Source organism: Conexibacter sp. W3-3-2 (assembly GCF_009707605.1).
GTDB lineage: Bacteria > Actinomycetota > Thermoleophilia > Solirubrobacterales > Solirubrobacteraceae > Paraconexibacter > Paraconexibacter algicola.
Map to the genome: position 1 here is coordinate 2,238,801 of NZ_WLYW01000001.1, position 230,686 is coordinate 2,469,486.

Consider the following 230,686-nt stretch of genomic DNA (forward strand, 5'->3'; position numbering starts at 1 on the left):
GCCGTCCCGATCACCGCACCCGGAAGACCGCCGAGGTCGAGCGTCTCCGTGTCCCCCACGCCGAGCACCTCGGTGAAGAGGAAGTAGCCGACCAGGGATCCGACGATGCCCAGCGCCGTCGTCGGCAGGCACCCGGACACCTGGCTTCCCGGGGTGAACGCGCGGCCGAGGTAGCCGGCGACGAAGCCGAGGACGATCGCTCCGAGCATCGTCCGAGCGTATCTTCTCCCGTGATCGGGTCCGCGCACGCGTCCTCGACCACCACCCCACCAGCTCCCGAGGGACCATGCCCGCTCGACGCCACCACCTCGCCGCCCTCCTGCTGCTCGCGGTGCTGGGCTCCACCGCCCCGGCGGGCGCCGCGACCGTGTCGTACGACGCGGGGACCGGCATGCGGATCACCGCGGGCGCCGGCGAGACCAACCGCATCAGCTTCGAGAGCGAGGCGCGCGCCGCCGGGCTCGAGATCCGGGTCACCGACGCGGGGACGACGCCCACTCCCGGCGGGGGCTGCCAGACCGGCGCTTCGGCGTCGGTCGTCGTCTGCGTCCTGCCGATCGGCACCGGAGCGAACTACGTCCTGACGGCCGACCTCGGCGACGGAGACGACGTGTTCGAGGGTGGCGGCTACGTCGTGGAGACGGGCGACACGTTCATCACCGCCGGGCCGGGAGACGACGACGTCCGGACCGGCAGCAGCTTCGACGCCGTCGACCTCGGGCCCGGCAACGACACCGTCGAGACGCGCGGCGGGAACGACTCGGTGATCGCCGGCCCGGGGAACGACTACGTGTTCGGCGGTGGCGGCAACGACCGCTACGAGGGCGGCGACGGCACCGACACGATCGACTACAGCCGTGGCGTGCACAGCGCGATCGTCTTTCTCGACGGCACCCGCCCGACGCTGAAGCGCAACGCCCCCAGGCAGGTCAACGCGCAGGACACGATCTCGAGCTTCGCGGTGGCGATCGGTTCGGCCAACGGCGACACGCTCGTCGGCACCAGCGGCATCGACCGCCTCGAGGGCCGTGACGGGCCGGACAAGATCTTCGGCGACCCCGAGGCCCACCGGCTGTTCGACCCCGATGCCGCCAACCCGCGGATGGCCTCGCGGGCCGCGTGCTGCTTCACCACGGTGCCGCCCTCCAAGGCGCCGACCTCCCCGGGGCCCGCTGCGCAGCCTCCGCGCGTCGTGACGTTCCCGGCCGTGCAGCTGAACGTGCGGATCCGACTGGCAGACGTCCTGCTGGGCGGCCCGGGCAACGACGAGCTGTACGGCTCGGCGCTGGGGGACGACATCAACGGGGAGGCGGGCGAGGACCTCGTCGACGGCCGCGGCGGCGACGACCTGATCTTCGGCCGCGACGGGACCCGGGACCGCATCGACTGCGGCACGGGGACCGACGCGGCGACCGCCGATCTGCGCGACGAGTACGACGAGGGACGCAACACCTGCGAGTCCTTCGACCGCGGGGCCCTGCGCGAGTACGGGCACGTGCGGTTCGGCCCGCGATCCCCCAAGCTCTCACGCGGAACCCTGACCCTGCGGCTGTCGTGCCCGAAGGGCACGCCCAGGGCTGCGCGGGCCGCCTCAGTGCGAGGGCGGGCGGCCGGACCGGAGCGACGACGCGCTACGCGATCCGGGCCGGCGCGACGCGGACCGTCCGCGCGAAGGTGCCGGGCAGCGGTCGGACGATCGTGCTGCGGTCGGTGGAGCGGGGCAGCTTCGGCGACCGGACCACGATCCGGACGCTGCGCCGCTCCTGAGCCCTAGGCCTCACTGATCCCCACACGACGGTGGAGCGCCGCCAGGGGTCGGGGCGCCCACCAGTTGCGTTCTCCGAACAGCCGCATGAGCGCGGGCACGAGGAGCGCGCGGACGATGGTCGTGTCGATGATCACCCCGACCGCCATGCCGACCGCGATCTGCTTCATGAAGAACACCGGGCTCACGGCGAAGGCGAGGAAGACCACGGCGATCATCACCGCAGCCGCGCTGATGATCCGTCCCGTCCGCCCGATGCCGATCGCGACGGCCTCCTCGTTCGTCAGTCCGAGCTCGTGCTGCTCCTTGATCCGCGCGAGCACGAGGACGGCGTAGTCGGTCGCGAGTGCGAACGTGACGGCGAACAGGAAGACGAGGCTGGTGACCTCGACGGCGTCCGGCCCGGGGTAGTCGAGCGCCCACGACAGCCATCCGTGCTGGAACGCGAGGACCAGGATCCCGAGCGTCGCCGACAGCGTGAGCGCGTTCATCAGCAGGGTCTTCAACGGCAGGATCACGGAGCCCGTCAGGAGGAACAGCAGCATCGTCGTCCCGACCACGATGATCGCGACGACGTAGGGCGCGTTCTCGACGAGGCTCGCCTTCTGGTCGATGAACCGCGCTGTGTTGCCCGCGACGAGCACGTCCGCCGCCCCCGGTGGCGCAAGGTCGCGGATCGCGCGCACGGCGTCCTGGGCACCTCCATCGAGCGCGGCATCCCGCGCTGACAGCGTCGCGAATGCGACGTCCGGCGAGGCGCGGGTGAACGGCGTCGCGCGCGCGATGCCCTCGACCGACCGCAGTCGCCCGGCGAACCCGGCGAGGTCCGCGTCGGTCGCCTCCCCCGGACCGTGACCGTGATCGCCTCGGTGACCTCGCGCGGGTAGTTGGCGGTGAGGTACTCGCCCGGCTCGTAGGACGGCTGACCGGGCGGGACCGCCTTGGCGCTCGGCCCGGTGAAGTCCACCCCGGCCATGGGCGCCGCCGCGGCGAGCAGCAGGCCGCCGCTCACGAGCGCGACCAGGACCGGCCGGCGCATCACGCCGCGCGCCAGCCGATACCAGCCACCCGACGTCGCCGACACCGGCGGCGCTCCGCGACGCAGTGTGAGCGCATCCAGCCGCGCACCCAGGAGCGCGAGCAGCGACGGCACCACGAGGATCGCGATGACGGCGCTGAGCACGCCGACGGCGACGCCCGCGGCGCCCACCGAGTAGAGGAACCGCTGGGGCATCACGAGCAGCGCAGCCATCGCGGCGGCGACCGTGAAGCCCGAGAAGATCACGCCGCGCCCGGCGTGCACGACGGTCGCGCGGTGGGCCACCTCGCCGTGGCCGTGTCGCTCGACCTCCTCGCGGTAGCGGGAGACGAGCAGCAGCGCGTAGTCGACCGCGAGGCCGAGGCTGAGCGCGGTCCCGATGTTCAGCGCGAACAACGACGTGTCCACGAGCGACGACATGATCCGCAGGAACAGGAACGTGCCGACAATCGAGAGGACGCCGATCAGCAGCGGGATCAGCGCGGCGACCACGCCACGGAAGACGAGCAGCAGCAGGACGGTGAGGGCCGGGAACGCGATCAACTCCGCGTTCGTGAGGTCCTTGCGGGTCTGGTCGTTGACCTCGTCGAACCCGGGGGCGAAGCCTGCGAACGAGACGTCCAGCGTGTCCGAGCGCACCGTCCGCCTGGCGTCCGTCGCCGCGATGCCGCCGACGTCCTCGACGTCCTGCGTGGAGAGGAAGGCGGTGACCACGAGGGAGCGGCCGTCTCGCGCGATGCCCAGACCGCCGGCCGCCCGCGGCTCGGCCAGGGGGTTCACGACACGGCCGACGTGCTCGACCCGCCGCAGCCGCTGCGCGATCCGCGCCACCTCGGCGCGCACCGAAGGCGCGGTCGTGTCGAGCGCGCCGCCGCCCGGTGCGCGCACGAGCGCGACGATCCCGGGGGTGGCGTCGTAGCCGAGCGCGTCGCGCAGCGTCGACGTCGCCCGCTCGGACTCCGAGCTCGAGTCGGTGAAGCCGGCGGCCTTCAGGTGATGCTCGACGTCATACCCGAAGGCCCCGGCGCCGACGGCGAACAGGGCCACGACGGCGAGGACGAGCCGGGGGCGTCGCCAGGTGATGTCCGCGATCTTCCGAAGCATGGTGCGGCACCGTAGCATGTAAGTTTCTTGAAGGAACTGAGTCGCTACACTTGACTGATGCAGCGAACGTCGTTCGAGGAGTTCATGTGCCCGATCGCCCAGACGCTCGAGGTGATCGGCGAGTGGTGGACGCCGCTGATCCTGCGCGACATCGCGTTCGGGCTCACCCGGTTCGATGAGATCCAGCGCAACCTCGGCATCTCACGCAAGGTCCTCACCGAGCGGCTCAACGGCCTCGTCGAGGCCGGGGTGCTGAAGCGGCAGGCGTACTCCGAGAAGCCGCCGCGCCACGACTACTTCCTCACCGAGAAGGGCGCCGACCTCGGCGCGATCCTCCTCGCGATGAAGGCCTGGGGCGACCGCTGGTCCCTCCCCGGCAAGCCGACCGTCGAGGTCCGGCACGAGACCTGCGGCGGCATCACCGGCGTGGAGCTGCGGTGCACCTGCTGCGGCGAGCCGCTCAACGCGCTCGACCTCACACCCCTCGAGGGCCCGGGGATGATGGTCGGCCCCGGGACCAGCGAGCTGCCCGCCGGGCTCGAGCGCCTGCGGGCCGCGCGGGCCGGCGAGCCGATCCCCGGCCGCTGACGCGCCTCGGCCGGCCGGGGACCCAGCCCCCGACCGGCCGTGACGAACGGGCGCGCGTGCCCGGGCCTACAGCTGCGCCTGCAGCGGCTTGACCTTCAGGGACTTGAGCTGTCCCATGACCCGACTCGTCCAGTAGTTGCGGTCGTGGTCGTCGCTGAGGCGGGCGTTCTTGGCGATGAACGTCGCCTGCTTCTTCGTCGTCGCCCACCGGACCTTGCTGCGCAGGGCCTTGGAGAGCTTCGCCCGCTTGACGGCGGTGCGGAGCTTGCCGAGCTCCGACCGGCGGACCGTGATCCGCACGTCCTTCTGCGTGGTCGTGGACGCCACCACCGGCCGCGACGCGACCTTCGGCAGCTCCGCCTTCGCGAGCGACTCGGCCGCCGGCGGTGCGGACTCCGCCGTCGCGCTCGTCTGGCCCTTGGCCGGGTCCGGCGTCCGGACGGCTGCCGGGGCGATCGGGTCACCCGAGGGTGCGAGCACCGCGTTGAGCACGAGCCGCTCGTCCTGGTCCTTCCAGGCCCGGAAGAACGGGTTGAACCCCAGCAGCGTCGCGCGGCCGCTGCCGAGCCGCTGCTCGACGACCGCCGGGCGCCCGTCGAGCTTCCCGGCCCCCAGCGAGTTCACCTGGTACCCGAAGGCCCGGGTGCCGTAGGCGGCGACGACCGTGCCAGTCCCGACCGTGGCCGGGTCGAACACCGGGTTGCTGCTCGCGTCGCGGTAGATGAAGCCCCCGCGATCGAAGCCCCAGCCGACCGGGCTGGCGGTCGTGTACTCGGCGCTGTACTCGGTGCCCGGCGTCGTGATCGTCGGCGACAGGTTGACCGTGTTCAGCTGGGTGATGCCCGCGTTGCGCGCGGAGGTGACCCCGCCCGCGTTGGAGCCCACGTAGCGCCCGCCGCCGTTGACGAACGCCTGCAGGGCCGACGCTCCCGCCCCGGCGGCGATCGTGCTGCCCGGGTTGATGAACGCGGTGTACTGGCCGGTCACCAGCTCACCGGCCGCGAGCTGCGTCGTCGTGATGGGGACGATCGCCGACGCGGGCAGCTTGTCCTTCTGCGTGAGCGTGAAGAGCGCCTCGCAGAACGACGTCGAGGTGCACTGGCCGGTGCCGGTGCCGGGCTGCAGCGGGTTGCTCGGCACCGTGGTGCCGCCCGTGAACAGGCCGATCTTCGGCTTGGCGATCAGGTACCGGGCCACCGGGTAGGAGGCCAGCCCGGCGATCGGGGTCTCGCGGGCCGCCGACAGCGCGGCCAGGTCGATCCCCGCCGTGCGGACGGTCGCGCCGTCCACGAGCGCCGCGCCGGTCGCGAACGAGCGACCCGCCGCGGTGAACGCGGAGCCCGACCGGTACACGGTGGCGCCGCGGTCGAGCAGGTCGACGACGAGGCCGAGGCCCGCCATCGAGTCCGTGTCGAACGCGTAGACCGCCGCGTCGGGCGCCGGGGTGGTGCCGAGCGCCGGGGCGGTGATCTCCGTCGTCGTGACCCCCACCGGCAGGTTCTCGACGAGGAAGCCGCTGCCGGCGAGCCCGCGCTGCAGCGGGTACGACCAGGTCACCACGTCGTAGAAGTACGGGAACGCGATGAACGGGTCCTCGCCCAGGACGGCCTGGATCCAGTGCTTCTGCGACTGCGCCATCGGGATCCAGAAGGTCCCGGCGGGCAGCGTCTTCGTCGTGGCGGGCTTGCCGAACTCGCGCACGCCGGTCGCGTTGACCGCCGAGTCGAGCTTGTACACGTGCACGCCGACCTCCAGGAGCTCCTTGATGAGCTTCGCGACGTCACCGGAGTGCTCGTCGGCCCGGAAGAAGTAGCCGCAGACCGGGTGGCTGGGCTGCTGGGTGATGACGTCGTGCAGGGGGCTGACCAGCTTGTTGGGCTGCAGGTTGCAGGCCGCTCCCTGGTCGATCGCCTCCTGCCACTGCTCCACCCACTTGGTGAGCAGCCGGACCTTCTGGTCGGAGACGACGTTGATCGTCTCGTCGATGGCGAGGTAGTGGTCGTAGGCCTGCTTGCCGTAGGCCTCGCTCACGCCCTTCTCGTAGGTCATGCCGGCCGCGCCCATGATCAGGGAGGGCACGGAGTCGCCGTACTCCGGCGTGAACATGTCGTAGGAGTTGTAGTTCTGGTACTGCCCGGACTGGTCGTTGAACTTCTGCTGCAGCGCCGGTCCGATCGTGTTCTGGATCGTGTCGAGCGTGAAGTCCGACAGCTCGTGGTGGACCGGGTCCTCGTTGGGCGGGAAGAAGTAGCCCGAGGACTGCTGGTGCGCGTCGATGAAGAACAGGCCCGGGTACTTGTTCATCTGCGGGATGAACGACCGGTTCTCGCTCTGCTGCCGCGTCCCGAAGTCGCGGTTGTGGTCGAACGCCCAGGCGCTCGTGCGCTGGTCGTTGTCCCGGCCGTCCGGGTTGCGGACCGGCATGAGGAACAGGTCGAGGTTCTTCAGCCGGCGCTGGTTGGCGCAGTCCTTGCGCGTCACCAGCTCGTAGAGCTGCCGCACGATCGCCTCGGCGGCCGCCGGCTCGTTGCCGTGCGGGGTCGCCGTGACCCACGCGAGCGCGGGCCGGTTGCGGACCGCGGCGAGACCCTCGGCCTCGCTGATCGTGCCCGCGCGGACGCCGGCCCAGAACGGCCCGTCCTGGCGCCCCTCGTCGAGGTTGGCGACGTTGTCGGGGGTCGAGAGGACGTAGAACGCCAGCTCGCGGTTGAGAACCGAGCGGCCGAGCGGGTACTTCTTCATCCGCACGGTGGGGCTCGGCTGGCCGCTGGCGGTGCCGGCGCCCGTGTTCACCGCGGCCATGACCGCGTCGAAGTACTCGAGCACGACGGCCGACTGGTTCTTGCCCTCGACGCGGCCGGTGCCGCCCGTGCCGAACGGCAGCTTCGCCGCCGGGTTGTGCCCGTCACCGTAGTACTGGTCCCAGGACGGGATGTTCGAGTCGTACTGCAGGTCAGGGGTGCACTGGGCCGGGTCGGCCTGGGCGTTGGCGGCGGCGGGCATGCCCGCCCCGATGATCGCGGCCGCGGAGAGCGCGGCGGCGAGGAGCCTGCGGCGGAGCATCAGGAGAACCTCCGGGTCGCGGTGATCTCGGACAGGACGGTGGATCCGCCGAAGCGGGCGGACACCGTGAACGCGCGGCCGGAGCGACGCGTGACGACGGACCGGCGGACCGTGCAGGTCGCGCGGTCGAGCTTCACCTTGCGGTTGGAGAGCGTCCTGCCTCCCCGGCGCACGACGAGCGTGACGGTCCCCGACGAGCAGGCCTGCGCGGCGGTGGTGCCGAGCGGACGCCGCAGCGTCAGGGTGACGGTCTTGCGGACCCGGCCACCGCTGAGGCGGCGGGTGCCGACGGCGACCGACAGCTTGCGCGGCTCGAACTTCCGCACGCGCAGCGGACGGGAGACCTCGGCGGTCGCGCCGGAGGCGTCGGTGACGACGGCACGCAGCGTCTGCATGCCGACCTCGCCGATCTTCGGCGTCACCTTGCAGGTCCAGGGCTCCGCGGAGACCACGCAGATCTGCCGGGTGCCCAGGAACACGGTGACGGTGCGGACACCGGCCGCCGCGACGGGCCGGAAGCGCAGCGTGCGTCCCTGGTCACCGAGCTGCGTCGGCAGATCGATCGGCAGCTCGATCGTCGGCGACGCGGCCTGGACCGGCGCCGGGGCCGGCGGGGCCGGGGCCGTCGGGGTCGGCGTCGGCTCGGGGGCCGGCGTCGTCGGGGTCGGGGTCGGCTCGGGGGTCGGCGTCGGGCAGGCGATCGCGACCGTGGTGCTCGCGGCGGTGGTCTGCCCGAGCGAGTCCTCGACGACGACGCCGTAGCTGCGCGTCGCGCCCGAACCGCACGCCGCTCCCGCGGGCACGTTGGCCGTCTGCGTGTACGGCGGCACCGAGGCGCTGCCCAGGACCGTGGCCCCGGCGTAGAAGGTGACCTTCTTGACGCCGATGTCGTCGTCGGCGACCGCGGTCAGCGGCACGGCCTGCCCGGGCTGCACGGACGCCGGGCCGGTCAGCGACGCGGTCGGTGCGGCGTCGGAGATCGGCAGCGGGGCGCTGGCGATCGGGTACTCGCCCGCGGTCGGCGAGATCTGCGCGCCGTTGCGGAACGGCGAGAAGGTCACGGTCGTGGACCCGTTCGCCGAGGCGACGCCGTTGACCGGGTTCTCCGGGATGTCCGGGTTGGTGGTCGGCGACACGGCCGGACCCGGGTTGGTGGTCGCGGTGTAGCGCAGACCCCACCAGAGGTTCGTCGCCACGAGCGGCACGGTCGCCGCCGACATGCCGTCGGCGAGCACGTTGTAGGCGCCGTAGGCGTTGTCGACGATGTTCGACGTGGTGATCGTCGAGGCGACCGCGTTCTGCAGGCGGATGCCCGATCCGAGGCTGAGGTTGGCGTTGTTCGTCGCGCTGTTGCGAACGGGGGCGCCGGTGCCGTTGACGCGGTTCTGGGACAGCAGCGAGCTGCTGATCGTGGTGGTCGCCCCGGCGTTGACGCGGACGCCGTCCTGGCCGAACAGCGGCCCGTCGGTGAGCTCGCCGACCGGCTGGGTGCTCCCCGAGCCGCAGAAGCCGTCGGCCTCGTAGTTGACGCACTCGTTGCGCCCGACGATCTCCGACGCGACGATCTCCGCGCGCGGACGGACGCCGGAGGAGACCAGCGGGACGGTGTCGCTTTCGGCGCCGTCGACGAGGACGCCGATGCGGTTGTAGCGGTCCACGCGCGTGCTCTCGATCCGCACGGTACGGGGGTTCGTGGAGCTGAACCCGTTGGCCGCGGTGTCGTTCGTGACGATCGCGATGCCGTAGCCGGGCGTGCCGGAGCGGTAACCGCCGGGCTGCTCGAAGGCGAAGCGGCGCTCGCCCGTCGTCACGTTGGTGACCGCGGAGCGGGTGATCGAGCCGGTCGCGTCGATGTAGACGATGCCCGCCTCGCTGGCGACACCGCCGCCGGACACGGTGATGCCGCTGATCGCGACGTTGATCGGGTTGCGGAACGAGCCGCCGACGACGGCGACGAGGTCGCCGATGCCATTGCGGATGTTGAGCGTGCTGTCGGCGATCGACGAGCCCGGGGCGAGCTTCTTCGGCGTGATCGTCACGAGGTCGGCGCCGGCCCCCTTGAGGGTCATGCTCTTCGTGATCGTGAGGCCGTTGCTGCCGGGGGTGCCGGCGCCCTCGGCGTAGGCGCCGGGGCAGACGATGACGGTGTCACCGACGCCGGCGGCGTCGATGGCGTCCTGCACCGAGGTGTAACCGGCCGCGGGGCAGTCGGCCTTGTCGTCGTCGACGGTGAACGTGACCGCTGACGCGGGGCCGGCGACGGCGAGGGTCGCGGTCGTCGAGATGACGACCACTGCCGCTCGCGACGCGAGTGGGATGCGCAAGGTCCCTCCAGGGGTGGGTTGTGTGGTGTGCGCCGGGACGCCGCAGGGGCGGCCGACAGGAACGACGAGCGACGGCGCGGTGGGCGACGGCGCGGTGATCGCGGACCGGCTGCGGTCCGCCTCCTCGGACGAGGGGCGGCGTCAGGAGAACGCGAGGAGCTGGGCGGGCGACCACCAGGCTCGTGAGTGCACGCGGACGTCGATCACGGAGCGCACGACGGTAGTTCCCCCTCCCATGTCACGGAACCTACATCCGGCACAACTGCGACTGCAAGTCGCTCGACCGGATGTCGGGTCGACCCGGTCAGCCGGTCCGATCCGGCCGGGCCAGCAGCCACGCGACGGGCACGTACGTCGCGGCGAGCACCGCGAACAGCACGGCGTCGTCGGCGACGAGCGACCCGAGCGCGTAGGCCCCGAAGACCGCGAGCACGACGACCTCGGTCGCGAGGCTCGCGACCGACGTGACCGTCGAGCGGGCCTCCCCCTCGATCGCCTCCTGCAGCCGCGCGTCGACCGCGACAGTGACCGCCTGGAAGACCGCGAACGCCAGCGCCACGAGCACGAACCCGGCGGGGACGCGCGCGAGCGCCCCCGCCGCGAGCGCCGCGGCGGCGACCAGCACGAGCAGCGCGCGGGCGCGCCCCGAGCACGCCGCCGCCCGCGTTGCGCCGACGCCTCCGAGCGCCATGGCCGCGTAGACGAGCAGCCCGAGCAGCGGGACCGTCCCCTCTCCCACCCCGGTGCCGACCGCCAGCAGCGGCAGGTACTCGTCCAGCGACCCCCAGACGGCGGCGACCGCCGGGATCGCGGGCAGCGCCGCGCGGACCGCGGGGGAGCTGCGCAGCTCGGCGAGCCCGTCCCGCAGGACCGTCCCGTAGGCGGCGAGCCCGGCCTCCGGGTCGCGCTGCGCCGGGGCCGTGCGGTGCTCCGGGAACGTCGCGCCGACGGCGGCCGCCAGCCCGCAGGCCAGCACGCTTCCGGCGCCGACGAGCCCGAACCCGCCGAGCGCGAACGCGGGCGCCGCGAGACCGATCGCGGTCGCGCTGGCGACGGTGCCGCACGCGGTCGCGCGACCGAGCAGCTCGGCGTAGCGGTCGGCGTGCCCCTGCCGCTCGAGCTCGTCGTGCACGAGCGCCTCGAGCGCCCCGGACTGCAGCGCCCCTTGCGCCCCCCAGAGCACGAAGCCCAGCGCGAACACCGGGTAGGAGGGCGCCGCGACCCAGAGCCCGAACGCCGCGCCGCTCAGCAGCGGCGCGAGCGTCAGCAGCCGCCGCCGGGACACGACGTCCGCCCAGACGCCCGACGGCACCTCGAGCACGAACCCGGTGACCGACCAGATCGCCAGCAGCGAGGAGATCTCCGCCGTCGACAGCCCGTGGTCCTCGAACAGCAGGGCGTACAGCGGGTACAGCAGCACGAAGTCGCCCAGGAACGCGTACGCGTACAGGCGACGGGCCAGCGGCGTCACGCCGCGGTCAGGTCAGCGCTTGCGGTGGCGAAGGTGGTCGCGCATGGGCGCGAGTATCGCACGGACCTGCTTCCATCCACCACCTCATGGGCCAGGTAGACCAGCTTCAGGAAGCCGAGCAGGACGTCGCGCAGCTGCAGGAGGAACGCGACCGCCGCGAGCGCGAGTCACGGACCGAGGACCTCCGCAAGGCGCCGCTCACCGATCTCGCGGACCGCCCGCACACGCTCGTGACCGCGGCGCTGCGCCAGGTCCGCACGATGGTGAACATGCGCGTCGGGACGCTGCCCGACATCCACGACCTCGCCGTGTCGATCAAGGAGAGCGGCCTGCTGCACCCGCCGCTCGTCCGCGCCACCGGGGACGACGACAAGCCCTACGAGCTGCTCGCGGGCCGCCGCCGCTTCGCCGCGATGCAGCTGCTCGACCAGGCCGAGGGCGTGCGCGAGGACTGGCGCTTCACGGTCGTGACCGACATCTCGCGGCGCGAGGCGCTGACGATGCAGTTCGCCGAGAACTTCCACCAGCGCAAGCCCGAGCCCGTGCAGTTCGCGCGGGCGGCGCGGGCGATCATGGCGGAGGACGAGTCGCTGACCGCGGCGGACGTGTCCCGGATGGTCGGCGCGCCGCTGGCGTGGACGCGTCAGGCGCTGCGGATGCTCGACCTGCCGGAGTCGATCGTCGAGCGGGTCGAGCAGGGGGGACCTGTCGTTCACCGCCGCGGAAATCGTGCGGCGCGGGATCTCGCGCGGGGACGTCTCCCCCGACGAGGCGGCCGACCTCGTCGAGCAGCACGCCGAGGGGAAGATCAGCGGCGGCTCGCTGAAGCTCGGCGTCGGGTACGTGCCGCCGAAGCCCAAGGACTACGACGAGCAGTCGCGCCAGCTCGACGAGGCGCGCTGGGCCGCCAAGCGCGCGAAGGACGACGGCGAGGACCAGCGCGACTGGGACGCGGCGTCGCCGGACCGGGCGGCCCGCACGCCCGCGCGCGACGCGGCGCTGCGCGCCGGCGGCGCGCCCGGCGCGGCACGCGCGGAGCTGCGCGAGCCCGAGCCCGAGGACCTCGACGGCTACCTCCTGGGACGGCTGCTCGACGAGCTCGCCTCGCCCGAGCGGCGCGCCTCGCTGGGCATCGCCGGCCCCGGGGACGCGTACGAGTACGCGTTCGCGCAGCAGCCGCACCAGCGCATCCGGATCCTGCGGATGCTCGCCTCGGAGCTGCTGGCCGACGACCAGGACCCGCCGCGCGCGCTGCGCCGCCGCTGACCGCGGACGCCGGCCCGCTCAGGTCGGCGGCAGCGCGCCCGAGAGCTCGGCCCGACGGCGGATGCCGAGCTTGCGGAACGTCCGGGAGAGGTGGTGCTCGACGGTCTTGGGGCTGAGGAAGAGCCCGGCGCCGATCTCTCGGTTGGTCTGGCCCTGCGCGGCGAGCAGCGCGACCTGCAGCTCCTGCGGGGTCAGCTCCTCCACCCCGGGCGCCCCGGCGGCGGCCGGTCCGCCCGCGCTCGCCGCCGGACCGCCCGCGGCCCGGAGCTCGACCCGGGCCCGCTCCGCCCACGGCGCGGCCCCGAGCCGCTCGAACGCCGCGACGGCCGTGCGCAGCGGCCGGCGGGCGTCGGCCGGTCGGCGCGCGCGCCGCAGCCGCTCCCCGAGGAGCAAGCGGGTCCGCGCCGCCTCGAACGGCCGCTCGGCCGGGTCGTGCTGCTCGAGGGCGCGGGCGAACCAGTCGTCGACCTCCTCGTCGGGGCCGAGCACGCCGCGCAGACGGAGCGCGGCGCCGGCCGCCCAGGTGTGGCCGGGACGCTGCGCGTGGCGCTCGAGCACCGCGAGACGCCGGGCGGCCCCGGGCTCGTCGCCGCTGCGCCAGAGCGCCTCGACGAGGTTCGGCAGGTAGCGGACGATCGCGGACTCGTCCACGTCGGTGCGCGCCTCGACGCGCTCCGCCGCCAGTCCGTGGTCGGCGGCCTCGCCGGGGTGGCCGCGGCCGAGCTCGAGCAGGCACAGGGCCGCGTGGCCGTAGACGGCGATCGACGCGGCGCTCATGCTCTCGGCCAGGGCCGCGCAGCGCGTCGCGTGTGCCCGGCAGCGGTCGTCCTCGCCGAGCAGGGCCTCGACCTCCGCGAGCACGCCGAGCGGGTATCCGAGCGCGGTCTCGAAGCCGGTCGCGTCCCCGAGCTCCACGGCCTCGGTGGCGTCGGCCCGCGCCCGCTGGAGCCGCCCCAGGCGCAGCTGCACGAGCGCGCGGACCCCGAGGGGGTAGACGAGCTCGGCCACCAGTCCGGCCTCGCGCAGGACGGCGACGAGCCGCGTCGCGAGCGCCTCGGCGCGGTCGAACCGCTCGACCCAGGTCGCGGACTGGGCGGCCATCGCGACGATCTCCGGCGGGCCGGTGCCCGGCTGGTAGGCGAGCAGCTGCTCGTGCGCGGCGTCGAGGACCGCGTCGGCCTCCGCGCTCTCGCCGAGCGCCATGCGCGCCTCCGCGATCAGGACCTCGGCGAGCGCCGCGACCGGTGGGGCCACCGGCGCCGCGAGGTCACGGGCGCGCGTGGCGCGCTGGACCATCCGGCGCATCCGCCCGTTGGCCATGTCGATCGCCGCGGCCTCGAGCAGGAACGCCCCGGCACGCAGCGGATCGTCGGGGAGGGCCTGCGCCTCGGCGACGAGCCCGTCCGCCCCCGCCTCGGGCTGCCCGGAGCGGGAGTCGACCCGGGCCCGCAGCGCGCGCAGGTCGACGCCGACGAGCGGGTCTCGGGCGACCTGCTCGCAGCGGACGAGGAGCTCGCGGCCGAGCGCGGGCCGCCCGCCGACGAGCGCGGCCGCGGCGGCCTCCAGCAGCAGGCGGGCCCGGTCGTCTGGCGCGGCGGTGAGATCGGCGGCGCGCGCGAACGCGGCGGCGGCGTCGACGAACGCACCGGCCGTCTGGGCGCGCACCCCGACGTCGCGCAGCGCGGCCGCGACGTCCGCGTCGGGGCCGATCGCCGCGGCCGCGCGGTGCCAGGCGCGCCCGTCGGGGGAGGCGCCCGGCTGGTCGGCGAGCTGCCCGTGCACGGCGCGCAGCGCCGCGGGCTCCGCGGCGGCGAGCACCGCGGAGCGCACGAGCGGATGGCGGAACGTCGCCCCCGACGCGTCGAGCACGAGCAGGCCGGCGCGCTCGGCCGCCGTGAGCGCACCGTCGCCGACGAGATGCCGCGCGAGCCCGGCGGCGTCGTCGCCGGGCTGGGCGGCGGCGAGCAGCAGCAGCGCCTCCCGGGCCGGCGGGTCGAGCGCGCCGACGCGGCGACCGTAGGCGCGCTCGAGTCCGCGGCCGATCGGCAGCTGAGCGGGCAGCGGCTCCTCGCCACCGCGCTGGGCGGCGCTGAGCAGGGCCGGGATCTCCACGAGCGCGAGCGGGTTGCCGCCGGTGTCGGCCACCAGGCGGCGGGCGACCGCGTCGGCGAGTCCCGGGTGGGCGGCGGTGAGCAGCGCGACCCCGGCGTCCGCGTCGAGGCCGCCGAGGGCGAGGGCGGGGACGTCGAGCGCCGCGACGTCGAGGCCCTCCTCGTCCCGGACCCCGAGCAGCACGGCGACCGGGTCCGCGTCCAGCCGGCGGGCGGCGAACAGGACGGCGGAGCGGCTCGCCTCGTCGACCCACTGGAGGTCGTCGACGACCACGACGACCGGTCCGCGGTCCTCCGCGGCGGCGGCGAGCAGCCCGAGCACCGCGGAGGCGACCGCGAACGGCGCCGCGGGCGCGGCCTCCTCGAGCGCGAGCGCGGACCCCAGCGCCCGGGCCTGCGCCGCGGGCAGCCCGTCGCGCAGGTCGAGCACCGGCCCGAGCATCTCGGCGAGCGCGGCGAACGCGAGGTGCGCCTCGGACTCGACGCCGCGCGCGTGCAGCACCGTGCCGCCCGCCTGGGCCGCCGCCTGCTGCAGCAGCATCGTCTTGCCGACCCCCGCGGGCCCGTGCAGGCACAGCACGCCGGAGCGTCCCGCCGCCGCGTCCTGGACCAGACCGCCGAGCGTCGCCAGCTCGTCCTCGCGACCAACCAGCACGCGCGCAGTCTAGTCGCCGTCGAGGAGCATCTGCACCGCGGCACGCAGATGACCGCCGGGGCGGATCTCGACGAGCAGCAGCACCCCGCGCCCGGCCTCCACCGTCCAGCGCGCGAGCGCGTCACCGGCGAGGGCGACCTGGTCGCCCGCCCGCAGCGGGTCGCCGTCGACGAGCAGGTGCCCGTGCAGGATCTCGAGCTCGAGACGCAGCGGCGCCGGCCTCCCGCCCACCGAGCGGCACGTTCCGCCGGGGAGCGCCACCTCGAGCAGCCCGTAGGCGCCGCCGGTGTCGTGCGCGTCGGCGAGCACGACGACCTGCACGCCGGTCCGGCCGTCCACGAGCTGCTCCCCGGTCCGCATGATCGCCCAGCGTGCCCGTCCGGGCGCGCCGCGGCATCGGGGAGATGCCCCTGTCGAGCCCCCCGTTCGGCACCAGGGGGATCCCCCGATGTGCCCGGACGGCGGCCCGCCGAGAGTGCTGCCCATGATCGTCACGACCCCCTCCCCCTCCCCGCTGCGCCGCCGGATCGCGGCCGCCGCGATCGCCGCCGGGCTGCTCGCCACGGCCGCCGCCCCGGCGCAGGCCGACTCGATCGCCTACCTCAAGGACGGCGACATCCACCTCTCCACCACCGACGGGTCACGGCAATACCAGGTGACCTCGGGCGGTGGCTACTCGTCGGTGTCGCAGGCGGACGACGGGCGCATCGTCGCGCTGCGCGGCGACCGGATCCGCCAGCTCGATCGCCAGGGCACGGTGCTCTCGGAGATCGTCACGCCCGTCTCGACGACCGCCGACCCGAGCATGGCCTTCCGCGGCCCGTTCGACCCGGTGGTCTCGCCGGACGGCCGCAAGGTCGCCTACTCGTACTACTGGCAGTACACGGGCTACGACCCGTACTGCAACCCGTCGACGAACTGCACCGTCAAGCGGCTGTACCACGGCACCGGATTCACCGCGACGGACCGCGTGACCGCGTGGGACGAGCCGGGGTTCCTGCGCCGGTCGGGTTGGAAGGACGCGCACTGGCTGGACGACCACCAGGTCCTGCTGTCCGACCCCTACATCCTCCCCAACGAGGACGTGGTGCTGTGGTCCCCGGAAGATCCCGACAGCCTGAAGCGCTGGTTCGTCGACCACGCCTACTACGGCGACGTGACCGACTCGGCCATGAGCCGTGACCGCTCCGCGCTGGCGACCGTGACGAAGGGCGGCCGGCGGATGAGCATCTCGCGCGCGGTCGGGCTGTTCCACCCGCAGTACCCCGTGCGGTGCTTCGAAGCCTCCGTCGAGGACGAGGGCGAGGCCGCGCGGATCTCCAGCCCGACGTTCAACGCCACCGGCTCGCGCGTCTTCTGGGCGACCCCGAAGGGCATCAGCGCCGCGACGCTGCCGACGTTCACGACCGACAGCTGCGGGACGCTCACCGACGGCGGCGGGGTGCTCGTGCCCGGCGCCACGGCGCCCGCCTGGGGGCCCGCCGACGTCCCCGCCCCGCGGCAGACCCCGCCGCCCGGTGGCGGCGGAACGCCCGTCCCCGGCCCCGCGCCGGGCCCGGTGCCCGCACCGCCGACGCCGGCTCCCGCGCCGGCGCCCGGTCCGGGAGCGGGCCAGGGCGGCACGGGCGGAGCGGTCGCCCCGACCCCGTCGGCGCCGGTCGGCGCGCGCACGGCGCTGTCGGTCCCGCGGACCCCGCTGGCGACGGCGCTGCGCGCCGGGCTCCGCGTGCGGCTGACCGGCATGGCGGCCGGCCCGGCGACCGTGCGCGCCACCGCCGGCGGGCGCACGATCGGCCGCGGGCGGGCCACCGTCGGCGCGAGCGGTCGCGCCACCGTGCTGGTGCGGTTCACCGCCGCCGCCCGCCGGACGCTCGGTCGCCGCGCGAGCGCGACCGTGACCCTGCGGGCCGGCGCCGCGCGCACGACCGTGACCCTGCGTCGCGGCTGAGCCGCGACGCGGTCCGGGGCGGCTCAGCGCACGACGCGCTCGCAGTCGCCCCGGACCTCGTCGACGGGGTCGGCGAACACGATGTCGGTGCCGCTGCCGCAGCGCACGCGGTCGCGGGCGGTGTCGAGGACGTTGATGCGGTCGTTGCCGGGACCGCCGACGACGCTGTCGTGGCCGAAGCCGCCCCAGATCTGGTCGTTGCCCGGGCCGCCGCGCAGCACGTCGTCCCCGCGGTCGCCGGTCAGGCGGTCGCCGCCGGAGCCGCCGCGCAGCACGTCGTTCCCCATCCGGCCGGCGAGCCGGTCGCGGCCGGGGCCGCCGCTGAGCCGGTCGTTGCCGGGCTGTCCCTCGAGGACGTCGTCGCCCGCCTCGCCGAAGAGCCGGTCGTTGCCGTTGCCGCCGAGGACCTTGTCGTCGCCGCCGCGGCCGTAGATCCAGTCGTGACCGGCGAGGCCCATGAGCTTCTCGCGCCGGTCGCTGCCGACGAGCGTGTTGGGGAGCTTCGTGCCGGTGAGGAGCGCCATCCCGTCGAATCCCGGGTCGGCGCGCCGGGTGGTGGTGACGAGCACCTGCTCGCACCCGACGATGCGCGCGTCGCGCCGGTCGGCGGCGTCGACGTGGGCGACGTCCGCGTCCCCGGGGCCGCAGTCGATCACGCGGTCGGCGGGCTCGGTCTCCCCGTCGGCGCTGTCGAGCTCGTCGTCGCCGCTGCCGCCGCGCAGCTCGTCGACCCCGCCGCCGCCCTGCAGGTGGTCGCGGCCGGCGCCGCCGCGCAGGGCGTCCTCGCCACGGCCGCCGTAGAGGACGTCATCGCCGGTGTCGCCACGCAGCGAGTCGCTGCCGCTGGAGCCGACCAGCCGGTCGTTCCCGGCCCCACCGCGCACGACGTCGGAGCCGCTCCCGGCGCGGATGTCGTCGTCGCCGTCGTCGCCGCGGATGCGGTCGGCCGCCTCGCCGCCGGTGATGCGGTCGTTCCCGGATCCGCCACGGCCGCGGTCGTGACCGAAACCGAGGCGCAGGACGTCGTCGCCGGGCCCGCCGCGCAGCCGGTCGTTGCCCGCACCGCCGTCGAGGTCGTCGTCCCCGGCGCGGCCGAGCAGCCAGTCGTTGCCATTGCCGCCGAGCAGCCGGTCCGCCCCGGCGCCGCCGTCGAGCCGGTCGTTGGCGGACTGGCCGGTGAGCAGGTCGGCGCCGAGGCCGCCGAACAGGCGGTCCTCGGCCGGGCCGCCGCTGAGCCGGTCGCGTCCGGCGCCCCCGACGAGGCGGTCGTGCCCGCGGCCGCCGCGCAGGACGTCGGGTCCGTGACCGCCGCGCAGGACGTCCGCCCCGTCGCTGCCGGTGAGCCGGCGGCCGTCCGCAGCGACGGGCAGCGTCAGGCCCGCGCCGACGGCGAGCAGCGTGAGCAGGGCGGCGGGGGACGGCGGGCGCACCCTCCCGTCATCGGCAGGACCCCGGCCGGTCTTCAGCCGGCGCCGTCGTCGGCGAGCAGCGCGCGGACGAGCCGCAGCGGCGCCCACGAGTCGCGGCCGCGGCGGGTGACCGCGTGTGCGCGCAGCAGCACCCCGGGACGGCGCAGCGCGAGGACCGCGACCCCGGGTCGCGGCGGCTGGTCCAGCGGCAGCAGCCCGACGCCGAGCCCGGCGACGACGAGGTCCTGGACGAGCTCGAGGCTGTCGGCGCGGTGGCCGACGACGGGCTCGACCCCGGCGACGGCGGCGATCGTGCGGACGACGTCCTCGTCGGCGACGTGCCGCGAGTTGACGATCCACTCGTGGTCGGCGAACCGGCGCAGCAGCTCGGGGGCGGTCGCGCCGCGCACGCCGCGGGCGGCGCGCGCCGGGACGCCGAGGCCCCACGGAGCCTGCCAGAGGGGCACGCGGTCGACGGTCGGGTCGAGCGCCGCGGGCGCGAGGTCGTAGTCGTAGACGAGCGCCAGGTCGACGGCGTCGGCGGCGAGCGCGGCGAGCGCCTCGGGCGGCTCGTGCTCGAGGACGCGCAGGCGCACGGCGGGGTGCTCGCGCGCGAGGCGGGCGAGCGTCGGGACGAGCGAGCGGCGGATCGCCGTCGCGAAGCCGCCGACGCGGACCGTGCCGGCGGGCTCGGCGTGCGGGTCGAGGTCGGCGCGCGCAGCGTCCAGGGCGGCGAGCACCGTGACGGCGTGCTCGGCGAGCCGCCGTCCCGCCGGGGTCAGGCGCACGCGGCGCCCGTCCGGCTCGTACAGGGCCGTGCCCGCCTCCCGGGTCAGCTGGGCCAGCTGCTGGGAGACGGTCGAGGTCGTGTGCCCGAGCTCCTCGGCGACCGCGCGCATCGATCCCTGGCGGGACAGCTCGAGGAGGAACCGCAGACGCCGGGGATCCACGCCGGGCATTGTCCACGATTCGCGAACGGTGTGTTCACCGATTCGACGTGGACACGAACGATCCGAGCCGCTTCAGTGGAGGCGATGCAGCGCTCCTCCGCCCGGATCGGCACCACGATGACGCTCGGCTCGATGCTGTTCGTGCAGCTCGGCCTCGCCGCGTCGGTCGGCCTGTTCGACCGCGTCGGGCCCGCGGGCGCCGCCTGCCTGCGCCTGACCTGGGGCGGCCTGCTGCTGCTGGCGATCGTCCGGCCGCGGCTGCGGACCCTGCCGGGCGACGCCGTGCGCGGGGCCGTCCTGCTGGGCGTCGTGACCGCCGGGGTGACGATCAGCTTCATGCTCGCCCTCGGGCGCCTGCCGCTGGGGACCGCGGTCGCGATCGAGTTCCTCGGCCCGCTCGGCGTCGCGGCCTGGCAGGGCGCGCGCGGGGCCCGCGCGTGGCCGCTGCTGGCGGGCGTCGGCGTGCTGCTGCTGACCGAGCCGTGGCACGGGGGCGCCGACCCGCTCGGCGTGGCGTGGGCGCTCGCCGCCGGGGCGTGCTGGGCCGCCTACATCCTCCTCACCCAGCAGGTCGGGGACCGCCTGCCGGGCATCACCGGTCTCGCGATCTCGATGCCGGTCGCGGCGCTCGTGTCGCTCGCGGTCGCAGGCCCGCGCGTCGCCGCCGAGCTCGACCCCGGGCTGCTCGCGCTCGGCCTGGGGCTCGCGGTGCTGCTGCCGGTCGTGCCGTTCGCGCTCGAGATGCTCGCGCTGCGGCACCTGACCGCGACGGCGTTCGGCACGCTGATGAGCCTCGAGCCGGCGCTCGCCGTGCTCATCGGCCTCGTCGCGCTCGGGCAGGCGCCCGCGCCGATCGCGCTCCTGGGCGTCCTGCTGGTCGTCCTCGCCGGGGCGGGCGCGCAGCGCACGGGCGGTCGCCCGCAGCCGGTCGCCGCGACCCCGGAGGTGGTTCAGCGGCCGAGCTCCTCCAGGTACGTCAGCGAGCCGTCCTGACCGGCGGAGATGTCGAGGCAGAAGTAGCCGAGCCGCTTGTACTCGGCGCCCTTGGCCTTGCCGAGCGAGCAGACCTGGCCGCGGCGCAGCTTCGTGGTCTTGCGGCCCTTCTTGCACGCGGTCTGCTGCTTCTTCGTCTTGAGCGCGGCGCAGCCGGTCTTCTTCTTCGTCGCGGCCCCGGCGAGCGGGGCGGTCGCGACGGCGGGCACGAGCGCGACGGTCGCCGTGACGGCCGCGGTCAGGAACGTGGTGCGCAGGGGCATGAGGCAAGCGTAGGGCGCTCAGCGGCCGCGCCGCAAGCGCGACAGGTCGAGCGTCCGCGGCCCGCGGTCCGCCGGCCGCAGGATCAGCCGCAGGGCGCCTCCCAGGACGACGAGCACGCCCCCGAAGGTCACCAGCAGGTCGGTGGCGTCCAGCGCGTCGCACTCCACGTCGGTGCGCCCGCGGTCGTTCGTGCAGGCCCGCCCGAGCCAGTCGGCCACCTCGCGCGGTCCGGGCTCGACCAGCAGCGCGAAGCAGGCGAGCCCGGCGAGCACCAGCAGCAGCGCGCCGGACCGCGCGGCCGCCCTCATCGCAGCACGCGACGGCGCACGACGGAGCGCAGCCCCGCCGGGTCGGTCGCGACGGCCTCGATCCGCAGCGCCTCGCGCCCGCGGGGCGGGAGCGTCAGGGCGAAGCGTCCCTGCGCGTCGGCCCGGGTGCGCGGCCGCGCGACGACCCGCCCACCGCGCCGCACCACGACCCGCACGAGCGGTCGCGTCGCGGCCCCGCAGGCCCGGTCGGTCGCGCGGCCGGAGAGCCGCCGGCCGCGGACGGACAGGACCGCGAGCCGGGGCCGGTCGAGGTCGAAGCAGCGCGTCGCGGGCGCCGGGCGGACCGGGCCGCGGTAGATGTCGATGCCGCCGGCGACGCCCTGCCAGACCGCGCCGTCCGGTCCGACGGCGGTCGCCGCGTAGAGCGAGTTGGAGTCCGGCCCGGGCGAGGCGGGCACGCGCAGGACCTGGCGGCCGGTCTCGATGTCCAGGCCCTCGAGGCCCCAGGTCCCGAGCCGCTGGCCCTGGCCGTAGACGAGCCCCGAGGCGGTGCTGAGCGTCGGGATCCCGTTGGGGATCGACACGTCGGGGTTCGCCCACACCGACCGGCACGTCCGGGTCGCCGGGTCCCAGTCGATGCGCTCCATGCCGTACGGGGCGTTCAGCGGGTCCTGCCCGGCCAGCGCGGCCGCGACGCGGCGCTGCGCGGGCGGGAGCGCGGCGAACAGCGCCTCGTTGGCGAGCGTGTTGTTCACGACGAAGCTCGAGTAGCCGCTGGTGAGCACGGACTGCTCGGAGCTCGACGTCGTGCGGGTCGGGTCACCGAAGCGCACGGGGATCTCGCAGGCGATCCGCGGGTCCTTGCCCGGGGCGATCGGCTGCCAGCCGGCGGGGATCTCGTCGCGCCACAGGAGCACGAGGTGCATCAGCGGCTGACCGTCGGTGATGACGACGAAGCGGTCGCGGTCGCGGCCGGTCCCGACGACGTCGGGCGTCGAGCCGGAGCCCTCGCCCAGGCGCACGCCGCCCGCGTTGGTGCCGGTCTCGTAGCGGGCGCGCCAGCCGCTGCGCAGCCGCCGGCCGTCCCACTGGATGCGGTGCATCGCCTTGGAGGTGACGACGTAGATGCCGCCGTCCTCATCGGCGCTGATCGAGTTCGACACGATCTCGAGGTCCGCCGCCGGGGCGCCGTCGGTGCACCGCTCCCCGTTGAGCTGGACGCTGCGGACGTTCTCCGCGGTGAGCTCGGGCAGCGTGCGGGGCACGACGCCGACCGCGCCGCGCTCGGTCGCGAACGCGATGTGCCCGTCGTAGGTCATGGTGATGCCGACGAGCTGGTCGTCCGCGCCGCACAGCGCGCTCTGCGGGACCGCGAACGACGCGAGCTGCGCGATCGGGGACCCCCGCTCGCCGGGCCGCGCGTCCCCGTAGACCTCCAGCGAGCGGGCGCGACCGACGAAGAGGTGGTCGTCGCGGTCCAGCAGGTTGTACGCCCCGGAGATCGACGCGCCGGTCCCGGCCGCGGGCTTGGTGGCGGAGTCGATCACCCGGCCGGTGGCGACGTCGACCTTGTGCACCGCCGAGAGATCGGGCGTGGAGACGGTGGACATCCAGGCGACCCGGCCGCCGTCCGGGTAGGCGGAGGAGAAGTCGATGACGACCGGCACCTGGGTGATCGACCGGGGCAGCTGGACGTGCTGCCAGCGGACCTGGTCGGCGGGCCGCGGGCCGGGGTACGGCGAGGCGCCGGAGGCGTAGGAGCCGCGGTGCGACGCGCCCCAGCCCGAGTCGGCCAGGTGCGGGTTGCACGGTGGCTCGTGCGCCGCTACGGGCGTGCCGCAGGGCGGCGCGGTGGGCGCCGCCGTCGCGGTCGTGGCGGGCAGCGCGCAGGCCGCGATCAGGACGGGGAGGGCCCCGCGCCACCGGACGGCGCGGACCCACGGGAACCGGTGCATCGGGCGAGCCTAGCCGGGCCGCCCGGGCCCCGGCCTACTTCTTCACCGGGCGCGGCCGGATCGTGTACGAGAGCTTGCCGGCGACCTGGCAGTCCCCGTCGGCGTTGAGCCGCGCGGGCGACGGCGAGCCGCCCGCGCCGGTGACGACGTCGACCTCGGCGCGCGTGCACGGCCCCGTGACGATCGCGGTGCGCCGGATCGTCTGGCCGCGGCGGATGCCGAAGAGCTTCAGCGTCGTGATGCCGGCGGGGAGCGCGGTCGTGTTGCCGGGGGCGATCGCCGTGGTCGCGATGCTCGTGGGGAGCGCGTCGCCGGTGAGGCTCTCGGGGCCGCCGCCGACGCAGTCAGGGTCGTCGAGGCCGCTGCCGGTCATGAAGACCGCGACCTGCAGGCGGTTGCCCGAGCTGAGCGGCGTGAGCTCGTCGTCGTCCGTGGAGGACGACGGGGTCGTCTCCAGCAGCGAGATCCGCGTCCTGCCGCGGCGGACCGGGGCGCAGGTCGGCTCGGGCTTGACCTCGGCCTTCGTGCCGGTGCAGTAGTTCGTGGTGCGGTAGCCGAGGATCTTCCCCTCGACCTTCGCGGTGCCGGCGGGGGCGGACGGCGTGGAGGTGACGACCGGGTCGAAGCCCTCGCCGGTGACGCGCTTGAGGTTGATGTTGCGGAAGCCGCCGGTGGCGTAGTCGTAGCGGTTGACCTGCGTCCAGGACTCGCCGGGGAAGCAGTCGCTGGTGGTGTCGTGCAGGCGGCGGATCTCGAGGTAGCCGCGGACGTCGATCTGGACCTTCGCGTTGCGGGTCTTGATCTTCGGGGCGGTCGGGGTCCTCGTGGCGGCGGTGCCGGTGGTCGCGGGGACGACCAGGAGGGCGGCGGCGAGCGCGGCCAGGAGCAGGGCGGGGCGGTGACGGGGCATCGCCGCGGATCTTCGCGCGGGACCGGGGCCGGTCCGTCTCACCCCGGTCTCACGTGGCCGGACCGCCGAGGCTCGCGCGCGGGCGCGGGGACGGCTAGCGTCCCGGAGGGTGGGCGAGCGATCCGACACCGAACGCCGGACCGGCGACCCGGGCGACGCGGGTCGCGCGTCGGTCGGCGCGTACCTCTACTGCGTCGTCACCGGGCTCGGCGTCGGCGCGTTCGTCGCGGAGCCGCTGGCGGGGACGCTCGTGGGCGCGGCGGTGGGCCTGCCGGTGGCGCTGTGGCTCGTGCCGGCGGCAGTCCGCGAGCGACGCGGGCAGCGCCCGTAGGCGGCAGGTCCCCGCGGCGTCAGCCCAGGGCCGACGGCGCGGTCGCGACGAGCTCCGCGCGCGTCAGCGCGGTCGTGCGCAGGTGCGTGATCGCCTGGTACCCGGGGTCCCCGACCATCTGCAGGAAGGCGGCGATCGACGGGTACTCGACCGTGAGGATCGCGTCCCACCACGGCCGCTCGTCGTCGCCGATGACCAGCAGCTCGACCTCGCTCATCGCGACGACGCGCGCGCCGACCCGCTCCAGGTGGGGCTGCACCGCCTCGGCGTAGCGCCCGTACCCGGCGCGCCCGCCGTCGGGCGCGAACTGCAGCAGGTTGATCATCTGCACGGGTCCGGCGTGCGTGGACTTCGCGAGGGCGGAGATCTGGGCTCCGGTGGGATCGACGGCCATGGTGCGACCGTATCCGCCCGGGCGCCGGCGGCGCCAGTCAGCCGCCGGCACCCGCCGGCCGGGCGAGCCGCTCCGTGACGACGACCGCGGCGAGCACCGCGACCACCCCGGCGGTCGCGACCACCGGCGCGAACGCGGACGCGGCGAGGCCGCCGGCGCCGAGCACGACCGCGCCGGCCGCCCGGACGCGCACCGACCGCTCCGCGCCCGCGATCCGGGAGGAGGCGGCGATCGCCGCCAGCGCCGCGAGGGCCAGGGCCGGGCCGAGGAACAGCGGCTCCAGCGGCAGCTCCCCCGCCCCGGGGCCGGCCGGTCCGGGTACGGCGGCGGCGACGAGCGCGCCGGTCGCCCCGGCCTGCTCGATCGCCAGGTGCACGCCGACCCCGAACGCCGCGACGCCCGACCAGATCGCCAGGTGCCCGTAGCCCCAGAGGAAGCCGGCCTGCCGGCTGCGTCCCAGGCCCCCGGCCCCGGCGTGGTCGAAGTACAGCCACCACAGCGCGGCGGCCCCGGCGAAGCCGAGCACGGCGGCCGCGGCCGCCTCGACCCCGAGGTCGACCGCGTCGAGGCCGACGACGACCGCGAGGATCGACTCGCCGAGCACGATGATCGTGAAGAGGCCGTAGCGCTCGACGATGTGCCCCGGGTGGTAGAAGGCCCGGTCGGCGACGGCGGCCGCGAGGTACGGGGCCGCGATCTCCCCCGCGAGCGCCAGCGCCCAGAGCAGGTGCTGGAGCGTGCCGTCCGCGAGCGCCGAGCCCGCCCAGAGGACGGCGCCCCAGGCGCTGCCCGCCGCGTAGCGCCCGGTGAAGGCGCGCAGCCCGGGGGACGTCGCGCGGCGGCGCAGGGCCAGCCACAGCGCCACGAGCGGCACGCGCAGGGCGCCGGCCGCGAGCGCGTAGAGCGTCGCGTCCCCCGCCGCCGCGTCGGGCACGCCGACCGCGACGGCGAGCACGGCGAGCATCGCCGTGAGGATCCCGACGCGGTAGGCGGCGTCGTCGCGGTCCCCCGCCGCGGCGTGCCACGTGACCGCCATCCACGCCCACCAGATGCCGACGAACAGCCCGGCCGCGGTCGCGGCTCCCTCGACGGTCGGGTCGCCGTGCAGCACGGCGGCGACCTGCGCGACCGCGACGACGAAGCACAGGTCGAAGAACAGCTCGAGCGCCGTCGCGGGCCGGTGACCGTCGACGCGGCCGTCCAGGAGCGTGCCGGTGCCGCTCACGCCGACCCCGGCTCCGGCAGGACCGCCGGGGCGTCGAAGCGGTACGCGAACGGGCCCCGCCCGACCGCGTAGGCGGTGCGGATGACGAGCCGCGCGAACCCCTCGAGGTCGGGGGCGGCGGCGAGCGGGCCGCAGTCGACGGGCCGGAAGCCCGCGTCGCGCACGAGCCGCTCGGTGGTCGCGCGGGCCTGCGGGTCGTCCCCGCACCAGGCCATGTCGGCCCGACTGGGGTGCGCGGCGATCTCGTCGTAGAGCCGGGCGAAGACGGTGTTGAACGCCTTCGTGACGTACGCGTGGGGTGCGGCGGCGGCGATCGCGCCGGCCAGGTCGGGGATCGCGCCCGACACGTCGTTGGTCGCGTCGACCACCGTCCGGCCGGCGAGCTGCGCCGCGCGGTCGGCGACCGCGGCGACCGCCGCCGCGGCGGGCACCGCGACGAGGACCGCGTCGGCGTCCCCGCGGACCGCGTCGGCGCGGCCCAGGAGGCGCACGTCGTGCCCGGCGGCCTCCCAGCGCGCGGCGAGCCCGGCGCCGACCGTGCCGCGCCCGAGGACGTCGATCCGCAGCGTCGCCTCAGACACCGAGCGCCTCGATCACGAGCTGGGCGGCGGCCGCACCCGAGTACTGCTGCTGGCCGGTGATGAGGTTGCCGTCACGGATCGCGTGGCTCTTGAAGCGCGAGGCGACGATCATGTTCGTGCCGGGCAGCGCGCGGCCCTCGTCCTCGATGCGGAACGGCTGGATCCGCTGCCCGACGTACTCGTCGGCGAAGTCCTCCTCGCTGTTGGCGAAGCCGGTCCAGGTACGACCGGCGACGAGCAGCTCCCCGGTGGCCGAACGGGCCTTCAGCAGCACGCAGGTGGCGTGGCAGATCGCGGCGGCGGCCCGGCCGCTGTCGTGGAACGCGGAGAGCGCCGTGTGGACACGCTCGTCGTCGACGAACGTGACCATCGGCGCCTGGCCGCCCACGAGCATGATCGCGTCGTGGGCGTCGAGGTCGACGTCCGCGAGCGCGGGCGTGTCCTGCACGAGCGCGGCGTGCTCGGGGCTGCTGATGAACCCGAGCGACAGGAGGTCGTGGGCGGAGTAGCCGGACTCGTCGCGCGGGTCGCTCCAGCTGTCGGCGGTCAGCGCGCCGCCGTCGGGCGAGGCGATCGTGACCTCGTAGCCGCGCTCGGTGAACGCCCACCAGGGGTGGACGAGCTCCGCCCACCAGAAGCCGACGGGCCACCCGGTGACCGGGGACACGGCGGGGTTGGAGGCGACGAGCAGGACGCGCTTGGGACGGTCGGGGTTCAGGACGTCGATGGAGGCGGACACGGAGGCTCCCGGGTGGTGGCTGGTGGACGCGTTCGACGGTAGGCGCGCGGTGCGCGATCCGGAAACACCGATCGCTTGCCCGGCCACAAGGCCCGGTTGTGGCAGGCTTGCGCCGTGACCCCGGTTCCCGAGCTGCGCCTGCTGCGCTCCTTCGTCGCCGTGGCGACCGCCGGGAGCATGTCCCGGGCCGCCGCCGAGCAGCACATCAGCCAGCAGGCGCTCAGCCAGCAGCTGCGCCAGCTCGAGGACCTGCTCGGGGTCGCACTGCTTGAGCGCAGCAACCGCGGCGCGGTGCCGACCGCAGCCGGGCGCACGCTGCTCGTCGAGGCGCGCCGGGTCCTCGTGGCGGCCGAGCGCGCGGTGGAGCGCACGGTGCAGGCCGCCGCCGGCGAGGGCGCGGTGCTGCGGCTCGGGCACACGCTGACGACCGCGGCGGACCTCGTGCCCGCGATCACCGCGCACCTCGCCACCGTCGCCCCGGGCACGCGCCTGCTGGCGCTCGAGCTGCTCGCGCGGGACCTGCCGGGCGCGCTGCTGCGCGGCGAGGTCGACCTCGCGCTGCTCCCCCACCAGGAGCTGGGACCGGAGCTCACCGGCACGCCGGTCGCCGCGGTGGCGCTGTGCGTCGCCGTCGCGGCGGACGACCCGCTGGCCGAGCACGGGCGCGTGGCGGTGACGGCGCTCGCGCCGCGACCGGTGCACGTGTGGCCGCGCGAGACCGCACCCGGGTACCACGACGCGGTCCGCGCCGCGTTCGCCGCGGCGGGCGTCGAGCCGCGGCTGGACACCTCGGCGGCGGGCAGCGCGGTGTGGGCGCGGATCGCGCAGGGACCGGGGATCGGGGTGATCGCGGCGAGCCAGGCGGCGAGCCTGCCCGCGTCGATCGCGACCCGGCCACTGGACCCGGAGCCGCCGCCGATGCGCATCGACCTCGCGTGGCGGACCGACGATCCCCCGGCCGCGCTGGACACGGTGCGCGCCGCCCTCGCGGGCGGCATCTGACCGCGGTCAGCCGGGGCGCGGCTGCCGGCACGCGGCCGGTCGGGCGTCACCGTCCGCAGGGCTGCGCGCGCCACGTCGCAGCTGCTCCCGCAGACCGTCCTGCGCGCCGGCGACCGGCTGGCCGTGACGGTGGGGTGGCGCACGGCGGGCGCCGCACGCCACGGCTCTACGAGGAGACGATCGAGCGGACCGTGCTCTCGGCCGAGGCGTAGCGCTGCTGGGCCTGCTTCAGGTCGACGGAGATCTGCTCGAAGAACTGCCGTGCCTCCTCGACCTCCTTGACGTGCTGGTTGAAGCGGCTCTTGAACCCGTCCGAGGCGGTGCCGTCCCACATGCCGTCGAGGTTGCCGACGGCCCGCACGGCGTCCTGCTTGGCCTCGTCGACGAACTGGGCGGCGTTGCGGAAGAAGGTCGAGCCGTTCCCGAGGATCTCGGGGGTCACCTTGATGTGTGCCATGTGCGTGCTCCTGTGTGGTTCTGGTGGTGGTCTGACGGACGTGCGCGCCTAGCGGCGCACCCCGCGGATCGCGGGAAGCTCGATGTAGGGATCGACGCTCGGTGGGGGGGACCGCGCGCACCACGCCGGCCGCCGGGATCTCCGGGTCCCCGGGCGCGGTGAGGATGCCGACGGTGCCGCCGAGCAGCAGCAACCCGAGGACGATCGCGGCGATCGTCGCGATGCGGCGATGCTTGGAGACGGGCAGTCGCAGGGAGGGACGCCTCATCGACCCACCCGGAACCCGAGGCGCCGCAGGCGGCGGACGCTCTCTCGCAGATCGGCGTCGGCCCGGAGCGCCTCGCGACGGAGGCGACGCGTCGGCGCTCGCTGCCGCAGGGCGACCGAGTACCGGTCCCAGCGGGTCGCGGCGCTGCTCAGCCGTCGCTGTACCCCGTCGGTGGCCACCGCGGCGATCGGGCCGAGCTCCGCCAGCGCGTTGCGGGCGGCGCGGTAGGTCTCCGCCAGGTCGCGGCCGCCCTGGATGCGCTCCTCGAGCCGCCGCGCCTGGAGGCCGCCGACGGGCTCCGAGCGCTGCTCGCCGAGATCCTCGAACACCGTCTGGATCCCGCGCACCAGCGCGGTCGGCAGCCGTGGTGGCACGGCGCCGTCGAGCGCGGCGGTCGTGATCGTGCGGGCGCAGATCGCCTGGCTGGCCGAGGCGCACCGCGCGACGAGGGTCCGGGCGCGCGCGGGTCGCGCAAGGACGACGCCGTCGGCCGCCGTGTATCGGAGGATCTCGGTGCCGCCCGCGGCGACCACGGTGGCGGTGTCGGTCGGGTCGATGCCGAGACCCTCGAGGGTCTCGCGGTTCAGCGGGTCGGGCGGCGGACCGGACGGGAAGACGGCGAGACCGGTCGACGTCCCGGGCACCGCGCCCTCGGGCCGCCCGGTGATCGCTGCCCGTGCCCCGGCGAAGGTCGCGGGTGCCGCGTCGAGCAGCGCGGGCACCGCGATGCCGTCGATCTCGGCGACGGGGCGCGGCTCGGGGGCGAGCAGCCGTCCGCCGGCGAGCCCGATCGCGACGACCGCCGTCCCGCAGGCGGTGATGAGTCCGGCTCGTGCGATGCGGCGCCACGTGGTCGTCGGGGTGGCGTCCTGGGCTTCCGGCGAGGCGACGAGGACCCGGTCGATTCGCGTGACGCTGCCGATCTCGGGCAGGTGCGCCACGGTCCGGCCGAGCGGCACGCGCGTGCTGCTGCCGTCGGTGGTCGCGGCGAGGAACGCCTCGACGAACGCGGTCGGGCTGGGCCAGCGCTCCTGAGGGTCGAGGGCGAGCGCGCGGGCCAGGACGCGTTCGGCGCCGGGCCACCAGGGGGCGTCGAGCTCGGGGATGACGACGGGGGCCGACCGACGGACCACGACGGCGCCGTGGTCGGCGCCCTCGTACGGCGCCTGGTCGGCGAGGGCCAGAAGGGCGAGACCGCCGAGGCCGAAGACGTCGCTGCGCGGCTCGGCGCGCCCGGCGATCGCCTCGGGTGCGAGATGGCGCATGCGCTCGAGCAGGGTGTCGTCCGCGACCCGGGTGGCGCCGCTGAGGCGCGAGTCGCCGAGGTCGGCGAGGAGGCCGTCTCCGCGCCGGTGGACGAGGATGCTCGCCGGGCGGACCTCGCCGTGCACGATGCCGACGGCGTGTGCGGCCTCGAGTCCCCGGGCGACGTCGAGCAGGACCCGTCCGAGACCGCCGACCGTCAGCGTGCCCGCGCTGTCGGCGAGCGGCACGGCGTCGACGGCTGCGGTGACCACGTAGAACCGGCCCCCGGGCAGGTAGCCGGCGTCGAGCACCGGCGTGAGCCCCGGGTGCTCGATCCCGGCGATCCCGCGGACGACCCGGAGCAGGTCGTCGTCCTGCGCGCCTTCGGCGAGGAGGTGGAGCCGGATCGTGACCCGGCGGCCGAGCGCGGTGTGACGCGCCCGCAGGACGGTCGAGCCGGCGCCGCGCGAGACGACGCGCTCGACGACGTAGCCGTCGATCTCGGGAAGGGTGTCCTGCAGGGTCATGGCGCGTGCAGAGGCCTGCCGGTGCGGGGCCCGACCGGGGGGACGGCCGGGCCCCGCACCGGGAGGAGGTCAGGTGGCGACGGTCCCGCGGACCTCGTCCTCGGCCTGGTCGTACTCGTTGCGGGCGCTCCGGAGGTCCAGGGCGAGCCGCTCGAAGAACTCCTTGGCCTCCCGCGCCTCGCGCAGGTGAGTGTGGAAGCGGGACTTGAACGCCTCGGATGCCGTTCCGTCCCATCCACCGTCGAGGCTGGCCACGGCGTTCTTGGCCTTGGCGATGGCGGTCTCCATCTTGTTGGCCGCGTTGTCGAACGACACGGCACCCGCCTCGAGCGCTTCCGTCGTGATCTTGATGTTTGCCATGCGTGTCTCCTTGGGTTGCTGACCGCGCCCCGCGCGGACGACTTAATCTATGCAGAATCTTGGCGCAACGCAATGTCGGGTCGCGCCACCTGCACGGGAACGACCTGCCCGCCGTCGACGAGCACACCCCTACCGGGAAGCCGTGGCGCCCGCTGCAGCGACCGCGGATAGGTCACCCCGAAGACGTCCCCGTCGTCGACCGATGGCTCGAGGTGCACCGCGCAGCCCTGCCGACGCAGGGTCTTCAGCCATGGCGAGTAGTGCCGCAGCTGCGCGGACTCGATGGCGGCGATCACGCGGACGGCCCCGTCCCGCCCGGCGGCGAGGAGCGCCTCGAGATCGTCGTCGGCTCGCAGGACGTCCTCCAGCTCCACCGCATCGTCGACCACGACGAGCAGGACGGGACCGTCGGGGTCGCGGAACTCCGGCACCCGCGTCAGCAGCGCCTTGAGCGCCGCGGCGCAGTCGGCCACACCACGCACCTGCGACGTCCACCCGGGCATCCCGGCGAGCGACGACCGGCGCGGGAGCAGCAGATGGGCCTCCGCGACGTCGTCGATCAGGCCCTGGGCGATCGTCGCGACCGTCGTCGAGCGCCCGGTCCGCATCGGACCCGCGACCAGCAGGTGGCCGCTCTCGAGGCTGACGCCGATCGCCGAGAGACGCTCGCCCTCCACGCCCAGGGTCGCCGTCAGGCGACCCTCGGCCGGCCCGAGCGGTGCGAGGTCCACCACGGTCGGCATCCGCCCGATCGCCGGCGCACGCTCGGTCTCGCGGTCGGCCACGGTCGCGGCCCAGGCGCGGAACGCGGCGTCCTCCTCCGTCGCCAGGGTCGTCGCCGCGGTCCGCGCGATCTGGACCTCGAGGTCCCGGTCGAGGAATCCGCGCCCCGCGGGCAGGTCCGGGCCGCCGACGCCTGCGGCGAGCCCCAGCAGCGCGTAGTCGTCCTCCGCGGCCATCCGCAGGACGAGCCGCCGCGGGACGGCGGCCGCGATCGGCGTCGGGATCGATGCCCGGCGGTCGCCGGAGATGACGAGGTGGATGCCTGCTCCGCGGCCGTCGGCGACGAGCCGGACGACGAGATCCAGGAGCCGCCCGCGCTCGACGTCCTGGAACGCCTCGGCGAACGCGGTCCAGCCGTCGATCAGCAGGACGTGACGGGGCAGGGTCGCGTCGGGCCGCCGCTCGCGGAGCGTGTCGAGGTCGTTGGCGTGCTTCTGGACGAACGCCCGCTGGCGCTCCTCCAGCGTCTCGACGAGCAGCTGCAGCACGCGCTCGACGCGCTCGACGTCCTCCGGCACGACGACGGCGGAGGTGTGCGGCAGGTCCGCGAGCTGCCGCAGCCCTCCCCCTCCCGCGTCGATGGCGTGCAGGTGCAGTCGTCGGACCGGGGTGTCCGCGGCGAGGCTCGCGGCGATCTGGCGCAGCGTGGACGACCGCCCCGAACCGGACGCCCCGTAGACCAGGAACGAGCCGACCGCACGGAGGTCCACGCTCGCGACGGTCTGTCGTTGGCGGCGGGGCTCGTCGGCCAGTCCGAGGGTCGCCACGCCGTCCGGTTCGGGACCCAGGTCCCCGAGGTCGGCCCGTGCGATCGCGGGCGGGAGGGGCGCCAGCCACGGCCTCGGGGGCGCGACCTCCCCGGCCAGGGCCGTCGCCTCCTCGATCGTCGCGACGAGCCGCTGCAGGTCGGTCGGCCCCTGGTCCACGTCCGGCCGGGCGCTCGCGCCGATGTCGTCGGAGCGCAACCGGATGCGCACCGACCCGTCATCCTCGCCGGGGCGCGGGGTCCAGCCTCCGCCGTAGGCGGTCTGGACCTCGGTCAGCTCGCCGGGGCCGATCCGCACCAGGACGCGTCCCGGAATGGAACGCGGAAGCCGGGCCGCGTCGGGGACGTCGACGACGTCGTCGCTGTCCTCGGTGGACGCGACGCGCAGCGCCATCCGCAGGGTCGTGTTCGCGCGGATGTTCGCCGTGATCGCACCGCTCGGGCGCTGGGTGGCGAGGACGAGGTGCACCCCGAGGGAGCGACCTCGCTGGGCGACGTCCACGACGCCCGCCACGAACGCCGGGACCTCCTTGGCGAGCGTGGCGAACTCGTCGATGACGATGACGAGTGGCGCCGGCGCGTCGGCGGAGCGGCGCTCGAGCTCGAGCAGGTCCTTGGCACCGGCCGCGGCCAGCAGGTGCTCACGGCGCTTGAGCTCCGCCTCGAGCGAGACGAGCGCCCGCCGGACCTCGTGCTCGTCGAGATCGGTGACGAGGCCGACGCAGTGCGGGAGCTGTCCGACGTCCTTGAACGCCGCGCCGCCCTTGTAGTCGATCAGGAGGAACGACAACCGCGACGGCGGGTGCGCTGCCGCAAGCGACGCGATCATCGTCTGCAGCAGCTCGCTCTTGCCGGCGCCGGTGGTGCCGGCGACGAGCCCGTGCGGACCCTGGTCGCGCAGATCGATCTCCCAGGGACCGTCCGGCCCGGCACCGAGCGGCGCGGCGAGCCCTGCCCCGGTGAGGTCGTCCCAGCGGTCCATGATGGGCTCCGGCTGCAGGTCGGTGAGATCGAGCAGCTCGAGCAGCGAGACGCGCCGGGGCAGCTCTCCGCCGCCGGCGGCGGTCACGTCACGCAGCGGGGCGAGGCTGCGCCCGATGCGGTCCGCGGTCTCGAGCTCCAGCTGGTCGACGGTCATGTCCGCGATGTGGACGCCGGTGGCCGCCCAGGTCGCGCTGCCGCGCCCCGGCTGGTCCGGGTGGAGCTCGACGATGGCGCCGCACCCACCGGGGAGGTCGGCGCGCTGCCCGGCGAGCCAGAGCACGTGCACCTCGTGCTCGGCGCAGCCCTCGAGCAGGGACGCCACGACGCTGCGGTCGGGTGCGACGACATCGTCCAGCACCAGCAGCACGCCGGTACGGCCCGTCTGGCGGGGACGGTCGTCCGCGCGTCGTTCCGCGAGCACTGCGATGACCGTGCGGACGAGCTCGTCGGTCGCCTGCCGTCCGATCGCGATGCGGTCACCGTCGATCAGGGTCGAGGGCGCGGTGACGTGCGGCAGCCACGAGAGCCAGGTCTCCTGCTCGGCGAGCGCCTCGGAGATCCCGGCCGCGATGACGAGGTCGAGCGGGCTGCGCAGCGTCGCGGCCTGCACGAGCATCGCGCGGGCGGCGGCGTGGCGCGCGGCCTCCGGGCCGACGACGCCGACGGCGCCCACCGTGCGCAGATCGACCATCACCGGAACGGCAGGGACCGTCATCAGCGGCTCGAGGCTGTCGCGGGCCTCCTGCCGCAGCTCGATGTCGCCGGTTCGCGGGAGCTCGATGGTCGCCTCGGTCGGCTGGTCCGCGGTCCCGAGACGCAGCGCCATCGCATCGGGGTCGGTCGCCCTGCGCTCCCAGAGCTCGGCTTGGAGGCCCGTCGCGCGCGCCTCCAGCTCGGCGAGGTCCGGTGCGAGCCGCCGCCGGGCGGCCCGCTCGTGGGCGTGATCGATCACCAGCCGCTCCCGTTGCTCGACGAGGTCGTGCTCCCACGCGCGGACGTCCTGCGCGTGCTCGGAGTCGTCGTAGCGCCGGTCGGCGATCGCGTTGGCGAGCAGCAGCACGGGCGTGAGGCAGGCCATCACGATCGCGATCGGGGAGCGCGTGATGAGGTAGATCGCGATCCCGATGACCATCGGCATGGCGATCAGGAACCAGGGGATCTGCTGACGCCGCTGGCGCATGGGCGGGCTATCCAGACGCACCGATCCGGGGGCGTAGGTCGTGCGGATCCGGGGCGGCCGGTTGAAGGGCACTGCGCCGGCCGTCCCGGCGACGGGGACGCGGGAGGCGGCGACACGAACGGTCAGCGGCGCGTCGACCACGGCGAAGACCGTGCGGCCCGCCTCGACGACCGCGCCACGCTCCAGGACCTCCGGGGTCTCGGGGCGCAACGGCCGACCGTCGACCGCCGTGCCGTTGCTCGTGCCGAGGTCGCTGACGACCACCGTTCCGCCGGGGTCCACCACGAGCGCGACGTGCTCGCGAGACAGCGCCGGATCCTGCACGGTCACGTCGGCGGCGTCCGCCCGGCCGATGGTCGTCCGCCCGGGTGGCAAGGCGATCCGCGCGCCGGCCCGACATCCGCCGACGATGCGCAGCTCGACCGCGGTCGCCGCGACGTCGACCTCCCGACCGAGGCGGCCCAGGGCGACGATGTCTCCGTCCCGCAGGCCACTGGCCGCGACGGTGGTCACGCCGGAGATCGCCCCGAGCCGCCGGACGTCGAGGCCCCCCCGGCGCGTCGACGCCGAGCCGGTCGGCCAGCGCCGCCGCGACCGCACCGACGGTCGCGGTCGCGGGCGCGTCGATCTCGACGTCGACCGGATCACGTCGCGGCCCCGGAATGACCGAGAGCCGCAGCGTGGAACGGGCCACGCGGACCGGGTCCTCGCGGCGCTCGCGCATCTCGGTCACCCCCGGCCCCCGGACGACGTCAGACGACGCTCGTGCGACGGAACCCGGGCGGCGGGCCGCAGTCGCAGTCCGGCAGTTGGCTGCCGCCACCGCCGGTGGGCGGCGGCACCGACGTACCCGGGTCGGCCGGCGTCGCCGGCGCCGGCTTCTTGTCGCAGTCCTGGGGGAAGGCGCGCTTGAAGTACTCGAACGAGCCGTCGAGCAGTTCGGAGTACCAATCGACTCCCTTGCCGAGCACCGATCCCCGCGCACTGATGCCGAGGGCGGCGCTGCCGCCAGCCCGTACGACAGCGCAGCCCGTGTTCCGCGGGTCCTGCGAGTCATACGCCGCGGAGACCGTCACGTCGATGGGAGTGATGGTCCCGGTCGGGCCGACGACCAGCCCCGCCGGGCCTGCACCGGCACCCGGGCCGAGGGTGATGGACCCCTGAAGACGTGCGTTGATCTGGCCGGACAGATCGACACCAGAGGCCTCCAGCACCTTGCCATTGAAGATCGGCTTCACCTGCGGTGTGCCCGGCAAGGAGCCCGACGCGGCGACGCCCGCCTCGGCGGACACCCCACCGCCGACGTACCGAGCTGCGGCCGACGCCGACATCGAGACCCTGGGCGTGAACGAGACTGCCGTCGGGACGGGAGGCGGCGTGAGCGACTGCGTCACGGTGGCCAGTTCGACGTTGCAGTCGAGCTTGCCGGTGACCTCAGCGAAGATCCGCAACTGCGCGCGAACCGAGAGTCCCAGGTCGTAGTTGACGCCCTTGGGAACGTCCAGGCCCAGGAACTTTCCTGTCGAGATCTCGATCCGCCCCCCGCCGCCGAGTCCCACATCGGGCTTCACGCCGAGGCCTGCAGTGCCCTCGCCGCCGCAACTCCGGCGACTGGCGCGGAGCCCGGCGCGGGTTCGCGGTCCGACTGGCCGCAGCGCCCGCTCGAAGTCAGGGATGACGAGGTCGACGTAGTCGAATGCGTCCGGGAGACTGACCGGCACGACCGTGAGCGTTCCGTCTACGGCGATCGAGGCCACGCGACCGACGAACGCAAGGTCGACTTCGCCGGTCGCCGGGACGACCAGGTGGTCACCGACGGCGGGAAGCGACTGCCCGCCCGCCAGACGCACCGCAGCGCCCTGCGTCAGCGGACGAGCGGAGGCGACGTCCGCCTTGGTGAGGATCGCGGTCCCCGGGGCGGCGACGAACGTCGGGGCCGCGCCCCCCGGCGCCGGGGCGGTTCCCACGGTCAGCGTCGCCGGCCCGAGCGTGCGTCCCCCTGTCACGGTGAAGACGCTGTACGAGTACTGCGATCCGGGCGTCAGGCCGGTGTCGCTGGCCGCGCTGCCGACCACGGCGACCGCCGCGCCGGCTGATGGCGTCGCGGGTGCGTCGAAGCCCGGGGCACGGCGCACGACGTAGGACGCACCGGCCGGACCGCTCCACGAGAACGACAGCGTGGTCGGCGAGATCTCCGAGGGCGTGAGCGCGCTGGCGGTCGGGAGCAGCACGTAGCGCAGCGTCAGCTTCGCCGAACGGCGGGCCCGGACCCGGACGCGCGCGGGCGATGCCGCCGGACCGTAGAGGCGACCGTCGTGCTGGAGGACCGCGGCGTCGACCGTGTAGGTCGCGGCGCGGAGCTTCAGGGTCCGGCGGAGGACGGTGCCCCGGTCGACCTTCGCGGCGACGACGCGGCGAGCGCCGGCGCGGAGCGTGGCGGTGGCGGGCACGCCGGAGGGGGTGCGGATCTCCAGCTTCAGCGAGCCCGTCCGCGGCGCGGCGTCGGCGGCTGGAGTGGCGAGGAGCGGGAGGATGCCGGCCGCGATCGCGACGGCGACGCGGCGTGCACGGAGCTGGTTGCTGATCACGGCATCAATCTACACTTTGGATTGATGCAACGCCAGCCGGGAGCTGCCCGGCGGCTACCTCCGCTTGGGACAGCGGACCCGGCGGTTGCCGTTGTCGGGGTCCGAGCAGCGGATCACCCGTCGGGGCACGTCGAGCACGAGGCTCCTGCGCCCCCGCTTGAGCCGATAGCTCTGGCTCTTGGTGATGCTGCCGGGGCGGCTGACGACGAAGTAGATCCGTTGACCGGCTCGAATCGGCATCGGCGGTCGAGCGAGCTCCCGCCGAGAGTTGCGGTTGCCGCGCCGCTCCACGTAGCGGAAGCCGTTCCCGCAGACCGGTCGGCAGAACACGTCGAGCTGGGTTCCCGCGTCGACGGCGTCCAGCTCACGGAGGACGAGCGCCCGGATCACGTCGCGATCCTTTGCGGGCCGCGGCTTGCGGTACTCCAGCTCGATGGCCGGGAAGTCGAGGACCACGGGCGCGTCGCTTCCTGCCGTCGTGAACGTGACCGTCTGGAGGACGGGATACGTCGCCTGGTCGGGAGGACGGACGAAGATCCGGGCCGCGTACTTCGCGCGCGGGACCAAGCCGCGCAGCGTCGTGGTCGTCCGGTGCCCCGACGACGGGACGACCCGCTCGGCGGTCCGCGTCCCGCGAACCGCAGGGGCGCTGTACTCCACGAGCCACTTCCACCCTGCGGGGACGTCGAAGGTGATGTCCAGCGCGGCGGTGGTTCGCGTCACGGTCCCCACGGTGACCGTGACTCCGGGCGCCGGCGTCTGCGCTTGGACGACGCCGAAGCCGACGAGCAGGATCGTCCCGACCAGCGCGACCAGTGCCCCACACGTGCGGGCCGGACGCATCAGTCGACCCCGGTGGGACCGTCGCTCGGGGGTGCGGGCCGCGGCGCCGGAGGCGGCACCACCACGGGCGGGCGCGGCACGACGGGCGGGCTCGGCTGCACGGGCGTCACCGGCGCGCTGCGGGACGGGGTGCCCCTCGCCGGCTGGACGGGTGACGCGACGCTCCGCTTCGGCCGCCGGGGTCGTGCGAGCGCGCGGACGTCGATCCGCCCGGCGGGCAGTCCGGCCGGGGGCACCGTCACCGGACCCGGGGCCGCAACCACCTCGGTGGCCCCGAGGTCGCGCCACGGATCGTCGTCGGGTGCGGTCGCCTGCGCCACCCCGAGCCCGCCCACGGCGCCCAGCAGCGCGAGCGCTCCGCCGAGGACCGCCGAACGGCTCACCGTCCCGCCTCCTTCACCGGATATCCCAGGCGCCCGGCTCGCGCCACGCGGTCGCGCAGCGCTCGGAGCGCCGAGGACAGCGCGCGCCCGGCCTTCCTGTGCCTGCCGCGGTCCGCGGTCGCGGCGGCGCGGGCGAGCGCGCGGGCTCGCGCTGCCGCCCGGTCGGTGCTCGCCACGACGCTCCGCAGCGCCGTGGACCGGCCCTCGCGGCGCTCCTGTGCCGCCAGGGGACGCAGTCGCGCGGAGACCGACCGCAGCGTGCCGGCGAGCTCGCGCGCGGCGCGGGCCTGTGTCGCGCCGCGCCGCGACGCCTCCAGCACCCCCTTGGCGGTCCCGACCGCAGCGCGCAGGCGGTCGACCTGGACGCGAACCGCCTCGAGCCGCGCGCGCGGGATCCCCAGCGGCACGGACGTCGCGCCGCGGACCCGCAGCGTCGCGACGAGACGGAGACAGGCAGCGGTGCCGTCGCAGCGCAGCTCGACGTCACCGGTCGTGGTCGGGACGACGAAGCGGTCGCCGTCCTGCATCGCGACGAAGGCACCGAGGCGGACCGGGCGCGGGGCACGCAGTGGTACGCCGTCGACCGGGGCGGCACCGGCCAGCGGCCCGCGGCTGGGCAGCACGGTCGCCCTCAGCGTGGTCCCGGCGACCCGCACGGTGCCCCCGGAGTCGGTCCGCCGGACCTGCGCGGCCGCGTCGACGGGTCCGAAGCTCAGCCCGCCCCCGAGGCGGACCGGCACCGTGTCGGCAGGGCCGGCCGGCCGGGCGAGCGCGAACCCGGCGACGAAGAGCAGCACGGCGGCGAGACCTCCCACGATCCGCGCGTCGACGGCCGGGAGCGTGGGCCGTTGACGGGCGGCACGCGGCTCGGGATCCCGCCTGGGCTTCGGTGGCGTCTCGCGCTCCGCCGCGGCGGAGCGGGGCGGTGCGGGCACGGCGACGACCGACGGCGGGGGCTCGACGTCGCGCTCGGGCGCCGCGACGGGCTCGGGCACGATCGCGGGTGCAGGATCGGGATCCGGGGCGACCGGCGTCGCGCTCTCCAGGAGCGGGGCCGACGGGAACATCGGCGCCCGCCCGAGCCGCTCGGAGCCCAGGCCGACGAGTGCGTCGCGGATGTCCGCGACGAACCGCTCGACGTCCGTCTCGCGGTCGACCGGATCCTTTGCCAGAGCCCGATCGAGGACCTCCTGGATCCGTCGCCCCTCGGGGCCGTCGAGCCCCGGAAGGCGCGGCGGCGGATCGGCGAGATGCGCCATGAGCACGGCCGCCTCGGTCGGACGCGGGAACGGCACCTGGCCGGTGAGCAGCTGACACGCGAGGCAGGCGAGGGAGTAGACGTCCGAGGCCACCGTGAGGTCCTCGGCCTTGATCTGCTCCGGGCTCGCGTAGGCGGCCGTCCCGACGAACGCTCCTGTCGCGGTGAGCCCCGCGTCCGCGACGCCCTTGACGACCCCGAAGTCCGCGAGGTACGCCCACCCGGCGCGCGTGAGGAGCACGTTCTGGGGCTTGATGTCGCGATGGACGAGTCCGGCGTCGTGTGCCGCGGCGAGCGCGCTGCCGACGGCGCGGAGCAGCTCGAGCGCTTCCCGGCCGCTGAGCGGCCCCTGGCGCAGGCGGTCCCCGACGGTCCCACCGTCGACCAGCTGCATCGCGATGTAGAGGTGCCCGTCCGCCGATCCGAAGTCGTAGACGGGGACGACGTGCGGATGCTCGAGTCCTGCGGCGGTCCGCGCCTCGCGCTCGAACCGCTGGACGAACTGGGTGTCCGAGGCCAGGCTGCGGTCCATGACCTTGAGCGCGACGGGGCGATCGAGCGAGACCTGACGGGCGGCGTAGACGGTCGACATGCCGCCGAGTCCGACAAGGCGCTCGATCCGGTACGCGCCGACGACCTCCCCCGCCTGCAGATGTCTCCCGATCCCGACGCTCACGCGACGGAAACCTACACGAGATTCTGGTGAAACTACAGGCTCATCTGGGGCGACGGTAGGTCGCGGGCCTCCCGGGCCCGCGCGGCCGGAACCCGGCCAGCTCCACCGCGGCGTTCCACGAGCCGAACAGACGCTGCACCGAGCTCGCGGGCGGCCAGCCCTCTCGCTGGACGGCGTCGGCGTCCGCCTCCCGGCCGGCCCGGCGCAGGGCGGCCGGGGACCAGTCGGTCGACGTCGGCGGCTCACCGTGCCGTGCGGCCCACGCCTGCATCGCCTGGATCGTCCGCGCGCGTGCGTTTCCGCGGCGCAGCGCATGGGCGCAGTCCCAGCAGACCGCCGAGACGGCGGCACCCTCTGCGACCTTCGGTCCGCCGCAGCCCGGGCACGGCTCCTTGCGCCGCTCGCGCGCAGCACGCGCCTCGACGCGCTCGGGATCCTGCACGTCGCGGTACGCGGTGGCCCGGCTGACCCCGAGCATGCGGCCGATCTCCGCGTACGAGACACCTTGCTCGTGCAGCGTCGCCGCACGCGCCCGGCGCGCGGCGACCTCCGGGTCGACGGCCGGGCCCGTCGGGCGGGCGACCGGAGCGGACTTCACGCGGCGGGGCGGCTGCAGCCCGGCGGCGAGGAGGACGAGTGACCACGCCCCGTAGCACGCGATGAGCGTCGCCGAGCTCAGCGCGGCTGCGTCGCGCGCCTCGTCCCACGCAGCCCGTGTCGGAGTCCGACCGAGCTCAGCCGCCAGCGACGCCAGCTGGTCGAGGAAGAAGAGCTGCAACTCGGGAGCGACCACGCATGCACAGTCTGACGCATGCGGCCCGCCGCCGGTTCACCGTCCGGAATTCTTACTGCTTGTCGCGGTTCCGGCGCTGCGTCGCGAGGTGGAGCTGGACCAGGACGTCCGGGTCGGACAGATCGACGTGCAGCTCTCGCTCGATGGTGCTCAGACGGCGGGCGAACGTGTTGCGGTGGATCGCCAGATCCTCGGCTGCCGCACCGCGGCGCGGCCAGCGGCGCGCGAACGCCTCGAGCGTGGCGCGCAACGACGGATCGAGCGGCGCGAGCAGTCGCTCGGCCGCCGCCTCGAGGAGGCTCGGATGCTCGGCGAGGCCGTCGTCGAAACCGACACCGCCCCACGACTGCGTCACGCCGGTGCGCCTCGCGGCGGCGAAGGCCAGCGTCGCCTGGACCGCCGCGCGAGGCAGATCGCGCGAGGCCACCCGCGCGCTGACACCACCCAGCAGCTCCGCGTGTCCCTCGAAGGGCTCGTCGACGGTCGCCAGCCAGGCGACGTCGCCGCGGTAGCTCGTGCGTGCCGCCGTCACCTCGGGCCTCAGCCGGGCCGGTCGCTCCGTCGCCTCCAGGAGGCCGATGTACCACGGGGCCTGCGGGAGCCCGGCGAGGGAGATACGCGTCGCCGCGCCGGCGCTCGTCACGCGACCGGCGAGCAGATCCTCGAGCAGCGCACGAAGGGGATCCTTCCCACCGGCGGCCTTGCGCACCGCGTCCCCCCTGCTCCCACCCTTCGAACAGACACCGCAGCGCGCGTGCGAGCCGCACGGTCTCGACGACGTAGTCGGCGGAGCTCCGCCGGACGGGGATCCCGCGTGCGGTGAGCTCGCTGCGCAGCACGCCGGGCAACGCGGCGCCACCCGCCGCGACGAGGGCGAGAGGCACATCGGCGCGCCCGAGCGCGTCGCCGATCTCGCGGAGCGACATCTCGTCGTCGGGACTGGGCGCGTCGACCTCCATCGTCCGGAGGATGGCGCGCTGACGCTGCGACAGGATCAGCCGGGCCGTGTCCGCCGGCAGATGGACCGGGACCATTCCGAGCCGCTCCAGCACGCCGACGTAGCGCTCCACGAAGGCGCCTGGACGCTCACGCACCACGGCCAGGTCATCGGTCACGTCGCGGCTCACGACATCGAGGTCGCCGAGGCGACGAGGAGCGTTCGCAGGGCACAGAAGCCCCCCAGGCTCTCGAGGTCGAGGTCGAGAAGCTGCCCGACACGCGTCACGCGTCGCCGCACCGTCGTCTCACTCGCGTTGAGCGCTTCCGCGGCCTCACTGGCGACGCCGCCGCTGGCGGCCCACGCCTCGGCGGCCTCCCGCAGCTCGGGCGTGAGGTCGTCCAACCGTCCCCGACGCTCCCGCAGGAACCATCCCGTCGCACTTCCCGGCCGCAGCAGGACGGCCGGGGCGACGTCGACGCTGTCCCTGATCCCGGCCGCGACGCCGGGCGGGAGCGCCTCGAGGACGAGCGAGGCCTCCGCGAACGCTCGTGGCAGATCCGTCGGCCCCGACGCGGCGGCGGTGGCACAGATGAGCCCGCCGTGACCGGCGGGCCGGGCCCCCGAGACCACCAGCAGCCGCCCCGCGAGGGACCGTCTGCGCGCGCGGCCCGGTCGGCACGAGTCGTGGTGCGCGCGCATCGGAGGCGCCGAGCTGGACCCCCTCGGGCGGACGACCGACGGTGACCCACAGGCGCCCGGCCTCGAGCCCGAGCGCCGCGGCCGCGCGCTCGGCCGCACGCGGCTCGCGCCGCTCCCCGACCAGCCGCCGCAGCAGCCGATCGGCCGGTCGCCCGGCCATCGCGAGGCGTTGCTCGCGGAACGCCTCGAGCGCCTGCGCCGAGGATCTGGCCGCGACGAGCGCGAGCGTTCGCGTCCCTCTGATCGCGGGGAGTAGACCCACGCCGTGCTGCTCGGCGCACTCCGCGTAGATGTCGCTCAACCGTGCCCAGAACTGCTGGAGGACCTCCTCCAGGACCATCTCCCCCGACTCGGCGAGCGCGATCGTGCGGCCCATCGCCCGCGACGCGCGCAGGACGCGGTACGGCTGGGTGTCCTCCTGCCCGACGGCCGCCGCGAGGTTCGTGGCGGTGACGGCCCAGCCGCTCACCAGGACCATGTCGTCGGGCAGCAGATAGGCACCGTCGATCGCCTCGACGAGCCGACGGCGAGCGGCCGGCCCCTCCTGGACCCAGGCGGCGGCCAGCGCGTCGACGAACGTCGCCGGCAGGGCCTCTATCGGTTCGGTCGAGATCTCCATGGTCAGCACACGGGAGTCGCAGATCGAACCTGCGAGCTGACAGGATCGCGTGAACGTCGAAGGCTCCCGCGCAACATTTGACGCAGCGCGCGCACGCCAAGTGGTGCGAAGCGTGCAGCGCCCCCGCGCCAGCGGATTTCAGGAACGGCGACGCGCCTACAACGCCGTTCAGCTTCGTGATCGCGCCTGCGATGGGGCGGGATCCCAGGGCTGCCCTGGGTCCTGCTCGTACTCCGGCAGCAGGCCGAGGTCGAACGCGGCGAGGAACGCGCGGACCGCAGCGGGCAACCGCCGCCCCTGGTGGTCGAGCTCGGGCCCGATCGGTCCGGCGCCGACGCCCAGCGACACGGGACAGCCACCGGGATCGCAGGGGCGCCCGCGGGGCAGGGCGTCGATCGGGTCCCGTCCAGCGGCCATGCGCTGGCGATTGACCCACCCGAGCACCTCGATGTGCTCGTCACCCTGTAGCCCTCCAGCACGCGACGCGTCTCGCACCTGACCTATCCCCACCCTCACTCCTGGACCACGCTCCCCGCGTGCGAGCGCCCATTGAACCGCAATGAGAAGTACTGCCCATAGTGCGACCCTCGCTGTTGTTCGATGAGTTGTGGTGCAGTCCGCGCAATTGTCAACTCGTCCGGTGGACAATGCCACGAAAGCGCCAACGGGGCACGGTCCGAGGACCGCGCCCCGCTGGACTCGGGAGAGCAGAATCGGAGTCGCGCTTCGCGACCGGGGGTTCCGCTCGATCGGTCCGGCGATCTCCGCCGACCCCTCCCCGCGAAGCGCCGTCTGGGTACGACGACGCTTTGCGCGGAGGGCGCCGGCGGCATCTCCGGGCCCCCACGGGGGCGCTCCGAGGAGCGCCCCCGTACCCCTGCCGTTCGTGGCTAGGCGGAGATGCGGGTGACCGTCACCGTGCCACGCTTGGCGACCTTGAAGGACGCGACGCCCTTCGCGTTCGTCTTCTTGCGCAGCGTCGTCTTGCCGACCCGCAGTGAGACGGTCACGTTCTTCGCGACGCGGCCGCGGCGGACGACCCGCACCGAGATGGTGCGCCCCGCCCGGGTGCTCCGCACCGTGATCGACGAGGTGAACCCGGGGTCACCCTTCTCGCCCTTGTCGCCCTTCGCGCCGGTGGCCCCCGCCGGACCCGCCGGACCCGGCGTGCCGTTGGTGCCGTTGGTGCCGGCCGGCCCCTGCGGGCCCGCGGCCCCGTTGGTGCCGTTCGTGCCGTTCGCCCCGGCAGGCCCGGTGGCGCCGGGGGCGCCAGGGGCTCCGGTCGCGCCGGTCGCGCCGGTCGCACCCGTCGGACCGGCCGGACCCGTCGGCCCGACGGGCCCGGTGCCGTCGTTGCGCGTCACGACCTCGCAGTTGCCGGGCGTCTCGTCCAGCGGCAGCAGGTCCGCGATGACCGAGTCGCTCCCGGTCCCGCAGTCGAGCGTGTCGTCGGTCAGGTCGCGAACGCGCAGGTCGTCCGGACCGGCACCACCCTTGACGGTGTCCTCACCCTCGCCGCCGTCGAGCACGTCCGCTCCGGCCTCGCCGTCGACGGTGTCCATGCCTTCGGCGCCGTCGATGTCGTCGGCACCGCCGCCACCGAGCAGCGTGTTGTCTCCCAAGCTGCCGACGATGGAGTCCGGACCGGCACCGCCCGTCACGTTCGCCGTGATGACGTTGTCGTTCTCCGGGAAGTCCCCGAAGATCGTGCCGTCGTTGGCGAGGCCGTCCAGGGTGATCTGCATGCCGTCACCGCGACCGGCGTAGGACACGGTGTCGTTGCCGTCACCGCCGGTGTACGTGTCGTTCGAGCCGCCGAAGCCGGTGGCGTCGTTGCCGAAGAACGTGTCGTTCCCGGCCCCGCCGTTGACGGTGTCCGCGCCGTCACCGGCCGTGACCTCCTCGTCGCTCGCGTCGCCGACGATCGTGTCGTCACCGCTACCGGTCTTGATGATCTCGAAGGAGCCCTCGACCTGGTCGCCCTCGCCGAGCTCACCGTCGCCGTTGAGCGGGTTGGAGAAGTGGACCGTCACATTGCCGGTGCGACCGGTGTAGTCGATCGTGTCCTTATTCCCCGCGCCACCCTTGAGGTCGTCCGCGCCGTTGGGGGCGTTCTCCTCCTTGATGACGTCCTTCCCGTCCTGGCCGTCGACCTCGTCGTCGCCGGCGTTGCCCTCGAGCGTGTCGTCTTCCGTCCCGCCGAGGATCGTGTCGGCGCCGGTCCCGCCGAGGATCGTGTCGTTGTCGGCGCCGCCGTCGAGCAGCGGGTCGCTGCCGTCCTCGCCGCTGATCGTGTCGATCCCGGCCTCGCCGCTCACGCTATCGGCGCCCGATCCCGCGTTGACGGTGTCGTCGCCGGCACCGGCGGCGATGCTGTCGTCACCGCCGAACGTGGTGATGAGGTTGTTCTCGCCCGCCGCATCGACGGTGTCGCTTCCGCCGCTGGTGGACGTCGTCAGGATCTCGACGTCGGCAGCGACGTTGTCGTCCTCGTTGACGGCGCCATCGTTGCTCGAGCCGTCCTGGTCGATGGTGATCGAGCCGGCGAGGCGCGTGGAGTAGCTCACGGTGTCGCGGTCTGGGCCCCCGACCGGGCCTCCGCCGACCAGTAGGTCGGCGCCGTTGTCGGCGGTGGAGCCGTCGACGTCGAGGAGGTCATCGCCGAGCCCCCCGTCGATCGAGTCGTCGCCAAGCCCTCCCCGGAGATCGTTCGCGAGCGCCGAGCCGACGATCTTGTCGTTGGCGGAGCCGCCGGTCACGTTCTCGACGCTGGGCTTCACGTTCAGGTTCTCGTTGATCGGACTCGCGACGACGCCGGCCGGACCTTGTGGCGCGGTCGAGCCACCGTCGTTGGGGGAGTCGTCGAGGCTGACGTCCACGCTGGTCGTACGTCCGGAGAAGTCGACCCTGTCGATGCCGGCCCCACCGTCGATGGTGCCCCCGGAGTGGAGGTTGCCCGCGGCGAAGACGTTCGGGACGAGCGTGTCGTCCCCGTCGCCGCCGACCAGCGACTCGATATCGCGCGTGACGGTGTCGAGCTCAGGGCCGCTCGAGGCCGCGTTGTCCGCCCTGATCGTGAGGTTCGGCGCGGAGCCCGGCGCGAAGGCGGCGTCGGTGTAGGCGGCGTAGGTGATCAGATCAACGCCCTGACCGCCGACGTACACGTCCTTGCCGTCGCCGATCAGCTCGATGAACGTGTCGTCCCCGTTGGTGGAAGCCGGGGTCGGGGCGACGACCGTGTCGTTGCCGTTGCCGCCGGTGATCTTGTCGTCACCGAGGCCGCCGTCGAGTGCGTCGACGCCGTCCTCGCCGAACAGCTCGTCGTCGCCGTCACCGCCGATGACCTGGTCGACGCCTGCGCCGCCGTAGAGCTGGTCCTTGCCCTGGTCACCGAAGACCGTGTCGTCGCCGCCCTCCCCGTCGAGATCGTCGGGGGTGACGGTACCGGGGTTGAAGCCGCCACGGATCGTGTCATCACCGTCGTTGCCGGTCGCCTTGATCGGCAGTGTGATCTCCGAGCCCGCGACACTGGCGGGATCGACATCGTCGTTCCCGGTGCCGAGCTTGAGATCGATGCCCACCGTGACGTTCGAGCAGACGAGACGCTGGCCGGCGGTGCCGGGCAGCGGGTCGCCAACGCCACTCGCAGTCGGGAGGCAGTCGAGGGTGCCCGGGAGAACGCCGCCGTTGAGGTTGCGGATGATGACCTGACCTGCGCCCCCCTGGGCGAGATCGAGATCGGCACCGACGGCATCGCCGGTGAACACGAGCGTCCCGCTCTGCACCGCGGCGGAGCCGCCGGCAAACGCAGCGCCCGGAAGCGCGAGGAGCCCGAGGGCCGCGAGTGCGGCCACACGGGTCTTGAAGAAGCCCTCAGCACTGATGTGCCGGGGACTACGCGGCAGTGCCGCCATGGTGGAACCCCTTTTCGTCGTGCGGCGTGTCCTGCCGCTTGTCCTTGAACCCCGGGAACCCCGGGACGGCGGGTTTTCTACCACATCATTTGGCGGAACACGCAGCCCAAGTTGGAGAAACACACCCGATTGCCGATGAACACTGGGCGATTTTTCGTTCGGCTGACCTCGACACGACGTCGCAGAACCGCCGCCGACGAGCCCCGCCGCCGCGGCGCGAGGCCGCGCCGCCGGCCGCATGGCGTCGCCACGCGAGCTGCCGCAGGGACGACCGCGCGATGGCCGCAGGGCCGCGCCGGAGCGCCCCGCGCTACGGCCGCCGGCCGACCGCGGGGACGCGCGCCCGCACGTCGTTCGTCGTGGCGAACCAGCGCAGGGTGCCGTCCTCGCCGGTCGTGCCGGTGCCGCGCAGCGCCCCGGTCGAGGGGTCGAACGCCAGGACGTCGAGCCCGTCGGCCGCCCAGGCCCGGTCGAGGCGAATCACGGCGACGCGCGTCCCGTCGGGCAGACGGCGCAGGCCCAGGCCACGGGTCCTCGGCGTGCGGCGCAGGACCTCGACGAGCGCGGCCCGCAGCCGCGGCCCGGCCGCCGGGTAGCCCAGCAGCGTGATCGCGAAGCCGCTCGCGGTCCGGCGGACCTCGTCGCGGACGGCCGGCGGGCAGTCGGACAGGGCGGCGGCCGACGGGCAGCCGCCGTCGCCGGCGTCGCGGCCCGACCAGGCCGTCTCGCGCAGCTGCCCGGCCAGGACCGTCGGGTCCTCGGAGAGCCCGCGGAGCGGATCGTCTCCCGCGAGCTCGTCGTTCAGGCCGTTGGCGCCGAGCAGCGCGGTCCCGGCCGCTCCCGCGGGGAAGGCGGAGCTGGCCGGGTCCGGCGGCGGGACCTGCGGGACCAGCCGCTCGAGATCGGGGGAGCCCGCCGCGCGCCAGGCCGCCCGGTCGCGGGCCGAGTCGAGCCGCACGCGGCTGACGCCCGTGGCGGCGAACCGCCCGCTGCCGTCGGCGGCGACCCAGCGCTCCTCGACGACCCAGCGGGACACGGAGAACGGCGTGCGCGCGGTCGCCAACGGGATCTGGTTGCCGCGGTCCTCGCGCGGGGGGCCGCCGACGAGGAACGACGCGAGCGTCGTGCTGCCCCGCTCGTAGAGCACGTCGCCGCTGCCCGGCAGCGTCTGCAGCCCGGCGCGCAGTCCGACGGCGCGCAGGCACCGCCCGGCGGGCCCGGGCTCGGCGCACGCGGCGGCGGCCGACACGGGCCCGCGGAGCGGCGTGCCGGGGACTCCCGGGCCCCGCCCGTCCCGGGTGGGCAGCAGCGCGAGGACCGCGACGAGCGCCACGCCCGCCGCGATGCCCGCGGCGAGCGCGGTGCGCAGGTGGCGGCGCGCACGGTGCAGGCGCGAGCGCACGGTCCCGACGGGCACGTCGAGCGCGGCGGCGATCTCCTCGTAGGAGAGGTCCGCCCACGCGCTCAGCAGCAGGACCTCGAGCTCCTCCCGGCGCAGGTCGCGCAGCGCCCCGGCGAGGAGCGGGTCGGCCGGGCCGGCCGGCTCGGGCGGCGGAGTGTGCCCGTCGGCCGGGAGCCGGTCCAGGAGCGCCTGCCGCCGGGTCCCGGCGCGCAGCTCGTCGCGGAGCAGGTTCGTGGCGATGGTGAACAGCCACGGCCGCTCGCCGTGGCCCTGGTCGACGAACCGGTCGTGGGAGGCGAACGCGCGCGCGAACGTCTCGGCGGTCAGGTCGTCGGCCAGGGCGTCGTCGCGGACGCGCGCCCGGAGGTAGCCGCGGATCGCGTCGTGGTGGCGCTCGTAGATCGCGGAGAACGCGCCCGCGTCGATGGTGCTCATGCCTGCTGCAACGCCGGTCGCGCCTGCGGAGTTCCCGGCGAGCGCCGATCCGCCGGTCAGCCGCAGACCACGACGCGCCGCACGACGCTGACGCGCCGGCCACGCGCGTCGGTGCCGCGGGCGCGGACGACGACGGTCGTGCCGGCGCGGCGGCGCAGGTCGAGCCGCACGCGGACCCGGCCGGTGCGCGTGCGCGTGACGGCGGTCCGCCGGCCGTTCACCGTCACGCGCACGCGGGCCAGCCGGGCGAGCGTCACGGTCGTGCGGCGGGCGGGCGTGCAGGCCGCGGCGGGAGCGGACCGCGGGCAGGAGGCGGTGGTGTAGCAGGCGAGCGCGGGCTCGGCGGGGTCCGTACGCGCCCGGTAGCTCTGGAACGAGATCGCGGCGGCGGCACCGTCGGCGGGCGCGGTCACGGGGTCGATGCCCGGGTGCAGGACCTGCAGGCAGACGCCGCGGTCAATCCGCGACGGGTCGGCCGGGCCGTCGTGGGTGAGGGCGTCGATCGCCAGCGCGTAGGCGACCGGGTCGACGAGGCCGATGAGCAGGTGCTCGTAGGCGGCGGCCGGGCAGATGTCCTGGGTGGCGACGTTCGTGCGCGCCCCGTCCCCGGTGCGCAGGGACGACGAGCCGGTCTCCGCGTCCTGGTTGGGCTGCACGGTCTCGTCGACGCGCGTGTAGATGCTCGTGTACGAGATCCCCGCGAAGGTCTCCTGCCGGGAGTTCAGCGCGCGCATGAAGTCGGCCTCGTCGCGCTGCTGCCAGCCGGCCGGGCTGCACGGGTCCTCGGCGCTGCAGACCGCGCGGGTGGTGCCGTGGTTGGACGGCGCGAAGCCGACGAGGTCGTCGACGAGCGCGCGGGTGTCGGGCCACCAGCGCAGCGCCCAGCGCCCGACCATGCCGCCCTGGGAATGCCCGACGATCGACACGCGTCGGCCGGCGCGTGCCGCCATCGTGCGCAGGGCGTGGACGACGTACTCGCCCGCCTGCTGGATGTCGGCGGTGGCGTGCTCGGGCAGGTCCAGCGCGCACCAGGGGACGCCGAGCGCGTCGAACGCGGGCTGGTAGGTCCACGACCAGTTGTCCTTCGCGGTCGCGCCGGTCCCTTGGAGCAGCAGGACCGGCGTGCGGGTCGCGCCCGTCACGCCGGGCGAGCAGGCGAGCGCGCGCTCGACGGCGGCGGGGTCGACGGTGAGCGGCGCGCCCGGGGTGTCGACCGGCGCGAACGCGGCGTCCGTGACGGGGCCGGCCGCGGTCGCGGGACCGGCGCTCGCCCCCGTGCCGAGCAGCGCGGCGGTGAGCAGTGCGACGACCCGACCCCTCGTGAGCATCGCGGCAGTGTACGGGCGCGGCGACCGCTCGCGGCCCGGTCGGCGAGTCCCGGCACGCCCGATCGCCGCGCCGCGGCGCGTCCGCGCCCGTACCCCGGTCGTGGACGCCCTTGCCGGGATCGTGCTCGCGTGCCTGCTCGTGGTGGTCGTCGCCCGGGCGCTCGGCGGGCTGCTCGAGCGGTTCGGGCAGCCCCGCGTGATGGGCGAGGTGCTCGCCGGGCTCGTGCTCGGCGCCTCGCTGCTGGGTCTGGCCCCGGGCGATCCGTCGGCGGCGATCTTCACCGACGACGCGCGCGACGTGATGAAGGCCGCGGGCCTCGTCGGCGTCGTCGCGTACCTCGGGGCGGTCGGCGCGTCGCTGGATCTCACGGCGCTGCGGCGCGACCGTCGGGCCGCCACGAGCGTCGCGCTCGCGTCGTTCGCGCTCCCGTTCGCCGCCGGGGCGGCGCTCGCGCTCGCGCTCCACGGCGAGGTGTCGGGTGATCCGCCGCTGGCGGCGTTCGCGCTGTTCGTCGGGACCGCGATCGCGGTGACGGCCTTCCCGGTCCTCGCCCGGATCGTCGACGCGCGCGGGCTCGGGGACCGGCTGCCGGGCCGGGTCGCGCTCGCCGCTGCCGCGGCGCAGGAGGCGCTCGTGTGGCCGGCGCTGGCGATCGCCGTGACGGTGAGCGGGCGCGACGGCGGGGTCGGCGGCGGCCCGGCGGGCACGCTCGCCGCGGCGGTCGCCGGGGTGCTCGTCGTGGTGGCGCTGGCCCGGGTGCTCGCCCCGGTCGTGCTGCGCGCCGCGTCGGCGCCGGCGGGGCGGTTCGGCGTGCTCGTTGCGGGCCTCGGGCTCGCGGCCGCGGTGACCGAGGTGACGGGGCTGCATCCGGTCGCGGGTGCGTTCCTGTACGGCCTCGTGCTGCCGGCCGGTCCGCGCGCGGAGCTGGCCGCGGACCTGCGCTCGCGCCGGGCGGTCGTCGCGCTCGCCGTGCTGCTGCCGCTGTACTTCGCGGTTCCGGCGCTGCGCCTGGACGTCACCACCCTGGGCTCCGACGGTCTCGGGATGCTCGCGCTCGTCCTCGTGGTGGCGGTCGCCGCCAAGCTCCTGACCGCCACGGCGGCCGCGGCGTGGGCGGGGCTCTCCCGCTCCGACGCCCTGACGGTCGGTGTCCTGATGAACGCGCGGGGCCTGGTCGAGATCCTCGTCCTCACGGTCGGGCTCGACGCCGGGCTGATCGACGAGCGGCTGTTCGCGGTGTTCGTGCTGGTCGCGCTGATCACGACGTTCGCGACCGGCCCGCTGCTCGGCCGCGTCCCGCAGGACCCGCCGTCCCCGCCCGCCGCCGAGCCGCCGGTCGCCCGGCCCCGGCGGGCGCTCGCCGGCCGCCGCTGAGGCGCGCGCCGGACTCGACCGGCCGCGCCCCGGCGGCGGGCCGCTCAGGCGGACCGCACCGCGCCCGCCATCGCGTGGAACCCGGCGTCGACGTGCAGGACCTCCCCGGTGATGGCGCGGGACGCGTCGTCGAGCAGGAACAGGGTGGCGTCGGCGACCGGCCCCGGGTCGGTGGCGTCCCAGCGCAGCGGGGCCTGCCGCTCCCAGGCGTCCAGGAGCGCGTCGAAGCCGGGGATGCCGCCCGCGGCGCGCGTGTGCAGGGGTCCGGCGGCGACGAGGTTGGCCCGCGCGCCGACCGTCCCGAGGTCGCGGGCGAGGTAGCGGTTGGTCGCCTCGAGCGCCGACTTGCACACGCCCATCCAGTTGTACGTCGCCCACGCGCCGTCGCTGTGGAACGTCATGCCGACGAGCGAGCCGCCCCCGGCCGGGAACAGCGGGGCGACGGCGCGGGCGAGACCGGCCAGGGACCAGGCGGACGTGCGGAACGCCAGCTCGACCCCGGCCTGCCCGGCCTCGACGAACGGTCCGTCGAGCGCTTCCGCGGGCGCGTAGGCCACGGCGTGCACGGCCCCGTGCAGCGGCCCTCCGTCGGCGCGCAGGCGGCGCTGCAGCGCGTCGAGGTCCTCGGTCGAGGTCAGGTCCGCGCAGACGACCGCGACGTCCCCGGGCAGCGTGTGGGCGAGGTCGCGGCAGCGGTCGAGGTCGCGCGGCGGCGCGGTGAGGGTGACGTGCGCCCCGTCGTCGAGGGCGCGCTCGGCGACGGCGTAGGCGATGGACTCGGGTGAGGCGACGCCGGTGACGAGCAGCCGGCGGTCGGTGAGGGACATCGGCAGGGTCCTCCTGGAGGGTCGGTGGTCGGTGGCGCGGACCGGTCAGGCCGGCGCGGTGAAGTGCTCGGAGCGGCAGACCGCGGTGGGCGAGACGAACAGCACGCCCGGGCGGTCCTCGAACAGCTCGCGCAGTCCGGCGATCGCCGCGTGCGCGCGGTCGTCGGGCATGACCGCGATGAGCAGCGAGAGCGCGTCGGTGTCGTTGAAGAGCAGGCGGCCCCCGTGGTAGCCGTCGTGCCCGAAGCCGGAGACGCCGTTGATGCTCGTGTAGCCGGTGGCGCCGGCGGCGCGCAGCAGCTCGACGGCGCTCGGGACGTCGGCGCCGCGCAGGACGACCTCGACCTTCGTCATCGGCGTCAGGGCGGTGGGGGTGCTCATGCGATCTCCTCGAGGACGGGGGTGGCAGGGGTCCAGCGCACCCAGGGCCCGCCCGTGGTGCGCTGGTGGAACGGGTCGTCGGCGGACTCGCGGGCGGCGAGCGCGATCCAGCCGCCGTCGACGTAGTGCTGCAGCAGGTCGTTGCGCGCCATCAGCTCGTCGATGCGCGCGCGGGGGGCCTGCACGACGAACAGTGCGCGCAGCGGCTCGTGGTAGAGCTCGTCGCCGACGGCGACCGACTGCCACGGCAGCCCGATCCGCAGGTCCCCTCCGGGTCCCTCGAGGACGCCGACGTCCCCGACGACGTTGTGGAGCGCCTTGTCCCCCGCCCCCAGGACGTCCGGGTCGACGGCGGAGAAGTAGTACTGGGCGTTGATCCACTGCACGACGAGCCCGGGCGCGGTGAGGATCGTCTCCAGGGCGGTGCCGTCCGGGTCGGCGCGCCAGTCGTAGGAGTGCAGGAACGTCCGGGTCTGGAGGTCCAGGCCGGCGACCATGTCCCCCGGTCCGATGACGAACGCGCCGTGGCGGGCGAGCCCCCACTCGGGCCGGATCTGCGCCCAGTCGCGGGCCCGCCGGCGCGGATGGTCGGGGCCGGGCAGCCGCCGTGCGCGCTCGGCGGCGAGCGCCTCCCCGGCCCGGTCGAGGTCGGCCTGCAGCCGGTCGACCGCGTCGCGGTGCCTGGCGGGGATCGCGTGACGGTCGAGGATCTCGACGCGGTCGGTGGCGGTGTCGTGGTGTCCGGCGATCACGACCGTGTCGTCGGGGATGCGGATCCCGCGCTCGGCGAGGCCGACGCGGACGCTGAGGCGGTTGAGCAGCGCGGCGGCGATGCGGGCGTTGGGGCCGCCGTGCTGCCCGCCGCACGCGCCGCAGTCCAGGGCGGCCTCGTAGGCGTTGTTCTCGGTCCGGCTGCCGTGCCCGGTCAGCAGGACGACGGGGGCGAAGCGGTCCACGAGCCCGAACGAGCGCAGGGCGAACTCGGCCCAGAGGACCTGCTCGTCGCGGTCGAAGCCCAGCCGGGCGGCGTCGGCGAGCCGCTGCGCGTGGGCGTGCGGGGTCAGTCCGGCGCGGGCGGCGAGGTCGGGGGCCTCGCCGCGCAGGGCCTGCAGGCGCAGGTCCTCGCAGCGCTCCTCCGGGAGGCCGGGACGGCCGAGCGCGGCGCGGATCGCCTGCCGCTCGGTCTCGGCGACGAGCGCGGCCGCCTCCTGCTCGTCGGGGGTGGCGACGGTGGGGTCGGCGGCGATGACGCGGGTCCGGCGGGCGAGCCGGTCGCGCAGCCGCCCGACCCGTTCCGGGGCGGCGGTGCGCGCGGCCGCGAGCGGGCCCGCGAGCCAGCCGGACGCCTCGGCGAGCGCGAACGGGGAGGCGAGCCCGTGCCGGGCCCGGTGGAAGGCGTGGTCGAGCGCGTCGAGGTGCCCGGCGGTGGCCATCGCCCGGGCGGCGTCGCGTTCGGTGCCGGTGACGGGCCGCTCGGTGATCGCCTTGGTCGGCGTGACCGGGGCCGGGCACAGCCGCGCCTCGTGGTCGCTGCCGAGCTGCCGCCAGCGGATCACGAGCTGGTAGAAGCCGGCGAAGCCGAACGTCTCGTAGGCGCCGCGGTCGCCGAGGTGACGGCGCAGGCCCTCCGAGCGCGCGTCGATGCAGAAGACGGCCTGCGCGTCGGGCCGCCCCGACGGTGCCGGGTCCGGGTCGGGGGCGCGTGCCAGCTGCGCGAGCAGGCCGTCGCGGTAGTGCCACTCGAACGCGTCCTGCCAGACCCACGGCCGGTCCGCGGCGGGCAGCCGCTCGAGGACCGCGCTGCACGCCTCGAGCTCCTGCTCGGTGGCCGCGTGGGCGCCGAGCACGCGGGCGACGCGGGCGGCGCGGACGTGCCGTCCGATCGGGTCGACGGGTGCCGGGGCGGCGTGCCGGGCGAGGTCCTGCTCGACCAGTGCGCGCAGGCCGGCGGTCCCCTCGGGGAGGAGTCCGGCGGTGGCGGCGCTGACGAGCGGCGCCTCGTAGGAGAGCCGGATGGCGAGCAGCTCGACGAGGTCGGCCGGGTGCGGTGCCTGGTCGGGGTGCTCGGCGCACCACTTCACGTGCCCGGTGAAGCCGGGCAGGCGGGCGAGCTGTCCGCGCAGCTCGGCGCGGCGTTCGGCGTCGGGCACGTGCAGCGCGGTCAGGGCGGCGAGCACGGCGTCCTCGGCGCGCACCGCGGGCGCGGCGAGCACGTCGCGCAGCCCGAGCCGGTCGAGCGCCGCGTCGTGCGGCACGAGCGCGCGCCAGGCGGCGTACAGGCCCCGGTCGCGGCCGGGCATCGCCCAGGCGGCGTGCCCGGAGTCGCAGAAGGCGGTGAGCCACTTGGCGACCTCCGCGTCGACGGCGGCGGCGATGTCGGTGCCCAGCAGCCGGTCGCACCACTCCCCGGCGCCGCGCGGGAGCGCGGGCGGGGCGGGCACGTCGCGGCCGTGCAGGAGGTCGGCGCGCAGGGCGTGCACGGCCGGCACCGTGTTCCCGTCGAGCTCGAGGTCGGGGAGGCCGCCGAGCTCGGGCAGGCGCCGGTGGAGCGCGGCGTCGAGGTCGGCGCTGGTGATGCGGCCGCGGTCGTGGTGGGCGCGGTAGTCGGCGAGCGGCAGGTGGCCGTCGATCCCGAGCAGGCGCCGGGAGCGCGCGACCGCCTGCTCGAACGGCTCGTGCTGGAGGCCGCCGAGCGGGTTGACGGCGATGAAGGTGCGCAGCGGCCAGACGGCGTGCAGCGCGGTGGCGGCGGAGGAGACCTGGGCGCGCAGGCGCACCCGGTCGGTGTCGGTATAGCTCATGCGGGCACGCTCCTGGGGGCGTCGTGGTGGGTGGTGCTGCGGTCGTCGAGGGCGCCGTCACGGACCCGCGGGGGCCGGGTGACGACGGGCGCATGGGCGCGGCGGGCGAGCGCCGGGTCGCGCCGCGGCCGGGGCGCGGTGCGCCCGGCCTCGAGCGCGCGGACGTACAGCCGGGCGCTCAGCTGCGCGCCGCGGCGGGAGCGCAGGACCGGCAGGCCGGCCGCCAGGACGGCGGCGGGCACCAGCGCGAACCAGGCGCTGACGGTCGCGCCGGGGTCCGGGAGCGCGGGCGCGAGCAGGGCGTCGGCGCCCGTGATCAGGCCGGTGTAGGCGAGGCACGCCGCCGCGACGGCGGCGAGGCCCAGCAGCGGTCGTCCGGGGGTACTCGTGAGCCAGGCGTGGGCGGCGTGCGCGGCGGTGGCCCAGGCGAACGCGACGAGGACGAGCGTGCCGGGATGGTCGAGCAGGTCGGCGGCGTAGGTCAGGAACGCGGCGGCGATCGCCACCGCCGGGACGAGGGCGGCGGCGGCGAGCCGGACGGGCGGCGCCCAGCGCACGCCGCGTGGGCCGGGCCGGGCGGCGACGGCCCGCCGCTTGTCGGCGTGCACGACGGAGCCCGACCCGAGGAACAGGGTGGCCTTGTACATGCCGTGCGCGACGAGGTGCAGGAGCGCGGCGGCGTAGGCGCCGAGCGCGCACGCGAGGACCATGAAGCCCATCTGGCCGACGGTCGAGTGCGCGAGGGCGCCCTTCACGTCGGGACGGGTGAGCATCAGGGCGGTGCCGTGGACCGCGGTGGCCGCACCGGCCGCGAAGGCGAGGCCGAGGGCGAGTGCGGAGGCGTCGACGAGCGGGGCGAGCCGCACCAGCAGGATGCCGCCCGCGTTGACGAGCCCGGCGTGCAGCAGGGCCGAGACGGGGGTCGGTGCGGCGAGCGTGGCGGGCAGCCAGCGGTGCAGCGGCAGCAGCGCGGAGCGCGCGATCGCGGCGAGCACGAGCAGGCAGGCGACGAGCGTCGCGGCGTCGACGCCGGCGACGGTCGCGGTGTCGAGCGCGGCGGCGGCCGCCCCGGGGTCGCGCAGCGACGGGTCACCGGCGGTGGCGAGGACGATGGCGACGGCGGCGAGCAGCGCGAGGTCGCCGATGGCGAAGGTCCGCGCGGTCCGCTGCAGGCCGACGCGGGCGGCCGGGAGGTCGGCGCGCTGCGCGAGCAGCGCGAGCAGGCCCAGGCCGGCGGCGCACCACGCGGCCGCCAGGACGGTGAGGGTGGCGGCGCCGACCATCGCGGCGGCGGCCGTGGTGGTGCCGGCGGCGGTGACGACGAGGCGCCGCTGGCGCGGGTCGCCGCAGAGGTAGCGGGCGGTGTAGGCCTGCACGACGGCGCTGACGCCGAGGACGAGCAGGAGCAGGAGGACCGAGACGCGGTCGGCGAGGAGGCCCGGCCCGTCCGGGCTGCCGCCGGGGGTCCAGGTGACCGGCCCGCCGCCGAGCACGTCGACGGCGAGCGCGACGGTGAGCGCGAGGCCCAGGAGCGAGCCGGCGGCCGCGGCGTGGGCGCCGCCGGACCGCAGCCGCCGGGCGGGCGCCAGCAGGACCGCGATCCCGGCGAGCGCCGGGGCGCCGACCGCGAGGGGTAGGAGGGCGCTCACGGTGCGATGCCCTCCGCGCCGGGGGTCGCGAGCGCGCGGCCGTCGAAGCCGCCCAGGCGGGCCAGGATCTCCGGGTCGTGGACGACGCAGTAGAGCGAGCGGCCGCGTTCGAGCTCGGTCGCGATGTGGGCGCCGACCTGCTGGGCTGCGCGGGCGCGGGCGCCGGCCGGGCTGATCGTCATGGCGATGTCCGGCGGCGGCGCGACGTACTTGCGCGCCCACGGTCCGGGCGTGCTGCGCGGGGGCGCCGCGTCGGCCACGGCGGGCCGGGGAGCGGGCGGGGTCACGACGTCGGAACGGTGCACGGCAACTCCTTCGCAGAAGACGACATGGATGACGCGAAGGACAATACATGTATTTGCTGTCGTGTGTTCTGAGTCGTGTGTTGTATGTCACGTTTCGTAAATCGCGTCACCGGAAGGACGGCTTGCCGACCCCTGTTGCCCGTAGGCTTGACGGACATGGCGGGCGACTGGACCTTCCTCACCAACCACGCGCACGTCCTCCTCTGCGTCGCCCGTGACCCCGGCATGCGGATGCGCGACATCGCCGACACGGTCGGGATCACCGAGCGGGCCGCCCAGCGGATCGTCAGCGACCTGATCGAGGGCGGGTACGTCGAGCGCGAGCGCGACGGGCGGCGCAACCACTACCGCGTCAACCGCCAGGCGCCACTGCGTCACCCGATGGACCGCGACCACGCCGTCGGCGAGATCCTCGAGCTCCTCGGCCGCTGACCCGCGGGGCCGGTGCCCCGCGCCGTCCCCCCCTGATTCACCCCGAATGAGTCCTGATTGACCCCGCAGGGGCGATGTGCGGCGCACCGGCCGCGCCGTAGCGTCGGTCCGGTCACCAGCAGCCCCGGGAGCAACCATGACCACCGAGCACATCGAGACCGACTACCTCATCCTCGGCGCAGGCGCCATGAGCATGGGCTACGCGGACGTGATCCTCGCCGAGGACCCCACCGCGCAGATCGTCATGGTCGACCGGCACGCCAATCCCGGCGGCCACTGGAACGACGCCTACCCGTACGTGCGCCTGCACCAGCCCGCCGTCTACTACGGCCTGCAGTCCACGAGCCTCGGTCGCGGCGGCGAGGACCTCAGCGCGGGCGCGGACATCCTCGCCTACTTCCGCACCGCGATGGACCGCTTCGTGCGCACCGGCCGCGTGCGGTTCCTGCCGATGAGCGACCACGTCGGCGACGGCCGGATCGTCTCGACCGTCGACCGCGATCGCGTCACCACCGTCACCGCGCGCCGCCGCGTCGTCGACGGCACGTACAGCGGCGTGCAGGTGCCGTCGATGTGCCCGCCGCGCTACGAGGTCGACCCCGACGTCACGCTCGTCCCGCCGAACGAGCTCGCGCGGCTGCAGCGGCCGTGGGAGCAGTACGTCGTGATCGGCGCCGGGAAGACCGGCATCGACGCGATCCTCTTCCTCCTGGACAACGGCGTCGCGCCGCACCGCATCCGCTGGGTGATGCCCAACGACGCGTGGCTGCTGGACCGCGGCGCGATGCGGCCGGACATCGTCCTCGACACGGTCGTGTCGATGCTGCGCAGCATCGCCGACGGCCGGGTCGTGCAGGACGCCTTCCACCAGCTCGAGCGCGAGGGGATCATCTTCCGCTTCGACGAGTCGCGCACGCCGACGAAGTGGCGCTGCGCGACGGTCGACCGCAGCGAGCTCGCGCAGCTGCGGCTCGTCGAGGACGTCGTGCGGCTCGGTCGGGTCCAGCGCGTCACGAGCGCGGGGATCGAGCTCGTCGAGGGCGAGGTCGCGTGCCCCGCCGACACGCTCTACGTCGACTGCTCCGCCAACGGCCTGGCGAAGAACGAGCCGGTGCCCGTGTACGCCCCCGGGCGGGTCACGCTGCAGCCGATCTTCATGTGCCAGCAGACGTTCAGCTCGGCGCTGATCGCGCACCTGGACCTGATGGACCTCGACGACGACCGCCGCAACCGCGTCTGCCGTCCGGTCCCGCACCCCGAGCAGGCGATCGACCTGGCCCGCGCCCTCGTGGTCACCTCGCAGAACATGCTCGACTGCAACCGGCACATGCCGCTGTGGCTGCGCCGCAGCCGCCTGTTCCTGGGCAACCACGCCGCACCGCACCGCTACCTCGCGGCCTGCGCGCGGCTGGCGCTGACCCAGCGGCGCGCCAACGCGTCCTGGCAGGCGATGGAGCGCGCGGCGGCCGCGGCGCCCGCGCCGCGCGTCCCCGTCGGGGTCTGAGCGGGCAGGGCGCGCCCGCGCCCGTCGCTCAGCCGGTCGCGCAGACCCGGAACGTCCGCACGGTCCGGACCACGCGGCCGGTCCGGGTGCGCACCGTGCCGCTGAGGCGGACGGTGCCGGGTGCGGCGCGCCGGAGGTCGACGACCACCCCGAGCCGCCCGCCCCGGCGCACGACGGTGGCGCGGCGGCCGAGCAGCCGCGCGCTCGCGGTGCGGACCTTCGCGCCCCTGGGGACCTTCAGGCGGACGAAGCGCCGGGTGCGTGGGGTGCACGCCGGCCGGTTTGCGGGCCACACGCGGTCGGCGACGCGCACGACGGACAGGCCGCTGGCCCCGTCGGTGTACCAGACCTCGCGCCGGTCCTTGACGACGACGGGCTTGCTCATCGCGAAGCTCGACTCGAGGCCGACGGTCTCGACCGCGGCCTTCGTGGGGGCGACGACGTAGGCGATCTCGCGGGGCTTCTCGAGGTCGGTGATGTCGAACACGCGCAGGCCGGAGGCGATGAACGAGCAGGCGACGACGGTCGGGTCCACGCGGGAGTCGAGGTCGCAGTAGTGCGCCGCGTAGCCCTGCACGGGGCTGGCCGCGCCCGGGTCGTTCTGGGCGGCGCGGTGCGCGTCGGGCTGGTTGACGGCGAGGCGCAGGTTGGCGACCTGGCGGGGCCGGGTCTCGTCGGCGATGTCGATGATGCGTCCGGCGCCGACGGCGTCGCGGTTCCCGCCGCCGGTGGTGCCCTGGGTGTACTCGTCGAACTCGAGCAGGTAGGGGCGCCCGCCGACGGTGAAGTGGATGGCGTTCTGCGGGATCGACGCGTTCGTCCAGGTCATGCGGCTGATCTCGCGGACCTGCGGGTCGGGCTTGCGCTGCTCGATCTCGTGGACGTCGAGGACGGCGGCCTCGCCGCGGCCCGTGTCGGTGACGTAGGCGCGGGTGCCGTCCGGGTCGAGGGTGAGGCCGTGGGAGGAGACCTGGCCCTGCCAGAGGACCTTCGGCCGGGCGGGATCGACGACGTCGATGGCGGTGAGCGAGTCGGTGGCGGTGCCGGCGGCGTAGAAGGTGCGGCCGTCCTCGCTGAAGCCGCTCTCGTGCCCGAACCGGGCGATGAGCCGCGTGGACTTCAGGACGGGCTTGCGGCAGTCGGCGCTGGCGTCGTAGATCGAGACGAGCCCCGGGTAGGTCGCCGGGTTGCCGAGCACGGCGGCGAGGAGGCCGCGCCGCTGGTTGAGGACGAGCGACTCGTGCGGGGACATCATCGGCAGCTCGGTGAGGACCGCGGTGCGCCTGGGGTTCGTCGGGTCGGTCATGTCGAGGACCTGCACGCCGAGCGAGTCGCCCGCGCCGACGCGCAGCGCGTTGAGCGGGAACAGCAGCGCGGTGTCGTAGTAGGCGCATTCGCGGCCCGTGCGGTCGACGTAGCGGTGGACCTTGAAGCCGCCGGCGCTGCCGTGGCGGCCGACGATCCGCGCGTTGCAGAACAGCCCGTTGCGGGCGCTGCCGGCGGGGACGCGTCCCTGGATGCCGGGCTCGGGCCGGTCGTCGGGCGCGCAGCCGACCTGCGGCGTGGGCTCGAACGGGAGGTCGTCGATGTCCTGGGTGGCCGCGCGCGGGACGACCTGCCCCTCCCCCTTGCCGAGCGCGAGGAGGTCGTTGAGCGGCCCGTCGAGCGCGGCGCCGGCCGGGACGACGAGCAGCAGCGCCACAAGGGGTGCGGCGAGCAGCCCGCGCCGTCCGCGGCGGGTCCGCCCCGCGTCCTCGAGGTCCTCGTCGTGGTGGTGCTCGGTCCGGTCCATCGTGCGCTCCTCCCCAGGTGCCGTGTGCGGCCGCCGAGTGTACGGCAGCGTTCACCCGGGAGCGCAGGCCCCGTGCAGGGACGCCCGTCAGGCGGCGCGAGCCCCGGCCAGCCGCATGTACCGCGACACCGCCTCGGCCCGGTTCGCGGCCTTGAGCCGCCGCAGGATGAGCTTGACGTGGCTCTTCACGGTGCCTTCGCTGACGGTCAGCGCGTCCGCGATCTCGGCGTTGGTGCGACCGGCCGCCATCAGCTCGAGCACCTCGAGCTGTCGTGCCGTGAGCAGCAGCTGCGCGCCGTTCTCGGCCCGGGGGACCGCGGTGAGCGGCACCCGCGCGACGGACGCGCGGTCGGGCGGGCCGAGACGCAGCACCGCGTCCTGCGACGGCGCGAGACCGGCGGCGATCGTGGTGGCGAACGCGCGGGCCCGGTCGGCGGACGCGGCGAGCCGGGCCTCCAGCGTCGCGCGCTCGAAGAGATGCCCGAAGCCGGCCGCGAAGGCGTGGAGCAGGTCGCGGTCCTGCGCGGAGCCCGTCCCCGCGGGGACGGCGTGCAGCAGGCCGATGACGGAGGTCTCGGCGAGGATCGGCGCGACGACGGAGCACCCGGGGACGAGCGCGGGGCCGCGTCGTCGCACGACCTCGAGCTCGAGGTCGGTGAGGGCGCGCTCGCCCTGCGGCACCGGCGCGCGACCGGTGGACGAGGCGGCCGAGAGCGTCGTGCACGTGGTGTGCTCGACGCGCAGCAGCGTCGCCTTCTCGAACGCCGACCAGCGGACGAGGACCGCGGGGGCGCGCTCGATCAGGTGCTCTGGACGCCGGGCGCCGCCGAGCGCGAGGAGGGCGCGGGCGAGCGCCGCCTCGGGTCCGGGCGGGTGGGCCGCGCCGGCCTTCGGGAAGACGGCGTCCAGCACCCGCGCGGGAGCGTCGACGGTGCTCATTCGGACATTGTGACCGAACAGTCTGTCCACGGTCAACCCGGAGCCGGCGACGAGCGACCCGTGCCGGAGGTGACGGTCGTCACGCGCCTACTGTGCGCGCCGTCGCACCCGATTCATGCACGACCTGCGAGGGTCATCCCCATGAACCGTGCCAGGGGGAGAGGGCGCGTGGTGCTCGGCACTGCGCTCGCCATCACGACGACGTGGACGACCGCCGCGGGGGCGGCGACGATCCCGGTCACCGCGACGACCGACGACGGGACCGCGGCGGGGGTGTGCGAGCTGCGCGAGGCGGTGGCCTCGGCCAACGGCGACAGCGCCGTCGGCGGCTGCCCCGCCGGGTTGGGGGCGGACGTGATCACGCTCGGGTCGGGGACCTACCGCCTCGATCTCGGGGCGCTGGTCGTCACGAGCCCGCTGACGATCGACGGGGTCGGCGCGAGCAGCACGACCGTCCGCGCGTTCGGGGGGACGCGGGCGCTGACGGTGGGCAGCGGCGTCGCGGCGGTCTCCGCGACGGTGACCGACCTGCGGATACAGGGCGCGCTCGACGGCACCGGCGAGCGGGACGGCGGCGCGATCCTCGTCCGGAGCCTCGCAGCGCTGGAGGGCGACCGGATCCACGTCGTCGGCACCGCGGCCGAGGGGACTCGCGGGAGCGCCGGGACCGCGACGGCCGCAGGCGGCACCGGCGGGCAGGGCGGGTTCGGCGGGGCGATCGCGAGCCTCGGCACGCTCGATCTCGCCGACAGCTTCGTGACCGGCACGGCCGGGAGGGGCGGCGTCGGCGGGCGCGGCCTCAACGAGGTGTTCACGCCGCCGTCGACCCTCATCTCCGCGGCGACGAGCGGCGGGACGGGCGGCGCCGGCGGGCTGGGCGGCGCGCTGCTCAGCGCGGGGACGACGACGCTCACGAACGTGACGGTGTCGGGCACCGCGGGGGCTGGAGGCATGGGCGGCCAGGGAGGCAACCAGGACATCGGTCCGATGGCGGCCAACGGCAACGGCGGCGACGGCGGCAACGCCGGAGCGATCGCCGTCACCTCCGGCAGCCTCACCGCGACGCACGTGACCGTGACGGAGAGCGCTCCCGGCCCGGCGGGCACCCCGCCCGCGAGCCCCAACCCGGACGCGACCCCGGGCGCCCCCGGGCAGGCCGGGACCATCGCCGGCGTGCTGCGTACCGCGGGCACGGCGACCTTCACCGGCTCGATCCTCGGGGCGGGGACCGGCGCGGGCGGCTGCGCCGGACCGCTGAGCGACGGTGGCGGCAACCTCACGGGCGCGTCGAGCTGCCCGGGCCTCGTCGGCACGCTCGCCCTCGGTGCCCTCGGCGCGAACGGGGGCCCGACCCCGTCGGCGGTGCCGGGCCCGACGAGCGCCGCCCTCGACGGCCGCACGAGCGGCTGCCCGGCGACCGATCAGCGCGGCCTGCCCCGCGCCGCGGCCGGAGCGTGCGACATCGGCGCGGTCGAGGTGCTGGCGCCGGTCGTGACGGTCTCCCCCGCCCAGGGCGTCGGGGAGACGACCGCGACCGTGGTCGGCACGGTCGACGCCCGCTTGACGCCGACGACCGTCGCGTTCCGCGTCACCCCGAGCGGCGGGACGCCGTTCACGACGACGGCGCGGTCGGTCTCCAGCGACCCGCCCGGCGCGCGGCTCGTCGGCGAGCCCCTGTCCGGCCTGACCCCGGGGACCGATCACGCGGTCGTGGTCGTGGCGACCACCGCGTACGGGGTCGTGGAGAGCGCGGCGGGCTCGTTCCGGACGACCGGGACCGCGCCGGGGGGCAGCACGCCGGGGGGCGGCACGCCGGGCGGCGAGGCCCCGAGCGGCGGGACGTCCTCGGGCGGTGGGTCGGGCACGACGACGCCGCCCGCGACGCCCGCGAGTCCGAGCCCCGCGCCCGCGCCGTCGACCGACCCGGCCCCGGCCGTCGCCGCGGCCCCGCGCCTGAGCGGCCTCTCGGTCCGCGCCGCGACGCTGACCCGTCGCACGCGATCGACCGTCCGCTACCGGCTGGACGTGGCCGCGCGCACGACGCTGACGATCGAGCAGGTCCTCCCCGGCCGGCGTAGCGGCGGCCGCTGCGTCGCCGCGCGCCCCGGCCGCCGGATCGCCGCCGGCCAGCGCTGCTCACGGCTCCTGCGCCGCGCCACGATCACGCGCAGCGACGCGGCCGGCGACCGCACCGTCGTCCTGCGCACGACGATCGGCCGCGTCACGCTCGCCCCGGGCAGCTACCGGCTGACCGCGGTCGCCACCGCGGCGGGGAAGGCGAGCGCGCCGGTCAGCGCGACCTTCCGGGTGGTCGCGCCGCGGCGGTGAGCCTGCAGCGCCGCAGGTCGGCCTGCTGGAGCGCAGCGCCAGGCGTCGGCACGCGGCAGTTCGCCGACGCGGCGACGCCGGCCGCTGACCCGCGACCCGCATCGCATCAGCACGATGCGGGTCGCGGTCCTGCCGCGTTCAGCGCTTGATCGTCAGGCGCCGCGCGGGCAGGACGACGGCCTTGCCGCCGACCGGCGTGGCCGTCACGCGGAGGGTCACGACGAGCGAGCGCAGGCGCTTGAGCTTCGCCTTCGCCTTCTTGGTGAGCGTCAGCCGGACGGTGTTGTCGCCGGCCCGGCCGGACTGCGACCGCGTCGCGATCGCACCCTTGAGCTTCAGCCGCTTGAGCGTCGTCGCGTCGAGGGTGAGCGTCGCGTTGAGCTTGCACGCGACCGAGCACGAGATCGTCGACGTGAGTCCGCTCTTGAGCAGCACCGACAGCTTCGGCGCCGTCGCGGACTTGATCCGCAGGATCGCGGCGGTCGGCGCCGGCGGGCCGCTGGGCGTCGTCCCGGTGCCGGGCGGGGTCGTGCCCGGGGTCGTCGGCGTCGTGGCCGGAGGCGTCGTCGTGCTCCCGCCACCGGTCGGGCCGCCGCCACCGGTCGAGCCGCCGTCGCCACCGCCGCCGCCCGCCGGGCAGCCGTTCGCGGTGGCCGCGGCCACCGTCGGGCAGGCGTCGGTCGAGTCCGGCACGCCGTCGCCGTCCGTGTCGGCCGGCGGCGTCGTGGCGCGCGGCACCCCGAAGCTCCAGATGCTCGCGTGCGAGCTCAGGACCCGGATGCGCCCGTCGCCTCCGGCGATGGTCGTCCGCGAGGCGACGCACGGATCCGGCACCGCCTGGCCCGCCGGGCCGGTGCAGTTCAGCGCCTCCACCCCGTCGCGGAAGACCCGGACGGCGCTGACGCCGTCCGCGGGCAGGATCGACGCGTCGAGGTCGAACACGATCACGAGCGGGTCGGTGACGGTCGCGTCGGGCGCCGTGAGGTCCAGCTGGATCGGCAGGAACGTCGCGTTGGACGGCGGGGTGTTCGTGATCAGCGTCTGCTCCTGGATCGTCACGATGCCCGCGTTGGGCGAGGTGATCGCCGTCTGGATCACGTCGTCCGCCGTCGGATCCGTTCCCGGCGAGTCGTCCGCCGTGTCACCGGCGTTGACGTTCGACGTGGACGTCGTCGGGTTGAGGATCTCGCAGCCGACGGGCGCGTCGGACGCCGTGGCGTCGTTCTGCCCCGCGACGTCCACGTACGCCTGGTCGCGGTCGGCGCCGCAGTCCACGACGTCGTCGCGCGCCAGGTCCTGTGCGAAGACGACGTCGTCGCCCGTGCCACCACGGAGCGTGTCCGCGCCGTTGGGGCCCTGGCCGTTGTACCCGCCGAAGATCCGGTCGTTGCCTCCGGCGCCGTCGATCGTGTCGGCGCCGTTGCCGGGGCCGCCGTGCAGGCGGTTGGCCGAGGCGTTGCCCGTGAGCGTGTCCGCTCCCCGGCCGCCCGTGACCTGCTCGACGTCCGAGGCGATCTGGTCGTTCTCGCCCGCGCCGCCGTCGGTGGCCGCGTCGGACGACAGGTCGACCGTGATCGGCAGGGAGCGGGCCTGGTAGTCGATGCGGTCGACGCCCGTGCCGCCGGTGAACGTGTCGGCGCCGTCGCCCTCGTTGGCGAACGGCCCGGAGGTGAACGCCACCGCCGCGGTGAACGTGTCGTCGCCGGCCCCGCCGTCGACCACGTCGTTGGAGCCGGTCCCGGAGATGTTGCTCACCGACTCGGGCCGGAACTCGTCGTCACCGCCGTTGCCGGTCAGGGTGTCGGGCCCGGCACCGCCCTCGAGGCGGTTGTCGTCGTCGTCGCCGACGAGCGTGTCGCCGGCGGGCGACGTGCCGCCGGGCGACGTGCCCCACAGGTTCTCGACGTCGCCGGAGATGTCGTCGCGGCGGCCCCCGGCCGTCGCTTCGTCGCTGGTGTTGCCGTCGTCGGCGGTGCCGGCGCCGATGGACGCGACGACGGCCGCCTGACGGCCGAAGTAGGAGACGGTGTCCGACCCGTCGGGGTCGAAGGTCGGGTCGTCGCTGGCACCACCGAACAGGTCGTCGGGACCGCTGCCGCCATCGAGCAGGTCGTCGCCTTCGCCGCCTTCGAGCGTGTCGGCGTTCGTCGCGTTGGGATTGTTGGCCTGGCTGCCGTCGGCCAGGCTGGCGGGGAAGACGTCGTCAACGAGGGTGTCGTCACCAGACCCGCCGGAGATCGTGTCGCTGCCGGGCCCGCCGGAGAGCCGGTTGGCACGCTCGTCGCCGACCAGGAGATCGTTGAAGCTCGAGCCGACGACGTTCTCGATGTCGAAGCCGAGCAGGAAGTCCCGGCCGAACGTGGGGTTGCCACCGCGGCCGCTGAAGAGGTCGACGTCGACGCGGAGGTCATGGTCGAGGTAGGAGATGGTGTCGGTTCCGTCGCCGCCCGACATGGCGTCGCGGCCGCGACCGCCGACGAGCGTGTCGCTGCCCGCCCCGCCTGTCAGGGTGTCCCAGTCGTCGCCGCCGAACATCGTCCCGGAGACGCGCGGGTTCGTGTCCGTCGACAGCTCGTCGATGATCCGGACGCTGTCCTGCCCGTCGACGGTGCGGATGTCGTACGTGCTGGAGAACGCGTTGGCCGTCTGGGGGCAGACGACCTCCTGGGCGCTGTCGCCCTGCGCGCAGCCGTTCCCGGGCTGGAGGCTCGCGACCCCGGTGTCGGTGACGGTCACGCCGGCGGTGGTGAAGCGCGCCGTGACGTTGTTGGCGTCGCCGGCCCTTGCCGTGTACACCACGTCGACGCTCCCGGAGGACGGCTTCAGGGCGACCTGCCCCGGCGTCGGCGTCCCGGTCGGCGGCAGCGTCGCCGTCTCGCATCCCGAGGCCGTGCTGAACGCGGTGGTGTTCGCGGCGCTGTCGTTGTCGGCGGCGTCGATCAGCGCCGTGTCGGTCCCGCCGCCGCAGCTGATGGTGTCCTTGACGTTGTCCCGTGTGCGGACGACGTCGTCGCCGCCGAGCGTCGCGATCGTGTCGGCGCCGGCGCCGCCGGCGATGTCGTCGGCCTCCGGCGTGCCGGTGAGCGTGTCGGCCGCAGTCCCGCCGACGACCGCCTCGGTGTTGGTGATCGTGTCACCCTCGCCCTGGTTGCCGACGGTGTTGGGGTCGACGTCGACGACGCCGTCGTTGGCCGCCGCGTCGCCGAGCGTCACGTTCAAGGCCTGGGTGCGCTCCCCGTAGTCGGCGCGGTCGACGCCGTCGCCGCCGTCGAAGGTGTCCGGGCCATCCTGTGTCCGCGGGGCGGGGAAGCCGAAGCCTCGGACGCCGGGGGTCGAGAAGACGTCACGACCGGGACCGCCGTTGACGGTGTCGGCCACGGTGTCGTCGCCCGGGACGAGGACGTCGTCGCCGCCGGCGCCGTTCAGCGTGTCGGCGCCGGAGCCGCCGCGCAGCGTGTTGTTCGCGTCGTTGCCCGTCAGGACGTCGGCGCTGCTCGTGCCGTTGACGACCTCGATGTTGGCCCGGACGTCGTCGCCCTCGGAGGCGCCGGTCGTGCCGTCGTCGGAGAACCCGTCACCGATCGTGACCGTCACGCCCGCGGTGTGGTCGCTGTAGTCGGCCGTGTCGATGCCGTCGTCGTCGCCGCCGTCGTAGATGTCCTCGCCGCCGGCGCCGAAGAGCGTGTCCGAGCCGTCCTGACCGTACAGCGCATCGTCTCCGTCCGCGGGGGTGCCGGCCTGCGGGGGGGAGCGTGTCCTGGACATAGCCGTAGAGGGTGTCGTTGCCCGCGCGTGCTTCGAGGATGTCGGCCCCTGCCCCGCCGACCAGCGTGTTGGCGCGGGAGTTTCCGTACAGCTCGTCGCCGGCATCAGTGCCGATGAGCACCTCGATGTCGTTCCCGATGATGTCGCCGGTGGCGCCGTCGGTCGCATTGCCGTTGCCGCCCTCCGTGTTTCCGATGCCGGCCGACACAGCCGCGGCGTGGTCGGCGTAGGAGACGACGTCCGGGAAGCCGTTGGTCGCGCGGCCACCAATGAACGAGTCCGCTCCCGGACCGCCGAGGAACTGGTCGGAGCCGAGGCCACCGGTGAGCTGGTCGTCACCCGCACCGCCGTCGAGCGTGCCGGTCACGGGCCGGTTGCCGTCCACCCGCGCGACGTCGTCACCGGCGTTGAGATCGATGTCGTAGGCGGCGATCCCGGGCCCGCCGGTGTCGCCCGGCGCGCACCGCACGACCTTGGGGTCGCTCGTCTGCTCGCATCCCGTCCCGGCCGTCAGGTTCGCGCTCGTGTCCCGGACGGTGGCGACGTCGCCGTTGACGGTGATCGTGACGTCGTTGTCCTGGATCGCCGCGTTGGCGCTGTCGCGGGCCTCGTACTGGAGGATCCCGTCGACGAGGTCGACGGTCCCCGGGTTGGTGCCGGGACCGGTCTGGAAGACCTGGGCCTGGGCAGGAGCCGCGCAGACGAGGACGGCGAACGCCGCCGCGAGGGCGGGCACGGAGGGGCGAAGCAACGGACTGGACCTTTCCGGGAAGAGACGCGCGGGGGTGCGCTCCGCCGCCGAGCGCGCAGTCATACCAAGGATCGACGTCGCGAAACGCCGGATTCAGGCATTTTGGCGCACTGGGCATCTACGACCGGCGTCGCCAAAACGACGAAAGCCTCGCGAGTAGCGAGGCTTTCGTGGAGCGCGCCCGAGAGGATTCGAACCTCTGACCTTCGGTTCCGTAGCCGGAAATCGGCACGCCGAAGCCAGTGTTTATCGATGGCTGACTTTCGCAGAATGTGGCTCTAGATAGGCGTTTACGGCTCATTTGGTACTCCCGGTGGTACTCCCGAGCGTCACGGAAAAGTTGGTACTCCCGTGGTACTCCCGGCCGATCGGAGCACTAGAATGGCCTCATGCCCACTCCCCGACCGCCGCTCTCCAGCGCTCCTCCGGCCGGCGTCCTCGTGGTCGAGAAAGGCAAAGGTCCGAACGCCGGGCAGGCGTTCTACGCGGCAAAGTGGCGCGCCTCCAAGGACCAGCGGCAGGTCAAGCGCCGGCTCGGACCGGCGTGGCTCGTCGCCGATCCCGCGGGCAGGTGGAAGCCTCGCCGCGGCAGGGTCCAGGACGGGTTCCTCGACGAGCGCCGCGCGCACGCCGAGATGGCGCGCGTCATCGAGGAGCTCGAGCTCGCCGACGCTCATGCAGAGGACCGCGCCGCCGACGCCGAACGGGCGAAGCAGACCTTCCGCGCGCTCGCCCAGGCGTGGCTGCACCACCAGGAACACATCAAGCGCGTCAAGCCCTCCACCCTGCGTGACCTGCGCAGCGTCCTCGCCGAGCCGGGACTCTCGAAGCGTCGCGGCCAGACCGTCACGCGCGGCCGCGTCCTTGCGCGATTCGGCGACATGCCCGCGGGCGCGATCACGGTCGAGGACGTCGACGCGTTCCTCGACGACATCGCCACCGAGGGCATCTCCGTCCGCACCGTGAACCGCTACCGCGAGGTCCTGCGCGCGATCTTCAACTTTGGCATCAGCCGGCGCTCCGCATTCGGACTCACCGCGAACCCGGCAGCCGAGGCGACGCTCCGACGGGCCGACGGACCGGGACGGCTCGAGGTCTTCGACGTCGACCAGGTTGAGGCCCTCGCCCGCGCCGCTGCCTCCGGCGAATGGCGAACCCGAACCGAGAAGGGCGAGATCGACAACCGCAAGAGCTCCGCCCTCTGGCAGCGCGACGAGGCGACCGTCGCCCTGCATCGCGCAGAGGACCAGCAGCTCGCCGAGATGCTCCGCGTCGCCTGCTACACCGGCCTTCGCCGCGGCGAACTCGTCGTCCTGCGCTGGCGCGACGTCCGCTGGGCCGAGCGCGTCCTCGTCGTCGAGCGGGCACTCTCCGACGGCGTCGAAGTCTCCCCGAAGTCACGCCGTGCCCGGTACGTCCCGCTGGCGGACCAGCCGATGGCGGCGCTCGAGCGGCTCTCCCAGCGAGCCAACTTCACCTCACCCGACGACTTCGTGTTCTGCAACGTCGTCGGCGACCGACTCGACCCGTCCGCGCTCCGCCGCCGATACGTCTGCGCGCGCGAAGCCGCAGGCCTCCCGCCCCTCCGCTTCCACGACCTCCGTCACACCGCCGGGTCGCTCCTCGTGCGCGTCATCGACCCGGCCAGCGTGAAGGACATCCTCGGGCACGCGGACCTGAAGACGACCGAGCGGTATCTGCATGCGCAGCGCGCGAGCGCGTTGGCCGATGCGGCGACGAAGGCGTTCGCGTCCTCCGGGCCGGCCCCCGAGAAGCCGCGGCTCGCCGAGATCAAGGCGCTACTGCAGGAGCTCGCTCCTCAGGAACGCGAGGCGCTGCTCGCCGCGCAAGGCATCCGGACCTGAGCTTTGCGGCAAAGAAAACCCCGGCCGCTGCCAAGCAGCTGAGCCGGGGACTATGGGCTCAAAGGTAGCGCACGACGCCTCGAGACCCGACGGGCCGAACCGACCTAGGATGAAGACTTGGCTTGCCGTGGGGCAGCTCCCGGGCGCGGGGCAGCCACCGGCCCTGCATCGCTCGCGCGACGCAACCAGATCGAGCCAGACTTGACCTGCTGACTGGCGTGCTTGATCGCCTTCTCTCGTTCTTCCCGGCTGGCCATCTCGTCCTCTCCGTTGTCGCCCGGTGTTCTACAGGTCCTGCCGGTCGTCGTCTCGCTGGCCGAGCAGCTCCTCGAAGTGGCCGAGTGCAAGCAGCTCGTGCTGGCGGTAGGCAGGGAGCAGCGGCCGGAGCTCTTCGGGCACGACAAGATCCGTGAACAGCGGTACCGCGCTGCTTTTCTCGAAGGCTCGCACGCTGCCGTCGTCGTGTTTCCGGCTCTGGCCAGCAAAGCGTTCTCGAGCGACGGCGTCGAACGCGTCGAGATAGCGCCTCGGCGCAACCCCGACGAACGGGACGAATGCGACCCGCTGATCGCCATCCGTCCGTTCCGACAACACGATCGAGTCGTCGTGAAGCTCAGGCGCCTTGCTCTTCTCGTAAGGCTCGACAAAAACCACCCTGTCGATTCCGGCTGCGATCAGATGGCGGGCACAGTTGTGACAGGGGGAACGTGGTCGTGTGGGCGCTGCATCCCTGAACCGCAACGCCTCGCCTCGCAGCATCCAAGAGAGCATCCATCTCAGCGTGGACGGCGCGGCCGAACTCGGTGATGTCCTTCAATCCCGCTGCGAGAAGCTTCTGGGGGAGATCTCCCGCGAGCGCTGCCGCCGCATGCGCCGCAGCCTCTGACTCGTGCCCCAGGACTCCTAGCGTTTCCGCGAACCCGGCCTCAAGCTTTCCCGCGATCGTCTCTGCGAGTTCCTGCTGCGCGCGCTTGTTTGTCTCGATCTCGTGAGCGGCGAACTCGCGGTTGTCCGTCCGCCCGTCTCCTTCCCAGTACGACCCGCCACCGGCGATTGGGACCTCGTTGGCACCCAGCGCCACGACAGCACCGCGCCCATCGACGATGGCCGCGCCCACCTGACGCCCGAGCTCTGCAGATCGCCGCGCTTCGCCAGCGGCGAGGAACTGGGCGTGCTCGTCCTTGGTCGGCGTGGCAAACGGGTCGCCGAAGATGATGCGCAACGTCCGTTCGATGTCCTTGCGAGCGACGTCCGCGTCGCCGCCTCTGATGAAGAAGTCTGCGCGGTGGAACGTGTCCGACACGTCCTGGCCCTCGGACTTCTCCTCGTCCATGTCCCGCCGGATCAACTCCTCAGGTTGATGCTTCCAACGCGACGGATCGTTGTCGCTGCGCGACCTGCGGATCTCGTCAGCCAAGTGGGCGAGGCGGGACTTCTCTGGACTGAACGCCGCAATAACGAACAGGCGCGGGCCGTAGACCGCACGCAGCGTTCGGAGCTCGTCGGGGGTCTTGAGCGACCGGATGACGAACGCATGGCGTTCAAGACCGAGGGGCTGCGCATCCTCGCCATCCCCAACCATTCCGCTCGTGAGCTGACCGCGCGTGGCGACGATATCGCTGACTGCGGCAAGCGCCAAGGCATCGCCGCGCTCCCACTCTCGGCGGAGCGCGTTGCCTGAGTCCATCGCCTGGAAGAGCCGTTCGTCGAACGGCAGGCTGCTAAAGGTCTCTCTCCGAAGTTCCTCGAGGAATCCGCTGAGCCGGATGCATCTCGTCGTGTAGCCGTACTCGTTCAGCTCCGTGCTCAGTTCGTCGGTGAGCATCGCGAGGTCGGTCCCCACCGCGGCGACAAGCGCGATCACCAGCTCGGTCTCGCGCCCGCTCATCCGGCGGCCCCGGAGTCGTTCAGCCGCCCGTAGACCCGCTGCGCGAGGTACTCGCGGACCACGGCGCCAAAGGCGGGGTCGTCGATCATGCGGCCGAAGAACTCCTGGTTGGCGTCGAGCCGATCGATCACGAGTCCCTCCAAGACGCGATCGAGGGCGAGCTTGAAGTTCTCGGGCGTGTTGACCCGTGCCTGGGTCGCGAGCGCCTCGTTCTCGACGCACGTTTGCTCGATCTGGTCGACGAAGACCTTGTCAGCCTCCGTGAACTCGGTCCCGAACCGCTCGTTGAGCCGATCGATGATCTCCGAGAGCTTGGCGAGCTGAGGATCCTGCCCGCCAGTGCCTTCGCCCGTAAACCCGGGGATCACCCCGCCGCCCTCTGTCAGCGAGAGGTCGTGCTCGCCGATCAGCTCGGTCCGGAGATGGGTGAGCACTACGTCGTCGGCGAGGTCGAGGCCAGCGGGCTGCTCGCGCGGCAGCCGGAGCGCGAGGAAGCGGCTGTAGGTGTAGAGCTGCTCGAGTTCCGGGTCGGCGAACGGGACGATCTGCGCGAGGAACGCGTACACGCGTACGAAAGCTGTGAGCGCCGCACGGAAGCCTTCGCGTAGGTCGTCGTCAGCAAGTGCGGCATAACGCTCGATCGCGGGATCCAGCTGCGCGTACAGCGAGGCGTTCGCGGACTCGCCGGAGCCCAGGAACGCCGCCGTAAACGTCGCTGTTTCGTCGCGGTCGATGACAGCGAACTCGTCGAGCCGCGCGGCGGCGTTGTAGAGCAGGTTCGGATCCGTCGGCTCGGCGATCGTCGCCTCGAAGAACGGCGCGAACGCGTCCTGGATCTGCTCGGTGTCGTTCGCGAAGTCGAGCACGAACGTGTCGGTCTTGCCGGGGTAGATCCGGTTCAGCCGGCTGAGCGTCTGGACCGCCTTGACGCCCTCGAGCTTCTTGTCGACGTACATCGTGTGTAGCAGCGGCTGGTCGAAGCCCGTCTGGTACTTCTCGGCCACGATCAGCAACTGGTAGCCGTCGCCGGCGAACTCGACCGGCAATGCACTCTCGGCCAAGCCGCCGTTCATCTGCGACTCGGTGTACGGGCCGCCGTCATCCTCGACCGTCCCGCTGAACGCGACCAGGGTCCGGAGGTCGTCATAGCCCTGCTCGCGAATGTACTGGTCGATCGCGAGCTTGTAGCGAACCGCGTGCAAGCGGCTGCGCGTCACGACCATCGCCTTGGCCTGGCCACCGATCTTTCGCCGCGTGTGCGCACGGAAGTGCTCGATGATCACCTCCGCCTTCTGCGCGAGGTTCGTCGGATGCAACGAAACGAACCGCGCGAGCTGCGCGGCGGCCTTGGCCTTGTCGACATCCGGATCCTGCGCCGCGGCCGACGCGATCTTCCAGTACGAGCCGTACGTCGCGTACCCCTTGAGCACGTCGAGGATGAACCCCTCCTCGATCGCCTGCTTCATCGAGTACACGTGGAACGGCCCGTAGTTCACCTTGCCGTCCGTCGCGCCGAACGCGTCGCTGGGCGTGCCGAACAGCTCTAGCGTGCGCGCCTTCGGCGTCGCCGTGAACGCGAAGAACGAGAGGTTTTCCTGACGACCGCGCGCGGCGACCGCGGCAGCGAGATCGTCCTGGGCATCCGTCGCCGATTCCGCGGCTGCGTCCTGCGCGGCGGCGGCTTCGAGCTGCTGCTCGGCGCTCGCGCCCAGCACCCGCTTGAGGTCCTTCGCCGCCTCGCCGGTCTGGCTGGAGTGCGCCTCGTCCACGATGACTGCGTAGCGACCGGACTTCAGCTCCGCACCCTGCCGCAGGACGACCGGGAACTTCTGCAACGTCGTGATGACCACCTGCGCGCTGCCGCCGGTCAGCGCCGCGGCGAGCTGCGCCGAGTTCTTGTCGATCTTCTTGACCACGCCCGGCTTGTGATCGAACTGGAAGATCGTGTCTTGCAGCTGCCGGTCGAGCACCACCCGGTCGGTGATGACCACGACCTTGTCGAACACCTTGCGGTCCTGTACGTCATGCACGTTGGACAGCTGATGCGCCGTCCACGCGATCGTGTTCGACTTGCCCGACCCCGCCGAGTGCTGCACCAGATACGACCGGCCCGCGCCGCCCGAGCGCGCGTCGGCGACGAGGCGCCGGACCGCGTCCCACTGGTGGTAACGCGGGAAGATGACCGCACCGGTCGGGCCCTTGCCCGTCCCCGGCTCCACATGGACGAAGCGGTGCAGCAGGTCCAGCCAGTTGTCGCGCTGCCACACCTCCTCCCACAGGTACGCGGTCCGGTGACCGGACGGGTTCGGCGGGTTCCCTGCCCCACCGTCAGCCGTGCCCTTGTTGAACGGCAGGAACCGCGTCTCCTTGGACTGCAGCCGCGTCGTCATGAACACCAGCGCCGGGTCGACCGCGAAGTGCGCCACCGCACGACGCCCCGACAGCATCAGGTCCTTCGGGGAGCGGTCGGTGCGGTACTGCTTCTTGGCGTGCTCGACCGTCTGGCCAGTCAGATGGTTCTTCAGTTCCGCCGTCGCAACCGGCAGGCCGTTGACGAACAGCGCGAGGTCAAGCTCGCCGTCATGGCCAGGCGCGTAGCGCAGCTGCCGCGTCACCGCGCAGCGGTTCGCCTGATATCGCTCCTCCAGGGCTGGCGTGAGGCCGTGCGCCGGCCGGAAGTACGCGAGGTCGATCGTCACGCCCAGGTCGGTCACGCCGTGCCGGAGAAGGTCAATCACGCCACGTCGGTTGAGCTCCTCCGTCAGGCGCGCCTTGAACTTCTTCTGCGCGGTCTCCTGATCGCCCCCGTGACGCCCGACGAGCTTCTCCCACGACTCGATCTGGGTCGCACCAATGAAGGTGAACAACTCGACCGTGTCCAACGCGAGATCGCGGTCGTAGGAGGTGTTCGCGCCCTGGTACCAGCCGTGCGCGAGCAAATACGCCTCGATCGCGGCCTCGAACGCCTCTTCGACATGTGCGCCGGGCGTAGTCATGCAACCGCGTTCGCCAACGGTGCCCCGGGAACCTGCAACCTGCCCGTCACCGCCGCCGTGATGAGCGCCTGGCGGCGCTCGTGCAGGAGCGCGATCTGCTTGTCAATGGCGGCAATCGTCGCACCGCTGGTCGCGTCGATCCTCCGAACTACCGCAACGATCTCCGCTTGCCGCCTAGGATCGGGGAGTGGAATCTGGAGCTCACGGAGGTCCGACGAACGGATCTTGCTATTGGCCGTGCCTCGAGCGACCTCGCGAATTTGGGCTCGGACATCGCTCGATCGCATGGCTGCTGCAGCGAAGGCTGCCGAGAGTCGCTCCCCAGGCGTGAGCCGGTACAGGATGTCGGGGAACAGGAGCGTCGGCCCCTCGCCGGCAAGCTCGACCAACGCGGACTCCCCAACACGTTCTCGTGAGCCGGATGCGCGCGCGAGTAGAAGATCGCCATCGCTCACCACGAAACGTCGCCAATCGTCGCGCAGTGCAGCAACGTCGATGCGCTTGTTGCGAGATGGGAAGAACGCGCCAGCACTTACCGCATCCAGGCGCAGCACACCGACCTCACCAGGCTCAGTGGCCGAGGAGGCTTCAGCAACCGCGCTCCAGCCCTGATCGATTCGGCTGAAGACGCGGCGCGCAGTGATGCGAGGCGCGCGCGCCATCAAGCTGTCGACGGCCACTGCGGCGCGCTCCGCAATGAGTTGACGTTGGCGCATTCGAGCGCTTACGAGCGCGTCGATCCGCGCGGTTTCGGTGTCGAGAAGATCAGCGACCACCGCCTGTGCGTGCCGCTCCATTTCCGGGATGCGAAGTCCCGCGACCTGATCGGCGTTCAGGTGCGGCTGCGCAGCGCGGCTGCGACACTCAGTGAAGTAGTCAAGCGCAGGCGTTGACAGCATGACGTACGCGAGGAAACGCGGATCGACGCGCCTCGGTGTAACGCGCAGGTCGTACCCGGGCGCGGCGCCCTCCCACTCGGCGGTGACGATCGCGGAGTCGCCGGTGTAGGCCCCACTCCTCACGACGAGAATTTCCCCGTCGACGAGGGGCGGGCACCGATCCCACGGTACGTCCGACGGATCGGCGCGCATAAGGCTCTCGCGGACGATCTTGCCGCGGTGGATGTTCGTCGCCCGCAGCACCGGGACACCACCGTCTAGCTGCCTCGGCGGTTCGCCTAGCCCATACGTGACATCGGCGAGGTACTTGAGCACAGTTGTTGTCACCCCCGCACCTCCTCCAGGAGCCGAAGGATCTCCTGCTCGACCTCGTCGATCTCAGCGTCGATCTCCTCGAGAGACCGCGGCTCCAGGCACCTGTAGAAGTGACGCGTGAGCGGGATCTCGTAGCCGACCACGCTCTTGCTCTCGTCGACCCAGGCGTCGGGGGCGTGCGGGAGGACCTCGCGCGCGATGTAGTCCTCGACGTTCTCCACAAGGGGGATGCTCTCGTGGTCGCGAAGCTCGAGATCAGGCTCGGGTCGACCCTTGCCGTCGGTTGCGACGTCGCCGTCGGGGTCGCGTGGAAGGAAGGCCGCGACGACGAGCTTCTTCTTGGCCGCAGGGAGCTTGGGCAGTGCCTTTGCGATCGCGGTGGCCGCGTCGGCGACTGACGAACCAGCCGGGACTTTGAGAGAGGCCGTCGCGGCCTTGACCGCGGCCACGACGTCCTCGCCCAGCTTGTCGGCGAGACCGTCCATGCGCTCGCCTGCCCCTTCAAGGTCCACCCGTACTCGCTTCGGCCGCTCGACCGTCACGCGACGGAAGCCGAACGCTTCGTTATCGAACACCTTGCTGGTGTCTGTCTCTGCGAAGTCCTCGTACCAGCGTGCGATCTCGGCGATGCCCGCGTCGGCGATTCGCTTGCGCTTCTCCCCGAGTGACTTCGGCATCTTCTCCCACCGCTCGCGGGCGTCGATCAGCTGCACCTTGCCGAGGCGGCGCTCGGCCTTCGCGTTGGTGACGACCCAGACGTAGGTGCTGATTCCGGTGTTATAGAACAGCTGATCCGGGAGCGCGACGACCGCTTCGAGCCAGTCGTTCTCGATGATCCAGCGGCGGATCTCCGACTCGCCAGAACCGGCGGCGCCCGTGAACAGCGGCGAGCCGTTAAACACGATCGCGATCCGCGACCCGCCCTCTTCGGCGGGCTTCATCTTGCTGATCATGTGCTGCAGGAACAGGAAGCTGCCGTCGTTGATCCGTGGCAGGCCCGCCCCGAAGCGGCCGGAGTGCCCGAGCGTGTCGCGCTCATGCTTGACCTGCACCTCGATCTTCTTCCACTCCACCCCAAACGGCGGATTGGAGAGCATGTAGTCGAAGCGACGCGGGTGCTGGTCGTTGGAGAGGGTGTTGCCGAACGCGATGTTCCCGGCGTCCTGCCCCTTGAGCATCATGTCCGAGCGGCAGATCGCGTACGACTCCGCGTTGAGCTCCTGCCCGAAGACCTCGAGCCGGCCGTCGGGATTCAGTTCGCGCAGGTACTCCTCCGCGGCACTCAGCATGCCGCCTGTCCCGCACGCGGGGTCGTAGAGCGTCTTGACGATCCCCTTCGTGCGCAGCTCCGTGCTGTCACCGGCGAACAGCAGATCCACCATGAGACGGATGACTTCGCGCGGCGTGAAGTGCTCTCCCGCCGTCTCATTGGACTGCTCCGAGAAGCGCCGGATCAGCTCCTCGAAGACGTAGCCCATCTGCAGGTTGCTGACGACGTCCGGGTGCAGGTCGATGTCCGCGAACCTCCCGACTACGAGGTACAGCAGGTCCGCCTCGTCCAGGCGAACGATCTGCTCGTCGAAGTTGAAGCGTTGGAACGTTTCGAACGCGCCCGGAGAGAACCCAGCGATGTACGCCTGCAGCTGGCCCTTGAGCTGCTGCGGGTCGTCGAGCAGGCGCCGGAAGTCGAGCGGTGAGGTGTTGTAGAAGTCGACCCCTGCCGCCCGACGCAGTATCGGATCCGGGTTCGGACGGTGCCCGTGAATCTCGGCTGCCTTGAGGACCGCGGGCTTGGTCGCCTCCAGGACGCAGTCCAGACGGCGCAGCACCGTGAGCGGCAGGATGACCTTGCCGTACTCCGACTGCTTGTAATCCCCGCGAAGCAGGTCGGCTACCGACCAGATGAACGCGACGTGCTGGCTGTGGCCTTCCATCACGCGCCCGAGGTCGACGTGTACCCGCGTGATCTGACGGTCATGGCGTCAACGTAACGTGCCGCAGGCTCGCTCGCCCCGTCGAGCACGGGAGCGACCCGATGGAAGGCAATTGAAGAGGATCGCCCGCTGGCTACGCCGCGACCCCGCGCGTGACCCACCGCTCGATCTCGCTGCGCAGGAACCGGCGGTGCCGGCCGAGCTTGCGTGACGGGATCAGCCCACGTCGCGCCCAGTCACGCACGGTGGACACTGGCACCGCGAGGAGCGCCGCGACCTCGTCCGGGGTCATGAGGTCCGCACGCGTCAGCCCGACCGCGGGTGAAGTGGGATCGCGTTCGATGGACATGCCCACTACTTGGCACGAGCCCCGCGCGATGTTGCCGCCCGCTCGCTGAGCGACGCGTCGACGAAGTTGCGCAGCAGCGGCAACACCCGCGCCGCCGCACTCCAAGACGGTGGTGTGCGATGCCACACGGACAGCAGGAAGACCGCGTCGAGCCGCCCGGGCAACCGGGCTGCTGGGCGCGATCGCGCCCCGCTCCTCGTGGACCCCTGCGGGTCCCGGCCGACGTCCTCCGCGGCCGCAAGCCCGCACGTTCATTCCACGAACGCCCACCACCGGTGGGCAGAAAGGAGCGGTGACGTGAGCGTCAACCGCATCATCCTCTCCGGCCGCCTCACCAGCGATCCGCAGCTGCGGGTCGCCGGCGACTCCAAGGCGGTCATCTGCACCATGCGTCTCGCGATCCAGCGCAAGCGCACCAACGGCCAGGACAAGGGCGCCGTCTTCATCGACGTCACCTCGTTCGACCGGCAGGCGCAGAACTGCGCGAAGTACCTGCGCAAGGGGGCGCGCGTGGCCATCGACGGACGCCTCGAGTTCTCGCAGTGGAAGGCCGACGACGGCCAGATCCGCAGCAAGCACGAGGTGATCGCCCAGGAGGTCGAGTTCCTCGACCCCGCCAAGGCGCCGGCCAACCCGCCGACGCCCCAGCCCGAGGACCAGCACGCGGACTCCCCGGACGCCGCGAGCACCGACGACAACGTCGTGGACATCGACTCCTGCGTGGGCGTCATCGCCCACGAGGACGAGAACCCCGCCTACGTCGTCGCCTCCTGACCCAAAGCGGGCCCGCGACCACCACCGGTCGCGGGCCCGCTCCTCATCCACCACCACAAGGAGCCACACCCGCGTGTCCATCACCAAGCCCGCCGCCAAGCTGCTCGCGCAGCTCGCCGTCAGCGACAACCTCCACGCCAGCATCGAGCGCGACACCGAGGGCAACCCCGTCGTCGTGATCATCGCCCCACTCACCCTCGACCCCGACACCGAGGAGTGACCCGGATGCTCAACACCGTCGCGCTCGTCGGCCGCCTCACCCGCGACCCCGAGCTGCGCGAGACCGGCAGCGGCCGGCCCGTCTGCGACCTGCGGCTCGCCGTCGACGCCCGCGGCGAGGAGCCCGCCTGCTTCGTCGACGTCGTCTGCTTCGACGCCGGCGCCCAGGCCTGCCAGCAGTACCTCACCAAGGGCCGCCTCGTCGCCGTCGACGGACGCCTCGTCCTGGACGAGTGGACCACCAGCGAGGGCGAGAAGCGCTCCCGCCACAAGGTCATCGGCCAGGTCAAGTTCCTGCCCGACGGCACCCGCCCCGACCGCCAGGAGGTGCCCGACCAGCCCGCCGCCGCCTGACCCCGAGTGCGGCGCCGCGCCCGCCTGATTGTGGCACCCGCCAACGCGGATGCGGCGGGCGCGGAACGGCGCCGCACCCGGCGGCACCCGAACCACGGAGGCCCACATGCCCCAGCTCAGCATCCGACCCCCGCGCCTGAAGTTCGGACCCCTCACAGCGCTCGAGAAGGAGCAGGTCGTGCAGATGAGCGCAGACCAGCGCGTCGCCGCGATGTGCGCTGGGCGCCTCACCTACGGACAGCTCGCCTGGTGGGCCAGCCGATGGCCCCACGAGGTCCCGCTCATCAACAACGAGTTCGCCTACCTCGCCTACTTCGAAGCCGAAGCCGCCGAGAGCCACACACGCATCGAAGTCAGCGAGCACGTCGCCGCCCTCGCCCAGGCCGCCTGAGCATGACCGCGGTTCGCGACTTCTACGCGCGCCTCGGGATCACGCTCCTGCGCGCTGCCGGAACCGAGGCGCCCGCCAGGTGCTTTGCCTCACCTGACGCCCACCGACACGACGACCGTCACCCCTCGGTCTCGGTGAACCTCGCCAGCGGAGCCTGGCTCTGCCACGGATGCGGCGCTCGCGGCGGGGCCTACGACGCGGCACTCCAGCGAGGCCACAGTCCACGCAGCGCGATGGACCTCCTCATCAGCTGCGGACTGGCAGAGCCGCGGCGGACCGATCTCCCGCGCCCCGCACGCCAGAAGCCCACGCGGCGGTCTCTCGTCGACCATGGCGCGGCCCCGCCGAAGGAGCTGGTCATCCCCGACACGGCGGTCGCCACGTGGGCGAAACGTCTGGCCCAGAGCTCTTCGCTGCTCGCCCGCCTCGAAGCCGACCGTGCGATCGGTGCCAGCACCGTGACTCGTTTCGCGATCGGGTACGACGGCCGACGCGTAACGATCCCCGTCCGGGACGCAGACGGCGGGCTCGCCGGCGTCCTGCGCTGGCTTCCGTTCGACCGACACGGAGCCCCGAAGATGCTCGCGCTCCCCGGAAGCCGCCGGACGCTCTTCCCTGCACCCGAGCACCTGCCGCCCGGCGCGATCCTGCTCTGCGAAGGGGAACCCGATGCGCTCGCGGCTCACACCGCCAGACTCTTGGCGGTCGCGATCCCGGGAGTCGCCGCCTGGCGACCCGCATGGGCAACCCGCTTCGCCGGCCGGGCCGTGACCGTCGTCATGGACTGCGACGACGAAGGAAGAGCCTGCGCACGACGCGTCGCGCTCGACCTCGGACGCGCAGGCATCACAGCTCAGGTGGTCGATCTGGACCCCGGTCGCGACGACGGCCACGACCTCACCGACCACCTCCTCGCCGGCGGATCGATCAACGAGCTCCGAGGCTGACGTCTCCAGGCGGACGCGCGAATGCGCGTGCCCCGCCGCCCCGAGTGTCGCACGCAAGCGTGCAGTCGGGGACGGCCAACAGGGCCACGCGCACCCGGCGCCGGCCCACCGTCAAGGAGACCACCATGGCCCTCACCGAACAGCAGCGCGCCGACCGACGAGCCGCCGACCGCGACCGCCTCGAAGCCGCCGCCGGAGCCCTCCTCACCAGCGACGGCTGGCAGCACTGGGTCCAGGTCCGCGCGCGCAACGGACTCGCCCGCTACAGCCTCAACAACCAGCTCCTCATCGCCCTCCAAGCGCCGCGCGCGACCTATATCGCCGGCTTCCGCGCCTTCCTCGACCTCGGCTCCTGCGTCCGCAAGGGCGAGAAGGCGATCCGCATCCTCGCCCCCATCCCGCCGAAGAAGAGCGAGCGGGACGACGCCGATTCGAACGAGGACGAGAACCGCATCCGCTTCCGCGCCGTCCCGGTCTTCGACGTCTCCCAGACCGAACCGCTCCCCGACCGCGAGCCCACCCCGCTCGAACCGGAGACGCAGCCCGTCACCGGCGACAGCCACGCCCACCTGATCCCGAAGCTCGAGATCTTCGCCGGCGAACTCGGCTACACCGTCGAGAGGCAGGACACCGGGACCGCGGGCGGATGGTGCGACAGCCGCGCCAAGACCATCGCGATCAGCGCGGCGCTCCCACCCAACGGACAGGTCCGCGTCCTCGTCCACGAACTCGCCCACGCCCTCGGCATCACCTACACCTCGCATACCCGCGCGCAGGCCGAGGTCCTCGTCGACACCGTCACCTACATCGTCTGCGGCAGCGTCGGACTCGACGTCAGCGGAGAAGCGATCCCGTACGTCGCCGGTTGGGGCGAGGACGGAGCAATCGACGCGATTCGGGAATACGCGACGACCGTCGACGCGATCGCGCGCAGGCTCGAGGAGGTCATCGGCGTCGACGCGCCGTAGCCGGAGCCGCAGCCGCAGCCGCCGAACTTACGCGAAGACCGGGCCGGAGGCGATGTCCGATCTTGCGGGTAGACAAGAGTGAATTCGCACGCCGCGCGGGATCGTGCCTGCACTTGGACGCTAAACGGGCGTCGCCGATGATCCGTAGCAAGCTGCTTTCACCGGCCCGCGTGGCAGGCATCGTCGCTCCACCATGCTCAGCGCTTCCGTCGTATTGACGGCCGATCGACTTCTCGGCGAGGATCCGCCGCGAATGCAATTTCCTGACGCCACGGAGAAGTTGAGACCGATGAGTGACCCTTCCGCGGCGAGCACGGAGGAGCTACAGAAGTTGCTGGCCGCCTGGGAGCGGGAGCGCCCACGCATGTGGAGTCGCGTCGTCGAGCTGCGCGGGAACGAGTACCAAGCGGCCTATGGCGCCTACATGGCGACACGTAGCGAGATCGAAGACGTGAAGGACGAACTGCGCCGCCGAGGCGTCATCCGACGCGGACGTCCGCGCAAGACCGCCCAGATTCCCGCGGGGTCGGCCCCCAGGCCTCGGGCGTTGGTGTCGGTCGAGTGCGATGACGCCGCGGTCGCGGTGACGTCGGACGGGCACGTCCGACTGTCCGAAGGAGATCGCCTCGACGTGCGGGTCGCGGTGCTGCAAGGGATCGGCGGACTCCGCGAGCCGCCGGGCGCCGTGCTCGAGGGCATCTTCACCGGGCGCAAACCGACCAAGGGCACCGACGTCGAGAACCTCCTGCTTCTCAACATGCAGGTCCCTGCCAGTCGCATCGCTGACGGGTTCCGCTTCGAGCACATCGACGACCACGACGGCCCGCGGGTGTCGTACCGCTACAGCTACCGCCGACCCGACGATCCCTTTGAAGTGTGGGAAGAGGGGCGGACCGTCGTCGAGTGGAAGGACGTCCCGGCCGACCAACTCACCGCACCGGCCGTCTGGAAGGCGTTGAGGACCGGAGACGTGCATCTCGGAGATGCAGCTCATGGAGATTCTCCGCTGATCGTGACGGCGAACGTGACCGGCGAGCGGCTGACAACAAACGCGATCAAAGCCGTCGTCGACGGCGCCGTCGCCGCCGTCCAGTACGGCGTCGGCCTCGAGCGTCAGGTGGTCGTGCTGGCGCAGCGACTCGGAGCGTCTGTCTCCGACATCCTGCAGTTGGCCAGCGGAGCAGATCGTGCGGTCCTCGGACGATGTGACAGGTTGATTCGTGCCGACGGTGGGATCGATCCGGACGACCATCGCATAGTCGCGGGACAGGTGGTGCGGACCGCGGCCGATCGCGCAAGGAGCAAGGTCACGGTACGCATCGCGACCGCACGCGCTCGTCTGACGCTCGGCGACCCAGGGGCGGCCGCCATCCACGCGCCGCCCCTCGCAGGGCACGAGCGCCAGCGAGCCCAACCGACTCGCACCGCAGGTAGGGGCATGGCACAAAAGCCGAAGGCGGCGAAGCGCCTGCGCTCACTAGACATCGTCGAGGCCGTGCTCGTCGACCAAGGCCACGAGGTGCGTCGCGACGGTGGCCAGAGCTCCCGAGTCTTCGCACTGCGCGACGGCAAGCTGACCGAGGTGCACGTCCGTAGCTGCACCGGAGACAACTACACGTATTGGCAGCAGAAACGGCTCGAGCTCCGCGAGGGAGTGATCGCCGCGGTCGTGAAGTACGCCGAGGGTCGTGAGCCGGCGGTGTACTTCATCCCCGCCCTCGAGTGGACGACGAACGATCCGCTCCTGGTCAGCAAGGATTACGGGCCGTTCGCCAAGAGTCCGCCGGAATATGCGCTCGACTTCTTCGCGGGCGCGGATTCGCTGGAGCGATACCGAGTCCGATGAGCGCTTGCGCCTATGTGATTTCTTCTGGCTCAGCCCTCGGTTTGGTCGACCTCTGCATTGCGACCGGTCGACACCTGCGTGACCCGACTCCCCGTCCGTCACGACAACTACTCGCACGTTCCTCCTCGTCACCTGTACGTACGGCACCGCCGTTCCCGCGGACACTGAAGCGAGCTGACCACGACGATGCTCAGGTGATCCGAGTGCGAGCCTCGTCTGACAGCGATACGAGTGGCCGGGGGCTAGGGTCGTCCGCAGTCGCCGTCGCCTGTCGCCAGCTCGTTGTTGATGGCAACGAGCTCGGCGATCTTGGTAGCGATGACTTCCATCGAGTCCTCCGCCGTGTCCAGGCCGTTGCGCGAGCCGAGCAGTGGGCTGACCTTCCGAACCTCATCGTAGGTCGTCCTATGCACGACGGGGATGAGCTGATCGCGCGCCAGAAGCTCCGAGAGCTCCTTGTCTGAGACCCCTCGGTTGTCGACGCGCTCCAGTAGCGCCGGTGTGATGAGGACGAGGCCCGCACGCGACTTCGCCAGACCCCGGTCGATCTCGCGCATGAACGGCTGGCCTAGCAGGACGTCCTTCTCGCTGAACCAGACCGACACGTTCTTGGCATCGAGCAGGTCGTGCAGTTCAGTGGCGGCACCGCGCCGGTCGTCCCACGCGTGACAGAGGAAGAGGTCGCGAAGGTCCGACTGCCGTCCTCGCAACTCGACCGCTCGACGGTACGGAGCCAGCGCCTTGACTTGCTCGGCGGTGTAATGCACCGACGAGCTACTTGGCGACCACTTGGGCCGCGCCCCGCCGCCGCGTGACGTGCCCGAGCTACCGACACCTCCACTCCCGCCGCCGCGCGGGGAGTAACCCGATGACGGGTAGTGCGACGGCCGCGAGTAGTACCCGTAACGCCCGCCACACGCAGGGCAGGCCGCAGCTCCGCTGGCGGTTCGGTGACCCTGAACGGGAGCTGTACACCTAGCCATAGCTGGATGGTAGACCGCGCAGATGACGTCGGACGCGGACAGCAGGAGGGCCGCTCGAACCCGCCGACGGCAGGCTCGTCGCTCAAGCCGCTGCTGCGCGAAGGCGTGGGTGAGCATCGAAGTGGCTTGATGTCAGCTCGAGGTCCCTCCAGCCGACCCGAAGGGTATGGGAGGTTGTCCGAGCGCGTCCGCAGCCTATGGGAACGTATGTTCGATATGACCTCGAGAACCACCGACGCTCCGCTGGGTCGACTCGTGTTGCTCCTCAGCGCCTACGCGCCTGTGCTGATCGTGGCGGGCATCCGGGGTCTCGACGCGTACGCGGCGTTCATCGCGATCGGCATCGGCATCGGCATGCTCGTGGCATGGGCGGTCGTCCTCGCCTGCCTGCCGCGCGGCCAACAGCGCGATGTTCAGGTCGACGAGATCGAGCCCATCGACGCTGAAGTCACTGGGTACATCGTGTCGATACTCCTCCCCGCCGTCGCGGCCGGCACACCAACGACACAGGACTGGGTGGCCTACAGCCTGTGCGCGGTCCTGATCCTGGTCGTGGCCTACTTCGCAAAGCTCTGGTCGGTCAACCCCCTCGTCTATCTTGCGGGAATGCGAGCGGTGCGAGTTACCATCAGCGGAACCCAGCACGTAGCCCTCGCACGAGATCTCCCCCAGCAAGGGCACACCGCCGTCATCCGCCGCCTTGCTGGCGTCCTGTTCATCGCCCCGGACCCTCATGCCCGCTCCTGACCTTCGCGCGATGTTCGGCCGACGCCCGGCCACCAACGGCGAGCCCGCTTTCGGCCACGTCGACTTGGACGAGACCGCGCGCCGCGACCTCGCCGAGAACGCCGAAGCGCTCCACGCGCGCCTCACCTCCAAGACGCAGATCGCGTTTAGCGTCAACGACATCGTCGTCGACGGCGAGATCATGGTTGCGCCGCTCGAAGATTTCGACGACCACTTCCAGCCGGACGCTCCATGGAGTTTCGAGCGCGCCGTCATCGAGATCCGTCGCCAGCAACTCCCTGACCTCCTGGGCGAGAGCGACATCCGCACCGGCCGGTGGAGCTTCTACCTAACCAGGCTCCGGGGCACCCCAGACATCGTCACCGTGCGCGGTCAGAGCCCAACCTTTGGGCTGCAGTCACGCAACAAGTTCCGAGCGATGCTCGCCGGCAACCAACTCAAAGCCGTCGAAGGTCCGCTCGTAGCCTTCGAGCTCGGTGCCGACGCCATCGTCGTCGACGACACCGTCTACGTCGCGCACCCACAGCGCCTTGAAGCCCGCTTCGTCGATGGCGACGAGGTCAAGCGCCGCGCCCCCGACGCCGTCGTCGCCTTCAACGAGGCCATCGACGCTGACCTCACCTCGACCGCCATCGACGCGATCATCCACGTCGCCAGTAGCAACGTGCATGTCGCCCGCCGCGTTCAGCAGCTCGTTCGTGAAGGCACCCTCGGACACGTCACCACCGAGGCGCTCCGCGCCGGAGTCGGCGTCACCGGTCTTGGCGGGGACGCCTTCGGGACGACCGGGCCGATCGACGTGGCGACGCCCGAGGCAGCCACGGTCCTCGTAGAGCTCGCCGCCGATCTCTACTACCAGCCCGTCTTCGACCCATCGCCGCGACGTGTCGCCGCCTACCGGCGGGTCACCCGCAAGGGCAGTAGCTCGTCCTAGCTCTCCCGTGTCCGCGTGGATGTCGGCGAACGGTCGCGGTGGCGGAGCGCCTGGGCCCCGGTCCGAGGAGTTCATACGGACCTACCGCGAAGGCATGTGACGCCAGCAGAACGGTCCGCGATGGCAGAGCTGGTGCGCTCGTTCGCGAACGAGAGGCTCGAGAGCGCAGCCCGAGCGGACCTCGGTGAGTTCGCGGAGCTCTTGGCCCAAATCACAGCCGACGCCCGGTGGGAACTCGACTATTCGCGCAAGCTCGACGGTCGCATGCGCGACGGGCGCTGACTGCTGCTTCCCGCGTGATCTCGGGCGCAGCGGCCTCGGTTAGCGCTGAGGCTGGCACCCCGGCGGCGGGCACGGTCAACCCTGACGGGTACGGCGCGGAGCGCCTTGCTCGCGCCTTGCCGGCGCGCCGGTCGCCGGCGCATGACCGAGACCGCCCAGGCCTGTCCCCCACAGCACGGCGACGAGACCGCGCTCTACCTCGAGCACGCCGATCGGCTCTTCCGCGCAGTCCGCAGCGCCGTCGACGCGAGCAACGAGACCGTCGAGGACGCCTGCCAGCACGCGTGGGCCCAGTTCCTGCGCTACCAGCCCGATCGCGAGCACGTGGTCGCCTGGTTGCGCCTCACCGCGACTCGCCGCGTCTGGGCTCTCGCGGCCCGGGAGCGCCACGACCTCTCGCTCGACGTCCCCATCGGCGACGACGGAACCGGCGGGACGCTCACCGACCTGGTTCCGGGCACAAGCATCGAGATTCAGCTCGACGCGCGCGAAGCCCTTCGCTCGCTCGCCGCTCTGCGCCCAACGCACCGATACGCGATGTCGCGACGCGTCGCCGGACTCTCCTACCGAGAGATCGAAGCCGAAGGCGGGCTCTCCTACACCCAGGTCAATCGTCATCTCGCCGGGGCCAGCGCCGCATTGCGACGCCGGTAGGGCAACACATTGGGGCGGCGTCGCCAAGAGGACGACATGCCCCGCCTCCCTCGACCTCGCGGCTTCGACATCCGCGACGACCCCGGCGACTCCTACGACGCCACCGGCCAGTTCCCGCACCTCGCACGGGCCACCGCGACGTCGGGCCACGGCACTCCAGAGCACACCAAGCCTCCCAGCGCCGATACCAGCGCGGGAGCCTCGCCTCACCGCGCCGGCACCTTCACCAAGCGGCTCCGGTCCTGGGGCGTCGTGACCGGCGTCGCGGCCGCTGCGCTCGTCATTGCGGTCGCGGGACGTCCGTCCGCGGGCCCTCCGTCGCCGCCGGCACCGGCGCCCGCGCCGCCGCGGTCGCCGCTGGTCCCTGAGCCTGCCCCTACGAGGCCGGCCGCGAAGCCGGTCGCGGCGGCCGAGCGCTCCCAGTCCCGGCGGCGCGCGAAGCGGACGCCGCGGACTTCGCCTGTTCTGCGCCGTCGCGCCGCCGCCCGGATGGTCGCTCCCGCGCCGCCGGCGCCGGCGCCGCGCCCGTCGACGGTCGCCCGGGCAAGGCCCGCCCCGGTTCGGAAGCCCGCACCGGCGGGCGAGGAGTTCGTCCTCGGTGCGCCCTGAGTCACGCAGCCTCACCCTCGCACGCGTCCTCGCGCGGGCGCCGCGGCTCGCCATCATCGGCGCAGGCCTTCTCCTCGCCGCGGCCGGCCTGCGTGGAGCACTTGCGCCACCGGCTCCGATCACGTCGACCGCGCGCGTCACGACGGCCGCGCCCGTCTCGGTCGCCCCGTTCGCCGAAGCGTTCGTGCGCGAGCTCCTCACCTGGGACGGCCGCGACCCCGCCGAGCGCGAGCGGCGCCTGCGCGCCTACCTCGCCGAGGGCCTCGACCCCGACGCAGGGATCACCCCCGTGCCTGGGACCGCTCAGCGGCCCGAGTGGACCGTCGCCACCGGAGCACGGGCGGCAGAGCACGCAGGCGGGTGGCGGGTTGCCGTGCTCGCTGGACTACCCAGCGGCCGGCGGATCACGCTGCTCGTCACCGTGACCGCCGGTGCCGCGGGCGACCTCGTCGTCAGCGACTACCCGAGCCTCACCGCGCTCGCCGCGCGCAGCACGGCGCGCCCGCAGGAGTGGAACGACTTCGTCGAGGACGCCGGGCTCGAGCGCGTCGTCGAGCGCGCGCTGCGCAACTACCTCGCCGGCAACGCCGGCGACCTCCAGGCCGACCTCGCCCCCGGCGCCCACGTCACCACCCCCGAGACGACCGCGCAGCTCACCGCGATCGACGAGCTCGCCTGGCAGCAGCCCGGCCGACGCGTCGCCGCGCTCGCCACCGCCGAGCTCGCCGACGGCACCCGCCTGCGCCTGCGCTTCCACCTCTCCCTCACCCGCGACGGCCGCTGGTTCGTCGCCGCCATCAACCCGACCCATCACACCACCCAAGGAGCCGCACCATGAGCACCCGCCCCCGCACCGTCCACACCTCGCCCCGGTCCCCGCAGGCGTTGCGGTCGCGCGCACTGCCGATCGCGCTCGCCTGCCTGCTCGCGATCCTCGCCCTTACCCTCGTCGTCGACGACGCCTTGGCGGCGAACTCCGCCGCCGACGTCGGCCGAAACCTCGGCGGCCTCCTGAAGACCTGGGCGACCTGGCTCTTCGGCGGGGCCACCGCGATCATCGCCGTCACGCACCTCGGGCGCCGCGACGTCGCTGGCGCCCTCGTCTTCGCCGGTATGGCGATCCTCGTCGGCGGATTCGTCCTCGCCGGCCCACAGGTCGCCGACTTCATCCGCGGCATCTACGAGTTCGCCGACACCGGCCGCTGACCCATGGCCCCCGTCGACCCGCACGCCGGGATGGAGATCCGCTCCTTCCACGTCGTCTTCCGCCTCGAGCGACGCCTTCACCGCATCGACCGCTGGCGCCTGCCGTTCCCGCACGGCATCCCTGTCGCGGCGATCGGCCACGCCGCTGCCGTCCTTTGCCTCATCGTCGCGCTCGGCCAGCTTCCCGGCCTCGGCGCGATCCTCGGTGCGCTTCCCGCCCCGTTGACCTACGTGCTCGCCCCGGCGGCCGCGGCGATGGCGCTCACCCGGCTGCGGATCGACGGGCGCCCCGCCCACCGCTACCTCCTCGCCCGCACCACCAACGCCCTCACCCCGCAGCGCACCGCCGTCGCACGCCCCGCCCCGCTCAGCCCCCACCCGATCCCCGACGGCCCCCTCCTCACCCACAGCCCCACCGCCACCGCGTACCCCGCGTGCGAGATCACCGGACCGGCAACCGTGCGCCTCCTGCGTCCCGCGCGTGCGCACGCGCGCGCGAGAACGCTCCACATGCGCGCGATCCCCGGCCCTACGCTCACCCGACCCAAGGTCATCCGCCTCGCCCCCGGCCAGCGCCTTCGCATCCGGAGCCAGACGTGAAGGCGCCCGCGGTGTTCGCGACCGGGAACCTCGTCTTCCCCCGCCGCCTGAACGACGTGTGGGCGCTCTACCGCCTCGAACTCACCAGCTACGACGGCCTCACCACCACCGAGAAGATCGCGCTGCTCGGCGCGCTCGCCCGGCTCATCCACGCGCTGAAGACCGACATCACGCTTCACCGCGTCACGCGCGCCTGGTCCGCCGCCGAGTACGAGCAGCGCGCGATCGGCCAGCTCGACTCTCGCCACGGACACCCCGACGAGTGGGCCGCGCACCTCGCCGCCCACCGCGACCTCCTCGAGCACCGCCAGATCCTGCGCCCCGAGGTCTGGCTCGCCGCCCGCCTCCCCAGCCCACGGCCCGACGGGCTTTGGAGCACGGTGCGGGAGGCGATCGGTTGGGAGGACCCCGCCGGCCTGTCGGAGACCCGGCTGCGCGAGCTCGCCACCCGCGAGCAACAGCTTCACCACCGCATCAGGGAGCACATCGCCTGCCGGCGCGCGAGCACCCTCGATCTCCAATGGCTCATCCGCCGCGCGTTCACCCGTGGCCTGGGCGAGCCCGACCTCGACCTCCACCACCGCCCGCAGGCGATGGTCATCGCTAACGGCGACGAGCTGCGCTACCGGCCGCTGCGCGCCGACCTGCTGCGCTGGGCCAACCACCCGATCACCACGACCGGCCGCACGCTCACCGCCGAGACCGAATACGGCACGAGCCACCAGGCGCACCTCGCCCTGGGTGCCCTGCCCACCACCGTCGCGTTCCCCGGTCCGGGCGCCGAGCTCCTCTTCGCCCCCATGGAAGCCGCCGGGTTCGGGGTCGACGCCGCCGTCTGCATCCGCCACGTCGCCAACGACCGCGCCGCCGCGCTCGTGCGCCGCAAGGTCGTCGACGCCGACAACGCCTACGGCGAAGAGACCCAGGGCGCGCACGGCGCGAGCACCGACGGCGCGCGTCGACCGCACGCCGCTCGCGCCCTGGAGGACTACCTCTCCGGCGACGCCCGCCCGCCGCTCCTTCACACCTCGATCAGCCTCGCCGTCGGCGCACCCACCTCCGAGCTGCTCGACGAACGCGTCGCGCAGCTGCGCACCCTCTACAGCCCCGTCTCCCTCCACCGGCCGCTCGGCGACCAGCACCGCCTCTTCCTCGAGCACCTCCCCGGCCACGGCACCCAGATCGGCGACTACGCCGACTACCTCCTCGTCGAGCAGCTCGGCGCGATGGTCCCGACCGCGACCACCCACGTCGGCCCCGACCGCGGCGCCTACATCGGCCACACCCTCACCGGCAGCGGCCAGCCCGTCCTGCACGACCCGACCGAAGCAAGCCGGACCAGTCGGCCGCCCGCCACGCTGCTCGCCGGCACGCTCGGCTCCGGCAAGACCGTCGCGCTGCAGCTCCTGCTCCATCAGGCGTTCCTGCAGGGAGCGCGGATCGTCGACATCGACCCCAAGGGCGACCACCGCCTCGACCAGCTCCCCGCCATGGCAGGGCACGTCGAGCGCATCGAGCTCACCGCCGGCCCCGAACACCGCGGCCTCCTCGACCCGCTACGGATCGCACCGCCCGGCACCGCCGAGGACCTCGCCGTCTCCTTCCTGTGCGACGTCCTCCCCCAGCCCGTCGCCCCGGAGTGGCGCGCCGAGGTCCGCCGCGCCGTCAAGACCGTTACCCACGGCGACGGGCCTCGCTGCTGCCAGGCCGTCATCGACGCCCTCCGTTCAGGGGAGGATCCGGCGCCGCGGGTCGCCGGGGTCCTCGAGGTCTACGCCGACACCGGCCTCGCCCAGCTCGGCTTCGCCACCACCGACCACCACGTCGATCCTGCCGGCGGCAAGCAGGTCACGTCGCTGCGGATCCGCAACCTCCCCCGCCCCCTTCCCGGCACGCCGCGGGCAGAGCTCTCCGAGGAGGAACGCATCGGCCAGGCCGTTCTGCGGCTGCTCGCCGCCTACGCGATGCACCACATGGGCCACGACCGCTCCCGCCACAAGGCTTTGGGCTTCGACGAAGCGTGGTTCCTGCTCTCCGACGCCGCCGGACGGCGGCTCATCGAGCACCTCAACCGATGGGGCCGCTCGGAGAACGCCACCCCGTTCCTCGTCACCCACCTCATCGGCGACGCCCAAGAGCTCGACAACCTCATCGGCACCCGGCTCGTCTTCGGCATGGAATCCGACAAGGAAGCCGCCGCCGCCCTCGAGCTCCTGCGCCTGGACCCCACCGACGACCGCCAGCGCCAACGCCTGCTCGCCTTCCGCCAGGGCGCCTGCCTCATGCGCGACCTGCACGGTCGCGTCGCCCCCGTCCAGATCGACCCCGCCGACCCCGACCTCCTCTCCGCGCTGGACACCACCCCGCCAGAGGCCGGCGCGTGAGAGCACTCGTCGGGCTGCTCGCGGCGACCGTCGTGTTGCTCGCGCTCGCCGCACCGGCGAGCGCCGCCGACCCGCTGCGCACCCTAGGCGGCGACAGCCCACTCTGCGCGAACAACGCCGCCGGTCTCGACGCCCGGACCCGGGCGGACTGCGCGGCGACCGGCGCGATCGAGCACCCCTACCCGCTAGACCGCTACCGCTTCGATTGGCACATCGACACCGGCCTCACCAAGGACCCCACCTCCAACCTGCTCGCCGCCGTGCAGTGGCTGCTTTCGATGGCCTGGCTCGCCCTCCTCTACGGGCTCAAGGGCGTGCTCCTCGCCTTCCAATGGGCGTTCAGCCTCGACCTCCTCAACGAGGCGATGCGCCCCGCCCGCGATGCCCTGCAGCGCCTCCACACCCGCACCCTCGGCCAGCCGTGGCTGCTCGCCGCCATCACCACCCTTGGCCTCTGGGCCCTGTGGCGGGGGATCGTCCAGCGCCGCCACACCGAGACCGCCGCGGGACTCGCCGCCGCCGCCCTCATGATGGCCGGCGCCCTCTTCGTCATCGCCCGGCCCGCCGAGACGATCGGCGCCCTCTCCAAAGGCGCCAACGACGTCTCGCTCGGCTTCCTCTCCGGCGCCGCCGACGGCACCCTCACCCGCCCCGCCCGCACGATTGCCGGCAGCTCCCGACAGATCTTCGACGCCGTCGTCCTCAGACCGTGGTGCGCGATGAACTTCGCCGACGTCACCTGGTGCCTTCAGAAGGCCCCCGGGGACCGGCTCACCCGCGCCGAGCGCTGGCTGCGCTACGACCCCGACACCCGACCGCGCACCGCCGAGTGGCAGATCATCGACGACCCCGACTCCGAACCCTGGACCAACCAGCCCGACGTCCTGGGAATCACCGTCCCCGGCACCGACCTCCTTCAGGCCGACGACGACGACATCCGCGACCAGCTCGCCGGCTACCGCCCGACGAAGGCCGACCGCGAGCGCGTCGAGATCCAGGGCAAGGGCAAGACCGTCGTACGGGTCGGGCTGTTCTGCCTCATCGCGCTCGGCATGGCCGGCTGCATCCTCCTCATCGGCTGGCTCGCCCTCCGCGTCCTCCTCCAGGGCCTCCTCACGCTCGTCCTCCTGCTCGCCGCCCCCGTCATGCTGCTCGCCCCCGCCTTCGGCGAACACGGCCGCCGCCTCTTCACCGGCTGGGCCAAAAAGCTCCTCGCCGCCGCCGTCGCCAAAGCGATCTACGCGCTGCTGCTCGCGATCGTCCTCGCCATCAACGGCATCGTCGCCGGCCTCGACACCGACCTGCCGTGGCTCGCCGTCTGGCTCGTCAGCGCCGTCTTCTGGTGGGGCGTCCTACTCAAACGCGACGAGCTCCTCGGCTGGCTCTCCCTGGGCACCCAGGACGACAAGAGCAACTCGCTCGCCCGCGCCTACTACGCCGCCCGCATGACCGCCCCCGTGGCCAGCGCCCTCACCGGCGGCACCGCCACCGTCGCGGGCGCCCCCGTCGCGGCGACGCTCGTCGCCAGCGGCGCCGCGCGCACCGCCCACACCCACCGCCGCGAGGACGCCGACGAAGGTTTGCGTGTCGCCGCGACCACTGAGCTGCGCGACCGCGCCCGCGCCCGACTCGACCACCGCTACACCCAGCTGCACGAGACGCTCACCGCGCACGACGACGCGCGCGCGAAGACCCAGGGCCTCACCCGACGGATCACCACCCTCGAGCGCACGATCGACCAGGCCGAGAACGCCGAGCGCCGCGCCCGCACCCCCGAGGACCGCGCCGAGGCCCAGCAGCGCCGCCGCGACGCCCGCGCCGAGCGCGGCAAGCTCATCGCCCAGCGCAAAGCGCTCGAACCGCGCCTCATGCCCCGCGCCGAGGAAGGCGTCGCCCGCCGCTTCATCGAGACCGCCGACCGCACCCAGGTCGAGACCGGCGAGCGATACAGCACCCGCCAGCTGGACCTCCAGATCGAAGAGCTCCGCGCCGACACCGAGCACCCCACCACCGACGAGCGGCACGCCTGGCGCGCACAGTCCTGGCGGCCCGGCCTCCCCGAAGCCCAACTCGCCGACCTCGCCCCCGACGACCGACAGGAACTCGACCGCCACCTCACCGCCCAGCTCGACCGCGACCGCGCCCTGCTCGCCGCCGTCCCTTCGCTCGAACAGCCCTCGACCCGACCCCGCGGCGCCGCGCGCCGCACCGCCCGCCAGGCCGTCGACCCCGATCTGCTGCGCGACCGCACCCGCGAAGCACGCGACCAGCGGCGCAACCCCGCACCCGTCCCCGACCACCACCGATGAGCACCCGCACGCGGTCGGCGCTCGCCCCGATCGCCGTCCTGACCACAGCGGCGGCCATGGCTGCACCAAGCGGCCCCCAACGGCCGACCAACCCCGCCGAGCCCGCGGTCGCGATCGTGAGCTCGCCCGTCTCGGCCACCGCGCCCGCCCGGGCCTTGCGCAAACTGTCCCCGCTCGCCGTTGTCCGGCGGGCGCTGCGGTGGCAACTCACCGTCGAGACCGGCCGCCCCCGCCCCGTCCCCGCGCGGACCTTCACCGACCCCCTCGCCGCCGCGATGACCACCCGACCACCGCGACCGGCCCCCCATCTCCGCGTCGGCCGAACTCGTTCGACTCCACGAGCAGACACCGTTCGCCGGCGTCCGGCGCGTGCTCGCGACCATCCGGCGGGACGGCCGCGCCGAGCACGTCGCGCTCCTCGTCATCTGTCGCCCAGACTGCCGCGTGGCGAGCATCGAATGACCGGCCCGGTCGTCGCGCGCGTCAGCCTCGTCGCCGCCACACTCCCCGCCCTCGTCCTCCTGCTGCTCGTCGTGACCGTCCTCGGTGCCCCCGAGCAGGCCGACAGCTCCACCGGCGACACCGCCTACGGGCTCAGCGACGAAGCCCGCAACGACATCCCCGCCGACTACCTCGCGCTCTACCTCGACGCCGCGAAGGCCGAGGGACTCGACTGGGCGATCCTCGCCGCCGTCGGAAAGATCGAGACCGACCACGGCCGCAGCCCCCTCCCCGGCGTGAAGTCCGGCGTCAACAGCCACGGCTGCTGCGGCGGCCCCATGCAGTTCTGGATCGCCCCGCCACACCCCAACACCTGGGACGCCTACGGCGTCGACGGCAACCGCGACGGCCGCAAGAACCCGCACGACCCCGTCGACGCCATCCCCGCCGCCGCCCGCTACCTCAAGGCCTCAGGCGCCCCGCGCGACTGGCGCCGCGCACTCTTCGCCTACAACCACGCCACCTGGTACGTCACCCAGGTCCTCGACCAAGCCGACCGCTACCGCGGCGACCCCGCCGGCCTCACCGACCTCCCCGCCGCCGGAGACGACCGGCTCGCGACGGTCCTCGCCACCGCCGAAACCCTGGATCGCGCCCGGATCCCGTACTGCTACGGCGGCGGACACGGCGTGACGCCGGCGCGACCAACGCGCGGCCAGTACTGCTGGCACGCCGCGCCCGAGCGCAAGGTCTACGCCAGCCCCGACCAAGGCCTCGACTGCTCAAGCAGCGTCTCCCTCATCCTGCAGCGCGCCGGCTACAAGCTCCCCACCATGACCAGCGGCGCGGCTCGCCCGCTGGGGCGAACCAGGGCCCGGACGGCACGTCACCATCTGGGCGAACGCCGAGCACGTCTACCTCCAGATCGGCAATCGCTACTGGGGCACCAGCAGCGAGAACCCGCGGCACGGACCCGGCTGGCACGGCCCGCGGAGTGGCGCCGGGTTCGTGGCTCGGCATCCCGCGGGGCTGTAGGTAATCGCCCCGGCTCACGCTCGATTCCACTCAGCGCTGCCGGTCCCGAATCCCGCGCCGCTTGGCTACGCGCCGTCGTCGGAGTCATCAGGAGCTTCGAGAAACACGCCCATCCCGAGAAGTTCGCCGCTCATCCGCTGGCAACGGGCGATGAACGCGTCACGGTTGCCCTGCGGGATGTCGCTGTTGTGCTGGCGGACCTGAAGTTCGACGAATGCCCTGGCGATGCTGTCGTGTGGCAGCTCCAGGAGTCGCTGCGCGACGAGAGCCGCCATATCGGACAGGCCGCTCCCAATGTGGAACCCGAGCGACCGCGTGTTCGGGATCACCCAGCAGCCCATACGCGCGAGTTCCTCGGCGATCCAGTCCGACGGGCTCGGCTCTGCCCCGCTGTTGGCCTCGTGGAGCACCTCGTGCACCCGGACGAGCGCAGCAACGGCGTCGTGCGTCCCGTGCCAGTCCTCGCCTTTGCCGTACCGCCGCCCGGCGGCGATACCTGCACGGCCGAGCGCGAAGCCGAGCGTCTCAATCGTCTCGCGGTCCTGGCTCCCGGGCAGCCTTCGGACAATCATCGAGCCGGCATCGATGATCGCGTCGTTGAGCCGCGCATCGTCGTCGTGGTCCGCCCGTCCTGCAAGTTCCACGAGCAGCGCGAACAGCGCCCGTGTGGGGTGCTCGATTCGATCGCCGTCGAAACCGTAAACCACCGCGGGCGGCGGAACCGCTGCAAGGTGCTGGCCGAGCCACCCGATGGTCTTCACGGCAGGAATCCCGTTCGCCGCCGCAGTCGCACGAAGCGCATCGATCGCTGCCATGACCGGACGGTGCTCCCCGAGGCGCCGCTCGGCGAGCGACGAGATGCCCTTTGCGAGTGCCTCGGCGGCGTCATCTGACATCGGTACCCCGCCGACGACCCCGAGCGCGGAGCACAGACGCACCTTGCAGTCCTCGGACCCCTGCCGATGTGCGGACTCCTCGAGGGCCTGAGCGTTCGCGACGAGATGGCCAACCGCTGCCGCATCAAGCGAGCCGGTGGTAAGGCGTCGACCGATGACGTCGAGCGCGCTGCGCCAAGTTCGCATGTTGCCGTTCTTGAGGCCAGCCGCCGCGGCGTCGAAAAGCATCTCCGAGGGGTCGGTCCGGAAGCCGCGGAGCGCGAGGCGGCGAACCTTCATCCAGCGCTCGACGACGGACCAGCGAACGCGCCGAAGACGGCCTGGCTTCGCGGCGTCACCCCGAAGTCCCGGGATCTCGGCACCAAACCAGCGATACCTGCGCCCGGCAACGTCGAAGCCGAACTCGTTGGCCTGCCGCCATCGCACAGCGAGCGCGTAACGGTTGAGCCGCCGCGTCGTCACTCGCTTCCCGACCGTGGCCAGGAACATTCCCGGCCGACTCACCGACAGCAGTAGGTAGCCGACGACGAGCATCGTCGCCGCGATGCCGGCAGCGACGAGCACGGCGGCGACGCGCTCGGTGAGCCAGGCGGGCACCTCCCCCCGGCCGAACGAGACGAGCATGAGAACTGGCGTTGGAAACACCACGGCACCCGCCGCAACGAAGCGCCATCGCAGTAGGAAGCTGATCGCGGCGTCATCCCCGTAACGGCCGTAGGCGTGTCCGAAGATCAGGCCGCCTGCGGCCAGAAGGATCGTGATCGTCCCGAGCGAGAAAGGGGCGAGTCGCAGCAGTTCGGTGACCGTCACGGGAGCAGTGTCTCGCGTGGGCACGACGGGCCGACGCCGTTCAGCGAAGCGGCGTCAACACATCCCGCCCGTCGCTCCAAGAACGGGGCGTGCACACCCTTCACGCCGCCCCAACCTGCCGCCGACCCGATTGCGGCGACACAGCCGTCGCCCCGCACGGCTTCTGCGTCCGTCACGACCTCGCCTACGCGGAATGGCGTGCCTGGCGCGACGACCTCGAACGCGACGACCTCGGCGACGCCGACGTCCCCGAAGGAGAAGAGCCCGACGCCCTGACCGCCAACGCGCTCGATCTCCTCTGGCGCTACCTCACGCCCGGCCCCTTCCGACGCGAGGAGAACTGACGACGGTGCTGCGGGCTACGCAAGAGCCTCGGATGTCCCACCGAGCCCCTACCGAAGTCCCCCCACGGGAGCCGGCAGCCCTCGGGAGAAAAGACCTGGAAATCGACGGATTCGCGCGAGGTGTCCTGGCCGGACACCTCGCGCAGAGCGCTCGGTCTCGCACACGCGAGCCGGACCAGGCCTCCTTCGTCGGCCCTCTCGCTGCGCTCGCCCGGCTCCGTGGCGAGAGGGCCGGACGGCCTCCCGGGCCGCGCAGAGCGCGTCCCCCAGCTGCTCGCGCAGCCCCAGCGGCAACGCCGCCCCGGCGCCCTGCGGGCGCCAACCACGGCCAACCGGCCACCACCATCACCCTTCACACGACCTGACCCGCACGACCCATGGCAACCCACCACACGGCAAGCCCGAACCCCGAGCAGACCCGCCGAGACGCGCTCCTCGTCGCCACCGTTCTCGCCGCGCTCGCGCTCTTCATCGGCGCCACACAGCTCGCGCGGCACCCGATCACAGCGCTCGTCGCAGCGGCTCTCGGCACGACACTCGCAACCACCGTACTCGCCGTCCGAGCCCGTGTCCGAGACCGGCTCGCCACCCACTCGGACCCGCCAAGGAAGGGCATCGTCATCGGGACCGTCCGCGGCGCCTGGCGGCTCGCGCGGCCGCGCCCATACGTGCTCGGCTGGGACAGCTTCCGCCAGCACGTGCTCATCACCGGACCCACCGGACGCGGCAAGAGCTACGGCTTCATCGCGCCGATCCTGCGCGGCCACATGCACCGCCGCGACACCGGCGTCCTCTACATGGACGGCAAAGGCGACCCCATCCACCACGGCAGCGACGCCGTCACGTTCGACCACGTCTTCTATCCCGAGGACCCCGCCTCCTCCGCGCACTGGAACCCGCTCGCCGGCCCCGACCCGTTCACGGCCGCGCGCAGCTTCGCCGACGCGATCTTCCCCACCGCCGGACTCCCCGGCGCCGTCTACTACGAGGTCCGCGGCGCGTTCGCCATCCGCACGGTCGCACCCGCCATCGCCTACACCGGGCTCGGTCTTGAACACCCACCGACCACGAGCGAGGACGACGTCCGCACCGCGCTGCTCGTCGCCGGCCTCTCCGAGAGCGAGGCGACGCACGCGCTCACCTATGGCGTCGGAGCCTGCGAAGACCAGCTGCGCTGGCTGCCCACCCGCAAGCGCCAGACCCCCGAAGCGCTCCTGGACTTCATCACCAACAACAACCGCCCCTCACCGGCGATCGACGAGACGCTGCTCATGCCCCGCGCCGCCACCCCGACGATCGCCGCCCTGCACCACGTCCTCTTCACCGACGGCCAGCTCGACGAGCTCGCCAAGCGCCTCGACGGCCTGCTCGACGAGCACGCCACCGACCTCGCCCGCGAACGCTTCAAGCTCCTCGCCGCCCAGGTCCGCACCCTCGCCACGCTCCCCGCCAAGGAGCGCGCCGCGGTCCTCTCGAACCTCGAGAACCGCATCGCCGTCTTCCTCACCCCGCCCTTCGACCGGCTCTGCTCCCGCTCGGACTTCACACTCGCCGACATCTGCGCCGGACGGTCGATCGCGATGCTCCTCCCGGCTGGCACCTTCCCCGGGATCGCCGAGCCGCTCGGTCGCGTCGCGCTCGCGCAGTTCCAGCAGGCCGTCCTCAGCTCGACGCCCGAGGTGACGAAGGTCGCCGTGCTCGACGAGTTCCACAACTTCGTCAGCCCCGCCTTCACGAAGTTCCTCGCCCAGGCCCGCTCCCGCGGCGGCGCCGCCGTCATGAGCACCCAGACCATCGCCGACTTCCACATCGACTACCGCGACCAGCTCCTCGCCAACGCCTCGACCCAAATCGTCACCCCCGGCGCCCTGCCCTTCGACGCCGAGCACTGGTCGCGCGCGTTCGGCGAACACGAGACCGAGCAGCGCTCCACCACCACCGCGCCCCGATCGATCCTCGACCCCGCGCCCCTTCCCTCGGTCCGCAGCGAGCTGCGCGACACCCCGCGGTTCACCCCGACCCACGTGACCGAGCTTGCGACGGGGGAGGCGCTCATCCGTCAGGTCAACGGACGCACCGCCTACCCCGCCACCGTCGTGAACGTCGAGCGCCGCCATGCGTAGACCGCGCCGCGACAAAGGCGTGCGGCTGACCGCCCGCGACACCCAGATCTTCGAGGACCTCCTCGAACGCCGAGCCGACAGCCTCGGCAGCATCCACGCCCGTCACTGGCCCACGGCCGCCCAGGACACCGCGCGGCGTCGGCTTGGCGTCCTCGTCAATGACGGCTTCCTCAACCGCATCTACCTGGAACGCCCACCCGCCGCGCTCGTCCACTCCGGCGACGACGAGAGCGGCTGGGTCCACGCCTACACGCTCACCCCACGCGGCATCGCCGCACTGCGCCGCCGGTCCCTCGCCGGCAGCGTGCTTCGCGGACGCAGCGTCAAGGGCGACCTCGACGAAGCCGCCATCCCGCACCAGCTCGCCGTCAACCGCGTCGGCGAACTCCTCGGCACCCCGCTGCGCCCTGATCACCTGCTCGACCTCCCCGGGGACCGCCGCCATCGCCCCGACGCCACCTACCAAGCCCGCCCCGACACGACCGGTCGGCGCACCGTGATGCTCGAGATCGACCTCGGCCACTACAGCCGCCAGCGGATCCTCGGCAAGCTCAGCACCTTCCTCGCCGACCCCGACGCCACCGGCGTCCTCTTCGCCTGCCCCACCGACGAACGCGCCGCCTGGATCGCCAAGACCCTCCGCGCCGCACACGGCGACCGCATCATGGACCGCGTCCAGGTCCTCACCTTCACGCAGATCCAAGAAGGACGGCTTCTGCGCGACGCACTCCGCCCCGCACCAGACGCCGAGCTCAGTCCCAGCGACGTCTACGACCACCTTCCGCGCGCCGCGTGACGGCGCCGCTCAACCGGCGGTGCCACCGCGACAGTCGTCGGCAATCCGCTGCCCCGGAGCCGCTCCCGGAAGATAGGTTCCCGAGATGTCCTGCTCCCGGCCGTCCTTCCGCGTTCTTGCGCGATGAAGGCCGGCGGGGACGCACACGGCGACCGACGAGTCGTCATCGGCTTCGAGAACCCCGACGGCACAACCGGGTTCGCAACGACCTCGCGGCCGCTGCTCTATCTGCACCGTCACAGCACCGGAGACTTCGCATCGAAAAAGGTGCAGTCCGGCGCCGAAGCACTCTGGCTCCTGGTTACCACGTCCCATGCCGACGGCGTTGCGCTACGCAACTGGCTGAACAGCGCCCCTTCGCCCCGCGCCGTCGAGATCGCTGAGCAACACGGAGCTGCGACGTCGACCGTCGACGAACTCGTCCGGCTCGCGCACCGCCACCGCGATGTGCTCGGCACGACGGACGACAAAGCGCACCGTGGCTTGGAGACCACGGCGTGGCAGCTCTTTTCGCGACTGGACCCAGTGAGCCTCGAGGCTCTTGGCCTGCCGGTCGACGAGCCTGACCCCAGGACCCGGCCCGGGTCCAAACGAGCGAAGCCCGCGGCCTCGCGCCGCCCCACCCCTGGGGAAACGACGATCGAAGCCGCCCCTCAACCTCCCGCCCCGGTCGCGTCACCAAGCGTGCCCGCGGCGAGAGACATTCCAGTGGCCGACGATGGGCTTCTGCACCAAGGATGGACTGACGGGACGCAGCAACGAGACGGCTGGACCTGCTGGGTCGAACCAGTAGCCGCGCGTCTCGCATCCGTCCCGGGCGTCCACCGCGCCGCGTCGGAGGCGGCGCCCGCCTTCATCGCAGCCACCTGGCCGCGCCGCAGATCGGCGGGGCCGCTCCAGCTGGCGACCATCCGCTCGATCCGAGCGATCCTTCAGCGAGCCGACGCTCCGCACTTGGCCTATGGAGCTGAAGCCCGCCTGCTTCACGGACTGCCTCGAATCGACTCCCTCGTACGTGAAGCGGCCGACGGCACGACCCAGATCGGCCTCGCACGGGCACCGAGCGAGCACCACCTCCGGTGGGCGTTGCTCGGAGATCCCGTCGAAGCGCTCAGCCCGGAACTCGACCTCGGCTCAGATGCCGAACGTCGCTTCCTCCACGACATCGTTCCTCGACTGCTCGGCCCCAGTGCCGCCCGCTGGTTCATCCCTCAACCCTCGATGGCAGCTCTGCTCGGCCACGACGCCGAGGAGGACTACCGACGTCCCGACTTCGTCGCCGCGCCCCCAGGTACCGCGATCCGGCTCATCGTCGAGATCGACGGAGCGCAGCACGACCAGGCCCGCGCCGTCGACCGCGCTCGCGATCGCGCGCTCCAGTCGGCGGGATTCACCGTCATCCGTGTTCCAGTGGCGGACCTCACCGCTCCCGAGGACTCACGCGCCCTGGCTGCGCTCAAGGGTTCATGGCCCGACCCGGAGCCCGTCGATTCACTCCTCGTGACGATGACGGCCCAACCAATCGACGCCGCGCGCGTCGCCCTCGGACTGACGCTCGCCCTGAGTGAAGGCGCCATCGATCCAGTCGAAGCCGTCGGGGTCCAACTGACGGGCACCGAGATCCCGCTCGACGTTCTGGTCCCACAACTCGATCTGCTCCTTAGCATCGACCGGCTCTGGGCAGCAGACCTCATGCCGAACAAGCTCCAGATCCGGCGCGGGGATGAGCGCCTCACGCTCACGCAGGGCGGAGCTCGCTGGCACGTCGTTCCCGATCACCCCGATGTCCGCGTCGCCCTGCGGCTCGTCGTCGAGACGCTGCGGACCGGCGTCGAGGCGCTCCCCTCCACCGATGGCACTCCGACGATCGTCCTGCGCACCGCAGGCGCCCCCGTGGCGGTCGCGCCGGCGACAGTGCGCGGCGGCGCCGAGCACATGCCCGAGCCACAGCAAGAAGACGAGACGGCGGTTTGTATCCAAGTCCTGTTTCAAGAGGTCGGCGGCAAGACCGCGCCGCGCTTCGGCCAGGCCGAAGCGATCCAACGTGTCCTGCGGGGCCGTGACGCCGTCGTCCTTCTGCCGACGGGTGCGGGCAAGAGCCTCGTGTACCAGCTCGCAGGGCTGCTTCTCGGAGGCAGCACCGTCTGCGTCTTCCCGCTGAAGGCGCTCATCGAAGACCAGGCACGAAGCCTCGCGCGAATCGGCATCGAACGCGTCGAGTGGCTGACCAGCGACCGAAACAAGGATGAACGCGCGCAAGCCGAGCGGCGGATCAGCGAAGGACTCCCGGCGTTCGTGCTCGTCACTCCCGAACGACTACTCATCGACCAGTTCCGAGCCAAGCTCGAGGCGGGACGCCGCTACCGCGACACCACACTCACGGTTGTCGACGAAGCGCACTGCGTGAGCGAGTGGGGCCACGACTTCCGCTGCGCCTACCTCCAACTCGGACGAACACTCCACGAAGCCACAACGCCGGAGAGTGCGCCGCGACTCCCGATCCTAGCCCTCACCGGAACCGCCTCCGCACCCGTACTTCGCGACGTCAAGCTCGAGCTCCAGATCGACGCCACAGACGTTGGCGCCGAGATCAGAACCTCGTCGTTCAACCGCGAGGAACTGTCGTTCGACGTCGTCGCCGCTGAGCCGACGAAGGCCGCGATCGCACGCGCCGCAGTCGACGTCGCCGCGTCCCTCGCGAGCGACGGCTCAGCCGGGATCGTCTTCACCGCGACGCTCGACGACACCGGCGGGCTAGCCCGCATCGGTACCGATCTCGAACATGCACTCTCGAAACGCGTGGGGTGGTTCGCGGGCAAGCGACCGAAGAACTACCCGGGCGACTGGGCCAAGACAAAACGGGAGAGCTTCGACGCATTCCTCTCGGGCGCTACGAACGTCATGGTCGCCACGAAGGCCTTCGGAATGGGCATCGACAAGTCCGACATCCGGTGGGTCGTGCACGCGGGAATGCCCGGCTCGATCGAGGCCTACTACCAAGAGGTCGGCCGGGCCGGCCGCGACGGGGACGCTAGTACCTGCGTTCTCGTGACGGCCGCCAACGCCGACGCCAGCGCCGACTTCCTCATCGATCCCGACGGACTTGACCGCGGCGGTGCCAAAGCCGCCGATCTCGACACCCAGCTCTTCTTCCACAAGAAGTCATTCGCCGGGCCCGACAAGGAACTCTCGACGCTCAACGAGACCGCAGCGCGAATCGGCGTCGACAAAGCGAAGGGCAGCGTCGAACTCCCCTTCTTGACGAACAGCCGGGGTTACGACGACAGCGACGCCAACGAAGCTCTCGAACGAGCCCTTATGCGACTCAAGGTGCTCGGCGCCGTCTCGCAGTACCGTGTCGACTACGGATCCAAGGCCTTCCGTGTCCAACGGTCGAGCGCCGGCCCCGCCGAGATCTTCGAGGCGCTTCTCGCATGGGTACGCCGCACTCATCCGGGGCGAACCGAAGCCGTCGCCGGCATCCTGCGCTACGAGTCACCACCAAACACGCGCGCAGCCGTCGCGACCGCAGGCCGCACCCTGATCGACTTCGTCTACAGCACGATCGCGCACTCGCGTCGCGTCGGCATGTACCACATGTGGCAGGCCGCCAACGACGGTCTGCATGACGGCGAGGAGCTCCGCCGACGCATCCTCGAACATCTCGAGCAAGGTCCAGCAACCGAACGCATTGATGGCCTCGTGCTAGAGCAGCACGTCGATCTCTTCGACTGGATCGACCTCATCGAAGGGACGGACTCATTCGACCCGCGCGACACGCTCGGCGATCTCAAGCGAGCCCTCGAAGAGCACGACGCAGACCATCCGGGCGTGTGGCTCGCCGTCGCCGCGGCAGAGCTCACCGTCGACGCCCACGCGCGCGCCGGCCTCGCGCTTCGACGCGCTCTCGATCAACGTGTGCTTCTGCAGTACAGCCTTAGCGAGAACGACGCGACAGCCGTCGCAGAGTGGGCGCTCCGACGAACGAGCGACTCAAGGCAGGGGAGGGCGTCCGTACTGGCGGCACTCGGCGAGTGCCTGCCGCGAACCACCCACGCCGCATACGCCAGAGACATACTCGCCAACGGGGGAGCCAGAAGGTCCGGACCACCTCGTGGCAATGAACCTGCTCCTTCGGGCCCTGCGCGAAGACCAACCATGGAGGAACGTTGAACGCACCAGATGAGCACGAGACACCGGGCCAGCTCCTCGTCGAGGCCGAGCAACTTGTCCGTGAACTCGCCGACGAGCTGTCCGCCACGATCGAGCGCGGACGAGAGGAGGCCGAGCTATCGAGCAGTCTCGCCGCCGCGGCCGAATCGATCGCCCGCACCGCGCAGGAGCTCAGCGAATCCGCCACCGCCCTCGTCGCCGCCCAGCAGCAGGTTCTCGCTGCCGGAGAACGCGCCGAGCAGCGGTACGCCGAACTCGACACCGCAGAACTCGCGTCCACCCAAGCGCGCACGAACGACGCCCTCGCCGCCCTACAACGATTCCTCGACGAGGAACGGACTCGAGCATCGACGAACGACGCCCAGCTGCGAGACCAAGCTGAAGCGCTCACCGCACTCGCAAATCGTCTCGCGGCAGTCGAAACCCACGTCGGAAGCAACACGGCCGAGCTGACGGCATCGCTGACCGCCGCCCGGGACGAGGCGAAGGCCGAGCTCGAGGTTGCGCGCGCGAGGAACCGCGACCTCGAGCGCCAGCTCGAAGAGGTGCGCGCACTCGTTCCCACCCGGAAGCTCGGCAAGCTCACCGGCGGCTGAATACGCGGCGGGCGTGTCCGTCGCGGCCTGACCAGGAATTCCTCTCGTACATTCGTCGAATTCCGTCCGGGTTCTGCGCTGTTTGCGGGATCCCGCTCCGCGCGCCGGCGCGATCTGTGCAGTGGGCATCTGCCCGACCAGAAATGAAGATCGTGGCTCGCGACCGCCGTCTGGACGCCTCGTTATGGACACTGGCTGAGCAGCCAGCGGAGGTGTCGAGCCCGCGTGACAGCCCGTCATCGGTGCCCTATCCCTCGTGGTGGCAACGCAGCGCCGCACTCGCCACCGGGCACGGAACGCCCAGCGAGACGGCAGCACCACACGCACAGGGGGACGGCACGGATGCCGAGCTACACGACTCGCTGGGACCGCGGCAACACTCCGCGGTCCCAGCTCCAAGACCAGGGCATGCCCATCGCATCGCCCACGCCGATCACACCGCTCACGCTTCGCGAGCCGGCGCGCCGCGACCCGCACGCACCGCGCGACCATGCCAGCGCCACCGGCCTCCAGCGTGCCGACCACAGCGCCTTCCGCGCGTTCGTCGACGCCAACTACTTCCTCTTCGCCGACTACGTCGCCCGCCGCCTCAACGGCCCCCACGCCGGCGCCGCCGAAGACGCCCTCCAAGAGGGCCTCATCAAGATCTGGAACGAGTGGGACGAATGGCCCACCGACGAGAGCGAGCGCATCCGGTTCGCCCGCCAAGCCCTGCGCATCGCCGCGCTCGAAGCGATCCGCAAGCGCACCGGCCGCGACGGCTCCCCCCGCGCCGGGGAGATCGTCGTCGACTTCGCCGACCTCGACGGCCACGCCCGCCCGGCCCCAGCCGCCGAGCAGCTCGCCCGCGACCTCGGCAAGGCGATCGCCGCCCAGTCGCTCGTCAAGGACCAGCTCGCGTTCCTCGAGAAGGCCTCGCTCGTCGCCGCCATCGCCACGCTCAGCGACCTCGAACAGCGCGTCCTCTTCAAGACCGCCCAGGGCGACGACTGCAAGGAGATCGCCACCGACCTCGGCGTCACCCACCAGCAGGCCCGCGAAGCGCTCATGCGCGCCCGCCGCCTGTGCCGAATGCTCATCGAGCACGCCGACGGCCAGAAGGTCTCCGAACAGGAAGCCAAGCTCCTGTGGCAGTACGCCGACGGCCAGCTCTCCGGCAAACGCGCCCGCGAGCTCAAGCGCCACGTCGAGCACTGCACCGCCTGCCAGCGGCTCCTCGGCCTCGAGGAGACCATCGGCACCAACGGCGCCCTCGTCGTCCTGCCCGTCCCCGTCCTCCTGCTGGCCGCCGGCAAGACCCTGACCGGCGGCAGCGTCGCCGCCGCCGCCACGGGCACAGCCGGCTCCGGCACGTCGGCCGCCGGCGGCGCCGGGGTCGGCGCGCAGCTCGGCGGCACGGTCCTCGCGCCCGTCGCACCGACCGTCTCGTTCGGCTCGGTCATCGCCGGCGTCACCGCGAAGGCCGGCCTCGGACTCGCCGGGCTCGCCGTCGCCGGCAGCTTCGCCGGCGTCTACAAGCTCGCACACGACCGTCAACAGCAGGAACGCGCCGCCCTCAACGCCCCAGCCCCGGCCGTGACGAGTCAGATGCGGGACGCCGTCCTGGCGACCACCGCCGCCCCGCCGAAGCGGAACACCACCGCCAAGAAGGCCCCGCCGAAGCGCACAGCCAAGCCGCGCCCCCGGCGGGCCACGGCGAAGACTCCGAGCGCGACGACCAGGACCGCCGCTGCGGTCACGACCACCGCCCCCCGCACCGTCACGGCCCGTCAGCCCGTCACGACGTCCCCGGCCCCGACGCCGCGCGCGACCACCGCGGCCACGACCGTCAAGAACCCGAGCAGCAGCCCGGGCGGCGAGTTCGTCCTCGGCAGCCGCTGAGACCCAACAGACCACCACGACCAGTGCGACGGACGCACGCGACTCGGCACGGGAGGCCGACCACCATGACCAAGACCAACCGACACCTCGCCACGGCGCTCCTCGCCGCCGGCCTCATCGCCGCAACGGCCGCGCCCGCGAACGCCGGGACCTACACCGTCGGCTACTGCGACGCCGCCAACCCCAGCGCCGCCGGCTGGACGCCGAGCTACGGCGGCAGCCCCTGGACCTACTACGGCGAGAACTGCGCCAGCGGCGGCACGATGCAAGCCTGGTTCGACTCGGGCTTCCACCACGCACAGGGCACCGTCGCTCAGTGGACCCTCACCGCCCCGGCGGACACGACCTTCGCCTCCGTCAGCGCCTACCGAGAGTGGAAGGCCAACTCCCAGCAGGCCTACGGCGACGCCCACGCGATCATCGCCACCGACAAGGGCCGCATCGACGGCTGCACGCTCATCTACGGCTGCGGCGGCATCGCCGGCAACGGGTTTTGGGACCTCTCCGACGCCCAGAGCCTCACGTTCGCCGTGCACTGCACCGGCGGCAACGGCTGCCCCGCCGGCGAGGTCCACAACCGCGTCAAGAACATCGTGCTGACCGTCCGCGACCCATACTCCCCGACCCTCAGCGACGTCGGCGGCCCGCTCTCGAGCCCGAACACCACCGCCCGCTACCGGTCGCTCTCCTACAACGCCGCCGACCGCGGCGGCGGGATCTACCGCCGCCGCCTCGTCATCAACGGCAACGCCGGCGCTCCGACCGTCATCGACGCCAACAGCGGGGACTGCAGGCAGCCCGCCGCCAAGCGCGTCCCGTGCAAGCTCACGCTCTCGGAGAACTTCACCTACGACACGGCGGCCCTTCCGGACGGCAGCCACACGGTCGCGCTGCTCGTCTCCGACATCACCGACGCGAACACCGCGACCAGCCCCACGTGGACGATCGCCGTCGACAACCAGCCTCCGACCCTCGACGCCCCGCAGATCACCGGCGCCGAAGCCCGCGTCGGCACCCCTCTCAGCTGCGCCGCCAAGAACGTGGTCGGCCAGTCCCCGAGCCTCGCCTATCAGTGGCTTCGCGCAAACCCCGACGGCTCCGACGAGACCCCGGTCCCCGACGCCACGACCCCCGGCTACACGCCGACCGAGGCCGACGCCGGCAAGAAGCTCCTCTGCCGCGTCACGGCGACCGACGGCGGCGGCTCCACCACGAAGACCTCGACGCTCACCTCGGGGCCGTTCGCCTCGGGCCAGACCGTCAAGACGTACTGCGCCGGCAAGCCCACCGGACCCACCGACCCCTGCGGCGACTACGACGCCGACGGCCAGCCCAACCACGCTGACCCCGACGACGACAACGACGGAATCGCCGACGACCGCGATCCCCGCCCCTTCGCCGTCGAGCCCGCGGCCACCGCACCCACGATCTCGACGAGCACCAGCGACACCGGCAGCTCAGCCCCGGCCGCGACGTCGACGCACTCGACCACGACGCACTCGACGTCGACGCAGACCGTCGTGGTCGTCGGCAGCGGCGACGGCATGCCCGTCCTCTCCCACCAGGAGGGCATCCACGGCCCCGCCAACAACGGCACCGGCGCCACGAACAAGGCCAGCGTCCTCATCACCGGCAGCCGCTCCCGGTCCGTCGCCTGGGGACGGCGCATCGCCACCACCGGACGCCTCGTCAACGTCAACGGCCAGCCCATCACCGGCGCCGTCGTCACGATCCAGCAGCGCGCCATCCTGCCCCTCCGCCGCGGCTACGCCCCCAACTCCGTCCTCCAGACCGTCGGGTCCGTCAAGACCGACGCGAACGGCCGGTTCCGCTGGCTCATCCCCGCCGGCGCCAGCCGCGAGATCCTCTACACCTACAAGGCCAACCTCGCCAACACCACCGTGCAGGGCCTCTCCCGGCTGCGGCTCGCCGTGCGCAGCAGGGTCACCCTCCGGATCGACCGGCGCACCCTGCACAACGGCGACACGATGCGCCTGCGCGGCACCGTCGTCTCGCGCCCGCTCCCCGTGGCCGGCGTCGTCGTGAACCTCCAGGCGCACGTCCGCGGACGCGGCTGGGTCGTCTTCGCCTCCCCCCGCACCGACAGCAAGGGACGCTTCACCGCCCGCTACCGGTTCCGCAACACGACCACCACCACCCGGTACCGAATCCGCGCCGTCACGCGCATGGACAGCGGCGCCCCGTTCCTTGCCGCCACCAGCCGTCACGCGCGGATCGCCGTCGCCCCGTGAACACCCCATGCTGCGGCGGGACCAGCGTCCCGCCGCAGCCTCGATTGCGTGCGACAGTTCTCCGCGATGGCCGAACCCTCGCCCCTGGCCGCGGCCCGATCGACCTACGCGACGTGACCGTCCGCTGCACCCAGAAGCTGCTGAAGGCGATGCGCGTCGCGCCGCGTTCGCTCTCCGACGCCAACTCCGAGCCGGACGACTGGTACGCCAACCTCCTCTGGTTCGACCGCCGCAAGTGCCTGCTGCTCACCCACGCGGACACGCTTTTCCCGATCTTCATCGCCGACGTCCTCGCCGCCGACCTCCGCGACCTCGCCGAACTCGTGCGGCGCAACGCCCAGGTCGCCCTCTACGACGAGCACCTCCCACCCGATGCGCTCGGGGACCTCACCACCCCGCTCGAGCTCGCGCGGACCGCCAGCCGGCGCATCCTCGGCGTCATGACCGACGACGCCTATGGCTGCGAGGCCGCCGTCGTCCACGCCGGCGGTCTGGAGCGCCTCGACACGCTCGACCTCAACCGGCGTCTGCGACGCACGCTCCACTCCGGGCCCAACGGCTACGAGCGGCCGCTCGACGCGGTGAAGGCACGCGTGCGCGACTGACCCGCCCGCGGCGCCGCGGGCTGAGCTCGTCCGTTCGCGCGAACTATTTGGCAAGTTCTACAGCCGAAAAACTTGCCGAGCATTACTGCGCTGGCTACCCTCAATCGGCGTGTCGAGTCCAGCGAACACCCGTCGCGGCCGCGGCCCCAGCGCGTCGAGCGCCGCCGCCGAGGTCCGTCGACGCGTGCAGAACGGCGGCGACCGCCACTGGCAGCTACGCGACTTCCCCGACCTCAGCGCCGCCGCCACCGCGCACGCCCTCTCGCGCCTCGCCAGCGACGGCGAGCTGCAACGCGTGCGCAAGGGCCTCTACTGGCGACCCAAGATGACCGCGCTCGGTCCTAGCCTGCCGAGTGCCACCCAGGCCTTGGCCCAGACGTTCGCCGCACCCCTGCACCCCGCCGGGCTCACCGCCGCAAGCGCGCTCGGATTCACGACCCAGAACCCGGGACGCCCCGAGTTCTCCACCCCGGCCGCCGCCGGCCCAGGCGCCCTGTCCGGCGCCACCATCCACACGCGCCGACCGCACGCCCGTCACGGACTCGACAACCAGGACGCCGCGCTGCTCGAGATCCTGCGCGACCGCGCAACCACGAGCGACCTCCCCACCGAGGAGACCATCGACAGGCTCCTCGAGTTCGTCGGCCGGCCAGCCACCTTCCGCCGACTCACCGACGCCGCCCTCAGCGAACCTCCACGCGTCCGCGCCATGCTCGGAGCCCTCGGCCAGCAGGCCGGTATGCCCAAGGCGCAACTCGCGCGCCTTCGCGACAGCCTCAACCCGATCAGCCGCTTCGACTTCGGACCCCTCGCCGCGCTCAACCACGCCCGCGAGTGGCAAGCGAAATGAAGCTCCACGAACACCCGGACTTCGCCGCCTTCATCAGCGCCGCGGCAACCGCACACGATCTCAACGAGCAGCTAACCGCGGTGTCATCGCACCGACCGTGTCGGGTGCGCCCGAGCGGTCAGGATTGTGCCATCACCCGCGACCCTTCCCTTACATGTCGACACTGACTTGGCTCGATTACTCCGACGCTGAGCGCAAGCGCGCGCTGCAAGTCGTCGAGCTCCTCGGACGTCCAGAAACACGGGATGAGCTTGGGCTGGGAGCGATCCGGGATGCGTTCGCAAACGCGCTCTTTCCTGGGATCAGCACGGTTCAGCGTCGCGCGCGCTATTTCCTGTTCATTCCGTGGACGTTCCGGGAGGCCGAGCAGCGATGGTCGGGACGCACGGACACCCTCGCTAAGGCCCGCCGCGCCGAGCTTCGCCTGATCGAAGCGCTGCTCGACACCGCCGAGGACGAAGGCGACAGCGACGGGATCATCGGCTCCTCGGCCCGCAAGAACCTCCGCCAAGTGCCGAGCATGATCTATTGGCAGGGACTTGCCCGCTGGGGAATCCGCCGCGTCGAGGGGACGCGAGAGCAATGGGGCCGTGCCGCCGCGCGCTCGCATGGCACAGCGATCGACGACGACGGCCAGATCGTCAACCGCAGCGCCTCGTGGTGGCACGCGAGCCTTCCCGACCCGCCCGAGGACTGGCCTGACCGAGCGTCGCTCAAGCTGCGCCCCGTCGAGGCGGACTACCTGCGTGAGCGGATCCGCAAACGCTGCCCGGACACGATGCTTGCGACGCTGATCGACCGCCGCGAGCCGTGGACGCAGACGCAGTTCGCGTGGCAGCTAGATGTCCCCGAACTCTCCAACCGCCAGCAGACGATCCTGCGCCATGCACGTCGGTTCAGCGAGCTGATGCAGGGCGCCGCGCTGCTCTACAACCACGCTCTCGCCATCGCCACCGAGGACGAAGCCCGCGAGGCTGAGCACCGGTCGAGCCTTGAGCAGTGGGCGGCCGCCGAAAGCGGCGCCGACCGCACTGCGGCCCAGCTTGACGAGCTCTGGACACTGCTCGGCGACCTCGGCTCCCGCCACTCCACCCAAACCCGCGCGTTCGTAACCGAGTGGGCACGCCTCACCACAGATCCGCGAAGCATCCTTGCCGGCTCGCGCTTCACCGACCTCGTCCGAGCCCGGGAGCTCGAGGTCAAGAAGCGACAGGCCCGCCTCAGCTTCGACACTGCCCGCGAGACGTGGAGGGGCGCGGCCGGAGTGGGCCAGCTCGAGTACCGCTGGGCCAGTGCGCAGCGCCAGATCCTTGACGTGGTCAACGCCGGCACTGCGTGATGCTCGCGCCTACCGACCGCCGGCTCCTGCTCGACACGCTCGCTCCGCCTGCGGGTTACCGGCTCGATCACGCGATCGGGACCACCTACACCCTCGACCTGCTCGCGCTCCTCCGCGTGCCGCTCGCCGCCACTGCGCTCCCGTGGTCTGCGGACAGCGGCGGGCCCGTGGAGAACCCCTTCGCGCTGCTGACCGCACTGCGCCGCAATGCGGGCCGCATCTCGCTGTTCTGCCACGCCGGCGCGACGAAGGTTCCGGCGAAGCACGTTCCGCTGCTCGCGTTCCTTGAGAACTCGATACACCCGGTCACGCCACCGCGCCCCGGCGGCGTGTTCCATCCCAAGTGCTGGCTCCTGCGATTCACAGCCGAGCTGCCTGACGCACCGGTCCGCTACCGACTGCTCGTGCTCTCGCGCAACCTCACGTTCGACAAGTCCTGGGATGTCGCGCTCTGCCTGGACGGCGAGCTGCTCGACCGCCAGCGTCGCGGCAACCCGAACCGCCCACTCGCCGAGTTCTTCGCCGCACTCCCCGGCATGGCCTCCGCAGCGGGTCACCCCTTGGAGCCGCGGGCGATTGACCGGGTGGAGCAGATGACGAGCGAGGTCCGCCGCGTCCACTGGACGCTCCCGGAAGCATTCGACGACCTCGCTTTTCATCCGATCGGTCACGACGGGAAGCCGAACTGGCCGATCGAGAACCTCCATCGCCTGATGGTGATCTCGCCGTTCGTCGGCGCGCCGTTCCTGAGCCGTATCGCCGCCGAGGTTCGAGCCGACCTAACGCTCGTCGCGAGATACGACGAGCTCGTGAGGCTCGAAGCCGACGCGCTCGACGCGCTAGACCAGGTCGACGCGTTCGACGACGCCGCAACGCTCCTGGACATCGAGGACGAATCCGGCGAGAAGAGCGATCTCGCCGAGCAACTGGAGACCGAGCTCTCCGGGCTTCACGCCAAGGTGTTCGTCGGGGAGCGCTGGAAGCACGCCGCTGTCTACATCGGCTCCGCGAACGCGACCGAGGCAGCGTTCGAACGCAATGTCGAGTTCCTCGTCGAGCTCGACGGCTGGCGCACCCGCCACGGCACGAAGGCCGTCCGCGGGCAGCTGGAGGACGCAAACCTCCTCAGACGCTTCAAGCAGACCGAAACCCCCCAGCCCGAAGATCCCTCCGAAGCGCTCCAGCGCAAGCTGGAGCACGCAGCGCACAAGCTAGCCACGGGAGCGCTGCGTGCGACCGCAACTGCTGTCGATGACCGTCGGTGGCAGCTCGCGCTTCACGCATCCGGGCATGCAGGCACCGAGGGAGTGCGAATCGAGGCCCGCCCCCTTTCAGACCCTGGGTTCCGGCCCGTCGACCTCGCCGCCGATCCCGCAGCAGCGTTCCGCCCCACGAGCCTCGCGTCGATCACGCCGTTCTTCGCCCTTCGCCTCACCGGCCGCACCGACACAGGCGTCGAGCGCCACCTTGACGTCACCGCCCGGCTCCAGCTCGACGGCGCCCCCGATGGCCGTGCGGAAGCCGTCACCGCCGAGATCCTCTCGGACACGGACCGCCTGCTCAGATTCATCTTGCTCCTCCTCGCCGACGACGGCGACAGCGACCGCATGCTCGGAGAGCTCGAAGCCCTCCTCACGGAGAAGCATGCGGGCAGCTCCGCCGGGAACGTCCGCGGAGCGCTCGGGCTCCCGCTGCTCGAACCGATGCTCCGCGCCCTGCACCGCTCCCCCGAGAAGCTGGACGAGATCGACCGGCTCCTCGCCGACATGCGCACCGCCGGCGCCTCAACCGAAGCGCTGCTGCCGAAGGAGCTCGAAGAGTTCTGGGAGACCATCAACGAGGTTCGCCGAGCCCGCACGTGAAGCCGCTCGTCGACACGGACGCCGTTCTCAGCGGGCTCAAGGACTTCCAGCGCGCCACCGTCGAGCACGCCTATCACCGCCTCTTCGAAGCCTCCGACTCCACCAGGCGGTTTCTCGTCGCCGACGAGGTCGGCCTCGGCAAGACCATGGTCGCCCGGGGCGTGGTCGCAAAGGCGATCGACCGCCTTCAACGCGACGGCATCGACCGAATCGACGTGGTCTACATCTGCTCAAACGGCGACATCGCCGCACAGAACGTCCGCAAGCTGGACGTGACCGGCCAGGGTGCCTCGATGGCAAGCCGGCTCACCCTCCTGCCCAAACAGGTCGGAGACCTGCGCAACAAGCAGCTCAACCTGATCGCGTTCACCCCAGGCACCTCGTTCGAGCAGACCGGCGGCGGCGGACGATCCGACGAGCGCATCCTGCTCTACTGGCTGCTCCGCGAAGCCTGGTCGTTCGGCGACCGCGCCGGCCCCAAGAATGCACTCCAAGGCGGGGTGAAATGGGCATCCGACTTTCGCGACCGCCTCAAGCGCCTCGACCGTGACCGCGTAGACCCCGGCATCACCGGCGAGTTCATCCGTGCGCTCGAGCGCCGCGCCGCCGAAGAGACGCAGCGCGGGGAGCGCACGATCCGCGAGCGCTTCGATGACCTGTGCGAGGAGTTCACGCGCGCACGCATCAACGTCCCCCGCGATCAGGCGCGGCGGCGCGACCTGTTGATTGGTGATCTGCGGCGCATGCTCGCCGCCTCCTGCATCGAGGCACTCGAGCCAGACCTGGTCGTCCTGGACGAGTTCCAGCGCTTCCGCCATCTGCTGGTCGACGATCCCGACAACGACGCCGCCCGGCTCGCGCGAGACCTCTTCGAATGGGAAAGCGCCGACGGCGGCGAGCACGCCCGGGTCCTGATGCTCTCCGCAACCCCCTATCGAGCCCTGACAGTCGCCGGGGATGGCGGCGACGACGACCACCACGAGGACTTCCTCGCGACGGTCCGCTTCCTCGCCGACAGCAGCGAACGGTCAGGCGAGCTCCGCGGGCTGCTCCGCGACTATCAACGCGAGCTGTACGGCCCGTCTCCCGACGCCTCCGTCCGGCTCCGTGAGATCGGGGGAGCGATCGAGGCGCTGCTCACGAAGTACATCGCCCGTACCGAGAGGATCGGGGCAGCCGGGCGCCACGACGCCATGCTCCGCCACGTACCACGGCAGGCGCCGCCGACACCAGGTGACCTGCACCAGTACCTCCTCGCCCAAGACGTCGCCCACCAGCTTGGCGAGCACGACGTCACCGAGCTATGGAAGAGCGCTCCTTATCTCTTGAGCTTCCTCGACGGCTACAAGCTCCGAACCCGCTTCGACAACGCGTGCAAGCAGCCCGCCGAGGTTGCCCACCTCGCCCGGCTCGTCTCCGCCACGCCGAAAGCGCTCCTCGATCGCGAGGCATTGGCCGCGTACGACGATGTCGACCCGGGCGGCCCGCGACTGCGTGAGCTCGCGAGGGACCTCATCGACTCCGAGGCCTGGCGGCTCCTCTGGATCCCTCCCGCTCTGCCGTACCACCAGCTAGGCGGCGCCTACGCCAAGGACGGCCTCCAGGGATTCACGAAGCGGCTCGTGTTCTCAGCCTGGCGCGCCGTTCCGCGCGCCGCAGCCGGCCTGCTCAGCTATCTCGCCGAGCGCGAACTGACGCTCGAGGCCGACCCGAACGCGCAAAACACAACCGAGCGCCGATCCCGGCAACGCAACCGCCTGCAGTTCACGGTTGTCAACGAACGCCGCACAGGAATGCCCGCGCTGGCGCTTCTCTACCCCTCCCCGGCGCTCGCAGCGGCGGCGGATCCCCGCGACTTCGCCAGCGAGCATCCGGGCGGCACAATCGACGAACTCGAGCGCTGGGCCGTGGACCGCGTTCAGCCGCTGCTCGACAGGCTCCCGCCGGGCAATGACACGCCGGCGGAGGACGAGCGCTGGTACTGGGCCGCGCCCGTGATGCTCGACTCGGCTCTCACCGCGCCCTGGTGGTATCCCACCCTTGCGGCGGACTGGACCGGCGGTGACCCACGCGCGTCAGCCGAAGACAGTCGCTGGCACGACCACGTGGCACTCGCCCAAACCGCGGCCGACGGCTCGCTTGACCCGCCGCTCGGCCGGCGTCCGGACAATCTCACCGAGACCGTGGCACGGCTTGCCGTCGGCTCACCGGGCACGCTCGCGCTCCGCGCCATCGCCCGAGTCACCGCGCTGCCGCTCTCCTCGATCGAGGCACGACTGCCTGCCGCTCGTGTGGCTTGGGCCCTGCGCGGCATGTTCAACGCTCCGGAGGCCACCGCTCTACTGCGCGCGGGCCGCGCATCCCGCGACGACACGTTTTGGCGAGAGGTGCTCCGCCACAGCATTGACGGAGACCTCCAGGCCGTGCTCGACGAGCACGCCCACGTCCTTTACGAGTCCGAAGGCGCGCTGAACGAATCGCCCGAGAAGGCCGCGGCTACGGTCGCCAGCGCCATGATCCGCTCTCTCGCGCTGCGCGCCTCACGCGTCACCTACAGCCACCTCACCGTCGATGACGACGCCATCACCGCGAACACGGAACGCCTCCACACGGCGTTCGCGATGCGCTTCGGCGACGACGACAGCGGAGGAGCCGCACCGGAGGACGGCGCCCCCGCCCGTGCATCGCAGCTGCGCGAGGCATTCAATTCGCCTTACTGGCCGTTCGTGCTCGTCAGCACGTCCGTCGGGCAGGAGGGACTTGACTTCCACCCCTACTGCCACGTCGTCGTCCACTGGAATCTCCCGAACAACCCGGTCGACCTCGAGCAGCGTGAGGGCCGCGTCCACCGCTACAAGGGGCACGCGGTCCGAAAGAACGTCGCGCTGATGCACGGACAGGGAGCGCTGGCCGGCGCCGGTGACCCCTGGCGCGTCGCGTTCGACCTCGCCTGCGGCGACCGCCTCCCCACCGACTCGGAGCTCGTGCCCTACTGGATCTATCCCTTGGACCACGGGGCCGCGGTCGAACGTCACATCCTCGCCCTGCCGCTGAGCCGCGAGCTCGAACGCATCGACGGCCTGCGCGACGCACTCGCCGTCTACAGGCTCGCCTTCGGTCAGGCCCGGCAGGAGGATGTCATCGACCACCTGCTGACGCGGCTCGGACCGGAGCAGGCCCGAGAATTGGCGGACGAGCTGCAGATCGACCTTCGACCGCCCACCAGCCGGGTACAGGCGACCCTTCGGGGTCTGTCGTGATGGGCGAGCGCGACGATTCTCACCTGCTCGCTGACCTCTTGCAGCAGGACCTGGACGACGTTGTCCGCTGGGCAATCGATGAAGACGAGGAGGAGATCGCCGAATTCGTCGCGGCCGACTACAGCGATGAGGGATCTCCGGTCGATGGCTCTGATGTGCTCGCACACCGCCTCGTGAGCGCACGGCGTCACGGGAACAACGTGCAGGTCGCTTGCGAGCTCGACGTCGCGTACGCGCCGATCAATGTCGATCGGGATGCACCGGAAGGGCATGGCGCCGGCACCTGCTGGTACATCGTCGAGCTCGTCGAGACTGACGATGGGCTCGAAACGAACCGATCCTGGATCAGGCCGTACCGGGACAGCTCGGTGCCCTGGCCTACGGACGTGGGCCCTGACCCAGCGCGTCGCGACCCGCACGCACCGCGCGACCACGCCAGCGCCACCGGCCTCCAGAGGATGTCCCGGTCGCCGTGGAACTTCTCGGCGGCGGTTCGGTGATCAGTGAGCGGGTGCGAGCGTAGCGGCCGGCTCGGGGGTCGTGGTGGACATGGTCGGCGAGGCGGTTGCGGAGCGTCGGGCGGCGAGGTCGCGCTCGACGGCGATCGTGAGTGTGGCGAGGTGGTCGACGCCGATGATTTTCCGGAACTGCTGTTCGGCTTCGAGCATGCCGGCGGCGGTCCATCTGAGGCACATGTCGCCGGACTGCCAGCGCTTCACGTTCCTGGAGGTGCGGCGGACGAACTCGATCATCGACTCGATCGGGTTCGTCGAGGCGAGGGTGCGGCGGAGTTGCTCGGGGCAGCCGAGGCGCTGCAGTGTGAGCGTCTCGGGGAGGCCTTCGCGCAGCGACGCCGCGGCTCCGGGATGGGAGTGGGCGAGTTCGTCGGCGAGCCGGTTGAGGCCGTCGAGCGCGAGCTCGTAGTTGGACTGCTTCCAGGCGGTGCGCAACCTGCGCTTGACGAGGTCGCGATCGGCCTCGGGGAGGTGGTCCAGGACGTTCCTCTCCTTGTGGCGGATGCATCGCTGGACGGGGACCGGGCCGAGGACCTGGTCGACCGCCGCGCGCAGCGCCTTTCCGCCGTCCAGGACGACCAGGACGCCCTGGTCGAGGTCCAGGCCACGGTCGACGAGGTCGGCGAGGAGGTGCCGGGCGACCGTCTGGTTCTCGGTGCTGCCGTCCCAGAGGCCGAGCGGGACCTTCACCCCATCGGTCGTGACCCCGAGGGCGACGACGCAGCAGCGGCCTTTGAGCTCGATCCCGTCGAGCATCAGCGCCGCCAACCGCACGTCGCCCAGGTCGCGCGACATGAGCGCGCGCAGGTGCTCGGTCGTGCGCCCGACGAACTCGCGGCTGACCGCGCTCTTGGAGGTCGACCGCTCGGCCGCGGTCACGTGCTCGCCGACCGGCTCCCGGGTGCGCGCGAACCGTCGCGTGGAGACGCCGGCGAGCATCTGCTCGAGCACGACCCGGGTGAGTGGGTCACGGTCGGCGAAGTGCGCGTAGGTCTGAAGGCGGATCTCGCCGCTGCCGTCAGCGGCCCGCACCCGCGGGCGTTGCACGCCGACACGCCGGCCGCCCAAGGTGACCTCGCCCGGTTCGTGGCCGTGGCGCACCGCGACGCGGTCCGGGTCGCGTCGGCCTTTCGGGCCGACGACCTCGGTGACCTCTTCTTCCATCAGCGTGTCCAGCACGCCGAGCCCGACGCCGACGCTCAACGCCAGCAGCCCGTCCTTGGCGGCATTGACGAGCTCTCCGAGCGCCTCCTGCACAGCGGGCGGCAGCGCGAGCTCGCGGCCGTCGGGGTCCTGCTCTACGTTCCTCACGGCGGTTCTCCTGTCTCGGATGGACTTCAAGCACCCGTCACGCTCCCAACGGGAGCGGACGAGGCGGGAGAACCGCCGCCTACAAAGTTCTACGAGCTACGGGACAACCTCGGCCTCCAGCGCGCCGACCACAGCGCCTTCCGCGCGTTCGTCGACGCCAACTACTTCCTCTTCGCCGACTACGTCGCGCGCCGCCTCTGCGGCCCCCACGCCGGCGTCGCCGAAGACGCCCTCCAAGAGGGCCTCATCAAGATCTGGAACGAGTGGGACGAATGGCCCACCGACGAGGCCGCCATCACCCACGCCGGCAGCCTGGAGCGCCTCGACACGCTCGACCTCAACCGGCGCTTGCGCCGCACGCTCCACTCCGGACCCGACGGCGACCGGCGACCGCTCGATGCGGTGCGAGCCCGCCTACGCGACTGACCCGCCTGCGCGGGCCCCGGGCTGGTGGCCTCATCTCATGAACGGAACTGCCGCAGCCCAGAGCGCCGTCTCGGTGGCGGAGCGTCGCACTTCGCGCGACCGCACTTGACGCCCTCACCCGCCATGTCAGAAGTCGAGACAGCGACGCGACACAGAGCGCATGGAAGACCTCGCCGGCGACCCCAGCGCCGCCCTCGACGAGACTCTCGAAGAGGCCTACCTCACCCTGACGAGCGTCAACCTCGACCCCCGCAGCCCGACGGACTGGCTCGCGGCGCTGGTCGATGCGGTCGGCGCATTCGCGGCTGGCCCTACCGAGGACTCACGCGAGTTGCTCATGCGGATCGCCGCGGTCGGCTGCGGCGCGATGGATGCCCACTCCATCCCCGCAAACCCGGGCACGCCTGCCGACCCTGCCGTACTTCTCGCGCTTACGTTTCACGAGGCCACTGCCCTCATCCGTGAACGCGGCTGGGTCGCCGGCGACCGAGGCGTTTGGATCGGTCGCTTGGCGGGCGCTGTCGGCGAGTACGCCGTGATCGTGGTCGCGTGGCACGAAAACGAGGCCAATGCGCGTCCGCTCGAATTCGCGGGCCCCGCGGCTATGGCGGTCACGGCGACGGCGCTGCTCGCTGCTGCAGCCCTTGGGGCCCGCGGAGGATGACACGTGCAGGCGCGCAGCTTAATCGCTTCCGCAGTGCCACCGCCCGCGGACGTTCTGGCGGCGCGCGGCGCTGGCCGTTAGCGTCACTCCCCAACCCACGAAAGCGAACCTGATCGTGTTCCTGAGCATCCTCACACCCGCGCAACAGCGCGTCTTCCTGGAAGCGGCGCGGGCCGTCATCGAGCAGGACGGACACGTCGCAGACGTCGAGCAAGCCCTGCTGGACGGCCTGCACAGCGAGTGCGGACTCGACGAGGAGCCCGCCGCGCCGCGTGACATCGCGGCGATCGCCGCCGACGCATCGGCAGCGCTGGACACGGGGCCGGCCCGGCGTGCGTTCGTTCTGGAACTCGCAGGCGTTGCGCTGATCGACGGACACTCCCACCCCGACGAGGTAACGGCTGTCACCGAGATCGCCCGAGCACTCGACTCTACCGACGGGTTCCTCGACGCAGCGTTCGCATTCGCGGCGCGCGCTCAGGCACTCGTTGTCGACGGGCAGCGACTCGTGGCGACCGACGAGGCGGCCTGATGCCGCTCCCCGTCGTCGCCGCGGCCTGGGCCATCGCCGCCGCGGCAGGCAGCGGCGCCGGAGCTGGCGGCTTGGGCATCAAGAAGCAGCGTGACGCTTCGCGCGCGGTGAAGGCGAAGAAGGGCGAGTTTCACATCGCTGAGGCAGTCACTGCCAAGCACCGCGCCGACTGCGAGCAGGCGTTCACGCTCCTGGGCGCGGCGAAGGTCGAGGCGATGAGCGAGGCGCTCGTCCCATTTCACGCCGCCTTCAGCCAGCTCAAGAACGTCGACTTCGAGGCCGACGTCTCCGACGAGAACTCGCCGGCGTTGGACGCAGTGTCCCTAGCCGAGGCGGGGCGACTCTCGATGACCGCGCTCGACGCCCTCGGCGGGGTCGCCGGGGCGGGGGCCGCCGCGATGCTCGCCAGTCAAGCCGCAACCCAGGGCGTCATGGCGGTGGGAGCAGCATCGACAGGCACATCGCTCAGCGCGCTGAGCGGCGCGGCCGCGAACAACGCGATGCTCGCCTGGATGGGCGGTGGCTCGATCGCCTCCGGTGGCGGCGGGATGGCTCTGGGGAGCACCATGCTCACCGGCATCGCCGCTGCTCCTGCTGTCCTCGTGGGTGGCGTGTTCCTGTTCCACAAGGGCCGCGGGGCGGAAGCGAGGGCCGACCAGTTCGCCGCCGATGTCGACACTGCGCTGGCGCAGCATCGTCAATGCCAAGCGGTCCTCGCCGCCGCGCAAGCCCAGGCGCAGGACGCGACCGTCGTCCTGCGGCCACTCACCGCGCGCCTGGCGCGCACGAGCGGCTGGCTGCAGTCGCTCGTCGAACGGCAGAGCGATTGGCGCGAACTGGACGAGCGTGACCGCGAACGCGTTCGGGAGGCGACAATCCTCGCGGTCGCCGCTAGCAGCCTCGTTCATACGCCGGTCATGGGCGACGACGGGAGTCTCACAAGCGCCATCCGTTCCGCCTACGACCGCGCAGCAGCGATCGCCAGTCAGCCTGCTGATGCCTGAAGAACTCGAGGCGCTGCCGGCCCCTCTCCGCGCGGGGCTCGCACACCTGCCGGAGAAGTATCGAGTGCCCGTCGAGGCAGGACTCGCAGGCCTCGCGCCGTTCATGGCCCTGGACGCGGCCGAGGTGCACGCCGCGATCGCGGCGGCCGAGCTCGCCCGCGCGGGCACCGACCGCCGCGAGGCGATCACGGACGAGCTCGAGCGACGACTGCGCGAACACTCGGCGCGCGAGCACGAGCGTTGGGTGCATGCGATCGCCCTAGTGAGTTCAGCGCGTGAGACATCGATGACCGACCTCGACGCTCTCGCGGCGGTTTTCGAGCTCGACGATCGATTCGTCTCCGCACCAGCGTTCGACGACTTCATGCTGGACGACGCCCAGTCCCTCAAACTCGGCCCAGCCTCTAGCGGCACCGAGCCTCGAGTCCGGTCGTTGGAGACCGTCGCGCGTGCCGTCGAGCCGCAACGCGATCTCGACGCGAGCGAGGTCCTCACCCTGTTGTCCGTGCCAGGGCGGCTGCAGTCATCGCAGGCGGGCCTATGGATAGAGACCGACGAGGGACCGGCCGTACTGCTGGGCGACAAGTCGGCAGTCCGCTGCTCCGCAGGCGCAGTCGAGCACGTCGCGTCCGCGGCCGGCTCCGCCACTGAATCGAAACTCCTGCACCTCGAGCGTCTGGCGAGCAGTCGACCGCCCGCTCTCGAACGCCATGCGAGCGCTGCGCTGGCGTCCTGCATGAGTGCACGCCGCGCATCGATCCCGACCGAGCGTGATGCCTTTCCCGCGTGGCTGGTCTTGGGAACGGCAACCCCCACGACCGAGCCGCCACGGATGCGCCTGGGTGAGGTCGCGCGGCTGCTGCGCGAGACCGGTTCCATCGACAGCGCAGCACAGGGGTCAGCCGTCCTCCTCGCACTGGCGTGGGAGTCCACCCGGGTCCGCTCCTACTTCGCGCCGACGGTCGCCGAGCCGCCATCACCAGCCATCAACGTCGGCCAGATCCGCTGGTGCACGCTCACCGATCGGCCGGTGTTCTGGCTCCCCGTCTTCCCCGACGACCCGGACGCGATCGGCGGCCGCGACCGGCCGTGGACGAGCGATATCCCGTCCGCGGGTGCGCACTGGGACGCAACGCCGTCGACGCTACGGCTCGACCCCGAATGGGCAGCGGCGCTGATCGTCGTTCCCGGCACCAGTCGTCTACTCGCCGTGGACCCACACGGCGGCTGGTGGGACCTCGACAGCGACTACGAAGCGATCGTCCTTGCACGACGCAGCCATCGCGAGCCTTGGCTCGACGCTCTGGAGATCCTGGATCAGGATGTCCCGCAGACGATCGCGGCATCGCTCCAGCACGCCGACGAGATACGCGAGGAGCGACGCGCCCTCGCTGGAGACCACGAGATCGCGGACGACTCCGTCACCGTGCCAGACCAAGCGGGCGCCCGACCGGCGAAGTTCAGTGCCGCATGGATTCGCGACCTCGCTGATCGCTACATGTACGACGACGACTCAGCGCCGAGGGCTGCAGGAGGTGCTGCGGCCGATCGAGGGCACTACACGCGGGACGAGTTCCTCATCGTGGTCGACTGGAAGAGCGCGCGCGCTCGCCCCCTTGCGGAGCGGAACTCCGAGGAAGCGGTCGTCGACGCGACCCTCCGAGCTCTCGCAGCCAATGACGAGGTCACACGCCTCACCTCGCTCCTGTCGCTGGACGGTGTCGGCGCGCCCGTGGCGTCCGCGCTCCTGCACTTCGCCTTCCCCGACCGGTACCCGATCCTCGACTTCCGCGCCCTCGCGACGCTCGGAGATGCGACGCGGCGATCGACCTACAGCCCCGCGTTCTGGGTCGACTACCTCGACCAATGCCGCGCGCTCGCGGCCGACGCGCACGTCACGATCCGCGAACTCGACAAGGCACTCTGGCAAGCCTCCAAGGAAGCCAGCACCTGACGCAGGGGTCAGATCTCGTGTGCCGCGCACGACCCGGCTGACGTGAAGCCCGCGAAAACACCGGCCGGATCCTGACGTGCGCGTTCGCATCCTGCGAGGGGCAACGCAGGTCGGCGGCAGCTGCGTTGAGGTCGAGCAGAGCGGGACCCGCATCGTCATCGATGTCGGCCTGCCCCTCGAACGACCTGGCGCATATCGCGACCTGCTCCCCGACGTCCCCGGACTCTGGGCGACTGCCGACGGGTCGCTGCACGCTGTGCTGCTCTCGCACACCCACCCCGACCATTGCGGTCTCGCCGACCTCGTAGCGCCCGACGTACCGGTCTACTGCGGTGCAGCGGCAGAGCGGATCTGGAACAGCGCGTCGTTCTACGTGCCGCGCATGACGCCGTTCGCAGCCTCCGGCCACTTCCGGCACGCGGTACCGCTCACGCTCGGCCATCTGCGCGTCACGCCTTGGCTCGTCGACCACAGCGGATACGACGCGTACAGCCTGCTGATCGAGGGCGGTGGCCGCCGGCTGCTGTACAGCGGGGATATCCGGGCGACCGGCCGCAAGCCGCGCACGCTCGAGGCCGTGGCGACAGCGTGCAGGGGCGTCGATGCGCTCCTCCTCGAAGGGACACGAATCAGGAACGACGCCATCGAGAACACGGAGGGCGACGTCGAGACTGATGTCGCGCGCGCGCTTCGCGCAACCTGCGGCATGGGACTCGCCTTCTACTCGGCCATGAACATCGACCGGCTCGTGTCCCTGTACCGGGCGGCGCGGCGCGCCGATCGGACATTCGTCATGGACCTGTACACAGCGGCCGTCGCTCACGCGACGGGAAACCCGCGAGTCCCGCAAGCCGACTGGGACGGCGTGCGCGTCTACCTCCCCAACAACCAGAAACGACGCGTCATCGCGTCGGGCGACTTCACAGCCGTCAACGCGGTGCGCCCGTCCCGGGTGTTCATCGACGAACTCGCAGAACGGCCGGAGGCCTTCGTAATGACGACTCGCACCTCGATGCTCCCGGAGTTGCGCACAGCGCTTGGAGGAGCGATCGCCATCTGGTCGATGTGGGACGGTTATCTCGACCGAGATCCGCGCCTGACGTCGACGCTCCGCAGTTATGGTGTCCCGGTGCTCCACGCGCACACAAGCGGCCATGCCTCGCGCAGCACCCTTCAACGGTTCGCGGCTCAGATTGCTCCGAGACGCGTCATCCCGATCCACACCGATTCGCCGTCGGTGTTCGCTTCGGCGATCGACAACGTCGAACCGCACGGCGACGGAGACTGGACCTGCGTCTGATGGACGACGATCTCGAACATGCTCACAAGATGCTCGTCAGCGAACTCGCTGCCGCCGGACTGGCGCTCGACCACAGCGGACTCTGGAGCGATGCGGACCAGAACGTAGGAGTCCTCGCGCACCAAGGGCACGCAGTCGTTGGGTGGATCGAGATCCGGTGGCGTAGTTCCTGTCCGCCTGCCGACTTCGTTCTGACGGACGCGGTGCATCTTCCGGCACCGATCGAAGCGGACCCACTCCGCACGACGATCGAACGCGCTCGCGCCGCCGGGGCTGCCCGTCGGCAGACGTGCCGGTACTGCGCCCAGTCGTTCAACCCTGGCTGGATGCACGAAGCGGGCGTCTGCCAGGGCTGCGCCGAGGAGCACCTCGGAGTCGACCATTGACGAATCGCCGCGACAGGGTCGACGCGGTCACGAACGAGAGGCACCATGGAACTCGCAGAATGGATCGCGGAGTGGACTTTGGCCGCAAAGTTCACTTCGCCGCACATCGACAACGTCGACGCGCGTATCGCCTCGGTGCTAGCGCTGTGCGATCTCCCCGTCGACCCGTCGTGGCCGCGGCCCGAGGCCGAGGATCACAAGTGGAGCACCGGCCCGTACCGGCGCGGCGATCGGCTTGAGCCGACGTCCCCGGAACGTATCGTCGAGCACCAGATCCTTGGAGCTGGTGACCAGGTCGCCGACGGGCGCACTTGTTTCGGCGGAGCGGTTGTCGACGGGATCAACGCCATCGCGCTGACCTTGACCCCGAAGATCGAGGCCGACCTTCTGCTGCTCGTGGACCACGACGGCGAGCACCGGCTCTATCTCGCCGAGGCCAAGGCAATGGCCAACACCCCTTGGTACGCGACGATCGAACTCCTCCGCCAGCTGCGCCTCTTCACGGCAAGCGGACATGCGGCGGATTACTTCCACCGGCAGGATTCCTCCATCCCCCAAGCCCTCCCGGTTACAGGACTCGTCCTCGCGCCGGCGGGCTACTACACCGCCGCCGGGCAACGAAGCAACTCGGTCGAGCCCGCCCAGCGCCTCATCGCGAAGGTCTGCTCAGAAACCGACATCGACATCCGCCTGGCGACATGGGACGCGACGTCGGGGACGATCGCAGAGCTCACCTAGAAGCCTCACGCCTCCTGCTCAGCCGGGATTGACCATCGTCTGCCCATCCTGAGCCGCGCGGATCTCACCGCGAATGTCCTCGGGAAGGTCGATGATCTCGACCTTGACGCCCCACGTGCGCAGCGCCTGGGCGACCCAGCCCCCTCCGGTCGCGTATGCAGCGGCTTCGTGGTCGGCAAAGCAGAGGACGAGCTTCTCGGCGGGCTGCTCGCGGTGAATCGTGATCAGCTTGAGCGTGTCAATCGCGACCTTCTTCTGCTGGCCGCCCTTCAGCGCGCCCTGACGAGCGAAGATCTCGGCAAGCACGGCACCGTCGGACGAGGCGGCATCGACCTGCACCGGAGCCCCAGCCTCCAGGGTGATCGTGCGTGGAGCCAGCGCAACCCCGAGCCGCTCGGCCAGCAGCCCACGGATGATCTCCTCGGCGTGCCGCTGCACCGCCGAGTCGCTGACATGGCTCTCGGCCTCTGCAGCCTCGAACTCCGAGGCGAGCTGATCTGCCTGCTCGCGGGTGAACCGCCACGGGCTTCGGGCAGGGATGCCGACGAGGAGGGGGTGCCCCGCATCCCGCTGCTGCGAGAGCCAGCGGGACAACCGGCGCGGGGACGTCTCCACATCGGCGGCCAGCTGCGGACACGTGACGATCGTCGGCATCCGTCGTAGTCGAACCGATCCGGGCGCTCCTGACAAGACCTCCCCGCCGCGCCAGGCGAAGCGCACGGTCATTGCGGGTGCCCCAAGAGGAGGCAGGTCGGCTCGCGTTCCAGCGCTGGCCGTCGACCGCGGCAGAACCGCAGACCACGAGGTCCGCCTCGATCCCGGTAGGGCGGGATTTCGGACCGCGTTTGGTACTCCCGAGTGGTACTCCCGGCCGATTTCGCGGATTGAATCCGCCCCGAACAACGCGAAAACCCCGCGATTTGCGGGGTTTTCTTGAGCGCGCCCGAGAGGATTCGAACCTCTGACCTTCGGTTCCGTAGACCGACGCTCTATCCAGCTGAGCTACGGGCGCAGACCGGACGCTCGGCGTCCGGGTCGACCATGGTACGACACGTGGGCGTGCGTTGTCGGCCGACCCCGGCGGGCGGGTGGGTCACGCGGGCGTGTTGCGGTTCCACTCGATCCAGCCGACGCCCTGGCGTCCGTCCTCGGTGCGCAGGCGGGCGAGCGCGCGGGGGAACTCGGCGCGGCGTCCGTCGTCGGCGGTGAAGAGCACGGCGCCGAAGCCGACGGGCTCGACGTCCACGACGGGCCCGTCGGCCTGGTGCTCCAGGCGGGCGCCGGTGGCGAGGCCGTCGTCGGCGAACGTGGCGGACATCTGCAGGCCGGTGAGCTCGTGGACGTCGCCGTCGCGCTGGACGTAGCCGATCCCCATGCCGGGGATCGTGGGGACGCCGACGGCGTGGGTGCGCGTGCCGTCCTCGAGGTGGAAGCCGCTCCACATCCAGTCGCTGGCGAACCAGTCGCGCGAGCCCCACGAGTGGTCGCGCTGCCCGGGCCCGTCGAACGCGATCTCGGTGTCGTCGACGCGGATGGTGCCGGTGACGCGGCAGGGGATCTCGTAGCGGGTGGCGCCGCGCCACTGGTAGGGGACGGCGTCGGTCTCCCAGACGAGGTCGAACGCGACGTCGACCGGCTCGCCGGGCTCGCCGCGCAGCGGGCCGCTGTGGTCGGCGAAGGCGGCGGCCCGCCCGTCGAGGGTCACGCGGAACCGCTTCAGCGGCTCCTCGCAGACCTGGGTGAGCGTCACGCCGTCGGCGCTGACGGACTGCTCGCGGTCGTCGGCGGGTGGGAGCGGCCCGGTGGGCATGGCGACCATGACGGCGGGCCGGCCCTCGCGGACGATGCTCGCGATGACGTGCGTGTGGCCGCCGTTGACGACCCGGCCGATCCGCGCGTAGACGCCGACGGTGCCGTCGGCGCTGGCGGCGTCGAAGTACCAGGACTCGCTCCAGGTGGCCTCCGGTCCGGGCTCGTGGCAGCCCTCGTCGGCGGCGTCGGGCACGAGCGCGGTGAGCGCTCCCGGCTCGGGCAGCAGGTCGAGGGAGCCGAGGTCGAGGACCTGCTGGGCGTTGCGTCGCAGCCAGGTCATGAACATCTCGTCCCCGCGCTCGGTCTGCTCGACGACCATCGCGGCGACGACGGTCATCAGCAGTCCGCCGAACGCCTGGCGGCGGTACTCCTCCCAGCACAGCTCCCACGACAGGGCGCGGACGCCGTGGGCGAGCAGCTCGTCGTGGTAGAGCCGCACGAGCTCCTCCTCGTGCGCGCGCCGGACGTCGGCGTCGAACGCGCCGGCGAGGAAGTAGGAGACGTCGTAGAGCGCGGGCCCCCACTGCAGCGTCTGCCAGTCCACGACGGTGCAGCGGTCGGCGGCGAAGAGGAGGTTGTCGAGCCGGTAGTCGCCGTGGACGAGCCCGAGCGGCGGGCGACGGTCGGCGAACCACGCGTCGATCACGGGCACGAACCGCTCGAGCACCTCGGCGTGCTCGGGCGCGACCCGGTCGCCGTAGCGCTCGAGGAACCCGGGGAGCAGCGCCCCGGCGAGCTGCTGGGTGAGCGGGTTGGGGACGTTGAGGAAGTCGAGCGTGCCGACGTGCAGGTCGCCCATGACGGGGGCGTGCACGCGGGCGAGGGTGCGCAGCGCCAGCCGCGCCTCCTCGACGGTGCAGCCGCGGATCTGGTCGCCCTGCTCGGCGCCGACGATGTCCTCCAGCACGAGCGTGAACCAGCCCTCGTCCTCGTCGTAGACGGCGAGGTGGCAGCCGGGCACGGCCCCGGTCGCACGGTCGGCGAGGTGCGCGTAGAAGGAGATCTCCCGCCGGTACGCGCCGAGCCCGACGCCGGTGGCGCGACTGTTCGCGTCGGTGGCGGCGAGCTTCACCACGACGGTCTCCCCCTCCCCGAACGTGACGCGGAAGCTGCCGCTCATCTGCCCGGTGCCGATCGGGACGATCGAGGCGATCTCGACCTCCCGCTGCAGCACGGCGCTGAGCCAGTCGGAGGTGACGTCGTCGACGGTCTTGGCGACAGGAACGGGGATCTGACTCGACATGGTGTCGAACCCTACGCGGCCGCACGCGGCGGCGGGCGATCTTCACCGCGCGACGTAGATCCGTCGCGCGATCTCCGCGCCGACGAACGAGACGAGCACGAGCACGACGACGCCGGCGATCGCGGCCGGGGAGGACGGGTCGTCCAGCGACGCGCCGATCGCCGTGTAGGAGAACGCGCGGGGCGCGGCGCCGATCGCGGTCCCGAGCGCGATCTGCCAGACCGCGACGCCGAGGACCCCGAACGCGTAGTTCATCGGGGCGTCGGGCACGGCGGGCAGCAGCCGCTGGAGCACGACGGCGCCGAAGCCGTGCCGTTCGAGCAGCCGTTCGGCGCGCGCGAGTCGCTCGCCACCGAGGTCGACCGCGCCCTCGCGGCCGACGTGCCGGGCGACGAGCAGCGCGCAGACCGCGCTGAGGACGGAGGCGCTGAGCGTGACGATCGTGCCGACCGCGGTGCCGAACAGCAGGCCCGAGACCCCGGCGAGCACCGGTCCGGGCACGAGCAGCAGGCCGAGCAGCGCCGAGATCGGCACGTAGGCGACCGGGGCGAACGGGCCGAACGCGTCGACCCAGCCGCGCACGTCCTCCTTCGTCACGACGTCGAAGCCCCAGAACGCCGCGAAGCCGGCGAGGAGCGCGACGACGAGGATCGCGAGGCGCGCGCGGGGTCCGATCACTCCGGGAAACGGTAGCGGGCCGCCGTCACCGCACCGTCACCCCGGGCACTGGTCCGGAACGCGGAAAGCCCCGCGGGCAGCAGGGCTTTCGGAAGAGCGGAGAGGGAGGGATTCGAACCCTCGATAGAGGTATCACCCCTATACCCACTTAGCAGGCGGGCGCCTTCAGCCACTCGGCCACCTCTCCGTGTCCGCGGAAGTGTATCCGCGCCGCGTCGCGCGCGTGGTCCTCGTCGTGGCGGCGCGCCGACGCTACCGTGGCGCCCATGCCCGATCCGGCCGTGCGTGCGGAGGACCGCTGGCCGCTGAGCGCGGCGGCGAGCGCGGTGCTCGCCGACCCGCGCGTCACGGCGCGGACCGTGGTCGCCTTGACGCCGCAGGACTGCGGCTTCCTCACCGTCAAGGGCAAGCGGTACAACATCAAGGCCGACCGAGCACGAAGCGCAAGCCCCAGGGCTACACCTGCAAGCGCTACGGCGCCGAGACCAAGCTGAAGTTCCGCTGCGCCCGCGGCATCAAGAACTTCTTCGCGATCAAGCGTTGACCCGGACCACCCACCGCCGCACCACGCTCGCCGCCCTCGCGGCGGGCGCCCTCCTGATCCTCGGCCCGCCCGCCGCCGCGCACGCGCACGGGCTCGTGCAGCGCAACGACCTGCCGATCCCCGAGTGGCTGTTCGGATGGGGCGCGGCGGTCGTCCTCGTGGTCTCCTTCGTGGCGCTCGCCGTCCTCTGGCAGCAGCCGCGCTACGAGCGGCGCGGCGCCGCGTCGGACGCGCCGACGGCGTGGCGGCCCGTCCCGGGAGCGGTCGGTCGCGCGCTCGGCGCTCCCGCGCTCGACACCGCCGGTCAGGCGCTCGGGACGTTCCTGTTCGCGGTCGTCCTGTGGGCGGCGCTCGCAGGCACCGACACGCCGCAGGCCAACCTCTCCCCCACGTTCATCTTCGTGGTCTTCTGGGTCGGGCTCGTGTTCGCGAGCGTCCTCCTGGGGGACGTCTTCCACGCGCTCAACCCGTGGCGCGCGATCGGGCGCGCGACGGGCTGGCTCGTCGCCCGCGCGCGGGGCGGCCGCCTCCGCGCGCCGCGCGCGTACCCGCAGCGGCTCGGACGCTGGCCGGCCGCGGCCGGGCTGCTGGGCTTCACCTGGCTGGAGCTCGCCGAGAGCGGCGGCGAGCACCCGCGCACGCTCGCGACGGCGACGATCGTCTACAGCGCGATCACGTTCGCCGGGATGGCGGTCTACGGGGTGCGGCCGTGGATCCGGCACGGGGAGGCGTTCAGCGTCTACTTCGGGCTGTTCGCCCGGCTCTCGCCGCTGGAGGTCCGCGACGGGCGCCTCGGGACCCGGCGGCCGCTGGAGGGCCTCACCCGCCTGGACGTCGTGCCCGGAACGGTCGGCGTCGTCTGCGTGATGATCGGGACGGTCACGTACGACGGCCTCTCCAGCGGGTCCCTGTGGAAGGACGCGCAGAAGCTCCTCGACGGGCTGTGGGAGCCGCTGGGGATGAGCGTCGTGACGGGCCTGAAGGCGTCGGCGACCGTCGGGCTCGTCGTCTGCGTGCTGCTCGTCGCCGCGTTCTACCGGCTCGGCATCATCGGGATGCGCAGCGTCGGCGGGGGCTTCGACGCGGACCGGCTCTCGCGCGCGTTCGTGCACACGCTCGTCCCGATCGCCGTCGTCTACGTGGCGGCGCACTACCTGACGCTGCTGGCCTTCCAGGGGCAGGCGACGGTGTACCTGGCGTCCGACCCGCTCGGGCAGGGTTGGGACCTCTTCGGCACCGCCACGTCCACGATCGACTACTGGCTGGGGCAGAACCTCGCCTGGTACCTGCAGGTCGGGTTCGTGGTGCTCGGGCACATGGCCGGGCTGGCGCTCGCGCACGACCGCGCGCTCGTCCTCTACGGGGACGCCCGGCGCGCCGCACGGTCCCAGTACTGGATGCTGTCGGTCATGGTGGGCTTCACGACCCTCGCGCTGTGGCTGCTGGCGCAGGCGGGCGCATGACCGGGCGCGCGCGCACGGCCGCCGTGCTGCTGGCGGGCGCGACGCTCGCCGCGACGGGCGTGGGCTGCGGCTCGGACCGGCTGGCGGGCTCCAAGGGCGGCGCGGCGCCGCGCGAGGCGAAGACCCGCTCGGACCGGCTCGTGGACTTCCGCAAGCAGCCCCCGTACGTCAACAGCCTCGGCTTCGACCCGAAGTCCGACGACCTGCTGCTGACCACCAACCGCGGCTTCTTCCGCATCGCCCGCGACGGCTCGCGGATCACGAAGATCGCGGGCACGGTGAAGGCCGGGCAGCGCACCGCGCCGGTCGGGGAGTTCCTCGCGTTCCTGGAGGTCGACGGGGGCCGCCGCCTGATCGGCTCCGGGCACCCGGACTCCACCGCGCTGCCGAACTTCCTCGGGTTCATCGAGTCGTTCGACGGCGGCCGCTCCTGGACGGTCCTCGCCCGGCTCGGGGAGGCGGACCTCCACAAGCTCGTGCTGCGCCACGACAAGCTCTACGCGTTCGACGCGGTGCTCGGCGCGATGCTGATCAGCGACGACGAGGGCAAGACCTTCGAGGAGTTCTTCACGCCGCGCGGCCTGGTGATCGACTTCGTCGTCGACCCGCAGGACGCGGACACGATCGTCGCCTCGACCGAGGACCAGCTCTACCGCTCCACCGACGGCGGCCAGACGTGGCGGGCGCTGCTCAGCGGCACCGGCATCCGGATGGAGTGGCCGGAGCGCGGCGGCATCGTCCGCGCCGACAAGGACGGCACGATCCAGCGATCGACCGACCGGGGCGGCACGTGGACGCGCATCGGGCGCGTGCAGGGCGAGCCGTACAAGCTCATCGAGGACCGTGACGGGCAGCTGCTGATGGCGCTCTCCGACGGCGCGATCCTCGAGTCCGCCGACGGCGGCGCGACCTGGCGCGACCTCTTCCGGCCCGAGCGCACCGCTCCGCCGACCACCTGAGCGGCCGCCCGCCGATGTGCGTCGACGCACACCGGATCCGTCATCGATCGGTGTAGCCTGCGGCGATGCCGTCGCCGTCCCCGTCGAACCTGCCGGTCCCGCACGACACGGCCGGCCCGCTCGCCCGACGTGGCGAGCCGGACCTCACCCGCCAGCAGGAGCTGCGCGCGCTCGGCGACCTCGGGGCGTTCGGCCTGGAGCTCGTCACCGACCGCGTCGAAGAGCTCCACCACGCGATCTCCCGCCGGTCGTTCGACGCGACCGGCCCGGTCTCCGACCCGATCCGCGCCGTGCACGACGCGGTCAGCGCCGCGGTGTACGGCAGCGTGCGGTTCGCGACCGGCACGGCGGCGCGCGGGGTCGCAGCGGCCGTCGCGCGCTTCACGCCCGACGACGCGGAGCCGCTGACCGAGACGCCCGCCGGCTCGGTGGCGCGCTCGGCGATCAACGGCCTGCTCGGCGATCTCCTCGAGGAGGAGAAGAGCCCGCTGGCGATCCCGATGGCCGTGCGCCTCGCGGGCCGCGACGTCCCGCCGACGCGCACCCTGCTCGCCGAGGCGTACCCGCGCGCGACGCCGCGGATCGTCGTGCTGATCCACGGGCTCGGCGAGAACGAGGGCGTGTGGTGGTGGCGCGCCCGCAAGGCCGGGCTGGGTCCCGTGATCCCGATGAGCGAGCGGCTGCACCGCGAGCTCGGCTTCACGGCGGTGCACGTCCGCTACAACACCGGCCTGCGGATCAGCGAGAACGGCGCCCGCCTCGCCACCCTGCTGAACGCGCTCACCGACGCGTGGCCGGTCGACGTGTCCGAGGTCGCGCTCGTCGGCCACTCGATGGGCGGGCTCGTCGCCCGCGCCGCACTGCGCGCCGGCGACCTCGGCGGCCACCCGTGGGTCGAGCGCGTCGAGCACATCGTGAGCCTCGGCACCCCCCACCACGGGGCGCCCCTCGAGAAGGGCGTCAACCTCGCCTCGTACGCGCTGCGCAGCGTCCCGGAGGCCGCGCCGATCGCCTCGGTCCTCGACACCCGCTCGGTCGGGATCAAGGACCTCGCGTTCGGGGTCATCGCGGAGGAGCACTGGCGCGACCGCGACGGCGGCGCGCTGCTGGCCGACTACCGCGAGGCGATCACGCTGCCCGACCACGTGACGCTGCACGCGATCAGCGCGACGCTCGCGACCGATCCGCGCCACGCGATCAGCACCGCGTTCGGCGACATCCTCGTGCGGCTCGACAGCGCGTCGGGCGACCACCGCAAGCACGGGCTGGGGATCAAGGACGAGCACCGCGCGACGATCGGCGGGCTGACGCATTTCGACCTGCCGAGCGATCCGCAGGTCTACCGGCTCGTGCGCGACTGGCTGCGCTGAGCCCGCTCAGGGCCGGCGGCGCAGCAGCGTCACGAACCGGTCCGCCTCGGTGATCGTGGTGCGCACGAGCTTCCAGTCGATCTCCTTGTAGGAGCGCTCGCCGTGCAAGACCTCGTGGCAGGACGTGAGCACCTGGCGCAGCTGCACCTCGTGGTGGGCGAGCCGCTCAAGCGCCGCCCCGGTCCGCGCGCCCTCCTGCCCCGCGTCGAGCGTGCGGTCGCGCGCGTCGTGCAGGCGCTCCATCACGACGGTCGCGCGCTCCCCCTGACGGTTGGCGGCCCGCAGCCCGAGCCCCCCGGACCTCCTGCCCGCATCCGTCGTAGCAGCGCACGGTGCGCACCTTCGCAGTTCCGCGACTACCCTGTGGTCCGCTGGAGAGGTGGCAGAGCGGTTGAATGCACCGGTCTTGAAAACCGGAGTCGTCGCAAGGCGATCGCGGGTTCGAATCCCGCCCTCTCCGCTCTACCGCGCCGCGTCGAGCGCCGCGTACTGCTCGCGCACCTGCGCGAAGATCGCGCGGGCGGCGTCGAGCGCCTCGTCGCGCGTGGGCTCCTCGACACGGTCGAAGCGCAGCGGCGTGCCGTAGCTGACGGTGATGCGCGGCAGGCGGCCGCGACGCCAGCCGCGCACGTCCTTGGAGCCGTGGATCGCGACCGGCACGACCGGCACGCCGGACTCGAGCGCCAGCCGGCCGATGCCGGCCTTCGGCTCCCCCAGGCCGCCGCTGCGCGACCGGCCCCCCCTCCGCGTACATGCCGACGCAGCCGCCGCGGTCGAGGATCGAGTGGGCGGTGACGAACGCCTCGTCGTCCTTCTCGCCACGCCGGACGGGGAAGTGGCCGGCCACCCGGAACACGTACGACAGCACGGGCTGCCCGCCGAAGAACTGCGACTTCGCCATGAAGCGGATCTGCCGGCGCAGGTACACGCCGCAGAAGAAGTGGTCCATGTTGGAGAAGTGGTTCGGGGCGAGGATGAACCCGCCGTGCGCGGGCACGTTCTGCCGGCCGATCGCCCGCGTGCGGTACAGCAGCAGCGCGACCGGGGTCAGCAGCACCCGCGCGGCCGCGTAGGTCCAGCCCGGCTCGTGCGTGCGCGCCCAGGCGTGGAACGGCGCGAGCGCGTCCGCGGCCCGCTCGTCGCGGTAGACCTGCTCCTTGATCTCGGGCACGAGCCGACCCTATCCGCGCCGCCCGTCTCAGTGCGCGGGTTCGTGCCGCAGCGTCTCGCCCTCGCGCAGGCCGACCCGGGCGGCGGTGCCGGCGGGCAGCTCGACGACGGTGCGCGCGCCGCGGCAGGACGCCGTGCGCCACGGGGCGAGGTCCGCCACGATCCGCACGACGCGGTCCTCGCGGTCCAGGAACACGGCGTCGATCGGGTAGCCCATGAAGAACATGTGGATCGAGGCCGCGGGCCGGATCCACAGGCCGGCGTCGGCGGCCAGCTCGCGGCCGAGCAGGCCACGCAGGCGCGTCCACGGGGTCTGGGCGACCGCGCAGCGCGCCACCACGACCGTGCCGTCGGGACGGTGCAGGGCGACCTGGGCGGGGAGCCGGGAGCGGGAGCGGCGCACCCGGCAAGGATCGCGCACGTCCGGCCGGACGGGGCGGGATGGCGCGTACGATCCCGGTGGATGGCCGACCGCGACGCGCCCGAGGAGCCGAACCTGCCGCAGCCGCGCCCGGAGCCCGGCGAGCCGCTGCGCGTGCTGACCGTCGTGCGCCGCATCGACTCCCAGCCGCTGCTGCTGCGCCTGACCGACAGGCTCCGCCGCCGCCTGCCCGGCGACGACCGCTTCGGCGACCCGCTGTCGGTCGCGGGCACGTCCCCGGCGGAGGTCGTCGGCCGGCAGGTGCAGGTCCTCTCCTCCGAGCGGCCGAGCGTCGCGCGCGAGCTCGGGCTGAGCGCCCTGCAGGTCTGGCAGGCGCTGTCGGAGTCGGCGGGCCGCGGCCGCGGCGATCGCGAGGTCGCGATGCTGTTCACCGACCTCGTCGGCTTCTCCTCGTGGGCGCTGCGCGCCGGAGACGAGGCCGCCGTGCAGCTCCTGCGCGAGGTCGGCATCGTCGTCGAGGGCGCGGTCGCCGAGCATCGCGGGACGCTCGTCAAGCGGCTCGGCGACGGGCTGATGGCCGTGTTCCCCACCGTCGAGGCGGCGACGCGCGCGGCGCTGGACGCCGACGCGGGCTTGCGCGACGTAGAGGTCGACGGGCACCGCCCGCGGCTGCGCGCCGGGGTCCACGTCGGGCGGCCCCGCAAGATCGGCGGGGACTACCTCGGCGTCGACGTGAACATCGCGGCGCGGGTCGCCGACCAGGCGCGCGGGGGCGAGCTGCTGCTGTCCGTCCCGGCCGTCGAGCAGCTCGAGCCCGACGCCTACCGCACCGGGCGCGCCAAGCGCCTGCGCGCCGCGGGCGCCCCGAAGGACCTGCGCGTGCAGAGCGTGCGCCGCGCGACCCGCGACTAGGTCGTCGCCCGCAGCACGGGCGGCGCGCCCGCGTCCACGAGGCACTGCGGGAGCGCGACGGTGCCGTCCTCCTGCTGGTGGTTCTCGAGGATCGCGATCAGCGTGCGGCCGACGGCCACGGCCGTCCCGTTGAGCGTGTGGAGGGTCTGCGGCTTGCCGCCCTCCGGGCGCAGCCGGATGTTCAGGCGCCGCGCCTGGTAGTCGGTCGTGTTCGAGCACGACGTCAGCTCCCGGTACTGGCCCTGCGCGGGCAGCCAGGCCTCGCAGTCGTACTTCTTCGCGGCGCTCGCCCCGAGGTCGTCGACCGCGATGTTCACCACGCGGTAGGGGATCCCGAGGTCGGTGAGGATCTCCTCCTCGATCGCCAGCAGCCGCTCGTGCTCGGCCTGTGAGGCGTCCGGCTCGACGAAGCAGAACATCTCGACCTTGTCGAACTGGTGCACGCGGAAGATCCCGCGCGTGTCGCGGCCGGCGGCGCCCGCCTCCCGGCGGAAGCACGGGCTGAAGCCCGCGTAGCGGACCGGCAGGCTCGCCTGGTCGAGGATCTCCCCCGCGTGCAGGGACGCGAGCGCGACCTCGCTCGTCCCGACGAGGTACAGGTCGTCCTGCGGCAGGTGGTAGATCTGCTGCTCGGTGTCCGGCAGGAAGCCGGTGCCGAACAGCGCCTCCTCGCGGACGAGGACCGGGGGGGATGACCGGCTCGTGGCCGTGACCGCGGACCTTCTCCAGCGCCCACCGCACGAGCGCCATCTCGAGCATCACGAGGTCGCCCTTCAGGTACGCGAAGCGGCTGCCCGCCAGGCGCGCCCCGGCCTCCATGTCGATCATGGGGCCGGCCAGCTCGAGGTGGTCGCGCGGCTCCGCGACCGGGCTGCGCGGCTCCCCGACCTCCCGGAGGACCGTGTCCTGCGGCGCCGCGGTCGGGTCCGGGAGGTTCGGGAGCTTCGCGAGCGCGGGCTGCAGCTGCGCCTCGACCTCGGTCAGCTCCTCCTGCAGCGCCTTCGCGCGCGCCTTGACGTCGTTCATCGCCTGGAGCGCCTCGGTGGCGTCCTCCCCGGCCTTCTTGGCGGTGGCGATCGCCTGGCCGGCCGCGTTCTGCTCCGCCTTCAGGCCCTCGACCTGCGGGATCAGCGCGCGGCGGCGCTCGTCGAGCGACAGGACGGCGTCGAGCCCGTCGGCGTCCCCCCGGCGGGCCAGCGCGGCCCGTGCGGCCTCGGTCTCGGTGCGCAGCAGCTTGAGGTCGAGCATCACCCGGAAGGTATCCGTGGCGGGAGGCGTACGCTTTCTCCATGGACGCCAAGGTGCGAAAGACCGACCAGGAGTGGCTCGAGCAGCTCGGGCCCGACCGCTTCCACGTGCTGCGCCGCGCGGGCACGGAGCCGCCGTTCACCGGTGAGCTGCTGACGGTGAAGGACGACGGGACGTTCGTGTGCGGGGCGTGCGGCGCGACGCTGTTCGGCAGCGACGCGAAGTACGAGTCGCACTGCGGCTGGCCGAGCTTCGTCGAGCCCGCCGACGAGTCCGCGGTGATCCTGCGGCCCGACACGTCGCACGGCATGCTGCGCGTCGAGGTCCTGTGCGCCACGTGCGAGTCGCACCTGGGACACGTCTTCGACGACGGCCCGCGCGATCGCGGCGGGCAGCGCTACTGCATCAACTCGCTGTCGCTCGGCTTCGCGCCGAGCGACCAGGGCTGACGGTCCGGCTCAGGAGTTCGGGCCGGCGCTGACCTTGCGCTTGTAGCCGGCCCACTTCGCCAGGAACTCGGCGACGGCCTGCGCGTCCTCGCCGACGACGAGGTTCTCGGGCATGATCGCGCCCGAGTAGCCGCCGTTGCGGATCGCGTACAGGATCGTCTCCACGTCCTCCTTGCGGACGTTGAAGTTCGGGCCGTCGACGCGCTCGCGGTTGTTGATGCCGATGGCACCACCCTGCGCCCCGACCTTGTCGAGGGTGTGGCAGCCCGAGCAGCGCTCGACGAACAGACGGGCACCCTTGCCCTCGTTCCCGGCGGCGTTCTGGAGGCTGTTGCCCTCGGAGCCGCAGGCGGAGACGCTCCCGGCGATGGCGAGGAGGGCGAAGGCGGTGACGACGCGATGACGCATGGCCGCGGCATCATACGAAAGGAATGGCCGACCGAGGCGCCACGTCCATACCGCTGCGGCGCCTGCTGCCCGCACTCGCCGTCACGGCCGCGCTCGCCCTGGGCGCGTGCGGCGGCGAGCCCGCGGCCGTCGTCGACCGCGACGGCACGCTGCGGCTGACCCTGTCCGAGTACCGGATCGACCCGCAGGTGATCCGCGTGCGGCCGGGCCGCATCCACATCGTCGCCCGCAACGAGGGCCGGCTGCCGCACAACCTGCGGGTGCGGTCGCTGGACCGCGAGCGGGGTGAGGAGGTCGAGGAGTTCGGCCAGTTCTCCCCGACCGCCTTCCCGGGCGGGCTGGTGACCGGCGACGTCGTGCTGCAGTCCGGCAAGTACGAGCTGGTCTGCACGCTGGGCAACCACGACGACCTCGGCCAGACCGGCACGCTGATCGTCGGCGACGGCTCCTGACGCGCGCGGGAAGGAGTCCGCGCCGCCGCGGCGAACCCCGGGAGCGACCCGGCGTTCGACCCGCGACCGGTCGCTCCAAGACTTCTTCGCGATCGCTCACGTACGGCGGCAACCACTGGTCGTCGCCGGGTCACCAGCTTCTCCCCGGCGACGACCTCGCGACCGTCGGCTACTCGACGACGACGGTCTCCCGCACGGTCGGGCTGATCTGCGCACCGTCGCGGTCGTAGGCGGCGGCGCTGAGCGTCACGCGGCCGAGCGGCAGCAGCGTCGAGGCGCGGTACACGCCGGTCGCGACGCGCTTGGCGCGGACGAAGCGCTTCGCGGGCGCCAGGCCCTCCTGGGCCGGACGCGACGCGCGCAGGATGACCTCGCGGACCTGGGAGCGGCCGCTGCCCGAGGCGCGCAGCGTCGTGCGGCACGTCGTGGCGCCGCAGCTGATCGAGCCGATCCGCAGGCGCACGGTCTTGCGCACCGTCGCCGGGGCGACGACCGGCGCGGCCGGGGTCGTCGGTGCGGGCGCGGTGTCGGCGATGCCGGCGGCACCGAGGATCCACGAGCGCTCCGCGGTCACGCGGGCGTACACGGCCGCGTTGCCCTTCACGCCACAGCTCGCGGGACCGTAGGAGACGATGCCGACGAGCCGGATCGCCTCGCCGACGCGCCCGACGAGCGGGCCGCCGCTGTCGCCCTGGCAGGTGTCCGGCCGGCCGTTGGGGGAGCTGCCGCACAGCTCCACCTCGGAGAAGTAGATCGAGCTGCCGAACTGGCTCTCGCAGACCGAGCCGGCCACCAGCGGGATGTCCGCCTGCTTGAGCACCGTGGGCTGGCTGTCGTCGTCGCGGTAGTCCGTGAGGCCCCAGCCGGTGGCCGACAGGACCGTGCCGGGCGCCTCGAGCGCCTCGTCCCCGGGGCCGGCGAGCTCGGCGGTCGGCGCGTTGATCGGCGCCGCGAGCTTCAGCACGAGGACGTCGTGCAGCGTGCGCTGGTCGTCGTACTGCGGGTGCTTGACGATCGACGCGACCTGCACGCGCTGCATGCCGGGATCGACGCGGGAGATCGCCCCGCCGATGACGTCGATGCGCCGGGCGAGGTCACCGCCCTCCCCCTGGAAGGTGCCGAGGCAGTGCATCGCCGACACGACGACCTGCGGGGCGATCAGCGTGCCGCCGCAGAACAGCGCCTCCTGGGCGGACTGGCCGCGGATGACGAGGCCCACCTGGGCCGGGTTGTCGGTCGGCGTGGCCTGGCGGCCGCCGACGATCGCCGACGCCGGCGAGGCGAGGGCGAGGCTGAGGCCGAGCGTGACGACGGCCGGTGCGCTGCGCGCGAGTAGAGAGGTCCCCATGCGGCGGCACCGTAGTCCGGTGCGCCAGCTTCGGCAATGGCCGAACGGGCAGCGGGCCGGGACGGCCGAACGGGCAGCGGGCCGGGACGGCCGGGCGATGCGCGGCCCGGGCGGCGCGGCGGCTACCGTTCATGGCCGTGACCCCGGACCCCACGAGCTACCGCGAGGCCATCGGCCGCTTCGCGACCGGGGTCGCCGTGGTCACCTGCGACGGGCCGCAGGGCCCGAGCGGCCTGACCACGAACGCGGTGTCGTCGCTGTCGCTCGACCCGCTGCTGCTGCTCGTCTGCTTCGACAACACCTCGCGCACGCTCGAGGCGGTCCGCGGCGCTGGGCGCTTCGCGGTGAACGTGCTCGCCGCCCACCAGGCGGACCTCGCGTCCGTGTTCGCGTCCAAGCGCGAGCAGCACGAGAAGTTCGCCGAGGTCACGCACCGGGTCGAGCACGGGCTGCCGGTGCTCGACGACGCGATCGCCTGGTTCGCGTGCGAGCTGCACGACCTGCTGCCCGGCGGCGACCACACGATCGGGCTGGGCCGCGTCACCGCGGTGCACCACGAGCCGCAGGCGGCGCCGCTGCTGTGGTTCGGCGGCGGCTACCGCGCGATCGGCTAGGCGCGCGGCGCGGCGCCGCGCCCGGTCAGAGCCCGGCGGTGACGCCGAGCGCGCGCACGCAGAGGAAGGCGACGACGAACGCGGCCAGCGTCATCACGCCCATCTCCTTGCGCAGGATCTGCACGACGATCGACCGCTGGGTCGCCTCGTCGAGCTCGCGCATGGCGTCGGCGCTCTCGAGCTCGCGGTCGTCCAGGACGGTCTGGGCGGACACCGCGCGCAGCTGCTCGGCGACGACGTTGACCGCGACCGGCAGCAGCAGGTAGAGCCACAGCAGCCCGTCGTCGGGCCGCGCACCCGAAGCCGCGGCGACCCCCGCGACGAGCGCGAGCACGCCACAGCCGACCTGGGCGATGCGCACGAGCCGCCAGAACACCGCGCTCTGCTCGACCTGCCACCAGCGCAAGGCGCCGAGCGCGCCCGGCGCGAGGTTCATCGCGGCGACGGTGATCGCGGCGGCCTGGACGACGGTCTCCACGCGCAGGATGGTGGCACGGGCGCGCCGGGGGCCGCGCGCCCGGTCGATCCACGCGGCGCCGACCGCACCTCCCGGCGCCGCTCACGCCCGCGTGATCGCACCCACGAGCTCGCTGCGTCCGCCGACCCCGAGCTTCGCGTAGACCCGCCCGAGATGGTTCTCCACGGTCTTCGGCGTGACGAACAGCTCGTGCGCGATCTCGCGGTTGGTGCGCCCCAGGACCGCCATCCGAGCGACGCGGAGCTCGCTCGTCGTCAGCTCGTCGTAGGCGGTCGCGCGGTCCGCGGGCGGGCGGTCCCCGATGGCTCCGAGCGCGGCGCGGGCACGTTCCACCAGCGGTACCGCCCCGAGCGTGCCGGCGAGCTCGGCGCCGCGGACGAGCGGACCGCGGGCGTCCCGGCGTCGCCGCTCCACCCGCAGGGCCTCCCCGAGGTCGACGAGGGCCCCCGCCAGCTCCAGGCGGGCGTCGGCGCCCTCCAGGACCCTGACGGCCTCCTCGAGGTGCGCCACGCGGCGATCGAGGTCGACCCGCGCGTGCACCCGAAGCGCGGCGCCCACGTCCGAGACCGCACCCCACCGCTGCGCCCGCGCCAGGTGCGTGCCGGAGACGGCGAGCGCCTCGTCCGCACGTCCCGCCGCGACGTGCGCCAGCGCGAGATACGCGCGCCACGGGATGACGGGGCTGTCGCTGCCCGCGGCACGTTCCGCCTCCCCGAGCGCCACGGCCGCCCGCTGCGCGCGCGCCGGATCACCGCACGCGAGTGCGACGGCCACCCGCGCATGGCCGACGCGGTGGTGCGGCACCCCGGCGGGCCAGTCGCGCGACGCCCGGTCGTGGTCCTCGAGCGCCTCCTGCGCCGCGTCCGGCCGTCCGGCGGCGATCAGCGCGAGCGCGAGGTACCGCGTGCCGGCGGAGCGGACGCCCTGGACGAACGGCGTGTCGGGCGCCAGGACGCACGTGTCGAGCAGCGCGCGGGCGGTCGCCTCCGCCTCGCGCAGGTCCCCCTGGCGCCAGGCGACGACCGATCCGATCGCGGCCCGCACGAGCTCCGTGAGCAGCGACCTCCGCGCCCCCTCGGGCGGTCCGGCCCGCTCCCCGATCCGGCGCGCGGCCGTGGCCTCCTCGCTGTTGGCCAGCGCGTGGAACGCCCCGCCGTAGGCGACCGCCTCGTCGTGATCCCGCGGCCACCACTGGCCATGGGCGAGCGCGCGGCGGGCCAGCGCGGCGGTCGCCGGGGCGCTGCGCGCCGTGGCGAACGCGCGCTGGGCGGCGATGCCGAGGATCGTTCGCTCGTCCCGGTCACGGCCCTCCAGTCGGTCGGCCAGCGCGGCGACGTGGGGATCCGCACGGACCGCCTCCGGCGGATGCAGCGCGCAGAAGGCTGCGAGACGCGCCTCGAGCACCAGGCGGGCGCGTGCGTCGCGGACGACCTCGCCGTCGAGCAGGGCGCGCAGCTCGGCGATGGCCGGCAGGGCGCCGCTCGCCGCGAACGTCGCCGACGCCGCCTCGGCGAGCCGCTCGGCGCGGACCCGCTGGTCCGGGACGTCGGCCAACCGGCGCAGCTGCGCCCTGCCCTCATCCGGGCGCCCCGCGTCGACGAGCGCGCGGGCGAGCGCCAGCCGGACCCCGTCGTCCTCCGCGCCCTCGGCGAGCGACCGCTTCAGCGCCTCGACGGCCGCGCCCGGGTCGCCCTCCGCACGCAGCCTGGTCCCGGCGGCGTACAGGCGCTGCGCCGCGTCGGGCAGGACCCCGGGCGGCGTGGCGAGGAGGTGCGGCACGAGCCGCTCCGCCGGCGCACCGGCCGCGGCCAGGCTCCGGGCGGCACGGGCGTGGAGCTCCTGCCGCTCTCCCGGCCGCAGCCCGGAGAGCACGGCCTCGCGGAGCACCGGGTGCGCGAAGCGCACGACGCCGTCGGCCTGGGTCAGGACGTTCGCGGCGGCCGCCGACCCGACGGCGACGGTGACCGCCTCGGCCCCGATCGCCGCGACGGCGGAGAGCCGCGCAGGCGTCGCGTCGCTGCCGAGCAGCGCCGCGGCCGCCGCCACGAGCCGGGCGTCCGGTACGAGGCGCGACACGACCGCCCGGGCGACGCCCTCGGCGCCGAGCGTCGTGAACGCGGCGGCGACGGTCGGGTCCGCGACGTCGAGTCCGGAGCTGCGCAGCTCCTCCGCGACGTGCACGACCAGGAGCGGCACGCCTCCGGTCGCCTCGTGGATCGCGTGCTCGTTGTCCGGGTGTACGGGTCGGTCGACCACGGAGGCGATCAGCGCGCCGACGGACGCGGCCGAGAGCGGGCTGATCGGGACCTCCCGACCGACGGGCGTGGTGACGAGCGTGCGGTGCGCGGCCCCCGGTGCCGGCGGGCGAGCTCCCAGGACGAGCAGCACCGGCAGCTCGGCGAGCCGCGGCAGGAGATAGCGCAGGAACGCCAGTGACGGAGCGTCGGCCCACTGGAGATCGTCGATCGTGATGAGCATGGGCCGGTCGGCCGAGAGCTCTGCCAGCGCCCACCAGAGCTCGAGCAGGGCCTCCTCGGTCGCCGCGAGGTCGTCGAGTGCGGCCAGGGCGCGGCCCACGGGTCCCTCGAGCGCCGGGGTGCGGTCGATGCCGCGACGGAGGAGCGGCCGCTCGATGAGCTGGCGCACCACCCCCCAGGGGACCCGCTGCTCGGCCTCGTCGGCGAGCGCGTTCAGCCGCCCGAATCGGCGTCTGCGCGCCAGGGCGCGGAACTCGCCGAGCAGATGGGACTTCCCGTTCCCCGCCGGCGCGACGACGACCAGCAGCTCGCCATCACCGGCCGCCACCCGATCGAGGGCGTGGGCGCCGGCGGCGATCGCCTCCTCGCGCTCGAACGTCGCCATCGCGGCACAGGGTGCCAGACCCTGGCGCGTCGGCACTGCCGGGTCAGTCCGGCGTGGTGCCGACGAGGGCCGCGAGCTCCGCGCGCGAGCCGATGCCGAGCTTGCGGTACATGCGTCCGAGGTGGTTCTCGACGGTCTTCGGGGTGAGGAACAGCGCCTGCGCGATCTCGCGGTTGGTGCGCCCGAGGGCCACGAGCGGCACGATCCGCTGCTCGGCGTCCGTCAGCGCCTCGACGCCGGAGGAGCGTGTCCGTGCTGGGCGTCCGCCGGCCTTCTCCAGCTCGCGACGTGCCCGCCCGCCGAGCGCTCGCGCCCCCATCGCGTCCGCGATGCCGAGCGCTTCGCCGAGTCGCTCCCGCGCCGCGGCGGCGTCGCCGGCGCGGCGCCGCTCGATCCCCCCGTCGACCAGCGCTCGTGCGAGCTCCAGTCGATCGACGCCGCGACGCGCCCGCTGGACGACCGCGTCGAGCTCCCGCTGGCGTTCCGGCTCGGCGACGAACATCGCCTGGATGCGCTCGACCCCCGCGAGGACGGTCGTGGATCCCCATCGCCGCGCGAGCGCCGCGTGCTCGTCGACCAGCGATCGGGCACGGGTGACGTCGCCCGAACGGGCCATGACGCCGGCAAGGAGCAGCCGCCACGCCAGCACCGGCGCGCGGATCGCGAACGACGTCTCGCGCGCGCCGGCGTCGAGCAGGGCCGCCCGCGCCTCGTCGATCCGATCGGTGAGCAGCGCGACCAGGCCGCGGGCGTACGCGACGTGGATCGACGGCATCGTCGGCGGCAGCACGGCCGGCAGGCCGGGCCGGGGCGCGACGACGGCCGCGGCCGCCACCAGGTCGTCGCGCTCCGCGAGAGCGATCGCGAGGAACGCGCGGGCCGACGGGGTCAGCACTGCGTGGTCGGCGGCGTCGAGGGAGGCGCGCGCCGCGACCTCCGCTCCGGCGACGTCGCCCGCGCGCAGCCGGGCGAGCGCCCGGATCGTCGCCGCCGACGTGTAGCCGTAGATCGATCCGCGGCCCTCGGCGTCCGCCACGACCGCGTCGAGGTGCTGCTCGGCCTCGACCAACCCGTCGGCGACGACCAACGCGAAGATCGCCTGGCCGACGGCGACCGAGTCGCTCGTCTCGCGCGCCAGAAGCAGGCCGTCCCCGAGCGCGGAACGCGCGAGTTCCGCAGTGCGTGCCACGTCGTTCCCGGACACCCAGCTCTGCTGCGCGAGCGCCACCAGCACCAGCCGCTCTGCGGCCGTCGCGCCGCGCACGTCGCGGTAGCGGTCCAGGCGCTGCGAGATCGCATCGGCGCTGGCCGGCTCGAGCAGGCCGAGGGCGGCGATGTCCGCGTCGAGCAGCATCGCGCCCTCGGGGTCGTCGTCCCGGTGGGCGTCGGCCACCGGGGCGAGCATGTCGAACACCTCGCGGCTTCCGCCGCCCGCCGCCAGCGCGCGAACGAGCGCCCGCGCGGCACCGATCGTCCGGCGCTCCGCGAGCGCCAGCGCGAGCGTCGCGGCCGCCCGGGCGTCGCCTGCCCGCAGCTGGGCGACCCCGAGCTCCTCCAGGACGGCTCCGCGCGCCTCGGCGGACGGCGGCTCGCGCAGTGCGCGCTCCAGCAGGCGGGCCGCGATCTCCGGGGCACCGCGTGCGCTCGCCGCACGGGCGGCCTCCCGGAGCGTGTCGATCGCCCAGGGCCGGTCGTCGGGCAGCGACTCGAGGAGATGCGCGGCGACATGCTCGGGATGGGCCTGCTCCGCGTGGAGGAGCGCGGCCAGCTGCGCGTGCCGGTCGCGTCGCTCGTCCGGGCCGATCTCGGCATCGACCGCCGCCTCGACGAGCGGGTGGACGAAGCCGATCGTGCCGTCGTCGGCGACGGTGAGGAACTCGGTGGCCACGAGAGCGTCGAGCGCCGTGAGGACCTGTTCGAGGGGAAGGCCCGCGACCTCCGCGACCCGCGACGGCACGGCGTGCGCACCGGCCACGACCACGATGCGGGCCAGAAGCGCCGCCGCGGGGGCGAGGTCGGTGAAGCGCCGGGCCACGACCGTGCGGCGGACGTCTCCGTGCGCACGGAGCGCGTCCGCGGTCGCCTCGTCCGGGGCCGCCGCCACCGCGCGCAGGAGCTCGTTCACGTAGAAGGGCACGCCCCCGGAGGAGACGTGGATCGCGTCGACCACGGCCGCGTCCGCTGCCACGCCGGCGCGGGCGACGAGCGCGCCGACCGCGTCGGCGGTCAGCTCGCGCGGCCGCAGCACGACCGCGCGGGGCACGCGGGACAGGTCGTCGAGCAGGGCGTGCTCGCTTCCCGGCTCGTTGCGCCGGGTCGCCACGAGGAGCAGCACGCCCAGGTCCTCGATCCGGCGGGCGAGATACCGCAGCGCGCGCAGCGAAGGGGCATCCGCCCGGTGCGCGTCGTCGCACACGAGGACGAGCCCGGTGTCCTCGGCCAGGTTGGCGACGAGCCAGGCAAGCCCGTGCTGGATCGCGAACTCCGGATCTGCGGGGGCGTCGGTCCGGGCCGCGGCGCCCGGGTCGAAGATCGGAGCCGCGCGGGCGGCCGGTCCTGCGAGCAGCATCGCGCGCTCGTCGTCGTCGGCGCCGGCCAGGCGCGGCCCGAGCAGCCGCGCGACGAGCCCGTGGGGGATCTCACGCTCACCCTCGACGGATCGGGCCATCAGGGTCGGGAGCTCGAGGCGGCGCGCCCGCTGCGCGCACTCCTCGGCGAGCAGCGTCTTCCCGATCCCGCCGGGGCCTTCGAGGACGACCAGCGCGCCGGTGCCCGCGGCGACGTCGGCCAACGCCACGTCGATCGCGGCGAGCTCCCGACCACGCTCGACGATCGCCGCCGACGGCCTCCCCATGGGGCGGGAGCGTACCCCGCTTCCGGGCCGGAACCAGGTTGAGGGGGTCCCCCCATGCGAAGGGGGGCGTCGGGCCCGAAGCTGGGTCACGTCGAACACGAGCACCGCCCCCCGGACGAGTCGGGAAGCGATCGCGTTCGACCGTCGAGCGCCGCCGGCGCGGACGACCACCCGCAGGACGACCACCTCAGGAGCACCACCATGCACATCACGTTCAAGCGCCCGTCCCCCGCCACCCTGCTCGCCACCGGGGCGATCGTGCTCGCAGGCACCGGCAGCGCCACGGCGGCCGGGCTGATCTCCGGCGCGTCGATCAAGAACAGCTCGGTGACGGGCGCGGACATCCGCAACAGCAGCCTGACCGGCGCCGACATCCGCAACCGGACGATCAGCGCCGCCGACCTGAGCACGGCTGCACGGAACACGCTCAAGGGGGCCAAGGGCGAGCCCGGGGCCAAGGGCGACCAGGGGGCCCCCGGGCCCAAGGGCGACGTCGGCGCCAAGGGCGAGCCTGGCGCCAAGGGCGACCCCGGCGCGAAGGGGGACACCGGCGCGCCGGGCCCCAGTGCGAGCTTCCAGACGACGGCCGCGAACGTGGCGTTCGACGGGGCCGGCGGCGCGCGCGTCGTGGAGACGACCGCGCCGGCCGCCGGCGCCTACCTCCTCCAGGCGCGGGTCGGGCTGCGCAACACCGTCGCGTTCGACAACCTCACCCACTCGTGCTCCCTGGTCGCGGAGAACCCGGAGAACCTCCTCGAGATCCCCGTCGATCCGGGCTTCGCGGAGACCGGCGTCGACCAGAACGAGCGGACGCGCCAGCAGTTCGTCGGCGCCGTGACGCTCGCGCAGGGCCAGGAGGTCGCGGTCCGCTGTGCCGAGACGACCGCCGGTCTCTCGCAGACCGCCACCGACGCCGCGCTGGTGCTGACGCGCGTCGGCAGCCTCACCGACGCCCCGTAGCCCCGACGACCCGCGTGCGCGGCGGACCGCGACGCTCCGGCGTCGCGGTCCGCCGTCGTCGTGCCCCGGTCCCTTGACCCACCGCGCAGGTCGGATTTCCCGCATGGACACGTGCGTTCTGCCACTTTGTGACACGGGCGCACAAGCGAGCACAGCCGAGCCCGCGAAGGTGATAGAAACCGGGTCCGTGCTGCGCTCCTACGCCCCAGCCCTCGTCTTCCTCGGTCTCGGCACGATCGTGGGCGTCGCCTTCGCCTTCCTGAACACGCTGTTCGGGCCGAAGCGGAAGATGCAGGTCAACAACAAGACCGACCCGTACGAGTGCGGTCTGCCGTCCGAGGTGCAGCAGAACTTCCGGTTCGGGATCAGCTTCTACCTGATCGCCATGCTGTTCATCCTGTTCGACATCGAGGTGCTCTTCCTGTACCCGGTGGCCGTACAGCTGAAGGCGTTCGGAACGTTCGCCCTGATCGAGACCATCGTCTTCATCACCCTGCTCTTCGTCGCCTTCATCTACGTGTGGCGGCGCGGCGCACTCGAGTGGCGCTGAGGACGCAGGCAAGGAGGGAACGCGCACCATGGAGATCATCCGCCAGCCGCTCACCGGCCCCGGGCAGAGCCCGTCGGACTTCCGCTCCCAGCAGCTGAAGGCCCGCGACATGCTCCGCGGCGACCTCGAGGGCAAGGAGCTCGAGGAGTACGTCCAGTCGCGCATCATCACGACGACGCTCGACAAGGCCGTCGCCTGGGCGCGCGGGAACGCGATGTTCCCCGCCACCTTCGGCCTCGCCTGCTGCGCCATCGAGATGATGAGCATCGTCGCCGCCCGCGTCGACGTCGCCCGCTTCGGCTTCGAGGCGTTCCGCGCGTCGCCGCGCCAGGCCGACCTGCTCATCCTCTCCGGGCGCGTCAGCATCAAGATGGCGCCGGTCGTGCGCCGTATCTACGACCAGATGCTCGAGCCGAAGTGGGCCATCGCGATGGGTGCGTGCTCCAGCTCGATGGGCGTGTTCAACAACTACGCCGTCGTGCCGGCCGACAAGTTCATGCCGGTCGACGTCCACGTCCCCGGCTGCCCGCCCCGCCCCGAGGCGCTGATGCACGGCATCCTCAAGCTCCGCCAGCAGATCCAGCTCGACCCCGCGCAGGGCTGGCGCACCCGCTACGGCGCCACCGACACGATCGAGGTCCTGCCCGACGAGGGCGACGAGCTCCTCAAGCGCGCCGACGAGCTGACCGTCATGGAGCCCGGGGAGGCCGACCGTGCCTGACGCCACCGGCCTCGAGCTCGTCGCCGGCGGCCTGCGCGACGCGCTGCCCGACGCCGTCCTCGGCACGCTGCACTTCCGCGGCAAGGGCACGCTGCTGATCGACCCCAAGCACGTCCGCGCCACGCTCGCGCACCTGCGCGAGCACGACGGCTGGACGTTCCTCGCGAGCGTCCACGGGGTCGACTACTACCCCGAGGAGCCCCGCCTCGGGGTCCACTACGAGCTGCTGAGCATGCGCCGCCGCGACCGCCTGTCGCTGAAGGTCCGCGTGCACACCGAGCACCCGCACGTCGAGTCCGTCACGCCCGACTGGCCGACCGCGGACCACCAGGAGCGCGAGGTCTACGACATGTTCGGCGTCGTCTTCGACGGCCACCCGGACCTGCGCCGCATCCTCATGCCCGAGGACTACCAGGGGCACCCGCAGCGCCGCGACTTCCCGATCGGCGGCGAGCCGATCCTCTTCACGCACAACGAGTCCTCGAACCCGGGGTGGACGCGATGACCGACGTCACGACGACCACCGAGGCGCCGCGCAAGTCCGCGTACCGCCAGATGGAGGACTCGGTCGACCTGGCCGAGCTCAAGCAGCCCGTCGGGGAGCTCGACAGCGAGCTGCTCACGCTGAACATGGGGCCGCACCACCCCGCCACGCACGGCGTGCTGCGGCTGCTGGTGCAGCTCGACGGCGAGATCGTCCGCGACATCAAGCCGATCATCGGCTACGTCCACACCGGCATCGAGAAGACCGCCGAGGACAAGAGCTACTGGAAGGCCATCCCCGTCGTCGAGCGGATGGACTACCTCTCCTACTTCTTCAACGCGTACGCGTACTGCGGCGCGGTCGAGACGCTGCTGGACCTCGAGGTCCCCAAGCGCGCGCAGTACCTCCGGGTCGTCCACATGGAGCTGAACCGGATCATGAGCCACCTCGTGTGGCTCGGGACGTCCGCGCTGGACCTCGGCGCGATGTCGATGTTCTGGTACTGCTTCCGCGAGCGCGAGAAGATCCTCGACCTCTTCGAGCAGTCGACCGGGCAGCGCATGCACACGCGCTACTTCCAGGTCGGCGGCGTCATGGAGGACGTGCCGGACGGCTGGATCGAGAACGTCCGGAAGTTCACGGCCGACATGCCCGAGCGCGTCCGCCAGTACCGCGCGCTGCTGAACAAGAACGAGATCCTCCTGCAGCGCCTCAAGGGCGTCTGCCCGCTCGACGAGGAGACGCTGTTCGGCCTCGGCGTCACCGGCCCGCTGCTGCGCGCCGCCGGCAACCCGTGGGACCTGCGCAAGGCGATGCCGTACTCGTCCTACGAGGACTTCGACTTCCAGATCCCCGTCGGGACCGAGGGCGACAACTACGACCGCTACATGGTCCGCGTCCAGGAGATGCTCGAGTCGGTGAAGATCATCGACCAGGCGCTGGACAAGCTCCCCGACGGGCCGGTCATCACCGACAACCGCAAGGTGGCGCTGCCGCCGCGGCACGAGCTGGCGACCTCGATGGAGGCGCTGATCCACCACTTCAAGCTCGTGACCGAGGGCTTCCGCGTCCCGCCGGGCGAGGTCTACCACCCGTGCGAGGCGCCCCGCGGCGAGCTCGCCTGCTTCGTCCGCTCGGACGGGTCGTCCAAGCCCGCGCGCGTCCACATGCGCGACCCCTCGTTCGTGAACCTCCAGGCGACCGCGCCGATGTGCAAGGACGCGTACATCGCGGACCTGATCGCGACGCTCGCCATGCTCGATCCCGTCCTGGGAGGCATCGACCGGTGACCCCGAAGCTGCGCGGCGTCAGCGCGCCCAACGACCTCGGACAGAAGGTCGCCGCCTTCGAGCCCGCCCCCGTCCGCGACCCGCAGACGGGCTCGCGCGTCCCCGGGTGGGACGACGCCGCCGACCTGACGAAGGACCCGTCGGTCGTCCCGGACCCGGCGACGACCGAGGTGCCCGCCGATCTCCGTGCGGAGATCGAGGACTACATGACCCGCTACCCGGACCGGCGCAGCGCGTCGATCCCCGCCCTGGCGGCCGCGCAGCGGCTGCACGGCTGGTGCTCCCCCACCGCGGTGGAGCAGGTCGCGTGCGTCATGCAGCTCACGCCCGGCTACCTCATCGCGGTCGCCGGCTTCTACGACATGCTCGAGACGAAGCCGGTCGGTCGCAAGACCGTCTACGTCTGCACGAACATCTCGTGCTCGCTGCGCGGCGGCGACGAGCTGCTCGACGCGCTCCGCGGCGAGCTCGGTGACGACCCGGACGTGAACCTCCGCGGCTTCGAGTGCCTCGGAGCCTGTGACATCGCGCCGATGGCCTCGGTCAACGGCGTCTACGTGGGACCCGTCGACGACGACGAGATCCCGACCCTCGCCCAGCACATCCGTGACGGTGCCGACCCGCTGCCCGAGAAGCAGCTGGTCAAGCGCCGCTCGGTGGACCCGGGAGCGAACTCGTGAGCAAGCACCTGATCTTCAAGGACATCGACCAGCCCGGGCTGCACACCCTCGAGGTGTACAAGCAGCGTGGCGGCTACGGCGACCGGCTCAAGCGCGCACTGCAGATGCCGCGCGAGGCGCTCGTCGAGGAGCTGAAGGCGTCCGGCCTGCGCGGCCGCGGCGGTGCCGGCTTCTCCATGGGCATGAAGGCGTCCTTCATGCCGAAGGGCACGATGGACAAGTACCTCGTCTGCAACGCCGACGAGTCCGAGCCCGGGACCTTCAAGGACCGCGAGCTCATGCAGAAGATCCCGCACCTCCTCATCGAGGGCATGATCATCGGCGCGTACGCCGCCGGCGCGAACCGCTCGTTCGTGTTCATCCGCGGCGAGTACGCCCAGCAGGCCGACATCCTCGAGGCCGCGATCGCCGAGGCGAAGGCCGCCGGCCTCGTCGGCGAGAACATCCTCGGCACCGGCTTCGACCTCGACATGTGGGTGCACCGCGGTGCGGGCGCCTACATCTGCGGCGAGGAGACCGCGCTGCTCGACGCGCTCGAGGGCAAGCGCGGCAACCCGCGCCTGAAGCCCCCGTTCCCGGCGAACCAGGGCCTCTACCAGGGCCCGACGCTGATCAACAACGTCGAGACGCTCGCGACCACCCCGTTCATCGTCGAGATGGGCGGCGCCGAGTACGCGAAGATCGGCGTGGACAACTCCACCGGCACGAAGCTCATCTCCGTCTCCGGCCACGTGCAGCGGCCCGGCAACTACGAGATCGAGCTCGGCATGTCCTCGCGGGACATCATCTACGGCCTGGCCGGCGGCCCCGGCGAGGGCCGCAGCGTGAAGCTGTGGTTCCCGGGCGGCTCGTCCTCCCCGGTGCTGACGGGCGACGACCTCGACCTCTCCTACGACTTCGACACGCTCGCGAAGGCCGGCACCATGCTCGGCTCCGGCGCGATCATCGTCGTCGACGACACGACCTCGGTGGTCGACGTCGCGCTGAAGACCGCGTCCTTCTACAAGCACGAGTCGTGCGGCAAGTGCACGCCGTGCCGCGAGGGCACCAACTGGACCGTGAAGATGCTCCAGCGCGTCAAGACGGGTGAGGCCACCCCGATGGACCTCGACATCATCGCGTCGGTCTGCGAGCGCATCCAGGGCAACTGCCTCTGCGTGCTCGGCGACGCCATGGCGATGCCGGTCGGCTCGATGGTCGCGAAGTTCCGCGGCGAGTTCGAGGAGTACATCGAGATGAAGCGCGACGAGGCCGAGCGGGCGCTGCTCGCGAGCCTCCCCGCTCCCGCCCAGCCGGCCGCCGCCTGATGCCGCGCCCCGAACCGAAGACGATCACGTTCTCGATCGACGGCCGGGAGGTCCAGGCCGACGAGAACATGATGCTCGTCGACGCCGCCAAGCTCGGCGACGTCGAGATCCCGGTGTTCTGCTACGAGCCGAAGCTCGGCGCGCCCGTCGGCGCCTGCCGCATGTGCCTCGTGGAGATCGAGGGCATCCCGAAGCTCCAGACCGCGTGCTCCACGCCGGTCAAGGACGGCATGGTCGTCCAGACGCAGACCCAGCGCGTGAAGACCGCCCAGGAGGCGGTCGTCGAGTTCCTGCTCGTCAACCACCCGCTCGACTGCCCGGTCTGCGACAAGGGCGGCGAGTGCCCGCTGCAGGACATCTCCTTCGGCTGGGGCGGCGGCAAGAGCCGCTTCGTCGAGCCCAAGCGGCACTTCGAGAAGCCGCTGGCGCTCTCCCCGCTGATCGCGATCGACCGCGAGCGCTGCATCCTCTGCTACCGCTGCGTGCGGTTCTCCCAGGAGATCTCCGAGGACTACCAGCTGGTCCTCCACGAGCGCGGCGCCGCGACCTACGTCGGCACGTTCGACGCGCACCCGTACGTCGCGCCGTTCAGCGGCAACATCATCGAGCTGTGCCCCGTCGGCGCGCTCACGTCGCGCCCGTACCGCTTCCGTGCCCGCCCGTGGGACATCGAGGGCGGCGGCACCGTCTGCACCCTCTGCCCCGGGCAGTGCAACGTCCACCTCACCGTCCGCGACGAGCGCGTGCTGCGCGCCCTGAGCCGCGAGAACGACGGCGTCGACGACGGCTGGCTCTGCGACAAGGGCCGCTTCGCCTATCAGGCGATCCACGCGGACGAGCGCGTCACCGCGCCGATGGTCCGCGACGGCGGCGTCCTGCGCGAGGTCCCGTGGGAGCGCGCGCTGGAGGAGGCCGCCAAGGCCCTCGGCCGCATGGGCGGCAAGGTCGGCGCGCTCGTCGGCGGCGACAGCTCCAACGAGGAGGCGTTCCTCGTGCAGCGCCTCGTCCGCGAGGGCCTGCGCTCGCAGGCCGTCGACGGCGCCGCGGGCCTGCCCGCCGACGCGCTGCACGCGCTCGCTCGCCCCGACCTGCAGGCCACCGTGCCGGACCTCGAGTTCGCGCACACCGTCCTCGTGCTCGGCACCGAGCCCGTCGACGACATGGCCGCGCTGGACCTGCGCATCCGCAAGGGCGTGCGCCGCAACCGCGTCACGCTCGCGGTCGCGACCCCGCGCCCGTCGTCCCTGGACCCCAACGCCGCGCTGTCCGTGCGCTACGCGCCCGGCGGCGAGGCCGCGTTCGTCACCGCCCTCTCGGCCGCGCTCTTCGGCGGCGAGGTCGACGGTCCCGCCCGCGCGGCGGGCGCCGACGCCGACGCCGTCCGCTCCCTCGCCGAGCTGCTGCGCACCGGTGGCGCGGAGAACAGCGCCGGGGACGTCGTGGTCCTGTACGGGCAGCGGCTGCTCGCCGCCGGTCCCGGGGTCGCCCCCGCGCTGCTGAAGATCGCGGGCGGCCTGAACGTCGTCGGTCGCGACGGCGCCGGCCTGCTGGCCGTGCCGCAGGACGCCAACGGCCGCGGCATCGCCGAGGCCGGTGCGCTGGCGGGCCGTGGCCCGGGCTACACGCCCGCGGGCGACGGCGCGCTCGACGCGGCCGGCATCGCGCAGGCGCTGCGCGACGGCGACCTGACCGCCGTGCTGCTCGTCGGCACCGACCCGCTGCGCGACGCCGACGACGCCGCCGGCTGGGACCAGGCGCTCGAGAAGGCCTCGATGGTGGTCGCGCACGCCAAGTACCTCACCGCCGGCATCGCCGAGCACGCCAACGTCGTCTTCCCCGCCGAGAGCTACGCGGAGAAGGAGGGCACCGTCACCCACCCGGACGGTCGCATCCAGCGGCTGCGCCCCGCGATCGGCCGCCAGGGCCAGATCCGGCCGGGCTGGCAGGTGCTGGACGACCTCGCCGGGCGCGTCGGGCTCGACCTCGGCGTCCTCACCGGCGCGATGGCGACCACGCAGCTCGTCGAGGCGGTCCCGTTCTACGCGGGCGTCACCCTCGACGCCCTCGGCGGCACCGGCCTGCGCTGGCCCGCGACCGACCCGGGCGTGCAGGCGTTCCCCGAGCCGCCCGAGCTCGCGGCGCCCACGGGCGACCTGCCGACGCTCGCGTCCCCCAACGGGCGCCTGCGCCTCGGCACGTACCGCTCGATCTGGGCGTCCCCCGAGGTCGAGGTCAGCCCCGCGCTGAAGTTCCTGACGCCCAAGCAGCAGGTCGAGATCTCCCCGGCGGACGCCGAGCACCTCGGCCTGCGCCACGGGCAGCGCGTCACCGTCGGCGAGGGCCGCGCCCAGGTCGCCGCCACCGTGCACCTGCGCGGGACCGCGCCGCAGGGCAGCATCTTCCTGCAGACCGGCATCGCCGACGGCTCCGCGAACCTGCTCGAGGGACCGCTGGTCCCCGTGGAGGCCCGTGAGCTCGCCGTCGTCGGCGCCCCTGCCGACGAGGCGGTCGCCGCCGCGGACGCCCAGCCCGACCCGGTCGCCCCGGTGCAGCAGGCGCCCGAGGCCACCGACGCGCACGAGACGTCCGAGACGGACGCGACCCCGGAGGGCACCGAGCCCTCCCCGACCGAGGGCGCAGGCCCGGAGGACCAGGCCTGATGCTCGCCGTCGTCGACTACTACGAGCCGTGGTGGATCCAGATCCTGAAGTCGATCGTGATCTTCGCGGTCGGCCTGCAGATCGTCCCCATCGTGCTCGTGGTCGAGCGCAAGCTCCTGGGCCGCTTCCAGCACCGCTACGGCCCCAACCGCGTCGGGCCGTTCGGCCTGCTGCAGCCGCTGGCGGACATCATCAAGCTCGCCACGAAGGAGGCCTTCCGCCCGAAGACCTCGATCGGCTGGCTGTTCCGGATCGCGCCGATCATCTCGATCATGACCGCGGTCGCCGCGTTCAGCGTCATCCCGTTCGGGGACACCGTCGACATCTTCGGCACCCAGGTCGGCCTCTACGGCGTCGACGTCGGGATCGGGCCGCTCTACCTCTTCGCGTTCGGCGCGGTCGCCTTCTACGGGATCATGCTCGGCGGCTGGGCGTCCGGCTCGAAGTACTCGTTCCTCGGCTCGATGCGCGCCGCCGCGCAGCTCATCTCCTACGAGGTGGCGCAGGGCCTCGCGCTCGTCGGCGTCGTCATCACCGCCGGCACGCTGTCGCTGACGGAGATCGTCAACGCGCAGGCGGGCATGTGGTACTTCATCCCGCAGTTCGCGGGCTTCCTGATCTTCCTCACCGCGTCGTTCGCGGAGACGAACCGCGCGCCGTTCGACCTCGTCGAGGCGGACGCCGAGCTCGTCGGCGGCTACAACACGGAGTACGGCGGCGGCGGGTTCGCCTCGTACTTCTTCGCCGAGTACCTGAACATCCTCGTGGTCTCCGGCATCACCGTGACCTGCTTCCTCGGCGGCTGGATGCTGCCGTTCGGCATCGACCCGCCCACCTGGGTCGACCCGTTCGTGGTCCTCGCGAAGATGTCGATCTTCGTCTTCCTCTTCGTCTGGATCCGCGCCACGCTCCCGCGTCTGCGCTACGACCAGCTGATGAGCTTCGGCTGGAAGGTCCTGCTGCCGCTGGCCACCCTCAACACGCTCGTCACGGCGATCCTCGTCGTGGCCACGAACTAGTCGGAGCTGGTCTGACATGCCGATCGAATGGAACCCGGGCGACGACGCCGTCGCCGTCCAGCGCGGGCCGCAGCCCGGCGGTGCCGGCGGCGCCTACCGCGTCTTCGGTGAGACGCTGCGCGGCCTGAAGACGACGTTCTCGCGCGTCGTCGAGGGCGTCAACACGATCTCCTACCCGGAGGAGAAGGTCCCGGTCTACCCGCGCTTCCGCGGCCGGCACCGCCTCCACCGCTTCGAGGACACCGGCCTGGAGAAGTGCGTCGGCTGCTCGCTCTGCGCGGCGGCCTGCCCCTCGGACTGCATCCGCGTCGTCGCGGCGGAGAACACGCCGGAGCACCGCGTGTCCGCCGGCGAGCGCTACGCCGCCGTCTACGAGATCAACCTGTCGCGCTGCATCTTCTGCGGCTACTGCGAGGTCGCGTGCCCGTTCGACGCGATCACGATGGGCCACGACTACGAGATGAGCGACTACAACCGCTCCGATCTCATCTTCACGAAGGAGATGCTCCTCCAGGAGCCGATGGAGCGCACGCCGCTCCGCGCGCAGGGTGAGTGACGAGGCGGCCCGGGCCTTCGGCGCCCCGCCGCCGGCCCGTCCCGCCTCCCGGGCCGGCTACTGGGTCGGCGGGCTGCTCATCGGCCTCGGCGTCCTCGCCGCCGTCCTGTGGGCGATCTGGGGGTTCGCGCGGTTCGGCGACGCGATCGACGACCTCGCGCGCGTGCCGGTCGGTGACGGCGGCGTCGTCGAGCTTTCGGCGGGCCGCAAGGCGATCTACTACGAGCGGTTCGACGCGCAGGACCGCGTGCCCGCGCTGCGGATCGCGATCCGCCCGGTCGGCGGCCGGCCGCTGAAGATCGAGGACCACTCGGGCTCGGTGAGCTACGCGCTCAGCGGGCACACCGGCCAGTCGGTGGCGAGCGTTCGGATCCCGCGCGACGGGCGCTACGCGCTGACCGCGCGGGCGACCGATCCGGCGGTGACCGACGCCGAGCTCGCGATCGGCAAGGGCCTGGGCAACCGGATCGTGCGGATCATCGTCGGGGCGATCCTGCTCGTGATCGTCGGGGTCGTCGCGGGCACGGTGCTGATCGTGGTGACGCAGCGCCGCCGCGCCGCCTAGGGCGCCGCGGGCGCCGAGCGTCCGACGCGGTAGCGGATCCACACCGGGGTCCCGCCGGTGCGGCGGTGCAGCTCGGCGTTCGCGTTGGCGCTGAGCGGCAGCGCGAACCGGGCGGTCCCGCGGCGCGCCGAGGCGCGGCAGGCGCCCGCCGCCTGCGCGTAGGGGACCGCGCGGCGCGTGAGCGTCCAGCGTCCGTCGCGCGCGCACGCGGCGCGGCGACGCTCCGCGCACGGGGCGGCGACCCAGCGGCCGTCGGCGTCGGTGCGGGCGCAGCCGTCGCGGCGACCGGGCTCGCCGGGCGCCCAGCTCCAGAGCGTCGCGGCGAGACGCCCGTCGGTCGGCGTCAGCTGGTCGAGACCCAGGAGCGTCACGCCGCACGCGGTCATCGCCCGGACCTTCTCGGGGGTCAGGGCGTCGGGGTCCACGCTCGGGGTGGTCGGGTCCACGACGGTCGCCACGAGCGTCGAGTCCTCGAAGTAGCGGACGATCTTCTGCCCGTAGACGGCGCGCGGGTAGGTCGCGTCGCAGGCCGGGAACGGCCGGTAGCGGGCGGTGCTGCCGCTCTCGACGTGGACGCTGCGCCACTCGTGGACCACCGAGCCCCAGCCGGCGGCGCAGTCACCCACGACGACGACCTGGGCGCCGCCCGCGCGGATCGCGCGGCGGGTCAGGTCCAGCGGCAGCGTGGCGCAGCCCTTCTCGGCGGAGATGCGGGCCGGGTCGGGCCGGTGGATCCGCAACTGCTCGGTGAGGGTCCGCACCACCCCGGCGTAGGCTTGCGCGTCCTCGACGTGGTCCTCCAGGTAGAGGAGCAGGACCTCGTCGGGGTTGGCGCGCAGCCACGCCGCCACGGGCGCGAGCACCTCGGCGAGCCCCGACTCGCTCGTGCAGCCGAGGTGCAGCTCGTCGCGGCCGCGACCGTGGCAGACCCGCACGCGGCCACCGACGAGATGCAGGTCGAGCTCGAGCGAGCGGACGTCGGCGTCGAGCTGCTGCACGAGCGTCATGCGCTGGTTGCTGTCGGCGTGGCTGAGCGTGAGGCCCGCCGCGACCGCGTTGAACGAGTTGTGCGTGCCGACGAACGTGGCCTCGCGCAGCGGCAGCCGATCGCCCAGGCGCGACTGGAACACGGCCGCGCGGTGCTCCCAGCTCGCCCGGTAGGCGGCGAGGTCGGGCGCGAAGGCGGAGGCCGCCTCGGCGACCTTCTGCAGCGCGACGCACGGCAGCGCGATCGGGCTGAGCGCCGCGCAGCCGGTCGGCGCGGGTGCCTGCGCCGGCGCGGTCGCGGGGGCGAGCAGCAGCGCCACCGCCACGACACAGGACGTGAACATCGCTTTCACATCGCGACGTTCTCACATCCGGTGCGTCCCGTGGGCCGGTGGTGCGCCGCGCACCGTGGTCGGAGCGCGTCAGCGCGCGCCGACGCCCTGCTCGAGCGCCGCGATCGCCTCGTCGGGCGAGCCGAGCGCGCGGACCCGGCCGTCGTGGCCGAGCAGCCAGAAGCGGTCGAGGCCGCGCAGGAACGCGCGGTCGTGGGAGACGGCCACGACCGTGCCCTCGAAGCCCTCCAGCGCCTGCTCCAGCGCCGCGCACGAGTCGATGTCGAGGTTGTCGGTCGGCTCGTCCAGGAGCAGCAGGTTGTGCCCCTCGAGCTCCAGGCAGAGGATCTCCAGGCGCGCCTTCTGGCCGCCGCTGAGGACGTCGTAGGCCCGGTCGTGCGCGTCGACGAGCCCGTAGCGGGCCAGCGCGCCCATCGCCCGCTGGTGGTCGGCGGTCCGCTCGTGCACGATCTCCAGGCACGTCCGTCCTGCGAAGTCGGTCCGCGCGTTCAGCTGCGAGAACACCCCGACGGACACGCGCGGGCCCTGCACCAGCGCACCGGAGTGCGGCACGTCCTCGCCCGCGATCAGCCGCACGAGATGCGTCTTGCCCGACCCGTTGGGCCCGATCAGCCCGACCCGCTCGCCGAAGTGGACCTCGTCGGTCAGCGGCCGCATCAGGTCGTCGATCCCCAGCGCCCGGAGGTCGAGCACGCGCCGCGCGCTGTCGCCGCCGCGCAGCCGCACGGTGATCGCGTGGTCGACCGCGGGCGCGGGCGGCGGCCCCGCGTCGACGAACCGCTTCCAGCGGGTCTCGGCGGCGTCCGCCTTCTTCGCGAAGTCGGGGGAGTAGCGGGCGCGCTCCTTGAGGATCCGCACGTAGTCGCGCAGGCGCCGCTCCTCCTCCTTCCACTGCTTCAGCCGGTCGCCCATGCGCCGGCGGCGCGCCTCGCGGGCCTCCGGGTAGGTGCCGTAGGCGTCCCCGTGCACCCAGGCGCCACCGGCCTCCAGCGTCACGATCGAGTCGACCGCCGCGGAGAGGACCTCGCGGTCGTGGCTGATCATGAGGATCGTCTTGCGGGAGCCGCGCACCGCGGCCTCCAGCGCGCGCTTGCCCGGGATGTCGAGGAAGTTGTCGGGCTCGTCGAGCAGCACGATCGCCGCGTCGGAGGCGAGCAGCAGGTCGAGCACGAGCCGCTTGCGCTCGCCGCCGCTCAGCGTCACCGCCGGGCGGTCCCCCACCTCCGACAGGCCCGCGCCGACGACGCGCCGGCAGGCGGCGTCCCACTGCGCCTCGAGCTCGTAGCCGCCGCCCCGGCCCCAGTCGTCGATCGCCTCGGCGAACGCCATGCCCGCCCGGGCGGCCGCCTCCGGGTCCGGGTCGGTGGTCTCGAGCTCGTGCTGCGCCATCCGCGTGCCCGCGTCGCGCAGCGGCGCGTCCGCGACCGACAGCAGCAGCTCGCGGACGGTCCGGTCCTCGTCCCCCACCCCGACGTCCTGGGGCATCATCGCGATCCGCCCACCGGCCGCGACCTCCCCGGCGTCGGCCGCCAGCACGCCCGCGACGACCTTCAGGAGCGTCGTCTTGCCGACCCCGTTCGCGCCCACCAGCGCGGCGTGCTGACCGGGCTTCAGGCGGAACGAGGCGCCCGAGAACAGGAGGTCTCCCCCCGGGTGGGCGTAGGCGAGATCGGTGACGTGGAGGTGGGACACGGGTCTGGGGATTGTGCCGACTTCGTGACAGGCGCCACAGCCCGCGTGCAACCGTGCGCGACGAAGCCCACGCCGAGGTGCGCGGACCGATAGATTCCCGCAGCGGATGGCCGAGGTTCTCTTCTTCATCGCCGCAATCGGCGCCATCGCGGGTGCGATCGGGACGGTCAGTCTGCGCAACCCGTTCTACAGCGTCCTCGCGCTGGTCTTCCACCTTCTCTCGCTCGCGGCGCTGTTCCTGCTGCTGCGCGCGGAGTTCGTGGCGGCCGCCCAGGTCGTCGTGTACGCGGGCGCCGTCATGGTGCTCTACGTCTTCGTCGTCGCCTACGTCGGCGGCACGCAGGAGCAGGTCGGGCCCGCGACGGGCCCCGGCACCCGGGCGTTCAGCCTCGGGGTCGCGCTGATCCTCTTCATCGAGATCACGATCGCGGTGCTCGGCTCCGGCCTGAAGGCCATCGACGGGGACGGCGCCTCGTTCGAGCCCGGCTTCGGCAGCCCCGCCGCCATCGGCGAGCTGCTGCTGACCCGCTTCCTCATCGCGTTCGAGCTCGCCTCCTTCCTGCTGCTGATCGCCGCCGTCGGCGCGGTCACGCTGGCCCGCCGCCGCGGCGGCCTCGGCGAGGACCCCGGGGTCATCACCCCGCTGGACCTCGTCCGGCTCAAGCCGCGCGAGACCGGCACGATGGCCGAGGGCGTCGGCAAGCACACCGAGGACGCGGGCGGTGTCGCGCGCGTCATGAGCGGCGCCGGCAGCACCCCGCGGCCCGCCGACGACTCCGGAGAGGACGCCTGACATGGCGATCGGCTGGTACCTCGCCGTCAGCGCGCTGATCTTCGCGATCGGCGCGGGTGGCGTGCTCACGCGTCGCAACCCCCTCGTCATCCTGCTCTGCCTGGAGCTGATGCTCAACGCCGCGAACCTCGCGCTCATCGCCTTCAGCCGCATGCACGGCGACGGCGACGGGCAGATCTTCGCGATCGTCGTCATGGTCGTCGCCGCGTGCGAGGTCTGCATCGGTCTGGGCGTCATCGTCGCCATGTACCGCCGCCAGCTCCCGATCGACGTCGACGAGCTGCGCGAGCTTCAGGGCTAGGACTCATCGAAAGCGCATGAACGTCACGGACTACGGCTGGCTGATCCTGCTCTTCCCCCTGGTGGGCTCCGTGCTCATCGGGCTCACCAGCAGCAAGCTGCCGGGCAAGGCCGCCGGCGTCATCGGCACCGCCGCCATCGGCCTCGCCTTCCTCGCCACCCTCGGCGCCTTCTTCCAGCTCCAGGACAAGCCCGAGGAGGCCCGCCAGATCACCGGCGTCCTCTACGACTACGCCAAGACCGTCGGCGTCGACGCGGAGATGTCGATCCTCGTCGACCCGCTGTCGATCCTCATGTGCCTCGTGGTGACCGGCGTCTCGACGCTGATCCACCTCTACTCCACGGCCTACATGTGGAGCGACAAGGGCTACGCGCGCTTCTTCGCGTACCTGAACTTCTTCGTCTTCTCGATGCTGCTGCTGGTCCTGGCCGGCAACTTCATGATCCTCGTGGTCGGCTGGGCCTTCGTCGGCGCCGCCTCCTACCTGCTGATCAGCTTCTGGTACCGCCGGACCACGGCGACGACCGCGGGCGTCAAGGCGTTCGTCATCAACGTCGTCGGCGACGTCGGCCTCGTGCTCGGCACGTACTTCATCTTCAAGCACACCGGGACGCTCGACTTCCTCAAGACGTTCAAGGAGGCCGAGGAGGTCGGGCGGACCGCCAACGGCGATCTCACCGCCGGCCTGATCCTGCTGCTCGTCGGCGCGTTCGCGAAGTCCGCGCAGATCCCGTTCCACACGTGGCTGCCGGACGCGATGGAGGGCCCGACCCCGGTCTCGTCCCTCATCCACGCCGCCACCATGGTCACGGCGGGCGTCTACCTCATCGCCCGCATGCACCCGCTGTTCGAGCAGGCGCCCGCGGCCGCGGACGTCGCCGCCATCACCGGCGCGATCACCCTGCTCGTCGCCGGCACGATCGGCCTGGTCGTCACCGACCTCAAGCGCGTCATCGCCTACTCGACGATGTCCCAGATCGGCTACATGATCATGGCCGTCGGCGGCGGCGCCTACGTGGCGGGCCTCTTCCACCTGATGACGCACGCGTTCTTCAAGGCGCTGCTCTTCATGGCGGCCGGCTCGGTCATCGGCGCGATGGCCGGCAACCAGGACCTGGACAAGATGGGCGGCTTCCGCAAGGCGATGCCGTTCACCTTCGGCTGCTTCGTCATCGGCGGCCTCGCGCTCGCCGGCATCCCGCCGTTCTCGGGCTTCTTCTCCAAGGACGAGATCCTCCTGATCATCGGGGACCGCGGCGGCTGGTACATCGCCCTGTACGTCGCCGGCTACGTCGGCGCGCTGCTGACCGCCATCTACACGTGGCGCATGATCTTCCGCGCGTTCTTCGGCGAGGCGTGCCCCGAGGCCAAGGAGCTCGAGGGCGGCCACCTGCACCACGCCCACGTCCACACGAACCCCGCCAACGGCGAGGTCGAGGACACCGAGGTCGGCTTCCCCGGCTCCGAGCACCACATCGCGGAGCGCTCCGTGCCGATGAAGGTCGCGATGGGCTGCCTCGCGGTCCTCGCGGTGATCGGCGGGTTCATCCAGATCCCGAAGGTCAACCACTGGCTGGACGACTTCCTGCACCCGACGTTCGAGGACAGCGCCATCGAGCAGCTGTCCAAGAACGACTCGCTCCTCTACTTCGGCCTCGCGCTCGGCACCGTGCTCGGGCTCGTCGGCATCGCGATCGCCTACCGCCTCTGGGTCCAGAGCCCGGAGATCCCCGCGAAGATCCAGGCGCGCTTCCCGTTCCTGCACCGCCTGTTCGTGAACAAGTGGTACTTCGACGAGCTGATCGACCTCGTGATCGTCCGCCCGTTCGGCTGGATCGGCCGCTTCGCGCAGCAGACCTTCGAGCGCATCGTCGTCGGCGCCGCGCTCATCGGCGGGCCCAGCGGGCTCGTCAAGGCGGGCTCCGCCGCCGTCCGTGCCCTGCAGTCCGGCTTCCTGCGCGCCTACGCGGCGCTGCTGTTCGCCGGCGTCGCCGCGACCGTCTTCTACTTCCTCGTGCAGTCGTGATCTCGTGACCCTTCATCTCTCGATCTTCCTCTGGCTGCCCGCGGCGGCCGGCGTCCTCGGACTGCTCTCGCGGTCCGACAAGCTCGCCCGCGCGCTCGCGGTCCTCGGGGCCCTCGGCTCCCTGGGCTACGCGATCACCGCGGTCGTCGACTACGACCGCGACACCGGTGGTCTGCAGTACGTCACCGACCGCACCTGGATCTCCGAGCTCGGGATCCACTACAAGCTCGGCCTCGACGGGCTGAACCTGTTCCTGATCCTGCTGACGGCCGTGCTGTTCCTCGCGGCGATCCTGTGGTCGATGCGCACGCCGATCGAGCGCGAGCGCCACTACTGGCTGCACCTCGGCATCGGCCAGACCGCCGTCCTCGGCGCCCTCATGGCGCAGGACCTGGCGCTCTTCGTCGCGTTCTTCGACCTGATGCTGATCCCGTTCTTCTTCCTGACGATCGGGTGGTCCACGGCGGAGAGCAAGACCGGCGCGGTCCTGAAGCTCGTCATCTACACGCTCGTCGGCTCGCTGCTGATGCTCGTCGCCGCGATCGGCATCGCGGTCCTCACCAAGGACGCGTCGGGCAACGACCTGACCTTCGTCCTCAGCGACCTCACCGCCACGACGCTGCCCGAGGGCACGCAGGACTGGATCTTCCTCTGCTTCGCCGCCGCCTTCCTCGTGAAGATGCCGGCGTTCCCGTTCCACGGCTGGATGCCCGACGGGTACAAGGCGATGCCGCTGCCCGTCCTGGCCGTGTTCTCCGGCGTGCTGTCGAAGGTCGCCGCCTACGGCTTCCTGCGGATCGTCTGCCCGACGCTCCCCGACGCCGCGGTCGAGTTCCAGACGCTGATGCTCATCATCGGCCTGCTGTCGATCGTCTACGGCTCCGCGGTCGCCTTCACCACCACGAACGCCCGCCTGATCCTCGGGTACTCGTCGCTGGCCCAGCTCGGCTTCATCCTGCTCGGCGTCTTCGCGCTGAACCCGCAGGGCGCGCAGGGCGCGATCCTGCAGTCGGTCAACCACGGCCTCGTCGTCGCGCCCGCGTTCTTCCTCGTCGCCCTGGCCGCCGAGCGCGCCCGCGGCTCGGAGGACATCCGCGACATGGGCGGCCTGGCGTTCAAGGCGCCGATCATCGCGGTCCTCTTCCTCATCGTCGCGCTCGCGAACCTCGCGATCCCCGGATCGTCGAACTTCGTCGGCGAGTTCTTCATCCTGCTCGGCGTCTTCAACGCGAAGGTCGCGATCGCCGCGATCGCCTTCACCGGCGTCGCGCTCGCCTCCGTCTACTCGCTGCGCCTGTTCATCCGCGTGATGCACAACCGCACCGGCGCGGAGACCGAGGGCCGCGAGATCAGCGTCCGCGACGGGCTCGTGCTCGTCCCGCTCGTGCTCGCGATCATCGCGCTCGCCTTCTACCCGCAGCTCGCGCTGCAGAAGGGCGAGAAGGACATCACCGGCGCGGTCGCGACCGCGTTCGAGAAGTCCGACCCCGAGCAGTTCGCCAAGGAGACGGGCGGCAGCGCCGAGCCCGCCGCCGCGCAGGCCGTCACGCCCGGTGCGGGCGCCGGCCAGGCGATCGATCCGGCCACCGGGGCGCCCGCGGGCGGCCAGGCCGTGCAGATCGACCCGCAGACCGGTCTGCCGATCGACCCGAACACCGGGCAGCCGATCCAGATCGATCCCGACCAGCTCCCCGCCGAGGCCCAGGAGGTCACGCCGTGACGACCACCCTCCTCGCCGCCGCCGAGGCGCCGAAGATCGACTGGGGCGGGCTCTCCCCGCTCATCGCGCTGCTCGGCGGCGCCGTCGTCGTCCTGATGCTCGGCCTGTTCCGCTCCGCCTTCGTGCGCGAGCAGGTCGTGCCGTTCCTCAGCCTCGTCGCCGTCGGCGCGTCCGCCGGCCTGACGATCTGGCAGTGGGACACCCGTCTGGACCTGATCAGCGGCGCGATGCGCGTCGACGGCCTGGCGCTGACGCTGAACCTCGTGCTGCTCACCGCCGCGTTCGCGACGATCCTGCTGTCCTGGCGCGCCAACGCCCCGCGCGAGAGCGCCCACGGCGAGTACCACTCGCTGCTGCTGACCTCGGTCGCCGGCATGGTCGTGCTCGTCGGCGCCCAGAACCTCGTGACGCTCTTCATCGGGCTCGAGCTGTTCTCGATCCCGCTCTACGTGCTCTGCGCGACCGAGATGCGCCGCGCGACCGCGCTCGAGTCCGGCCTGAAGTACCTGATCGTCGGCTCCGCCGGCTCCGCGATCCTCCTGTACGGCCTGGCGCTGCTCTACGGCGCCACCGGGGACACCGACTTCACCGGCATCGCCGCCGCGGTCGAGGACCAGGGCCTCGCCAAGGACTCGCTGCTGCTCGCCGGCGTCGCGCTCACCGCGGTCGGCCTCGCGTTCAAGTGCTCGATCGCACCGTTCCACCAGTGGACGCCGGACGTGTACGAGGGCGCCCCCACGCCCGTCACCGCGTTCATGGCGGTCGCCACGAAGGCCGCCGCGTTCGGCGTCTTCCTGCGACTCTTCGACGTCGCGCTGATCGGCTCGTCCGACGTCTGGGCGCCGTTCCTGGCGATCCTCGCCACCGTGACGATCATCGTCGGCAACGTCGGTGCGCTCGGCCAGTCGTCGCTGAAGCGGATGCTCGCGTTCTCGAGCGTCGCCCAGGCCGGCTACATGCTCGCCGGCGTGATCGTCGCGACGCAGCTCGGCGTCCGCGCGACCGTCTTCTACCTCGCGGTCTACCTCGTCATGAACCTCGCCGCGTTCGCGGTCATCGTCGCCCGCGAGCGCGAGACCGGTCACGGCGACGACATCGAGGCGATCAAGGGCATCGGCCGCGACCGCCCGCTGCTGGGCTGGGCGCTCACCCTGTCGATGCTCGGGCTCGCCGGTGTCCCGGCGACCGCCGGGTTCATCGGGAAGTTCTACCTCATCGATGCGGCCGTGGACGGCGACTACGCCTGGCTGGGCATCGTCATCGTGATCGGCTCGATGATCTCGCTCGCGTACTACCTGCGGGTCGTCGCGGCGGTCTGGAGCACCGAGGCCACCGCCACGGCCACCACCGGCGCGGGCCCCCTCCCCGCGCTCGCGGGCGGCGCGCCCGACGGCCCGGCGGACTTCACCCCCGGCGCGGAGAAGCACTGGGAGGTCGCGCTCGTGGCCGCCGTGTTCGGTGCCGCCACGCTCGTGCTCGGCGTGATCCCGGGCCCGCTGTTCGACCTGATCCGCGACAGCGGCTCGGGCCTCGGCCTCTTCTAGACCGCCGCTTCCGGGCGCCTCTGCGCGCCGCGCCCCGGGTAGCCGGGGCGCATGAGCGTCATCCGCACCGGCACGAAGGTCTCCTGGTCCTGGGGGAACGGCACCGCGACCGGCACCGTCGCCGAGCGGTTCACCGACACGGTGACCCGCACGATCGAGGGGTCGGAGATCACCAAGCACGGCAGCGAGGACTGCCCCGCCTACCTGATCGAGCAGGAGGACGGCGGACGGGTCCTGAAGCTGAAGTCCGAGGTGCGTCGCGCCTGACCGGCGGCGGCGGGTCGCAACCTGGTCTCGGACCGCTCCCATCTCGCCGAGCGGTGTGGCAGGCTGACGGGGCGAGCGCGGGGGACCGGCCTTCGGCGCCGCACGCCGAGGAGCGCACATGTCCGTCGCACGCCCTGGCCGCGCGTCCGCGTGGGCCGTCCTGACCGCCGCCGTCGCGGCCATCCTGCTGCTGGTCTGGGCCCTCCCGGGCGGGCCCGGACGGGCGACCGCCACCACCGGCGGGACCGGTGCGCCCCACCTCTACCTCGTCCCGGCGGGTGCCGCGGCGGACCGCGCCGTCGCCTCCCCGGCCGTGCGCCTCGTCGCGCGCTACGAGGACGCGGTGCTCGCCGAGACCTCCGCGGCCGACGCGGGCGCGCTCGTCGACGCCGGCGCCCAGATCCGCGACGACCTGCGCCGGGTCACGCTCCAGCGCCGCACCGTCGACCCCGCGGCCGAGCAGGCGTCGACCACGACGAAGCGGGCCCCGTCCCCGCTGGCGGCCGCGGACGGCCCCGTGCTCCAGGTCGTGCAGTACGTCGGCCCGCCGAAGGACGGCTGGCTCGAGGACCTCGCCGCCACCGGCGTGCGGATCGTGAGCTACCTTCCTCAGGCCGCCTACCTCGTCCACGCCGAGGGCCGACAGCGCGACGCCCTCGCCGCCTACGCCGAGCGGTCGAGGGTCGTGCGGGCGACGTTCCCGCTCGCCGCCGCGGACAAGATCGCGCCCGAGATCCCGGCGCAGGGCGCGAGCCCCGTGGCGGTCCAGACGCTGACCGGCGAGGACGGCACCCCGGCGCGCAGCGCGCTCGCCCGCGCCGCCGGGGCGACGCCCCCGCGCCCCGACATCCACCTCGGCCCGTACCTCACCCGGTACGCGACGCTCACGCGGACCGAGGTCGAGGAGCTCGCCGCGCAGCCGGGTGTCGTCTCGCTGGAGGCGGCGCCGATTCCGGAGCTGCTCGACGAGCGGCAGGCGCTGCTGATGTGGGACCCGGTCGCCGCGCTCGGCGCGGCCGGCACCTACCTCGGCCTCGTCGACGGCTACACGGGGACCGACACGTTCGACTTCGCGATCGACGTCACCGACGAGGGCCTGGACACCGGCAACGCCGCCGACATCGGTCACACCGACTTCCGCGTCGGCGGCAGCGCCGCCAACCCCAGCCGGGTCGGGCGGATCGTCAACGCGCGCACAACCGGTCCCGTCGAGGACGGCTCGGACTGCGGCGGGCACGGGACGATCAACGCGGGCATCGCCGCCGGGTTCACCGCCAACACCACCCCGGCCACCGACGTCGACGCCGCCGGCTACCGCTATTCGATGGGCGTCGCACCGCGGGCGCGGATCAACGCCACCCGTGTGTTCCAGTGCAGCGGCCCCTGGAACGCCCCCAACCTCAGCACGGTCGCCGACACGACCTACGCGGCCGGCACCCGGATCCACACCAACTCCTGGGGCGCGAACAGCGGCGGGGCGTACACGCCGGAGGCGCAGCTGTTCGACCGCATCGTCCGCGACGCGCAGCCGGGCACGGCCGGCAACCAGCAGCTCGTCGAGGTGTTCTCGGCCGGCAACTCGGGTCCGAACCCGGGCACGATCGGCTCCCCGGGCACCGCGAAGAACGTCCTCACCGTCGGGGCGACCGAGAGCGAGCGGCCGTTCGGCACCGACGCGTGCGGGATCACCGACGCGCTCGCCGACGACAACCGGCAGGTCATCGGCTTCTCCAGCCGCGGCCCGACCGCGGACGGTCGGCTGAAGCCCGACGTGACCGCCCCGGGCACGCACGTCTCCGGCACCCGGTCCCAGAGCGGGGCCTACAACGGCAACGGCGTCTGCGGCGTCGCGGGCGGCGGGATCCAGTTCAACAACCGCTACACGGCCTCCTCGGGGACCTCGCACTCCGCGCCCGCCGTGGCGGGCCTCGCCGCGCTCGTGCGCGACGTCTTCACGCCGGTCATCGGGCGCGCACCGACCCCTGCGCTGACGAAGGCGCTGATCGCCAACGCCACCGTCGACATCGACGACCCGGCGGCCGGCGGCCACGCACCCAACACGTCGCAGGGCCACGGGACCGCCGCGATCCGCGCCACGCTCGACCAGGCGGCGACCGCGGCGATCCGCACCGGGACGTTCGCGGACTCCGGCACCACCCAGACGATCGTGCGCACCGTGCAGGACCCCGGCCGCCCGGTGCGGGTCGCGCTCGCGTTCACCGACGCGCCGGGCTCGACGGTCGGCAGCAGCGTGGTCAACGACCTCGACCTCGAGGTGACCGCCGGCGGGCAGGTCTACCGGGGCAACGCCCGCGACGGCGCGACCGGCCTCTCGCTCCCGGGCGGGACCGCCGACCCGCGCAACACCCTCGAGACGGTCGTGCTCCCGGCCGGCACCACCGGCACCTACGCGGTGACCGTGCGCGCGACGACGATCGCCGGGGACGGCGTGCCGGGCGACGGCGATCTCACCGACCAGGACTACGAGCTGGTCGTCGACAACCAGACCGCCGCGACCGCGGGCTACGTCACCGGTGACGCCACGACGCTCCGCGACGAGGACGGGGACGGCGTGATCGAGCCCGGCGAGCCGTTCGCCGCCGAGACCACCGTCACGAACGTCGGCGGCTCGCCCGCGCAGAACGTCCGCTCGCAGATCTCCCCGGCGTCCCCCGACGTCACGGTGACCGAGCCGCGCGGGCCGGCGATCGAGCTGGCCCCCGGCGCGACCGGGACGCTCGCCGGGGCCCGCGGCGTGCTCGCCAGCTCGGCGCCGTGCGGCACCGGGGCGAGGATCGGGGTGGCGCTCGCCACCGACGCGCCCTCCGGCGCCGGGATCGGGCCGGGCGGCCGCATCGCCGGCCCCGCCTCCGTCGCCTTCCTGCGGACCGCCCCGACCGCCGTGGCGATCCCCGACGGCCCCGGAGGCGCGTCCGCGACGCTGCCGCTCGTCGTCAGCCGGCCCGGCCGCGTCGCGAACCTCGAGGTGATCCTCGACCTCACGCACACCTACGTCGGGGACCTCGCGATCACGCTCACGAGTCCCGCGGGCACGACGGTCACGCTCATGAGCCGTCCCGGCCCCGGCGGCGCGGGCTCGCCGGGCGACGACCTCGTCGCGACGATCCTCGACGACGACGCGACCCGGACGATCGAGTCGATCGTCGCCGCCGACGCACCGCACACCGGCCGCTGGCGGCCCGACCAGCCGCTGGCCGCGTTCGACGGGCAGACGATCACCGGCACGTGGACGCTGACCGTCCGCGACCTCGCCGCCGGGGACACCGGGACGATCCAGCGCGTCGGGATCTCCGATCCACCCGACTGCAACGTCGACCCCGTCCCGGCGTTCGACGCGCCCACCACCGCGCTCGTGGACGAGACCGTCACGCTCGACGCGTCCCCCGCGGTGGACCGCGACGGCTCCCTGACGCGGTTCGAGTGGGACCTCGACGGGGACGGGACGTTCGAGCGCGACAACGGCACCGCGCGCACGCAGACCGTCGCGTTCCCGACCGTCGGCGCGAAGCCCGTCGCCCTGCGCGTCACCGACGACCGCGGCGCCCGGAGGACGCGCAGCGCGACGATCACCGTCGGCACGCCCCCGCCCGCACCCCCGGCGCCCACCCCCACCCCGTCGGCCACGCCCGCGCCGCAGCCGACCCCGACCACCGGGCAGGGCCTGCCGACCGGCGAGCGCCCCGCGAAGGTCGTCCCGTCGCTGCTCGGCGGCCCGTCGACGAAGCGGTGCCTGAGCCGTCGGACCGTGCGCGTCACGCTGAAGGCGCCGAAGGGCACGACCCTGCGCAGCGTCGTCGTGACCGTCAACGGGACGCGGCGGCGCACCGTGACCGGCACCGGCCTGCGGCGCGCGATCAGCCTCGCGGGCCTGCCGAAGGGCCGGGTGGTCGTGAAGGTGCTCGCCACCACCACGACCGGCACCCACCTGACCGCCACCCGCACCTACCGGACCTGCACGCCGAAGAAGCGCCGCTGACGCGACCCAGGCCCGACGGCGGGGCGGCCGATCCGCGATGATGCGTGCGTGCGCATCACCGCGAAGGCCGACTACGCCGTCCGGGCCGCGATCGAGCTCGCCGCCCATGCCGGGGACGACCGACCGACCAAGGGCGAGGCGCTCGCCCGCGCGCAGGACATCCCCCTGAAGTTCCTCGAGAACATCCTCGCGGACCTCCGGCAGTCCGGGATCGTGCGCAGCCGGCGCGGGGCCGACGGCGGCTACCTGCTCGCCAAGCCCGCCGACGAGGTCACGATCGCCGACATCATCCGCGCCGTCGAGGGCCCGCTCGCGCACGTGCGCGGCGAGAAGCCCGAGGAGGTCGAGTACGCCGGCAACGCCGAGTCGCTGCAGCAGGTCTGGATCGCCGTGCGCGCTGCGCTGCGCGGTGTGACCGAGACGGTCACGCTGGCCGACGTCGCCGCCGGCGCGCTCCCGGCGTCGGTGGCCAAGCTGGCCGCCGACCCGGAGGCCTGGGTCACGCGCTGAGCGCCCCTCCGGGGGCGCCTCACGGCTACGCGCTGAGCGGCAGGCCGTCGAGGTCGTCCTCGTCGGCGCCGGCCGCCGCGACCTCCTGCGGGGAGAACACGGTCGCGGTCGTCGGGCGGATGAAGAGGATGCCGCCGACGCGGAGCTCGAGCTCCTGCGCCTCGTGGCGCGTGATCTGCGCGGTGACCTCGCTGCCGTCCTTCAGCGTCAGCTCGACGCGGACCTCGAAGCCGAGGTGGGCGACGCGTGCGACCTGCGCCTCGACGGCGTCCTCATCCCGCTCCCACGACAGCAGCAGGTCGTGCGGCCGCACGAGACGGTCGCCCAGCCGGCTGACCTCGCCGAGGAAGGACATGACGAACGGCGTCTGCGGGTTGTCGTAGAGCTCGCGCGGCGGGCCGACCTGCTCGATCTTCCCGTCGCTCATCACGGCGATCCGGTCGGTGACGTCCATCGCCTCCTCCTGGTCGTGCGTGACGAGCACGGTGGTCACGTGGACCTCGTCGTGAAGGCGGCGCAGCCATGCGCGGAGCTCGGCGCGGACCTTCGCGTCGAGCGCGCCGAACGGCTCGTCGAGCAGGAGGACCTTCGGCTCGACGGCGAGCGCGCGGGCGAGCGCCATGCGCTGGCGCTGGCCGCCGGAGAGCTGGGACGGGTAGCGCTTCTGGTACCCCGACAGCCCGACGACGCCGAGCAGCTCGTCGACGCGCTCGTCGATCTCCTTCTTGGGGCGCTTGCGGATCGCCAGGCCGAACGCGACGTTGTCGCGCACGCTCATGTGCTTGAAGGCGGCGTAGTGCTGGAAGACGAAGCCGACGCCCCGCTGCTGGGGCGCGAGGGCGGTGACGTCCTGGCCCTCGAGCACGACCGAGCCGGCGTCGGGACGCTCGAGGCCCGCGATGACGCGCAGCAGCGTGGACTTCCCCGAGCCCGACGGCCCGAGCAGCGCGGTGAGCGACCCGGTGGGGATGTCCAGCGAGACGTCCGTGAGGGCCTGGAAGTCCCCGTAGTGCTTGTCGACGTTCGAGACGGTGATCATGCGGATCAGTGGTCCTTGCGCGGGTTGATGAGCGTCATGGCCAGCAGCGTCCCCAGGGCGAGGACGGCCAGCAGCGCGGACGCCGCGTAGGCGCCCGCGAGGTCGAAGTTCTGGTACCGCTTCTCGACCAGCAGCGGGAGCGTCTCCGTCTCGCCGCTGATCTTGCCGGAGACGACGCTGACCGCGCCGAACTCCCCGACCGCGCGGGCGGTGGAGAGCACCACGCCGTAGGCGACGCCCCAGCGGATGCTCGGCAGCGTGATCCGGCGGAAGCTCTGCCAGCGTGAGGCGCCGAGCGTCGCGGCCGCCTGCTCCTGGTCGTCGCCAACCTCGCGGAGCACGGGGATGACCTCGCGCGCCACGAACGGCAGGCAGACGAACACGGTCGCGATGACCATGCCGGGGAGGCTGAAGATGATCTGGATGCCGGCGTCGGCGAGCTCGTCGCCGAACCAGCCGGTCTTGCCGTAGACGAGGATCAGCGCGAGGCCGACGACGACCGGGGAGATCGCGAACGGCAGGTCGAGGATCGCCTCGAACAGCGGCTTGAAGCGGCTGCGACCGAGCTTGCCGCGGACGAGCGACAGCGCGGCGAGGACCCCGAGCACGGTGTTGATCGGCACCGCGATGACGGTGACCGTGATCGTCAGCCAGAAGGCGGAGATCGCGGCCGGGGTCGTGACGCTGTCCACGACCGAGCCGAAGCCGGGCTCGAAGGTCTCGTACAGGACGTACCCGACCGGGAACGCCAGCAGGAGGGCGAGGTAGGCGAGCGCGACGAAGCGCAGGCCGTAGCGGCTGAGGGCGTCAGCGCTCATGGCGGGTGCTCCAGCGCTCGACGAGCCGCAGGCCGAGGAGGACGAGCAGCGACATGGCCAGCAGGACGACCGACACGGCGGCGGCGCCGCGGAGGTTGTCGGACTCGAGCTGCTTGAAGACGAAGACGGACGCGACCTGCGTGTCGAACGGGACGTTGCCGCTGATGAGGATCAGCGAGCCGAACTCCCCGATGGCGCGGGCGAACGCCAGCGCGGCGCCGGAGAGGATCGCGGGCCCGAGGTTGGGCAGGATGATCCGGCGGAAGATCGTGCGGCCGTTGGCCCCCAGCGAGGCGGCGGCCTGCTCCATCTCGCGGTCGAGCTCGATGATCACGGGCTGGACGGAGCGCACGACGAACGGCAGGGTGACGAAGAGCAGCGCGAGCATGACGCTGAACTTCGTGAAGCTGACGTTGACGTCGATCGGGCTCTTCGGCCCGTAGAGCGCCAGCAGCGTCAGACCGGCGACGATCGTGGGTAGCGCGAACGGCAGGTCGATGATCGTGTTGACGAAGCCCTTGCCGCGGAAGTCGTCGCGGACGAGGACCCAGGCGATGATCGTGCCCATCACGGCCTGCACTGCGGCGACCGCGAGCGAGACGAGGAGCGTGAACTCGAGGGCGCTGACGGCCTGCCGCGACGAGACCGCGGTCCAGAAGCCGTCCAGGCCGTCGTCGAACGAGCGCGTCGTGACGGCGGCCAGCGGCAGGAGGACGACCAGGCCGAGCCACAGGACGACCGCGCCGAGGGCGAGGCCGCCGGGGCCTCCTACGACGCGGTCGTCCGACCGGCCGCCGCCGCGACGGGCGCGGCGGCGGGGTGCGGACTCGGGCGCCCCGACGGGTGTCGCGGGCGTGCTCACTTGGCGGTCGACACTCCCGCCTCTTCCTCGATCTTCGCGATCGAGCCGGCCTCGGGGTCGAACAGCTCCTTGTTGAGCTTCTTCCAGCCGCCGATGTCCTCGATCGTCTTGAGGTTCTTGGCGGGCTTCAGCGGGCCGGACGGCGGGTCGTAGCCCCAGTCGGCGAAGAACTTCTGGCCCTCGGGGCCGGTCGCGTAGTCGATGAACGCGTCGGTGCCCTCACCGGCGGTCTTCGTCTTGGCGATGAGCAGGTCGATCTGCAGCGTGTCCTCGGGGACGACGACGTCGAGCTCCTCGCCCTTCTTCTGCGCGGTGATCGCCTCGTAGTAGTAGGAGAGCAGCACGTCGCCGGTGCCGGAGGTGAAGGTCTGCAGCGCCTCGCGGCCGGACTTGTCCTGGACCTTGACGTGGTCCTTGATGAGCTTGTCGACGTAGTCGATGCCGCCGTAGGCGAACGCGCCCATGAGGTTCCACTTCGCCGCGCCCGAGGTGAACGGGTTCGGGGTGACGACGGAGACGCCGGGCTTCAGCAGGTCGTCCCAGTTGCGGATGTTCTTCGGGTTGCCCTTGCGGACGATGAAGGAGACCTGCGAGGTCGAGACCTTCTGGAAGTCGTCGACGAGGCCCGCGTCCTGCAGGCGGGTCATGTCGGGCTCGGTGGAGAAGGTGACGACGTCGGCCTTCTGGCCCGCCTCGACCGCGCGGCTCTGATCGCCCGACGCGCCGAAGGAGGTCTTGAAGCCGATGCCCTCGCCCGCGGTGGTCTTCTCGAACGCGGGGATGAGCTCGTCGTAGACGACCTGCGGCGTGGAGTAGGCGACGAGCGAGAGCGTCGACTTGGAGCCCGAGGAGGAGCCGGCGTCGGCGCCGTCGGTCGAGTCCGACGCGCCACCGCAGCCGGCCGCCACGAGGGCGAGGCCGGTGGCCGCGAGCGCGGCGATGCGGGGGAATGAGCGATGCACGGGGTGGTCCTCCAGAAAGACTGAGTTGCTGATCGGGTTTTGCAGGATTGCACATTCCCGAGCAAGCCGGTCGACAAGAGCGCCCCGGTCCCGATGGGATCCACCGGATTGGCGGAGTCCGAGCCCGCCGACGCGGCCGCTACGCTGACCGCCCCGTGCTCTACCCGGTCGAGTCCTTCACCCCCGACGAGCAGGCGCTGCTGGCGCCGCACGTGACGAACCTCGACCGCCCCGTGTTCGCGCTCGTCGGCCTGCCCGAGACGGTCAAGGGCGCGCTCTTCGCCCGCTACTCCCGCTACCAGGGCACGCTGCGCCGCCTGTTCCTCGACGAGTTCGCCGACTCGCTGGGCGCCACCACCGCCGCCCCGGCCTGGGACGGCGACGAGGGCCGCCGCGCCGCCGACCTCTACGAGCGGATCTTCCTCGGCTACGGCGACGACTCCGTCGCGCAGCTCGGCGGCGCGCACGTCGCCTGCGAGTGGACCTCGAACGTCCTCACGAAGATCCTCCAGCGCCCGCGGCTGGGCTCCTACCTGGAGCAGTCCACGCGCTACATCGCCTACGACGCCCCGATCGAGGGCACGAGCGACTACCGCTACTACCGCGACGAGCAGCTCGGCCCCGTCTACGAGGCGGCGATGGACGAGATCTTCTCGATCTACTCGGCCTGCATCCCGAAGGTGATCGCGTGGGCGGACGCCGCCTACCCGCCGCCGGACGGCGAGCCGACCGCGGCCCACCGCCGGGCGATCACGGCGAAGGCGCTCGACCTGCTGCGCGGCCTGCTGCCGGCGTCGTCGCTGTCGCACATGGGGATCTTCGCCAGCGGTCAGACCTACGAGCAGCTGATCCTCCACCTGCTCGCCCACCCGCTGCCCGAGGCGCGCGAGTACGGCCGCATGATCCTCGACGCGATCAAGGCGACGATGCCGAGCTTCGTCGCGCGCGTCGAGCGTCCCGACCGCGGCGGCGAGTGGGTCTCCTACCTCGAGCACCGCGAGAGCGCCGCGCGTCGCTGGGTGGCGCGCCTGGGGCTCGACCGGCCGTCCGGGGACGGCTCGGTGCGCCCCTCGGTCGAGCTGCTGCACGTCGACGGCGACGAGGACGCCCTGCTGGCCTCGCTGCTGTTCGAGGCCGCCGGGGTCCGCGAGGAGGAGACGCGCATCCGCCTCGCCGCGCTCGGCGCCGACGAGCGCACCCAGCTCCTGGCCGACCTCGTCGGCGAACGGCGCAACCGGCGCCATCGGCCCGGCCGCGGGTTCGAGGCGCTGCGCTACCGCTTCGAGATCGTCAGCGACTACGGCGCCTTCCGCGACCTGCAGCGCCACCGCATGCTGACCGTGCAGTGGCAGACGCTCGGGCCGCACCTCGGCGCCGGCGTGCCGGACGAGGTCGTCGCCGCCGGCTGCGGGGACGAGTACCGCCGCGCGCTGGAGATCTCCCGCGCGGAGTTCCAGCGCCTGCACGACGCGGGCCTCGCGACCGCGGCGCCCTACGCGCTGTGCCTGGGCTTCCGCATCCGCTACGTGCTCGACTGCAACGCGCGCGAGGCGATGCAGCTGATCGAGCTGCGCTCCGGCCGCGAGGGCCACCCCTCCTACCGGGCGGTCGCGCACGAGATGCACGCGCAGATCGCGGCGGTGCACCCGGCGGTCGCCGGCGCCATGCGCCACGTCGACCGCGAGACCGAGCCGCGCCTGGAGCGCATCCTCGGCGAGATGCGCACGCAGGCGAAGCTCGACGCGCTCACGCCCCGCGCCTGAGGCCGGTCAGGAGCGCAGCGCGCTCGCCGGCAGGTCGTCCAGCAGCGCCAGCGGGGTGATCCGCCCGTCCTCCACGAGGATCGCGCCGCCGGGCCAGTACACGTGCGAGGGGTCGGCGCGGTGCAGCAGCAGCCGCTCGTCGACCCACGAGCCCGTGTTCCAGATCCGCGGCAGGCCGGTGGGACCGACCCACTGGGTCGGATCGTCGCCGGGTCGCGGCCCGGCGCGGTGCACGTGGCCGAAGACGACGTCGTCCGCGTCGACGCCGAGACGGTGCACGACGCGCGCGAACGCCGGGATGCTCGCCCGCAGCATCTGCAGGCCCAGCAGGCGGGAGCGCAGCCGGGCGCGCCAGGCGCTGTCGCCCCCGGCCGCCGCAGCCGCCTGGGTGCCCGACATCGTGGCGCGCCGCGCGAGCGCGCCGAGGTCGGCGAGGCGGTCCGACAGCCAGCGCGGCAGCAGCCGGCCGAGCGGCCCCTCGATCGTCGTGACGCTCGAGCGCTGCTCGTAGTCCATCGGGGTCGCCCCGTCGCGCGGCAGCCGTCCGAGCAGGCCCCGCGCGATGCCGAACGCCGACTCGGGGAGCAGGTGGCGGTCGAGGTAGTGGCCGTGCGTCGCCCAGATGCGGTCGTCGAGCCACACGCCCGGGTAGCGGACGGTGACGGTCGCACCGCCGCCCGCCAGCCAGCCGACCACGCGGGCCAGCAGCGGGGAGGCGTCGGGTGGCACCCGGCTGTCCGGGCGCAGCACCCGGCCGGGCGTGCGCAGCCACGGCCGTACGAGCAGCCGGTCGTGGTTGCCCGCCAGCAGCACGATCTCGCGGTCCGGACCGAGCGCGTCCCCGATGTCCCGCAGCACCGACTCGGCGATCGCGAGCGCGTCCCGCGGGCGCGCCTCGGTCAGCTCGACGACGTCCCCGAGCAGCACGAGACGGTCGACGTCGGCCAGGGCGGCGAGCAGCCGGGCACGCGGCACGGGCGCGCGCAGCACGTCGCGCTCGACCCGCGAGCCGAGGTGCAGGTCGGAGATGACGAGGGTGCGCACGGGCGGCGGTCAGCCGCCCTGGCGGGCGCGCTCCTCCTCCTGCTGGCGCAACTCGATGCGCCGGATCTTGCCCGTGAGCGTCTTCGGCAGCTCGGTGACGAACTCGATCCGGCGCGGGTACGCGTAGGCGGAGAGCCGCTCGCGCACGAACGCCTTGACCTCCTCGGCGAGCGCGTCGGACGGCTCGTGGCCCGCGGCCGGGACGATGAACGCCTTGACGACGTGGCCGCGACGCTCGTCGGGCGACGCGACGGCTGCCGCCTCGGCCACCGCCGGGTGCTCCAGGCACGCGGACTCCACCTCGAACGGGCCGATCCGGTAGCCGGCGGCGATGATCAGGTCGTCGGCGCGGCCCTCGTACCAGTAGTAGCCGTCCTCGTCGGCGCTGGCCGCGTCGCCGGTGCGGAACCACTCGCCGCCGAAGACGCGCTCCGTGTCCTCGTCGCGGTTCCAGTAGCCGAGCGGGTAGTGCGGGTTGGAGCGGGCCTTCAGGGCGATCTCCCCGCGCTCCCCCGGCGTCGTGATCGGCCGCGAGTCCTCGTCGAGGATCGCCATCTCCCAGCCGGGCATCGGCTTGCCCATCGAGCCCTCGCGGACGTCCATCCACGGGTAGTTGGCGACCATCGGGTAGCTCTCGGTCATCCCGTAGTAGTCCAGGACGGTCAGGCCGTACTGCTCGCGGAACCAGCGGATCGCCTCGGGGTTCAGCGGCTCGCCGGCGCTGCAGACGATCCGGAACCGCTGCGGGTAGCGGGTCCCGGCGTCGGAGATCCCCATCATCGACCGCATCGCCGTCGGCGTCGTGAAGACGTTGGTGACCTCGTTGCGGCTGAGGAAGTCGAGCTGCTGGTGGGGGTCGAAGCCGCCCTGGCGCTGCAGCACGACCTGGACCGCCCCGAGGCGCCACGGGCCGAGCAGCGGCGCGATCCCCGCGGCCCACGCCCACTCCCCCATGCCGTGGAACCGCTCGCCGGGCTGCACGTCGTGGGAGTGCACGAACTCGTTGTGCGCCAGCAGGTAGCGGTGGGCGTGGAGGATGCCCTTGGCCGCGCCCGTGGTGCCGGAGGTGTAGTAGAGCTGCGCCGGGTCGTCGGCGGCGGTGTCGGCGTGCACCGGCGTCGCGTCCGCGGCGGCGAGCGTCTCGGCGTCGAGCACGATCACCGTCTCGACCAGCGAGGTGTCGAACCGCTCGACGTTCGCCGCGTCGGTGACGAGCACCTTGGACTGCGAGTCGGTGAGCCGGTAGCGGATGCCGTCGTCGCCGTAGAGGACGCTCATGCTCAGCAGGATCGCCCCGAGCTTCCAGGTCCCGAAGAACAGCGCGGCGGTCTCGGGCGTCGGCGGGAGGACGACCGCGACGCGGTCGCCGCGCTGCACGCCGTGGGCGGCGAGCAGGTTCGCGGCGCGGTTGGCGAGGTCCTGCAGCTCGCCCCAGGTGAGCTCGCGGCGCTCCCCGTCGTAGCGCTCGTGGATCATCGCGAGCTGGTCCGGCGGGTGCTTCTCGCAGACGTCCTGGGCGATGTTGTACCGCTCGGGGACCTCCCAGCGGTGGTCGGCGACGGCCTGCTCGTAGCGGTGGGACATGGTGCCGATCCTCCTGCCCGCCGGGCGCCGCGGTCAACCGTTGCACGGAGGTTCGCCGCGCGCCGGCCGGGGTCCCGTCAGGTGAGCCCGTCGACGAGCCGCCGCACGGCCCGGCGGTGCTCCTCGTCGACCGGGAGCGCGTCGACGCGCGCCGCCAGCGTCGCGACCGCGACGATCCCGGCCGCGACCGCCTGCCGGGCGAACGCGACGTCCTTCTCGCGCCCGGCGACGAGCTTCGAGAGCACGAGGTCGTGCGGCTCCAGGCACCAGCCGCGCGCGCCGCGGGTCGCCGGGCCCTCGACCAGCACGAGCCGGTCCTGCCAGCCTTCCGGGGCCTTGGCGGTCTCGGGGCCGACGCCGTGCGCGTAGTAGCCGAACGTCTCCTGGAAGATCGAGCCCTCGCCGATCGCGCCGTCGATCAGGTCCGACCGCTCGGGCCGATCGCGCGGGAAGACGTCGGCCTCGACGGAGGTGAGCATCGCCGCGGGAGCGTCGGGCGCGGACGCGAGGATCGCGCTGCTGTCGACGACCACCAGGTCGTCCTCGCCCGCGACGGCCGCCGCGGCGCGCAGCACGTGCTCGAGCTCGTCGCGGCGCATCAGCGCACCTCCCGCACGATGCGCCAGCGCTCCGCGGACGGGACGACACCGGCGAAGGGGGTGTTCTGCCGCAGGTCACGCATCCGCTCGTCGTCGCGCACGAGCGCTGCGGCGAGCTCGTCGGCGGGGCCGTCGAGCAGGGCCCGCCACGCCCGCGCGGCGGGCGGCGGGACCGGGCCACCGTCTCGCAGCCACGCATCGACGCGCGCCCGGGCCGTCCCGACGACCTCCGGGGTCAGCCGCGCCCGGACCGCCGCGTGCAGCGCGATGCTGCGGCGCTCGGCGGTCCGGTGGTCCTCGACGGTCATGGGGGCACGGTAGCGCCCCCGCCCGTCAGCCCTCGTCGCTCTGCGCCTCGGCGATCTTGCCCTGCAGCTGCTGCATGACGCCCGGGTCGCGCAGGGTCGTCACGTCACCCAGGGCGCGACCCTCGGCGATGTCCTTCAGCAGGCGGCGCATGATCTTGCCCGAGCGGGTCTTGGGCAGGTCGTCGGCCCACACGATCCGCTTGGGGCGGGCGAGCTTGCCGATCCGCTGGGCGACGTGCTCGCGGATCTCCGCCTCGAGATCGGGCGTGCCCTCGAGATCGCCCTCGAGCGTCACGAACGCGCAGACGGCCTGACCGGTGTCCTCGTCGGTCTGGCCGATGACCGCGGACTCCGCGACCTTCCCGTGCGAGACGATCGCCGACTCGATCTCGGCGGTCGACATGCGGTGGCCGGAGACGTTGAGCACGTCGTCGACGCGCCCGATCACCCAGACGTACCCGTCGTCCGCGTCGCGCTTGCTGGCGTCGCCGACGAAGTACGTCTGCGGGCCGAACTTCTCCCAGTAGGTCGAGACGTAGCGGTCGTCGTCCCCGAACAGCGTGCGGAGCATCCCGGGCCACGGCCGGGTCAGCGTCAGCAGGCCCTGGGTGCCGTCCGGGACCTCCTCGCCGCTGTCCGGGTCGACGATGGCCGCGTACACGCCGGGGAGCGGCGTGCCGGCGCTGCCGGGCTTGCCGTACTGGGCGCCCGGGAGCGTCGTGATCATGATGTGACCGGTCTCGGTCTGCCACCAGGTGTCGACGATCGGGCAGCGCTCCCCGCCGATGACCTTGTGGTACCAGAGCCACGCCTTCGGGTTGATCGGCTCGCCGACGCTGCCGAGCAGGCGGAGCTTGGAGAGGTCGTGCTGCGCGGGCAGGTCCGCGCCCCACTTCATGCAGGCGCGGATCGCGGTCGGCGCCGTGTAGAAGAGCGTGACGCCGTACTGCTCGCACAGCTCCCACCAGATGCCCTTGTGGGGGTAGTCGGGGGCGCCCTCGAACATCACCGACGTGGTGCCGTTCATCAGCGGTCCGTAGACGATGTAGGAGTGCCCGGTGATCCAGCCGACGTCGGCCGAGCACCAGTACACGTCCTCCTCCGGCCGCAGGTCGAAGACGTGCTTGTGCGTCCACGCGACGCCGGTCAGGTAGCCGCCGGTGGTGTGCTGGATGCCCTTCGGCTTCGCCGTGGAGCCGGAGGAGTAGAGGATGAACAGCGGGTGCTCGGCGTCCAGCGGCTCGGCCTCGCACTCGGCGTCGGCCGCCGCGAGGGCATCGCCCCAGAAGAGGTCGCGGCCGTCCTGCATCGGGCAGTCGCCGCCGCCGTGCTGGACGACGAAGATCGTCTCGAGCGTGTCGAGCGAGCCCATCACGTCGTCGACCGTCGTCTTGACCGGCGCGGTCTTCCCCTTGCGGCGCGCGCTGTCGACCGTGATCAGCGCCTTGGCCTGGGAGACCTCCATGCGCTCGTGCACGGACTCGGCGGAGAAGCCGCCGAAGACGACGTTGTGCGGGGCGCCGATCCGCGCGCAGGCGAGCATCGCGACGACGACCTCCGGGATCATCGGCAGGAAGATCCCGACGACGTCGCCCTTGCCGATGCCCCGCGCCTTCAGCGCGTTGGCGGCCCGCTGCACGTCGCGGTGCAGGTCCGCGTAGGTGACGGCGCGCTGCTCGCCCTCCTCGCCGTGCCAGTGGAACGCGACGCGGTCGCCGTTGCCCGCGAGGACGTGCCGGTCGACCGCGTTGTACGACGCGTTCAGGGTGCCGCCCTTGAACCACGTGTAGAACGGCGGGTTGCTGTCGTCCAGCGCCGTCGTCGGCTCGGTGAACCAGTCCAGCGCCTTCGCCTGCTCGGCCCACCAGGCGACCGGATCGGCCGCGGCGGCCTCGTGGACGGAGCGGTCGTGGATCCGCGCGTGCTCCGCGAACGACGCGGGCGGGGGGAAGTTCTCGATCTGCAGCAGGGCCTCGAGGTCCTGCTCCAGGTGACCGGTGTCCGTCATGTCGTCGCGCTCCTCCAGGGTGCTCACAGCGGGTACTCCTCGATCATGCCCGATCGGCGCACCCCCGAACGCGGGGATACGCCGACCGGGCGGGTGGTTGCAGGGACGTTGCGTCCGGGCGAGCCTCAGTGCGCCACGGCGCCCTCGGCGCCGATGCCGGTCTCGGCCCGCACGTTCAGCTCGTGGAAGGACCGCTCCGCCGCGGAGGACCGCGACAGCACCGTGCCCAGGTAGCAGCCGAGGAACCCGAGCGGGATCGACACGATGCCCGGGTTCGCCAGCGTCCAGCCGATCGGGGACCCCTCGGAGTCCGGCCCCGGCCACACCTTCGGCGACACGATCACGAGGAAGACCGAGCTGATCACGCCGACCGCGACCCCGGTGATCGCCCCGGTGGTGTTGAACCGCTTCCACGTGAGCGCCAGCAGGAGCGCGGGGAAGTTCGCGCTCGCCGCGACCGCGAACGCGAGGCCGACCATGAACGAGACGTTCAGCCCTTGGCCGCCGATGATCGCGACCGCGATGGCGATGGCGCCGATCGAGATCGCGGCGATCCGGGCGACGAGGACCTCCTCGTGCTCGGACTCCCGGCCGCGCCGGATGACGCCGGACCAGAGGTCGTGGGCGACCGCGCCCGAGGCGCTGATGACCAGGCCGGCGACGACCGCGAGGATCGTGGCGAACGCGACCGCCGCGATGACGGCGAGCATCAGGTCCCCGCCGAGCGTGCCCGGGCCGCCGCCGAGCTCCTCGGCCAGCAGCGGTGCGGCGAGGTTGCCGCCCGCGCCCGCAGCGGCCTCGCCGCCGGTCCCGAGGATCGCGCGGGCGCCGAAGCCCAGCGCGGTCGTCATGACGTAGAACGCGCCGATCAGGAAGACGGCCCAGACGACGCTGGAGCGCGCGGCCTTCGCGTTGGGCACGGTGAAGAACCGCATGAGGATGTGCGGCAGGCCCGCGGTGCCGAGCACGAGGCCCAGGCCGAGCGAGACCGTGTCGATGGGGTTCGTGTAGAACAGCCCGGGCGCGAGGTACGCGTCGCCGCTGGGCGACTCGTCGCGCGCCTTGTTGAACAGGTCGATCGGGTTGCCACCGATCTTGACCAGCACCATGATCGTCAGCGCGGTCGCCGCGCCCATGAGCATCACGGCCTTGACGATCTGCACCCAGGTCGTCGCGAGCATGCCGCCGAAGACGACGTAGCAGAGCATGAAGACGCCGGTGATCAGCACCGACGTCGTGAAGCTCAGGCCGACGAGCGCCTGGATCAGCACCCCGGCGCCGACCATCTGCGCGATCAGGTAGAACGCCGCGACCGCGAGCGTGCCGGAGGCCGCCGCGACCCGCGCGGGCTCCTGCTTGAGGCGGAAGCTCAGGACGTCCGCGATCGTGTACTTGCCCGCGTTGCGCATCCGCTCGGCGAGCAGGAACAGCACGGTCAGGAACGCGACGAGGAAGCCGACGGAGTACAGGAACCCGTCGAAGCCGAACAGGAAGATGAGGCCCGCGATCCCCAGGAACGAGGCGGCGGACATGTAGTCGCCCGCGATCGCGAAGCCGTTCTGCACGCCGCTGATGCCCCGCCCGGCGGCCCAGAAGTCGGCGGCGGAGCTCGTGCGCCGGGACGCCCAGAAGGTGATCCAGAGGGTGATGCCCAGGACGACCGCGAAGATCGAGAGGGCGAGCTCGTTGAGGTCGGCGGCCAGCGGCAGGCTCATGCCCGATCACCCCCGGAGACCGTCGCCGCGCGGGTGTCGGCCTCGGCGCGGGCGGTGATCGCGTCGCGCAGCGGGTCGAGCTCCCGCTCGGAGTAGCGGACGTACGCGACCGACAGGCCCCAGACCATGAAGAACTGCGTCAGGGCGATCGCGTAGCCGACCGTGAAGCCCTGGTAGAGCGACTCGCCCATGAAGCCGTCGGCGTAGCCGGCCAGCAGGATGAACGCGAGGTACCAGGTCAGGAACCCCACGGTGGCGGGGACGACGAAGCGGCGGCGCTTCGCGACGAGCTCACGGAACTCGGGGGAGGCCTCGATCGCCTCCCAGTCGGGCTCGTGCGGCGGACCGCCGGTGGGGACGTCGACGCGCCCCTCGGTGGTGGTGACGGACATCGGGTGACTGCTCCTCTCCTCGGAATGGACCCGGAGCCGACCGTCCCCGGGACCCCGCTCGTCTGCCAGCGTCGGGTCCGCCGACCGGCGCGATCGCGCGACGAGCGGTGGCTGGGGCACGACGAGCGGTCACCGTTCGACGCGCTCCGGGCGCGGGGCTAGGCTCGCCCCCGGTCATGGACGTCCTGCTCGGCGTGCTCCTGGGTCTCGCGCTCGCCGCCTCGATCGCGGCGTGGTCCCGCCTGCTCGCCGCCCCGCGGCGCGTCCTCTCCCCCGAGGCGACCGCCACGCGCGCCGCCCTGCACACCGTCACCTCGACGCTGCCGCACCTGCGCCGCGGGCTGGACGCCGACAGCGCCACCACCGCCGCCCCGTACCTGCGGGCGCTCGTCGGGTCCCCCGCGCTGGCGCTGACCGACGGGCACGTCGTGCTCGCGTTCGAGGGGCCCGGGTCCGAGCACCACCGCGCCGGGGACGCTGCCGCCCCGCTGTTCGTGGCCGCTCACGCCGACCGCGTGCACGTCGAGCCGCACTGGCACTGCGCCGCCCCGGGCTGCCCGCACGGTGTCGCCGTGACCGCGCCGCTGCACGCCGGTCAGCGCAACGCGGGAACGCTGGTGGCGCTCTACCCGCGCGACCGGCGGTTGGTGCCGGAGGACACCCAGGTGGTGCAGGACGCGGCGATGCTCGTCGGCGCGCAGCTCGCGCAGGCCGAGCTCGATGCGCAGGGCGCCCGCCTGGCGGAGGCGGAGCTGCGGGCCCTGCGTGCGCAGATCAGCCCGCACTTCGTCTACAACGCGCTCGCCGCGATCGCCGCGCAGATCCACGCCGACCCCGACGAGGCCCGCGAGCTGCTGACCGACTTCGCGGAGTTCACCCGCTACGCGTTCCGCGGCCGCCGGCCGTACGTGACGCTCGCCGACGAGCTCCGCTACGTCGAGAAGTACCTGCGGCTCGAGCAGGCCCGCTTCGGGGAGCGGCTGACGATCCGCATCGAGGTCGCCCCGGAGGTGCTGCCCGCCGTCGTGCCGGTGCTGAGCGTGCAGCCGCTGGTGGAGAACGCGGTCCGCCACGGCGTCGAGGCGCACGGGGGCCGCGGGCACCTGGAGATCCTCGGCCGCGACCTCGGCCCGGACGTCGAGCTGCGCGTCCACGACGACGGTCCCGGGATGTCGGCCGACCGGGCGCGCGAGGTGCTCGTCGGCGGTCGGGAGGACGGCGGCATCGGGGTGTCGAACGTCGACGGGCGGATGCGGGCCGCGTTCGGGGAGGACTACGGGCTGCGGATCGACACCGCGCCCGGGGAGGGCACCGGGGTCGTCATGACCGTGCCGAAGTTCCGGGCGGGGGTGCGGGCGTCGTGACCGCCGCGCCGCTCACGGTGCTCGCCGTCGACGACGAGCGCCCGGCGCTCGAGGACCTCGCGCGGATGCTGCGCGCCTCCGACCGGGTCGGGGAGGTCGTCACCGCCGCGGGCGCCAAGGACGCGCTGCTGGAGCTCGCGCAGCGCCGCTTCGACGCCGTCTTCCTCGACGTGCGGATGCCGGGCCTGGACGGGGTCGAGCTCGCCCGGGTCGCCGGTCGCTTCGCCCACCCGCCGGCGCTGGTGTTCGTCACCGCGTACGAGTCGGCGGCGGTGGACGCGTTCGCGCTGCACGCCCTCGACTACCTGATGAAGCCGGCGAGCCGGGCGCGGATCGACGAGGCGGTCGCGCGCGTCCAGGCGCACGTGGCCGAGGCGTCCGCGCCTCCGGCGGGCGGGGAGCGCCCCGGCGACCCCGACGAGGTGCCGTGGGACGACGGCGGCGACGTCGTCCCGGTCGACAACGTCCGCGGTGGCGGCACGCGGCTGCTGCAGCGCAGCTCGATCCTCTACCTGCAGGCGCACGGCGACTACGTGCGGATCGTCAGCGACGACGGCCGCTTCCTGCTGCGCGCGCGGCTGCACGACATCGAGCGGCGCTGGACGCCGCACGGCTTCGCGCGCGTCCACCGGGCCTACCTCGTCAACCTCCGCCGTGCGGTCGAGCTGCAGCCGCAGCTGAACGGGACCGCGGTGCTGCGCCTGGCGGACGGCAGCGAGGTGCCGATCTCCCGCCGCCAGGTCGGGGACCTGCGGCGGCGGCTCCAGGTGCGATGAGCACGCCGGACCGCCGTCCCGTCCGGTCCCCGCGCGACGAGCTCGTCGACCAGACCCCGGTCGGCGGCATCTACCTGCGGCGGCTCGTGCGCGCGCAGCTGACGCTGTCGCTCGTGTCGCTCGTCGCCTTCGGCGGGCTGCTCGGCGCGCTGCCGATCGCCCTGTACGTCGTGCCGTCGCTCAGCTCCGCGGCCGTGCTCGGCGTGCCCTGGGCGATCGTCCTCCTCGGCCCCCCCGGTGTTCCTCGTGCTGCTCGGCGTCGGCTGGCTGTACGCACGGCGCGCGGACGCGCTGGACGAGGCGTTCCGCGACCTCGTCCACGACGACCGTCCCTGACGATGCTGTCGATCCTCGCGGTGTCGGTGGTGACGCTCGGGGCGGTCGGCCTGGGCGCGTGGGGCGTGCGGTTCGCGCGCACCACGAGCGACTTCTTCGTCGCGTCGCGCGCGATCAGCCCGTGGTGGAACGCGGCGGCGATCAGCGGCGAGTACCTGTCGGCCGCGTCGTTCCTGGGCATCGCCGGACTGCAGATGAAGCTCGGTGCCAGCGCCCTGTGGCTGCCGGTCGGGTTCACCGCCGGGTACGTCGCCCTGCTGCTGTTCGTGGCGGCCCCGCTGCGCCGCTACGGCTCGTACACGATCCCGGACTTCGCGGAGGCGCGGCTCGACGCGCCGCGGATGCGGCTGCTCGCCGCCGGGATCGTGCTCGTGATCGGCGGCTTCTACCTCGTGCCGCAGCTGAAGGGCGCCGGGATCGCGCTGGGAGTCGTGACCGGGGCCCCGTACTGGGTCGGGGTCGTGGGCGCGGGGGTCGTCGTGGCGCTCGTCGTCGCGCTGGGCGGGATGCGCGGGATCACCTACGTGCAGGCGTACCAGTACTGGGTGAAGACGTTCGCGATCCTCGTGCCCGCGTGCCTGCTGCTGATCCACCTCGGCGGTCTGCCGCAGCGCAGCGCGCTGTTCGGGCAGGAGCTGCCGCGCGCCCCGGCCGCCGGGCTCGTGGTGTCCCTCGACGCGCCGACCGACGTCACGTTCCCCGCCGCCGCGACCTACACGATCGACGGGGTGCGGGCGTCCGCCGCGGCGGGCGAGGAGCGCACGCTGCCCGCCGGGGCGCTGCGGCTGCCCGCCGGGACGGTCGTGCCGGTCGCCGAGGGGATCGAGGCGCAGCGCGGCGAGGACTGGATCCGCCCGATCAGCGACGAGGGCCGGGCGTCCCCGCTGTTCGTCGGCTCGCTGCTGCTGGCCACGTTCCTCGGGACCATGGGCCTGCCGCACATCCTCGTCCGCTTCTACACGAACCCGGACGGGCCGGCCGCGCGCCGCACGACCGTCCGGGTGCTCGGGCTGCTCGGGCTGTTCTACGTCTTCCCGGTCGTCTACGGGCTCCTCGGGCGCGTCCTGACGCCGCAGCTGTACGTGACCGGCGCCACCGACGAGGTCGTGCTGCGCCTGCCCGAGGCCGCGATGCCCGGGCTGGGCGGCGAGATCCTCGCCGCGCTCGTCGCGGCCGGCGCGTTCGCCGCGTTCCTGTCGACCGCGTCGGGGCTGCTCGTGTCGATCGCCGGGACGATCAGCCACGACCTGCGCCGCGCGCGCGGCGGGCGCGGCGCCGACGTGCGCACCCGCCGGTTCCGCGGCGCCGCGCTCGGCGGCATGCTCGTGCCGGTCGTGCTCGCGCTCGTCGCGCGCGGCGTCGACATCTCGCTGCTCGTCGGCTGGGCCTTCGCGCTCGCGGCGAGCACGTTCTGCCCGCTGTTCCTGCTCGGGATCTGGTGGACGCGGCTGACGTCGACCGGGGCGGCCGCCGGCATGCTCGCCGGGGCGGCGACCGCGACGGCCGCGATCGTCGTCGGGGTGCTCGGCGGCGGCGAGGCCGTCACCGCGGGGGACGCCGTGCTCGCGCAGCCCGCGGTGCTCAGCGTGCCCGTGGCGTTCGCGACGATGGTGCTCGTGTCGCTGCGCACCCCGGCGCGCCTGCCGCGCGACGTGGAGGGGCAGCTGCGCGCGCTGCACGCCCCCGAGGGGCTCGGACTGCCCGCCCGCTAGTCGCGGTCGCGCCCGCGGCGCCCGGCGGCGATCGCCAGGCCGGTGAAGCCGACGCTCGTGGCCACGAACGACGCGGCCGCCCCCGCCACGTAGGCGGGGTGCTCGTCGACGTCGGGGCGGAACGCCAGCGGCAGGAACGCCATCGCGTTCGTCCACGCCCCCACCTGCAGGGCGCGCGCCGCGTAGCGCGGCGGCTCGGGGACGGCGAGGCCGCAGACGACCGTGGCGGTGCCGAGCATCGCGAGGTCGAGGTGCCACTGGCGCACCCGAGCGGTGTTGCGGATGCCCAGGCGCCGCGCGAGCTCGGGCTGCTGGCGGGCCAGCGTGTACACCCAGCCGCTCAGCGCCCCGGCCGCGAGCTCGGCCATGCCGGACCGCACGAGGGTGTCGCCGGTCGGGCGGCCCATCAGCGGCGCTTGCGCTTCTTCTTGTTCGAGGAGACGTGCGGCTTGCTCGGCGCGGGCGTGTCGTCGGCCGACGGGGGCGGTGGGGTCGCCTTGCGCCGCTCCGGCTCCGGCTCGGACGCGGCGCCCGCCTTCGCGCGCTCGCGCGCCTCGCGCAGCTCCTGCTGGGTCGGCCACGGCTCGGCGCGGCCGGACTGCCACGCGGGCGGCACGCCACCGGCGGTCCAGAGCTGCATGAACAGGAAGCCGAGCGCGACGAGCCAGAACGCCTGCACGACCGGCAGCTGGCCGCCGATCGGGATCACGAAGAGGACGCCGACGATGATCCCCAGCGTGCCCATGAAGCGCGTGAGCAGCCCGGCGCGCATCGCGTTCAGCGCGACGAGCACGAACGCGAAGCCGATCGCCAGGACGCCGACCTGCCGCAGGATCTGGGAGACGATCAGCAGGTCGGAGGCCTGCAGGACGTCATGGGCGGTCCGGGTCGAGAAGTCCCCGGAGCTGACGAAGTCGCGGGCGCGGACGGCGACGACGACCTGGAGCATCAGGCCGCTGATCGCGACGAGCGCGGGACCGGCGATCACCGCGTAGATCACCGAGCGCGGGAACTCCTTGCGCCGCGCGCTCGTGGCGCGCGCCAGGTACGACAGCGGCACGGCGGTGAGCAGGGCGCCGAGCGCGAGCACGCCGCTGAGCAGCAGCAGCGTGACCATCTTGTCGTCGTAGAACTGGATCTGCGCGGTGCGCAGGCCCTCCCGCCCGATGTCCTGGCCGGCGGCGTCCCGGAGCGCGTCGAGCAGCAGGACGCTCGGGAGGTCCTGGTAGACGAGCCCGGCGGCGATGCCGCCGCCGAGCGTCAGGACCCCGGCGAGGATGCTGGCGATGCCGGCGCGGGTGCGCCACTCGCTCTCGCGAGCCAGGATCTCCTCGACCGGGACGTCCGTCTCGGCAGGGCTCTTCACTCGCGCCACGGCGAGGAATTGTACGGCCAGCTCAGCCGTTCTGCGTGCCCGGCAGCCCGCCCGCGCCGGAGAGGCCCTGCTTGAACAGGTTGCCCAGCAGCTGGGCCGCGTCGTAGGTGTCGCCGGCCGCCGGCGCGGTCAGGTCGAGCTTCGTCCCGAAATCCGACAGGACGTACTCCTGCTCGACGGTGCCGCCGGGCATGCCGTTCTGGGCGGGGAGCTTCACGGTGCTCGTGATCTTCCGCGCGACGCCGTCCTCGCCGACGTACAGGTCCGCGGGGATCTGCGTGTCGAGCCCGAGGGCCTCCGAGCCGCCCGCGAGCTTCTCCAGGTCGCCGAGCAGCTTGTTGATGCGGTCCTTCTGCTCGGCCGGGAGGGCGTCGATCGCCTGCTGGGGCGAGTAGGTGCCGCGGAAGTGGGTGGTCGGCTGTCCGTCGACCTGGACCTCGCCGACCTTCTTCAGCGTCCCGATCGACTCCAGGAGCTTCAGCTGGCTGGCCGGGTCGACGGAGTAGAGCTTGTCGAGGCCGGTCGTGTCGACCCCGGCCGACTTCGCGAGCGCGCCGATGTCGAGCTTCAGCCACTCGGCCCCGCCCGGGAGGGCCGGGATGCCGGCGCCCTTGGGCAGCTTCACGTTGACGACACCGCCGTCGTAGAGCACCTCGACGGTCCCGGAGAGCGGAGCGCCGAGGCTCTGCGCCAGCGGCGCGAGGTCGATCGTCATCCGGCCGGCGGGACGGTCCAGCGCGGTGACGCCGGACGCCTTCAGCGCGATCGGCTTGGGCAGCCCGGCGCCGCTGATGCGGACGCTCAGCGCCAGCTTCGCGCTGCTCTTCTGCGCCGTGCGCTGCGCGGCCTGCGCGACGCTGACGACGCCGCCGTTGGTGCCGCCCCCGCCGCCGTCGCCACCGTCGTCGTCGCCGCAGCCGGCGGCGAGGAGGGCCCCGGGGGCGAGCAGGGATGCGGTGGCCAGTGCGGCGACGAGACGCTTCATGGGGCCGAGGCTACCCGTCGGGAGCGCGAACCATGCCGCTCGCCGGTACGGTCACGCGATGCCCGAGCAGCAGTCCTCCGCCCCCGTCGCCGTCTACGGCGCGACCGGCTACACCGGCAAGCTCGTCGTCGCGGAGCTGCGGCGCCGCGGACTCGAGGTCGTCGTGAGCGGCCGGTCCGCCGACTCGCTGGCCCGCGTGGCCGCCGACAACGGGCTGCCGTCGAGCGCCGTGCGCCCCGCCCCGGCCGACGACGAGGCCGCGCTCGCCCGCGTCTTCGAGGACTGCGCCGCCGTGATCGCGTGCGCCGGCCCGTTCCTCCAGGTCGGCGAGCCGGTGCTGCGCGCGGCCATCGCCTCCGGCACCCACTACGTCGACACGACTGGCGAGCAGCCGTTCATCAAGCTCGCGCTCGAGCGCTACGGCGTGGACGCGGCGCGGGCCGGGGTCGCCGTCGTCAGCGGCCTCGGCTTCGACTACCTGCCCGGCGACCTGCTCTGCGCCGTCACCGCCGAGGGCCTCGGGCCGCTGCGGGAGCTGCGGATCACCTACGCGGTCCAGGGCTTCGGCGCGACGCGCGGCACGATGCACAGCGCGCTGCTGATGATGGGCGGCGAGGAGTGGGAGTACCGCGGCGGGCGGCTCGCCAAGGCGCCGCTGCGCCAGCCGCTGGGCGAGACCGCCGACATTCCCGGCCTCGGCCGCGTGCCGGTCGCCCGCTACCCGTCGGGCGAGGTCGTGACCGTCCCCCGTCACGTCCACACGCAGGAGATCGTCTCGCGCATCACCGCGGCGACCTTCGCGCCGCACCCGCGCGCCGCGAAGGCCGTCCCCGCCCTGACCCCGGGCATCGCGGCGCTGCTGCGCACGCCGCTGCGCGGGGTGCTCGACAAGGCGATCGACCGGCTGCCCGCCGGCCCGCCCGAGGACGCGCGCCGGGCCGCCGCCTACACGCTCGTCGCCGACGCGGTCCCCGCCAACGGCTCCGCCGCCCGGCGCGGCGTCCTGCGCGGCACCGACGTCTACGGGATCACCGCGGTCACGACCTCGCACGCCGCGCAGCTCCTGTCCGACCCGGCCTACGACCGGGCCGGCGCCCTGGCCCCGGCGGAGGCGTTCGACGCCCGCCCGTTCCTCGACGCGCTCGGCGAGCACGGCATCAGCTACGAGGTGGCGTGACGGTCTGCCCGGCCTGCGGGGCGCGCGTCGCCCCGTGGCGGGACGTCCCGTCCGGCGAGCCGGGCGTCGCGCCGCTGCCGGTCGGGCGCTGCGCGGCCTGCGGCACCGGCGTGACGCTCGCCGCCCCGCCCGCGCAGGAGGACTTCCACGAGTCCGGCGCCTACGCCCCGGTCGCACCGCGCGGCGCGGCGCTCGCCGCACCGCTGCTGGCGCGCTTCGACCGGCAGCGCCTGCGGCTCCTGGCGCGCGCCTGTCCCGCCCCGGCCCGCGTCGTGGACGCGGGCGCCGGACGGGGCCGCTTCGTCGCCGCCGCCCGGGCCGCGGGCTACGACGCCACCGGCGTCGAGCCGACCGCGCGCGGCGTCGACATGGCCGCCTCGCGCTACGGCGTCGCGCTCGTCCGCGCCGCGATCGAGGACGCGCCCGTGCCCGCCGCGAGCGTCGACGCGGTCTCGCTGTGGCACGTGCTCGAGCACGTCGACGACCCGGCCGCCACGCTGCGGACCCTGCGGTCCTGGCTGCGCCCCGGCGGCGTGCTGCTGCTCGGCGTCCCGAACCTCGCGAGCTGGCAGGCGCGGATCGGCGGCGACCGCTGGTGGCACCTCGACCTGCCCCGCCACCGCACGCACTTCACGACGACCGGGCTGCGCGCGCTGCTGCGCCGCGAGGGCTTCACGGTCGAGCACGAGCAGCACCTGCTGCTGGAGCACAACCCGTTCGGGCTCTGGCAGTCCGCGGTGTCGCGCGTGACGCCGACACCCTCCTGGCTCTACTACGCGCTCAAGCGCGTCGCCCCGCTGCGGGCCGCCGACGCGCTCCCGACCGTCGCGGCGCTGCCGCTGCTCCCGGTCGCCGCGGGCGTGGAGGCCGCGGCCGGGCTCGCCCGGCGCGGCGGCACGGTCGCGGTGCTCGCGCGCATCTGACCGGCCGCTGCGCGGCGCGTCAGGCGCCCTTCGGCGGAAGACCGGCCACGACCGCCAGCCCCCGGTCCACCCAGGAGCGCAGCGCGGCGTCGTCCTCCAGCTGCGCCGTGGCGACGCGCAGCCAGCCGTCCATCTCGCGGCCGCCCATCACCATGCGCTCGACCCCCTGCTGCTCGACCAGCGCGGCCGAGGTCGCCGGGTCGACGCGCACCAGCAGGCCGCCGGTGCCGGACGCGCAGACCGCCATGTGCCCGTGCACGAGGAACGCGAGGCCGCCGAACATCCGCTTCTCGGTCACGGCGTCGCGGTCGGCGAGCGCGGCGCGCAGCCGCAGGGCGAGGTCCTCGTCGTGGGCCATCAGGGGATCCTGACGCGGGCGGCGAGGCGGCGGTAGCCGGCGACCGACGGGTGGTCCCCCTCGATCGTCAGGTCCGTGCGCATCCGACCGGGCGCCGCCGGGTCCTCCAGCGCCGTGTACCAGGGGGCGACCGGGACGCCCTCCCGCCGGCCGATCGCGCGGATGCGCCGGTTCAGGTCGTCGATCAGCGGCGCCGCGGCGGGGTAGCCGTTGTTCCACGGCAGCAGCTCCACCATCGCCACCCGCAGGCCCGCGGCCTTCCCGCGCCGCACCATCGTGTCGAGGTCGTCGGCGGCATCGGCGACCGGGCGGCCCTGGGCGATGTCGTTGATCCCGCCCTGCACGACGAGCACGTTGGCCCCGCGCGCGCACCCGTCGAGGCGCTGCGCGATCTCGTCGGTGCGCTGCCCGTTGATCCCGCAGTTGCGCACCTCGGTCCCGGGGTGGTCGCGCTCGTACCAGTACGCCCACTGGGAGCGCTCGTCGAGCGCCGGCCCGATCTGGGCGCGCACCGACGGGTCGGGATCCCACAGCGGCGTCCCCGCGGTGATCGAGTCCCCGAGGGCGGCGACGACGGTCGTCGCACGTCGCTCGGCGGGCGGGTCCGGCCGGGGACCGGCCCCGGCGCTCCCGGGGTCGTCCCCGCACGCGGCGAGCAGCAGGGAGAGCGCGAGGAGACCCGCGAGGGCGAGGAGGCGCATGTGCGACGATCTGGTCATGGACGGTTTCGGTGGTCTTTTCGGCGATCCAGAAGAGCTCCAGAAGCGGATGGCGGAGTTCGCGAATCAGATGCAGGGCCAGCAGCGCCTGGCCTGGGCGGACAACGCGATCAAGCTCGCGGTGGACATGACGGTCGCGGCCGTCAACCGGATCAACCTGCAGGGTGACGCTGAGGCCCAGGCCCAGCAGATCCGGCAGGTGATGGCGGTGGTCTTCCCGGAGGCGGTCACGTTGGTCCGCGAGGCGCGCCAGGGCCTGCAGTAGCGCTCAGCGCTTCGCGCGGCGCGACGCCCGCCGAGCCCGCCGCTCGGCGCGGTCCCGTGCGGTCGCGGCCTCCTCGTCCAGCCAGGACTCGCCGGGCGGAGCCGCCGCGCGCGCACGCGCGGTCGCGGCGACCGTCTCCCCCTCCGGCGCGAACCCGACCTCGGCGTCCTCCCGCGCCCGCGCGGCCTTGCCCGCGTCGATGACCTCGCGGAACGAGCGGAATCGGAAGATCGTGACGATCGCGAGGAAGCCGAGTCCGATGCTGAACGCGGCGATCGCGATCTGCTGGCCGACCGAGTAGGCCGCCGCGCCCGCGCCGAACACCTTCACGAGGAACGCCTGCTGCACGCCCGCACCGCCGGGCGTGAACGGCACGATCGCCGCGACCGCGTTGACGCCGAGCACGAGCAGCACGTTCTTCACCGAGCCGCCGATGTTGAATGCCTCGAGCAGGCACCAGAACGCCGTGAAGCGGAAGCACCAGCCGTAGAACTGGAAGGCGAAGACCTCCCGCAGGTAGCGCGGCCGGTCGTAGAGGATCGTCAGGCCCTGCTGCACGCGCGCCCAGAACGCCTGCACGCGCCGCGACAGCACCGCGAAGAGCACGAGCGAGAGCACCCCGAGCGCGGTGAGGAAGAACAGCGTGAACCGCGGATGGCTGGCGAAGAAGCTCAGGTCGAACGCGCCGAGCGCCGCGAAGTCCGGGGGCTTGGGGAAGACGCCCTGCGAGAACGCGAAGGTGAGGATGAAGATCCCCATCGTCAGGTCGAAGACGCCCTCGACGAAGAACGCGGCGCCGACCGCCGGGTAGGACGAGCGGGGCACCGACGTCTTCGTGAGGAACAGCTTCATCACGTCGCCGCCGCGGGCCGGCACGACGTTGTTGAAGCCGTACGCGGCGACGTACGCGCCCCAGATGCGGCGGAACTCGATCCGCTCCGCCGGGTACGCGGCCCGCAGCACGTGGAAGAACGCGCGGGCGCGGAAGCTCAGGTAGATGCCGAACGCGGCGAGGCCGAACGCAAGCCACTGGAACTGCACGTCCGCGAGGTTCCCGACGAACTCCTCGACGGCGTCGACGAACTTCGAGACGTCCTCGCTGATGCTCGCGATCGGCACGGGCCACGAGGGTACGCGATGGCCGCGCCGGGGCTCGGGGTCGCGGGCGAGGACGGCGGCGCCGTGCGATCATCGCGCGCCCATGGGCATCCAGGAGACGATCGGCACCCCGGGCACCGCAGGCGCGACGCGCCTGGTGCTCCTCGGCAGCGGCGAGCTCGGCCGGGAGGTCGCGCTCGAGGCGATGCGGCTCGGCGCCGAGGTCGTGGCGGTCGATCGCTACGCGGGGGCGCCCGCGATGCAGGTCGCGCACCGCTTCCACGTCGTCGACATGACCGACCCGGCGGCGCTCCGCGCCGTCCTCGAGGAGGAGCGCGGTCGCCCGTGCGCGGCGCTGCACGTCGTCCCCGAGATCGAGGCGATCGCCACCGAGGTGCTCGTCGAGCTCGAGGCCGACGGCCTGCTCGTGACGCCGACCGCGCGCGCCGCCCGGCTGACGATGGACCGGGAGGGCATCCGCCGGCTCGCCGCGGAGGAGCTCGGGCTGCCGACGTCGCCCTACCGGTTCTGCGAGAGCGCCGAGGAGGTCGACGCCGCCGTCGCCGCGCTCGGCGTGCCCTGCGTGGTGAAGCCCGTCATGTCCTCGTCCGGCAAGGGCCAGTCGGTCGTGCGCAGCGCCGACGGCGGCCGCGCCGCCTGGGACTACGCCCAGGAGGGGTCGCGCACGAGCATCGCCCGCGTGATCGTCGAGGGCTTCGTCGAGTTCGACTACGAGATCACGCTGCTGACGGTCCGCCACGCGGGCGGCACCTCGTTCTGCGCCCCGATCGGGCACGTGCAGGAGGACGGGGACTACCGCGAGTCGTGGCAGCCGCAGCCGATGAGCGACGCGGCCGCCGCGCGCGCCGAGGAGGTCGCCCGCGCGGTCACCGAGGCGCTCGGCGGGCACGGCCTGTTCGGCGTGGAGCTGTTCGTCGTCGGCGACGACGTGCTGTTCAGCGAGGTCTCCCCGCGCCCGCACGACACCGGCATGGTGACGATGGCGACGCAGGCGCTCAGCGAGTTCGCGCTGCACGCCCGCGCGATCCTCGGCCTTCCCGTGCCCGCCGGCCGGGTGCCGCTGCGCGCCCCGGGGGCGAGCGCGGTCGTGCTCGGGTCCGACACGGTCGAGGCCCCGGTCTTCGCCGGGGTCGCCGCCGCGCTCGCGACCGACGACCGGATCGACCTGCGCCTGTTCGGCAAGCCGGAGTCGCGCCCGGGCCGCCGGCTGGGCGTCGCGCTCGCGACCGGCCCGGACGCGGACGCGGCGCGCGCGCTCGCGCGGGACGCCGCCGCGCACGTGCGCGTGGAAGCCGGGCTGCGCTGACCCGGCTCGCGGGGCCGGGGCCGGCTCAGCGCAGGCCGAGCGCGGCGTGGACCGCGTCGTCGGCGAGCGAGCCGGCGAGCAGGTCCGCGTGCGGCAGCTCGGTCCCGGGCAGGTAGGGCACGCCGATCACGAACATGCCCGCGGCGTGGGCGGCGGCGACCCCGGGGGGCGAGTCCTCCAGGCCCGCGCAGCGCTCCGCGGGCACGCCGAGCGCCGCGGCGGCGGCGAGGTACAGGTCCGGTGCGGGCTTGGGGTGCTCGACGTCGTCGGCGGTCAGGACGATCGCGAAGCGGTCACGGACGCCGCCGACGGTGAGCGCGCGCTCGCAGAAGGGCCGCGAGCTGTTGGACGCCAGCGCGAACGGGCGGCCGGCCGCCTCGAGCGCGTCGAGCAGCTCGAGCGCCCCGGGGCGCGGCGGGCAGCCGCCGAGCAGCTCCTCCATGACGAGGTCGTGCAGCTCGTCCATGAGCGCGATCCCCTCCCCCGGCCGGTCGAGCATCTCCTCGAGCTTGCGGGCGGCGACCGCGCGCGAGCTGCCGATGATGTACCGCTTGTGCTCGTCGGTGAACGTGCGGTCGCGGCGGGCGAAGAGCGTCACCTCGGCGCGCGTCCACGCGACCTCGGTGTCCAGGAGCAGGCCGTCGTTGTCGAAGACGACGGCGTCGGGCGGCGTGGCGGTCACGACGCACATGGTGGCCGATCGACCCCCGCGAGCGCCGTTGCGCCAGATCGACTCAAGCAGCGCCGGCGCTGGCCGACCACGCGCGTAGATGCTCCTGCTCGTCGTCGCGCTCGCCGGCTGGGGACTCGCGGCGGCGGGTGCCCTCGTCGCGCTGCGCGCCCACCGGGCGGCCCGCCACGCCGAGCGGGAGGCGCAGGCCCACCGGGCGCAGCGCGAGGAGACCGAGGGCCGGCTCGGCGCGATCGCCGCGATCGACGCGCAGACCGGGCTGCTCAACCACCGGGCGTTCCACCAGCGGCTCGAGGACGAGGTCGGGCGCGCGCTGCGCCACGAGCGCCCGCTGAGCGTCGTCGTCCTGGACCTCGACCACTTCAAGGCGATCAACGACCGCCACGGGCACCCGGCCGGTGATCGCGTCCTCGCCGAGGCGGCCGCGCGGATCACGGCGATCGCCCGCGTCGGCGAGCACGTCGCCCGGGTCGGCGGCGAGGAGTTCGCGCTGATCCTCCCGGACGCCGACGGCGTCGGCGCGTTCGCCGCGGCCGAGCGGCTGCGGCAGGCGATCGCGGCACGACCGTTCGCCGAGGTCGGCACGCTCACGGTGTCGGCGGGGGTCTGCGCGCTCAGCACCGCCGGGTCGGCCACCGAGCTCTACCGGCTCGCGGACGTCGCCCTCTACTGGGCCAAGGACCACGGCCGCAACATGACCTTCCGCTACACGCCCGAGGTCGCCGCCGAGCTGCAGCCGCAGCGCGAGCGCGACGGCGCGTCGGACCGCGCGCGGGCACTCGCGAGCCTGCGGGCGCTCGGCACGCTCGTGGACGACCGGCACCCGTCGACCGTGGGGCACGCCGAGCGCGTCGCGGCGCTCGCGCACGCACTGGCGCTCGAGGCGGGCTGGTCACCGGACCGGGCGCAGCGCCTGCGCGACGCCGCGCTCGTGCACGACGTCGGCAAGGTCGCGCTGCGCGAGGAGGTCCTGCTGAAGACCGCGCAGCTCGACAGCGACGAGCGCGCCCACGTGCAGACGCACGCGATGATCGGCGCGCGGATCGCCTCCTCGGTCCTGGACGAGGAGCAGCTGCGCTGGATCCGCGGGCACCACGAGCGCTGGGACGGCACCGGCTACCCGGACGGCCTGGCGGGCGACGCGATCCCGGACGGGGCGGCGCTGCTGGCGCTCGCCGACGCGTGGGACGCGATGCGCAGCGACCGCTGGTACCAGCGGTCGCGCGATCCCTCCGGGGCGCTGGCCGAGGTCCGCCGCGAGGCGGGACGGCACTTCGCCCCCGGCGCGGCCAGGCTCCTGGAGGGCCTGGCGGCGACGGGGCGGCTGCGCCGGATGACCGGCGTGCGCTGAGCCTCAGCGGCCGGGGCGACCGCCGCCCCGCTGGGGCGGCAGCTTGCGGGGCACCTGCCGCACGACGCGGTGGGTCGGCGGCTGCTGGAGCCGGCGCGGGGCGCGCCGGCCGGTGGGGAATGGGTCTCGCTCTCGCACGAGCGCTCCTCTCGGAAACGGGGTCGACCCCGCGACGGGGTCCGGATGCGGCGACACGCCCGGGCACGGACTGGTCACGGACGGTGCCGGTAGTAGACGTCGCGGGCGCGATGGCGGAGCGACGTGCTGCACGCTGCGAGCGCCTGGTCGGCGCGAGCGATCGGGCGCGCGGCCCGTCTACAGGAACATGGAGTCCATGACGCCCCGACCGTAGCGCAGCCACGCGCTGCGCGCAACCGCGTCACCCGTCGCGTATCGCGGTGGTGGTGCCGTCGAGGCCGGACTGCTCGTGAGCGGTCGGCACGGTCCGGTCGTCCTCGCACCGTGGCGGGCTCCGCGAACGACGCGCGCATCCGGGCGCAGGTCCTCGACATCGTCCGCCGGCTCCAGGTGGGTCGGCTCACCACGCACCAGGCGATCGGGGACGAGCTCGACGTGCCGGCCCGGTACGTCGCGTACATCCTCTCCCGCGAGGACGACCCGGCCGTCCCGGTCCACCGGGTCGTCCGCGAGGACGGCTCCGTCGGCGGCGGCCGCCGCGCAGCGGCGCTGCGCGGCGCGCTGCAGGTCGAGGGCGTGCCGCTCGACGACCGCGGGCGCGTGACCGATCTCGCGACGCGGTTCGAGCGGCCCGTGCTCGACGCCGAGAGCCGGGCCGACCCGGCGACCCCGCCGGAGCGGTCCCCGCTCCCGGAGCGGTGAGGACGCCCGTCAACCGCCGACCGGCCGCCACATGCCCCAGAAGTGCGGACCGCCGAACGGCGTGTCGTACTCGCAGGCGGTGCGGAAGCCGAACCGCTCGTAGAGGCGGACGTTGTCCGGATCCGACGCCTCGAGCCAGCACGGCATCCGGTCCGCGTCCGCGCGGGCGACGCCCTGCTCCAGCAGGCGGCTGCCGACCCCCAGGCCCTGGTGCGCCGACCCGACGCCGAGGTAGTGCAGCCACCAGAAGCGGTGATCGGGCGGGATGTGCCCGGTGACGGCGTGGTCGACGACCGCCGCCCGCCACGTCCCCACCCCAAAAATCCGCAGCATCGCGACGGTCTCCGCGAGCGGACGCACGGCGGGCGTGCGGAAGCCGGGCGCCTGCCAGAGCGCGGCGCCGCGCACCACGCCGTCCTCCCCGGCCGCGACGTCGACCGGACCGGCGTCGGCGTCCTGCGGTGTGATCCGGGCGAAGAACGCCGCCAGGGCCCGGGTGCGACGGGCGGCGTCCGGCACGATGAAGCGGAACGCCCGGTCGACGTGGAACGCATCGGCGAGCACGCCGGCGACCGCGGCGTGCTCGGCCGCGCCGGCCTCGCGCGCGGACACGACGGGACGCTCGGCGCTGCGGGAACGGGCCATGCGGCGACCCTACCGGCGGGGCGCCAGCCGGACGGCCGGGCCGGGCCCGACCGCGGTCCGCGCGGCCGGCGGCGCGTCAGCCGACGCCGAGCTCGTCCAGCGCGGCGAAGACGAGCTGCTCGTGCTGCTTGGGCTGCACCTTCGGCAGCACCGCGGCGATCGTGCCGGAGCCGTCGATGATGAACGTCGCGCGCTGGGCGCCCCAGTAGGTCTTGCCGTACATCGACTTCTCGACCCAGACGCCGAACTGCTCGCACACCGCGTGGTCCTCGTCGGCGAGCAGCGTGAAGTTCAGGGACTGCTTGTCGTGGAACTTCTTGACCTTCGCGACCGGGTCGGGCGACAGGCCGATCACGACCACGTCGCGGTCCGCGTACGCGGACGACGCGTCACGCACGCCGCACGCCTGCGTGGTGCAGCCGGGCGTGTCGGCCTTGGGGTAGAAGTAGAGGACCACCGTCTTCCCGGCGTGGTCGGCGAGTGCGACGTCGTTGCCGTCCTGGTCGGGGAGGGTGAACGCGGGGGCTGGGGTTCCGGCTTCGAGCATCACGCCAGGGTACGTCCCGGGGTGCGTCCAGGATCGTCGGGACGCCGTGCTCCGAGGTTCCCCTCCGCGCACGAGGACCGCGATCTCGGTCCCTGACCAGACGCCTGCCCGCGTCGAGGACGCCGCCGAGCGATGGCACCACCACCCCGAGGAGCGTGTCGGGCACCTTCCGGGTGGCGTGTCGCGCAGGTCGACGACCCCGCCGCGCGCCCGGACAGGCCCGGCCGGCCGCCCGCCCCGCCCCGCCCCGCGGCGTGTGAACGGACATTTCCAGACCCTCCGGGGGCAGAAGATGGACAGGCTCGAGCGGCATCTGTGCGGGGCGCCGGGAGCGATGCGGCGGGCGTCGGGCGGCAGACGGTCGCCCGGACTGTCCATCTCCTGCCCCTCCAGGGTCTGGAAATGTCCGTTCACCGCCCACCGCCCGCCCGCCCGGCCGCCCGGCCGCCCGGCCGCCCGGCCGCCCGGGGCGTGAGGATGCCGTGAGAAGGCGTGGTGTGGAACCGGGGGTCGCGGGAAGGATCGGGGGCATGACCGCTCCCGCCCGCCCGCTCACGCCGCCCGGCCGCACGCCCACCCGCGCCACCCGCAGCGGACAGGCCGGGCGGATGCTGCGGCGCGGCGCGCTCGCCGTCGTCGCGCTCGGCCTGGCCGCGCCGACCGTCGGGAGCGTCGCGCCCGCCTCCGCGTCGACCTCGGTGCGCGTCATGACCTTCAACATCGCCCAGCTGCGCGTCGAGGACAGCCGCGACCGGATCGTGCGGCTCATCCGCTTCTACGACCCGCAGGTCGTCTTCCTCAACGAGGTCGACGGTCCGAACGACCAGCGCAACCAGGCGCACAGCCTGGCCGCCGCGCTCGGCATGCAGGCCCAGACCTACCTCACCGAGCGGCACGGCAGCGTCCTGCGCGGCAACGCCATCCTGATCCCGAAGCGGCTGCGGTTCCTGCGCGTGAGCCGCAGCCGGCTCACGCCCAACGGCTGCTACCTGCGCGGCGTCGTCGGCGCGACCGTCGACCTCGGGGCCGCGAACGTCAACCTCGGTGTCGCGCACCTCGACGGCAAGGAGGCCGGGGCGAGCTGCTCCAACGACCCCGGCTACCCCGTCACCAGCGCCGACGCCGCGCTCGAGCAGGCCAAGCAGCTGCGGCGCATCGTCGGCAAACCGAGCTGCGCGACGTTCGTCGGGGGCGACATGAACCGCGTGCCCGGCAGCTCCACGCACCGGGTCCTGACCACGTTCCTCAAGGACACGTGGCTGCAGCGCTTCGACGGTCGCCCCGTCCACCGCGGCGGCAACCAGTACACCTACGGCTGGGCGACGGGCGGCACCCCGGCCAAGCGCATCGACTACCTCCTCTACGACAACGCCACGCCGATGAACGCCGACGTCCCGGACGACGGCCTGCGCGTGCCCGGCGGCGAGCCGGACGACTACGGCGCGGGCACCTTCCCCTCCGACCACAAGCCGGTGATCGCCAGCTACCGCATCCCCGCGGCCCGCTCCTGCCCCGCGGGCTAGGTCCTACGAGGGTGCTCGAAGCTCGGACCGACGCGGTCCGAGCGGTGGCATCGCGCCCAGCGGGTGCGCGGTCTGGACCCGGCCGAGCGACGTGCCGTCGACGTCGCGGACCGTGACGCCGCGGACCCGCACCCGGACCTCGGAGCCGTCCGCGCGCACGATCAGCAGCTCCGTCACCGCCGTGCCCTCCGCGTCGAGGCGGGCCGCGTAGGCGAACGCCTCGTCCAGCGTGGCGGTGCGGATGAAGAAGTACGGCCGCCGCGCACCGATCAGCTCGTCCTGGCGGTAGCCGGTGAGCGTGCAGAACGCCTCGTTGACCGCGACGACGACCCCGTCGAGCGTCTGCAGGAACGGCTCCTGCATCGCGTCGCGGATCGCCTCCGACAGGTCGCGCTCGGCCACGAGCCGGCGCTCCGTCTCGCGGCGCTGCGTGATGTCCTTGAACGTCACGAGCCGCAGCCCGCGTCCTCCGCGCGGGTCCTGCACGAAGCGGACGCTCACGATCACCGCGACGCGGCGACCGCCGCGGCAGTGGAGCTCGTGCTCGGCGGTGTGGTCGTCGTGCGGATCGCGCTCGCGGATTCGTGCCGCGTCCTCGATCGCCGTCTCCGGCGGCAGGTACGGGAACTGGCCGGGTGACGCGCTCAGCAGCTCGCCGCGGGTCCAGCCGGTGAGCGCGACGAACCGGTCGCTCACGTCGATGATCCGCGCGTCGTCCCCGAGGACGATGAACGGGTCGGGGAACCCCGCGACGAGCGCCGCGTTCCACTCGCGCTCCCGCCGCAGCGAGGACTCGAGCTCGCGCCGCGCTTCGATCGCGGCGTCCCGCAGGCGGACCGTGACGCGGCAGCCCGCCCCCGGCGCCGTGTCGATCTCGAGCTCCCCCTGCAGGTCCGCCACCCGGCGCCGCAGGCCCGCGTGCCCGAGGTGCCCGGACCGCTCGGCGTCGACGAGCTCCGCGCGCGTGAAGCCCCGCCCGTCGTCGGCGACGCGCAGCAGCAGGCCGCCCGCCTCGCGACGCAGCTCGACGGCGAGCTCGCTCGCCTCGGCGTGCCGCTCGGCGTTGGCGACGAGCTCCCGCAGGATCGGCAGCACGACGGTCGCGACGTGGCCATCGATCTCGGGGTCGACCGCCACGTGCGCGGTCAGGCCGGAACGGCGGACCGCCTCGTCGACGATTCGGCCGATGCCCGACTCGAGGCCCGCCGCCTCCAGGGCGTCGTCGTGGACGACGTGGGTGAGGCTCCGCAACGCGCGCGTCGCCTCGGCGAGCCCGTCGCGGACGTGCTCGAGCGCCGACGGGTCGCTCTCGGCACCGTCGAGGTCCTGCCGGGCGGCCAGCAGCCGCTGCAGCGCGTCGTCGTGAAGCAGCTGGGCGATGCGGACGCGCTCGCGCCGCTGCAGGTCCTCGGCGTCGGCCTGCAGCGTCGCGGTGTGGCGCTCGAGCGCGACGAGTCCGTCGAGCCGCTCCCGCATCTGGCGGGCGACGACCGCGCAGACGCCGACGACGACCGCGATGAAGAAGCCGTTGCGGGCGGCATCCGCGACGCCGTGATGCACGAGCTCGACGGGGACGATCGCGCCCGCGATGCCGACGCCGCGCGCCGCGAGCGCTCGCGGCGACAGGAACATCGACCAGACGACGAACAGCAGGATGAGCGGGACGAGCGCGGCGACGCTGCGGCTCGGGTGCGCCGCGACCGCCAGCCCGAGCACCATCGCCACGTCGAGCGCCGAGACGACCGCGGAGGGCAGGGCGACCCGGCGACGCACCAGCAGCCAGACCCCCGTGGCGTAGGTCTGACAGACCGCTGCGGCGAGGAGGAAGGCGCCGTCGCGCAGCGCCCCGTCGTCGAGCGCGAAGCTCGCGCTGCAGGCCAGCGGGACGGTGCTCAGTCGCGCGGCGGCGATGACCGCCGCGCGGTCACGGCGCGGCAGCCGCATCCGGTGGGTGAGCCCACTCGGCTGCGCGGAACTGGGCGGTGACGCCACGCCTCGACCCTACCCCAGCCTCGAGCGGTCCCCCTGGACGTGCGGCCTCGGCTGCCGCAGGCGCGGCCGCAGCCTCGCCGGGTGCAGCGCCGCGAGCTCGTCCCGGAGCTCGGTGCCCGTGGAGAGGTCCTTGAACGTCACCAGGTGCAGGCGCCGCCCGCCACGCGGGTCGACGACGACCGATGCGGTCGCGAGCACGTCGACGCGACGCCCGTCCTTCGTGGCGATGTCGTAGCGCGTCTCGTGCTCGAGGTCGGCGCTCAGGTCGGTCGCGATGCGCCGGATCGCCGCGCGGTGCTCGGGCGGCCAGTACGGCAGGTCACCCGCGGGCGCGGCCAGCAGCTCCGCGCGGGTGAACCCGGTCAGCTCGACGAAGCGGTCGCTGACCTCGACCAGCCGCAGGTCCGAGGTGGCGACGACGAACGCGTCCGGGAACCCGGCGACGAGCGCGGCGTTCCACCCGCGCTCGTGGCGCAGCGCCTGCTCGAGCGCGCGGTGCGCGCGGACGTCCGCGTCGGCGAGGACGACCTCCACCCGGGTCCCGGCACCGGGCCGGGCGTCGACGGTCAGCGAGCCGTGCAGCTGCTCGACCCGGCGGCGCAGCGCCGCGTGGCCGAGGTGCCCGGCGGCCTCCGCGGTCCCGAGGTCCTGGAGGCGCAGCCCACGGCCGTCGTCCTGCACGACGATCGACACGGCAGTGCCGTGACGCTCGACCGTCACGTCCAGGCAGGTCGCGGCCGCGTGGCGCTCGACGTTCCCGACGAGCTCCCGGACGACCGCGAGGACGAGCGGGTTCGCCGCCCCGGCCGCCCCGGCGTCGACGCCGACGGTCGCCTCCAGGTCGGCCCGTCGCGCGGTGTCGTCGACGAGCCGGCGCACGGCGGCCTCGAGGCCGGCGGCCTGGAGCGCCTCGTCGTGCACGACGCGGGTGAGATCCCGCAGCGATGCGGTGGCGGCCCGCAGACCCTCGCGGGCGCGGTCCAGCGCCTCGGCGTCGCCGGACAGGCTCTGGTCGAGGTCCTGCCGGGCGGCGAGCAGCCGCTGCAGCGCGTCGTCGTGCACCAGCTGGGCGATCCGCTCGCGTTCCCGGCGCTCGAGGTCGGCGACCTCGACGAGCAGCTCGTCGGCGCGCTGCTCGACCTCGGCGGTGAGCCGGTCGCGGCGGCGCAGCTCGGCGGCGACGAGCGCCCCGACCCCGACGGCCACGACCGACCCGGCGAGCGTGCGGAGGTTGGGCTCACCCCCGCGCAGCAGCAGCTGCAGGACCGTGACGGTCGCGGCGATCCCGAGGCCCGAGACGACGAGGTGCCGGGGCGTGCTGGTGAGCGCCCAGGCGCCGATCGCCAGCAGGGCCATGGCCCGCCCGGCCGGATCGACGCGCGGGTTCGCAGCGACGATCAGCACCACCAGGACGACGAGGTCCGCCGCGGTGGATCGCGCGCCCAGCGTCGCGCCGCGACGGGCCAGCTCCCAGCGCACGAGCGCGTACGCGAAGCACGCGGCCGCCACGCCGAGGAACACGGGGTCGCGGGTCGCGGGACCGTCGGCGGCGATGCTCGACAGCAGCGCGATCGGCACGACGAGCAGCCGCAGCAGGGCGCCGATGCGCGCGTGCCCGGCCGCATCCGGCCCACCGGCCGGTCCCCTGTGGTCGTGCCGCACCATCGCCGCCGGTCATTCAACCAGCCGCGGAGCGGTCCGTCACCGCGCGGCTCACTTCAACAGCCGCGACAGGCGCCGGTCCTTCAGCACCTTCCCGTCGGTCTGGCACCGCGGGCAGTAGCAGAGCACCTGCTCCTCGTAGTGGACCGCCTCGATCGTCGTGCCGCAGCGCGGGCACGGCACACCGTGGTGTCGGTGCACGAGCAGCGGCAGCGGCAGCTTGTCCGGGATCGGCAGTCGCACGACGTCCTCGTAGTGCGCCAGTGCGGCCCCGAGCCGGTCGACCATCGCGGCACGCAACGCGGCCGCGTCCTCGTCCGAGAGGCCGCCGGCGCGCGCGAACGGCGAGAGCCGCGCCTCCCAGAGGATCTCGTCCACCCACGACCGGCCGATCCCGGCGAGCACCCGCTGGTCACGCAGGACCGCCTGCAACGGCCGGGCCTTCTGGGGGCCGAGCACGTCGCGCAGGTCGGCCGGCGGGTCGGGCCACGCCTCCGGGCCGAGCGTCGCCAGCGCCGGATCGGCGGCGAGCTCGTCGGCGCGCAGGAGCTTCGCCCACGCCGCCTGCTTCGTGCCGAACTCCTTCAGCCGCAGCTCCCGGTCGGGCGGCCGGCCGTCCTCGTCGGCGATGCGCAGCAGCAGGCGGTTCGCGCGGTCCTTCATCGAGGCGCGCTTCTCGAACAGCTGCAGCCGGCCGGCCGACATCAGGTGCAGCAGCAGCGCGACCGGGCCGCCCGCCGCGGGCGCGTCGAGGTCGACGACGAGGTGCTTGCCGATCCGTCGCACCCCGGTGATCGTGGCGCCTTCGAGCGCGTGCAGGGGCGGGTCGAACGTCTTGAGCGTGTTGAGCCCCGGCGCGAGCGCCGACGCGACCGTCGCGCCCTCCAGGGCCGCCGAGAGCCGGCGCGCGGTGATCTCGACCTCGGGCAGCTCGGGCACGGCTCAACCTCCTGCGGGGGTGAGGATGACGTCGTAGGCGCGTTCGGTGCGGCGCAGGCGGCAGGCGTCGGGACCGCAGCTCGCGGCGCGCAGCTCGAGCGTGATGCGGCCCGATCCGGTGCCGAGCGGGACCGCGACGCGGGCCGGCAGCGCGTCCAGCCACCAGGTCCGCTCGCCCGGCAGGAGGGCCTCGTCGGTCGCGCGCGCGGTCACGCGGACGGGCGGGCCGCCGGCCGGGTCGAGCGCGTCGCCGTCGAGCGGGACGTCGAGCGTCGCGTGCAGGACGCCGTCCTCGGCCAGGATCGCGGTCTCGGCGACGACCGGGGCCCCGGGCTCGTCGCGCGAGGGTGGCCGGCCGACGTCGATCGCCTCCGCGCGGGCGGCGACGGGGTCGACGAGCACGACGCGGTGCGCGCCGGTGTCGGCGACGACGAGCCGGCCGTCGGGCAGGACGTCGAGGCCGCCAGGCTCGTCGAACCCCTCGACCGGCACGGTCCACAGGTGCTCCCCGCGCCACACGCGCAGCCGGTGGTTGTAGGTGTCGGCGACGAACAGGGAGCCGTCGGGCGCGGCGGCGAGCCCGAGCGGGTGCTGCAGCATCGCGCGGTCGCGGTCCCCGTCGCTCGCGCCCCAGTCGAACAGGCCCTGCCCGGCGAGCGTGCGGACGGTCCCGGCCGGACGGTCGAGCACGCGCAGCGCGGAGCTCTCGGCGTCGAGGAACGCCAGCTCGTCCCGGGCGGTGACCGCGAGCGCACTGGGCTGGGCGAGCAGCGCGCGCAGGGCCGGCCCGTCGAGCAGCTCCTCCGCCCCGGTCCCCGCGATCACCTGCGCCTCGCCGCCCGCGTCGATCGCGCACAGGACGTGGCGGCCGGCCCCGGCGATGACGACGTGCCCCTGCCAGCGCACGACGTCCCACGGGCTCTTCACCTGCTCGGTGAGGAGCGTCCGCGTCCCGCCGGGCAGCTCGATCCGCCAGACGCGGTCGCGCGCGGTCTCGCAGACCAGCAGGGCGTCGGGGCCGTCGAAGCGCACGCCCTGCGGCTGGTAGAGCCCGCCGAGCTCGACCAGGACGACCCCGTCGAGCGTGGTGACGAGCACGCGGTCGTGGCCGCTGTCGGCGACGACGAGCCGCTGCCCGTCGGGGGCGATCGCGACCTTGCCGGGGAACGCGAGCTCGCCGCGCCCGGCGGCGGACGGACGGACGGACGGCAGCGGGCCGGGCGGGCCGAGCGTGCCGGCCTCGCGGGCCTCCTCGACGAGCGCCTCGATCGCGGCGGCGAGCTCGACGGCGTGGCCCTCCCCCGCCACCGTCGCGGCGACGCGGCCGGTCGGGTCGATCAGCACGAGCGTCGGCCAGGCGCGCACCCCGTAGGCGTCCCACAGCGCACCGTCGGGGTCCTCGAGCACCGGGTGCTCGAGCCGCAGCCGGGCGGCGGCCGCGGCGACCGCGCCGTGGTCGCGCTCGTGCGGGAACTTCGGGGTGTGCACGGCGATCGTGGTGAGGACGTCCGCGAAGCGCCGCTCCAGCCCGCGGAGCTCCTCGGCGACGTGCAGGCAGTTCACGCAGCAGCTCGTCCAGAAGTCCAGCAGCACCACGCGGCCGCGCAGGTCGGCGAGCGTCAGCGGCCCGCCGCCCGACCAGCGGCCAGTACTCCGGAGTTCTGGCGCACGGACGCGCACGCGGTGGATGTCGAGGGGTCCGGACACCTGCGGGAAGTATCCTCCCCCCGCGTGACCGGTTCCGCAGGACAGGAGCTCGACGACCCGCGGCGGCTCGCCGCACTCGAGCGCCGTGGCCTGTTCGCCTCCGCTCCCGACACCTCGTTCGACCGCTTCACCCGCATCGTCGCAACGGTGCTCGACGTGCCGCTGGCGCAGCTGTCGCTCGTCGGCGAGCACGAGGAGCGCTACCTGAGCCGTCGCACCGACGACCCCGACCTGGCGGCGATGCTCTCCGGCCCGGTGGCCGACTCGGCGTGCCAGTGGGTCGTGCGCAGCGGCGCCGAGATCGTCGCCGAGGACGCCGAGTCCCACGAGCTGCTGGCCGACAGCCCGGCGATCGGCAAGGGCCTGCGCGCGTACTGCGGCTTCCCGCTGCGCCGGTCCGGGGGCGAGATCATCGGGACGCTCTGCGCGATCGACTTCGCGCCGCGGCCGTGGACCGAGGAGCACGTGAAGCTCGTCTCCGACCTCTCCGACATGGTCGTCACCGAGATCGAGCTGCGCGACGCGCTCGAGCTCGCCACCGAGCGCACGCAGGAGCTCGAGGACGCGGCACGCGGCCTGCGGACGCTGCAGGACGTGCTCGACGAGTCCGAGCACGAGCGCGACCGCACCGAGCGCGTGTCGATCGACCTCGCGTCGACGATCGCGCACGAGCTGCGCACGCCGCTGTTCGCGATCCGCGGGCTCGCCGAGGTGATGCTCGCCGAGGCGCCCGCGTCCGGCCTCGCCACCGACGTGGCGATGATCGACCGGACCGCGCAGGAGGCGCTCGAGCTCGTCAACGAGCAGCTGCAGCTCGCGCGGACGGAGGCCGGGCACGCGGTCGTCGACGCCTCCGACGTCGCGCTCGAGGAGGTCCTCGGCGCGCTGCGCGGCATGATGGCCCCGGTCCCGCGCGCACCGGGCGTCGAGCTCGTCGTCGAGCCTGCGCCCGCCGACGTGCCGGCGCTGCGCACCGACCCGGGGAAGCTCGCGCAGATCCTGCGCAACCTCGTCGCCAACGCGCTCCGCCACACCGAGCGGGGCGAGGTCCGCGTCGCGGCGCGGCTCGTCGACGACGGCACGCGGGTCGCGTTCACGGTCCGCGACACCGGGGCCGGGATCCCGGCCGACGACCTCGAGCGGATCTTCCAGCCGTTCGAGCGGGCGGGCGACAGCGAGGACGGGCGGGGCACCGGGCTCGGGCTGCCGCTGGCGCGCAAGCTCGCCGACCTGCTCGGCGGCACCGTCGACGTCGAGAGCGAGCCGGGCGTCGGCTCGACGTTCACCGCGACGGTCGCGGCGCGCTACGGCGCGACCTGAGCGCGCCGCCGCAGGAGCAGCAGCACGCCGAGCGCGCCGCTCACCAGCGATCCGACGAGGATGCCGACCTTGGCGATCGCGATCTGCGCGCCGTCGACGTAGGCGAGCTGAGCGATGAACAGCGAGACGGTGAAGCCGATCCCGCCGAGCGCCGCCGCACCCCAGACGTGCCCGCGGTCCACGCCGTCGGGCAGCACGCCCCAGCCCGCACGCAGCGCGAGCATCGCCGCGCCGCCGATGCCCAGGAGCTTGCCGACGACGAGGCCGAGGACGATCGCCCACGCGAGCGTGCTGGACGCCGCGTCCTGGAGCGTCCCGCCCCCGAGGTCGACCCCCGCGTTGGCGAGCGCGAACAGCGGCACGATCGCGAACGCGGTCACGTTGTGGAGCCGGTCCTCGAGCTCCTCCAGGACGTTGCGCCCGTCGATCTCCCCGGTGGGCATCAGCAGGCCGATGAGGACGCCGGCGATCGTGGCGTGCACCCCGGACTCGTGCATCGCGACCCAGACGACGATCGCGAGCGGCACGTACTGCCACGGCCGGGTGGCGCCGAGCCGGCGCAGCCCGACCATCCCGACGAGGCCGAGCGCGGAGCCGGCGAGCCACAGGATCGACAGGTCGTCCGCGTAGAAGACGGCGATGATCGCGATCGCGAGGATGTCGTCGACGATCGCGATCGTCAGCAGGAACAGCTTGAGACTCGCGGGGATCCGGTCGCCCAGGAGGGCGAGGACGCCGACCGCGAACGCGATGTCGGTCGCGGCGGGGATCGCCCAGCCCGGAGCGTCCGGCGTTCCGGCCGTCAGGAGCGTGAACAGCAGCGCGGGGAGCGCCACGCCGCCGATCGCCGCGACCACCGGCAGCGTCGCGGTCCGGCGGTCCTGCAGCTCGCCGCAGACGAGCTCGCGCTTGATCTCCAGCCCGACGACGAAGAAGAAGATCGCCATCAGGCCGTCGTTGATCCAGTGGTGCAGGTCCAGCTCGAGTCCGAGGTCGAGCTTCGTCTCCCACAGCGCCACGTAGTCGTCCCCGAGCGGGCTGTTCGCCCACACGAGCGCGACGACGGTCGCGAGCGCGAGGACGATGCCGCCGGCGGCCTCGTCGTGGAGGAACTCGGCGAGGGCCGTGCGCTTCACGAGGCGCGGTCCACCACCCGGGCGGCGAGCTCGCGGAAGAACGCGGAGCGCGTCACGACCCCGACGACGTGCCCGTGCTCGAGCACCGGCACGAGCAGCACGCGGTGGTGCAGGAAGACCTCGGCGAGCTGGGCGTCGCCCGCGTCGACGTCGACCTCGACGTGCTCGGTGTTCGCGTGCGACCCGACGGACTCGGCGATGCAGCCGGCGCGGCGGTCGATCGTCTCGTCGAGGGTGTGGGTGAGGAACCGCATCGACGTCATCTGGTCGAGGTAGCCGGGGAACAGCGCGGCGATGAACTCGCGCTCGCCGAAGATGCCGTGGTAGCGGCCGTCGGCCTTCAGGACCGGGACGGCGGGCAGCTTCGTCGTCGCGAGGATCTCGAGCGCGGCGGAGATCGGGTCGTCGACCGTGACCGTGGGGGTGTCGCGGACGATGGCGATGTCGGTGATCGAGCGGGGCATGGTGCAGGGACTCCGGGTGGTCAGACGTAGCGGATGCTCACGTACGCGGTGGCGACGAGCAGCGACAGCAGGGTGACCGGGACGCCGATCTTCAGGAACTCGACGAACCCGATCCGCCGACCGGCGCGGGCGGCGAGCCCGGAGGCGGCGACGTTGGCGGCGGCGGCGATGATCGTGGCGTTGCCGCCGAAGCAGGCGCCGAGCGCGAGCGCCCACCAGTAGGCGTCGTCGTCGCTCTCGTTGAGCTGCTCGACGACGGGGATCATCGCGGTCGTGAACGGGATGTTGTCGACGAGCCCGGAGGAGATCGCGCTGAACCAGGTGATGCCGAGCAGCTCGGCGGTGCGGTCACCGCCGGTGACGTCGGCGATGCCGTCGGCCATCTCGCCGATCGCGCCGGTCTCCTCGAGCGCGCCGACCATCACGAACAGGCCGACGAAGAAGAAGATCGTCGGCCACTCGACGCTCGCGAGCGTCTTCTCGAGCGTCTGCGTCGTGAGCAGCAGCATCAGCGCGGCGCCTGCGAGCGCCACGGTGGCGGGCTCGATGTGCAGCGGCTTGTGGACGAAGAACAGCAGGATCGTCCCGAGGAGCACCGGGAGCAGCTTCTTCAGCTCGGTGGCGTCCTCGATCGCGCGGTCGGCGTCGAGCTCCATCACGCGGCGGCGGGCGTCCGGCGCGACCTGCAGCCGCGACCGGAAGACGAGGTAGAGCAGCGGCACGACGACGAGCAGCGTGACGATCACCACCGGCGCGAGGTTCGTGAGGAACGCGCTGAAGCTGAGACCGGTCGCCCCGGCGATGAGGATGTTCGGCGGGTCGCCGATCAGCGTGGCGGTGCCGCCGATGTTCGACGCGAAGACCTCGATGAGGATCAGCGGGATCGGGTCGATGTCGAGCGCGTCCGCGAGCAGGAACGTGATCGGCACCATCAGCAGCACCGTCGTCAGGTTGTCCAGGAACGCGCTGAGCAGCGCGGTGGAGCCGGCGAGCAGCAGCACGAGCGCCAGCGGCCGGCCGCCGCTCGCCTGGCCGGCGCGGATCGCGAGGTACGTGTAGAGCCCGGTCGTCTCCGTGAGCTTGACGACGATCATCATGCCCACGAGCAGGCCGATGGTCGCCCAGTCCACCGCCTCGATCGCCTGCTCCTGGTCGATCGTCTGCGTGAGCAGGACGAGGACCATGCCGGCGAGCGCGACCTTGGTGCGGTCGACCTTCTCGCTGGCGATGAGCGCGAGCGCGAGGGCGAAGAGGACGATGGCGAGCGTCACGGGAGGGGCGGCTCCGTTTCGGGCAGGGGTCGACGACGTGCCGACCAGGCTTCCCGGCTCACCTGTACGAGAGTCTACCCGGGACCGGTCGCCCCACCCGCCCTGAGTAGGAATTGCTCATGGTGCGCGCGACCGCCCGGGCCTACCGTCGGCCGGGTGCTCCACCCCCGCTCGCTCCTGCCCATCCCGCTCGCCGTCGCGCTGACGCTCGTCCCGGCCGCGACCGCCCCCGCCGCCACGCCGATCCCGCTCGGGACGGTCGCGGCCGCCGACGTCGCCGTCGACGCGGCCGGCGCGGCGCACGTCGCGCTCTCGGGCACCGACGGCGCCGTGTCGCACTGCCTCATCCCCCGCGACGGGACCGGCTGCGTACGGCGCACCCCGATCGCGATGCCGGGCGCGCCGATCGGCTCGGAGGTGCACGTGCAGGTCAACGGGGCCGCGGTGCTCGTCACCGCCGCCCGGTCCACCGGCGATCCCGACGGGGACGGTCCCGCGGTCGCCGTGTCCACCGACGGCGGGGCGAGCTTCGCCCCGGGCGTCCGGGTCGGCTCCTCGCAGGTGCTCGCCGGCCAGCAGGTCGTCGGCCCCGACGGCGCGCTGTGGCACGGCGTCATGTCCGGCGGCTTCCTGAACGTCGTCCGCGCCGCGTTCGACGGCTCCACCCCGACCTCGACGCCACGGCTCGTGTTCGACGGCCCGGGCGCCGGGGTGGACCCGGCCGGGTTCGCGATCGTGGACGGCGTCGCGGTCGCCGTCCGGCCGACCGACCCCGCGGCGTTCTTCGCCCACCCGCTCGGCAGCGGCGACCCGCACGTGGCCACCTCCTGGTCGCCGCCCGGGACGCTGACCCCGACGGCGGGGCGCGTGATCGGCGAGCCGAGCCTCGCGAGCGGCGGGCGCGGCATGGTCCTCACGACGCTCGAGAACGGCTCGCTGGAGGCGGCGATCACCGCCCGCCGCTGGACCGGCGCGGGCTTCGGGCCGCCGGTCGTCCTGTACCGCAACCAGGGCGGCTCCAACAACGCCAACAACGGTGAGGTCACCGCGGACCCCGGCGGCCGCTTCCACGCCGTCTTCACCGGGGACAACGGCTCGACGCTGCGCTACACGCGGTCGGCGGACGGGGGCGCCACGTGGAGCCCCGCACAGGTGCTGACGACCTCGCCCGACCGGTCCGTGCTGCGGGCGCGCGCGAGCGCGGCGGCGGACGGGCGCGGCTTCGCGGTCGCCGTCCGGGGCGAGGAGTGGTTCGCGCTGCCGCTGGAGCCGAGCGCCGGGCTGCCCGGCGAGCCGACGGTCACGACCAAGGTCACCGAGGGCGACACCGACCTGCTGCTCGGCCTGCCCCGGGGCTGCCTGCCCGCGGGCGACGTGCGCGTGACGCTCACCCAGAGGGCGCGCAAGGTCAAGACGCGGCGCAGCACCGGCAGGCGCGTCGTGGTCAAGGTCACGCGGGTCGACTTCTCGGTCGACGGCCGCAACGTCCGCACCGACCGGCGCGCCCCGTTCACCCAGACGCTGCGCCTCGTCGGGCTCGCACCGGGCTCCACGCACGTCGTGCGCGCCCGCGCGTTCCTCAAGGTCCGGACCGGCAAGCAGCGGACCCGCTCGATCCGCCGGTCGGTGCGGATCTGCGCGTGAGCGTCGCTAGCCCGCGGGCTCGCCGTCGAGCGCGGCGAGCGCCCGGGCGAGCTGCCCGCGGTCGGTGAGGTCGAGCTTGCGGTAGACGCTCGCCAGGTGGTTGTCGACCGTGCGGGTCGACACGCCGAGCGCGTCCGCGATCTCGCGGCTGCGCTCGCGGCGCGCGGCGCGCAGCGCGATCTCGTGCTCGCGCCGCGTGAGGAGCCGCGGCCGGTCCGCGGCGCCCGCCGCCCCGTCCAGGCCCGCGCGCAGGGCGGTCGCGCGCAGCAGGGCGCGCCGGGCGTCCTCGGCGCGACGCTGCGCCCGGTGCAGCTCGGCGAGCTGGACGGCGGCGTCGGCGGCGGCGAGCGGGATGCCGGTGTCCGCCAGCGCGCCGACGACGGCCGACAGCGCCTCCGCGTCCCGGCGGCGCAGCGCGGAGGCGTGCGCGGCGAACAGGGGCAGCAGCCCCGGGTCCGCGCGCCGGGCCGCGGCGTCGAGGTCGTCGGCCACCGCGTCGGCGCCGCCGAGCCGGACCGCCTCGTAGCTCGTGAGCGCCCCGAGCAGCACCTGCTCGGCCGCGAGCCCGTCCGTCCCGGCCGCCGCCAGCAGCCGCACGGCGCCGGCACGGTCGCCGTCGTGCACGAGCAGCCAGGCGCGCGCCTGCGCGTGCTGGAGGGCCGCCTTGGGGTCGGCGAGCTCGTCGGGGCCGATCGTGTCCAGCACCTCACGTGCCGCCGCCGCCCGCCCGAGCTGCGCGAGCGCGGTCGCCCGGACGGCCCGCGCGACCGGCCGCAGCCCGACGAAGTCGCGCCACTCGAGCGCCCGGCTCGCCTCGAGCGCGCCGGTCGCCGCGACCCCCGCCCGTCCGACGTGGAGGTCGAGCACCGCGGTCGCGTAGGACCACAGGCCCAGGGGCTCGTCGTGGCGCTCGGCCACCCGGGCGACCTGCCGTCCGACGTGCGCGCGCGCCTCGTCCAGGCGCCCGCCCGCGACGAGCGCGAGGAACTGCGCGAGCTGGAGCAGGTCGCGGGCGTTGGGCAGCAGCTCGCCGTGCTCGGCGGCCAGCGGCAGCCCGGCGCGGACGGCGCGCTCGCAGTCGGCGGAGCGCGCGCCCATCGCGCTGACGAGCGCGGTGAGCAGGTGCGCGTTCAGCTGCGCCGGCCCGCCCGCCCCGTCCTCCGGGGCGAGGTCCTCGACCTGCTCGCCGCGCATCATCCGCCACTTCGCGAGGTCGGCCTCCACGAACGCCGCCCAGTCGGCGTCGACGATGCGGTCGAGCGCCGCCCGGGCGACGGCGATCGCCCCCGCCGGGTCGCCCGCGCGGAGGGCCAGGTGCAGCCCGTGCCGCTGTGCGGCGAGCGCCCGCTCCTCGTCGTCGCCCGCCAGCGCCGAGGCGTGCTCGAGGGCGGCGATCGCCCCGGGGTCCTCGAGGGCGGACAGCGCCCCGGCGCGGACGCGCGCCGCCCGGAACGACCGCGGCTCGACGGCCAGGACGGCCTGCGCGATCCGCGCGGCCAGCGGATGGTCCAGGAGCGCGAACGCGCGCTCCGCCGCCCCGATCGCCGCGGCGGGCTCCGGGGTCTCGCCGACATCGAGCAGCAGCGCGACCGCGCGCAGCCGGGCGTCCTCGTCCTCGCGCGCGAGGAGCATGCCCGCGGCGCGCCGGGCGGCGGTCGCCCACCGGTCCGTGGGGGTGGTCGCGCGCAGCGCCTCGTCGTAGAGCGGGTGCGCGAGCCGGATCTCGACGCCGTCCCCGGCGGGCTCGAGCAGCACGAGCCCGGCCTGCTGCAGCGCGGACGCGGTCCGCGCGTCGGCGCCGCGCGGGTCGAACGGCAGCGGCTGCCCGGCGGCGACGAGCTCGAGGAACGTCCGCGCCCCCCGGTCCAGCCCGGCGAAGCGCGCGACGACGAGCTCGAGCAGCCGTCGGCTCGGCACCAGGGAGCGCAGCGCCCATCCGCCGGGTCCCCGCGTCAGGCCGCCGGCCTGCTGCGCCCCGGCGACGAGCTCGTGCAGGAACAGCGGGTTGCCGCCGCTCTCCTCGTGCAGCGTCCGGGCCGCGGACGGGTCGACGGGTCCGCCGAGCACGGCGGCGACGAGCTCGCCGGCCTCCGCGAGGGTGAGCGGGCGGACCGGGTGCGGCTCCAGCCTGCCGTCCTCGACGAGCCGCTCGATCTCGGGCGGCAGCGACATCCCGTCCCGCGCGGTGAGCACGAGCCGCACGGCACCGCCGAGCGCGAGCTGCTGGACGGCCGCCGTCGACGCGGGGTCGAGGGCGGGGACGTCGTCGACGACCACGACGAGCCCCGGGCGCGCGGCGGCGCGGGCGTGCAGCGCCGTGAGCGCCGCGGACGCGCTGTCGGCGCGGATGTCGAGCGCGGCGAGCAGCGGCGCGAGCGCGCCGAGCGGGATCTGGCGCAGGCCGGGGCCGGCGTGCAGCTCGACGGCGTCCGGGTCGGCGCGGCGGGCGGCCGCGACCGCGAGGCGGCTCTTGCCGACGCCGGCCTCCCCGGTCAGGAGCAGGCCGGCGGGTCGGGCGTCGCGCAGGCGCGACGCGAGGCGCTCGATGTCGTCGTCGCGGCCGACGAACGGCCGGGTCCCCACGGTCATCGCCGCGGATCCTGCCGCATGCGGGGGTGCCCCCGTCGCACCAGCCCGGCGTCGCGCTCAGGCGCCGGCGATCGCGCGTAGCTCGCGCGGGCGCAGCAGGACCGCGAGCTCGCCGCGGGAGCCGTCCATCCGGACGACCGCGATGCCGCCCTTCTTCATGTCGATCCGGGCGCCGGTGAGGTCGTGCACGACCTGGCTGAAGTCGGGCTCGTGGCCGACGAGGAGGATCCGCTCGCCGTCGGAGGCGGCCTCCAGCAGGGCGAGCGCCTCGCCGGCGTCGAGGCCGACGAGGGCGTGGTGCACGACGGGGTCGCCGGGCAGCGCCGCGCAGGCCAGGGCGGCCGTGTCGTGCGCCCGGACCTTCGGGCTCGTGAAGACGATGACGGGCGAGGCGTCCAGGGCGGCGATCGCCTGACCGGCGGCGCGCGCCTGGTCCTCGCCGCGGGCCGTCAGGCGCCGCTCGGCGTCGGCGCGTGTGCCGTGCGGCTCGGCCTCGCCGTGCCGCAGGAACCAGAGCTGTCTGGACATACGCTGCGAACGGTAGCCCGTCGGCGTCCTGTCGCGTGAAGGATCTGCGTCACCGCGGACGGGCACGTGAACGGGTCTACCTGTCCGGGTTCGCCCCCTCCCAGCCAGGTAGACCGCGCCAGGTAGACCCGGTCACGTCCTGTGGCGCACGGTCGGCACCATCGGGTGGCAGACCCGTGGTGTCCCGTCACACCGAACGCGGCATGGTCGAGCGCATGCCCTGCCACCTCGTCCGGACCGTCGAGACGGTCGCCCGTGCGGCGCCACGCGAGGACGGGCGCATCCGTCCCGACCTGCGGCTGCGCCTGCTCGCCGAGCAGCAGCACGCGCTCGTCGCCCGCTGGCAGCTGGAGCGGCTGCGGATCGGCGGCAACACGATCGACGGCTGGCTCGAGCGGCAGCGCCTGCGGCGGGTGCACCGCGGCGTCTACTCGGTCGCGGGCCGCCTCGACGAGGACGCCCGTCGGCGCTGGCTGGCCGCCGTGCTGCTCGCCGGTCCGGGGTCGGCGCTGAGCCACACGGACGGGGTCGCGCTGCACCGCGGCGCGACGCCCGATGCGAGCCGCCGGGTGCACGTCACCACGATCCGGCCGAGCGTCGGCGGACACCCCGGGGTGCACGTGCATGCGAGCAGGCGGCTCGGGGCGGAGGACCTGACCGTCGTGGACGGCATCCCCGTCACGACCCTCGCCCGCTGCGTCTACGACGGCGCGGCCGTGACGGCGCGGAAGGACCTCGTGAAGCTGCTGAACGACGCGCTCGCCGACGGCGCGCTGACCGACACGGACCTCGACGCGATCGCCCGGCGCCGCCGCGGGCTCCGCGGGAAGGGCCCGGCGCGCTTCGCCTCCGCGCGCGCGGAGATCGCGCGGCTCGGGGTCCAGCTCACCCGGTCCGACGCGGAGCAGCGGCTGCTCGCGATCTGCGACGAGCACGGGCTCCCGCGACCGACGATGAACCATCGGGCCGACGGCTACGAGATCGACGCGGCGTACGTCGACCTGCGGGTCGGCATCGAGATCGACAGCTTCGGCTACCACCTCGACCGCGAGAGCTTCGTGCGCGATCGGCGCAAGCTGCGGGCGCTCCAGCGCGCCGGCTGGACGATGCTCCCGTTCGCGGCCGTCGATCTGCAGCGGCGTGGCGCGCAGGTCGCCGCGGAGATCGACTCGGCGCTCGACGACGCCCGCGGCGCGAGCCCGCGCAGGTCTTGACGGCCGCCCTCGCGTTCGCATACTGTCGGGTATGTGAGCGCACCGCCCGCCCCGAGCTCCCGCGCCGCGACGGCCGCCGCCACGCGCACGAAGCTCATCGACGCCGCGATCGAGCGGTTCGCCACCGACGGGCCCGACGCGAGCTTCGACCAGGTCGCCGCCGACGCCGGCGTCACCAAGGGCGCGCTCTACCACCACTTCGCCTCCAAGGACGGGCTGATCGAGGCCGTCTACCGCGAGACCATCCGGCGTCACAGCGAGCAGGTCATCGCGCGCTCCAGCGACGGCGACGGCCGCACCCGCCTGCTCGGCCTCGTCGACGAGAGCGCCCGGCTCTACGGCTCCCGGACCCCGTTCTACTCGCTGCTGACCCGCCTGCACCTCGAGGCCGGCACGTCGCGTCCCAACCTCGCCGCGATCGCGCGCCGCGTCCAGCAGCGCCAGCGCGAGTACATGATCGACTGCGTCCGCTCCGGCCAGGAGGACGGGTCGATCGACCCGTCGCTGGACGCGGTCGCGGTCGGCCTCACCGTCAACGCTGCGCTGCAGGGCTTCCTCGTGCAGCAACTCGAGGACCAGGCCACCCAGCTCGACTGGGTCACGCGGTTCCGCTCCCTCATGGAAGGCATGCTGTGATCGACTTCACGATCCCCGACGACGTCCAGGAGATCCTCGCGCGCATCGAGCGCTACATCGAGGAGGACGTGCTCCCCGCCGAGGCGGAGATCGCCGACCCCGACCACGTCCTCACGAGCTGGCACCTCGTCGAGCGCCTGCGCGACCGTGCGCGCGAGCTCGGGATCTACACCCCGCACCTGCCCGTCGAGTGGGGCGGCCTCGGGCTCGGCGTCCTCGCGATGTCGCTCGTCTCGCAGGCCTGCGGCGTCTCCGGCCTCGCCTCGCTCGGCCTCAACGCCATGGCCCCCGACGAGGGCAACATGCACACGCTGCTGATCGCCGGCACCGACGAGCAGCTGGAGGAGTACCTGCGCCCGCTCGCCGAGGGCCGCACGCGCTCGTGCTTCGCGATGACCGAGCCCGACGTCGCCTCCTCCGACCCGACGAACCTCGAGACCACCGCCGTCCGCGACGGCGACGAGTGGGTCATCAACGGCCGCAAGTGGTGCATCACCGGCGCCGAGGGCGCCGCGTTCGCGATCGTCGTCGCGAAGACCGGCAGCTCCGAGCCCGCCACGCACCGCGACTACTCGCTGATCCTCGTGCCGTGCGACACGCCCGGCTGGGCGATCGAGCGCCACCCCGAGTGGATGGGCTCCCACTCCCCCGGCGGCCATCCGATCGTGACGCTCACCGACGTGCGCGTCCCCGCCGGCAACCTCCTCGGCGGCGAGGGCGAGGGCTTCGTCATCGCGCAGAAGCGCCTCGCCGGCGGCCGCCTCGCGCACGCGATGCGCTGGATCGGCGTCTCGCAGCGCGCGCTGGACATGACGAGCGAGCGGCTGCTGCAGCGCCGCTCCTTCGGCAAGGAGCTCGCGCGCCACCAGGGCCTGCAGTTCATGATCGCCGACTCCGCGATGGACCTCTACGCCTCCAAGCTCATGGTCCTGCACGCCGCCTGGAAGGTCGAGAACGGCCTCCCCTACCGGCAGGAGATCGCGATGACCAAGACGTTCGTCAGCGAGGCCTTCGGGCGGATCGTCGACCGCGCCGTGCAGATCCACGGGGCGGCGGGGATCGCGATGGACCTGCCCATCGCCCGCTGGTACCAGGACGCGCGCGCCGCGCGGATCTACGACGGCGCCAGCGAGGTCCACCGCATGACGATCGCCCGGGAGCTGCTGAAGCTCTCGATGCAGGGACAGTCCACCCGCCAGGCCACCGGAGACATCTTCTAAGCCATGCCGTCCATGGAACTCGCCCACGACGACGTCGTCGAGACACACGAGGAGGGCGCGGCGAACGACCGCGTGCCGCTGCTGGTGCTCTCGTCGCTGCGGACCTTCCTCGACGGCGCCGGCATCGGCACCGGTGAGCAGGAGATCGGGGTCACCCCCGTCGGCGACGGGCACTCCAACCACACGTTCATCCTCGACCGCGGCGCCGACTCCGTGATCCTGCGGCGCCCGCCGCGCGGCCCGCTGCCGCCGTCCGCGCACGACATGCTGCGCGAGGCGCGCGTCCTGCGCGCCGTCCAGACGACCCCGGTGAAGGCGCCCGCGGTGCTCGCCACGTGCGCCGACGAGGCGGTGATCGGCGCGCCGTTCTACGTCATGGAGAAGATGGACGGGCACGTCATCACCGACACGGTGCCCGACGTCCTCGACACGCCCGAGCAGCGGCGCGCCCTGTCCTTCGAGCTCGTCGACGCGCTCGTCGAGCTGCACGCCGTGGACTGGCGGGCCGCCGGTCTGGGCGAGGGGTTCGGCAAGCCCGACGGCTACCTGGAGCGCCAGGTCAAGCGGTTCCTCGGTCTCTGGGAGCACAACCGGACCCGCGAGATCCCCGAGGTCGAGCGCGTCGGCGCCTGGCTGCGCGAGCACATGCCCGCCCAGACCGACTCGACGATCGTGCACGGCGACTTCCGCCTGGGCAACGTCATGTACGCGCCCGAGGCGCCCGCCCGGCTGGTCGCGATCTTCGACTGGGAGATGTCGACGATCGGCGACCCCCTCGCCGACCTCGGCTACCTGCAGATGATGTGGAGCGAGGCGACCGACCCCGACGGCGGGATGTTCGAGCTCAACCGCGTCACGCGCGCCGAGGGCTTCCCGACCCGCGCCGAGATGGTCGCCCGCTACGAGGAGCGCTCGGGCCGCTCGATGACCGACATCACCTGGTACACGACGCTCGCCCTCTGGAAGGCGATCGTGTTCATGGAGGGCAACTACAAGCGCGCCACCAGCGGCGCGTCCGACGACCCGTTCCTCAAGACGTTCGGCGACGGCGTGATCGAGCTCGCCCGCCGCGCCGAGGAGGTGTCCCGGGGTGGCGCGTAAGGGCCTCATCATGGACTGGGGCGGCGTCATGACGACGTCGCTGTTCGCCTCCTTCGCCGCGTTCGACCGGGCGAGCGGTCTGGCCGACGGCACGGTCAAGCAGGCGTTCCGCACCGACCCCGAGGCCCGGGCGGCGCTCGACGACCTGGAGTGCGGCCGGGCGACCGTCGCGCAGTTCGAGGAGCGCTTCGCGGCCGTCCTGGGCCTGGACACCGGGGACGGCCTGGCGCTGCGGCTGTTCTCCGGCGTCGGCCCGGACGACGCGATGCTCGACGCGGTCGAGGCGTTCCGCGCCGCCGGCGTGCGGACGGGCCTGCTGTCGAACTCGTGGGCCGACGAGTCCTACGACCGTGGGCGCTTCGCCACGCTGTTCGACGTGCTCGTCATCAGCGGCGAGGAGGGCATGCGCAAGCCCGACCCGCGGATCTACGAGCTGGCGGTCGAGCGGATGGGACTGGCCGCGCAGGAGCTCGTGTTCGTCGACGACATCGGGGGCAACCTGAAGGTGCCGCGGGCGATGGGCATCCACACGGTCCTGCACGTCGACGCCGCCACGACGCTCGCCGAGCTGCAGGACGTGCTCGGCGTGCAGCTGCCCGCCGCCGCGTAGCGCGCGCTCAGCGCCGCGTCGCCCGGTCGGCGCGCACCGCGCCGACCAGGTCGCCCGGGAGCGTGCCGAACGCGGTGGCCGCCCACGGCGTCTCCTGCTCGAGGTACGCGCGACCGCGGTCCTCGAGCACGTCCGGGCGACGGCCGGCGGCGACGTCCTTCGCGCACGCGGAGCAGACCGGCATGCGCGGCGCGCCGCCCCAGCGGGCCTGGGTCGTGCTGCGCCCGTGCGTGGGGTTGAGGCCGCACGGGGCCGGCGCGGGGGTCGGCTCGGCACGCCCGGCGTCCAGCGCGGTCGCGGCGCCGAGCTGCGCCCGGGCGGCGTCCTCGAGCACCAGGGCGCCGACGAGGTCGACGTCACGGGCGTCCGGGTCGCCGGCGATCGCGGCGGCGACGTCGCGGATCTCCAGGGCACGCTGCCAGTGCTCGGCGGCCGCCCCGGACTCGGGGGTCGGGGTGCGGTCGAGCAGCCCGGCGAACGCGACGAGCTCGTCGTCGAGCGTGCGGCGCAGCTGTGCGTGCCGGGCGTTGCGCGCCGCGGCGAACACGTGCGCGGGCAGCACCGGCGCCCCGTCCGGGGCCGGGGTGGCGCGCCGTCGCGCGAGGAGCAGCGCGCCGACCCCACCCGCGAGCACGACGAGCGCGACGCCCAGCAGCACGAACGGGACGGTCCCGCCGCCGTCCCCGGTCTCGTCGCCCCGGGCCGGCGTCGTGCCGGAGTCCTCGGCCTCGGAGCTGAGCTTGTCGCGGGCGCGCTGGGCGCGCGCGAGGACGTCGGGGTCGTCGAGCGCGTCGAGGAACCGCTCGATCGTGATGGCGACCGGCTCGCGGTACTCGCCCTCGAGGCTGGCGACCGTCGAGGCCGCGTAGGTGCGCGCGTCCTCGACGTCGGCGGGCTCGACCGTGAGCGACGAGTTGTCGGCCGCGACGAGGGTCGCGTCGGTGTCGAGCCGTCGGCGCAGGACCTCCAGGAGCTTGCGCGGCTCGCCGTCGACCGCGTCCCCGGGCACGAGCGGGATCACGACGACGAGCACGGGCGGGCGCCGGCCGCGGAGCTTGCGCAGGATCGTGCGGCGCTCCGTCGCGTCGAGGGACGAGCGGACCGCGTCGTCGACGTACAGCGGCGCGTCGCGCAGGGCGTTCGCGGCGGTGTCGACGTCCTGGGCCTGCGCCGGGGTGGCGGCCCCGAGCGCCGGGAGGGCGAGCGCGAGTGCGGCGATCAGCGCGCCGCGGCGGCGGCTCACGACCGGCCCTTCCGCCCGCGGCCCGCACCGGCGGCCGGACGCCGCACCGGCTTGGGACGCCGCACCACCCACCACGCGGCGCCGAGCAGCGCGCCGCTTCCCCAGAGGATCACCATGACCTCCCATCCTGCCCCATCGCCGTCCCTCCTCCTCGTCGTCGGGCAGCAGCGAGAAGACCGGGTCGACCGGGCCGTCCGGTCGCGACAGGCCGAACGTCTCCCCGCGCGGCGCGGCCGCGACCTGCTGGATGATCCGGTCCATCCGGATGCGGAGCTGGTCGAGGCTCTCGCGCGACGACGGGCCGTAGCGCAGGTCGAAGTCCAGCTCGACGTCGCGGTCGACCCGCGAGGGCAGGACGTCCACGACGCCGCGCTGGCTGACGAGGACCAGCACGGTCGGCTCCGGCCCCAGCCGGTCGGCGAGCCCGTAGAGGACGCGTTCCGCGTCGCCGCCGGACTCGTCCTCGTTGAGCAGCGGCAGCACCGCGACGAGCAGCCGGAACGGCGGATCGAGCTGCGCGATCCGCTCCCGGGTGGCGCGGGCGAGCGCGGGCGGGAACGCGTCCTGCATGTCGATCGACACGAAGACCGGATCGGTGCGCAGCGCCTGCGCGACCGTGTCCAGGCGCCCGGAGGCGCTCGCGGGCGCGGGCCCCGTCCCGAGGAGCACGGTCCCGGCGGCGAGCAGCAGGAGGACGGCGCGTCGCATCAGCGACCGTCCTGCGCGAGCGCGCGGCCGACGTCGGGATCCAGCGCGCCGAACCCGGTCCGCGCCCAGACGCTGCGCTGCTCCCAGTAGGGGCGGCCGTCGTGCAGCAGCGCCGACGGGGCACGGCGACCCGCGATGTCCCGGGCGCACGCGCGGCAGGCCGGGACGGCGACGGTCTCGCCGTCCTGCGACCAGCGGGACTCCGCCTTCGCCCGGCCGTGCCGGGGGTCGTAGAAGCAGCGCGGGTCGGCGTGCCCGCGGCGGAGCACGTCGAGCCCCATGCCCGCGAGCACGAGCGCCCCGAGGTCGTCGAGCTCGCCGTCGCGGTCGCGGTCCAGGGCGACGCTCGCGGCCGCCGCGAGCTCGAACGCCCGCTCGGGCGGACTCGTCGCGCGGTCCAGCGCCGTGGCGAGACGCTGCACCGCGAGCTCCGCCTCCGCGCGCGTCCCGGGATCGAGCGCCCGGCCGCGCGCGGTCGCCCGGGGCGGCGCCCCGGGTCCGTGGCGCAGCAGCGTGCGGCGCGTCACGACCGCGGCCACCGGCAGCCCGAGGATGCCGCCGAGGATCCACCAGACGCCGCTGCCGCCGCCCTCGTCCTCCTCCGCGCGGTCGTCCTCGAACGGCGGACCACCCTCGTTCGGGGGGATCTGGCGGCGCTCCGCGCGCGGCAGCCGCGGCTCGCCGCGCATCAGCCCGAGCACGTAGAGGACCTCGCGGGCGGGCCGGATATCCTCGGGCAGGTCGAAGAAGGCGGCGAGCGTGGCGTCGCGGCCGTCCAGCCGCGGCCGGACCCCGAACGCGTCCGCCTCCGGCGAGGTGCCCTTGCCGACGACGTACAGGCCGTCGCGGCCGAGCGCGTCGCGCAGCTGGGCGGCCCAGCCGTCGGAGGGCTGCTGGATCGCGGTCGGGCCCGGCGGGGTGATCCCGGGCGCGAGCACGACGTAGGTCGGGAACGGCATCCGCGCGACCGCCCGCCGCAGGGCGGCGACCTCCTGCGGGCTGACGATCCGCGAGAACGAGTCGCTGACGAACACCGGGTCGCGGCGCAGCTCGCGCGCGACGAGGTCGACCCGGTCCGGGTCGGCCGCCAGGGCGGTCGCGGACGGGCCGACGGCGAGCAGCGCCGTCAGGACGGCGAGGACGAGCTGAACCGGCCGGCTCACCGCGCGAGCCGCTCCCCGGCCGCGCAGGCGGCGCGCAGCTGCTCGAGGCGGCGCAGCCGGGTGTCCGGGCGCCTGGCGTTGCCGATCCAGAAGACCATCTGCCGTCGATACCCCGCCGGGCAGGCATCCCAAAACTCCGCGGCCCGCGGATCCTCCCGCAGGCGCGCCTCGTCGGCCTCCGGCAGCCGGTCGGGGGTCGCGGCGATCGAGTACCCGGGGTCGTCGGGGTCGCGGGCGGCGAACGCGGCGCGGCCCGCGTCGGTCATCCGTCCCTGCGCCTCGAGCTCGGCGACGAGCCGGACGTTCACCGCGCTCCACCGCGAGCCCGGCCGGCGCGGCGTGAAGCGGACGGTGTGGCGCTCGTCGTCGATGCGGTTCAGCCGCCCGTCGATCCAGCCGAAGCACAGCGCCTCCCGGACGCTCTGCTCCCAGCTGAGCACCTGGCGGCCCGTGTGCGCCTTCCAGTAGCCGACCTGCACCTCGGTCGCGGTCGCGTGGTGCGCCGCGAGCCACGTGCGCCAGGCGGCGGGACCGTCGAAGAAGACCGGCTCGCCGCTCACGCACCGGCCGCCCGGTCGTCGATCCGCGCCCGCAGCTCCTCCCCGCGGCCGGCCGCGACGGCGCGGCGCGCCCGGGCGGGGTCGAGCGTCACGCCGCGGGCGGCGGCGTGCTCGAGCAGCAGCTGCTGCTCCTCGCTCTGGCGGGCGGTGCGCAGGAACAGGACGGCGAACAGGCAGATCGTCAGGATCGACTCCTCGACCATCATGACGGTCCCGGCCGTCACCTGGTCGGCCTCCCGGGAGAGGTCGAAGACGCCGGGCGTGTAGCCGTCGTAGAACGCGCCGCCGCCGAACAGGAAGACGTTCGCGAGGACGGCGCCGACCATCCGCACCATCAGGACGTAGCCGAGCGCCCACGCGTTCGTGAACCAGGTCGGGCGCGGCAGCGGACCGAACAGCGGCATCCACACCGCGGCCCCGAGCGAGACGAACGTCAGGTGCTGGACGGCGTGCACGACCTCGCTGTCGAGCGCCGCCTCGTGCACGACCGGGACGTGCCACAGCGCGAGGTTCGCCGCCCACAGCACGACCGCGACGACGGGATGCGTGACGATCCGCAGGCGGTCGAACGCCCGGATCCGCAGGACGGGCGCCAGCAGCGGCCCGGTGAGGCCGAGGACGAGCAGCAGCGCCCCGAGGTCGGCCATCAGGAGGTGCTCGGCCATGTGCGCCCAGAACACCTCGTCGGCCATGTGGCCGAGCGGCGAGGTGAGCGCGACGGCGATGAGGCCGAGGCCGCCGAGGAAGCACCCCTGCCGCCAGCCGGGGACCGCGCGCGGCGTGCCCGCCAGGGTGGCGCAGCGGCGCAGGTACAGGACCGCGACGACGAGCTGCGGGAGCAGCTGCAGCGGGGCGAGCTGGACCCCTCCGACGTGGGCGAGGACGGCGGTCACGGGACCGCGAGCCTACGGGGCGGGCGGGGTCCCGCTCGCCGGCGCGGGGACGGCGGGCGCGGGCGTGGCCGCGGGCGCCGCGGTGCGCGGGGGCGCGACGAGGTCGATCACCGTGCCGACGGCGTCCGCGGTCGGCCGCCCGAGGATCGGCAGCGGCCGGACGATGTCGTCGACGACCTCGCCGAGGCCGCGCACGATGTCGGCGACCGGCCGCGGCCGCGGGGTCGGGGTGGCGCCGGGCTGCGGGGTCGCGGTCGGCGGCTGCGGGGTGGCGGTGGGCGTCGGCGCGGGCGTGCCCGACCCGCCGCTGCCCGGGTCGCCGGTCCCGCCGCCGCCGTCGCCGTCGCCGTCGCCGTCGCCGTCGCCGGGGTCTTCGGTGGGCGCGCGCCCGTCCTCCCCGTCGGTCCCGGTGGCGGGTCCGCGGCCGCCGCGCTCGCGGTCCGCCGTGGTGGTGGCGGTCGTGCCGGCACCCCGGGTGCGGACGGGTGTCGCACGCGGCACGGCCGGGACCGCGGACGGCGACGTCGCGGTGCCCGAGCCGAGCGCGATGACGA

At 73.3% G+C, this 230,686-nt stretch carries 194 protein-coding genes, 3 tRNA genes and 3 pseudogenes (2 of these 200 only partly in view); 95 read left to right on the forward strand and 105 right to left on the reverse strand.

Annotated elements, in window-relative coordinates; genetic code table 11:
* On the reverse strand, window positions 1–209 hold the 5' portion of the coding sequence (locus GKE82_RS11000; RefSeq protein ID WP_154733306.1) for a GlsB/YeaQ/YmgE family stress response membrane protein. 40 nt of this gene lie to the left of the window's left edge; 209 of the gene's 249 nt are visible here — the first part of the coding sequence; the start codon lies at window positions 207–209; its stop codon lies off the left edge, out of view.
* 77 nt (window positions 210–286) lie between these two features.
* Between GKE82_RS11000 and GKE82_RS11005 the strand changes: the two genes are divergently transcribed.
* Window positions 287–1,774, forward strand: coding sequence for a calcium-binding protein (locus GKE82_RS11005; RefSeq protein WP_154733307.1), 1,488 nt, complete (start codon window positions 287–289; stop codon window positions 1,772–1,774).
* Here GKE82_RS11005 and GKE82_RS27005 read toward each other — a convergent pair.
* Window positions 1,771–2,409, reverse strand: a complete 639-nt coding sequence (locus tag GKE82_RS27005) for an MMPL family transporter (RefSeq protein WP_375336993.1) — start codon at window positions 2,407–2,409, stop codon at window positions 1,771–1,773. The genes GKE82_RS11005 and GKE82_RS27005 overlap by 4 nt on opposite strands.
* On the reverse strand, window positions 2,292–3,908 hold the full coding sequence (locus GKE82_RS11015; RefSeq protein ID WP_196189162.1) for an MMPL family transporter: 1,617 nt from the start codon (window positions 3,906–3,908) through the stop codon (window positions 2,292–2,294). The genes GKE82_RS27005 and GKE82_RS11015 overlap by 118 nt, the downstream gene beginning before the upstream one ends.
* A 57-nt stretch (window positions 3,909–3,965) precedes the next feature.
* Between GKE82_RS11015 and GKE82_RS11020 the strand changes: the two genes are divergently transcribed.
* The gene (locus tag GKE82_RS11020) at window positions 3,966–4,496 is read left to right on the forward strand and encodes a helix-turn-helix domain-containing protein (protein ID WP_154733310.1); all 531 of its coding nucleotides are present in this window, start codon (window positions 3,966–3,968) and stop codon (window positions 4,494–4,496) included.
* A 66-nt stretch (window positions 4,497–4,562) separates the two neighbouring features.
* Here GKE82_RS11020 and GKE82_RS11025 read toward each other — a convergent pair whose 3' ends face one another.
* The 3 genes from GKE82_RS11025 to GKE82_RS11035 all read right to left on the reverse strand — a co-directional run bounded on the left by GKE82_RS11025 (window position 4,563) and on the right by GKE82_RS11035 (window position 11,354).
* Window positions 4,563–7,559, reverse strand: a complete 2,997-nt coding sequence (locus tag GKE82_RS11025) for a M14 family zinc carboxypeptidase (RefSeq protein ID WP_154733311.1) — start codon at window positions 7,557–7,559, stop codon at window positions 4,563–4,565.
* On the reverse strand, window positions 7,559–9,853 hold the full coding sequence (locus GKE82_RS30725) for an Ig-like domain-containing protein (RefSeq protein ID WP_196189163.1): 2,295 nt from the start codon (window positions 9,851–9,853) through the stop codon (window positions 7,559–7,561). Before GKE82_RS30725 ends, GKE82_RS11025 begins: the two co-directional genes overlap by 1 nt.
* Before the next feature lie 334 nt (window positions 9,854–10,187).
* Window positions 10,188–11,354, reverse strand: coding sequence for an MFS transporter (locus GKE82_RS11035; protein WP_309233546.1), 1,167 nt, complete (start codon window positions 11,352–11,354; stop codon window positions 10,188–10,190).
* A gap of 269 nt (window positions 11,355–11,623) precedes the next feature.
* On the opposite strand from GKE82_RS11035, the pseudogene GKE82_RS31400 reads away from it, so the two are divergent.
* Window positions 11,624–12,031: pseudogene (locus GKE82_RS31400) on the forward strand (ParB/RepB/Spo0J family partition protein); the annotation flags it as partial.
* A 52-nt stretch (window positions 12,032–12,083) separates the two neighbouring features.
* Entirely contained in the window at window positions 12,084–12,620 is a 537-nt protein-coding gene (locus tag GKE82_RS28350) for a hypothetical protein (protein ID WP_230316147.1), read from the forward strand.
* 18 nt (window positions 12,621–12,638) lie between these two features.
* On the opposite strand, the gene GKE82_RS11045 is transcribed toward GKE82_RS28350, so the two are convergent.
* The gene (locus tag GKE82_RS11045; RefSeq protein WP_154733312.1) at window positions 12,639–15,386 is read right to left on the reverse strand and encodes a LuxR family transcriptional regulator; all 2,748 of its coding nucleotides are present in this window, start codon (window positions 15,384–15,386) and stop codon (window positions 12,639–12,641) included.
* A gap of 9 nt (window positions 15,387–15,395) precedes the next feature.
* A complete protein-coding gene (locus GKE82_RS11050; RefSeq protein ID WP_107566991.1) occupies window positions 15,396–15,746 on the reverse strand; it encodes a hypothetical protein in 351 nt (116 codons plus the stop codon).
* A gap of 124 nt (window positions 15,747–15,870) precedes the next feature.
* Between GKE82_RS11050 and GKE82_RS11055 the strand changes: the two genes are divergently transcribed.
* Window positions 15,871–17,334: a hypothetical protein gene (locus GKE82_RS11055; protein WP_154733313.1), complete on the forward strand. Its 1,464-nt coding sequence runs from the start codon at window positions 15,871–15,873 to the stop codon at window positions 17,332–17,334.
* Between the two features lie 23 nt (window positions 17,335–17,357).
* On the opposite strand, the gene GKE82_RS27015 is transcribed toward GKE82_RS11055, so the two are convergent.
* Together GKE82_RS27015 and GKE82_RS11075 are read right to left on the reverse strand one after the other, a co-directional pair.
* Window positions 17,358–18,764: a calcium-binding protein gene (locus GKE82_RS27015; RefSeq protein WP_196189164.1), complete on the reverse strand. Its 1,407-nt coding sequence runs from the start codon at window positions 18,762–18,764 to the stop codon at window positions 17,358–17,360.
* 32 nt (window positions 18,765–18,796) lie between these two features.
* Complete coding sequence (locus tag GKE82_RS11075; RefSeq protein ID WP_309233547.1) at window positions 18,797–19,693, reverse strand: LysR family transcriptional regulator; 897 nt, start codon at window positions 19,691–19,693, stop codon at window positions 18,797–18,799.
* Between the two features lie 84 nt (window positions 19,694–19,777).
* On the opposite strand from GKE82_RS11075, the gene GKE82_RS11080 reads away from it, so the two are divergent.
* Window positions 19,778–20,686, forward strand: a complete 909-nt coding sequence (locus GKE82_RS11080; protein WP_154733315.1) for a DMT family transporter — start codon at window positions 19,778–19,780, stop codon at window positions 20,684–20,686.
* Here the strand turns inward: GKE82_RS11080 and GKE82_RS11085 are convergent.
* Genes GKE82_RS11085 through GKE82_RS11100 form a run of 4 tightly spaced genes read right to left on the reverse strand, consistent with a single transcriptional unit; the run spans window position 20,644 to window position 24,084 of the window.
* Window positions 20,644–20,949 (reverse strand): hypothetical protein, encoded by a 306-nt coding sequence (locus GKE82_RS11085; RefSeq protein WP_107566996.1) that lies wholly within the window; start codon window positions 20,947–20,949, stop codon window positions 20,644–20,646. The two genes, GKE82_RS11080 and GKE82_RS11085, sit on opposite strands and share 43 nt — an antisense overlap.
* A gap of 18 nt (window positions 20,950–20,967) precedes the next feature.
* Window positions 20,968–21,258 carry a hypothetical protein gene (locus GKE82_RS11090; protein ID WP_154733316.1) on the reverse strand — a complete coding sequence of 97 codons (291 nt, stop codon included), beginning with the start codon at window positions 21,256–21,258 and terminating at the stop codon, window positions 20,968–20,970.
* Complete coding sequence (locus tag GKE82_RS11095) at window positions 21,255–23,174, reverse strand: hypothetical protein (RefSeq protein WP_154733317.1); 1,920 nt, start codon at window positions 23,172–23,174, stop codon at window positions 21,255–21,257. The genes GKE82_RS11090 and GKE82_RS11095 overlap by 4 nt, the downstream gene beginning before the upstream one ends.
* A gap of 34 nt (window positions 23,175–23,208) precedes the next feature.
* Entirely contained in the window at window positions 23,209–24,084 is an 876-nt protein-coding gene (locus GKE82_RS11100) for a hypothetical protein (protein ID WP_107566999.1), read from the reverse strand.
* 109 nt (window positions 24,085–24,193) lie between these two features.
* Between GKE82_RS11100 and GKE82_RS11105 the strand changes: the two genes are divergently transcribed.
* Complete coding sequence (locus tag GKE82_RS11105) at window positions 24,194–24,415, forward strand: hypothetical protein (protein ID WP_107567000.1); 222 nt, start codon at window positions 24,194–24,196, stop codon at window positions 24,413–24,415.
* Between the two features lie 19 nt (window positions 24,416–24,434).
* Here GKE82_RS11105 and GKE82_RS11110 read toward each other — a convergent pair whose 3' ends face one another.
* Genes GKE82_RS11110 through GKE82_RS11120 form a run of 4 tightly spaced genes read right to left on the reverse strand, consistent with a single transcriptional unit; the run spans window position 24,435 to window position 27,354 of the window.
* Complete coding sequence (locus tag GKE82_RS11110; RefSeq protein WP_107567001.1) at window positions 24,435–24,809, reverse strand: DUF1330 domain-containing protein; 375 nt, start codon at window positions 24,807–24,809, stop codon at window positions 24,435–24,437.
* Window positions 24,810–24,846: 37 nt separating this feature from the next.
* Complete coding sequence (locus GKE82_RS11115; RefSeq protein WP_196189165.1) at window positions 24,847–26,034, reverse strand: low temperature requirement protein A; 1,188 nt, start codon at window positions 26,032–26,034, stop codon at window positions 24,847–24,849.
* Entirely contained in the window at window positions 26,031–26,615 is a 585-nt protein-coding gene (locus GKE82_RS27020; RefSeq protein ID WP_196189166.1) for a dinucleotide-binding protein, read from the reverse strand. Before GKE82_RS27020 ends, GKE82_RS11115 begins: the two co-directional genes overlap by 4 nt.
* Window positions 26,608–27,354 carry a type 1 glutamine amidotransferase domain-containing protein gene (locus tag GKE82_RS11120; RefSeq protein ID WP_309233548.1) on the reverse strand — a complete coding sequence of 249 codons (747 nt, stop codon included), beginning with the start codon at window positions 27,352–27,354 and terminating at the stop codon, window positions 26,608–26,610. The genes GKE82_RS27020 and GKE82_RS11120 overlap by 8 nt, the downstream gene beginning before the upstream one ends.
* Before the next feature lie 114 nt (window positions 27,355–27,468).
* On the opposite strand from GKE82_RS11120, the gene GKE82_RS11125 reads away from it, so the two are divergent.
* Window positions 27,469–28,356, forward strand: a complete 888-nt coding sequence (locus GKE82_RS11125; RefSeq protein ID WP_154733319.1) for a LysR family transcriptional regulator — start codon at window positions 27,469–27,471, stop codon at window positions 28,354–28,356.
* A gap of 166 nt (window positions 28,357–28,522) precedes the next feature.
* On the opposite strand, the gene GKE82_RS11130 is transcribed toward GKE82_RS11125, so the two are convergent.
* The 16 genes from GKE82_RS11130 to GKE82_RS11200 all read right to left on the reverse strand — a co-directional run bounded on the left by GKE82_RS11130 (window position 28,523) and on the right by GKE82_RS11200 (window position 50,804).
* Complete coding sequence (locus GKE82_RS11130) at window positions 28,523–28,813, reverse strand: WXG100 family type VII secretion target (protein WP_107567007.1); 291 nt, start codon at window positions 28,811–28,813, stop codon at window positions 28,523–28,525.
* Window positions 28,814–29,077: 264 nt separating this feature from the next.
* Window positions 29,078–30,853 carry a protein kinase gene (locus GKE82_RS11135; RefSeq protein WP_154733320.1) on the reverse strand — a complete coding sequence of 592 codons (1,776 nt, stop codon included), beginning with the start codon at window positions 30,851–30,853 and terminating at the stop codon, window positions 29,078–29,080.
* 69 nt (window positions 30,854–30,922) lie between these two features.
* Window positions 30,923–31,213, reverse strand: a complete 291-nt coding sequence (locus GKE82_RS11140; RefSeq protein WP_107567010.1) for a WXG100 family type VII secretion target — start codon at window positions 31,211–31,213, stop codon at window positions 30,923–30,925.
* A 47-nt stretch (window positions 31,214–31,260) separates the two neighbouring features.
* Entirely contained in the window at window positions 31,261–35,439 is a 4,179-nt protein-coding gene (locus GKE82_RS11145; protein WP_154733321.1) for an FtsK/SpoIIIE domain-containing protein, read from the reverse strand.
* Window positions 35,440–35,678: 239 nt separating this feature from the next.
* Window positions 35,679–37,157: a fibronectin type III domain-containing protein gene (locus GKE82_RS11150; RefSeq protein ID WP_154733322.1), complete on the reverse strand. Its 1,479-nt coding sequence runs from the start codon at window positions 37,155–37,157 to the stop codon at window positions 35,679–35,681.
* Between the two features lie 411 nt (window positions 37,158–37,568).
* On the reverse strand, window positions 37,569–38,357 hold the full coding sequence (locus GKE82_RS11155) for a hypothetical protein (RefSeq protein WP_154733323.1): 789 nt from the start codon (window positions 38,355–38,357) through the stop codon (window positions 37,569–37,571).
* Window positions 38,357–38,740 (reverse strand): hypothetical protein, encoded by a 384-nt coding sequence (locus GKE82_RS11160; protein WP_154733324.1) that lies wholly within the window; start codon window positions 38,738–38,740, stop codon window positions 38,357–38,359. The genes GKE82_RS11155 and GKE82_RS11160 overlap by 1 nt, the downstream gene beginning before the upstream one ends.
* Window positions 38,737–40,674: a serine/threonine-protein kinase gene (locus GKE82_RS11165; RefSeq protein ID WP_196189167.1), complete on the reverse strand. Its 1,938-nt coding sequence runs from the start codon at window positions 40,672–40,674 to the stop codon at window positions 38,737–38,739. Before GKE82_RS11165 ends, GKE82_RS11160 begins: the two co-directional genes overlap by 4 nt.
* Before the next feature lie 40 nt (window positions 40,675–40,714).
* Entirely contained in the window at window positions 40,715–41,467 is a 753-nt protein-coding gene (locus GKE82_RS11170; protein ID WP_154733326.1) for a homing endonuclease associated repeat-containing protein, read from the reverse strand.
* Between the two features lie 52 nt (window positions 41,468–41,519).
* On the reverse strand, window positions 41,520–42,176 hold the full coding sequence (locus GKE82_RS11175) for a helix-turn-helix domain-containing protein (protein WP_196189168.1): 657 nt from the start codon (window positions 42,174–42,176) through the stop codon (window positions 41,520–41,522).
* 414 nt (window positions 42,177–42,590) lie between these two features.
* The gene (locus tag GKE82_RS31405; RefSeq protein ID WP_196189169.1) at window positions 42,591–42,809 is read right to left on the reverse strand and encodes a helix-turn-helix domain-containing protein; all 219 of its coding nucleotides are present in this window, start codon (window positions 42,807–42,809) and stop codon (window positions 42,591–42,593) included.
* The gene (locus GKE82_RS27030) at window positions 42,739–43,725 is read right to left on the reverse strand and encodes a hypothetical protein (protein ID WP_196189170.1); all 987 of its coding nucleotides are present in this window, start codon (window positions 43,723–43,725) and stop codon (window positions 42,739–42,741) included. The genes GKE82_RS31405 and GKE82_RS27030 overlap by 71 nt, the downstream gene beginning before the upstream one ends.
* Window positions 43,726–43,893: 168 nt before the next feature.
* The gene (locus GKE82_RS11185) at window positions 43,894–44,142 is read right to left on the reverse strand and encodes a hypothetical protein (RefSeq protein ID WP_154733329.1); all 249 of its coding nucleotides are present in this window, start codon (window positions 44,140–44,142) and stop codon (window positions 43,894–43,896) included.
* Between the two features lie 473 nt (window positions 44,143–44,615).
* The gene (locus GKE82_RS11190) at window positions 44,616–47,639 is read right to left on the reverse strand and encodes an S-layer family protein (protein WP_196189171.1); all 3,024 of its coding nucleotides are present in this window, start codon (window positions 47,637–47,639) and stop codon (window positions 44,616–44,618) included.
* 310 nt (window positions 47,640–47,949) lie between these two features.
* A complete protein-coding gene (locus GKE82_RS28360) occupies window positions 47,950–49,476 on the reverse strand; it encodes an RNA polymerase sigma factor (RefSeq protein WP_230316148.1) in 1,527 nt (508 codons plus the stop codon).
* A gap of 56 nt (window positions 49,477–49,532) precedes the next feature.
* Window positions 49,533–50,804: a triacylglycerol lipase gene (locus tag GKE82_RS11200; RefSeq protein ID WP_154733331.1), complete on the reverse strand. Its 1,272-nt coding sequence runs from the start codon at window positions 50,802–50,804 to the stop codon at window positions 49,533–49,535.
* Here GKE82_RS11200 and GKE82_RS11205 point away from each other — a divergent pair.
* Complete coding sequence (locus GKE82_RS11205) at window positions 50,797–52,179, forward strand: cation:proton antiporter (RefSeq protein ID WP_154733332.1); 1,383 nt, start codon at window positions 50,797–50,799, stop codon at window positions 52,177–52,179. The genes GKE82_RS11200 and GKE82_RS11205 overlap by 8 nt on opposite strands.
* A gap of 44 nt (window positions 52,180–52,223) precedes the next feature.
* On the opposite strand, the gene GKE82_RS11210 is transcribed toward GKE82_RS11205, so the two are convergent.
* The 5 genes from GKE82_RS11210 to GKE82_RS30730 are packed head-to-tail and all read right to left on the reverse strand — an operon-like array spanning window position 52,224 to window position 58,142.
* Window positions 52,224–53,006: an enoyl-ACP reductase gene (locus GKE82_RS11210; protein ID WP_107567022.1), complete on the reverse strand. Its 783-nt coding sequence runs from the start codon at window positions 53,004–53,006 to the stop codon at window positions 52,224–52,226.
* Window positions 53,007–53,051: 45 nt separating this feature from the next.
* A complete protein-coding gene (locus tag GKE82_RS11215) occupies window positions 53,052–53,387 on the reverse strand; it encodes a P-II family nitrogen regulator (RefSeq protein WP_107567023.1) in 336 nt (111 codons plus the stop codon).
* The gene (locus GKE82_RS11220; RefSeq protein ID WP_154733333.1) at window positions 53,384–56,188 is read right to left on the reverse strand and encodes a DUF2309 domain-containing protein; all 2,805 of its coding nucleotides are present in this window, start codon (window positions 56,186–56,188) and stop codon (window positions 53,384–53,386) included. The genes GKE82_RS11215 and GKE82_RS11220 overlap by 4 nt, the downstream gene beginning before the upstream one ends.
* A complete protein-coding gene (locus GKE82_RS11225; RefSeq protein WP_196189172.1) occupies window positions 56,185–57,837 on the reverse strand; it encodes a proton-conducting transporter membrane subunit in 1,653 nt (550 codons plus the stop codon). The genes GKE82_RS11220 and GKE82_RS11225 overlap by 4 nt, the downstream gene beginning before the upstream one ends.
* The gene (locus GKE82_RS30730; RefSeq protein ID WP_196189173.1) at window positions 57,834–58,142 is read right to left on the reverse strand and encodes a hypothetical protein; all 309 of its coding nucleotides are present in this window, start codon (window positions 58,140–58,142) and stop codon (window positions 57,834–57,836) included. Before GKE82_RS30730 ends, GKE82_RS11225 begins: the two co-directional genes overlap by 4 nt.
* A 156-nt stretch (window positions 58,143–58,298) precedes the next feature.
* Between GKE82_RS30730 and GKE82_RS11230 the strand changes: the two genes are divergently transcribed.
* Together GKE82_RS11230 and GKE82_RS11235 are read left to right on the forward strand one after the other, a co-directional pair.
* Complete coding sequence (locus GKE82_RS11230; protein WP_154733335.1) at window positions 58,299–58,574, forward strand: helix-turn-helix domain-containing protein; 276 nt, start codon at window positions 58,299–58,301, stop codon at window positions 58,572–58,574.
* 136 nt (window positions 58,575–58,710) lie between these two features.
* On the forward strand, window positions 58,711–60,078 hold the full coding sequence (locus GKE82_RS11235; protein WP_154733336.1) for an NAD(P)/FAD-dependent oxidoreductase: 1,368 nt from the start codon (window positions 58,711–58,713) through the stop codon (window positions 60,076–60,078).
* 28 nt (window positions 60,079–60,106) lie between these two features.
* On the opposite strand, the gene GKE82_RS11240 is transcribed toward GKE82_RS11235, so the two are convergent.
* Complete coding sequence (locus GKE82_RS11240) at window positions 60,107–61,870, reverse strand: LVIVD repeat-containing protein (RefSeq protein WP_196189174.1); 1,764 nt, start codon at window positions 61,868–61,870, stop codon at window positions 60,107–60,109.
* A gap of 87 nt (window positions 61,871–61,957) precedes the next feature.
* Complete coding sequence (locus GKE82_RS11245; protein WP_154733337.1) at window positions 61,958–62,809, reverse strand: LuxR C-terminal-related transcriptional regulator; 852 nt, start codon at window positions 62,807–62,809, stop codon at window positions 61,958–61,960.
* A 141-nt stretch (window positions 62,810–62,950) separates the two neighbouring features.
* On the opposite strand from GKE82_RS11245, the gene GKE82_RS11250 reads away from it, so the two are divergent.
* Window positions 62,951–65,137 (forward strand): choice-of-anchor Q domain-containing protein, encoded by a 2,187-nt coding sequence (locus GKE82_RS11250; protein ID WP_154733338.1) that lies wholly within the window; start codon window positions 62,951–62,953, stop codon window positions 65,135–65,137.
* 138 nt (window positions 65,138–65,275) lie between these two features.
* Here GKE82_RS11250 and GKE82_RS11255 read toward each other — a convergent pair whose 3' ends face one another.
* On the reverse strand, window positions 65,276–68,731 hold the full coding sequence (locus tag GKE82_RS11255) for a hypothetical protein (protein ID WP_309233804.1): 3,456 nt from the start codon (window positions 68,729–68,731) through the stop codon (window positions 65,276–65,278).
* Window positions 68,712–69,638, reverse strand: coding sequence for a hypothetical protein (locus GKE82_RS30385; RefSeq protein WP_309233549.1), 927 nt, complete (start codon window positions 69,636–69,638; stop codon window positions 68,712–68,714). The genes GKE82_RS11255 and GKE82_RS30385 overlap by 20 nt, the downstream gene beginning before the upstream one ends.
* Before the next feature lie 404 nt (window positions 69,639–70,042).
* Here GKE82_RS30385 and GKE82_RS11260 point away from each other — a divergent pair, with 404 nt between their 5' ends.
* Window positions 70,043–71,518, forward strand: a complete 1,476-nt coding sequence (locus GKE82_RS11260; RefSeq protein ID WP_154733340.1) for a tyrosine-type recombinase/integrase — start codon at window positions 70,043–70,045, stop codon at window positions 71,516–71,518.
* 285 nt (window positions 71,519–71,803) lie between these two features.
* On the opposite strand, the gene GKE82_RS11265 is transcribed toward GKE82_RS11260, so the two are convergent.
* The 6 genes from GKE82_RS11265 to GKE82_RS27045 all read right to left on the reverse strand — a co-directional run bounded on the left by GKE82_RS11265 (window position 71,804) and on the right by GKE82_RS27045 (window position 79,899).
* The gene (locus GKE82_RS11265) at window positions 71,804–72,172 is read right to left on the reverse strand and encodes a hypothetical protein (protein WP_154733341.1); all 369 of its coding nucleotides are present in this window, start codon (window positions 72,170–72,172) and stop codon (window positions 71,804–71,806) included.
* Window positions 72,132–73,406: a hypothetical protein gene (locus tag GKE82_RS11270; protein ID WP_154733342.1), complete on the reverse strand. Its 1,275-nt coding sequence runs from the start codon at window positions 73,404–73,406 to the stop codon at window positions 72,132–72,134. Before GKE82_RS11270 ends, GKE82_RS11265 begins: the two co-directional genes overlap by 41 nt.
* A complete protein-coding gene (locus tag GKE82_RS11275; RefSeq protein WP_154733343.1) occupies window positions 73,403–76,402 on the reverse strand; it encodes a type I restriction endonuclease subunit R in 3,000 nt (999 codons plus the stop codon). The genes GKE82_RS11270 and GKE82_RS11275 overlap by 4 nt, the downstream gene beginning before the upstream one ends.
* The gene (locus GKE82_RS11280; protein ID WP_154733344.1) at window positions 76,399–77,544 is read right to left on the reverse strand and encodes a hypothetical protein; all 1,146 of its coding nucleotides are present in this window, start codon (window positions 77,542–77,544) and stop codon (window positions 76,399–76,401) included. Before GKE82_RS11280 ends, GKE82_RS11275 begins: the two co-directional genes overlap by 4 nt.
* 80 nt (window positions 77,545–77,624) lie before the next feature.
* Window positions 77,625–79,550: a class I SAM-dependent DNA methyltransferase gene (locus GKE82_RS11285; RefSeq protein ID WP_154733345.1), complete on the reverse strand. Its 1,926-nt coding sequence runs from the start codon at window positions 79,548–79,550 to the stop codon at window positions 77,625–77,627.
* Between the two features lie 133 nt (window positions 79,551–79,683).
* Window positions 79,684–79,899, reverse strand: coding sequence for a helix-turn-helix domain-containing protein (locus GKE82_RS27045; protein WP_196189176.1), 216 nt, complete (start codon window positions 79,897–79,899; stop codon window positions 79,684–79,686).
* A gap of 297 nt (window positions 79,900–80,196) precedes the next feature.
* On the opposite strand from GKE82_RS27045, the gene GKE82_RS27050 reads away from it, so the two are divergent.
* The 7 genes from GKE82_RS27050 to GKE82_RS11320 all read left to right on the forward strand — a co-directional run bounded on the left by GKE82_RS27050 (window position 80,197) and on the right by GKE82_RS11320 (window position 85,398).
* Complete coding sequence (locus tag GKE82_RS27050; protein WP_196189177.1) at window positions 80,197–80,673, forward strand: single-stranded DNA-binding protein; 477 nt, start codon at window positions 80,197–80,199, stop codon at window positions 80,671–80,673.
* Between the two features lie 73 nt (window positions 80,674–80,746).
* Window positions 80,747–80,893, forward strand: a complete 147-nt coding sequence (locus GKE82_RS11300; RefSeq protein WP_154733347.1) for a hypothetical protein — start codon at window positions 80,747–80,749, stop codon at window positions 80,891–80,893.
* Window positions 80,894–80,898: 5 nt separating this feature from the next.
* Entirely contained in the window at window positions 80,899–81,246 is a 348-nt protein-coding gene (locus tag GKE82_RS11305) for a single-stranded DNA-binding protein (RefSeq protein WP_154733348.1), read from the forward strand.
* Between the two features lie 106 nt (window positions 81,247–81,352).
* Window positions 81,353–81,637, forward strand: coding sequence for a hypothetical protein (locus GKE82_RS27055; RefSeq protein ID WP_196189178.1), 285 nt, complete (start codon window positions 81,353–81,355; stop codon window positions 81,635–81,637).
* A 233-nt stretch (window positions 81,638–81,870) separates the two neighbouring features.
* Complete coding sequence (locus GKE82_RS11310) at window positions 81,871–82,584, forward strand: toprim domain-containing protein (protein ID WP_196189179.1); 714 nt, start codon at window positions 81,871–81,873, stop codon at window positions 82,582–82,584.
* A 125-nt stretch (window positions 82,585–82,709) separates the two neighbouring features.
* Window positions 82,710–83,552 (forward strand): ArdC family protein, encoded by an 843-nt coding sequence (locus GKE82_RS11315; RefSeq protein WP_154733350.1) that lies wholly within the window; start codon window positions 82,710–82,712, stop codon window positions 83,550–83,552.
* A 193-nt stretch (window positions 83,553–83,745) separates the two neighbouring features.
* On the forward strand, window positions 83,746–85,398 hold the full coding sequence (locus GKE82_RS11320) for a hypothetical protein (RefSeq protein WP_154733351.1): 1,653 nt from the start codon (window positions 83,746–83,748) through the stop codon (window positions 85,396–85,398).
* A gap of 242 nt (window positions 85,399–85,640) precedes the next feature.
* Here the strand turns inward: GKE82_RS11320 and GKE82_RS11325 are convergent, their stop codons facing one another.
* Complete coding sequence (locus GKE82_RS11325) at window positions 85,641–86,165, reverse strand: toll/interleukin-1 receptor domain-containing protein (protein ID WP_309233550.1); 525 nt, start codon at window positions 86,163–86,165, stop codon at window positions 85,641–85,643.
* A gap of 423 nt (window positions 86,166–86,588) precedes the next feature.
* Between GKE82_RS11325 and GKE82_RS11330 the strand changes: the two genes are divergently transcribed.
* From GKE82_RS11330 to GKE82_RS11370, 9 genes are all read left to right on the forward strand, one after another.
* A complete protein-coding gene (locus GKE82_RS11330) occupies window positions 86,589–87,128 on the forward strand; it encodes a hypothetical protein (protein ID WP_154733352.1) in 540 nt (179 codons plus the stop codon).
* Between the two features lie 10 nt (window positions 87,129–87,138).
* Window positions 87,139–88,062 carry a hypothetical protein gene (locus GKE82_RS11335; RefSeq protein WP_154733353.1) on the forward strand — a complete coding sequence of 308 codons (924 nt, stop codon included), beginning with the start codon at window positions 87,139–87,141 and terminating at the stop codon, window positions 88,060–88,062.
* Between the two features lie 120 nt (window positions 88,063–88,182).
* Window positions 88,183–88,344, forward strand: a complete 162-nt coding sequence (locus tag GKE82_RS11340) for a hypothetical protein (protein WP_154733354.1) — start codon at window positions 88,183–88,185, stop codon at window positions 88,342–88,344.
* Window positions 88,345–88,485: 141 nt separating this feature from the next.
* Window positions 88,486–88,998, forward strand: a complete 513-nt coding sequence (locus GKE82_RS11345; protein WP_154733355.1) for an RNA polymerase sigma factor — start codon at window positions 88,486–88,488, stop codon at window positions 88,996–88,998.
* 598 nt (window positions 88,999–89,596) lie between these two features.
* A complete protein-coding gene (locus tag GKE82_RS11350) occupies window positions 89,597–90,445 on the forward strand; it encodes a conjugal transfer protein (protein WP_196189180.1) in 849 nt (282 codons plus the stop codon).
* On the forward strand, window positions 90,442–90,813 hold the full coding sequence (locus GKE82_RS11355; RefSeq protein ID WP_154733357.1) for a hypothetical protein: 372 nt from the start codon (window positions 90,442–90,444) through the stop codon (window positions 90,811–90,813). The genes GKE82_RS11350 and GKE82_RS11355 overlap by 4 nt, the downstream gene beginning before the upstream one ends.
* A 3-nt stretch (window positions 90,814–90,816) precedes the next feature.
* Window positions 90,817–91,413, forward strand: coding sequence for a TcpE family conjugal transfer membrane protein (locus tag GKE82_RS11360; RefSeq protein ID WP_154733358.1), 597 nt, complete (start codon window positions 90,817–90,819; stop codon window positions 91,411–91,413).
* The gene (locus tag GKE82_RS30735; RefSeq protein WP_154733359.1) at window positions 91,410–93,797 is read left to right on the forward strand and encodes an ATP-binding protein; all 2,388 of its coding nucleotides are present in this window, start codon (window positions 91,410–91,412) and stop codon (window positions 93,795–93,797) included. Before GKE82_RS11360 ends, GKE82_RS30735 begins: the two co-directional genes overlap by 4 nt.
* Window positions 93,794–96,106 (forward strand): hypothetical protein, encoded by a 2,313-nt coding sequence (locus GKE82_RS11370; protein WP_154733360.1) that lies wholly within the window; start codon window positions 93,794–93,796, stop codon window positions 96,104–96,106. The genes GKE82_RS30735 and GKE82_RS11370 overlap by 4 nt, the downstream gene beginning before the upstream one ends.
* Window positions 96,107–97,647: 1,541 nt before the next feature.
* Here the strand turns inward: GKE82_RS11370 and GKE82_RS11375 are convergent.
* Window positions 97,648–99,288 (reverse strand): hypothetical protein, encoded by a 1,641-nt coding sequence (locus tag GKE82_RS11375; RefSeq protein WP_154733361.1) that lies wholly within the window; start codon window positions 99,286–99,288, stop codon window positions 97,648–97,650.
* 89 nt (window positions 99,289–99,377) lie between these two features.
* Between GKE82_RS11375 and GKE82_RS11380 the strand changes: the two genes are divergently transcribed.
* The 13 genes from GKE82_RS11380 to GKE82_RS11440 all read left to right on the forward strand — a co-directional run bounded on the left by GKE82_RS11380 (window position 99,378) and on the right by GKE82_RS11440 (window position 119,869).
* Window positions 99,378–99,632, forward strand: a complete 255-nt coding sequence (locus GKE82_RS11380) for a hypothetical protein (RefSeq protein WP_154733362.1) — start codon at window positions 99,378–99,380, stop codon at window positions 99,630–99,632.
* A 377-nt stretch (window positions 99,633–100,009) separates the two neighbouring features.
* Window positions 100,010–101,755, forward strand: a complete 1,746-nt coding sequence (locus tag GKE82_RS11385; protein ID WP_154733363.1) for a type IV secretory system conjugative DNA transfer family protein — start codon at window positions 100,010–100,012, stop codon at window positions 101,753–101,755.
* On the forward strand, window positions 101,748–102,551 hold the full coding sequence (locus tag GKE82_RS11390) for a replication-relaxation family protein (RefSeq protein WP_154733364.1): 804 nt from the start codon (window positions 101,748–101,750) through the stop codon (window positions 102,549–102,551). Before GKE82_RS11385 ends, GKE82_RS11390 begins: the two co-directional genes overlap by 8 nt.
* A gap of 123 nt (window positions 102,552–102,674) precedes the next feature.
* The gene (locus GKE82_RS11395) at window positions 102,675–106,724 is read left to right on the forward strand and encodes a RecQ family ATP-dependent DNA helicase (RefSeq protein WP_154733365.1); all 4,050 of its coding nucleotides are present in this window, start codon (window positions 102,675–102,677) and stop codon (window positions 106,722–106,724) included.
* Window positions 106,721–107,320, forward strand: a complete 600-nt coding sequence (locus GKE82_RS11400) for a hypothetical protein (RefSeq protein WP_154733366.1) — start codon at window positions 106,721–106,723, stop codon at window positions 107,318–107,320. Before GKE82_RS11395 ends, GKE82_RS11400 begins: the two co-directional genes overlap by 4 nt.
* Window positions 107,321–107,728: 408 nt before the next feature.
* Window positions 107,729–109,201 carry a zf-HC2 domain-containing protein gene (locus GKE82_RS11405; protein WP_196189181.1) on the forward strand — a complete coding sequence of 491 codons (1,473 nt, stop codon included), beginning with the start codon at window positions 107,729–107,731 and terminating at the stop codon, window positions 109,199–109,201.
* A 65-nt stretch (window positions 109,202–109,266) separates the two neighbouring features.
* Window positions 109,267–111,453, forward strand: a complete 2,187-nt coding sequence (locus tag GKE82_RS11410; protein ID WP_154733368.1) for a hypothetical protein — start codon at window positions 109,267–109,269, stop codon at window positions 111,451–111,453.
* A 113-nt stretch (window positions 111,454–111,566) separates the two neighbouring features.
* Window positions 111,567–112,058: a DUF6933 domain-containing protein gene (locus GKE82_RS11415; RefSeq protein WP_154733369.1), complete on the forward strand. Its 492-nt coding sequence runs from the start codon at window positions 111,567–111,569 to the stop codon at window positions 112,056–112,058.
* A 109-nt stretch (window positions 112,059–112,167) separates the two neighbouring features.
* Window positions 112,168–112,908, forward strand: a complete 741-nt coding sequence (locus tag GKE82_RS11420) for an AbiEi antitoxin N-terminal domain-containing protein (RefSeq protein WP_196189182.1) — start codon at window positions 112,168–112,170, stop codon at window positions 112,906–112,908.
* A 154-nt stretch (window positions 112,909–113,062) separates the two neighbouring features.
* A complete protein-coding gene (locus GKE82_RS11425) occupies window positions 113,063–114,247 on the forward strand; it encodes a DUF6361 family protein (protein WP_154733370.1) in 1,185 nt (394 codons plus the stop codon).
* Window positions 114,244–116,109 (forward strand): phospholipase D family protein, encoded by a 1,866-nt coding sequence (locus GKE82_RS11430; RefSeq protein ID WP_154733371.1) that lies wholly within the window; start codon window positions 114,244–114,246, stop codon window positions 116,107–116,109. Before GKE82_RS11425 ends, GKE82_RS11430 begins: the two co-directional genes overlap by 4 nt.
* Complete coding sequence (locus GKE82_RS30740) at window positions 116,106–119,369, forward strand: helicase-related protein (protein ID WP_154733372.1); 3,264 nt, start codon at window positions 116,106–116,108, stop codon at window positions 119,367–119,369. The genes GKE82_RS11430 and GKE82_RS30740 overlap by 4 nt, the downstream gene beginning before the upstream one ends.
* Window positions 119,369–119,869, forward strand: coding sequence for a hypothetical protein (locus tag GKE82_RS11440; protein WP_154733373.1), 501 nt, complete (start codon window positions 119,369–119,371; stop codon window positions 119,867–119,869). The genes GKE82_RS30740 and GKE82_RS11440 overlap by 1 nt, the downstream gene beginning before the upstream one ends.
* Here GKE82_RS11440 and GKE82_RS11445 read toward each other — a convergent pair whose 3' ends face one another.
* Both GKE82_RS11445 and GKE82_RS11450 read right to left on the reverse strand, forming a co-directional pair.
* A complete protein-coding gene (locus tag GKE82_RS11445; RefSeq protein ID WP_196189050.1) occupies window positions 119,870–121,195 on the reverse strand; it encodes an IS256 family transposase in 1,326 nt (441 codons plus the stop codon). It lies immediately after the preceding gene.
* A 96-nt stretch (window positions 121,196–121,291) separates the two neighbouring features.
* Complete coding sequence (locus GKE82_RS11450) at window positions 121,292–121,561, reverse strand: hypothetical protein (RefSeq protein ID WP_154733374.1); 270 nt, start codon at window positions 121,559–121,561, stop codon at window positions 121,292–121,294.
* Between the two features lie 220 nt (window positions 121,562–121,781).
* On the opposite strand from GKE82_RS11450, the gene GKE82_RS11455 reads away from it, so the two are divergent.
* The 7 genes from GKE82_RS11455 to GKE82_RS11485 all read left to right on the forward strand — a co-directional run bounded on the left by GKE82_RS11455 (window position 121,782) and on the right by GKE82_RS11485 (window position 128,199).
* Window positions 121,782–122,285 (forward strand): hypothetical protein, encoded by a 504-nt coding sequence (locus tag GKE82_RS11455; RefSeq protein ID WP_154733375.1) that lies wholly within the window; start codon window positions 121,782–121,784, stop codon window positions 122,283–122,285.
* Between the two features lie 115 nt (window positions 122,286–122,400).
* The gene (locus GKE82_RS11460) at window positions 122,401–122,817 is read left to right on the forward strand and encodes a hypothetical protein (protein ID WP_154733376.1); all 417 of its coding nucleotides are present in this window, start codon (window positions 122,401–122,403) and stop codon (window positions 122,815–122,817) included.
* Window positions 122,817–123,821, forward strand: coding sequence for a hypothetical protein (locus GKE82_RS11465; protein WP_154733377.1), 1,005 nt, complete (start codon window positions 122,817–122,819; stop codon window positions 123,819–123,821). Before GKE82_RS11460 ends, GKE82_RS11465 begins: the two co-directional genes overlap by 1 nt.
* The gene (locus GKE82_RS11470; RefSeq protein WP_154733378.1) at window positions 123,814–125,775 is read left to right on the forward strand and encodes a hypothetical protein; all 1,962 of its coding nucleotides are present in this window, start codon (window positions 123,814–123,816) and stop codon (window positions 125,773–125,775) included. The genes GKE82_RS11465 and GKE82_RS11470 overlap by 8 nt, the downstream gene beginning before the upstream one ends.
* A gap of 76 nt (window positions 125,776–125,851) precedes the next feature.
* A complete protein-coding gene (locus GKE82_RS11475; protein WP_154733379.1) occupies window positions 125,852–127,075 on the forward strand; it encodes an MBL fold metallo-hydrolase in 1,224 nt (407 codons plus the stop codon).
* A complete protein-coding gene (locus GKE82_RS11480) occupies window positions 127,075–127,461 on the forward strand; it encodes a hypothetical protein (protein ID WP_154733380.1) in 387 nt (128 codons plus the stop codon). The genes GKE82_RS11475 and GKE82_RS11480 overlap by 1 nt, the downstream gene beginning before the upstream one ends.
* 45 nt (window positions 127,462–127,506) lie before the next feature.
* The gene (locus GKE82_RS11485; RefSeq protein WP_154733381.1) at window positions 127,507–128,199 is read left to right on the forward strand and encodes a hypothetical protein; all 693 of its coding nucleotides are present in this window, start codon (window positions 127,507–127,509) and stop codon (window positions 128,197–128,199) included.
* An 18-nt stretch (window positions 128,200–128,217) separates the two neighbouring features.
* Here the strand turns inward: GKE82_RS11485 and GKE82_RS11490 are convergent, their stop codons facing one another.
* The 5 genes from GKE82_RS11490 to GKE82_RS11510 form a co-directional block, all read right to left on the reverse strand.
* Window positions 128,218–128,853, reverse strand: a complete 636-nt coding sequence (locus tag GKE82_RS11490) for a hypothetical protein (protein ID WP_154733382.1) — start codon at window positions 128,851–128,853, stop codon at window positions 128,218–128,220.
* Between the two features lie 284 nt (window positions 128,854–129,137).
* Window positions 129,138–129,211: transfer RNA gene (locus tag GKE82_RS11495), tRNA-Arg, on the reverse strand.
* Window positions 129,212–129,292: 81 nt separating this feature from the next.
* Window positions 129,293–131,254 (reverse strand): phosphotransferase, encoded by a 1,962-nt coding sequence (locus GKE82_RS11500; protein WP_154733383.1) that lies wholly within the window; start codon window positions 131,252–131,254, stop codon window positions 129,293–129,295.
* A 42-nt stretch (window positions 131,255–131,296) separates the two neighbouring features.
* Window positions 131,297–131,932: a TVP38/TMEM64 family protein gene (locus GKE82_RS11505; protein ID WP_107567044.1), complete on the reverse strand. Its 636-nt coding sequence runs from the start codon at window positions 131,930–131,932 to the stop codon at window positions 131,297–131,299.
* A 97-nt stretch (window positions 131,933–132,029) separates the two neighbouring features.
* A tRNA-Ser gene (locus GKE82_RS11510) sits at window positions 132,030–132,119 on the reverse strand.
* Window positions 132,120–132,198: 79 nt separating this feature from the next.
* On the opposite strand from GKE82_RS11510, the gene GKE82_RS11515 reads away from it, so the two are divergent.
* From GKE82_RS11515 to GKE82_RS11530, 4 genes are all read left to right on the forward strand, one after another.
* A complete protein-coding gene (locus tag GKE82_RS11515; RefSeq protein WP_154733384.1) occupies window positions 132,199–132,426 on the forward strand; it encodes a hypothetical protein in 228 nt (75 codons plus the stop codon).
* A 46-nt stretch (window positions 132,427–132,472) separates the two neighbouring features.
* On the forward strand, window positions 132,473–133,939 hold the full coding sequence (locus GKE82_RS11520) for a fenitrothion hydrolase (RefSeq protein ID WP_154733385.1): 1,467 nt from the start codon (window positions 132,473–132,475) through the stop codon (window positions 133,937–133,939).
* Complete coding sequence (locus GKE82_RS11525; protein WP_154733386.1) at window positions 133,936–134,898, forward strand: exo-alpha-sialidase; 963 nt, start codon at window positions 133,936–133,938, stop codon at window positions 134,896–134,898. The genes GKE82_RS11520 and GKE82_RS11525 overlap by 4 nt, the downstream gene beginning before the upstream one ends.
* Before the next feature lie 65 nt (window positions 134,899–134,963).
* Window positions 134,964–136,268 (forward strand): triacylglycerol lipase, encoded by a 1,305-nt coding sequence (locus GKE82_RS11530; RefSeq protein WP_154733387.1) that lies wholly within the window; start codon window positions 134,964–134,966, stop codon window positions 136,266–136,268.
* Window positions 136,269–136,274: 6 nt separating this feature from the next.
* On the opposite strand, the gene GKE82_RS11535 is transcribed toward GKE82_RS11530, so the two are convergent.
* Entirely contained in the window at window positions 136,275–136,511 is a 237-nt protein-coding gene (locus tag GKE82_RS11535; protein ID WP_154733388.1) for a hypothetical protein, read from the reverse strand.
* A gap of 130 nt (window positions 136,512–136,641) precedes the next feature.
* On the opposite strand from GKE82_RS11535, the gene GKE82_RS11540 reads away from it, so the two are divergent.
* Window positions 136,642–136,728, forward strand: a tRNA-Ser gene (locus GKE82_RS11540).
* A 2-nt stretch (window positions 136,729–136,730) separates the two neighbouring features.
* Here GKE82_RS11540 and GKE82_RS11545 read toward each other — a convergent pair.
* From GKE82_RS11545 to GKE82_RS11555, 3 genes and pseudogenes are all read right to left on the reverse strand, one after another.
* Window positions 136,731–136,937 (reverse strand): hypothetical protein, encoded by a 207-nt coding sequence (locus GKE82_RS11545; protein ID WP_154733389.1) that lies wholly within the window; start codon window positions 136,935–136,937, stop codon window positions 136,731–136,733.
* A gap of 115 nt (window positions 136,938–137,052) precedes the next feature.
* A pseudogene (locus tag GKE82_RS31410) lies at window positions 137,053–137,439 on the reverse strand (lysophospholipid acyltransferase family protein); the annotation flags it as partial.
* Window positions 137,440–137,466: 27 nt separating this feature from the next.
* Window positions 137,467–137,841 (reverse strand): DUF192 domain-containing protein, encoded by a 375-nt coding sequence (locus tag GKE82_RS11555; protein WP_196189183.1) that lies wholly within the window; start codon window positions 137,839–137,841, stop codon window positions 137,467–137,469.
* 60 nt (window positions 137,842–137,901) lie between these two features.
* Between GKE82_RS11555 and GKE82_RS11560 the strand changes: the two genes are divergently transcribed.
* The gene (locus GKE82_RS11560; RefSeq protein ID WP_154733390.1) at window positions 137,902–138,732 is read left to right on the forward strand and encodes an adenylate/guanylate cyclase domain-containing protein; all 831 of its coding nucleotides are present in this window, start codon (window positions 137,902–137,904) and stop codon (window positions 138,730–138,732) included.
* Here GKE82_RS11560 and serS read toward each other — a convergent pair.
* Entirely contained in the window at window positions 138,729–139,394 is a 666-nt protein-coding gene (serS, locus tag GKE82_RS28385; RefSeq protein WP_309233805.1) for a serine--tRNA ligase, read from the reverse strand. The two genes, GKE82_RS11560 and serS, sit on opposite strands and share 4 nt — an antisense overlap.
* Before the next feature lie 325 nt (window positions 139,395–139,719).
* Window positions 139,720–139,980: pseudogene (locus GKE82_RS28390) on the reverse strand (serine--tRNA ligase); the annotation flags it as partial.
* Window positions 139,981–140,021: 41 nt separating this feature from the next.
* On the opposite strand from GKE82_RS28390, the gene msrB reads away from it, so the two are divergent.
* Entirely contained in the window at window positions 140,022–140,429 is a 408-nt protein-coding gene (gene msrB / locus GKE82_RS11570) for a peptide-methionine (R)-S-oxide reductase MsrB (protein WP_107567053.1), read from the forward strand.
* A 9-nt stretch (window positions 140,430–140,438) separates the two neighbouring features.
* On the opposite strand, the gene GKE82_RS11575 is transcribed toward msrB, so the two are convergent.
* The gene (locus tag GKE82_RS11575; protein WP_107567054.1) at window positions 140,439–140,837 is read right to left on the reverse strand and encodes a cytochrome c; all 399 of its coding nucleotides are present in this window, start codon (window positions 140,835–140,837) and stop codon (window positions 140,439–140,441) included.
* Between the two features lie 23 nt (window positions 140,838–140,860).
* Here GKE82_RS11575 and GKE82_RS11580 point away from each other — a divergent pair, with 23 nt between their 5' ends.
* A complete protein-coding gene (locus GKE82_RS11580) occupies window positions 140,861–141,289 on the forward strand; it encodes a hypothetical protein (RefSeq protein WP_154733391.1) in 429 nt (142 codons plus the stop codon).
* A 169-nt stretch (window positions 141,290–141,458) separates the two neighbouring features.
* On the opposite strand, the gene GKE82_RS11585 is transcribed toward GKE82_RS11580, so the two are convergent.
* Window positions 141,459–142,637: a trypsin-like serine protease gene (locus GKE82_RS11585; protein WP_154733392.1), complete on the reverse strand. Its 1,179-nt coding sequence runs from the start codon at window positions 142,635–142,637 to the stop codon at window positions 141,459–141,461.
* A 137-nt stretch (window positions 142,638–142,774) separates the two neighbouring features.
* On the opposite strand from GKE82_RS11585, the gene GKE82_RS11590 reads away from it, so the two are divergent.
* Window positions 142,775–143,251: a flavin reductase family protein gene (locus GKE82_RS11590; RefSeq protein WP_158276591.1), complete on the forward strand. Its 477-nt coding sequence runs from the start codon at window positions 142,775–142,777 to the stop codon at window positions 143,249–143,251.
* A gap of 25 nt (window positions 143,252–143,276) precedes the next feature.
* Here the strand turns inward: GKE82_RS11590 and GKE82_RS11595 are convergent, their stop codons facing one another.
* The 3 genes from GKE82_RS11595 to GKE82_RS11605 form a co-directional block, all read right to left on the reverse strand.
* A complete protein-coding gene (locus tag GKE82_RS11595; protein WP_154733394.1) occupies window positions 143,277–143,729 on the reverse strand; it encodes a hypothetical protein in 453 nt (150 codons plus the stop codon).
* An 81-nt stretch (window positions 143,730–143,810) separates the two neighbouring features.
* Window positions 143,811–146,591: a helix-turn-helix transcriptional regulator gene (locus GKE82_RS11600; RefSeq protein WP_154733395.1), complete on the reverse strand. Its 2,781-nt coding sequence runs from the start codon at window positions 146,589–146,591 to the stop codon at window positions 143,811–143,813.
* A gap of 43 nt (window positions 146,592–146,634) precedes the next feature.
* On the reverse strand, window positions 146,635–149,445 hold the full coding sequence (locus tag GKE82_RS11605; protein ID WP_154733396.1) for an AAA family ATPase: 2,811 nt from the start codon (window positions 149,443–149,445) through the stop codon (window positions 146,635–146,637).
* 201 nt (window positions 149,446–149,646) lie between these two features.
* Here GKE82_RS11605 and GKE82_RS27060 point away from each other — a divergent pair, with 201 nt between their 5' ends.
* From GKE82_RS27060 to GKE82_RS11660, 11 genes are all read left to right on the forward strand, one after another.
* Window positions 149,647–150,405, forward strand: coding sequence for a collagen-like protein (locus GKE82_RS27060; protein WP_230316150.1), 759 nt, complete (start codon window positions 149,647–149,649; stop codon window positions 150,403–150,405).
* A gap of 187 nt (window positions 150,406–150,592) precedes the next feature.
* Complete coding sequence (locus GKE82_RS11615) at window positions 150,593–150,955, forward strand: NADH-quinone oxidoreductase subunit A (protein ID WP_107567058.1); 363 nt, start codon at window positions 150,593–150,595, stop codon at window positions 150,953–150,955.
* A 28-nt stretch (window positions 150,956–150,983) separates the two neighbouring features.
* Window positions 150,984–151,676, forward strand: coding sequence for an NADH-quinone oxidoreductase subunit B (locus tag GKE82_RS11620; protein WP_375336994.1), 693 nt, complete (start codon window positions 150,984–150,986; stop codon window positions 151,674–151,676).
* Window positions 151,669–152,181, forward strand: coding sequence for an NADH-quinone oxidoreductase subunit C (locus tag GKE82_RS11625; RefSeq protein WP_309233551.1), 513 nt, complete (start codon window positions 151,669–151,671; stop codon window positions 152,179–152,181). The genes GKE82_RS11620 and GKE82_RS11625 overlap by 8 nt, the downstream gene beginning before the upstream one ends.
* A gap of 50 nt (window positions 152,182–152,231) precedes the next feature.
* Window positions 152,232–153,449, forward strand: a complete 1,218-nt coding sequence (nuoD, locus tag GKE82_RS11630) for an NADH dehydrogenase (quinone) subunit D (protein WP_154735125.1) — start codon at window positions 152,232–152,234, stop codon at window positions 153,447–153,449.
* On the forward strand, window positions 153,446–154,129 hold the full coding sequence (locus GKE82_RS11635; protein ID WP_107567060.1) for an NAD(P)H-dependent oxidoreductase subunit E: 684 nt from the start codon (window positions 153,446–153,448) through the stop codon (window positions 154,127–154,129). Before nuoD ends, GKE82_RS11635 begins: the two co-directional genes overlap by 4 nt.
* Window positions 154,126–155,436 carry an NADH-quinone oxidoreductase subunit NuoF gene (gene nuoF / locus GKE82_RS11640; protein WP_107567061.1) on the forward strand — a complete coding sequence of 437 codons (1,311 nt, stop codon included), beginning with the start codon at window positions 154,126–154,128 and terminating at the stop codon, window positions 155,434–155,436. The genes GKE82_RS11635 and nuoF overlap by 4 nt, the downstream gene beginning before the upstream one ends.
* Window positions 155,436–158,096 (forward strand): NADH-quinone oxidoreductase subunit NuoG, encoded by a 2,661-nt coding sequence (gene nuoG / locus GKE82_RS11645; protein ID WP_154733398.1) that lies wholly within the window; start codon window positions 155,436–155,438, stop codon window positions 158,094–158,096. Before nuoF ends, nuoG begins: the two co-directional genes overlap by 1 nt.
* Window positions 158,096–159,115: an NADH-quinone oxidoreductase subunit NuoH gene (nuoH, locus tag GKE82_RS11650; protein WP_107567062.1), complete on the forward strand. Its 1,020-nt coding sequence runs from the start codon at window positions 158,096–158,098 to the stop codon at window positions 159,113–159,115. The genes nuoG and nuoH overlap by 1 nt, the downstream gene beginning before the upstream one ends.
* A 16-nt stretch (window positions 159,116–159,131) precedes the next feature.
* Window positions 159,132–159,671: an NADH-quinone oxidoreductase subunit NuoI gene (gene nuoI / locus GKE82_RS11655; protein ID WP_107567063.1), complete on the forward strand. Its 540-nt coding sequence runs from the start codon at window positions 159,132–159,134 to the stop codon at window positions 159,669–159,671.
* Window positions 159,664–160,236, forward strand: coding sequence for a hypothetical protein (locus GKE82_RS11660; RefSeq protein ID WP_154733399.1), 573 nt, complete (start codon window positions 159,664–159,666; stop codon window positions 160,234–160,236). Before nuoI ends, GKE82_RS11660 begins: the two co-directional genes overlap by 8 nt.
* Here GKE82_RS11660 and GKE82_RS11665 read toward each other — a convergent pair.
* Both GKE82_RS11665 and GKE82_RS11670 read right to left on the reverse strand, forming a co-directional pair.
* Complete coding sequence (locus GKE82_RS11665; RefSeq protein ID WP_154733400.1) at window positions 160,233–161,567, reverse strand: hypothetical protein; 1,335 nt, start codon at window positions 161,565–161,567, stop codon at window positions 160,233–160,235. The two genes, GKE82_RS11660 and GKE82_RS11665, sit on opposite strands and share 4 nt — an antisense overlap.
* Window positions 161,568–161,645: 78 nt before the next feature.
* Complete coding sequence (locus GKE82_RS11670; protein WP_309233552.1) at window positions 161,646–163,268, reverse strand: ATP-binding cassette domain-containing protein; 1,623 nt, start codon at window positions 163,266–163,268, stop codon at window positions 161,646–161,648.
* Between the two features lie 106 nt (window positions 163,269–163,374).
* Between GKE82_RS11670 and GKE82_RS11675 the strand changes: the two genes are divergently transcribed.
* From GKE82_RS11675 to GKE82_RS11710, 8 genes are all read left to right on the forward strand, one after another.
* Window positions 163,375–164,061 carry an NADH-quinone oxidoreductase subunit J gene (locus tag GKE82_RS11675; protein WP_107567067.1) on the forward strand — a complete coding sequence of 229 codons (687 nt, stop codon included), beginning with the start codon at window positions 163,375–163,377 and terminating at the stop codon, window positions 164,059–164,061.
* 1 nt (window position 164,062) lies between these two features.
* Complete coding sequence (nuoK, locus tag GKE82_RS11680) at window positions 164,063–164,362, forward strand: NADH-quinone oxidoreductase subunit NuoK (RefSeq protein WP_107567068.1); 300 nt, start codon at window positions 164,063–164,065, stop codon at window positions 164,360–164,362.
* A gap of 16 nt (window positions 164,363–164,378) precedes the next feature.
* The gene (nuoL, locus tag GKE82_RS11685) at window positions 164,379–166,388 is read left to right on the forward strand and encodes an NADH-quinone oxidoreductase subunit L (RefSeq protein ID WP_154733402.1); all 2,010 of its coding nucleotides are present in this window, start codon (window positions 164,379–164,381) and stop codon (window positions 166,386–166,388) included.
* Between the two features lie 4 nt (window positions 166,389–166,392).
* Window positions 166,393–168,108, forward strand: coding sequence for an NADH-quinone oxidoreductase subunit M (locus tag GKE82_RS11690; RefSeq protein WP_309233553.1), 1,716 nt, complete (start codon window positions 166,393–166,395; stop codon window positions 168,106–168,108).
* Window positions 168,105–169,652 carry an NADH-quinone oxidoreductase subunit N gene (locus GKE82_RS11695; protein ID WP_154733403.1) on the forward strand — a complete coding sequence of 516 codons (1,548 nt, stop codon included), beginning with the start codon at window positions 168,105–168,107 and terminating at the stop codon, window positions 169,650–169,652. Before GKE82_RS11690 ends, GKE82_RS11695 begins: the two co-directional genes overlap by 4 nt.
* A gap of 51 nt (window positions 169,653–169,703) precedes the next feature.
* Complete coding sequence (locus tag GKE82_RS11700) at window positions 169,704–169,919, forward strand: DUF2945 domain-containing protein (protein ID WP_107567072.1); 216 nt, start codon at window positions 169,704–169,706, stop codon at window positions 169,917–169,919.
* Between the two features lie 118 nt (window positions 169,920–170,037).
* The gene (locus tag GKE82_RS11705; RefSeq protein WP_154733404.1) at window positions 170,038–173,916 is read left to right on the forward strand and encodes a S8 family serine peptidase; all 3,879 of its coding nucleotides are present in this window, start codon (window positions 170,038–170,040) and stop codon (window positions 173,914–173,916) included.
* A gap of 48 nt (window positions 173,917–173,964) precedes the next feature.
* Window positions 173,965–174,426: an Rrf2 family transcriptional regulator gene (locus GKE82_RS11710; protein ID WP_309233554.1), complete on the forward strand. Its 462-nt coding sequence runs from the start codon at window positions 173,965–173,967 to the stop codon at window positions 174,424–174,426.
* Window positions 174,427–174,451: 25 nt separating this feature from the next.
* Here the strand turns inward: GKE82_RS11710 and GKE82_RS11715 are convergent, their stop codons facing one another.
* From GKE82_RS11715 to GKE82_RS11730, 4 genes are read right to left on the reverse strand one after another with little or no spacing between them, the layout of a single operon-like run.
* Entirely contained in the window at window positions 174,452–175,465 is a 1,014-nt protein-coding gene (locus GKE82_RS11715) for a sulfate/molybdate ABC transporter ATP-binding protein (RefSeq protein WP_154733405.1), read from the reverse strand.
* Window positions 175,466–175,470: 5 nt separating this feature from the next.
* Complete coding sequence (locus tag GKE82_RS11720) at window positions 175,471–176,283, reverse strand: sulfate ABC transporter permease (RefSeq protein WP_154733406.1); 813 nt, start codon at window positions 176,281–176,283, stop codon at window positions 175,471–175,473.
* Window positions 176,273–177,145 carry a sulfate ABC transporter permease subunit CysT gene (gene cysT, locus GKE82_RS11725; RefSeq protein ID WP_309233555.1) on the reverse strand — a complete coding sequence of 291 codons (873 nt, stop codon included), beginning with the start codon at window positions 177,143–177,145 and terminating at the stop codon, window positions 176,273–176,275. Before cysT ends, GKE82_RS11720 begins: the two co-directional genes overlap by 11 nt.
* Window positions 177,142–178,107, reverse strand: a complete 966-nt coding sequence (locus GKE82_RS11730; RefSeq protein ID WP_309233556.1) for an extracellular solute-binding protein — start codon at window positions 178,105–178,107, stop codon at window positions 177,142–177,144. The genes cysT and GKE82_RS11730 overlap by 4 nt, the downstream gene beginning before the upstream one ends.
* Before the next feature lie 155 nt (window positions 178,108–178,262).
* On the opposite strand from GKE82_RS11730, the gene GKE82_RS11735 reads away from it, so the two are divergent.
* Window positions 178,263–179,870, forward strand: a complete 1,608-nt coding sequence (locus tag GKE82_RS11735; RefSeq protein WP_309233557.1) for an FAD-dependent thymidylate synthase — start codon at window positions 178,263–178,265, stop codon at window positions 179,868–179,870.
* A 6-nt stretch (window positions 179,871–179,876) separates the two neighbouring features.
* Here GKE82_RS11735 and GKE82_RS11740 read toward each other — a convergent pair whose 3' ends face one another.
* From GKE82_RS11740 to GKE82_RS11770, 7 genes are all read right to left on the reverse strand, one after another.
* Complete coding sequence (locus tag GKE82_RS11740; RefSeq protein ID WP_154733410.1) at window positions 179,877–180,914, reverse strand: metallophosphoesterase; 1,038 nt, start codon at window positions 180,912–180,914, stop codon at window positions 179,877–179,879.
* A 9-nt stretch (window positions 180,915–180,923) separates the two neighbouring features.
* Entirely contained in the window at window positions 180,924–182,498 is a 1,575-nt protein-coding gene (locus GKE82_RS11745; RefSeq protein ID WP_107567080.1) for an acyl-CoA synthetase, read from the reverse strand.
* Between the two features lie 77 nt (window positions 182,499–182,575).
* Window positions 182,576–183,097: a DUF6036 family nucleotidyltransferase gene (locus GKE82_RS11750; protein WP_154733411.1), complete on the reverse strand. Its 522-nt coding sequence runs from the start codon at window positions 183,095–183,097 to the stop codon at window positions 182,576–182,578.
* Window positions 183,097–183,405: a hypothetical protein gene (locus GKE82_RS11755; protein WP_154733412.1), complete on the reverse strand. Its 309-nt coding sequence runs from the start codon at window positions 183,403–183,405 to the stop codon at window positions 183,097–183,099. The genes GKE82_RS11750 and GKE82_RS11755 overlap by 1 nt, the downstream gene beginning before the upstream one ends.
* Before the next feature lie 25 nt (window positions 183,406–183,430).
* Complete coding sequence (gene acs, locus GKE82_RS11760; RefSeq protein ID WP_154735129.1) at window positions 183,431–185,413, reverse strand: acetate--CoA ligase; 1,983 nt, start codon at window positions 185,411–185,413, stop codon at window positions 183,431–183,433.
* 125 nt (window positions 185,414–185,538) lie between these two features.
* Window positions 185,539–187,128 carry a cation acetate symporter gene (locus GKE82_RS11765; protein WP_154733413.1) on the reverse strand — a complete coding sequence of 530 codons (1,590 nt, stop codon included), beginning with the start codon at window positions 187,126–187,128 and terminating at the stop codon, window positions 185,539–185,541.
* Window positions 187,125–187,520, reverse strand: a complete 396-nt coding sequence (locus GKE82_RS11770; protein WP_154733414.1) for a DUF485 domain-containing protein — start codon at window positions 187,518–187,520, stop codon at window positions 187,125–187,127. Before GKE82_RS11770 ends, GKE82_RS11765 begins: the two co-directional genes overlap by 4 nt.
* Window positions 187,521–187,696: 176 nt before the next feature.
* On the opposite strand from GKE82_RS11770, the gene GKE82_RS11775 reads away from it, so the two are divergent.
* The 3 genes from GKE82_RS11775 to GKE82_RS11785 are packed head-to-tail and all read left to right on the forward strand — an operon-like array spanning window position 187,697 to window position 191,708.
* Window positions 187,697–188,884 carry a sensor histidine kinase gene (locus tag GKE82_RS11775; RefSeq protein ID WP_154733415.1) on the forward strand — a complete coding sequence of 396 codons (1,188 nt, stop codon included), beginning with the start codon at window positions 187,697–187,699 and terminating at the stop codon, window positions 188,882–188,884.
* A complete protein-coding gene (locus GKE82_RS30745; RefSeq protein WP_309233559.1) occupies window positions 188,881–189,660 on the forward strand; it encodes a LytTR family DNA-binding domain-containing protein in 780 nt (259 codons plus the stop codon). The genes GKE82_RS11775 and GKE82_RS30745 overlap by 4 nt, the downstream gene beginning before the upstream one ends.
* Entirely contained in the window at window positions 189,657–191,708 is a 2,052-nt protein-coding gene (locus tag GKE82_RS11785; protein ID WP_230316152.1) for a cation acetate symporter, read from the forward strand. Before GKE82_RS30745 ends, GKE82_RS11785 begins: the two co-directional genes overlap by 4 nt.
* Here GKE82_RS11785 and GKE82_RS11790 read toward each other — a convergent pair.
* The 3 genes from GKE82_RS11790 to GKE82_RS11800 are packed head-to-tail and all read right to left on the reverse strand — an operon-like array spanning window position 191,705 to window position 194,068.
* Entirely contained in the window at window positions 191,705–192,115 is a 411-nt protein-coding gene (locus GKE82_RS11790) for a hypothetical protein (protein WP_154733416.1), read from the reverse strand. The two genes, GKE82_RS11785 and GKE82_RS11790, sit on opposite strands and share 4 nt — an antisense overlap.
* Entirely contained in the window at window positions 192,115–193,083 is a 969-nt protein-coding gene (locus GKE82_RS11795; protein WP_154733417.1) for a hypothetical protein, read from the reverse strand. Before GKE82_RS11795 ends, GKE82_RS11790 begins: the two co-directional genes overlap by 1 nt.
* Window positions 193,084–193,105: 22 nt before the next feature.
* Complete coding sequence (locus GKE82_RS11800) at window positions 193,106–194,068, reverse strand: hypothetical protein (protein WP_154733418.1); 963 nt, start codon at window positions 194,066–194,068, stop codon at window positions 193,106–193,108.
* 58 nt (window positions 194,069–194,126) lie between these two features.
* On the opposite strand from GKE82_RS11800, the gene GKE82_RS11805 reads away from it, so the two are divergent.
* Together GKE82_RS11805 and GKE82_RS11810 are read left to right on the forward strand one after the other, a co-directional pair.
* On the forward strand, window positions 194,127–195,245 hold the full coding sequence (locus tag GKE82_RS11805; RefSeq protein WP_196189185.1) for a trans-acting enoyl reductase family protein: 1,119 nt from the start codon (window positions 194,127–194,129) through the stop codon (window positions 195,243–195,245).
* Entirely contained in the window at window positions 195,242–196,168 is a 927-nt protein-coding gene (locus tag GKE82_RS11810) for a bifunctional 2-polyprenyl-6-hydroxyphenol methylase/3-demethylubiquinol 3-O-methyltransferase UbiG (protein ID WP_154733420.1), read from the forward strand. The genes GKE82_RS11805 and GKE82_RS11810 overlap by 4 nt, the downstream gene beginning before the upstream one ends.
* Before the next feature lie 19 nt (window positions 196,169–196,187).
* Here the strand turns inward: GKE82_RS11810 and GKE82_RS11815 are convergent, their stop codons facing one another.
* Together GKE82_RS11815 and GKE82_RS11820 are read right to left on the reverse strand one after the other, a co-directional pair.
* Window positions 196,188–196,526 (reverse strand): TfoX/Sxy family protein, encoded by a 339-nt coding sequence (locus tag GKE82_RS11815; RefSeq protein ID WP_154733421.1) that lies wholly within the window; start codon window positions 196,524–196,526, stop codon window positions 196,188–196,190.
* Window positions 196,526–197,227 carry an SGNH/GDSL hydrolase family protein gene (locus GKE82_RS11820; protein ID WP_196189186.1) on the reverse strand — a complete coding sequence of 234 codons (702 nt, stop codon included), beginning with the start codon at window positions 197,225–197,227 and terminating at the stop codon, window positions 196,526–196,528. Before GKE82_RS11820 ends, GKE82_RS11815 begins: the two co-directional genes overlap by 1 nt.
* On the opposite strand from GKE82_RS11820, the gene GKE82_RS11825 reads away from it, so the two are divergent.
* Window positions 197,226–197,510 (forward strand): hypothetical protein, encoded by a 285-nt coding sequence (locus GKE82_RS11825; RefSeq protein ID WP_230316153.1) that lies wholly within the window; start codon window positions 197,226–197,228, stop codon window positions 197,508–197,510. The two genes, GKE82_RS11820 and GKE82_RS11825, sit on opposite strands and share 2 nt — an antisense overlap.
* A gap of 3 nt (window positions 197,511–197,513) precedes the next feature.
* Here GKE82_RS11825 and GKE82_RS11830 read toward each other — a convergent pair whose 3' ends face one another.
* The gene (locus GKE82_RS11830) at window positions 197,514–198,629 is read right to left on the reverse strand and encodes a lysylphosphatidylglycerol synthase transmembrane domain-containing protein (RefSeq protein ID WP_309233560.1); all 1,116 of its coding nucleotides are present in this window, start codon (window positions 198,627–198,629) and stop codon (window positions 197,514–197,516) included.
* A gap of 82 nt (window positions 198,630–198,711) precedes the next feature.
* On the opposite strand from GKE82_RS11830, the gene purT reads away from it, so the two are divergent.
* The gene (gene purT, locus GKE82_RS11835; protein ID WP_154733423.1) at window positions 198,712–199,935 is read left to right on the forward strand and encodes a formate-dependent phosphoribosylglycinamide formyltransferase; all 1,224 of its coding nucleotides are present in this window, start codon (window positions 198,712–198,714) and stop codon (window positions 199,933–199,935) included.
* A 25-nt stretch (window positions 199,936–199,960) separates the two neighbouring features.
* On the opposite strand, the gene GKE82_RS11840 is transcribed toward purT, so the two are convergent.
* Window positions 199,961–200,617 (reverse strand): HAD family phosphatase, encoded by a 657-nt coding sequence (locus GKE82_RS11840; RefSeq protein ID WP_158276595.1) that lies wholly within the window; start codon window positions 200,615–200,617, stop codon window positions 199,961–199,963.
* Window positions 200,618–200,705: 88 nt separating this feature from the next.
* Here GKE82_RS11840 and GKE82_RS11845 point away from each other — a divergent pair, with 88 nt between their 5' ends.
* A complete protein-coding gene (locus GKE82_RS11845) occupies window positions 200,706–201,977 on the forward strand; it encodes a diguanylate cyclase (protein WP_154733424.1) in 1,272 nt (423 codons plus the stop codon).
* 462 nt (window positions 201,978–202,439) lie between these two features.
* Entirely contained in the window at window positions 202,440–202,817 is a 378-nt protein-coding gene (locus GKE82_RS11850; protein ID WP_196189187.1) for an MGMT family protein, read from the forward strand.
* Between the two features lie 9 nt (window positions 202,818–202,826).
* On the opposite strand, the gene GKE82_RS11855 is transcribed toward GKE82_RS11850, so the two are convergent.
* The gene (locus GKE82_RS11855; protein WP_154733426.1) at window positions 202,827–203,462 is read right to left on the reverse strand and encodes a GNAT family N-acetyltransferase; all 636 of its coding nucleotides are present in this window, start codon (window positions 203,460–203,462) and stop codon (window positions 202,827–202,829) included.
* Window positions 203,463–203,538: 76 nt separating this feature from the next.
* Window positions 203,539–204,009 carry a thioredoxin-dependent thiol peroxidase gene (gene bcp / locus GKE82_RS11860; RefSeq protein ID WP_154733427.1) on the reverse strand — a complete coding sequence of 157 codons (471 nt, stop codon included), beginning with the start codon at window positions 204,007–204,009 and terminating at the stop codon, window positions 203,539–203,541.
* A gap of 530 nt (window positions 204,010–204,539) precedes the next feature.
* Here bcp and GKE82_RS11865 point away from each other — a divergent pair.
* Window positions 204,540–205,532, forward strand: coding sequence for an endonuclease/exonuclease/phosphatase family protein (locus GKE82_RS11865; protein WP_154733428.1), 993 nt, complete (start codon window positions 204,540–204,542; stop codon window positions 205,530–205,532).
* A gap of 3 nt (window positions 205,533–205,535) precedes the next feature.
* On the opposite strand, the gene GKE82_RS11870 is transcribed toward GKE82_RS11865, so the two are convergent.
* The 4 genes from GKE82_RS11870 to GKE82_RS11885 are packed head-to-tail and all read right to left on the reverse strand — an operon-like array spanning window position 205,536 to window position 211,832.
* Window positions 205,536–207,524 carry a PAS domain S-box protein gene (locus GKE82_RS11870; RefSeq protein ID WP_154733429.1) on the reverse strand — a complete coding sequence of 663 codons (1,989 nt, stop codon included), beginning with the start codon at window positions 207,522–207,524 and terminating at the stop codon, window positions 205,536–205,538.
* 9 nt (window positions 207,525–207,533) lie between these two features.
* Entirely contained in the window at window positions 207,534–209,189 is a 1,656-nt protein-coding gene (locus GKE82_RS11875; RefSeq protein ID WP_154733430.1) for an ATP-binding protein, read from the reverse strand.
* Between the two features lie 48 nt (window positions 209,190–209,237).
* Window positions 209,238–210,125 carry a DNA-formamidopyrimidine glycosylase family protein gene (locus GKE82_RS11880; RefSeq protein ID WP_309233561.1) on the reverse strand — a complete coding sequence of 296 codons (888 nt, stop codon included), beginning with the start codon at window positions 210,123–210,125 and terminating at the stop codon, window positions 209,238–209,240.
* A 3-nt stretch (window positions 210,126–210,128) separates the two neighbouring features.
* On the reverse strand, window positions 210,129–211,832 hold the full coding sequence (locus tag GKE82_RS11885) for a thioredoxin-like domain-containing protein (protein ID WP_158276600.1): 1,704 nt from the start codon (window positions 211,830–211,832) through the stop codon (window positions 210,129–210,131).
* A 24-nt stretch (window positions 211,833–211,856) separates the two neighbouring features.
* Here GKE82_RS11885 and GKE82_RS11890 point away from each other — a divergent pair, with 24 nt between their 5' ends.
* Window positions 211,857–213,152 carry a GAF domain-containing sensor histidine kinase gene (locus GKE82_RS11890; RefSeq protein ID WP_158276601.1) on the forward strand — a complete coding sequence of 432 codons (1,296 nt, stop codon included), beginning with the start codon at window positions 211,857–211,859 and terminating at the stop codon, window positions 213,150–213,152.
* Here GKE82_RS11890 and nhaA read toward each other — a convergent pair.
* From nhaA to GKE82_RS11905, 3 genes are read right to left on the reverse strand one after another with little or no spacing between them, the layout of a single operon-like run.
* On the reverse strand, window positions 213,137–214,288 hold the full coding sequence (gene nhaA / locus GKE82_RS11895; protein WP_309233562.1) for a Na+/H+ antiporter NhaA: 1,152 nt from the start codon (window positions 214,286–214,288) through the stop codon (window positions 213,137–213,139). The genes GKE82_RS11890 and nhaA overlap by 16 nt on opposite strands.
* Window positions 214,285–214,752: an HPP family protein gene (locus GKE82_RS28395; RefSeq protein WP_146175228.1), complete on the reverse strand. Its 468-nt coding sequence runs from the start codon at window positions 214,750–214,752 to the stop codon at window positions 214,285–214,287. The genes nhaA and GKE82_RS28395 overlap by 4 nt, the downstream gene beginning before the upstream one ends.
* 20 nt (window positions 214,753–214,772) lie before the next feature.
* Window positions 214,773–216,023, reverse strand: coding sequence for an SLC13 family permease (locus GKE82_RS11905; protein WP_107567113.1), 1,251 nt, complete (start codon window positions 216,021–216,023; stop codon window positions 214,773–214,775).
* Window positions 216,024–216,179: 156 nt separating this feature from the next.
* On the opposite strand from GKE82_RS11905, the gene GKE82_RS11910 reads away from it, so the two are divergent.
* Window positions 216,180–217,667 carry a hypothetical protein gene (locus GKE82_RS11910; RefSeq protein WP_154733433.1) on the forward strand — a complete coding sequence of 496 codons (1,488 nt, stop codon included), beginning with the start codon at window positions 216,180–216,182 and terminating at the stop codon, window positions 217,665–217,667.
* Between the two features lie 6 nt (window positions 217,668–217,673).
* Here the strand turns inward: GKE82_RS11910 and GKE82_RS11915 are convergent, their stop codons facing one another.
* Together GKE82_RS11915 and GKE82_RS11920 are read right to left on the reverse strand one after the other, a co-directional pair.
* The gene (locus GKE82_RS11915; protein ID WP_154733434.1) at window positions 217,674–220,256 is read right to left on the reverse strand and encodes an AAA family ATPase; all 2,583 of its coding nucleotides are present in this window, start codon (window positions 220,254–220,256) and stop codon (window positions 217,674–217,676) included.
* A 57-nt stretch (window positions 220,257–220,313) separates the two neighbouring features.
* A complete protein-coding gene (locus tag GKE82_RS11920) occupies window positions 220,314–220,784 on the reverse strand; it encodes a histidine phosphatase family protein (protein WP_154733435.1) in 471 nt (156 codons plus the stop codon).
* Between the two features lie 215 nt (window positions 220,785–220,999).
* On the opposite strand from GKE82_RS11920, the gene GKE82_RS11925 reads away from it, so the two are divergent.
* Genes GKE82_RS11925 through GKE82_RS11940 form a run of 5 tightly spaced genes read left to right on the forward strand, consistent with a single transcriptional unit; the run spans window position 221,000 to window position 225,565 of the window.
* Entirely contained in the window at window positions 221,000–221,998 is a 999-nt protein-coding gene (locus GKE82_RS11925) for a hypothetical protein (RefSeq protein WP_154733436.1), read from the forward strand.
* 33 nt (window positions 221,999–222,031) lie between these two features.
* Entirely contained in the window at window positions 222,032–222,634 is a 603-nt protein-coding gene (locus GKE82_RS27065; protein ID WP_107567118.1) for a TetR/AcrR family transcriptional regulator, read from the forward strand.
* Window positions 222,631–223,854 carry an acyl-CoA dehydrogenase family protein gene (locus GKE82_RS11930; RefSeq protein WP_196189188.1) on the forward strand — a complete coding sequence of 408 codons (1,224 nt, stop codon included), beginning with the start codon at window positions 222,631–222,633 and terminating at the stop codon, window positions 223,852–223,854. Before GKE82_RS27065 ends, GKE82_RS11930 begins: the two co-directional genes overlap by 4 nt.
* 3 nt (window positions 223,855–223,857) lie before the next feature.
* Complete coding sequence (locus GKE82_RS11935; RefSeq protein ID WP_230316154.1) at window positions 223,858–224,955, forward strand: phosphotransferase family protein; 1,098 nt, start codon at window positions 223,858–223,860, stop codon at window positions 224,953–224,955.
* The gene (locus GKE82_RS11940; RefSeq protein ID WP_154733438.1) at window positions 224,945–225,565 is read left to right on the forward strand and encodes an HAD family phosphatase; all 621 of its coding nucleotides are present in this window, start codon (window positions 224,945–224,947) and stop codon (window positions 225,563–225,565) included. Before GKE82_RS11935 ends, GKE82_RS11940 begins: the two co-directional genes overlap by 11 nt.
* 7 nt (window positions 225,566–225,572) lie before the next feature.
* Here GKE82_RS11940 and GKE82_RS11945 read toward each other — a convergent pair whose 3' ends face one another.
* The 5 genes in view from GKE82_RS11945 to GKE82_RS11965 are tightly spaced (at most 12 nt apart) and all read right to left on the reverse strand, a layout consistent with a single transcriptional unit that may run on beyond the window.
* Window positions 225,573–227,516, reverse strand: coding sequence for a hypothetical protein (locus tag GKE82_RS11945; RefSeq protein ID WP_154733439.1), 1,944 nt, complete (start codon window positions 227,514–227,516; stop codon window positions 225,573–225,575).
* Window positions 227,516–228,679 carry a hypothetical protein gene (locus tag GKE82_RS11950; RefSeq protein WP_154733440.1) on the reverse strand — a complete coding sequence of 388 codons (1,164 nt, stop codon included), beginning with the start codon at window positions 228,677–228,679 and terminating at the stop codon, window positions 227,516–227,518. The genes GKE82_RS11945 and GKE82_RS11950 overlap by 1 nt, the downstream gene beginning before the upstream one ends.
* Entirely contained in the window at window positions 228,676–229,239 is a 564-nt protein-coding gene (locus GKE82_RS30750; RefSeq protein WP_309233563.1) for a YdeI/OmpD-associated family protein, read from the reverse strand. Before GKE82_RS30750 ends, GKE82_RS11950 begins: the two co-directional genes overlap by 4 nt.
* The gene (locus GKE82_RS28405) at window positions 229,236–230,132 is read right to left on the reverse strand and encodes a cytochrome c oxidase assembly protein (RefSeq protein WP_107567124.1); all 897 of its coding nucleotides are present in this window, start codon (window positions 230,130–230,132) and stop codon (window positions 229,236–229,238) included. The genes GKE82_RS30750 and GKE82_RS28405 overlap by 4 nt, the downstream gene beginning before the upstream one ends.
* A gap of 12 nt (window positions 230,133–230,144) precedes the next feature.
* A protein-coding gene (locus tag GKE82_RS11965; RefSeq protein ID WP_154733441.1) for a hypothetical protein crosses the window boundary here: on the reverse strand, window positions 230,145–230,686 show its 3' portion. It continues 172 nt past the right edge of the window; only the last 542 of its 714 coding nucleotides appear in the window; the start codon falls outside the window, past its right edge; its stop codon occupies window positions 230,145–230,147.

What these genes read in the sequence shown, in the direction of transcription:
- GKE82_RS11330 (WP_154733352.1), top strand. Translation starts at nt 86,589, where the DNA reads ATGTTCGATATGACCTCGAGAACCACCGACGCTCCGCTGGGTCGACTC.
- GKE82_RS11275 (WP_154733343.1), bottom strand. Translation starts at nt 76,402, where the DNA reads ATGACTACGCCCGGCGCACATGTCGAAGAGGCGTTCGAGGCCGCGATC.
- GKE82_RS11800 (WP_154733418.1), bottom strand. Translation starts at nt 194,068, where the DNA reads ATGAAGCGTCTCGTCGCCGCACTGGCCACCGCATCCCTGCTCGCCCCC.
- GKE82_RS11340 (WP_154733354.1), top strand. Translation starts at nt 88,183, where the DNA reads ATGGCAGAGCTGGTGCGCTCGTTCGCGAACGAGAGGCTCGAGAGCGCA.
- GKE82_RS11480 (WP_154733380.1), top strand. Translation starts at nt 127,075, where the DNA reads ATGGACGACGATCTCGAACATGCTCACAAGATGCTCGTCAGCGAACTC.
- GKE82_RS11515 (WP_154733384.1), top strand. Translation starts at nt 132,199, where the DNA reads ATGCCCGATCCGGCCGTGCGTGCGGAGGACCGCTGGCCGCTGAGCGCG.
- GKE82_RS11490 (WP_154733382.1), bottom strand. Translation starts at nt 128,853, where the DNA reads ATGCCGACGATCGTCACGTGTCCGCAGCTGGCCGCCGATGTGGAGACG.
- GKE82_RS11405 (WP_196189181.1), top strand. Translation starts at nt 107,729, where the DNA reads ATGCCCATCGCATCGCCCACGCCGATCACACCGCTCACGCTTCGCGAG.
- GKE82_RS11025 (WP_154733311.1), bottom strand. Translation starts at nt 7,559, where the DNA reads ATGCTCCGCCGCAGGCTCCTCGCCGCCGCGCTCTCCGCGGCCGCGATC.
- GKE82_RS11775 (WP_154733415.1), top strand. Translation starts at nt 187,697, where the DNA reads ATGGACGTCCTGCTCGGCGTGCTCCTGGGTCTCGCGCTCGCCGCCTCG.
- GKE82_RS11050 (WP_107566991.1), bottom strand. Translation starts at nt 15,746, where the DNA reads ATGCGGACCGGGGAGCAGCTCGTGGACGGCCGGACCGGCGTGCAGGTC.
- GKE82_RS11745 (WP_107567080.1), bottom strand. Translation starts at nt 182,498, where the DNA reads ATGTCCCACCGCTACGAGCAGGCCGTCGCCGACCACCGCTGGGAGGTC.
- GKE82_RS11005 (WP_154733307.1), top strand. Translation starts at nt 287, where the DNA reads ATGCCCGCTCGACGCCACCACCTCGCCGCCCTCCTGCTGCTCGCGGTG.
- GKE82_RS11605 (WP_154733396.1), bottom strand. Translation starts at nt 149,445, where the DNA reads ATGGGGAGGCCGTCGGCGGCGATCGTCGAGCGTGGTCGGGAGCTCGCC.
- GKE82_RS11285 (WP_154733345.1), bottom strand. Translation starts at nt 79,550, where the DNA reads ATGGAAGGCCACAGCCAGCACGTCGCGTTCATCTGGTCGGTAGCCGAC.
- GKE82_RS11410 (WP_154733368.1), top strand. Translation starts at nt 109,267, where the DNA reads ATGACCAAGACCAACCGACACCTCGCCACGGCGCTCCTCGCCGCCGGC.
- GKE82_RS11925 (WP_154733436.1), top strand. Translation starts at nt 221,000, where the DNA reads ATGCCCTGCCACCTCGTCCGGACCGTCGAGACGGTCGCCCGTGCGGCG.
- GKE82_RS11140 (WP_107567010.1), bottom strand. Translation starts at nt 31,213, where the DNA reads ATGGCAAACATCAAGATCACGACGGAAGCGCTCGAGGCGGGTGCCGTG.
- GKE82_RS11230 (WP_154733335.1), top strand. Translation starts at nt 58,299, where the DNA reads ATGGCGGGCGACTGGACCTTCCTCACCAACCACGCGCACGTCCTCCTC.
- GKE82_RS11245 (WP_154733337.1), bottom strand. Translation starts at nt 62,809, where the DNA reads ATGAGCACCGTCGACGCTCCCGCGCGGGTGCTGGACGCCGTCTTCCCG.
- GKE82_RS11470 (WP_154733378.1), top strand. Translation starts at nt 123,814, where the DNA reads ATGCCTGAAGAACTCGAGGCGCTGCCGGCCCCTCTCCGCGCGGGGCTC.
- acs (WP_154735129.1), bottom strand. Translation starts at nt 185,413, where the DNA reads ATGACGGACACCGGTCACCTGGAGCAGGACCTCGAGGCCCTGCTGCAG.
- GKE82_RS11320 (WP_154733351.1), top strand. Translation starts at nt 83,746, where the DNA reads ATGCTCAGCGCTTCCGTCGTATTGACGGCCGATCGACTTCTCGGCGAG.
- msrB (WP_107567053.1), top strand. Translation starts at nt 140,022, where the DNA reads ATGGACGCCAAGGTGCGAAAGACCGACCAGGAGTGGCTCGAGCAGCTC.
- GKE82_RS11500 (WP_154733383.1), bottom strand. Translation starts at nt 131,254, where the DNA reads ATGTCGAGTCAGATCCCCGTTCCTGTCGCCAAGACCGTCGACGACGTC.
- GKE82_RS11020 (WP_154733310.1), top strand. Translation starts at nt 3,966, where the DNA reads ATGCAGCGAACGTCGTTCGAGGAGTTCATGTGCCCGATCGCCCAGACG.
- GKE82_RS11720 (WP_154733406.1), bottom strand. Translation starts at nt 176,283, where the DNA reads ATGAGCGCTGACGCCCTCAGCCGCTACGGCCTGCGCTTCGTCGCGCTC.
- GKE82_RS11240 (WP_196189174.1), bottom strand. Translation starts at nt 61,870, where the DNA reads ATGGACCGGACCGAGCACCACCACGACGAGGACCTCGAGGACGCGGGG.
- GKE82_RS27060 (WP_230316150.1), top strand. Translation starts at nt 149,647, where the DNA reads ATGCACATCACGTTCAAGCGCCCGTCCCCCGCCACCCTGCTCGCCACC.
- GKE82_RS28360 (WP_230316148.1), bottom strand. Translation starts at nt 49,476, where the DNA reads ATGAGCACCATCGACGCGGGCGCGTTCTCCGCGATCTACGAGCGCCAC.
- GKE82_RS11845 (WP_154733424.1), top strand. Translation starts at nt 200,706, where the DNA reads ATGCTCCTGCTCGTCGTCGCGCTCGCCGGCTGGGGACTCGCGGCGGCG.
- GKE82_RS11055 (WP_154733313.1), top strand. Translation starts at nt 15,871, where the DNA reads ATGATCGTCACGACCCCCTCCCCCTCCCCGCTGCGCCGCCGGATCGCG.
- GKE82_RS27030 (WP_196189170.1), bottom strand. Translation starts at nt 43,725, where the DNA reads ATGGAGATCTCGACCGAACCGATAGAGGCCCTGCCGGCGACGTTCGTC.
- GKE82_RS11210 (WP_107567022.1), bottom strand. Translation starts at nt 53,006, where the DNA reads ATGTCCCTCACCGACCGCCGGCTGCTCGTCACCGGCGTCGCCTCACCC.
- GKE82_RS11560 (WP_154733390.1), top strand. Translation starts at nt 137,902, where the DNA reads ATGGCCGACCGCGACGCGCCCGAGGAGCCGAACCTGCCGCAGCCGCGC.
- GKE82_RS11755 (WP_154733412.1), bottom strand. Translation starts at nt 183,405, where the DNA reads ATGACCGTCGAGGACCACCGGACCGCCGAGCGCCGCAGCATCGCGCTG.
- GKE82_RS11185 (WP_154733329.1), bottom strand. Translation starts at nt 44,142, where the DNA reads ATGGCCGCTGGACGGGACCCGATCGACGCCCTGCCCCGCGGGCGCCCC.
- GKE82_RS11790 (WP_154733416.1), bottom strand. Translation starts at nt 192,115, where the DNA reads ATGGGCCGCCCGACCGGCGACACCCTCGTGCGGTCCGGCATGGCCGAG.
- GKE82_RS11305 (WP_154733348.1), top strand. Translation starts at nt 80,899, where the DNA reads ATGCTCAACACCGTCGCGCTCGTCGGCCGCCTCACCCGCGACCCCGAG.
- GKE82_RS11385 (WP_154733363.1), top strand. Translation starts at nt 100,010, where the DNA reads ATGGCAACCCACCACACGGCAAGCCCGAACCCCGAGCAGACCCGCCGA.
- GKE82_RS11215 (WP_107567023.1), bottom strand. Translation starts at nt 53,387, where the DNA reads ATGAGCACCCCCACCGCCCTGACGCCGATGACGAAGGTCGAGGTCGTC.
- GKE82_RS11715 (WP_154733405.1), bottom strand. Translation starts at nt 175,465, where the DNA reads ATGATCACCGTCTCGAACGTCGACAAGCACTACGGGGACTTCCAGGCC.
- GKE82_RS11095 (WP_154733317.1), bottom strand. Translation starts at nt 23,174, where the DNA reads ATGCACCGGTTCCCGTGGGTCCGCGCCGTCCGGTGGCGCGGGGCCCTC.
- GKE82_RS11675 (WP_107567067.1), top strand. Translation starts at nt 163,375, where the DNA reads ATGGCCGAGGTTCTCTTCTTCATCGCCGCAATCGGCGCCATCGCGGGT.
- GKE82_RS11535 (WP_154733388.1), bottom strand. Translation starts at nt 136,511, where the DNA reads ATGGAGCGCCTGCACGACGCGCGCGACCGCACGCTCGACGCGGGGCAG.
- GKE82_RS11585 (WP_154733392.1), bottom strand. Translation starts at nt 142,637, where the DNA reads ATGGGGACCTCTCTACTCGCGCGCAGCGCACCGGCCGTCGTCACGCTC.
- GKE82_RS11915 (WP_154733434.1), bottom strand. Translation starts at nt 220,256, where the DNA reads ATGACCGTGGGGACCCGGCCGTTCGTCGGCCGCGACGACGACATCGAG.
- nuoK (WP_107567068.1), top strand. Translation starts at nt 164,063, where the DNA reads ATGGCGATCGGCTGGTACCTCGCCGTCAGCGCGCTGATCTTCGCGATC.
- GKE82_RS11220 (WP_154733333.1), bottom strand. Translation starts at nt 56,188, where the DNA reads ATGAGCTATACCGACACCGACCGGGTGCGCCTGCGCGCCCAGGTCTCC.
- GKE82_RS11235 (WP_154733336.1), top strand. Translation starts at nt 58,711, where the DNA reads ATGACCACCGAGCACATCGAGACCGACTACCTCATCCTCGGCGCAGGC.
- GKE82_RS27045 (WP_196189176.1), bottom strand. Translation starts at nt 79,899, where the DNA reads ATGTCCATCGAACGCGATCCCACTTCACCCGCGGTCGGGCTGACGCGT.
- GKE82_RS11390 (WP_154733364.1), top strand. Translation starts at nt 101,748, where the DNA reads ATGCGTAGACCGCGCCGCGACAAAGGCGTGCGGCTGACCGCCCGCGAC.
- GKE82_RS11425 (WP_154733370.1), top strand. Translation starts at nt 113,063, where the DNA reads ATGTCGACACTGACTTGGCTCGATTACTCCGACGCTGAGCGCAAGCGC.
- GKE82_RS11815 (WP_154733421.1), bottom strand. Translation starts at nt 196,526, where the DNA reads ATGGCCCACGACGAGGACCTCGCCCTGCGGCTGCGCGCCGCGCTCGCC.
- nuoH (WP_107567062.1), top strand. Translation starts at nt 158,096, where the DNA reads ATGCTCGCCGTCGTCGACTACTACGAGCCGTGGTGGATCCAGATCCTG.
- GKE82_RS11085 (WP_107566996.1), bottom strand. Translation starts at nt 20,949, where the DNA reads ATGCCCCTGCGCACCACGTTCCTGACCGCGGCCGTCACGGCGACCGTC.
- nuoD (WP_154735125.1), top strand. Translation starts at nt 152,232, where the DNA reads ATGGAGGACTCGGTCGACCTGGCCGAGCTCAAGCAGCCCGTCGGGGAG.
- GKE82_RS11080 (WP_154733315.1), top strand. Translation starts at nt 19,778, where the DNA reads ATGCAGCGCTCCTCCGCCCGGATCGGCACCACGATGACGCTCGGCTCG.
- GKE82_RS11935 (WP_230316154.1), top strand. Translation starts at nt 223,858, where the DNA reads ATGCCGTCCATGGAACTCGCCCACGACGACGTCGTCGAGACACACGAG.
- GKE82_RS11820 (WP_196189186.1), bottom strand. Translation starts at nt 197,227, where the DNA reads ATGCGCCTCCTCGCCCTCGCGGGTCTCCTCGCGCTCTCCCTGCTGCTC.
- GKE82_RS11485 (WP_154733381.1), top strand. Translation starts at nt 127,507, where the DNA reads ATGGAACTCGCAGAATGGATCGCGGAGTGGACTTTGGCCGCAAAGTTC.
- GKE82_RS11200 (WP_154733331.1), bottom strand. Translation starts at nt 50,804, where the DNA reads ATGCTCACGAGGGGTCGGGTCGTCGCACTGCTCACCGCCGCGCTGCTC.
- GKE82_RS11705 (WP_154733404.1), top strand. Translation starts at nt 170,038, where the DNA reads ATGTCCGTCGCACGCCCTGGCCGCGCGTCCGCGTGGGCCGTCCTGACC.
- GKE82_RS11345 (WP_154733355.1), top strand. Translation starts at nt 88,486, where the DNA reads ATGACCGAGACCGCCCAGGCCTGTCCCCCACAGCACGGCGACGAGACC.
- GKE82_RS11250 (WP_154733338.1), top strand. Translation starts at nt 62,951, where the DNA reads ATGAACCGTGCCAGGGGGAGAGGGCGCGTGGTGCTCGGCACTGCGCTC.
- GKE82_RS11700 (WP_107567072.1), top strand. Translation starts at nt 169,704, where the DNA reads ATGAGCGTCATCCGCACCGGCACGAAGGTCTCCTGGTCCTGGGGGAAC.
- GKE82_RS11100 (WP_107566999.1), bottom strand. Translation starts at nt 24,084, where the DNA reads ATGCCCCGTCACCGCCCCGCCCTGCTCCTGGCCGCGCTCGCCGCCGCC.
- GKE82_RS11770 (WP_154733414.1), bottom strand. Translation starts at nt 187,520, where the DNA reads ATGTCCGTCACCACCACCGAGGGGCGCGTCGACGTCCCCACCGGCGGT.
- GKE82_RS11865 (WP_154733428.1), top strand. Translation starts at nt 204,540, where the DNA reads ATGACCGCTCCCGCCCGCCCGCTCACGCCGCCCGGCCGCACGCCCACC.
- nuoL (WP_154733402.1), top strand. Translation starts at nt 164,379, where the DNA reads ATGAACGTCACGGACTACGGCTGGCTGATCCTGCTCTTCCCCCTGGTG.
- GKE82_RS11355 (WP_154733357.1), top strand. Translation starts at nt 90,442, where the DNA reads ATGAGCACCCGCCCCCGCACCGTCCACACCTCGCCCCGGTCCCCGCAG.
- nuoG (WP_154733398.1), top strand. Translation starts at nt 155,436, where the DNA reads ATGCCGCGCCCCGAACCGAAGACGATCACGTTCTCGATCGACGGCCGG.
- GKE82_RS11315 (WP_154733350.1), top strand. Translation starts at nt 82,710, where the DNA reads ATGGCCCTCACCGAACAGCAGCGCGCCGACCGACGAGCCGCCGACCGC.
- purT (WP_154733423.1), top strand. Translation starts at nt 198,712, where the DNA reads ATGGGCATCCAGGAGACGATCGGCACCCCGGGCACCGCAGGCGCGACG.
- GKE82_RS11335 (WP_154733353.1), top strand. Translation starts at nt 87,139, where the DNA reads ATGTTCGGCCGACGCCCGGCCACCAACGGCGAGCCCGCTTTCGGCCAC.
- GKE82_RS11310 (WP_196189179.1), top strand. Translation starts at nt 81,871, where the DNA reads ATGGACCTCCTCATCAGCTGCGGACTGGCAGAGCCGCGGCGGACCGAT.
- GKE82_RS11580 (WP_154733391.1), top strand. Translation starts at nt 140,861, where the DNA reads ATGGCCGACCGAGGCGCCACGTCCATACCGCTGCGGCGCCTGCTGCCC.
- GKE82_RS11015 (WP_196189162.1), bottom strand. Translation starts at nt 3,908, where the DNA reads ATGCTTCGGAAGATCGCGGACATCACCTGGCGACGCCCCCGGCTCGTC.
- GKE82_RS11360 (WP_154733358.1), top strand. Translation starts at nt 90,817, where the DNA reads ATGGCCCCCGTCGACCCGCACGCCGGGATGGAGATCCGCTCCTTCCAC.
- GKE82_RS11455 (WP_154733375.1), top strand. Translation starts at nt 121,782, where the DNA reads ATGGAAGACCTCGCCGGCGACCCCAGCGCCGCCCTCGACGAGACTCTC.
- GKE82_RS27055 (WP_196189178.1), top strand. Translation starts at nt 81,353, where the DNA reads ATGCCCCAGCTCAGCATCCGACCCCCGCGCCTGAAGTTCGGACCCCTC.
- GKE82_RS11190 (WP_196189171.1), bottom strand. Translation starts at nt 47,639, where the DNA reads ATGGCGGCACTGCCGCGTAGTCCCCGGCACATCAGTGCTGAGGGCTTC.
- GKE82_RS11110 (WP_107567001.1), bottom strand. Translation starts at nt 24,809, where the DNA reads ATGGCCGTCGATCCCACCGGAGCCCAGATCTCCGCCCTCGCGAAGTCC.
- GKE82_RS11270 (WP_154733342.1), bottom strand. Translation starts at nt 73,406, where the DNA reads ATGAGCGGGCGCGAGACCGAGCTGGTGATCGCGCTTGTCGCCGCGGTG.
- GKE82_RS11805 (WP_196189185.1), top strand. Translation starts at nt 194,127, where the DNA reads ATGCCCGAGCAGCAGTCCTCCGCCCCCGTCGCCGTCTACGGCGCGACC.
- nuoI (WP_107567063.1), top strand. Translation starts at nt 159,132, where the DNA reads ATGCCGATCGAATGGAACCCGGGCGACGACGCCGTCGCCGTCCAGCGC.
- GKE82_RS11260 (WP_154733340.1), top strand. Translation starts at nt 70,043, where the DNA reads ATGCCCACTCCCCGACCGCCGCTCTCCAGCGCTCCTCCGGCCGGCGTC.
- GKE82_RS11620 (WP_375336994.1), top strand. Translation starts at nt 150,984, where the DNA reads ATGGAGATCATCCGCCAGCCGCTCACCGGCCCCGGGCAGAGCCCGTCG.
- GKE82_RS11130 (WP_107567007.1), bottom strand. Translation starts at nt 28,813, where the DNA reads ATGGCACACATCAAGGTGACCCCCGAGATCCTCGGGAACGGCTCGACC.
- GKE82_RS11465 (WP_154733377.1), top strand. Translation starts at nt 122,817, where the DNA reads ATGCCGCTCCCCGTCGTCGCCGCGGCCTGGGCCATCGCCGCCGCGGCA.
- GKE82_RS11090 (WP_154733316.1), bottom strand. Translation starts at nt 21,258, where the DNA reads ATGAGGGCGGCCGCGCGGTCCGGCGCGCTGCTGCTGGTGCTCGCCGGG.
- GKE82_RS28395 (WP_146175228.1), bottom strand. Translation starts at nt 214,752, where the DNA reads ATGCCCCGCTCGATCACCGACATCGCCATCGTCCGCGACACCCCCACG.
- GKE82_RS11825 (WP_230316153.1), top strand. Translation starts at nt 197,226, where the DNA reads ATGTGCGACGATCTGGTCATGGACGGTTTCGGTGGTCTTTTCGGCGAT.
- GKE82_RS11945 (WP_154733439.1), bottom strand. Translation starts at nt 227,516, where the DNA reads ATGCGACGCGCCGTCCTCCTGCTGCTCGCCGCCGGGACCGTGCTCCTC.
- bcp (WP_154733427.1), bottom strand. Translation starts at nt 204,009, where the DNA reads ATGCTCGAAGCCGGAACCCCAGCCCCCGCGTTCACCCTCCCCGACCAG.
- GKE82_RS11135 (WP_154733320.1), bottom strand. Translation starts at nt 30,853, where the DNA reads ATGACCCTGCAGGACACCCTTCCCGAGATCGACGGCTACGTCGTCGAG.
- GKE82_RS11785 (WP_230316152.1), top strand. Translation starts at nt 189,657, where the DNA reads ATGAGCACGCCGGACCGCCGTCCCGTCCGGTCCCCGCGCGACGAGCTC.
- GKE82_RS11665 (WP_154733400.1), bottom strand. Translation starts at nt 161,567, where the DNA reads ATGTTCACGTCCTGTGTCGTGGCGGTGGCGCTGCTGCTCGCCCCCGCG.
- GKE82_RS11155 (WP_154733323.1), bottom strand. Translation starts at nt 38,357, where the DNA reads ATGCGTCCGGCCCGCACGTGTGGGGCACTGGTCGCGCTGGTCGGGACG.
- GKE82_RS11855 (WP_154733426.1), bottom strand. Translation starts at nt 203,462, where the DNA reads ATGGCCCGTTCCCGCAGCGCCGAGCGTCCCGTCGTGTCCGCGCGCGAG.
- GKE82_RS11530 (WP_154733387.1), top strand. Translation starts at nt 134,964, where the DNA reads ATGCCGTCGCCGTCCCCGTCGAACCTGCCGGTCCCGCACGACACGGCC.
- GKE82_RS11600 (WP_154733395.1), bottom strand. Translation starts at nt 146,591, where the DNA reads ATGGCGACGTTCGAGCGCGAGGAGGCGATCGCCGCCGGCGCCCACGCC.
- GKE82_RS11575 (WP_107567054.1), bottom strand. Translation starts at nt 140,837, where the DNA reads ATGCGTCATCGCGTCGTCACCGCCTTCGCCCTCCTCGCCATCGCCGGG.
- GKE82_RS11920 (WP_154733435.1), bottom strand. Translation starts at nt 220,784, where the DNA reads ATGTCCAGACAGCTCTGGTTCCTGCGGCACGGCGAGGCCGAGCCGCAC.
- GKE82_RS11875 (WP_154733430.1), bottom strand. Translation starts at nt 209,189, where the DNA reads ATGGTGCGGCACGACCACAGGGGACCGGCCGGTGGGCCGGATGCGGCC.
- GKE82_RS11765 (WP_154733413.1), bottom strand. Translation starts at nt 187,128, where the DNA reads ATGAGCCTGCCGCTGGCCGCCGACCTCAACGAGCTCGCCCTCTCGATC.
- GKE82_RS11750 (WP_154733411.1), bottom strand. Translation starts at nt 183,097, where the DNA reads ATGCGCCGCGACGAGCTCGAGCACGTGCTGCGCGCCGCGGCGGCCGTC.
- GKE82_RS11440 (WP_154733373.1), top strand. Translation starts at nt 119,369, where the DNA reads ATGGGCGAGCGCGACGATTCTCACCTGCTCGCTGACCTCTTGCAGCAG.
- GKE82_RS11395 (WP_154733365.1), top strand. Translation starts at nt 102,675, where the DNA reads ATGAAGGCCGGCGGGGACGCACACGGCGACCGACGAGTCGTCATCGGC.
- GKE82_RS11525 (WP_154733386.1), top strand. Translation starts at nt 133,936, where the DNA reads ATGACCGGGCGCGCGCGCACGGCCGCCGTGCTGCTGGCGGGCGCGACG.